General features: G+C 63.5%; 210 protein-coding genes, 4 tRNA genes, 1 pseudogene and 1 riboswitch (2 of these 216 running past the window's edge). Of the genes and pseudogenes, 93 read left to right on the top strand and 122 right to left on the bottom strand.

What is annotated here, in order from left to right:
- Positions 1-659 carry the 5' end (the start) of an MFS transporter gene (locus ACS3WA_RS02200; RefSeq protein WP_438276990.1) on the bottom strand. Its footprint begins 727 nt before the window's first position, so 659 of the gene's 1,386 nt are visible here — the first part of the coding sequence; it begins with the start codon at positions 657-659; its stop codon lies off the left edge, out of view.
- A gap of 115 nt (positions 660-774) precedes the next feature.
- Here ACS3WA_RS02200 and ggt point away from each other — a divergent pair, with 115 nt between their 5' ends.
- The 4 genes from ggt to panE all read left to right on the top strand — a co-directional run bounded on the left by ggt (position 775) and on the right by panE (position 5,660).
- Positions 775-2,529 (top strand): gamma-glutamyltransferase, encoded by a 1,755-nt coding sequence (gene ggt / locus ACS3WA_RS02195; protein WP_438276914.1) that lies wholly within the window; start codon positions 775-777, stop codon positions 2,527-2,529.
- 115 nt (positions 2,530-2,644) lie between these two features.
- Positions 2,645-3,214, top strand: coding sequence for a DUF2239 family protein (locus ACS3WA_RS02190; RefSeq protein ID WP_438276913.1), 570 nt, complete (start codon positions 2,645-2,647; stop codon positions 3,212-3,214).
- Between the two features lie 93 nt (positions 3,215-3,307).
- Positions 3,308-4,657 carry an MATE family efflux transporter gene (locus ACS3WA_RS02185; RefSeq protein ID WP_438276912.1) on the top strand — a complete coding sequence of 450 codons (1,350 nt, stop codon included), beginning with the start codon at positions 3,308-3,310 and terminating at the stop codon, positions 4,655-4,657.
- A gap of 82 nt (positions 4,658-4,739) precedes the next feature.
- Positions 4,740-5,660: a 2-dehydropantoate 2-reductase gene (panE, locus tag ACS3WA_RS02180; protein WP_438276911.1), complete on the top strand. Its 921-nt coding sequence runs from the start codon at positions 4,740-4,742 to the stop codon at positions 5,658-5,660.
- 200 nt (positions 5,661-5,860) lie between these two features.
- On the opposite strand, the gene ACS3WA_RS02175 is transcribed toward panE, so the two are convergent.
- On the bottom strand, positions 5,861-6,553 hold the full coding sequence (locus tag ACS3WA_RS02175) for a glutathione S-transferase family protein (protein WP_438276910.1): 693 nt from the start codon (positions 6,551-6,553) through the stop codon (positions 5,861-5,863).
- Between the two features lie 190 nt (positions 6,554-6,743).
- Between ACS3WA_RS02175 and ACS3WA_RS02170 the strand changes: the two genes are divergently transcribed.
- A complete protein-coding gene (locus ACS3WA_RS02170) occupies positions 6,744-7,550 on the top strand; it encodes an undecaprenyl-diphosphate phosphatase (RefSeq protein ID WP_438276909.1) in 807 nt (268 codons plus the stop codon).
- A 138-nt stretch (positions 7,551-7,688) separates the two neighbouring features.
- Here the strand turns inward: ACS3WA_RS02170 and ACS3WA_RS02165 are convergent, their stop codons facing one another.
- The gene (locus ACS3WA_RS02165; RefSeq protein WP_438276908.1) at positions 7,689-8,654 is read right to left on the bottom strand and encodes a complex I NDUFA9 subunit family protein; all 966 of its coding nucleotides are present in this window, start codon (positions 8,652-8,654) and stop codon (positions 7,689-7,691) included.
- A 151-nt stretch (positions 8,655-8,805) separates the two neighbouring features.
- On the opposite strand from ACS3WA_RS02165, the gene ACS3WA_RS02160 reads away from it, so the two are divergent.
- Positions 8,806-8,892 (top strand) — tRNA-Leu (locus tag ACS3WA_RS02160).
- A gap of 143 nt (positions 8,893-9,035) precedes the next feature.
- Here the strand turns inward: ACS3WA_RS02160 and ACS3WA_RS02155 are convergent.
- From ACS3WA_RS02155 to ACS3WA_RS02140, 4 genes are all read right to left on the bottom strand, one after another.
- On the bottom strand, positions 9,036-10,553 hold the full coding sequence (locus ACS3WA_RS02155; RefSeq protein WP_438276907.1) for a protein adenylyltransferase SelO: 1,518 nt from the start codon (positions 10,551-10,553) through the stop codon (positions 9,036-9,038).
- Positions 10,554-10,766: 213 nt separating this feature from the next.
- A complete protein-coding gene (locus ACS3WA_RS02150) occupies positions 10,767-11,723 on the bottom strand; it encodes an NAD-dependent epimerase/dehydratase family protein (RefSeq protein WP_438276906.1) in 957 nt (318 codons plus the stop codon).
- A 242-nt stretch (positions 11,724-11,965) separates the two neighbouring features.
- Positions 11,966-13,549, bottom strand: coding sequence for a DHA2 family efflux MFS transporter permease subunit (locus ACS3WA_RS02145; RefSeq protein WP_438276905.1), 1,584 nt, complete (start codon positions 13,547-13,549; stop codon positions 11,966-11,968).
- Between the two features lie 14 nt (positions 13,550-13,563).
- Positions 13,564-14,769, bottom strand: a complete 1,206-nt coding sequence (locus tag ACS3WA_RS02140) for an efflux RND transporter periplasmic adaptor subunit (RefSeq protein WP_438276904.1) — start codon at positions 14,767-14,769, stop codon at positions 13,564-13,566.
- 556 nt (positions 14,770-15,325) lie between these two features.
- On the opposite strand from ACS3WA_RS02140, the gene ACS3WA_RS02135 reads away from it, so the two are divergent.
- The 6 genes from ACS3WA_RS02135 (at position 15,326) to lptB (ending at position 20,660) form a co-directional block, all read left to right on the top strand.
- Positions 15,326-15,922, top strand: a complete 597-nt coding sequence (locus tag ACS3WA_RS02135) for a tetratricopeptide repeat protein (protein WP_438276903.1) — start codon at positions 15,326-15,328, stop codon at positions 15,920-15,922.
- A 346-nt stretch (positions 15,923-16,268) separates the two neighbouring features.
- Positions 16,269-16,862 (top strand): hypothetical protein, encoded by a 594-nt coding sequence (locus ACS3WA_RS02130; protein ID WP_438276902.1) that lies wholly within the window; start codon positions 16,269-16,271, stop codon positions 16,860-16,862.
- 161 nt (positions 16,863-17,023) lie between these two features.
- Complete coding sequence (locus ACS3WA_RS02125) at positions 17,024-17,644, top strand: ribonuclease D (protein WP_438276901.1); 621 nt, start codon at positions 17,024-17,026, stop codon at positions 17,642-17,644.
- Positions 17,645-18,003: 359 nt separating this feature from the next.
- Entirely contained in the window at positions 18,004-18,762 is a 759-nt protein-coding gene (gene lptC, locus ACS3WA_RS02120) for an LPS export ABC transporter periplasmic protein LptC (protein ID WP_438276900.1), read from the top strand.
- 8 nt (positions 18,763-18,770) lie between these two features.
- The gene (locus ACS3WA_RS02115; protein ID WP_438276899.1) at positions 18,771-19,451 is read left to right on the top strand and encodes an LptA/OstA family protein; all 681 of its coding nucleotides are present in this window, start codon (positions 18,771-18,773) and stop codon (positions 19,449-19,451) included.
- A 204-nt stretch (positions 19,452-19,655) separates the two neighbouring features.
- Positions 19,656-20,660, top strand: coding sequence for an LPS export ABC transporter ATP-binding protein (gene lptB / locus ACS3WA_RS02110; RefSeq protein WP_438276898.1), 1,005 nt, complete (start codon positions 19,656-19,658; stop codon positions 20,658-20,660).
- A gap of 62 nt (positions 20,661-20,722) precedes the next feature.
- Here the strand turns inward: lptB and ACS3WA_RS02105 are convergent, their stop codons facing one another.
- Positions 20,723-21,001, bottom strand: a complete 279-nt coding sequence (locus ACS3WA_RS02105; protein WP_438276897.1) for a hypothetical protein — start codon at positions 20,999-21,001, stop codon at positions 20,723-20,725.
- Positions 21,002-21,242: 241 nt separating this feature from the next.
- Here ACS3WA_RS02105 and ACS3WA_RS02100 point away from each other — a divergent pair, with 241 nt between their 5' ends.
- The 5 genes from ACS3WA_RS02100 to ACS3WA_RS02080 all read left to right on the top strand — a co-directional run bounded on the left by ACS3WA_RS02100 (position 21,243) and on the right by ACS3WA_RS02080 (position 25,754).
- Complete coding sequence (locus ACS3WA_RS02100; protein ID WP_438276896.1) at positions 21,243-21,629, top strand: DNA-directed RNA polymerase subunit N; 387 nt, start codon at positions 21,243-21,245, stop codon at positions 21,627-21,629.
- Between the two features lie 337 nt (positions 21,630-21,966).
- The gene (gene rpoN / locus ACS3WA_RS02095; protein WP_438276895.1) at positions 21,967-23,607 is read left to right on the top strand and encodes an RNA polymerase factor sigma-54; all 1,641 of its coding nucleotides are present in this window, start codon (positions 21,967-21,969) and stop codon (positions 23,605-23,607) included.
- A 56-nt stretch (positions 23,608-23,663) separates the two neighbouring features.
- Positions 23,664-24,260, top strand: a complete 597-nt coding sequence (gene hpf / locus ACS3WA_RS02090) for a ribosome hibernation-promoting factor, HPF/YfiA family (RefSeq protein WP_438276894.1) — start codon at positions 23,664-23,666, stop codon at positions 24,258-24,260.
- 242 nt (positions 24,261-24,502) lie between these two features.
- Positions 24,503-24,964 carry a PTS IIA-like nitrogen regulatory protein PtsN gene (gene ptsN / locus ACS3WA_RS02085; protein ID WP_438276893.1) on the top strand — a complete coding sequence of 154 codons (462 nt, stop codon included), beginning with the start codon at positions 24,503-24,505 and terminating at the stop codon, positions 24,962-24,964.
- Positions 24,965-25,355: 391 nt separating this feature from the next.
- Positions 25,356-25,754, top strand: a complete 399-nt coding sequence (locus ACS3WA_RS02080; RefSeq protein WP_438276892.1) for a DUF930 domain-containing protein — start codon at positions 25,356-25,358, stop codon at positions 25,752-25,754.
- A 308-nt stretch (positions 25,755-26,062) separates the two neighbouring features.
- Here the strand turns inward: ACS3WA_RS02080 and ilvD are convergent, their stop codons facing one another.
- From ilvD to ACS3WA_RS02035, 9 genes are all read right to left on the bottom strand, one after another.
- Positions 26,063-27,907: a dihydroxy-acid dehydratase gene (gene ilvD / locus ACS3WA_RS02075; protein ID WP_438276891.1), complete on the bottom strand. Its 1,845-nt coding sequence runs from the start codon at positions 27,905-27,907 to the stop codon at positions 26,063-26,065.
- Positions 27,908-28,044: 137 nt separating this feature from the next.
- Positions 28,045-28,311, bottom strand: a complete 267-nt coding sequence (locus ACS3WA_RS02070; RefSeq protein WP_438276890.1) for a DUF1150 family protein — start codon at positions 28,309-28,311, stop codon at positions 28,045-28,047.
- A 96-nt stretch (positions 28,312-28,407) separates the two neighbouring features.
- Positions 28,408-28,833: an Hsp20 family protein gene (locus ACS3WA_RS02065; protein WP_438276989.1), complete on the bottom strand. Its 426-nt coding sequence runs from the start codon at positions 28,831-28,833 to the stop codon at positions 28,408-28,410.
- A gap of 175 nt (positions 28,834-29,008) precedes the next feature.
- Complete coding sequence (locus tag ACS3WA_RS02060; protein ID WP_438276889.1) at positions 29,009-30,100, bottom strand: sn-glycerol-3-phosphate import ATP-binding protein UgpC; 1,092 nt, start codon at positions 30,098-30,100, stop codon at positions 29,009-29,011.
- Positions 30,101-30,106: 6 nt separating this feature from the next.
- Positions 30,107-30,955, bottom strand: a complete 849-nt coding sequence (ugpE, locus tag ACS3WA_RS02055) for a sn-glycerol-3-phosphate ABC transporter permease UgpE (RefSeq protein ID WP_438276888.1) — start codon at positions 30,953-30,955, stop codon at positions 30,107-30,109.
- On the bottom strand, positions 30,955-31,836 hold the full coding sequence (gene ugpA / locus ACS3WA_RS02050; protein WP_438276887.1) for a sn-glycerol-3-phosphate ABC transporter permease UgpA: 882 nt from the start codon (positions 31,834-31,836) through the stop codon (positions 30,955-30,957). Before ugpA ends, ugpE begins: the two co-directional genes overlap by 1 nt.
- A gap of 106 nt (positions 31,837-31,942) precedes the next feature.
- Positions 31,943-33,259, bottom strand: a complete 1,317-nt coding sequence (gene ugpB / locus ACS3WA_RS02045; RefSeq protein WP_438276886.1) for a sn-glycerol-3-phosphate ABC transporter substrate-binding protein UgpB — start codon at positions 33,257-33,259, stop codon at positions 31,943-31,945.
- Positions 33,260-33,583: 324 nt separating this feature from the next.
- Positions 33,584-33,659: transfer RNA gene (locus ACS3WA_RS02040), tRNA-Ala, on the bottom strand.
- A gap of 181 nt (positions 33,660-33,840) precedes the next feature.
- Complete coding sequence (locus ACS3WA_RS02035) at positions 33,841-34,260, bottom strand: TIGR02300 family protein (protein ID WP_438276885.1); 420 nt, start codon at positions 34,258-34,260, stop codon at positions 33,841-33,843.
- A 148-nt stretch (positions 34,261-34,408) separates the two neighbouring features.
- Between ACS3WA_RS02035 and aroA the strand changes: the two genes are divergently transcribed.
- The 3 genes from aroA (at position 34,409) to rpsA (ending at position 38,456) form a co-directional block, all read left to right on the top strand.
- Positions 34,409-35,755: a 3-phosphoshikimate 1-carboxyvinyltransferase gene (gene aroA, locus ACS3WA_RS02030; protein WP_438276988.1), complete on the top strand. Its 1,347-nt coding sequence runs from the start codon at positions 34,409-34,411 to the stop codon at positions 35,753-35,755.
- The gene (cmk, locus tag ACS3WA_RS02025) at positions 35,752-36,381 is read left to right on the top strand and encodes a (d)CMP kinase (RefSeq protein WP_438276884.1); all 630 of its coding nucleotides are present in this window, start codon (positions 35,752-35,754) and stop codon (positions 36,379-36,381) included. Before aroA ends, cmk begins: the two co-directional genes overlap by 4 nt.
- A gap of 374 nt (positions 36,382-36,755) precedes the next feature.
- Complete coding sequence (rpsA, locus tag ACS3WA_RS02020) at positions 36,756-38,456, top strand: 30S ribosomal protein S1 (RefSeq protein WP_438276883.1); 1,701 nt, start codon at positions 36,756-36,758, stop codon at positions 38,454-38,456.
- 303 nt (positions 38,457-38,759) lie between these two features.
- Here the strand turns inward: rpsA and nth are convergent, their stop codons facing one another.
- On the bottom strand, positions 38,760-39,647 hold the full coding sequence (gene nth, locus ACS3WA_RS02015) for an endonuclease III (RefSeq protein WP_438276882.1): 888 nt from the start codon (positions 39,645-39,647) through the stop codon (positions 38,760-38,762).
- 22 nt (positions 39,648-39,669) lie between these two features.
- On the opposite strand from nth, the gene ACS3WA_RS02010 reads away from it, so the two are divergent.
- Together ACS3WA_RS02010 and ACS3WA_RS02005 are read left to right on the top strand one after the other, a co-directional pair.
- Positions 39,670-40,197, top strand: a complete 528-nt coding sequence (locus ACS3WA_RS02010; RefSeq protein ID WP_438276881.1) for a DUF2244 domain-containing protein — start codon at positions 39,670-39,672, stop codon at positions 40,195-40,197.
- A gap of 181 nt (positions 40,198-40,378) precedes the next feature.
- Entirely contained in the window at positions 40,379-41,287 is a 909-nt protein-coding gene (locus ACS3WA_RS02005; protein WP_438276880.1) for a methylated-DNA--[protein]-cysteine S-methyltransferase, read from the top strand.
- A 6-nt stretch (positions 41,288-41,293) separates the two neighbouring features.
- On the opposite strand, the gene ACS3WA_RS02000 is transcribed toward ACS3WA_RS02005, so the two are convergent.
- From ACS3WA_RS02000 to dnaK, 6 genes are all read right to left on the bottom strand, one after another.
- Complete coding sequence (locus ACS3WA_RS02000; RefSeq protein WP_292610712.1) at positions 41,294-41,917, bottom strand: 2,3-bisphosphoglycerate-dependent phosphoglycerate mutase; 624 nt, start codon at positions 41,915-41,917, stop codon at positions 41,294-41,296.
- A 42-nt stretch (positions 41,918-41,959) separates the two neighbouring features.
- Positions 41,960-42,775: a 4-hydroxy-tetrahydrodipicolinate reductase gene (gene dapB / locus ACS3WA_RS01995; protein ID WP_438276879.1), complete on the bottom strand. Its 816-nt coding sequence runs from the start codon at positions 42,773-42,775 to the stop codon at positions 41,960-41,962.
- A gap of 176 nt (positions 42,776-42,951) precedes the next feature.
- Positions 42,952-43,530 carry an NADPH-dependent FMN reductase gene (locus ACS3WA_RS01990; RefSeq protein ID WP_438276878.1) on the bottom strand — a complete coding sequence of 193 codons (579 nt, stop codon included), beginning with the start codon at positions 43,528-43,530 and terminating at the stop codon, positions 42,952-42,954.
- Positions 43,531-43,732: 202 nt separating this feature from the next.
- On the bottom strand, positions 43,733-44,335 hold the full coding sequence (locus ACS3WA_RS01985; RefSeq protein WP_438276877.1) for a class I SAM-dependent methyltransferase: 603 nt from the start codon (positions 44,333-44,335) through the stop codon (positions 43,733-43,735).
- Positions 44,336-44,427: 92 nt separating this feature from the next.
- Positions 44,428-45,567: a molecular chaperone DnaJ gene (gene dnaJ, locus ACS3WA_RS01980; protein WP_438276876.1), complete on the bottom strand. Its 1,140-nt coding sequence runs from the start codon at positions 45,565-45,567 to the stop codon at positions 44,428-44,430.
- A 155-nt stretch (positions 45,568-45,722) separates the two neighbouring features.
- On the bottom strand, positions 45,723-47,633 hold the full coding sequence (gene dnaK / locus ACS3WA_RS01975; protein ID WP_438276875.1) for a molecular chaperone DnaK: 1,911 nt from the start codon (positions 47,631-47,633) through the stop codon (positions 45,723-45,725).
- A 333-nt stretch (positions 47,634-47,966) separates the two neighbouring features.
- Between dnaK and ACS3WA_RS01970 the strand changes: the two genes are divergently transcribed.
- Positions 47,967-48,911: a hypothetical protein gene (locus ACS3WA_RS01970; RefSeq protein WP_438276874.1), complete on the top strand. Its 945-nt coding sequence runs from the start codon at positions 47,967-47,969 to the stop codon at positions 48,909-48,911.
- A gap of 151 nt (positions 48,912-49,062) precedes the next feature.
- On the opposite strand, the gene grpE is transcribed toward ACS3WA_RS01970, so the two are convergent.
- Both grpE and hrcA read right to left on the bottom strand, forming a co-directional pair.
- Complete coding sequence (gene grpE, locus ACS3WA_RS01965) at positions 49,063-49,662, bottom strand: nucleotide exchange factor GrpE (protein WP_438276873.1); 600 nt, start codon at positions 49,660-49,662, stop codon at positions 49,063-49,065.
- Positions 49,663-49,764: 102 nt separating this feature from the next.
- Positions 49,765-50,853, bottom strand: coding sequence for a heat-inducible transcriptional repressor HrcA (gene hrcA, locus ACS3WA_RS01960; RefSeq protein WP_438276872.1), 1,089 nt, complete (start codon positions 50,851-50,853; stop codon positions 49,765-49,767).
- Between the two features lie 220 nt (positions 50,854-51,073).
- Here hrcA and rph point away from each other — a divergent pair, with 220 nt between their 5' ends.
- The 3 genes from rph (at position 51,074) to hemW (ending at position 53,687) form a co-directional block, all read left to right on the top strand.
- Positions 51,074-51,787: a ribonuclease PH gene (gene rph / locus ACS3WA_RS01955; protein WP_438276871.1), complete on the top strand. Its 714-nt coding sequence runs from the start codon at positions 51,074-51,076 to the stop codon at positions 51,785-51,787.
- 117 nt (positions 51,788-51,904) lie between these two features.
- On the top strand, positions 51,905-52,540 hold the full coding sequence (gene rdgB, locus ACS3WA_RS01950; RefSeq protein WP_438276870.1) for an RdgB/HAM1 family non-canonical purine NTP pyrophosphatase: 636 nt from the start codon (positions 51,905-51,907) through the stop codon (positions 52,538-52,540).
- Entirely contained in the window at positions 52,530-53,687 is a 1,158-nt protein-coding gene (gene hemW / locus ACS3WA_RS01945) for a radical SAM family heme chaperone HemW (protein WP_438276869.1), read from the top strand. Before rdgB ends, hemW begins: the two co-directional genes overlap by 11 nt.
- Before the next feature lie 24 nt (positions 53,688-53,711).
- On the opposite strand, the gene ACS3WA_RS01940 is transcribed toward hemW, so the two are convergent.
- Positions 53,712-54,923, bottom strand: coding sequence for a penicillin-binding protein activator (locus ACS3WA_RS01940; RefSeq protein ID WP_438276868.1), 1,212 nt, complete (start codon positions 54,921-54,923; stop codon positions 53,712-53,714).
- 298 nt (positions 54,924-55,221) lie between these two features.
- Here ACS3WA_RS01940 and rsmI point away from each other — a divergent pair, with 298 nt between their 5' ends.
- From rsmI to ACS3WA_RS01915, 5 genes are all read left to right on the top strand, one after another.
- On the top strand, positions 55,222-56,175 hold the full coding sequence (rsmI, locus tag ACS3WA_RS01935; RefSeq protein ID WP_438276867.1) for a 16S rRNA (cytidine(1402)-2'-O)-methyltransferase: 954 nt from the start codon (positions 55,222-55,224) through the stop codon (positions 56,173-56,175).
- Positions 56,162-56,569, top strand: coding sequence for a YraN family protein (locus tag ACS3WA_RS01930; protein WP_438276866.1), 408 nt, complete (start codon positions 56,162-56,164; stop codon positions 56,567-56,569). Before rsmI ends, ACS3WA_RS01930 begins: the two co-directional genes overlap by 14 nt.
- Before the next feature lie 46 nt (positions 56,570-56,615).
- Positions 56,616-57,557: a glutathione synthase gene (gene gshB, locus ACS3WA_RS01925; RefSeq protein ID WP_438276865.1), complete on the top strand. Its 942-nt coding sequence runs from the start codon at positions 56,616-56,618 to the stop codon at positions 57,555-57,557.
- Between the two features lie 260 nt (positions 57,558-57,817).
- Positions 57,818-59,356: a YifB family Mg chelatase-like AAA ATPase gene (locus ACS3WA_RS01920; protein WP_438276864.1), complete on the top strand. Its 1,539-nt coding sequence runs from the start codon at positions 57,818-57,820 to the stop codon at positions 59,354-59,356.
- Positions 59,357-59,557: 201 nt separating this feature from the next.
- A complete protein-coding gene (locus tag ACS3WA_RS01915; protein ID WP_438276863.1) occupies positions 59,558-61,813 on the top strand; it encodes a response regulator in 2,256 nt (751 codons plus the stop codon).
- Positions 61,814-61,907: 94 nt separating this feature from the next.
- Here the strand turns inward: ACS3WA_RS01915 and coaA are convergent, their stop codons facing one another.
- The 7 genes from coaA to hisB all read right to left on the bottom strand — a co-directional run bounded on the left by coaA (position 61,908) and on the right by hisB (position 66,591).
- The gene (gene coaA, locus ACS3WA_RS01910; protein ID WP_438276862.1) at positions 61,908-62,864 is read right to left on the bottom strand and encodes a type I pantothenate kinase; all 957 of its coding nucleotides are present in this window, start codon (positions 62,862-62,864) and stop codon (positions 61,908-61,910) included.
- Between the two features lie 16 nt (positions 62,865-62,880).
- Positions 62,881-63,204, bottom strand: a complete 324-nt coding sequence (locus tag ACS3WA_RS01905; protein ID WP_438276861.1) for a phosphoribosyl-ATP diphosphatase — start codon at positions 63,202-63,204, stop codon at positions 62,881-62,883.
- Between the two features lie 80 nt (positions 63,205-63,284).
- On the bottom strand, positions 63,285-64,061 hold the full coding sequence (hisF, locus tag ACS3WA_RS01900) for an imidazole glycerol phosphate synthase subunit HisF (RefSeq protein WP_438276860.1): 777 nt from the start codon (positions 64,059-64,061) through the stop codon (positions 63,285-63,287).
- Positions 64,062-64,076: 15 nt separating this feature from the next.
- Positions 64,077-64,826 (bottom strand): 1-(5-phosphoribosyl)-5-[(5-phosphoribosylamino)methylideneamino]imidazole-4-carboxamide isomerase, encoded by a 750-nt coding sequence (gene hisA, locus ACS3WA_RS01895; protein WP_438276859.1) that lies wholly within the window; start codon positions 64,824-64,826, stop codon positions 64,077-64,079.
- Positions 64,814-65,464 (bottom strand): imidazole glycerol phosphate synthase subunit HisH, encoded by a 651-nt coding sequence (gene hisH / locus ACS3WA_RS01890; protein ID WP_438276858.1) that lies wholly within the window; start codon positions 65,462-65,464, stop codon positions 64,814-64,816. Before hisH ends, hisA begins: the two co-directional genes overlap by 13 nt.
- The gene (locus tag ACS3WA_RS01885) at positions 65,461-65,970 is read right to left on the bottom strand and encodes a DUF2628 domain-containing protein (protein ID WP_438276857.1); all 510 of its coding nucleotides are present in this window, start codon (positions 65,968-65,970) and stop codon (positions 65,461-65,463) included. The genes hisH and ACS3WA_RS01885 overlap by 4 nt, the downstream gene beginning before the upstream one ends.
- Before the next feature lie 27 nt (positions 65,971-65,997).
- A complete protein-coding gene (gene hisB / locus ACS3WA_RS01880; RefSeq protein WP_438276856.1) occupies positions 65,998-66,591 on the bottom strand; it encodes an imidazoleglycerol-phosphate dehydratase HisB in 594 nt (197 codons plus the stop codon).
- Between the two features lie 386 nt (positions 66,592-66,977).
- Between hisB and hslV the strand changes: the two genes are divergently transcribed.
- Genes hslV through hslU form a run of 3 tightly spaced genes read left to right on the top strand, consistent with a single transcriptional unit; the run spans position 66,978 to position 69,541 of the window.
- Positions 66,978-67,532: an ATP-dependent protease subunit HslV gene (hslV, locus tag ACS3WA_RS01875; RefSeq protein WP_438276855.1), complete on the top strand. Its 555-nt coding sequence runs from the start codon at positions 66,978-66,980 to the stop codon at positions 67,530-67,532.
- 59 nt (positions 67,533-67,591) lie between these two features.
- A complete protein-coding gene (locus ACS3WA_RS01870) occupies positions 67,592-68,200 on the top strand; it encodes a DUF2585 domain-containing protein (protein ID WP_438276854.1) in 609 nt (202 codons plus the stop codon).
- Positions 68,201-68,239: 39 nt separating this feature from the next.
- On the top strand, positions 68,240-69,541 hold the full coding sequence (hslU, locus tag ACS3WA_RS01865; RefSeq protein ID WP_438276853.1) for an ATP-dependent protease ATPase subunit HslU: 1,302 nt from the start codon (positions 68,240-68,242) through the stop codon (positions 69,539-69,541).
- Positions 69,542-69,647: 106 nt separating this feature from the next.
- Here hslU and ACS3WA_RS01860 read toward each other — a convergent pair whose 3' ends face one another.
- From ACS3WA_RS01860 to ACS3WA_RS01850, 3 genes are read right to left on the bottom strand one after another with little or no spacing between them, the layout of a single operon-like run.
- Entirely contained in the window at positions 69,648-70,229 is a 582-nt protein-coding gene (locus ACS3WA_RS01860) for a Smr/MutS family protein (RefSeq protein ID WP_438276852.1), read from the bottom strand.
- The gene (gene mltA, locus ACS3WA_RS01855; RefSeq protein ID WP_438276851.1) at positions 70,226-71,806 is read right to left on the bottom strand and encodes a murein transglycosylase A; all 1,581 of its coding nucleotides are present in this window, start codon (positions 71,804-71,806) and stop codon (positions 70,226-70,228) included. The genes ACS3WA_RS01860 and mltA overlap by 4 nt, the downstream gene beginning before the upstream one ends.
- The gene (locus ACS3WA_RS01850) at positions 71,730-72,434 is read right to left on the bottom strand and encodes a Tim44/TimA family putative adaptor protein (protein WP_438276850.1); all 705 of its coding nucleotides are present in this window, start codon (positions 72,432-72,434) and stop codon (positions 71,730-71,732) included. The genes mltA and ACS3WA_RS01850 overlap by 77 nt, the downstream gene beginning before the upstream one ends.
- A gap of 459 nt (positions 72,435-72,893) precedes the next feature.
- Between ACS3WA_RS01850 and secB the strand changes: the two genes are divergently transcribed.
- Positions 72,894-73,382 (top strand): protein-export chaperone SecB, encoded by a 489-nt coding sequence (gene secB / locus ACS3WA_RS01845; protein WP_438276849.1) that lies wholly within the window; start codon positions 72,894-72,896, stop codon positions 73,380-73,382.
- Between the two features lie 278 nt (positions 73,383-73,660).
- On the opposite strand, the gene dnaQ is transcribed toward secB, so the two are convergent.
- From dnaQ to ACS3WA_RS01825, 4 genes are read right to left on the bottom strand one after another with little or no spacing between them, the layout of a single operon-like run.
- Positions 73,661-74,359, bottom strand: coding sequence for a DNA polymerase III subunit epsilon (gene dnaQ / locus ACS3WA_RS01840; protein ID WP_438276848.1), 699 nt, complete (start codon positions 74,357-74,359; stop codon positions 73,661-73,663).
- Positions 74,360-74,379: 20 nt separating this feature from the next.
- On the bottom strand, positions 74,380-74,979 hold the full coding sequence (gene coaE, locus ACS3WA_RS01835; RefSeq protein ID WP_438276847.1) for a dephospho-CoA kinase: 600 nt from the start codon (positions 74,977-74,979) through the stop codon (positions 74,380-74,382).
- Between the two features lie 16 nt (positions 74,980-74,995).
- A complete protein-coding gene (locus ACS3WA_RS01830) occupies positions 74,996-75,607 on the bottom strand; it encodes a Maf family protein (RefSeq protein ID WP_438276846.1) in 612 nt (203 codons plus the stop codon).
- Positions 75,604-76,455, bottom strand: coding sequence for a pyruvate, water dikinase regulatory protein (locus ACS3WA_RS01825; protein WP_438276845.1), 852 nt, complete (start codon positions 76,453-76,455; stop codon positions 75,604-75,606). The genes ACS3WA_RS01830 and ACS3WA_RS01825 overlap by 4 nt, the downstream gene beginning before the upstream one ends.
- A gap of 464 nt (positions 76,456-76,919) precedes the next feature.
- On the opposite strand from ACS3WA_RS01825, the gene hemJ reads away from it, so the two are divergent.
- Complete coding sequence (gene hemJ, locus ACS3WA_RS01820; RefSeq protein ID WP_438276844.1) at positions 76,920-77,339, top strand: protoporphyrinogen oxidase HemJ; 420 nt, start codon at positions 76,920-76,922, stop codon at positions 77,337-77,339.
- A gap of 131 nt (positions 77,340-77,470) precedes the next feature.
- On the opposite strand, the gene ACS3WA_RS01815 is transcribed toward hemJ, so the two are convergent.
- Entirely contained in the window at positions 77,471-77,668 is a 198-nt protein-coding gene (locus ACS3WA_RS01815; protein WP_438276843.1) for a hypothetical protein, read from the bottom strand.
- A gap of 105 nt (positions 77,669-77,773) precedes the next feature.
- Here ACS3WA_RS01815 and rho point away from each other — a divergent pair, with 105 nt between their 5' ends.
- Complete coding sequence (gene rho, locus ACS3WA_RS01810) at positions 77,774-79,039, top strand: transcription termination factor Rho (protein ID WP_292619400.1); 1,266 nt, start codon at positions 77,774-77,776, stop codon at positions 79,037-79,039.
- 49 nt (positions 79,040-79,088) lie between these two features.
- Here the strand turns inward: rho and ACS3WA_RS01805 are convergent, their stop codons facing one another.
- Positions 79,089-80,072 (bottom strand): phosphatase PAP2 family protein, encoded by a 984-nt coding sequence (locus ACS3WA_RS01805; RefSeq protein ID WP_438276842.1) that lies wholly within the window; start codon positions 80,070-80,072, stop codon positions 79,089-79,091.
- Positions 80,073-80,151: 79 nt separating this feature from the next.
- Positions 80,152-82,197, bottom strand: coding sequence for a thioredoxin domain-containing protein (locus ACS3WA_RS01800; protein WP_438276987.1), 2,046 nt, complete (start codon positions 82,195-82,197; stop codon positions 80,152-80,154).
- 104 nt (positions 82,198-82,301) lie between these two features.
- Between ACS3WA_RS01800 and mnmE the strand changes: the two genes are divergently transcribed.
- The 5 genes from mnmE to ACS3WA_RS01775 all read left to right on the top strand — a co-directional run bounded on the left by mnmE (position 82,302) and on the right by ACS3WA_RS01775 (position 88,624).
- A complete protein-coding gene (gene mnmE / locus ACS3WA_RS01795; RefSeq protein ID WP_438276841.1) occupies positions 82,302-83,672 on the top strand; it encodes a tRNA uridine-5-carboxymethylaminomethyl(34) synthesis GTPase MnmE in 1,371 nt (456 codons plus the stop codon).
- Between the two features lie 164 nt (positions 83,673-83,836).
- On the top strand, positions 83,837-85,708 hold the full coding sequence (gene mnmG / locus ACS3WA_RS01790) for a tRNA uridine-5-carboxymethylaminomethyl(34) synthesis enzyme MnmG (RefSeq protein WP_438276840.1): 1,872 nt from the start codon (positions 83,837-83,839) through the stop codon (positions 85,706-85,708).
- A gap of 290 nt (positions 85,709-85,998) precedes the next feature.
- Positions 85,999-86,682 carry a 16S rRNA (guanine(527)-N(7))-methyltransferase RsmG gene (gene rsmG / locus ACS3WA_RS01785; RefSeq protein WP_438276986.1) on the top strand — a complete coding sequence of 228 codons (684 nt, stop codon included), beginning with the start codon at positions 85,999-86,001 and terminating at the stop codon, positions 86,680-86,682.
- Positions 86,683-86,700: 18 nt separating this feature from the next.
- Positions 86,701-87,558: a ParA family protein gene (locus tag ACS3WA_RS01780; protein ID WP_438276839.1), complete on the top strand. Its 858-nt coding sequence runs from the start codon at positions 86,701-86,703 to the stop codon at positions 87,556-87,558.
- Positions 87,559-87,748: 190 nt separating this feature from the next.
- Complete coding sequence (locus ACS3WA_RS01775; RefSeq protein ID WP_438276838.1) at positions 87,749-88,624, top strand: ParB/RepB/Spo0J family partition protein; 876 nt, start codon at positions 87,749-87,751, stop codon at positions 88,622-88,624.
- Positions 88,625-88,759: 135 nt separating this feature from the next.
- Here ACS3WA_RS01775 and ACS3WA_RS01770 read toward each other — a convergent pair whose 3' ends face one another.
- The 4 genes from ACS3WA_RS01770 to leuS form a co-directional block, all read right to left on the bottom strand.
- The gene (locus ACS3WA_RS01770; RefSeq protein WP_438276837.1) at positions 88,760-89,437 is read right to left on the bottom strand and encodes a methyltransferase; all 678 of its coding nucleotides are present in this window, start codon (positions 89,435-89,437) and stop codon (positions 88,760-88,762) included.
- 48 nt (positions 89,438-89,485) lie between these two features.
- Complete coding sequence (gene holA / locus ACS3WA_RS01765) at positions 89,486-90,514, bottom strand: DNA polymerase III subunit delta (RefSeq protein ID WP_438276836.1); 1,029 nt, start codon at positions 90,512-90,514, stop codon at positions 89,486-89,488.
- Positions 90,515-90,727: 213 nt separating this feature from the next.
- Entirely contained in the window at positions 90,728-91,231 is a 504-nt protein-coding gene (gene lptE / locus ACS3WA_RS01760; RefSeq protein WP_438276835.1) for an LPS assembly lipoprotein LptE, read from the bottom strand.
- 169 nt (positions 91,232-91,400) lie between these two features.
- Positions 91,401-94,037, bottom strand: a complete 2,637-nt coding sequence (gene leuS / locus ACS3WA_RS01755) for a leucine--tRNA ligase (RefSeq protein WP_438276834.1) — start codon at positions 94,035-94,037, stop codon at positions 91,401-91,403.
- A gap of 152 nt (positions 94,038-94,189) precedes the next feature.
- Between leuS and ACS3WA_RS01750 the strand changes: the two genes are divergently transcribed.
- Both ACS3WA_RS01750 and ACS3WA_RS01745 read left to right on the top strand, forming a co-directional pair.
- A complete protein-coding gene (locus ACS3WA_RS01750) occupies positions 94,190-94,894 on the top strand; it encodes a glutathione S-transferase N-terminal domain-containing protein (protein WP_438276833.1) in 705 nt (234 codons plus the stop codon).
- An 11-nt stretch (positions 94,895-94,905) separates the two neighbouring features.
- Entirely contained in the window at positions 94,906-95,592 is a 687-nt protein-coding gene (locus ACS3WA_RS01745) for a YggS family pyridoxal phosphate-dependent enzyme (RefSeq protein ID WP_438276832.1), read from the top strand.
- A gap of 49 nt (positions 95,593-95,641) precedes the next feature.
- On the opposite strand, the gene ACS3WA_RS01740 is transcribed toward ACS3WA_RS01745, so the two are convergent.
- Complete coding sequence (locus ACS3WA_RS01740; protein ID WP_438276831.1) at positions 95,642-96,211, bottom strand: L,D-transpeptidase family protein; 570 nt, start codon at positions 96,209-96,211, stop codon at positions 95,642-95,644.
- Positions 96,212-96,442: 231 nt separating this feature from the next.
- Between ACS3WA_RS01740 and ACS3WA_RS01735 the strand changes: the two genes are divergently transcribed.
- Both ACS3WA_RS01735 and ACS3WA_RS01730 read left to right on the top strand, forming a co-directional pair.
- Positions 96,443-97,129, top strand: a complete 687-nt coding sequence (locus tag ACS3WA_RS01735; protein WP_292619498.1) for a response regulator transcription factor — start codon at positions 96,443-96,445, stop codon at positions 97,127-97,129.
- Positions 97,130-97,407: 278 nt separating this feature from the next.
- Positions 97,408-97,857 carry a cyclic nucleotide-binding domain-containing protein gene (locus ACS3WA_RS01730; RefSeq protein ID WP_438276830.1) on the top strand — a complete coding sequence of 150 codons (450 nt, stop codon included), beginning with the start codon at positions 97,408-97,410 and terminating at the stop codon, positions 97,855-97,857.
- Positions 97,858-97,951: 94 nt separating this feature from the next.
- On the opposite strand, the gene ACS3WA_RS01725 is transcribed toward ACS3WA_RS01730, so the two are convergent.
- The 7 genes from ACS3WA_RS01725 to ACS3WA_RS01695 form a co-directional block, all read right to left on the bottom strand.
- The gene (locus ACS3WA_RS01725) at positions 97,952-98,767 is read right to left on the bottom strand and encodes an exodeoxyribonuclease III (protein WP_438276829.1); all 816 of its coding nucleotides are present in this window, start codon (positions 98,765-98,767) and stop codon (positions 97,952-97,954) included.
- A 247-nt stretch (positions 98,768-99,014) separates the two neighbouring features.
- Positions 99,015-99,716, bottom strand: coding sequence for an outer membrane lipoprotein carrier protein LolA (locus tag ACS3WA_RS01720; protein WP_438276985.1), 702 nt, complete (start codon positions 99,714-99,716; stop codon positions 99,015-99,017).
- Positions 99,717-100,199: 483 nt separating this feature from the next.
- Positions 100,200-102,656 (bottom strand): DNA translocase FtsK, encoded by a 2,457-nt coding sequence (locus ACS3WA_RS01715; RefSeq protein ID WP_438276828.1) that lies wholly within the window; start codon positions 102,654-102,656, stop codon positions 100,200-100,202.
- Between the two features lie 12 nt (positions 102,657-102,668).
- Entirely contained in the window at positions 102,669-103,961 is a 1,293-nt protein-coding gene (locus tag ACS3WA_RS01710; RefSeq protein ID WP_438276827.1) for an aminotransferase class I/II-fold pyridoxal phosphate-dependent enzyme, read from the bottom strand.
- 422 nt (positions 103,962-104,383) lie between these two features.
- Positions 104,384-104,821 carry a type II toxin-antitoxin system PemK/MazF family toxin gene (locus tag ACS3WA_RS01705; RefSeq protein ID WP_412774209.1) on the bottom strand — a complete coding sequence of 146 codons (438 nt, stop codon included), beginning with the start codon at positions 104,819-104,821 and terminating at the stop codon, positions 104,384-104,386.
- On the bottom strand, positions 104,808-105,527 hold the full coding sequence (locus ACS3WA_RS01700) for a hypothetical protein (RefSeq protein WP_412774210.1): 720 nt from the start codon (positions 105,525-105,527) through the stop codon (positions 104,808-104,810). The genes ACS3WA_RS01705 and ACS3WA_RS01700 overlap by 14 nt, the downstream gene beginning before the upstream one ends.
- A gap of 320 nt (positions 105,528-105,847) precedes the next feature.
- Positions 105,848-107,071, bottom strand: coding sequence for a ubiquinone biosynthesis hydroxylase (locus tag ACS3WA_RS01695; protein WP_438276826.1), 1,224 nt, complete (start codon positions 107,069-107,071; stop codon positions 105,848-105,850).
- A gap of 161 nt (positions 107,072-107,232) precedes the next feature.
- Between ACS3WA_RS01695 and tesB the strand changes: the two genes are divergently transcribed.
- The 5 genes from tesB (at position 107,233) to ACS3WA_RS01670 (ending at position 112,462) form a co-directional block, all read left to right on the top strand.
- Positions 107,233-108,093 (top strand): acyl-CoA thioesterase II, encoded by an 861-nt coding sequence (gene tesB / locus ACS3WA_RS01690; RefSeq protein WP_438276825.1) that lies wholly within the window; start codon positions 107,233-107,235, stop codon positions 108,091-108,093.
- A 399-nt stretch (positions 108,094-108,492) separates the two neighbouring features.
- Positions 108,493-108,831 (top strand): P-II family nitrogen regulator, encoded by a 339-nt coding sequence (locus ACS3WA_RS01685; RefSeq protein WP_438276824.1) that lies wholly within the window; start codon positions 108,493-108,495, stop codon positions 108,829-108,831.
- A gap of 255 nt (positions 108,832-109,086) precedes the next feature.
- On the top strand, positions 109,087-110,346 hold the full coding sequence (locus ACS3WA_RS01680; protein ID WP_438276984.1) for an ammonium transporter: 1,260 nt from the start codon (positions 109,087-109,089) through the stop codon (positions 110,344-110,346).
- Between the two features lie 387 nt (positions 110,347-110,733).
- Positions 110,734-111,072, top strand: a complete 339-nt coding sequence (locus ACS3WA_RS01675) for a P-II family nitrogen regulator (RefSeq protein WP_438276823.1) — start codon at positions 110,734-110,736, stop codon at positions 111,070-111,072.
- A gap of 46 nt (positions 111,073-111,118) precedes the next feature.
- Positions 111,119-112,462: an ammonium transporter gene (locus ACS3WA_RS01670; RefSeq protein ID WP_438276822.1), complete on the top strand. Its 1,344-nt coding sequence runs from the start codon at positions 111,119-111,121 to the stop codon at positions 112,460-112,462.
- Between the two features lie 153 nt (positions 112,463-112,615).
- Here ACS3WA_RS01670 and ACS3WA_RS01665 read toward each other — a convergent pair whose 3' ends face one another.
- The 3 genes from ACS3WA_RS01665 to ACS3WA_RS01655 all read right to left on the bottom strand — a co-directional run bounded on the left by ACS3WA_RS01665 (position 112,616) and on the right by ACS3WA_RS01655 (position 114,572).
- The gene (locus ACS3WA_RS01665) at positions 112,616-112,813 is read right to left on the bottom strand and encodes a Trm112 family protein (protein ID WP_292619412.1); all 198 of its coding nucleotides are present in this window, start codon (positions 112,811-112,813) and stop codon (positions 112,616-112,618) included.
- Positions 112,814-112,882: 69 nt separating this feature from the next.
- Positions 112,883-113,557, bottom strand: coding sequence for an LON peptidase substrate-binding domain-containing protein (locus ACS3WA_RS01660; protein WP_438276821.1), 675 nt, complete (start codon positions 113,555-113,557; stop codon positions 112,883-112,885).
- Positions 113,558-113,639: 82 nt separating this feature from the next.
- Positions 113,640-114,572 carry a tetratricopeptide repeat protein gene (locus ACS3WA_RS01655; protein WP_438276820.1) on the bottom strand — a complete coding sequence of 311 codons (933 nt, stop codon included), beginning with the start codon at positions 114,570-114,572 and terminating at the stop codon, positions 113,640-113,642.
- 341 nt (positions 114,573-114,913) lie between these two features.
- Here ACS3WA_RS01655 and ACS3WA_RS01650 point away from each other — a divergent pair.
- The 3 genes from ACS3WA_RS01650 to ACS3WA_RS01640 all read left to right on the top strand — a co-directional run bounded on the left by ACS3WA_RS01650 (position 114,914) and on the right by ACS3WA_RS01640 (position 119,540).
- Positions 114,914-114,988 (top strand) — tRNA-Gly (locus ACS3WA_RS01650).
- Positions 114,989-115,362: 374 nt separating this feature from the next.
- Positions 115,363-117,102 carry a PAS domain-containing protein gene (locus ACS3WA_RS01645; RefSeq protein WP_438276819.1) on the top strand — a complete coding sequence of 580 codons (1,740 nt, stop codon included), beginning with the start codon at positions 115,363-115,365 and terminating at the stop codon, positions 117,100-117,102.
- Positions 117,103-117,296: 194 nt separating this feature from the next.
- Positions 117,297-119,540, top strand: coding sequence for a DUF2235 domain-containing protein (locus tag ACS3WA_RS01640; protein WP_438276818.1), 2,244 nt, complete (start codon positions 117,297-117,299; stop codon positions 119,538-119,540).
- Between the two features lie 55 nt (positions 119,541-119,595).
- Here the strand turns inward: ACS3WA_RS01640 and ACS3WA_RS01635 are convergent, their stop codons facing one another.
- Positions 119,596-120,369, bottom strand: coding sequence for an alpha/beta hydrolase (locus ACS3WA_RS01635; RefSeq protein WP_438276817.1), 774 nt, complete (start codon positions 120,367-120,369; stop codon positions 119,596-119,598).
- Between the two features lie 228 nt (positions 120,370-120,597).
- Between ACS3WA_RS01635 and infC the strand changes: the two genes are divergently transcribed.
- From infC to pheT, 6 genes are all read left to right on the top strand, one after another.
- Positions 120,598-121,137 (top strand): translation initiation factor IF-3, encoded by a 540-nt coding sequence (infC, locus tag ACS3WA_RS01630; protein ID WP_438276983.1) that lies wholly within the window; start codon positions 120,598-120,600, stop codon positions 121,135-121,137.
- 430 nt (positions 121,138-121,567) lie between these two features.
- A complete protein-coding gene (gene rpmI, locus ACS3WA_RS01625; RefSeq protein WP_009796600.1) occupies positions 121,568-121,768 on the top strand; it encodes a 50S ribosomal protein L35 in 201 nt (66 codons plus the stop codon).
- A 64-nt stretch (positions 121,769-121,832) separates the two neighbouring features.
- Positions 121,833-122,192 (top strand): 50S ribosomal protein L20, encoded by a 360-nt coding sequence (gene rplT, locus ACS3WA_RS01620; protein WP_009796601.1) that lies wholly within the window; start codon positions 121,833-121,835, stop codon positions 122,190-122,192.
- Between the two features lie 189 nt (positions 122,193-122,381).
- On the top strand, positions 122,382-123,524 hold the full coding sequence (pheS, locus tag ACS3WA_RS01615; protein WP_438276982.1) for a phenylalanine--tRNA ligase subunit alpha: 1,143 nt from the start codon (positions 122,382-122,384) through the stop codon (positions 123,522-123,524).
- The gene (locus ACS3WA_RS01610; protein WP_438276816.1) at positions 123,521-123,994 is read left to right on the top strand and encodes a hypothetical protein; all 474 of its coding nucleotides are present in this window, start codon (positions 123,521-123,523) and stop codon (positions 123,992-123,994) included. Before pheS ends, ACS3WA_RS01610 begins: the two co-directional genes overlap by 4 nt.
- Positions 123,991-126,429 carry a phenylalanine--tRNA ligase subunit beta gene (gene pheT, locus ACS3WA_RS01605; RefSeq protein WP_438276815.1) on the top strand — a complete coding sequence of 813 codons (2,439 nt, stop codon included), beginning with the start codon at positions 123,991-123,993 and terminating at the stop codon, positions 126,427-126,429. Before ACS3WA_RS01610 ends, pheT begins: the two co-directional genes overlap by 4 nt.
- Before the next feature lie 28 nt (positions 126,430-126,457).
- Here pheT and ACS3WA_RS01600 read toward each other — a convergent pair whose 3' ends face one another.
- Together ACS3WA_RS01600 and ACS3WA_RS01595 are read right to left on the bottom strand one after the other, a co-directional pair.
- A complete protein-coding gene (locus ACS3WA_RS01600; RefSeq protein ID WP_438276814.1) occupies positions 126,458-127,126 on the bottom strand; it encodes an ATP-binding protein in 669 nt (222 codons plus the stop codon).
- Entirely contained in the window at positions 127,123-128,553 is a 1,431-nt protein-coding gene (locus tag ACS3WA_RS01595; RefSeq protein ID WP_438276813.1) for a flavin monoamine oxidase family protein, read from the bottom strand. The genes ACS3WA_RS01600 and ACS3WA_RS01595 overlap by 4 nt, the downstream gene beginning before the upstream one ends.
- A gap of 344 nt (positions 128,554-128,897) precedes the next feature.
- Between ACS3WA_RS01595 and ACS3WA_RS01590 the strand changes: the two genes are divergently transcribed.
- The 11 genes from ACS3WA_RS01590 (at position 128,898) to ACS3WA_RS01540 (ending at position 138,818) form a co-directional block, all read left to right on the top strand.
- Complete coding sequence (locus ACS3WA_RS01590) at positions 128,898-129,779, top strand: lipo-like protein (RefSeq protein ID WP_438276812.1); 882 nt, start codon at positions 128,898-128,900, stop codon at positions 129,777-129,779.
- Positions 129,776-130,264 (top strand): peroxiredoxin family protein, encoded by a 489-nt coding sequence (locus tag ACS3WA_RS01585; RefSeq protein WP_438276811.1) that lies wholly within the window; start codon positions 129,776-129,778, stop codon positions 130,262-130,264. Before ACS3WA_RS01590 ends, ACS3WA_RS01585 begins: the two co-directional genes overlap by 4 nt.
- Before the next feature lie 154 nt (positions 130,265-130,418).
- Positions 130,419-131,171, top strand: coding sequence for a sulfate transporter family protein (locus tag ACS3WA_RS01580; protein WP_438276810.1), 753 nt, complete (start codon positions 130,419-130,421; stop codon positions 131,169-131,171).
- A 231-nt stretch (positions 131,172-131,402) separates the two neighbouring features.
- A complete protein-coding gene (gene sppA / locus ACS3WA_RS01575; RefSeq protein WP_438276809.1) occupies positions 131,403-132,380 on the top strand; it encodes a signal peptide peptidase SppA in 978 nt (325 codons plus the stop codon).
- 169 nt (positions 132,381-132,549) lie between these two features.
- Positions 132,550-132,855, top strand: coding sequence for an integration host factor subunit beta (locus tag ACS3WA_RS01570; protein WP_438273727.1), 306 nt, complete (start codon positions 132,550-132,552; stop codon positions 132,853-132,855).
- Positions 132,856-132,934: 79 nt separating this feature from the next.
- The gene (locus ACS3WA_RS01565) at positions 132,935-133,282 is read left to right on the top strand and encodes a DUF1049 domain-containing protein (RefSeq protein ID WP_438276808.1); all 348 of its coding nucleotides are present in this window, start codon (positions 132,935-132,937) and stop codon (positions 133,280-133,282) included.
- 158 nt (positions 133,283-133,440) lie between these two features.
- Entirely contained in the window at positions 133,441-134,118 is a 678-nt protein-coding gene (locus ACS3WA_RS01560; protein ID WP_438276807.1) for a phosphoribosylanthranilate isomerase, read from the top strand.
- A 147-nt stretch (positions 134,119-134,265) separates the two neighbouring features.
- Entirely contained in the window at positions 134,266-135,510 is a 1,245-nt protein-coding gene (gene trpB, locus ACS3WA_RS01555) for a tryptophan synthase subunit beta (RefSeq protein WP_438276806.1), read from the top strand.
- Positions 135,507-136,337, top strand: a complete 831-nt coding sequence (trpA, locus tag ACS3WA_RS01550; protein ID WP_438276805.1) for a tryptophan synthase subunit alpha — start codon at positions 135,507-135,509, stop codon at positions 136,335-136,337. Before trpB ends, trpA begins: the two co-directional genes overlap by 4 nt.
- 211 nt (positions 136,338-136,548) lie before the next feature.
- Positions 136,549-137,493, top strand: a complete 945-nt coding sequence (gene accD, locus ACS3WA_RS01545) for an acetyl-CoA carboxylase, carboxyltransferase subunit beta (protein ID WP_438276804.1) — start codon at positions 136,549-136,551, stop codon at positions 137,491-137,493.
- Positions 137,490-138,818, top strand: a complete 1,329-nt coding sequence (locus ACS3WA_RS01540; protein WP_438276803.1) for a bifunctional folylpolyglutamate synthase/dihydrofolate synthase — start codon at positions 137,490-137,492, stop codon at positions 138,816-138,818. Before accD ends, ACS3WA_RS01540 begins: the two co-directional genes overlap by 4 nt.
- Positions 138,819-138,963: 145 nt before the next feature.
- Here the strand turns inward: ACS3WA_RS01540 and trxA are convergent, their stop codons facing one another.
- The 11 genes from trxA to ubiE form a co-directional block, all read right to left on the bottom strand.
- Positions 138,964-139,284, bottom strand: a complete 321-nt coding sequence (gene trxA, locus ACS3WA_RS01535) for a thioredoxin (protein ID WP_009796619.1) — start codon at positions 139,282-139,284, stop codon at positions 138,964-138,966.
- A gap of 98 nt (positions 139,285-139,382) precedes the next feature.
- Positions 139,383-142,874 carry a double-strand break repair helicase AddA gene (addA, locus tag ACS3WA_RS01530; protein ID WP_438276802.1) on the bottom strand — a complete coding sequence of 1,164 codons (3,492 nt, stop codon included), beginning with the start codon at positions 142,872-142,874 and terminating at the stop codon, positions 139,383-139,385.
- Positions 142,868-146,020 carry a double-strand break repair protein AddB gene (gene addB, locus ACS3WA_RS01525; RefSeq protein ID WP_438276801.1) on the bottom strand — a complete coding sequence of 1,051 codons (3,153 nt, stop codon included), beginning with the start codon at positions 146,018-146,020 and terminating at the stop codon, positions 142,868-142,870. The genes addA and addB overlap by 7 nt, the downstream gene beginning before the upstream one ends.
- A 64-nt stretch (positions 146,021-146,084) precedes the next feature.
- Positions 146,085-146,807, bottom strand: a complete 723-nt coding sequence (locus ACS3WA_RS01520; RefSeq protein WP_438276981.1) for a nucleotidyltransferase family protein — start codon at positions 146,805-146,807, stop codon at positions 146,085-146,087.
- 372 nt (positions 146,808-147,179) lie between these two features.
- Positions 147,180-147,500 (bottom strand): PilZ domain-containing protein, encoded by a 321-nt coding sequence (locus tag ACS3WA_RS01515; RefSeq protein WP_438276800.1) that lies wholly within the window; start codon positions 147,498-147,500, stop codon positions 147,180-147,182.
- Positions 147,501-147,593: 93 nt separating this feature from the next.
- On the bottom strand, positions 147,594-149,117 hold the full coding sequence (gene tsaE / locus ACS3WA_RS01510; protein WP_438276799.1) for a tRNA (adenosine(37)-N6)-threonylcarbamoyltransferase complex ATPase subunit type 1 TsaE: 1,524 nt from the start codon (positions 149,115-149,117) through the stop codon (positions 147,594-147,596).
- The gene (locus ACS3WA_RS01505; protein ID WP_438276798.1) at positions 149,114-151,630 is read right to left on the bottom strand and encodes a PAS-domain containing protein; all 2,517 of its coding nucleotides are present in this window, start codon (positions 151,628-151,630) and stop codon (positions 149,114-149,116) included. Before ACS3WA_RS01505 ends, tsaE begins: the two co-directional genes overlap by 4 nt.
- Before the next feature lie 265 nt (positions 151,631-151,895).
- Entirely contained in the window at positions 151,896-152,354 is a 459-nt protein-coding gene (dut, locus tag ACS3WA_RS01500; RefSeq protein WP_438276797.1) for a dUTP diphosphatase, read from the bottom strand.
- Entirely contained in the window at positions 152,351-153,790 is a 1,440-nt protein-coding gene (coaBC, locus tag ACS3WA_RS01495) for a bifunctional phosphopantothenoylcysteine decarboxylase/phosphopantothenate--cysteine ligase CoaBC (RefSeq protein ID WP_438276796.1), read from the bottom strand. Before coaBC ends, dut begins: the two co-directional genes overlap by 4 nt.
- A 67-nt stretch (positions 153,791-153,857) precedes the next feature.
- Positions 153,858-155,426: a 2-polyprenylphenol 6-hydroxylase gene (ubiB, locus tag ACS3WA_RS01490; RefSeq protein ID WP_438276795.1), complete on the bottom strand. Its 1,569-nt coding sequence runs from the start codon at positions 155,424-155,426 to the stop codon at positions 153,858-153,860.
- Positions 155,423-156,184, bottom strand: coding sequence for a bifunctional demethylmenaquinone methyltransferase/2-methoxy-6-polyprenyl-1,4-benzoquinol methylase UbiE (ubiE, locus tag ACS3WA_RS01485; RefSeq protein ID WP_438276794.1), 762 nt, complete (start codon positions 156,182-156,184; stop codon positions 155,423-155,425). The genes ubiB and ubiE overlap by 4 nt, the downstream gene beginning before the upstream one ends.
- A 123-nt stretch (positions 156,185-156,307) precedes the next feature.
- Here ubiE and ACS3WA_RS01480 point away from each other — a divergent pair, with 123 nt between their 5' ends.
- Both ACS3WA_RS01480 and mutM read left to right on the top strand, forming a co-directional pair.
- Positions 156,308-156,688, top strand: a complete 381-nt coding sequence (locus tag ACS3WA_RS01480; RefSeq protein WP_438276793.1) for a glyoxalase superfamily protein — start codon at positions 156,308-156,310, stop codon at positions 156,686-156,688.
- Positions 156,689-156,721: 33 nt separating this feature from the next.
- Positions 156,722-157,603 (top strand): bifunctional DNA-formamidopyrimidine glycosylase/DNA-(apurinic or apyrimidinic site) lyase, encoded by an 882-nt coding sequence (mutM, locus tag ACS3WA_RS01475; RefSeq protein WP_438276792.1) that lies wholly within the window; start codon positions 156,722-156,724, stop codon positions 157,601-157,603.
- A gap of 134 nt (positions 157,604-157,737) precedes the next feature.
- Here the strand turns inward: mutM and ACS3WA_RS01470 are convergent, their stop codons facing one another.
- A complete protein-coding gene (locus tag ACS3WA_RS01470; protein ID WP_438276791.1) occupies positions 157,738-159,078 on the bottom strand; it encodes a serine protease in 1,341 nt (446 codons plus the stop codon).
- Between the two features lie 182 nt (positions 159,079-159,260).
- On the opposite strand from ACS3WA_RS01470, the gene ACS3WA_RS01465 reads away from it, so the two are divergent.
- A complete protein-coding gene (locus ACS3WA_RS01465) occupies positions 159,261-160,061 on the top strand; it encodes a HesA/MoeB/ThiF family protein (protein WP_438276790.1) in 801 nt (266 codons plus the stop codon).
- A gap of 221 nt (positions 160,062-160,282) precedes the next feature.
- Here the strand turns inward: ACS3WA_RS01465 and ACS3WA_RS01460 are convergent, their stop codons facing one another.
- Positions 160,283-161,284 carry a 2-hydroxyacid dehydrogenase gene (locus tag ACS3WA_RS01460; protein WP_438276789.1) on the bottom strand — a complete coding sequence of 334 codons (1,002 nt, stop codon included), beginning with the start codon at positions 161,282-161,284 and terminating at the stop codon, positions 160,283-160,285.
- 350 nt (positions 161,285-161,634) lie between these two features.
- Here ACS3WA_RS01460 and ACS3WA_RS01455 point away from each other — a divergent pair, with 350 nt between their 5' ends.
- Positions 161,635-162,138 carry an SH3 domain-containing protein gene (locus ACS3WA_RS01455; protein WP_438276980.1) on the top strand — a complete coding sequence of 168 codons (504 nt, stop codon included), beginning with the start codon at positions 161,635-161,637 and terminating at the stop codon, positions 162,136-162,138.
- 111 nt (positions 162,139-162,249) lie between these two features.
- Here the strand turns inward: ACS3WA_RS01455 and irrA are convergent, their stop codons facing one another.
- On the bottom strand, positions 162,250-162,723 hold the full coding sequence (irrA, locus tag ACS3WA_RS01450; protein ID WP_438276979.1) for an iron response transcriptional regulator IrrA: 474 nt from the start codon (positions 162,721-162,723) through the stop codon (positions 162,250-162,252).
- A gap of 503 nt (positions 162,724-163,226) precedes the next feature.
- On the opposite strand from irrA, the gene fabA reads away from it, so the two are divergent.
- The 3 genes from fabA to fabI all read left to right on the top strand — a co-directional run bounded on the left by fabA (position 163,227) and on the right by fabI (position 166,086).
- Positions 163,227-163,751, top strand: coding sequence for a 3-hydroxyacyl-[acyl-carrier-protein] dehydratase FabA (fabA, locus tag ACS3WA_RS01445; RefSeq protein WP_438276788.1), 525 nt, complete (start codon positions 163,227-163,229; stop codon positions 163,749-163,751).
- A 106-nt stretch (positions 163,752-163,857) separates the two neighbouring features.
- Positions 163,858-165,081 carry a beta-ketoacyl-ACP synthase I gene (fabB, locus tag ACS3WA_RS01440; RefSeq protein ID WP_438276787.1) on the top strand — a complete coding sequence of 408 codons (1,224 nt, stop codon included), beginning with the start codon at positions 163,858-163,860 and terminating at the stop codon, positions 165,079-165,081.
- Between the two features lie 171 nt (positions 165,082-165,252).
- The gene (gene fabI, locus ACS3WA_RS01435; protein ID WP_438276786.1) at positions 165,253-166,086 is read left to right on the top strand and encodes an enoyl-ACP reductase FabI; all 834 of its coding nucleotides are present in this window, start codon (positions 165,253-165,255) and stop codon (positions 166,084-166,086) included.
- A gap of 151 nt (positions 166,087-166,237) precedes the next feature.
- Here the strand turns inward: fabI and ACS3WA_RS01430 are convergent, their stop codons facing one another.
- Complete coding sequence (locus ACS3WA_RS01430) at positions 166,238-166,834, bottom strand: glutathione S-transferase family protein (protein WP_438276785.1); 597 nt, start codon at positions 166,832-166,834, stop codon at positions 166,238-166,240.
- A gap of 271 nt (positions 166,835-167,105) precedes the next feature.
- A complete protein-coding gene (gene katG / locus ACS3WA_RS01425) occupies positions 167,106-169,295 on the bottom strand; it encodes a catalase/peroxidase HPI (protein ID WP_438276784.1) in 2,190 nt (729 codons plus the stop codon).
- Between the two features lie 262 nt (positions 169,296-169,557).
- On the opposite strand from katG, the gene ACS3WA_RS01420 reads away from it, so the two are divergent.
- Positions 169,558-170,472, top strand: coding sequence for a LysR substrate-binding domain-containing protein (locus ACS3WA_RS01420; protein ID WP_438276783.1), 915 nt, complete (start codon positions 169,558-169,560; stop codon positions 170,470-170,472).
- A 132-nt stretch (positions 170,473-170,604) separates the two neighbouring features.
- Here ACS3WA_RS01420 and pnp read toward each other — a convergent pair whose 3' ends face one another.
- The 20 genes from pnp to tsaB all read right to left on the bottom strand — a co-directional run bounded on the left by pnp (position 170,605) and on the right by tsaB (position 190,851).
- Positions 170,605-172,764, bottom strand: coding sequence for a polyribonucleotide nucleotidyltransferase (pnp, locus tag ACS3WA_RS01415; protein WP_438276978.1), 2,160 nt, complete (start codon positions 172,762-172,764; stop codon positions 170,605-170,607).
- An 11-nt stretch (positions 172,765-172,775) separates the two neighbouring features.
- Positions 172,776-173,042: a hypothetical protein gene (locus ACS3WA_RS01410; protein ID WP_438276782.1), complete on the bottom strand. Its 267-nt coding sequence runs from the start codon at positions 173,040-173,042 to the stop codon at positions 172,776-172,778.
- Between the two features lie 40 nt (positions 173,043-173,082).
- Positions 173,083-173,352 (bottom strand): 30S ribosomal protein S15, encoded by a 270-nt coding sequence (gene rpsO / locus ACS3WA_RS01405; RefSeq protein WP_079445085.1) that lies wholly within the window; start codon positions 173,350-173,352, stop codon positions 173,083-173,085.
- Positions 173,353-173,354: 2 nt separating this feature from the next.
- Positions 173,355-174,431, bottom strand: a complete 1,077-nt coding sequence (gene truB, locus ACS3WA_RS01400; protein WP_438276781.1) for a tRNA pseudouridine(55) synthase TruB — start codon at positions 174,429-174,431, stop codon at positions 173,355-173,357.
- A gap of 5 nt (positions 174,432-174,436) precedes the next feature.
- Positions 174,437-174,853 (bottom strand): 30S ribosome-binding factor RbfA, encoded by a 417-nt coding sequence (gene rbfA / locus ACS3WA_RS01395; protein ID WP_438276780.1) that lies wholly within the window; start codon positions 174,851-174,853, stop codon positions 174,437-174,439.
- Entirely contained in the window at positions 174,837-175,304 is a 468-nt protein-coding gene (locus tag ACS3WA_RS01390) for a hypothetical protein (RefSeq protein ID WP_438276779.1), read from the bottom strand. Before ACS3WA_RS01390 ends, rbfA begins: the two co-directional genes overlap by 17 nt.
- A gap of 175 nt (positions 175,305-175,479) precedes the next feature.
- Positions 175,480-178,083, bottom strand: a complete 2,604-nt coding sequence (gene infB, locus ACS3WA_RS01385; RefSeq protein ID WP_438276778.1) for a translation initiation factor IF-2 — start codon at positions 178,081-178,083, stop codon at positions 175,480-175,482.
- Positions 178,084-178,155: 72 nt separating this feature from the next.
- Entirely contained in the window at positions 178,156-178,821 is a 666-nt protein-coding gene (locus ACS3WA_RS01380) for an RNA-binding protein (RefSeq protein ID WP_438276777.1), read from the bottom strand.
- 84 nt (positions 178,822-178,905) lie between these two features.
- A complete protein-coding gene (gene nusA, locus ACS3WA_RS01375) occupies positions 178,906-180,513 on the bottom strand; it encodes a transcription termination factor NusA (protein WP_438276776.1) in 1,608 nt (535 codons plus the stop codon).
- A gap of 3 nt (positions 180,514-180,516) precedes the next feature.
- Positions 180,517-181,296, bottom strand: coding sequence for a ribosome maturation factor RimP (gene rimP, locus ACS3WA_RS01370; RefSeq protein ID WP_438276775.1), 780 nt, complete (start codon positions 181,294-181,296; stop codon positions 180,517-180,519).
- 321 nt (positions 181,297-181,617) lie between these two features.
- Positions 181,618-182,388 carry a tRNA (guanosine(46)-N7)-methyltransferase TrmB gene (gene trmB / locus ACS3WA_RS01365; RefSeq protein ID WP_438276774.1) on the bottom strand — a complete coding sequence of 257 codons (771 nt, stop codon included), beginning with the start codon at positions 182,386-182,388 and terminating at the stop codon, positions 181,618-181,620.
- Between the two features lie 39 nt (positions 182,389-182,427).
- Complete coding sequence (locus tag ACS3WA_RS01360; RefSeq protein WP_438276773.1) at positions 182,428-182,847, bottom strand: helix-turn-helix domain-containing protein; 420 nt, start codon at positions 182,845-182,847, stop codon at positions 182,428-182,430.
- A 203-nt stretch (positions 182,848-183,050) separates the two neighbouring features.
- Positions 183,051-184,649, bottom strand: coding sequence for an apolipoprotein N-acyltransferase (gene lnt, locus ACS3WA_RS01355; protein ID WP_438276772.1), 1,599 nt, complete (start codon positions 184,647-184,649; stop codon positions 183,051-183,053).
- Positions 184,646-185,770, bottom strand: coding sequence for a hemolysin family protein (locus ACS3WA_RS01350; protein WP_438276771.1), 1,125 nt, complete (start codon positions 185,768-185,770; stop codon positions 184,646-184,648). The genes lnt and ACS3WA_RS01350 overlap by 4 nt, the downstream gene beginning before the upstream one ends.
- Positions 185,771-186,280, bottom strand: coding sequence for an rRNA maturation RNase YbeY (ybeY, locus tag ACS3WA_RS01345; protein WP_438276770.1), 510 nt, complete (start codon positions 186,278-186,280; stop codon positions 185,771-185,773).
- Positions 186,281-186,345: 65 nt separating this feature from the next.
- The gene (locus ACS3WA_RS01340) at positions 186,346-187,395 is read right to left on the bottom strand and encodes a PhoH family protein (protein ID WP_438276769.1); all 1,050 of its coding nucleotides are present in this window, start codon (positions 187,393-187,395) and stop codon (positions 186,346-186,348) included.
- A 4-nt stretch (positions 187,396-187,399) separates the two neighbouring features.
- Positions 187,400-188,824, bottom strand: a complete 1,425-nt coding sequence (gene miaB, locus ACS3WA_RS01335) for a tRNA (N6-isopentenyl adenosine(37)-C2)-methylthiotransferase MiaB (RefSeq protein ID WP_438276768.1) — start codon at positions 188,822-188,824, stop codon at positions 187,400-187,402.
- Between the two features lie 237 nt (positions 188,825-189,061).
- Positions 189,062-189,511: a Fur family transcriptional regulator gene (locus ACS3WA_RS01330; protein ID WP_438273769.1), complete on the bottom strand. Its 450-nt coding sequence runs from the start codon at positions 189,509-189,511 to the stop codon at positions 189,062-189,064.
- A gap of 162 nt (positions 189,512-189,673) precedes the next feature.
- Positions 189,674-190,153: a ribosomal protein S18-alanine N-acetyltransferase gene (gene rimI, locus ACS3WA_RS01325; RefSeq protein ID WP_438276767.1), complete on the bottom strand. Its 480-nt coding sequence runs from the start codon at positions 190,151-190,153 to the stop codon at positions 189,674-189,676.
- Entirely contained in the window at positions 190,150-190,851 is a 702-nt protein-coding gene (gene tsaB, locus ACS3WA_RS01320) for a tRNA (adenosine(37)-N6)-threonylcarbamoyltransferase complex dimerization subunit type 1 TsaB (protein WP_438276766.1), read from the bottom strand. The genes rimI and tsaB overlap by 4 nt, the downstream gene beginning before the upstream one ends.
- A gap of 419 nt (positions 190,852-191,270) precedes the next feature.
- Between tsaB and ACS3WA_RS01315 the strand changes: the two genes are divergently transcribed.
- Positions 191,271-192,401: a tlde1 domain-containing protein gene (locus tag ACS3WA_RS01315; protein ID WP_438276765.1), complete on the top strand. Its 1,131-nt coding sequence runs from the start codon at positions 191,271-191,273 to the stop codon at positions 192,399-192,401.
- Between the two features lie 25 nt (positions 192,402-192,426).
- Here ACS3WA_RS01315 and ACS3WA_RS01310 read toward each other — a convergent pair whose 3' ends face one another.
- The 4 genes from ACS3WA_RS01310 to murJ all read right to left on the bottom strand — a co-directional run bounded on the left by ACS3WA_RS01310 (position 192,427) and on the right by murJ (position 196,818).
- Positions 192,427-192,996, bottom strand: a complete 570-nt coding sequence (locus tag ACS3WA_RS01310; RefSeq protein WP_438276764.1) for a NifU family protein — start codon at positions 192,994-192,996, stop codon at positions 192,427-192,429.
- A 220-nt stretch (positions 192,997-193,216) separates the two neighbouring features.
- Positions 193,217-193,711, bottom strand: a complete 495-nt coding sequence (locus ACS3WA_RS01305) for a universal stress protein (protein ID WP_438276763.1) — start codon at positions 193,709-193,711, stop codon at positions 193,217-193,219.
- Between the two features lie 347 nt (positions 193,712-194,058).
- Entirely contained in the window at positions 194,059-195,099 is a 1,041-nt protein-coding gene (gene trpS, locus ACS3WA_RS01300; protein WP_438276762.1) for a tryptophan--tRNA ligase, read from the bottom strand.
- Positions 195,100-195,264: 165 nt separating this feature from the next.
- On the bottom strand, positions 195,265-196,818 hold the full coding sequence (gene murJ, locus ACS3WA_RS01295; protein WP_438276761.1) for a murein biosynthesis integral membrane protein MurJ: 1,554 nt from the start codon (positions 196,816-196,818) through the stop codon (positions 195,265-195,267).
- 288 nt (positions 196,819-197,106) lie between these two features.
- Between murJ and ACS3WA_RS01290 the strand changes: the two genes are divergently transcribed.
- Complete coding sequence (locus ACS3WA_RS01290) at positions 197,107-198,108, top strand: adenosine kinase (RefSeq protein WP_438276760.1); 1,002 nt, start codon at positions 197,107-197,109, stop codon at positions 198,106-198,108.
- A gap of 89 nt (positions 198,109-198,197) precedes the next feature.
- Here ACS3WA_RS01290 and ACS3WA_RS01285 read toward each other — a convergent pair.
- Positions 198,198-199,118 (bottom strand): annotated as a pseudogene (locus ACS3WA_RS01285) (pirin family protein).
- On the opposite strand from ACS3WA_RS01285, the gene ACS3WA_RS01280 reads away from it, so the two are divergent.
- Both ACS3WA_RS01280 and ACS3WA_RS01275 read left to right on the top strand, forming a co-directional pair.
- On the top strand, positions 199,117-199,314 hold the full coding sequence (locus ACS3WA_RS01280; RefSeq protein WP_438276759.1) for a hypothetical protein: 198 nt from the start codon (positions 199,117-199,119) through the stop codon (positions 199,312-199,314). The pseudogene ACS3WA_RS01285 and the gene ACS3WA_RS01280 overlap by 2 nt on opposite strands.
- 42 nt (positions 199,315-199,356) lie before the next feature.
- Positions 199,357-199,641, top strand: coding sequence for a DUF1330 domain-containing protein (locus ACS3WA_RS01275; RefSeq protein WP_438276758.1), 285 nt, complete (start codon positions 199,357-199,359; stop codon positions 199,639-199,641).
- A gap of 85 nt (positions 199,642-199,726) precedes the next feature.
- On the opposite strand, the gene ACS3WA_RS01270 is transcribed toward ACS3WA_RS01275, so the two are convergent.
- Complete coding sequence (locus tag ACS3WA_RS01270; RefSeq protein WP_438276757.1) at positions 199,727-200,326, bottom strand: hypothetical protein; 600 nt, start codon at positions 200,324-200,326, stop codon at positions 199,727-199,729.
- Positions 200,327-200,586: 260 nt separating this feature from the next.
- On the opposite strand from ACS3WA_RS01270, the gene ACS3WA_RS01265 reads away from it, so the two are divergent.
- The gene (locus ACS3WA_RS01265) at positions 200,587-201,720 is read left to right on the top strand and encodes an FUSC family protein (RefSeq protein ID WP_438276756.1); all 1,134 of its coding nucleotides are present in this window, start codon (positions 200,587-200,589) and stop codon (positions 201,718-201,720) included.
- 27 nt (positions 201,721-201,747) lie between these two features.
- Here the strand turns inward: ACS3WA_RS01265 and gyrB are convergent, their stop codons facing one another.
- The gene (gyrB, locus tag ACS3WA_RS01260) at positions 201,748-204,189 is read right to left on the bottom strand and encodes a DNA topoisomerase (ATP-hydrolyzing) subunit B (RefSeq protein WP_438276755.1); all 2,442 of its coding nucleotides are present in this window, start codon (positions 204,187-204,189) and stop codon (positions 201,748-201,750) included.
- 333 nt (positions 204,190-204,522) lie between these two features.
- Between gyrB and ACS3WA_RS01255 the strand changes: the two genes are divergently transcribed.
- Positions 204,523-204,729 carry a hypothetical protein gene (locus ACS3WA_RS01255; protein WP_335579556.1) on the top strand — a complete coding sequence of 69 codons (207 nt, stop codon included), beginning with the start codon at positions 204,523-204,525 and terminating at the stop codon, positions 204,727-204,729.
- 24 nt (positions 204,730-204,753) lie between these two features.
- On the opposite strand, the gene ACS3WA_RS01250 is transcribed toward ACS3WA_RS01255, so the two are convergent.
- From ACS3WA_RS01250 to rpsT, 5 genes are all read right to left on the bottom strand, one after another.
- Positions 204,754-206,904: a hypothetical protein gene (locus tag ACS3WA_RS01250; RefSeq protein ID WP_438276754.1), complete on the bottom strand. Its 2,151-nt coding sequence runs from the start codon at positions 206,902-206,904 to the stop codon at positions 204,754-204,756.
- Between the two features lie 109 nt (positions 206,905-207,013).
- Complete coding sequence (recF, locus tag ACS3WA_RS01245) at positions 207,014-208,156, bottom strand: DNA replication/repair protein RecF (RefSeq protein ID WP_438276977.1); 1,143 nt, start codon at positions 208,154-208,156, stop codon at positions 207,014-207,016.
- Positions 208,157-208,296: 140 nt separating this feature from the next.
- The gene (gene dnaN, locus ACS3WA_RS01240; protein ID WP_438276753.1) at positions 208,297-209,415 is read right to left on the bottom strand and encodes a DNA polymerase III subunit beta; all 1,119 of its coding nucleotides are present in this window, start codon (positions 209,413-209,415) and stop codon (positions 208,297-208,299) included.
- 193 nt (positions 209,416-209,608) lie between these two features.
- The gene (gene dnaA / locus ACS3WA_RS01235; RefSeq protein ID WP_438276752.1) at positions 209,609-211,036 is read right to left on the bottom strand and encodes a chromosomal replication initiator protein DnaA; all 1,428 of its coding nucleotides are present in this window, start codon (positions 211,034-211,036) and stop codon (positions 209,609-209,611) included.
- A gap of 1,406 nt (positions 211,037-212,442) precedes the next feature.
- Positions 212,443-212,709 carry a 30S ribosomal protein S20 gene (rpsT, locus tag ACS3WA_RS01230; protein ID WP_438276751.1) on the bottom strand — a complete coding sequence of 89 codons (267 nt, stop codon included), beginning with the start codon at positions 212,707-212,709 and terminating at the stop codon, positions 212,443-212,445.
- Positions 212,710-213,057: 348 nt separating this feature from the next.
- Here rpsT and ACS3WA_RS01225 point away from each other — a divergent pair, with 348 nt between their 5' ends.
- The 3 genes from ACS3WA_RS01225 (at position 213,058) to ACS3WA_RS01215 (ending at position 215,716) form a co-directional block, all read left to right on the top strand.
- Positions 213,058-213,372: a hypothetical protein gene (locus ACS3WA_RS01225; protein ID WP_438276750.1), complete on the top strand. Its 315-nt coding sequence runs from the start codon at positions 213,058-213,060 to the stop codon at positions 213,370-213,372.
- 431 nt (positions 213,373-213,803) lie between these two features.
- Positions 213,804-213,880: transfer RNA gene (locus ACS3WA_RS01220), tRNA-Arg, on the top strand.
- Positions 213,881-214,366: 486 nt separating this feature from the next.
- Positions 214,367-215,716, top strand: a complete 1,350-nt coding sequence (locus tag ACS3WA_RS01215; RefSeq protein ID WP_438276749.1) for an amidohydrolase family protein — start codon at positions 214,367-214,369, stop codon at positions 215,714-215,716.
- Positions 215,717-215,821: 105 nt separating this feature from the next.
- On the opposite strand, the gene ACS3WA_RS01210 is transcribed toward ACS3WA_RS01215, so the two are convergent.
- The 4 genes from ACS3WA_RS01210 to ACS3WA_RS01195 all read right to left on the bottom strand — a co-directional run bounded on the left by ACS3WA_RS01210 (position 215,822) and on the right by ACS3WA_RS01195 (position 219,283).
- A complete protein-coding gene (locus tag ACS3WA_RS01210; protein ID WP_438276748.1) occupies positions 215,822-216,736 on the bottom strand; it encodes an ABC transporter substrate-binding protein in 915 nt (304 codons plus the stop codon).
- Positions 216,721-217,503, bottom strand: coding sequence for an ABC transporter ATP-binding protein (locus tag ACS3WA_RS01205; protein WP_438276747.1), 783 nt, complete (start codon positions 217,501-217,503; stop codon positions 216,721-216,723). The genes ACS3WA_RS01210 and ACS3WA_RS01205 overlap by 16 nt, the downstream gene beginning before the upstream one ends.
- Positions 217,500-218,525: a FecCD family ABC transporter permease gene (locus ACS3WA_RS01200; RefSeq protein ID WP_438276746.1), complete on the bottom strand. Its 1,026-nt coding sequence runs from the start codon at positions 218,523-218,525 to the stop codon at positions 217,500-217,502. The genes ACS3WA_RS01205 and ACS3WA_RS01200 overlap by 4 nt, the downstream gene beginning before the upstream one ends.
- 209 nt (positions 218,526-218,734) lie before the next feature.
- A riboswitch (cobalamin riboswitch) is annotated at positions 218,735-218,935 on the bottom strand.
- 72 nt (positions 218,936-219,007) lie between these two features.
- Positions 219,008-219,283, bottom strand: a complete 276-nt coding sequence (locus ACS3WA_RS01195; RefSeq protein WP_438276745.1) for a hypothetical protein — start codon at positions 219,281-219,283, stop codon at positions 219,008-219,010.
- 292 nt (positions 219,284-219,575) lie between these two features.
- Here ACS3WA_RS01195 and ACS3WA_RS01190 point away from each other — a divergent pair, with 292 nt between their 5' ends.
- Complete coding sequence (locus ACS3WA_RS01190; protein WP_438276744.1) at positions 219,576-219,941, top strand: hypothetical protein; 366 nt, start codon at positions 219,576-219,578, stop codon at positions 219,939-219,941.
- A 141-nt stretch (positions 219,942-220,082) separates the two neighbouring features.
- On the opposite strand, the gene ACS3WA_RS01185 is transcribed toward ACS3WA_RS01190, so the two are convergent.
- The 4 genes from ACS3WA_RS01185 to ACS3WA_RS01170 form a co-directional block, all read right to left on the bottom strand.
- Positions 220,083-220,223, bottom strand: a complete 141-nt coding sequence (locus tag ACS3WA_RS01185; protein ID WP_438276743.1) for a hypothetical protein — start codon at positions 220,221-220,223, stop codon at positions 220,083-220,085.
- 512 nt (positions 220,224-220,735) lie between these two features.
- Positions 220,736-220,906, bottom strand: coding sequence for a hypothetical protein (locus ACS3WA_RS01180; protein WP_438276742.1), 171 nt, complete (start codon positions 220,904-220,906; stop codon positions 220,736-220,738).
- On the bottom strand, positions 220,903-221,106 hold the full coding sequence (locus ACS3WA_RS01175) for a hypothetical protein (RefSeq protein ID WP_438276741.1): 204 nt from the start codon (positions 221,104-221,106) through the stop codon (positions 220,903-220,905). The genes ACS3WA_RS01180 and ACS3WA_RS01175 overlap by 4 nt, the downstream gene beginning before the upstream one ends.
- 209 nt (positions 221,107-221,315) lie before the next feature.
- Positions 221,316-222,038, bottom strand: a complete 723-nt coding sequence (locus tag ACS3WA_RS01170) for a Crp/Fnr family transcriptional regulator (protein ID WP_438276740.1) — start codon at positions 222,036-222,038, stop codon at positions 221,316-221,318.
- A gap of 180 nt (positions 222,039-222,218) precedes the next feature.
- Between ACS3WA_RS01170 and ACS3WA_RS01165 the strand changes: the two genes are divergently transcribed.
- The 4 genes from ACS3WA_RS01165 (at position 222,219) to ACS3WA_RS01150 (ending at position 224,823) form a co-directional block, all read left to right on the top strand.
- On the top strand, positions 222,219-222,428 hold the full coding sequence (locus ACS3WA_RS01165; RefSeq protein ID WP_438276739.1) for a hypothetical protein: 210 nt from the start codon (positions 222,219-222,221) through the stop codon (positions 222,426-222,428).
- A 28-nt stretch (positions 222,429-222,456) separates the two neighbouring features.
- Complete coding sequence (locus ACS3WA_RS01160) at positions 222,457-222,771, top strand: hypothetical protein (RefSeq protein WP_438276738.1); 315 nt, start codon at positions 222,457-222,459, stop codon at positions 222,769-222,771.
- A complete protein-coding gene (locus ACS3WA_RS01155) occupies positions 222,772-223,722 on the top strand; it encodes an MFS transporter (RefSeq protein WP_438276976.1) in 951 nt (316 codons plus the stop codon). It abuts the gene before it with no gap.
- Between the two features lie 693 nt (positions 223,723-224,415).
- Complete coding sequence (locus tag ACS3WA_RS01150) at positions 224,416-224,823, top strand: hypothetical protein (protein WP_438276737.1); 408 nt, start codon at positions 224,416-224,418, stop codon at positions 224,821-224,823.
- A 242-nt stretch (positions 224,824-225,065) separates the two neighbouring features.
- On the opposite strand, the gene ACS3WA_RS01145 is transcribed toward ACS3WA_RS01150, so the two are convergent.
- The 4 genes from ACS3WA_RS01145 to ACS3WA_RS01130 all read right to left on the bottom strand — a co-directional run.
- Positions 225,066-225,281 carry a hypothetical protein gene (locus tag ACS3WA_RS01145; protein WP_438276736.1) on the bottom strand — a complete coding sequence of 72 codons (216 nt, stop codon included), beginning with the start codon at positions 225,279-225,281 and terminating at the stop codon, positions 225,066-225,068.
- A gap of 275 nt (positions 225,282-225,556) precedes the next feature.
- A complete protein-coding gene (locus tag ACS3WA_RS01140; protein ID WP_438276735.1) occupies positions 225,557-225,913 on the bottom strand; it encodes a hypothetical protein in 357 nt (118 codons plus the stop codon).
- A 380-nt stretch (positions 225,914-226,293) separates the two neighbouring features.
- The gene (locus tag ACS3WA_RS01135) at positions 226,294-226,488 is read right to left on the bottom strand and encodes a hypothetical protein (RefSeq protein ID WP_438276734.1); all 195 of its coding nucleotides are present in this window, start codon (positions 226,486-226,488) and stop codon (positions 226,294-226,296) included.
- Between the two features lie 353 nt (positions 226,489-226,841).
- Positions 226,842-226,942, bottom strand: the 3' portion of a protein-coding gene (locus ACS3WA_RS01130; RefSeq protein WP_438276733.1) for a hypothetical protein. Its footprint extends 76 nt past the window's final position; only the last 101 of its 177 coding nucleotides appear in the window; its start codon lies off the right edge, out of view; it ends in the stop codon at positions 226,842-226,844.

Genomic DNA, 226,942 nt, shown 5'->3' with positions numbered 1-226,942 from the left:
ATGAACCAGATGGCGGTGAGGGGACCGGTGATGCGATCGCCCTGATGGGTCACGGGATCGAGCCCGAACAGCGGCGACAGGCCGAACAGCGTCTTGCCGGTTGTGGGATTGGCGGCGAGGAAGCCGAGCACCAGGATGAGGCTGAGGATGCCGCCGATATAGCCGGTGGCCCATCCTGTTCCCGACAGACGCCCGATCTTGTGGGGCGGCACCAGCGAGGGCATCATCGCATTGTTGAACACGGTGGCGAATTCGACGCCGATGGTGGCGATGCCGTAGGCGATCAGGAGCGGCAGGATCACGCCGGGGTCGCCGGGCTTGCCGATCCACATCAGGCTGGAGCCGATCACCAGCAGCGCGCCGAAGGCCGCGATCCAGGGCTTGCGCCGGCCGCTGGCGTCGGCAATGGCGCCGAGCACCGGCGAAGCCAGCGCAATCACGATGCCGGCCGCGCCCGTCGCAAAGCCCCACAGCGATTGCCCCTCGGCCGGCGTCGCCGCCACGAAGGTCGCGAAATACGGCGCGAATACGAAAGTCGTGATCAGCGTGAAATAGGGCTGCGCCGCCCAGTCGAACATGATCCAGCTTGCCACCGCGGCGCGCGACGCATAACGCGCCTCAAGATCACCGGCGTTGCCTGCGGGCATGGCTGTGGTCATCGTCATGATCGATATGTCCCGTCGAATCACGCGGGGTGTCTGGCCTCACGCGCCGGAATCCCTATAGCATCGATTGGTTGACGGAACGACACCAGCAACACCCGTGGAGCAATGGATGATCCGCCGAAGGCCGCTCCGGCACATGTTTTCCCCGATCGGCTTTTTTCTGATCGCCGCATTGCTGGTTGTCCGGACGCCCGTGTCCGCGCAGGATGCGCGCGGTTCCCCGCCCCCTGCGCCCGTCGCGATCCGTCCCGTGGACGCGAAACATGGCATGGTGGTGGCGCAGGAGACGCGGGCCGCCGCAATCGGTGCGGACATTCTGGCGCGTGGCGGCAATGCGGTCGATGCGGCGGTGGCGACCGGTTTCGCCATGGCGGTCACCTATCCCCGCGCCGGCAATCTCGGCGGCGGCGGTTTCATGGTGATTCACCTTGCAGAGCGGAATCGTGACATCGCCATCGACTATCGCGAGACCGCGCCAGGCGCGACCACGCGCGACATCTTCCTTGGCGCCGACGGCAAGCCGGAGCCTGCGAAGTCGCGCGATTCGGCGCTCGGCATCGGCGTGCCCGGCACTGTCGCCGGTCTGGCGCTGGCGCTTGAGTCATACGGCTCGGGCAAATTCACGCTTGCCGACCTGCTCAAGCCCGCGATCACGCTCGCGCGCGACGGGTTCAAGATCAGCGACGACACCGCCGACACGCTGCCGCAACGGCACCGGCGGCTCGCGCGCTGGCCATCGTCCGTGAAAATATTTTCGCGCCCCGATGGCAGCTCGCCGCGCGAGGGAGACCTGCTGGTTCAGACCGATCTGGCGGCGACGCTGACCGCGATCGCCGAGCGCGGGCCGCATGGCTTTTACCAAGGGCCGGTGGCGGCAAGGCTGGAGGCGGCGATCCGCGCAGCCGGCGGGATCATGACGCTGGACGATCTGAAGTCGTATCGACCTCTCGTCCGCGAGCCGGTGCGCGGCAGCTATCGTGGCTATGACATCGTCTCGATGCCGCTGTCGTCGTCGGGCGGCACCGTTCTGATCGAGTCGCTGAATATCCTCGAGGGATTCCCGATGCGCGATCTGCATCAGGGGTCGGCGGATTCGCTGCACTTTTTGATCGAGGCGATGAAGCGCGCCTACGCCGACCGCGCACGCTATCTCGGCGATCCCGCCTTCGTGCATGCACCGATCGCAACGCTGCTCTCCAAGGACTACGCCGCCAAACAGCGCGCCTCGATCGATATGGCACACGCAACGCCCGCCGCCGCAGTTCCCCTGCCGCCACCGCATGAGGGCGACAACACCACGCATTTTTCCGTGGCCGATGCCTTCGGCAACGCCGTCAGCAATACCTATACGCTGAACTTCAGCTATGGCGTCGGGCTGGTGGCGGAAGGCACCGGCGTTCTGCTCAACAACGAGCTCGACGATTTCACCGCGGCGCCCGGAGCGGCGAACGCATTCGGGCTGGTCGGCTTCGAGGCCAACCTGCCCGGCCCCGGCAAGCGGCCATTGTCCTCGATGACGCCGACCATCGTGCTGAAGGACGGCAGGCCGGTGCTGGTGACGGGATCGCCCGGCGGCAGCCGCATCGTCTCCACAGTATTGCAGGTGATCGTCAACGTGCTCGACTACGGGATGAACATTGCGGAAGCCGTGGCCACACCGCGGCTGCACCATCAATGGCTGCCCGATGAGGCCCGCGCCGAGCACGGATTTCCTGAGAACGTCATCGCGGAATTGCGGGCGCGGGGCCATGCCGTTGTCATGCCGATGGGACAGACCTCCGCCAACTCCATCGCCGTTTCGCCGGACGGCTTCCACGGGGCGGCCGATCCGCGAACGCGCGGGTCGGAGGCGGCGGGTTATTGAGACGAACAGACCGGCCAAGCCAGCCCTAACCCCCATCTCGTAATATTCATCCGGGTAATATTGACGGATTAATTATATCCGGGTAATAATTGCGACCCCACGATGGATGGTACCGATGATCCACGATCAAACACCCTGTTTCACCGCATTCGAGGGCCAGCGCCGCATTGCGTCCGGCCCGCTTGCCGATGTTGCGCTGGCGGTCAAGCACGCGGAGACGCGCACGACCGCTCCCATCGCGATCTACAGCGATGCGACCGGGCGGCCCGTCGACCTCGACCTGCGGGGGTCCGACGACGATGTCACCGCCCGTCTGCAGCGGACCTCGCCGGTCGAAGCGACCGGTCCGCGCGGCCGCGGCCGGCCGAAACTCGGCGTGGTCGCGCGCGAGGTGACGCTGCTGCCGCGGCACTGGGAATGGCTGAGCGCGCAGCCCGGCGGGGCGTCTGTCGCCTTGCGCAGGCTGGTCGATGAGGCCCGCCGCGCCAATGGCGAGCGGGATCGCAACCGCGCGGCCCGCGACGCCGCCTATCACTTCATGTCCGCGATGGCGGGCAATCTTGCGAACTTCGAGGAAGCCGCGCGCGCGCTGTTCGCAGACGACCGGCGGCGGCTGGCTGGCCTGATCGCTACCTGGCCGGACGACATCCGCGATCACGTCATCAAGCTGGTGGAGCGAATTTGACATTGGCGGCGACCTGCGGTCTCGCAATGCGACGTGTCAAATTCAAAGCTAGCTTTTCGGCGGTGCCGTCAGAACTCCTGCAAGGATCCGATCATGACCGCCGTGCGACCGCTGTGGCACGCATATGTCTTCTTCCTGATGCCGATGATGCTGAGCAACGTGCTCCAGTCGTTGTTCGGCACCATCAACGGCATCTATCTCGGCCAGATGATCGGCGTCGACGCCCTCGCCGCCGCCTCGATCTTCTTTCCGGTGATGTTCTTCTTCATCTCCTTCATCATCGGTCTCGGCGCGGGCTCGTCGGTGCTGATCGGCCAGGCGTGGGGCGCGAACGCCAGCGGCAAGGCGAAGGCGATCGCCGCGACCACGCTGGCGCTGACATTGCTCGGCGGCGTTGCGATCGCGATCGGCGGCGGATTGTTCGCGCGACATCTGATGGTGGCGCTGGCGACGCCGCCCAACATTCTCGACGCCGCAACCGACTACGCCCGCATCATGATGATCGCCATGCCGGCGACCTTCACCTTCCTGCTCGCCACCGCGATGATGCGCGGCGTCGGCGATACCGTCACTCCTCTCTGGGCGCTTGCGATCTCCACCGTGATCGGGCTCGTCGTCACGCCGGCGCTGATCCAGGGATGGTTCGGTCTGCCCCGGCTCGGCGTCGCCAGCGCCGCGATCGCCGCCGCGATTTCCTCGGTCGTGACGCTGCTTTGGCTCGGGGTCCACATGCGGCGGATGAATCATCCGCTGGCGCCCGATGCGGTGTTTTTCCGCGCCATGCGGCTGGACAGCGAACTGCTCGGCAAGGTGCTGCGCATCGGCGTGCCCACCGCGATCCAGCTCGTGGTGATGTCGCTCGCGGAAATCGTCCTGCTCGGCATCGTCAACGGATTCGGATCCGACGCCACCGCCGCCTATGGCGCGGTCAATCAGGTGTTAAGCTATGCGCAATTTCCCGCGATCTCGATCGCCATCACCGCGTCGATCTTCGCGGCGCAGGCGATCGGCGCCGGCGACAACCAGCGGATCGGCGCGATCGTCCGCACCGGAATGTGGCTCAATTTGCTTTTGACCGGCGGACTGGTCGCGCTCGGCTACCTGCTGTCGCGGCTCATTATCGGCCTTTTCATCACCGGCCCTGAGGTACTCGATCTGGCGCAAACGCTGTTGTTCATCGTGTTATGGAGCACGGTCCCGTTCGGCATGGCCACCGTGTACTCGGCCACCATGCGCGCGAGCGGCACGGTGCTGGTCCCGACGCTGCTGTCGATTCTCGCCATCGTCGCCGTGGAAGTGCCGGTCGCGGTCGTGCTCAGCCGCCGGATCGGGGTCGAGGGCGTCTGGATCGCCTATCCGGCCGCGTTCTGCACCATGATGGTGCTGCAGATGGGCTTCTACCAGATGGTCTGGCGCAAGCGCGAGATCAAACGGCTGATCTGAGGCGACAGTGTGCGGCGCGCGAGCCGGCGTCGAAGCCAACTCGGCTCAACAAATCGGGGCATGACAAATACGGAGTAAATCGATGCGCATTCTCGTGGTCGGGGCCGGCGCAACCGGCGGCTATTTCGGCGGCAGATTGCTCCAGGCCGATCGGGACGTGACCTTTCTGGTGCGTCCCAAACGCGCCGCCGAGCTGGCAAGCACCGGTCTCGTTATCAAGAGCCCGCACGGCGACGTGACACTGAAAAATCCTCCGACCGTGCAGGCCGACGGCTTGAGCGAGACGTTCGACGCCGTGCTGCTGGCCTGCAAGGCGTTCGACCTCGACGATGCCATCGCCTCTTTCGCGCCCGCCGCAGGCTCTCATACGGCCATCATTCCGCTGCTCAACGGAATGCGGCACCTGGAGAGGCTCGACGCCAAATTCGGCCGCGATCGCGTGCTCGGCGGCCTGTGCTCGCTCGCAGTCACGCTCAACGCCAAGCGCGAGATCGTTCACCTCGCGCCGATGCAGTTGCTTCGTTTCGGCGAGCGCGACGGCGGCATGAGCGACCGGGTCAGGGCCATCGCAAATGTCTTCGCCGGCGCCAATTGCGGATCGCAGGCGTCCGACGACATCATCCAGGACATGTGGGAAAAGTGGGTGTTTCTGGCGACGCTGGCCGGCGCCACCTGCGTGATGCGCGCTTCCATCGGCCAGATCGTCGCCGCACCCGGCGGCCGCGATTTCATCCTCGGCGCACGCGATGAAATCGCAGGGATCGCCAGGGCGGCCGGGAACACACCGCGCGAGGAAGTTCTGATTTCCTCCACCGGAATCCTGACGGCGGAGGGTTCGCCGCTGACCGCCTCGATGTTCCGCGACGTCGAGGCCGGCGCGCGGGTCGAGGCCGATCACATCATCGGCGATCTCATCACCCGCGCAGAGGCGGCGAGGCTACCCGTGCCGAAGCTGCGCACGATCTATACGCATCTGAAAGCCTACGAGAGCCGGCGGGAATGACGCTGCGCTGGAGCGCCGCCGTTCCTGCGCAAGCAGGGATCCATGCGCCATGTCGCAGACGGATCGATGATGGCCTGAGCCGCGGCAGTTCGGACACCCGTTCGAACGCCTCAGTATGTCGGGGATTACGGATCCCTGCGTTCGCAGGGGGCCACGGCGAGAGCGGGATGTCCGGCATTCATGGACAACGGAGGCAATCCTCAGAAATCCAGATCGACATAGGTCCGCGACGCCGGCACGCCAGCCAGCCACTCGCTCAGCAGCGGCCGGAACGAGGGCCGCGACTTGATCCGCGCATACCACGCCTTCGCCGCCTCGTCCTCGGCCCAGGGGACGTCGCCGAGATAGTCGATCGCGGATAAATGCGCCGCGGCGGCCAGATCGGCATAGGTCAGCTTCTCGCCGGCCAGATAATTCCGCGTCCGCGCCAGCCAGCCGATATAGGCCAGATGATGGCGCACATTCGCCTTCGCGGCGCGGATCACGTCTGTCTCGGGCGGGCCGCCGCCGTTCTCCTCGCGCATGAAGCGCTTGTAGATGCGCTCCGTCACCAGCGGGCCGGACGCCTCCTCGAAGAACTTCTCGTTGAACCACGCCATCAGGCGGCGCACCTCGATGCGCTCAGACATCGAGGCCGGCAGCAGCCGCCGCTCGCCGACCCGTTCGCCATAGGTCTCGTCGAGATAGTCCGCAATGATGGCCGCGCCGGGAATCGCCGGGATGCCTTCGGCGATCAGCACCGGCGTGGTGGCGGCCGGATTGAGCGCGAGAAATGCTTCGCGCCGCTCCCATACCCGCTCCTCTACCGGCCGCACATCAAGGCCGTGCTCGCCGAGAGCGAGGCGAATGAAGCGCGATTGCGGACAGAATGGATGATGAAACAGCGTGAACATAACGTCCTTGATAAGTATGCGATTCTTAAAAAAGTATCTCTAATGTGTTAACGCCGCCGGCCCAAAAGCCCGCCTGAAGCTTTGGGAGCGCCGATCGCGGATCAGACGAATTTCGGCATTGCCGCGATGCGGCGAATAAGCGAAAAAAGCCCGCAATGTGCCGTCGAATGCGATTCGGAGCAGATATTTCATGTTTTCCGATGCGATCAGAGCCGTCATTCTCGGGATCGTCGAAGGCGTGACCGAATTCCTGCCGGTGTCCTCGACCGGACATCTGCTGCTGGCGGAACGCTTCTTCGATCTCGGCGCGGGAGATTTCTGGAATACGTTCACGGTGCTGATCCAGCTCGGCGCAATTCTTGCAATTGTCGTCATCTATTTTGGGAAATTGTGGCGGATCGCGCTCGGCATGTTCTCCAATGCCGCGGACCGGCGTTTCGTCATCGGCGTGCTTGCGGCCTTCATGCCGGCCGTGATCGTCGGACTGCTCGCCGGCAGGTACATCAAGGAACTGCTGTTCAATCCTTGGGTGGTGTGTTTCTCGCTGATCGTCGGTGGCGCGGCGCTGATGTGGGTCGATCAACTCGACCACAAGCCGCGCGAGTACGACGCCACCACCTTTCCGCTATCGATGTATATCTGGATCGGCATCGCGCAATGCACTGCGATGATTCCCGGCGTGTCGCGCTCGGGAGCCACCATCGTTTCGGCGATGCTGCTCGGCGCCGACAAGCGCTCGGCGGCGGAATTTTCCTTCTTCCTCGCGATCCCGACCATGATCGGCGCCTTCGCCTATGATTTCTACAAGAGCCGCGCAGACATGACGAGCGACCATCTCGTCATCGTCGCGATCGGCTTCGTGGTGTCGTTCGTCACGGCGATCATCGTGGTGAAGGCATTCCTCAGCTACGTCACGCGCAACGGTTTTACCTTCTTCGCCTGGTGGCGGGTGATCGTCGGCACGCTCGGCCTGATCGCGCTGGCGCTGGGAAGATGATCTTGTCCCGGGCGCGATGCGGCGCATCGCGCTGCTTCGCTGAACCGGGACCACAACAAATGCAGTGATCCGTTACGGCCCCGGATCGGCAGCTCAACACGTCGTGCCGCGCAGTATCCGGAGCACGCGCGGCGAAGATCACGCCCCCTTGGTCGCGAACTGGCCGGCCTTGCGGAAACGCCAGAGATATTGCGGCACCACGGCCTCCATCGAGTCCGGCGAGATCCCGAGTCCCGGGAGCGTCAGGCCCGCAGCGGTCGCCGCCTCGGACACGACGTTGTCGGTCCTGAGCATGGTGACCTGATCCGGCGTCAGTTTCAGCGCGCCCGGCGCGAACTGCAAAAACATCGCCTTGAAGCGGGCGGCGATGAACGGCAGCGGCACCAGTATCCTGTCGCGCTCGATGACGCGCAGGATGATCTGCATGATCTCGCGCATCGTCAGCACCTCGGGACCGCCGAGTTCATAGACCGCGCCCGCCTTGGTCCGGCCGTCGACCGCGTCCGCGACCGCGGCGGCGACGTCATCGACATAGACGGGCTGCAGCTTCGTCGTCCCGCCGATCAGCGGCAGCACCGGCGACATCCGTGCCAGCGCCGCAAACCGGTTGGCGAACTGATCCTCGGAACCGAACATCACCGACGGCCGCAGAATGGTTGCGGACGGCATCGCCGCCAGCACCGCCTTTTCGCCGGCGGCCTTGGCGCGGGCGTAAGCCGAGGCCGACCTGGCGTCCGCGCCGATCGCCGAAACATGCACCATGCGCGCGCCCGCAGCCGCGGCCGCCTTCGCAACCGTCGCGGCGCCCTCGGCCACCACGGCATCGAAGGTCTGTGCGCCGCTCTTGCTCAGGATGCCGACCAGGTTGATCGCCACATGGGAGTCGCGCATCGCCGCGCGCACCGACGCCGGATAACGCAAATTGGCCTGCACGGCATGGATCTGGCCGACCTTGCCGAGCGGCTGCAGGTGTCCCGCCAGTTCGGGGCGCCGGACGCCGACCCGGATACGGTAGTCACGCTTGGCGAGCGCGCGAACCACATGCCGGCCGAGGAAGCCGGAGCCTCCGAAAACCGTGACGAGGGTGTCCATATTCGATGCCATGGTCTGGTCCTCAAGGGCGCTGGTATCAGGTCGAAAACAAGGGATATTCCGCCATTCCGCGGCCCGTCAACCGGCGCGATGCCCCACCCGTATTCGGTCGCCTCTTCAAGGATTTGACAAGCGCGCGGCCGATGCCTACTAACCCGGCCGTGCCCAGGTGGCGGAATTGGTAGACGCGCTGGCTTCAGGTGCCAGTGGCTGCAAGGTCGTGAAGGTTCGAGTCCTTTCCTGGGCACCATGACGCTTTCGAGCGCTGGTTTTGAAATCACATAAGCAAAATCAAGGAATTGACCCTTTCCGCTTCTGATGAATCAGAAGCAGTAGGCTCCAGCCCCGCCCCCTACAACTGAGATTTGGCGTTTATTATCTGCCGACGGGAGATCATGTCCCGCAGAAGGTTTGCCGGACTTCTTCCTCCGGGGCCGGCGGCTTCGCATAGTCCGCAAACTCCGGCTGGTCGTCGTAAGGACGCGCCAGCACTTCGACGAGCTGGTGAAATTTATCGAAGTGTCCCGCTTCGGCGTCTTGAATGGCCGCCTCGATGCGGTGATTGCGCGGGATGAACATCGGATTGGCTGCCAGCATGGCGGTGCGGCGGGACTCGGCGGCTCGCTCTTCAAGCGACAGGCGCTGGCGCCAGCGTGCGGCCCATGCGTCGAACGCGGACGGGTTTGCGAAAAGCGCCCCCACGCCTGCATCGCACTTGGGATCGACTGCCGCATCACACAGGGCACGGAAGGTCAATGTGAAATCCGCCTGATTCTCAGCCATCGATGTCAGAAGATCGGAGGCGAGTTCGAAATCTCCTTCCATTTCAGCCGCTAGACCGAGTTTCTGCCGAAGGCCGGCAAGGTATACCCGGTTGAAATGATCGTTGAAGAGCCTGATCGATGCGTTGGCGGCTTCAATCGCCTTGTCTGCGCCATCCGCCATCAGCGGCAGCAGTGTCTCGGCGAACCGGGTCAGATTCCATTTGATGACGGCAGGCTGATTGGCGAACGCATAGCGTCCAAAGTGGTCGATCGAACTGAAGACCTTGTCCGGATGGTAGGCGTCCATAAAGGCACAGGGGCCGTAGTCGATCGTCTCGCCGGCGATCGCAGTGTTGTCGGTGTTCAGAACACCGTGGATGAAGCCAACGAGCATCCATCGGGCGGCCAGCCGGGCGAGCGCCGCGACCACCGCGTCGTAGAAGGCGCGATACGGGTCTTCAGCCGAGCGCGCTTCCGGATAGTGCCGCTCGATGGCGTAGTCGGCGAGAACACGAAGATTCTCTACGTCGCCCCGTACAGCAAAATACTGAAACGTGCCGACGCGCAGATGGCTCGATGCGACGCGGGTCAGGACACCGCCCGGCAACATCCGCTCACGAATGACGTTTTCGCCGGTCAATACCGCGGCCAGCGAGCGCGTCGTCGGAATGCCGAGCGCGGCCATGGCCTCGCTGACAATGTATTCGCGAATGACAGGCCCTACCGCTGCGCGGCCATCGCCACCTCTAGAGAAGCGGGTCCGCCCCGAACCTTTGAGCTGAACATCATGGCGTTTGCCTGCAACGTCGACCACTTCACCGAGCAGGATGGCGCGCCCGTCTCCGAGCTGGGCGACGAAGTCCCCGAACTGATGCCCGGCGTAGGCTTGCGCGATCGGATCGGAACCGGGTGCGACGACGTTGCCGGAAAGAACGGCGACCCCTTCAGGACTCTTGAGAAACTGAGGATCGATGCGTAGCTGGCGGGCGAGCGCGTCGTTCACGCGCAGCAGTCGGGGCGCTGCCGCCGTCGCCGGTTTCACGCGCTGATAAAATACCTCCGGCAGCCGGGCATAGGTATTGTCGAAGGGGATGAACGCTGCCGCATCTGCGGGCGCGGAACGGGAAGTTTCTGTCAAGGACGTCATGGCCCTAAAGTCGTGACCTGGCCGCGAAAAGCAAGCCGGAGGTTTGCGGTTTGACGGGGCACAACGGAGCTACGCCCCTGCAATTTCGATGTGCGGGTCGGGATTAAAGATGTGCCGCACTTTGCGCAAGCCCGGGCGGTTGCCGTCTTTTCCTGGATTGCCGAAGCAGGCCATTCCCGGCAGTCTTTGGGCGATATGCGGCATCACGCCGTTCTATGCGGCCAGCCGCATGTCCTTTTCGATGATTTCGGAAAAGCCCTGGCGCCAGGACGGATAGCGTGGCGACCACCCGAGGTCCCGCTTGGCCTTGGCGTTCGATCCTGCCCGGGATTCGGTCATCATGACAACGAGATGTTGTCCGGCCACGATGCGGCCCAGCCAGGCGGGGATGCGGAACGGCGGTTTGGCGCCGAGCATCCTGGCGATCTCCGTGAGCCAGTCATGCACCGGCGCCGGGTCATCGTCGACGATATTGTAAACGCCCTCGCCACGCTCGACCGCGACCGCGGCCGCTTCGGCGGCATCGTCGACATGCAGGAATGACCACCACGCCGTGCCGCCGCCGATCAGCGGCATGCGGCGCTTGCGAATCTGCTCGATAATGGATGGATCGCAGAAGCCGGTATCCGGGCCATAGAATCCACCGTAGCGCAGCGCAACGCCGACCAACCCGGGCGTCGTCGTCACGGCGTGCTCGAGATAGCGGATCGCGTCGAGCGTGCCGCGGAGTTCCCGCGGCGGATCCTGATCGAGCGGATCGTCTTCGGTCTTCACGTGACCGCCGGTCCGTGCATAGGGCCAGCCGCAAAAGCTTTGCGCGACCATTCGCTTCGCGCCGCTGGCCTGCGCGGCTGCAAGAAGGTGGTCGGTTCCGACCGTGCGCAGCCGGTTGCTGCTCGCGAAGGTGCGGTCGAATTTGCGCAGGTCCGACGTGCCCTTCAAATCCGTGAGTTGATGCACGATCACATCCGGCCGCGCGGCAACGACCGCGGCATGAATGGCTTTCTCGTCGAGCGCATCAGCGACCACGGGGTCGGCGCCGAGTTTCCGCAAGAGGTCCGTTTTCGCGGGCGTTCGCGTCAATCCGGTCACGCTATGCCCTCTATGGATCAAACGTGGAACCAGGCGGCGTCCGACAGCGCCCGTGGCGCCAGCAACGAAAATACGCATGGAACACCTTACGGGTTGTTGCTGCTGACGGGTTAGGTTGGTGTTGTGTCCGATGAATACAAGCGTTCGCCAGCGCATCGGCAAGCGACCGCGAATCTGGTCGCATGCCGTCTTCTGATCCTGCGACACAGTCCCGCCATGAATTTGACAAGCGGCTTGAGGCTCGCGTCACGGTTCTGTCGCGCCGGTCGAGCCGTCGCTTGCAGACGCGGCAAAACCGTTCTTACAACGTCGGCCCTGCCTCAATGTCCGGCCATCTGTTTTTCGCTGCGCTTCACCGTTCGCAGCGACAGCGCCAGTGGCACGATCAGCGCTGCGATTCCCGCCAGTACGACGAACACGTCGATATAGGCCATGATCGCGACCTGGCCCTGCAGCATCCTGCCGATGTAGGCGGTGCTGGTGCCGGACACATTGCCCGTGGCCGTTTGCCCCCTGAAGTAAGTCTGCAGATGGTTGAGCGTATCGTTGTAGACTGGATTCCATGAGCCGATGTGCTCGACCAGCCGGCTTTGGTGGAACTGTTCGCGCCGCGCCAGCACGGTCTGGCCAATCGCGACACCGACGGAGCCGCCAAAATTGCGGGCGAGATTGATGAGAGCCGACGCCTGATCGGTCTTGTCCGGCGGAATGCCATCGTATGAAGCGGTGGTGATCGGGATGAAGATCAGCGGCAATCCGATGCCGAGATAGATGCGCGACCAGGCGAAATACCAGAAGTCGGCGTCGGGCGACATGCGCCACAGATCGAACATCGCGAGAGTCGCGATCGTCGCGCCTGCGGCAATCAGATAGCGCGGCTGAACAAAACTGATCCGTCCCACCACGACCATCATGAACATGGTGACGAGCCCGCCCGGCGAGATCGAAAGGCCGGCAATGGTGGCGGTGTAGCCATATTGTTCCTGCAGGAGTTGCGGCAGCATCTGCGTGGTGGCGATCAGCAGCGCGCCGGTCGCCAGCATAATGACGAAACACGAACCGAACTGCCGACCGGCGAGCATCCGCAGATCGATCAGGGGTTGCTTGCGGGTCAGCTCCCATGGGATGAACAGCATGGCAGAGATGATTGAGAGGGCTGCGAACGTCACGATGAAGGTCGAACTGAACCAGTCCTCAATCTGGCCGCGATCGAGCACCACCTCAAGCGCGCCCAGACACGTCGCAACAAGCAGGAAACCCGTGAGGTCGAAATTCGGACCCTCGGTCCACATGGCCTTGCGTTCTTTTTCGCGCATGGGCGAGGTCGGGATGATCAGGTAGATCAACACCAGCGACACGGCTCCCACGGGCACGTTGATGAGGAAGCACCAGTGCCACGACCAGTTGTCGCTGAGCCAGCCGCCGAGCGTCGGCCCGACAACCGGCGCGACCACGACAGCGATGCCGTACAGCGCAAAACCCTGTCCGCGCCTGGCCGGCGGAAATGCCGCGGCGAGGATCGATTGCGCCACCGGCGTCATGCCGCCGCCGGCGAGGCCCTGCATCACCCGGAAGATCAGCAGCGACTGCAGATTCCAGGCAAGACCGCAGAGCAGCGAGCTGAGCGTGAACAGCGCGATGCAGACCAGAAAGAAGTTCTTGCGGCCGAACATGGCGGCGATCCAACCGCTCGCCGACAGCACGATTGAATTGGCAACGAGGTAAGTCGTAATTACCCAGGAGGCTTCATCGGCGCTGACCGCGAGCCCGCCGGAGATGTAGCGCAATGCGACATTGGCGATGGTGGTGTCGAGCACTTCCATGAACGTCGCGACCGCGACGAGCGTGGCGATCAGCCACGGATTGACGCCGCCATATTCGCCGGTGTGAGAGTCGGCAGCCATTGCGCGCGACTCGCTCAGCGCACGGTCACGCGCGGCACCACCGACATGCCGGGCCCGAGCTCGACATCCGGCAGCTTGTCAAACAGGATTTTGACGGGCACGCGCTGGACCACCTTGACGTAGTTACCGGTGGCGTTTTCTGCAGGCAGCAGACTGAAGGCGGTGCCGCTGCCGGCCTGTATGCTGTCGATATGTCCGGAGAACGAGCGGCCGAAGGCGTCGATCTCGATCTCGACGGGCTGGCCGACGCGCATGTCGGCGAGCTGCGATTCCTTGAAATTGGCCGTCACCCAAACATCCAGCGGCACCACCACCATGATCGACTGGCCAGGCGAGGCGAGCGCGCCGACGGCGGCCGTGAGTTTCGTCGCCCGTCCATCGACAGTGGCGCGCAATTCGGTGCGGCTGAGGTCGGCGTCAGCACGATCCTTCTGCGCCTTGCTCTGGTCGATCTGGGCGCGAGCCGCCGCCTTCTGCGCAGCGAGGACGTCGATCTGCCGTTGCGCAGCAATTTGCGCGGCATTGGACGCGGCGAACGCTGCCTGCTTGCTATGGAGATCGGACGCCGCCTGCTGCGCGCGCTGGACGGTGCCCGCGCCGGTCCGCACCAGATCCTGATAGCGGCGGTTTTCATCTTCGGAGAATTTCAGCGCGGCTTGGGCTTCCGCCACCTGTTTTTCGGCGCGATCGATCTGGGCCTGCTGGGCCGATATCTGCGCGTCGAGATTTTGCAGGGTCGCATCGGCTTGCCGGATTTGCGCATCAGCCTGATCGACGGCGGCCTGATAGTCGCGGGGATCTATTTTCGCCAGAAGCTCTCCGCGCTTGACGACCTGATTGTCGGTCACGGCGACGTCGACGATGCTGCCCGTCACCTGCGGACTCACCAGCACCGGCCGCGTGTCGATGAAGGCATCGTCGCTGCTCTCGTAGTGCCGGGCGTGAAGATACCAGAGAATCCCGGCGATGATCGCGAGAACCACCAGCCCGAGACAAACGATTGCCAGGATCGGATGATTGCTGACGGTGCTGCGGATGCCCGATTGCCGGGAGGTCTCCTCAGGCGCGTCGTCCGGCGTCTTGGCCGGCTTGTCGCGACCCACAGCGGGCTGTTGTTGCTCTGATCGTACCTTGGCGCTGCCGGTGGGCGAGGAAGCATCCTGTCGAGGCGGTCTCTGATCGGCGCGACCCGAGCCCGCTTCTGCTGTCATGTCAGCCATGTACGGCCTCGCTCGCGCCCCCGTATCGCGATTTGACCAAAAATGTTAAACGGCCTCTGGGAAAACTTGTTCCGGCGCCGAGCGGCAGGGCCTTCCGATGCTATTTGATCCGCGAACGGCGCGGAAAGCGTGAGCGCCGCATGGCGCTCGGCTTCCGGCACGACACCGCAGCATGGCCGAAGGGACCTCGAACGAAATACGCATAGCCCCGGGCCTGGGCGCTGCGCGTTCCAGTTGGCAGACGAGGCCGCAACCCTGTGGTCGGTCGCGCCGGTGAGGTCAGGTCACGATGTCGCTGTACCCGCGTCCGGTGAGGCGCTAATTTCCGGGCTTGCCCCCAGCCGCGTCAAACGCAGGGCTGAGCCTTTAGCTACTGATAAAATCAGAAACGAGCGGCTCCATGATTTTGATTTGACGCATTTTCTTCGCGCGAACCGGTATCCACTTCGCTGGAAAACGCTATAAGTGCCTGGAATCGAAGAATCCGGGGCGAATTAGGGCAGACCGGCGTTCCCTGTTTTGGCTAAATTCGCCCGCGAGTCAGGAGTCCAGTGTTATGGCAGTATCAGAAATCATGCTTGCGGCGAGGCTGAACGATCAGGCCGAGATCTTTAAAGCAGAGGGGCGCTATGCAGAAGCCGAGCCGCTGTACAGACAAGCGTTGGCCATCTGCGCGAAGACGCGCGGGCTCGAGCATCCCTCTGTCGCACTCGGGCTGACCGATCTGGCCGAGCTCTACAGCCTCCAGGGCCGCTATGCCGAGGCCGAGCCACTCTGCAAGCGGGCGCTGGCGACCTGGCGAAAGGCGCTCGGGCCCGATCATCCGGATCTCGTGCAGTCGCTGAACAGCCTGGCCTACGTGTACAAGGCCCAGGGCCGCTACGCCGAGGCCGAGCCGCTCTACAAGCGCGGGGTCGCAATCTTCGAGAAATCGCTCGGAGCGCACCATCCCTCCGTCGCCTCGGCGATGGACAACCTGGCCTCGGTTTACAAGGACGAGGCCCGCTACGCCGAGGCCGAGTCGCTCTACAAGCAGGCACTCGCGATCCGGGAGAAGGCGCTCCCTCCCGATCATCCCGATGTCGCGCAATCGCAAAAAAATCTGGCCGATCTGGATAGCGCCCGGAAGAGCGGCGCGGCTGGAGGCGAATAACACCTATTGCGTTGCGAGAATTCCTGAGGAAATCGATTACGGCTTGTAAAAGACGGCAAGGACGGTTCCGCCACGACCGTCCTTCCCGGTCACGCTCGAAACTGGCAATGACCTCGATCGGGAGGACGTCACGTAACAAGAGCGTCACGTAACAAGAATGACTTTTGGGTAATCGCAAATCATCGTGTCCGTCGCGTTGTCGCCAGGCTGGACAGGAACATTGTCGTCTTAAATCGAGTTCTATCAGTTACCTGAGCGCGTTGCCGAAGCAGCGCCGCTGAGTATGACAAACTGATAGGAGTTTCCCAAAATGTCCGAAAACACTAATGGGACAGTGAATTATAGCGTGCGCGAAGCCGTGGGAGTTTTTTCCGACGGCGAGGCGCTGGAAGCCGCAGTTGATGAACTCGAGGTCTCAGGTTTTGACAGAGCGACGATTTCCGTGCTCGCAAGCGATGAGACGATCAAGGAGCGAATGGGGCCTCTTCATCACACTCTCGTCGAGATCGAGGACGATCGGCAGGCGCCGGGGACTGCCTTTGTCGAAAAGGACTCTCGTGTCGAAGGGGAAGCGGCGGCCGTAGGTATTCCCTTCTATATCGGCTGCGTCGCGGCTGCCGCAGTCGCTGCCGGCTCCGGTGGTCTGGCTGTGCCGACAATCGGCGCGATCATTGCCGGCGGCGCGGCTGGAGGCGGACTGGGCGCTCTTTTGGCCAGAGCGATAGCGAACCACCACAGCGAAAGCGTTTCGCAACAACTTTCGCGAGGCGGAATAGTCCTCTGGGTGAGTGTACGGGACGCCACCGCGGAGAACCTCGCCGTCCAGATATTGACGAAAGCCGGTGCTCGGGACGTCCATGTGCATGAGATACAGCGCGAATGGACATTGAAGGATCGACCTTTATCCGAGGTACAGCCCGATCCCCTGCTCCGCATCTAAACAGGTGTGGATTGACAATAAGCGTTCAATCGAACCTGACACGTTTCAGGCGGTCGCGCGCTTTCGAATACGAAAAAGCTTGATTTGCAGCTCTCGCCTCCTGCTCATTTGAGCGGTAGCTTGGAACAGCGCCGATTCGATGACCCCCGAGGCCGAGACACATGACCATTCGCCTGCACCGTGGCGATCTGCCGGACCAGGAGCTTGCGCGCTACACCCGTTCAGCCGCGATCGACACAGAGACGATGGGCCTCAATCCGCACCGCGACCGCCTGTGCGTGGTGCAGATGTCGCCGGGCGACGGCACCGCCGACGTGATCCAGATCGCGCACGGCCAGCATGACGCGCCGAACCTGAAAAAACTGCTGGGCGACCCGAACATCGTCAAGATCTTCCACTTCGCGCGCTTCGATCTCGCCGCGCTCTACAACGGGCTGAGCGTCATGCCCCAGCCGGTCTATTGCACCAAGATCGCCTCACGGCTGACCCGCACCTATACCGACCGGCATGGCCTGAAGGACCTGGTGCGTGAGTTGCTCAACGTCGATCTGTCGAAGCAGCAGCAATCGAGTGATTGGGGATCACAGACACTGAGCGACGCGCAACTCGCCTATGCAGCCTCCGACGTGTTGCACCTGCATGCCCTGCGCGACAAGCTCGACGCCATGCTGGCGCGCGAGGATCGCACCGACCTGGCGCGCGCCTGTTTCGAATTCCTGCCGACGCGGGCCAGACTCGATCTCTGCGGATGGAGAGACGAGGACATTTTTGCCCACGCGTGAGCAGCACGATCCGGGCTGCCGAGGGCGGTCGGCCGGACAGAACAGGCTGCGACATGAACAAATCCGCCCCGTTTCGGTCACACTCCTCGTTCTCGGTGGCGCCGGTTTTGCGGCGATCGTCACGGCAAATTGAGCACCGCGTTCCGGGTCGCGGGGACGGCGGAATCGTGCGGCCGGCCGCGGCGCTTCGTCTTGCGATGCCGGGCTGCGAAACGCCGCGGTTCGGGGTAGAATGGTCGGAGCGCGATCCAATTGCGTAGATCCGACTCAAACACTGTCTTTTGATTGAGCATGATCCTGTTCGAAAACCGGCTTTCATCTTTCGGGATCATGTTTTGAAACAGACGCCTGGAGCAGCGGTGTATCCGGTTCAGAAACCCACCTATCAAGCCGGACTGCAGACCGGGCTGGAAGCGCGTTTCGCCCGCGCGGCGCGCCACAGCCGCATGGTGCGGGCGTTGCGGATCGCGGTGCCGGCCGTGGTCGGTCTCGTCATGAGCGGACTGATCGCGATCGCGGTCTTCAATCCCTTTCGCGCGCTGGCCAAGCTGCCGCTCGACACGGACAATCTCGTCGTCTCCGGCACCAAGATCACGATGGAGTCGCCGCACTTGTCGGGCTTCACGCCGGACAAGCGGCCCTACGAGATGCGCGCCACGACGGCGACTCAGGACATCACCGATCCCGATCATGTCGAGCTGCATACCTTGCGCGCCAAGGTGCTGATGGAAGACCGCACGACGGTAACGCTGGATTCCCGCACCGGCCTGTTCGATACGAAAACGCAGATACTTGATCTGCACAAGGACATCTTCATGCAGTCGTCGACGGGATACGAGGCGCGGCTGAACCATGCGCTGGTCGATATGGGCCGCGGCACGGTCACCTCGGACCAGCCTGTCGACGTCAAACTGCTGAACGGGACGCTGACCGCCGACACCATGAAGGTCTCGGAAAAAGGCGACGTGGTGCGATTCGAAAACAATGTCGTGATGCATCTGATCCTGGACAATCCCGCCGCGACCGCGGATGCGGCCGCCAAGGAGACGCCGCCGCCGGCGGCATCCGCGGCGGAGCGCATGCACAGCCCCCCGCGCAAAACCGGCAACACGAAGTGATTCTGGCCATGCAAAGCCGTGTCGATCTCCCGCGGGCGACCCGCCTCGTCTGCCTGCTGTGCAGCGGATTGATCGCCTTCGCCGTGACGGCGGCCGGCGAAGCGGCCGGGCAAAGCTCGGTGCAGGGCGTTCCCAATGCGATGCAGGGCTTTTCGCAAAACCGCGATCAGCCGATCCAGATCGAGGCCGCCGCGCTGGAGATGCGCGACAAGAAAAAGGAGGCAACCTTCTCCGGAAACGTCAAGGTGGTGCAGGGCGACACCACGATGACGTCGAAGACCCTCGTGGTCTATTACGAGAGCGGCAATTCGGCCAATGCCAACGCCAAGGGCAACGCACCGGCGAAGACGACGATGGCTGCGGCGACGCCGGGACCGTCGGGGGCGTCCTCGATCAAGCGGCTGGAGGCCAGGGGCGACGTGGTGGTGACCCAGAAAGACCAGGTCGTGACCGGCGAGACCGCAGTGTTCGACACCAGGACCAACCTGATCACGATGCTGGGCAAGGTCGTCTTGACCCAGTGCAAGAACGTGTTGCGCGGCGACAAGCTGCTGGTCGACATGACCACCGGCGTGTCGCGCGTCGAATCCAATAGCGGCAGGGTGCAGGGTCTATTCATTCAGAACAACGAGAGCTGCGCGGGTTCCGGATCTCCCATAGCTCCCCTGGCCCCTAAAAAACCCAAGTAACATCATAGTGTTCGACCGGCGAACGCGACCTCCGAGGTTGCATCCATGCGCGACGCTCTGTATCTGGTGCGCGCGGCCTCACCGAAAGCATGACTAATTTCGGCCGCTCGCTGGGCAAGTGCGATCTGCTCCTTCATGCTTGTGCGACGAATCAGGCACGCTGCGGGTGCGGGCGAACGACCGTGAGAGGCTGAGCAAGCGCCCATGGTGGACATCTTCAACGTGTTCCGCAAACGGCCGCAGAAGCGCGGGCCGCAAGCGTTCGCACGGAACCAGCCCGGGATCACGGCGCTCGGCGACGACACCGTCGGCGACATGCTGACCAATCCGGTGCGCGACGCGCCGCCGGTTTCCCGCGCGGCTCCCCGCGACGTTCCTCCTGCCCCGCCCATCCCCCGATCCCGGCCGCCGGCTCGCCCGGCGCCGGAGGCTCCCCGTCCGCGCGCTGCCCCCAGCGAGAGCCGCACGCCGCGGATGGCCCAGCGTCCCGGCTACCTCGCCGTTCACGGCGTGGAAAAAAGTTTCGGTTCGCGACAGGTGGTGCGCGGCGTCAGCATCTATGTCCGGCGCGGCGAGGCGGTCGGACTGCTGGGTCCGAACGGCGCCGGCAAGACCACCGTGTTCTACATGATCACCGGTCTTATTCCTGCCGATCGCGGCACCATCGAACTGGACGGTCACGATGTGACGAAGCTGCCGATGTATCAGCGGGCGCGGCTCGGCATCGGCTATCTGCCGCAGGAAGCCTCGATCTTCCGCGGCCTCAGCGTCGAACAGAACATCCGCGCGGTGCTCGAGGTCGTCGAACCCAGCAAGAAGAAGCGCGAGGCCGAACTCGACGCGCTGCTCGAGGAATTCAACATCGCGCGCTTGCGCAAGTCGCCGTCGATCGCGCTGTCCGGCGGCGAGCGGCGGCGCGTGGAAATCGCGCGCGCGCTGGCGACGCGCCCGAACTACATGCTGCTGGACGAGCCGTTCGCCGGCATCGACCCGATCGCGGTTGGCGACATTCAGGACCTGGTGCGCCACCTGACCAATCGCGGCATCGGCGTGCTCATCACCGACCACAATGTCCGCGAAACGCTCGGCCTGACCGACCGTGCCTATATCGTCTATGCCGGCGAAATCCTGACCGAGGGCACTCCCGACGCGATCGTCAACGATCCCGACGTGCGGCGTCTCTACCTCGGCGAGGAATTCCGGCTATAACGCGCAGATAGCTGAACGGCTATGCTGGAGTGCGTGTCGCGATTCGCGAAATCCGCCGCGGGCTACTCGTCGTCATCATAGTGGTGATAGAAGCCGGGATCCGGCGCGACATAGCGCGGACGATCGTAGCGGTATTGGCCGCCGTCATCCTCATCGTCGTCATCATGCCAGCGTTCGACATAACGCTGCGCGCGCGTGCGGTAGCAATTCCCGTAATCGTCGCAAACCATACGCATCGGAGCGACTGGCGCGAGCTGCGGGGGCTCGCCGGCATAGGAGAAGTCGGCGGCGGACGCCCGAAACGCGACCAGCAAACTCGCGGCCGCAACAAGAAGGCTCATCCTCAACATGTGAATTTCCTCGTGGTGCGCTAAGAGACCGCGCCAAATCGAATCACCGGGCCGGGCTTCGAATTCCCTCCGCAAGCGCGACGGCTCTGGCGCCGCGGAGCCAGCCAAGTCCGCCGAAGCTGCCGGGCGGCGGTGGCCAAATTTGGAACCTGGTCGGGCTTCTCGGCGGCGCGATGACCGCCGTCTCGCCGCATTCTTCAGTCTTCCTCACGGACAAAATGGGGAGCGTAAAATGAAAATCGTGAAAGTCGTCGCTGCGGCCGCGTTGGCGTTACCGCTGCTGTCCTCGGCGGTGCTGGCGCAGGAGCGCGCCGGCGACGCTGCGCTGGGTGCCCTGTCGGGCGCGGTGGTGCTGGGTCCGGTCGGGGCGCTCGCGGGCGCGGTGGTCGGCTACACCGCCGGGCCGTCGATCGCGCATTCATGGGGAATGCGTCACTCCTCGAGACGACCGCACCAGCGATCAGCCAGACGATCGCAACGGCGGCTGACCACTGTGACCGATACCCGCCGCGCACCGCCCGCGCAGACGGGAAGGCCGCACGCCCCATCGGCAGCAGCGGCCACGCCGCGCGCCGTCGACCTCGAACCGACGATGCCGCCGGTGCAGGCCCTGGATTGACGACGCGTTCTCGATTCCGGTTCTTGATTCTCAAGGCTTGAATTTGAGAGGCTCAAGTTGATCCGGCGCGGGCCATGACGGTCGCGCGGCGCCTTCGCGTTTTGAATAAGCCGTGCCCTCGACTTGATCCGCTATCGGTTCGTTAAGAATTCGCTTCGAATCGGAATCATGCCCGCTTCTGATTTCGTCAGAAGCGGGAAACGCGCCGGCGACGCGAGCGAGCGTATTTTGACGACTCAGGGTCCCGCCAGAGTCGCATTTCGTCGCCGTCAAGGCGTGTACATCTCGCCGCAAAAAAGTTAAGCAAGAATCGGACCAATCTTGGACCGGTCTTGGCATGGCGCTGACTCAGAGACTCGAATTCCGACAGTCCCAGTCGCTGGTGATGACGCCGCAGCTGATGCAGGCGATCAAGCTGCTGCAACTGTCGAATCTCGACCTTGCCGCATTCGTCGAGAGCGAGCTGGAACGCAACCCGCTGCTGGAACGCGCCGGCGACGACGGCTCTGGTTCAGCGGCGGCGGACTCCACGCCTTCCGAAGCGGCTGCCGGCTTTTCAGACAGCGAGGCCGCGGCGTTCGGGGATGACGGCGCGGGCGATCGCACGGGCGGCCGGGATTCCGAATCCGCGTCTGAGGAGTGGATGAACCGCGATCTCGGCAGCCGCACCGAGATCGAGCACACTTTCGACAGCGGTCTGGAGAACGTCTTTCCGGAAGAGCCGTCCGAAGCCGCAGCGCGAACCGCGCAGGATTCCGCGCCGACCACGTTCACCGAATGGGGCGGCGGCGCTTCGAGCGACGACAGCTACAATCTCGAAGCCTTCGTCGCCGCGGAGGTGACGCTCGCCGAGCATCTCGCCGAACAGCTCGCGGTCGCGGTCACAGAGCCGGCGCAACGCATGATCGGACGATATCTGATCGATCTCGTCGACGATGCCGGTTACTTGCCGCCCGACCTCGGCGAGGTCGGCGACAAGCTCGGCGCCGGCGCAGGCGACGTCGCAGCCGTGCTGGCGGTGCTGCAGACCTTCGATCCGCCGGGGATCTGCGCCCGCAACCTGAGCGAATGCCTTGCGATCCAGTTGCGCGAGAAGGACCGCTACGATCCGGCGATGCGGGCGCTGATCGAGCATCTCGACGTGCTGGCGAAACGCGACTTCGCCGCCCTGCGCAGGATCTGCGGGGTCGATGACGAAGACCTCGCCGAGATGATCGGAGAAATTCGCCATCTCGATCCGAAGCCCGGATTGAAGTTCGGCACCACGCGCACGCAGACCGTCGTGCCGGACGTCTACGTGCGGCCGGGCCCGGACGGCGGCTGGCTCGTGGAACTCAACAGCGATACGCTGCCGCGCGTGCTGGTCAACCAGAGCTACTATGCGGAACTGTCGAAGACGATCCGCAAGGACGGCGACAAGACCTATTTCACCGACTGCCTGCAGAACGCCACCTGGCTGGTCCGCGCGCTCGATCAGCGCGCCCGCACCATTCTCAAGGTGGCGACCGAGATCGTGCGCCAGCAGGACGGCTTTTTCACGCACGGCATCGCACGCCTGAGGCCGCTCAATCTCAAGGTCGTGGCAGACGCGATCCAGATGCATGAGTCGACGGTGTCCCGCGTCACCGCCAACAAATACATGGCGACGAATCGCGGCATCTTCGAGCTGAAGTATTTCTTCACCGCATCGATCGCCTCAGCCGACGGCGGCGACGCCCATTCCGCGGAGTCCGTCCGCCATCACATCAGGCGGCTGATCGACGCGGAGGATCCGGCGGCCGTCCTGTCCGACGACACCATTGTGGAACAATTGCGCGCAGCCGGCATCGATATCGCCCGCCGCACCGTCGCGAAATATCGCGAGGCCCTGCGCATTCCCTCCTCGGTGCAGCGCCGCCGCGACAAGCAGAACCTGCCCGGCAAACCGGGAACGGCGTCCCCGCCGACCGACCGCTCCAGCGACGCCACGCCGGCTTGATTGCGCGCCCGCCACGCCCGATAATCCATTCCTACTCATGATGGACGAGGCGTGCCATGACACTTCGAATCTCGGGCAAGAGCATCAATGTCGGCGAGGCGCTGCGCGGGCGCCTCAGCGGTCGCACCGACGAAGTTCTCCGAAAATATTTTGACGGAAAGTATTCGGGTCATATCACGCTAAGCAAGGATGGTTTCGGGTTCCGTACCGACTGCGCGCTGCATCTGGATTCCGGAGTGACGCTCGAAGCCGAATCCAACGCCGCGGACGCCTATCTGAGCGCCGATCAGGCGCTGCTGCAGATCGAGAAGCGGTTGCGCCGCTACAAGAGCCGCCTCAAGGATCGTTCGGCCCGCAAGGCGCATGCCGCGGCAGAAGCGATCGCCGAGCTCGACGCGCCGAGCTACGTCATCGAGGCGCCCGCCGTCGACGGCGAGGAGGAGGTCACCGCCTTCAATCCGGTCATCATCGCGGAAGCCACGACGTCGCTCAGGCGGCTCTCGGTCAGCGAGGCGGTGATGGAGCTCGATTTCACCGGTGTGCCCGTGCTGGTTTTCCAGCATGGCTCCAGCGGCCGCGTCAACGTGATCTATCGCAGGCCTGACGGAAATGTGGGCTGGATCGACCCGCCGGCGGTCAACGGCTCGGCGTGACCAGCCGCAATTGACGCCCGGGCCGCCGATCCCTATGGTCCGCGGCCCTTCGGGATCGGTTTTCCACCGGGCAGGGACAAAAGTTCAGGAATTGGCATCGGGCTCGCGTTAGACTATAAGGCCGGTCACCCGGCCGGAGGGCCGCGAACCATGTGCGTTTGCCCTGATGTGGGCTCACGCAGTTGCTGCTTGTCTGACGTGTCTTTCGCAACCTGACGGCAAAACTCACCTCGGAACGTCATATGATGATTACCGACCTGGTCGCACCCGAGGCGATCATTCCTGCATTGAAAGTCAACAGCAAGAAACAGGCGCTGCAGGAACTGGCCGCGCGCGCTTCTGAATTGACGGGGCAGAACGACCGCGCCGTTTTCGAGGTCCTGTTGCGGCGGGAGAAGCTCGGAACCACGGCGGTCGGCTACGGCGTCGCGATTCCGCACGGCAAGCTGCAGAAACTCGACAAGATATTCGGCCTGTTCGCACGGCTCGACCGCCCGATCGATTTCGAGGCGATGGATGGCCAGCCGGTCGATCTGATTTTCCTGCTGCTGGCGCCCGAGGGCGCCGGCGCGGATCATCTGAAGGCCTTGGCGCGAATCGCAAGGCTGCTGCGCGATCAGGACATCGCCAACAAGCTGCGCGCCTCGCGCGATGCAGAGGCGATCTATTCCGTGCTCGCGCTGCCGCCGGCGACCGTCCCCTGAGCTGCTGCGAATCAACCAATCACACCGGCTGATGGTCCGCTTCCAGCATTCGCAGCCCTTCTCCGCGGGCTCTTGCGGCTGCTGAAATGCGCGAACGCAAATGCACTCCATAAAACGACGATGATTTCGGGGGCGAATCAATCCAAAATCATGGACGGATCGATTCGGGTATTTTTGAAAGGAATGGAGCAAAACCGCCGGCGTTTTTCGGGCCGAGCATGTCTCATCTGGAGCATGCTTCTGATTCAATCAGAAGCGAAAATGTTCTAGAGAGATTCTTAGTTCCGGCGGAACGATCGTCGAAGTCCCCTCCTCCACCGGACGATACGGCGAAGCTGGAGCCCGTTGGCCGCCGCTGACAGAAATCATCGACAATCCATCCGGAGTCATGATGCCTTTTGCGATATCCATCCTGCTGATCTGCGCCTTCGCTCTCGCGGTCACGACGCCGGCCGGCGCGGCGGATCCGAGGCTTCTTGCAAGCCTCGGCAAGCTTGATCCGCAAACACGGCTGGAACAGGTCTGCGACCTCGCGGCAGTCGAACACATCGGCAAGAGCGGAAATCTTCCGAAACCAGATCGCGCCAAATCCAACGTCATTACCCCGCCACGGCATCACGGCGACACGATCGAAGCCAGCGGCGGCGCGTTTCGCAGTGGCGGAAAATGGTACGCATTCTCGTACAGATGCAAAGCATCGCCCGATCATCTCAACGTGCTGTCGTTTACCTATCGCGTCGGCGCGATGATCCCGAAATCGAAGTGGCAGGAATACGGGCTGTGGGACTGAGCGGTTCTCAAGGCCGCACTGTCGTATGAAAATGCTCTCAGTCGATAACTTGCGCGCATTGATCGCAAAACCGGCGTCTGCTTTCGCGGAATAAGCGCCAAAAACTTTTCGTCACTCTTGAAGCCGCGTTAGAGCCATTCCGGCTTTGATGAAATCAAGCCGGGCTCCTTACGCGAACGGGCGGCGGCTACCGCTTGAAAATGCGATAGCGGCTGTCGGGAATCCAGTAACGCGAGGAGAATTTGCGGATGCTGGATTCCGGGTTCGTCGCTTCGCGACGCCCCGGAATGACGAGAACAAGTACTCAGTCAGTCCTTCACCACCCGCACGGCGCCGAGCGCCGCGCTGGTGGCGTGGGCGGCGTAGGCTTTCAGCGCCATCGAGATGTGGCGCTTGCGCGGCACGGCCGGCTTCCACGCCTTGTCGCCCTTCGCCTCCATCGCTACGCGGCGACGCTCGATCTCGGCGTCGTCGACCGCAAGATGCACCTTGCGATTGGGAATGTCGAACTCGATCGTATCGCCTTCCTCGACAAGGCCGATCGCGCCGCCCTCCGCCGCTTCCGGCGACGCGTGGCCGACCGACAGGCCGGCGGTGCCGCCGGAGAAACGGCCATCGGTGATCAGCGCGCACTGCTTGCCGAGACCTTTCGATTTCAGATAGCTGGTCGGATACAGCATCTCCTGCATGCCGGGACCGCCGCGCGGGCCTTCGTAACGGATGACGACGACGTCGCCTGCCTTGATCTTGTTGGTGAGAATGGCGTCCACCGCGGCGTCCTGGCTTTCGAAGATGCGCGCGGGACCTGAGAACTTCAGGATGCTATCGTCGACGCCGGCGGTCTTCACGATGCAGCCGTCGCGCGCGATATTGCCGTAGAGTACGGCAAGACCGCCGTCCTTCGAGAAGGCGTGCTCGGCATCGCGGATGCAGCCCTTGGCGCGGTCGGCGTCGAGTTCCTCGAATCGCCTGTCCTGGCTGAACGCGACCTCGGTGCGCACGCCGCCCGGCGCGGCCAGATAGAAATTGCGAACGCTGTCGCTTTTCGTCCGCTTGATGTCCCAGCGTTCCAGCGCGTCGTTCAGCGAGGCGCTGTGAACCGTCGGAAGGCTGCTATCGATCAGGCCGGCGCGATCGAGTTCGCCGAGGATGCCCATGATGCCGCCGGCGCGATGCACGTCTTCCAGATGCACATCCGCCACCGAAGGCGCGACCTTGCACAGCACCGGCACGCGACGCGACAGCCGATCGATGTCCTTCATGGTGAACGGCACTTCGCCTTCGTAAGCCGCCGCGAGCAGATGCAGCACGGTGTTGGTGGAACCGCCCATCGAGATGTCGAGCGTCATCGCGTTCTCGAACGCCTTGAAGCTCGCGATCGCGCGCGGCAGCGCGCTGCCGTCGTCCTGCTCGTAATAGCGCCGCGCCAGATCCACGATCAGGTGGCCGGCCTCGATGAAAAGGCCCTTGCGGTCGGCGTGGGTGGCGAGCACCGAGCCGTTGCCGGGCAATGCGAGGCCGAGCGCCTCGGTCAGGCAGTTCATCGAATTGGCGGTGAACATGCCCGAACACGAGCCGCAGGTCGGACAGGCGGAGCGCTCGATCACCTCGACCTCGGCGTCGGTGACCTTGTCGTCTGCGGCGGCGATCATGGCGTCGATCAAATCGATCGACTTGACCTTGCCGTTGAGGTTGACCTTGCCGGATTCCATCGGACCGCCGGAGACGAACACCGATGGAATGTTGAGGCGCAGCGATGCCATCAGCATGCCGGGCGTGATCTTGTCGCAATTGGAGATGCAGACCATGGCATCGGCGCAATGCGCGTTGACCATGTATTCGACGCTGTCGGCGATGATCTCTCGCGAAGGCAGGCTGTAGAGCATGCCGTCGTGGCCCATGGCGATGCCGTCATCCACCGCGATGGTGTTGAACTCCTTGGCGACGCCGCCGGCCTTCTCGATCTCGCGCGCCACGAGCTGGCCGAGGTCCTTGAGGTGCACATGGCCGGGCACGAACTGGGTGAAGGAATTCACCACGGCGATGATCGGCTTGCCGAAGTCCTCGTTCTTCATGCCGGTGGCGCGCCACAGTCCGCGGGCACCGGCCATGTTGCGGCCGTGGGTGGAGGTTCGGGAGCGATAGGCGGGCATGGGTTTTTTCCCGGACGTTCAACAGTTTGGCGGGACCATACAGCCCCGCCACCGGAGGCGGCAAACAGAAAAGCGGCTGCGCTGAACGCGCCGCCGCTTTCCGCTAACTCGTTGCTCCGCACCGGCTTGGCGCAGGATCAGTGCACGCTGACAGCCTGCAACTCGTTGCTCCAGGCGCTCGCGACCGCGGCCTCGCGCGAATCGGTGAGCATGATCGGCGTGCCGTCGGCGGCATGCAGCGCGAACAGCATCAGGCCGGGCGCGATTTTCGGGGCCTGCGGAAACAGTTCCGGCACGTCCTCGGAACGAACCTGCTTCACGTAGGCGATATGGCCTTCGCCGAGCTGCGCCAGCGTCTCGATCGAGACGCCTTCGGGTCGGAATGTGGAACTCACTTCACTCATGGTCTCGACTCCTTCTGTAGACTAAGCGGTCGAGTCCGCTACTCGTTGCACTCGGATGCATGATTTTCACCGGTCCTTGCCTGTCCGGGCCATGCATTATTCGTGTTCATTGATCGCGATTGTCTTAACGACCCTTTCAGGTTCCGGCCTGGCCAGATCGACTGACAATAGCCCGTTTTTCAGGTCCGCGCCCAGCACCAACATCCCCTCCGCCAGCACGAAGGTGCGCTGGAAGTGGCGCGCGGCAATGCCGCGATGGATGTATTGCCGGGCCTTCTCCTCCTGTTGGCGCCCCCGGATCACAAGCTGATTTTCCTCAATGGTCACATCGAGTTGGTCTCGGGTGAACCCCGCCACCGCCAGCGTGATCCGCAGGCGCTCCGGCTCGCCGTTGTTACGGTCGCACCGCTCGATGTTGTAGGGAGGATAGCCGTCGGCGCCTTTCACGACGCGGTCGAGCGCACGCTCAATCTCGTCGAATCCCAGGAGAAATGGACTGGACAACGAAGGAACACGAGACATCACAAAGTCCTCTCGAAGCGACTTTGACGTGCACGGTCCTGTCGGATCGTGCGCTGGGGCCCTTGCGGCGCCCCGTTCGGCCGTCCGGGGCTTCCCGGTCGGTCAGAGCGAATATGGCGATGATTTGCACGCTGTTCAAGACGTCCGGCCCACCGGCCAACACTTTGAAATCGGGTCAGGAATCAAGCCGCTTACGGCCGCAGGCGCTGAACAGATGCAGCTTGTCCCGCACTGCAACCGCGCGAACCCGCTCGCCGACCGACGGACCGCCCTGACCCGGGATGCGGACCAGAATCTCGCCGGGAAGCGATTGGTCCGGTCTCGCGCTCGCAGTCCGCGCGCCGGCGGCCGGCCGGTCGCGGACACCATAGACATAGGTTTCGGCTCCCACCTGTTCGATCGTCTCGACGGTCAGTTCCAGCGCGACGCCGCCGGGGGGAACCGGTTCGTCGGTCAGCACCAGATCTTCCGGCCGGACCCCGAGTATGCCTGACTGAGCTCCCGCGCCGGCGAGGCTTATATCGCCGCCCGGCAGGGGGATGAGGTTCATCGGCGGCGCGCCGATGAACGATGCCACGAAGGTGGTGGCGGGCTTCCGGTAGATCTCCAGCGGATTGCCGATCTGCTCGACAAGGCCGCCATTCATCACCACCAGAATGTCGGCGAGCGTCATCGCCTCCAGCTGGTCGTGGGTCACGTAGAGCGAGGTGGTCTTCAGCCGGCGTTGCAGTTTCCGGATCTCGACCCGCATGGCGATCCGGAGCTTCGCATCGAGGTTGGACAGCGGCTCGTCGAACAGAAACAGCTTCGGCTGCCGCACGATCGCGCGTCCCATGGCGACGCGCTGGCGCTGGCCGCCGGAGAGTTGCTTTGGCTTGCGATCGAGCAGCGAGCCGATTTCGAGAACCTGCGCAGCCTCGTGCACACGGCTGTCGATCTCCGGCTTGGCCATGCCGCGGTTGCGCAGGCCGTAGGCCATATTGTTGTAGACGCTCATGTGCGGATAGAGCGCATAGTTCTGGAACACCATCGCGATGTCGCGGTCGGCCGGTCCGATCTCGTTGACGATACTGCCGCCGATCTCGATCTCGCCCGAGGTGACGGTCTCCAGGCCTGCCACCATGCGCAGCAGCGTGGACTTGCCGCAGCCGGAAGGGCCGACCAGCACGCAGAACTGTCCGTCGCCGACTGCGAGGCTGATGCCCTTAATCGCCTCGACATTGCTGGCATAGGTCTTGCGGACGTTGCGGAGCGTGATGTCAGCCATGTGAACTCACTTCTCCGTCTCCACCAGTCCGCGCACGAACAGCTTCTGCATCACCACGACGATGAACACCGGCGGAAGCATCGCGAGCACCGCGGTCGCCATCACCACCGGCCATTCGGTCAGCGCATCGGAGGTGACGATCATCTTGCGGATTCCGATCTGGATGGTCTGCATGTCGTCGCGGGTGGTAATCAGCAGCGGCCACAAATACTGATTCCAGCCGAGGATGAACAGGATCACGAACAGCGCCGCCATGTTGGTGCGCGACAGCGGCAGCAGCGTATCCTTGAAAAAGCGGAACGGACCCGCGCCGTCGATGCGCGAGGCCTCGAGCAGCTCGTCCGGCACGGTCATGAAGAACTGCCGGAACAACAGCGTCGCGGTCGCCGAGGCGATCAGCGGCAGTGTCAGTCCGGCATAACTGTCGAGCAGATGCAGATCCGCTGCGATCTTGTAGGTCGGATAGATCCGGACCTCGACCGGCAGCATCAGCGTGATGAAGATCAGCCAGAAAATCGTCATCCGGAACCGGAAGCGGAAATAAACCACGGCATAGGCGGAGATGATCGAGATCGCGATCTTTCCCACAGCGATCAACATCGCCATCACGAGCGAGTTGAACAGCATCACGAGCACGGGCTCACGCGTGGTGCCGGACGAGCCGACGAACAGCGTCTTGTAAAAGGTTTCGAGGAAGTGATTGCCCGGCAGCAGCGACATCTGGCCGTTGGCGATGGCTGCGGTGTCCTGCGTGGTCGCGACGAAGGCGAGATAGACCGGAAAGGCCACGATCAGCACGCCGATGCAAAGCACGACATGCGGGATCAGGTTGCCGAATTTCCGATGCTCGATCATCAGTAATTCACCCTGCGCTCGACAAAGCGGAACTGGATCGCGGTCAGCACGATCACGATGCCCATCAGGATCACGGACTGCGCCGCCGAGCCGCCGAGATTGCCGCCGAGCAGGCCGTCCTGGTAGACCTTGTAGACAAGCGTCTGGGTGGCGTTCGCCGGTCCGCCCCGCGTGATGGTGTCGATGATGCCGAAAGTATCGAAGAAAGCGTAGACGATGTTGACGACAATGAGGAAGAAGAGCGTCGGCGACAGCAGCGGGAAGATGATGGTCCAGAACCGCCGCGCCGGTCCCGCGCCGTCGATCGCCGCGGCCTCGATCACGCCCGTCGGAATCGCCTGCAGGCCGGCGAGAAAAAACAGGAAGTTATAGGAAATCTGTTTCCATGCCGCGGCGAGGACGATCAGCGCCGCCGCCTGATTGCCGTCGAGCAGCGGATTCCAGTCGAAGCCCATGGCGCGCAGTGCATGCGCGATGATGCCGAGCGATGGGTTGAGCATGAACACCCAGAGCACGCCCACCACGGGCGGCGAGATCGCATAGGGCCAGATCAGCAACGTGCGGTAGACGATGCTGCCGCGCAGCGGCCTGTCGGCCATGACGGCGAGCAGAAGGGCCAGCGAGAGCGACGACAGCGCGATCAGAAAGGAGAACACGAAGGTGCGGACCACGGCGTCGAAATAGTCCGGCTGGCTCAGCACGTCCTTGTAGTTGTCGAACCAGACGAAAGTTGTCGACAGTCCGAAAGCGTCCTGCAACAGGAACGACTGAACGACCGCCTGCACGGCGGGCCAGTAGAAAAAGATCAGCACCACGGCGAGTTGCGGCGCGACCAGAAGATAGGGCAACAGACGCGACTGAAAGACGGTTTGCTTCTGCATGAAGGCCCCGGAGCGTCATGCCCGGGCTTGCCCCGGGCCTCCATCATCTTCGCAGGATTGCCGGATCAAGTCCGGCAATGGCATGCCGTCGGCCTGGTCGACAGCCTCACTTCACCGCCGTCTTCTCGAACTGACGCAGCATGACGTTGCCGCGCTCCACCGCGGCATCGAGCGCCTGCTGCGCGGTCTTCTTGCCCGCCAGCGCCTGCTCGATCTCCTCGGCCCAGACGTCGCGCAGTTGCACCATGTTGCCGAGCCGCAGGCCGCGGGAATTCTCGGTCGGCTCCTTGTTGGTCAATTCCTTCAACGGCGTTTCGAGATAGGGATGGTCCTTGTAGAAGCCCTCCTCTTTGGCCTTGGCATAGGCGGCCTTGGTGATCGGCAGATAGCCGGAGACCTTGTGGATATAGACCTGCCGATCGGTATCGGAGAGGAAGGCGAGGAACTTGGCGACGCCCTTGTAGACCTCGGGCGATTTGCCGCCCATCACCCACAGCGATGCCCCGCCGATGATCGAGTTCTGCGGCGCGTCCTTGACGTCGGGATAGTAGGGCATCGGCGCGTTGGTCCAGTGGAATTTGGCCTGCTTGCTGACATTGCCGAAGAAGCCCGACGAGGTCAGGAAGATCGGACATTCTCCCGACGTGAAACGCCCTTCTCCGGTGTTGGTCCGTCCGGAATAATCGTAGGTCTTGTCCTTCTGCAGGTCGATCAGGTTCTGCAGATGACGCACCTGGAGCGGACCGTTGAACACCAGCCTGGTGTCGAAACCGTCGAGACCGTTGGCCTTGGTCGCGAGCGGCACGTTGTGCCACGCCGAGAGTTGCTCGAGATTGACCCAGGTCACCCAGGCATTGGAGAAGCCGCAGGTGGTATAGCCGGCCGCTTTCAGTTTCCTGGCGTCGTCGAACACTTCCGGCCAGGTCTTGGGAATCTCGGCAATGTTGGCTTTCTTCAGCGCGTCGAGGTTGACCCACATCACGGTGGACGACGAGTTGAACGGAAACGACAGCATCTCGCCCTTGGAGGTCGAGTAGTAGCCGGTGATAGTCGGCAGATAGGCCTTCGGATCGAACTTCTCGCCGGTCTCGGCCATCAGCTTGTAGACCGGCTTCACCGCCCCGGTCGCCGCCATCATGGTGGCGGTGCCGACCTCGAACACCTGCAGAATCGCGGGCGCGGTGCCGGCCCGGAACGCCGCGATGCCGGCGTTCATGGTGTCGGCGTAGCCGCCCTTGTAGGTCGGGACCACCTTGTAGTCGCTCTGCGAGGCATTGAAGTCATTGGCGAGCTTGACGATAACGTCGTTGTTTCCGCCGGTCATGGCGTGCCACCAGTGGATTTCCGTCAGGGCGTGAGCGGGCGTCGCCAGGCCGAGAACGGCGGCAATCGCGACCGCCCCGGCAAATCGTCGAATACCCATCATTTTCCTCAAGGGTTGGCCGTTATCTTCGTTTCGCGCGATACGGCGCTGGATAACCTGCAAACGATCCTGAAAGCGAAAGGAGGATACCGGGCAAACTGCATCCAGGGAAAGGTCAAATCGAGGAACTCAACCACTTGTATGAAACGGAACGTATCGCGGTCGGGTTCCATCTCGTGACGCAGGATCGGACGGAATCAGCAATCCATCGCGCCGGGCACCCGCGTCTGTACCCATGTCTTTGGAATGTCAGTTCTTTGGAATGCCAGCGAAGAAAGCCGGACGCAGGTCTGTTCAAGCGATCCCGGGACATCGGTCGGACGATGGTGGAGCCAGGCGGGATCGAACCGCCGACCTCTTGCATGCCATGCAAGCGCTCTCCCAGCTGAGCTATGGCCCCAAGATCACGATGATTCCGGATCGATTCGATCCGGAATCGTGAACGTGATCATTTCCAATATTCCAGAGCGCGCTGCGGGCGGAAAACCGCACCACACTTTTCCTCATCCCGCTCCAGACCGGTCCGCACCAAATCAGCAGCGCGGCCCTAAAGACCCCTGAACCACAGTTCAGGGTCGATCTCAAGTCTCCTCGTCGTCTCCGACGTCGCCGATGATATCGGTCACGTCCTCGTCGCCCTCTTCCTCGTCGGCGATGAAGGTTGAGTCGTCGTCCTCGTCGTCGTCGAGGGTGTCGTCGATCTCGATATCATCCTCGGATTCCGGGACAACTGCCTTCTTGACCTTGCCGGTGTTTTCCTCGGCGTCGGCCTCCTCCAGCGAAACCATCTCTTCGGCTTCCGCCGGCTCCGGCGTCGCATCGGACGCGGAAGCCGCGGCAGCGGCGGCGCGCGCAGCCTCGCCGCGGGTTCGCATCGGCGCCACGACGATCGGTACGACTTCGCCGGTATAGGGCGAGATCACCGGGTTCTTGTTCAGATCGTAGAACTTCTTGCCGGTGGTCGGGCAGATGCGCTTGGTTCCGAGCTCTGATTTGGCCACGTGGGGAATCCCGGGATATTCTTGAAAAGCGGAGCTTCACTTGGCTAGTTGCGACGGCCCTGTCAATAGCGCTTTGCAGACCCCAGCCGCGGGCGTGACGCGCAGCCGCCCCTGTGATACCAGCCGCCCACAACAGGAACCCGTGATCTTGACTCATTCCGGCCAGCCGATGCCGCTCGAAGCGCGAAAATGCCAGTCCCTGACCGGCCGCGTCCGGGTGCCCGGCGACAAGTCGATCTCCCACCGGTCGCTGATCCTAGGCGCGCTGGCGGTCGGAGAAACCCGGATCTCGGGCCTTCTCGAAGGCGAGGACGTGCTCAACACCGCCAAAGCGATGCGGGCGGTGGGGGCCAGGGTCGAGCGCATGGACGAAAAAGGCGGAATCGTCTGGTCGGTGCGCGGCGCCGGCACCGGCGGATTCGCAACCCCGGCAGCTCCGCTCGATTTCGGCAATTCCGGCACCGGATGCCGTCTCGTGATGGGGGCGGTTGCCGGTTGTCCAATCACTGCGACTTTCGATGGCGACAGTTCGCTGCGCTCGCGGCCGATGCGGCGTATCCTCGATCCGCTGGAATTGATGGGCGCGCGGGTGGTCTCGCAAAGCGACGGCGGCCGCCTGCCGCTGACGCTGAAAGGCGCGCGCGATCCGCTGCCGATCGTGTATCGCACGCCGGTCGCCTCGGCGCAGATCAAGTCGGCGGTGCTGCTGGCGGGATTGTCCGCGCCGGGCGTCACCACCGTCATCGAAAGCGAGGCCAGCCGCGACCACACCGAGCTGATGCTGAAGCATTTTGGCGCGACCATTGTTTCCGTGCCGGATGGCGCGCACGGGCGCAAAATCTCGCTGACCGGACAGCCCGAACTGCACGGCGCCGCGGTCAGGGTGCCGGCCGATCCGTCGTCGGCCGCGTTTCCGGTCGTCGCCGCCCTGATCACCGCAGGCTCTGATGTTGTGTTGACCGACGTGATGACCAACCCGGTGCGAACCGGGCTGTTCGCAACACTGCGCGAGATGGGCGCCTCGATCGAGGAGAGCGAGACGTGCAGCGATGCCGGAGAGCCGATGGCGCAACTGCGGGTGCGCGCCTCGAAACTCCGAGGCGTCGAGGTGCCGGCCGAGCGAGCGCCGTCGATGATCGACGAATATCTCGTGCTCGCGGTCGCGGCCGCCTTTGCCGAGGGCACTACCGTGATGCGCGGCCTGCACGAATTGCGCGTCAAGGAATCCGACCGCCTTCAGGCGACAGCAGCCATGCTGCGCGTCAACGGCGTCGCGGTCGAGATCGCCGGCGACGACCTGATCGTCGAGGGACGCGGCCATGTGCCGGGCGGCGGTCTGGTCACGACCCACATGGATCATCGCATCGCGATGTCGGCGCTGGTGATGGGATGCGCGTCGGACGCGCCGGTCAAGGTCGACGACACTGCCTTCATCGCCACCAGTTTCCCGGATTTCATTCCGACGATGCGGCGGCTGGGAGCGGATTTCGCATGATCATCGCCATCGACGGACCCGCGGCATCGGGAAAAGGCACGCTCGGCAAGCGGCTGGCGGCGCATTACCACTTTCGCCATCTCGACACCGGCGTAATTTATCGTGCCGTCGCGAAAGCCCTGATCGACGCCGGCGCGGACCCGGCTGATGAGGAGCGCGCAGTCGCCGCCGCGCTCGAACTCGACCCGGAAAAATTCGGCCATCCGGCCCTGAAAACCCGGGCCATCGGAGAGGCGGCGTCAGTGGTATCGGTATTCCCAGGGGTGCGCGAGGCGCTTCTGACCTTTCAGCGCCAGTTTGCCACCGAGCCGCCCGGCGCGGTGCTCGACGGACGCGACATCGGAACCGTGATCTGCCCCGACGCCGACGTGAAGATCTTCGTGGTGGCCGATCCGGTCGTACGCGCCCGCCGGCGCACGCTGGAGGCGCGCTCGCGCGGCGAGGATGTCGACGAGGCGGTGGTTCTGGCAGACATCCTCAAACGCGACGACCGGGATCGCAACAGGCCCGTCGCGCCGCTGAAGGCGGCCGCCGACGCCCACGTGCTCGACAATTCCAACCTCGATATCGAGGCCGGCCTGAAGGCCGCCATCGCCATTGTCGAGGCGGTCAGGGCAGGACGCTGAATCTGGCGCAAGCGGGACCGGCGTTTCAGCGCTCCTTCCTGAAACGCAATCCGCGCTTGCCGCAGAATGTCTCAGGCGCTATATCCACGGCGTCCGGGCCGCCACCGATAATGTCGGGGCCGTCCGAGCGGGCCGGCCGGAGTTTCAAGCTCTCGCCGTCATTGGAGGAACGCCCCGCTCAAGGTCTTGACCCTCGATCGTTTTGCGATCGTCGAAGGTCCCGGAGACATTCATCGTTTCGAACGTGAAGGCTGCTGCCGGCTCGTCGTTGCATGTTCCCGCACGACGGTCGTCAGGATTGCGGACCCCTGACCCTTCCCGCGCGAAACGCCCGTCAACCTGAACCGCCGGCAATTATCCCGCTTGGAGAACAAATGGCTTCGACTGATACCTACAACCCGTCCCGTGACGATTTTGCCGCAATGCTCGACGAGTCCTTCGCCGGCGGCAACCTGCAGGAAAGCTCCGTCATCAAGGGCAAGGTGGTCGCGATCGAGAAGGACATGGCCGTCATCGACGTCGGCCTCAAGACCGAAGGCCGCGTGGCGCTGCGCGAATTCTCCGGACCCGGCCGCGAAAGCACGCTGAAGGTCGGCGACGAAGTCGAAGTGTTCCTCGACCGCATCGAGAACGCGCTCGGCGAGGCCGTGCTGTCGCGCGACAAGGCTCGCCGCGAGGAAAGCTGGGGCAAGCTCGAAAAGGCGTTCCAGAACAACGAGAAAGTTCACGGCGTCATCTTCAATCAGGTCAAGGGCGGCTTCACGGTCGATCTCGACGGCGCGGTCGCCTTCCTGCCGCGCTCGCAGGTGGACATCCGTCCCATTCGCGACGTCGGCCCGCTGATGAACAACACGCAGCCGTTCCAGATCCTCAAGATGGATCGCCGCCGCGGCAACATCGTCGTGTCGCGCCGCACCGTGCTCGAGGAAACCCGCGCCGAGCAGCGCCAGGAACTGGTGCAGAACCTCGAAGAGGGCCAGGTGATCGACGGCGTGGTCAAGAACATCACCGACTACGGCGCATTCGTCGATCTCGGCGGCATCGACGGCCTGCTGCACGTCACCGATATCGCGTGGCGCCGCGTCAATCATCCGACCGAGGTGCTGGCCATCGGTCAGACGGTGAAGGTCAAGATCATCAAGATCAACCACGAGACCCACCGCATCTCGCTCGGCATGAAGCAGCTGCTGGACGATCCGTGGCAGGGCATCGAGGCGAAGTATCCGCTCAACGCCCGCTTCACCGGCCGCGTCACCAACATCACCGATTACGGCGCGTTCGTCGAACTCGAGCCGGGCATCGAGGGCCTGATCCACGTTTCCGAGATGTCGTGGACCAAGAAGAACATGCACCCCGGCAAGATCGTCTCGACGTCGCAGGAAGTCGAGGTGCAGGTGCTCGAGGTCGACAGCGTCAAGCGGCGGATTTCGCTCGGTCTCAAGCAGACCATGCGCAATCCGTGGGAGGCGTTCGTCGAAAAGCACCCGGTCGGTTCGACCGTGGAGGGCGAGGTCAAGAACAAGACCGAGTTCGGCCTGTTCCTCGGCCTGGAGGGCGACGTCGACGGCATGGTCCATCTCTCCGATCTCGACTGGAAGGTGCCGGGCGAGCAGGTCATCGACAACTTCAAGCGTGGCGACATGGTCAAGGCCGTCGTGCTCGACGTCGACGTCGAGAAGGAACGTATCTCGCTCGGCGTCAAGCAACTCGAAGGCGACCCGTTCGCCGAGCCGGGGGACGTCAAGAAGGGCGCGGTCGTGACCTGCGAGGTGCTCGAGGTGAAGGACGGCGGCATCGAGGTGCAGATCGTCGGCACCGAGTTCCAGACCTTCATCAAGCGCTCGGAACTGGCGCGCGACCGCAACGACCAGCGCACCGAGCGTTTCGCCGTCGGCGAGAAGGTCGATGCCCGCGTCATCCAGTTCGACAAGAAGGCCCGCAAGGTGCAGGTCTCGATCAAGGCGCTGGAAGTCGCCGAAGAGAAAGAAGCCATTGCGCAATATGGCTCATCCGACTCGGGCGCGACGCTGGGCGACATTCTCGGCACCGCGCTGAAGCAGCGCACGGACAAGTAAGCCTCAGGCTTCCCTGTTGCAGCAACCAAGGCCCCGGTTTCGACCGGGGCCTTTTTATTTTGCAATGACGCTTGGCCGCGGAACCCGAACGCCCGTGTTTGCGTTTTATGGGACACGCAGGTTTTCCGCGAGTCCAGGTGGACGCCGGAGAGCAGGATGAGCAGATGAGGAAAAGTGTGCAGCGGTTTTCCGCCCGCATCCCGCTCTGAAATTATTACGAATCGATCACGATCATGATTTTGGATCGCTTTGATCCACCATCGTGATCCAGGCCCCCGGAGATGATGGATCAGCGAGTGCGCTCTAGATCGTCTTTTCCGGCCAGCGGCACAAGTCGTTAATCAGGCATACCGCACAGCGCGGCGATCGCGCCAGGCAGGTATAGCGTCCGTGCAGGATCAGCCAGTGATGCGCATGCAGCATGAATTCGTCCGGAATCACGCGCTCGAGTTCGAGCTCGACTTCGAGCGGCGTCCTGCCCGGTGCCATGCCGGTGCGGTTGCCGACGCGGAAGACATGGGTGTCAACCGCCATGGTGTGCTCCCCGAAAGCCATGTTGAGCACCACGTTTGCGGTCTTGCGGCCCGCGCCGGGCAGCGATTCGATTCCGGCGCGGCTGCGCGGGACTTCGCCGTTGAAATCCGTGAGCAGTTTTTCCGACAGCGCGATGACATTCCGCGCCTTGTTGCGATAGAGCCCGATGGTCTTGATGTAATCACGAACCTTTTCCTCGCCGAGCGCCAGCATCTTGGCGGGTGTGTCGGCGACAGCGAACAGCGCGCGAGTCGCCTTGTTGACGCCGGCGTCGGTCGCCTGCGCCGACAACACCACCGCGACGAGCAGCGTGTAGGGGTTGAGATGTTCGAGCTCGCCCTTCGGCTCGGGATTGGCCTTGCGGAAACGCACGAAAGCCTCCCGGACTTCGGCACGCGTCCAGGGTCTCAGGGACGGCACGCGCGACGCCGACCTCCGCGCGGCCGGCCCGGCGACGGCCCTGACGGTCTTGGCGACGGTTTTCGCCTCGGCTGTCGGCGCCGGTTTCCGCAGCTTTTTCACCGCCGGAGCCTGCCTCGATTTCGCCGCAACGGATTTTTGCTGCCGAGAATCCGCCACAGGGCCCTTTGCGAGTTTGGTCGCCCGTTCTCGCGCGGGCTTCAGCGTTGCAAAGGTGCGACGGGTGTTTTTTGACATGATCATGGTATAGTGGTTTCCAATGGCATTAGACAGTAACTTGGCTGGTCGTCCGGAGCTCGCCGAGCAGACGCTGTTTTCGGCGCTGCTGACGCCACACCGCTCGTTGAACCGAGCCCGTTTCATGGTGCTGATGGCGGTTCTGACCCTGGGGAGTTTTGTCGCAGGAATGATTTTCCTGATGATGGGCGCTTGGCCGGTGTTCGGCTTTTTCGGTCTGGACGTCCTCGCCATCTACTGGGCATTCCGGGTCAACTTCCAGCGCGCCAAGGCCACCGAGGAAATCTCCATTACTCACCTCGAGTTGCGGGTGCGCCGCACCACCCACCGCGGTCACATCGTCGAATGGGTCTCCAATCCGCTATGGGTGCATCTCGAAAAGATCGTGCACGAGGAATTCGGCATCGAGCGGCTCTATCTGGTTTCGCGCGGCCGCCGGATCTCGATCGCAAATTTTCTTGGCCCGGATGAAAAGTTGAGTTTCGTCAAAGCCTTCTCCAACGCGCTCCAGATCGCGAAGCGCGGTCCGATCTACAATCCGATCACCTAGAGTCTTTCCGCTTGTGATGGAATCAGAAGCGGGCTCCACGATTTTGTTTTGACGCGTTGTCCTCACGCGAACTTATCCCGCCCTCGGGCCAGGCCCGAGGGCATGCCTCGCTCGAAAACGCAATAAAAGCCGTCGCGGGAATCGGGTGGCCGCGACAAGGCGATCGCCCTACATTCCAAGCATGGTGACGCTCGCAAAAGAACTCGCTCCGACCGATCCGCGCCTCGCAAGGCCCGGCTCACAAAACGCTGCATTGCGCGATTACGATTCGGTGCGTCGCGCGATCGCCTTCATCTCAAAATTCTGGCGCACGCAGCCGACGGTCGAAGCGATGGCCGATGCCGCCGGTGTTACTCCGGACGAGTTGCATCACCTCTTTCGCCGCTGGGCGGGGTTGACGCCGAAAGCCTTCATGCAGGCGCTCACGCTCGACCACGCCAGGAGACTGTTGCGAAAATCGGCCAGCGTGCTCGACGCAGCCCTCGACTCCGGCCTGTCCGGTCCGGGACGCCTGCACGACCTGTTCGTCACGCATGAGGCGATGTCGCCCGGCGAATGGAAGAACGGCGGCGCAGGCACGAGGCTCGCCGTCGGCTTTCATCCCTCACCGTTCGGGACAGCGATCGTGATCGCCAGCGACCGCGGCCTTGCCGGATTGGCTTTCGCCGACCCCGGCGATGAGCAGACCGCCCTGACCGATATGAAGCGTCGCTGGCCCAATGCGACCTATGTCGAGGACCACGCCCGAACGGCCGCGCTCGCGCAGCGAGTGTTCGACACGGATCTCTGGCGAGCGGATCAGCCGCTGCGCGTGGTTCTGATCGGCACGGACTTCGAGGTCCGGGTCTGGCAGACCCTGCTCAGGATTCCCATGGGCAATGCCACGACCTATTCAAACATTGCCGCTGATATCGACCGCCCGAAGGCGTCGCGCGCCGTCGGCGCTGCGGTCGGCAAGAACCCGATATCGTTCGTGGTGCCCTGCCATCGCGTGCTCGGCAAGAGCGGCGCGCTGACCGGATATCACTGGGGAATCACCCGCAAGCAGGCGATGCTGGGTTGGGAAGCCGGCCAGACCGGCCTCGAATGAGGCGTTTCAGGCCGCGAGATCGAGCTTCGAGGCCACGGTCGCATCGGCGTTCAGCCGATAGATCACAGGCGCGCCGGTCGCAAGCTCGCGCTTGAGAATCTGCTCCGGCGACAACTTTTCCAGCACCATGACGAGCGCGCGCAGCGAATTGCCGTGCGCTGCGACGAGCGTGCACTCGCCGCGCAGCACGCATGGCAGGATTTCCTGCACGAAGTATGGCAGCGTGCGCGCCAGAGTATCCTTCAAGCTCTCGCCGCCGGGCGGCGGCACGTCATACGACCGGCGCCAGATCAGCACCTGCTCTTCGCCCCATTTCTTTCGAGCCTCATCCTTGTTGAGGCCGGCAAGGTCGCCGTAGTCGCGCTCGTTCAACGCCTGATCTTTCCTGACCGGAATTCCGGTCTGGCCCAATTCCTCCAGCACGAGGTCGAGCGTGTGCTCGGCACGGATCAACAGCGAGGTAAAGGCGATGTCGAACACAAAGCCCTGCGCCTTCAGCTTGCGTCCTGCCTCCCTCGCCTCGGCCACGCCGAGTTCGGTCAGATCAGGATCCTTCCAGCCCGTGAACAGGTTCTTCAAATTCCATTCGCTCTGGCCGTGACGCACGAGCACCAGAAGACGTTCGCTCATTCTGCCTGTTCCCGCTTTCTTCAGTCCTGATAGCGCCAGACGCTAGACGTCGCCAAGCCCGAGCACGTCGGCCATCGAATAAAGGCCGGGTGCCTTGCCCTGCGCCCACTTTGCGGCTTTCAACGCACCATGCGCGAAGATCATCCGGTCTTCGGCGTGATGGGCCAACGTTATACGCTCGTAAGGGCCCGCGAAAATGACGCTATGGTCTCCGGACACGGTGCCGCCGCGGAGCGCGGCAAAACCGATGTCACCCGATTTGCGGGCGCCGGTAATCCCATCACGCCCACGCGCTGCGTGCTGGTCCAGCACGATCTTGCGGCCGTCTGCCGCCGCTTGTCCCAACATCAGCGCGGTGCCGGAGGGCGCGTCGATCTTGGCCCGGTGATGCATTTCAAGAACTTCGATATCGAAACTTTCGTCCAGTGATTGAGCCATCCGCTTCACCAGCGCGGCGAGCAGATTGATGCCCAGGCTCATGTTGCCCGATTGCACGACCACCGTGCGGGAGGTCACGCTCTTGATGACCGCCATATCCGAAGCCGACAGGCCCGTGGTGCCGATGACGTGAACCAGGCGACGCTCGGCGGCGATGGCGACGTTCGCGATGGTTGCCGCTGGAACCGTAAAATCCAGGATACCGTCGGCATTCGCGGCCATCGACCAGAGATCCGCCGAGACTTCGATTCCGTTGGCGGGAAGGCCGGCCAGAACACCGGCGTCCTTTCCAACCAGCTCGGATCCCGGCGACTCCAGCGCGCCCGCCAGCACCGCACCGCTGGTTTCCGTCATCGCGCGCACCAAGGCGCGACCCATCCGGCCGCCTGCTCCCGCAACAATCAAACGCATGTCGGCCACGAACCAAGTCCTTAAAAACGCTCTCCGGGTATAGCGGGGGTCGGGATTTCCGGCAACCGATCAAGCTCCGTATCGGCCCGCCGCGCCGGAAAGAATGTCATGGCGCTCGATGACCGCGTGCGTCTTTCCAACACGGCGGGGTGATGAGCAGGCAATTGCCTCAGGCCGCGCCGGCTTCAGCGTGCGTTTCCGGCGACCTCGATCAATTGGCGCACCATGGCCCTCATCGCATCGGCATCGGCCGGATGCTTCAGGCGTTCCATGTCATCATAGGCATCGGCTGCGAACGACAGCGCGAACTGATTGGGTATCACCATCGCGCGGCACGCGCAAAGTACAAGGCGCAACTGGGCCAGACATCTCGCGCCCCCGAACCGTCCGGCGGAGGCCGACGCGATCGCAAACGTACGGCCATGAAAAACCTGGCCGCGCGCTTCGTGCGGGGCCTGAACGCACGAGACCCAATCGATGGCATTCTTGAGCAATGGCGGCAGCGAGGCATTGTATTCGGGCGTCACGATGAGAATCCCGTCATGCGCCCCAATCATCTGCTTGAGACGCACGGCGCTGGCGGGCACGCCGGATTTTGCCTGCAGATCGGCATCGTAGATCGGCAGCGGAAAGTCGCCGAGCGAAATGCGGTCGACTTCGACGTCGGCCCGAACAAATTCCGCGACTGCAAGAGCGGCGAGCCTCGCATTGTGCGAGCCGGTGCGCAGCGAGCCGGGAATGACGAGGATTTTCGGCGCGGACATCGGTCGCATCGCAGGCCAGCCAGCCAGCCGCGCTAGTGCCCTGAATCTGACGTTTGCGTCATCGTGCGGCGCCTTCCCGAAGCGAACTCAGATTCGAAAGGGTGCTGACGACTTCATAATTCTAGCGTGGTTGAGGTTCGGAACTTCGCTTGAAGCGCTCGCAGAGAAAGGAAGCGAACTTCTGTACCACCGCGCTGCCCTGTCAACGCCTGCGATACACCCAGACGCGCGCAGGAGGAAGATTCATCCAGATCCGTTCGGATGCTTCCGTCGAAATGCCCGGCAGCGATTTGGGGATCGGCGGCACGACCGAATAAGTGAACTGCACGAACGGCGCGCCGGGGGCGAGCGTCGCGAAAGCATCGCGGATCAGCCTGAGCCGCGTCAACATCGGTTTGGTGACGAGCGGCAGGCCGGAGACGATCGCCGAGGCGCGAGCGCCCAGCACGTTCCACAGCGAGTCCCGCAACGTATAGGCATCGCCCTGAACGACCGTCGCGTGAGGGTAACGGTCGCGAAGCAGGGCGCAAAATCCCGGATCGTACTCGACCAGCACCAGACGCTTCTGATCCACGCCGTGCTCGATCAGCGCATTGGTGATGGCGCCGGTGCCAGGCCCAAGTTCGACAACCGGATCGTTCGATCCGACATCGACATATTGCGCCATGGTGCGGGCCAGAAGGCGCCCGGACGGCATCACCGCACCCATATGGAGCGGCTTTTCGATCCACGAGCGGAGAAAGCGAACCTCATCGTCGAGGCGGAGCGGCTTCTTCAACGCACGCGCGGACATTTGCAAAGGCATTTTGCACCCAGGTGGGTCACTACTGGCAGGATGTCAGACTTAAGTTATACACAGGTACAGCCGGCAATCGAAGCGGTCAAGCAAAACGCTCTTCAGGGGCCCGCGCGCGTACCGAAGAAGTCCTTGACCTTAGTGAAGAAACCAGCCGCCTCGGGCTGGGTGGCGCCCGACGATAATTTTTCGAACTCGGCGAGAAGATCCTGCTGCTTCTTGGTCAGATTCTGTGGCGTTTCAACCACCACTTGCACATACATGTCGCCAGTCTGGCGCGAGCGCAGCACCGGCATGCCTTTGGATGCGATTCGGAATCGGCGGCCTGATTGTGTCCCCGACGGCACCTTCACCTTCGTCTTGCTCTTGTCGATGGTCGGCACCTCGAATTCTCCGCCAAGCGCGGCCGTGACCATCGAGATCGGGACGCGGCAATGCAGATCGGCGCCGTCGCGCTGGAAGAACTCATGAGAAGCAAGAGAAAGGAAAATGTAGAGGTCGCCCGGTGGCCCGCCACGAATTCCGGCCTCGCCCTCGCCGGCCAGGCGGATGCGGGTGCCATCCTCGACGCCGGCCGGAATATTGACCGATAGCGAGCGTTCGCGGCTGACGCGACCCGAACCGTTACAGGAGGGACAGGGGTCCTCGATCATCTGGCCGCGTCCCTGGCAGCCGGGACAGGTACGCTCCAGCGTGAAGAAGCCCTGGGCCTGGCGAATTCGGCCCGCTCCGCCGCACATCGCGCAGTTCTTCGGCTTGGTCCCCGCCTTGGCGCCGGTGCCCGAGCAGGACTCGCAGGTGACCGAAACCGGAATTTCGATCTGAGCCGTCCTGCCCTGAAAGGCTTCCTCCAGCGAGATTTCCATATTGTAGCGAAGGTCTGCACCGCGCTCGCGGCCGCCGCCCCGACCGCGCTGCCCGGCCATTCCGAACAAATCTTCGAAAATGTCGGAGAACGACGACGCGAACCCGGCGCCGAATCCCGCGCCTCCGCCGCCACCCATGCCGCCATGCTCGAACGCGGCATGACCGAAACGATCGTAGGCGGCGCGTTTATCGCCGTCCTTCAGGACTTCATAGGCCTCGTTGATTTCCTTGAAGCGTATCTCGCTGGTCGCATCACCCGGATTTCGGTCCGGATGCCATTTCATGGCCAATTTGCGAAAGGCCGCCTTGAGCCTGGATTCGTCCGCGTTCCGATCGACCTCAAGGGTTTCGTAGTAACAGCGCTTGGTCGACATCAGTCCACACCGCCCGAACGTCGCTTCATCCCAAAAGACGCATGAATGATTCGTTGGCCAGAGGATGCAGCGTCCCGCTTAAAGAAACATAACCCCCGCCCTTCGAGACGCTCTGCGTGCTCCGAGGAAACGGGGGTCATGGTCATTCTCGCTGCCTAGGCAGACTTCTTGTTCTTGTCGTCGTCGACCTCGGTAAACTCAGCATCGACGACATCATCCTTCGCGGCGTCCTTGGCTGCATCCTTGGCCGCGTCGGCTTCCGCCTGCTGCTTGTACATGGCTTCGCCGAGCTTCATTGAGACCTGCGCCAAGGTGTTGGCCTTGGTCTTGATCGCCTCGGCGTCGTCGCCCTTCAGCGCTTCTTTCAGGTCGCTGACGGCATCCTCGATGGCGCGGCGGTCGCTTTCCTCGATCTTGGAGCCGTGTTCGCTCAGCGCCTTTTCGGTCGAATGCACCAGGCCATCGGCATGGTTCTTGGCGTCGACAGCCTCGCGGCGCTTCTTGTCCTCGGTTGCGTTGGCTTCCGCATCCTTGACCATCTTCTCGATGTCGGCCTCGGACAGACCGCCGGACGCCTGGATGCGGATCTGCTGCTCCTTGCCGGTCGCCTTGTCCTTCGCGGAGACGTTGACGATGCCGTTGGCGTCGATGTCGAACGTCACCTCGATCTGCGGCATCCCGCGCGGGGCCGGCGGAATGCCCATCAGATCGAACTGACCGAGGATCTTGTTGTCGGCCGCCATTTCGCGCTCACCCTGGAAAACCCGGATGGTGACGGCGTTCTGGTTGTCCTCGGCGGTCGAGAACACCTGGCTCTTCTTGGTCGGGATCGTGGTGTTGCGATCGATGATGCGGGTGAACACGCCGCCCAGCGTCTCGATGCCCAGCGACAGCGGGGTGACATCGAGCAGCAGAACGTCCTTGACGTCGCCCTGCAGCACGCCGGCCTGGATCGCCGCGCCGATCGCGACAACCTCGTCCGGGTTGACGCCCTTGTGCGGCTCCTTGCCGAACAACTGCTTGACCACTTCCTGGACCTTCGGCATGCGCGTCATGCCGCCGACCAGCACCACTTCGCCGACCTCGCCCGCCGTCAGTCCGGCATCCTTCAGCGCCTTGCGGCAAGGCTCGATGGTCTTCTGAACCAGATCGTCGACCAGCGCCTCGAACTTGGCGCGGGTGAGCTTCATGGTCAGATGTTTCGGACCGGACTGGTCGGCCGTGATGAACGGCAGGTTGATTTCGGTCTGCGTGGTCGACGACAGCTCGATCTTGGCCTTCTCGGCGGCTTCCTTCAGCCGCTGCAAGGCGAGCTTGTCGTTGCGCAGGTTGATGCCCTGCTCCTTCTGGAATTCATCGGCGAGATAGTTGACCAGACGCATGTCGAAATCTTCGCCGCCAAGGAACGTATCGCCATTGGTCGACTTCACCTCGAACACGCCGTCGCCGATCTCCAGGATCGACACGTCGAACGTGCCGCCGCCGAGATCGTACACGGCGATGGTGCCGGCCTTCGACTTGTCGAGGCCGTAGGCCAATGCCGCCGCGGTCGGCTCGTTGATGATGCGCAGCACTTCGAGACCGGCGATCTTGCCGGCATCCTTGGTCGCCTGTCGTTGCGCGTCGTTGAAATAGGCGGGAACCGTGATGACGGCCTGATCGACCTTCTGGCCCAGATGGGCTTCGGCGGTCTCCTTCATCTTCTGGAGGATGAAAGCCGAAATCTGCGAAGGGGAATAGGTCTTGCCATCCACCTCGACCCAGGCATCGCCGTTGCCGGCTTTTGCAATCTTGTAAGGGACAAGCTTCTTGTCCTTTTCGACCGTGGGGTCGTCGTAACGGCGGCCGATCAGACGCTTGACGGCGAAAATGGTCCGCTCGGGATTGGTCACGGCCTGGCGCTTGGCCGGCTGCCCGACGAGCCGCTCGCCGTCATCGCTGAAGGCGACAATGGACGGGGTGGTCCGCATCCCTTCCGCGTTTTCGATGACTTTCGGCGTCTTGCCGTCCATTACGGCAACGCACGAATTCGTGGTGCCGAGGTCGATCCCGATGACCTTTCCCATGGTCCTTGTATCCCTTTTGTTGCGGCAGTCCGGCCGGGCCCTGACGGCACCCTTATCCAGACCCCCAGATATCAAATGCGCGCGATATAGCGGCGGTGAGCCTCATATAGGAGGGGGGGTGGTGGCTGCAAGGACTGACGCGATCCTTCGTGGCGGAAAACATCCCTTTTTAAGGAAGCCTGCCTCTTTCGGAGAGCCCGGCAGATCGCGACATTGCGATCCGATCCGTTAACGAAATGCGGAAGTCGCCGCCGAGACCGGTTGGCGAAAGCAGCGTGAGCGTTGTACCGACCGATCATTGAACGGCCTTAATGCAACTTCAAGAGAGCTTCCATGAGATATCTCACGCAAGCGGCAGCCGCTCTGTTTCTGCTGGCCGGCGTCGTCGCCGCTTCCGCCGACGGCCTGATCTATGCGCCCGGCAGCCGGATCGGACTGGTACCGCTGATAGGCCTTTCTCCCTCAAAGACATTTCCCGGCTTCGAGACAGCCGATCATCAGGTCAAGGTCGTCGTCGCAGAACTTCCCCCCGCCGCCTTCCGGGACGTGGAGGCTGTCGCCAGATCAGAGACACCCGCCGCCCAGGGTCCGAAGCCTCAGGGCCTCGAGACCGCAAGCGGACAGGGCTATTTCATCGTCGAGAACGCCAAGAGCGGCAACGACAACGTCCGGCGCTATTCGATGGTGGTGTCGGGCGACACCTTCTCCGGATATGTCGCGGCGCAAGTGCCGGAGAACGTCGAAAAGATCTATTCCGACGAGGCCGTCCAGAAGATGTTCGCAACAGTGGCCCTGCGCAAGGAAGTGCCGATCGAGGAGCAGCTCAGCCTGTTGCCCTTCAAGCTGACCGAATTGAGCTCCTTCAAAACGGTCCGCACGCTGGCGCCGGGAGCCGCCATCCTGCTCGCCGACGCCGCAACGGACACCGACATCGACAGCAAGGCCTTCATGATCATCGCCCCGATCGGATCGGCTCCGGAACGGCCGGACGATCGGGACCGGTTCGCGCGCGACGTCGCCACCACGATCCCGAACCTGCGCGACGCGCGTATCACGATGTCGGAGCCGATGCGGATCAACGGATCGCCCGGCTTTGAAACGCGGATCGACGCCACCAACGCACAGACGAATGCGCCGGTGACCGTCGTCCAATGGCTGGTGTTCGGCAGCGGAAACACGGCAATGCGACTGATCGGCAGCACACCGCGAGACGGATGGTCCGCCGCGTTTCCGCGCTTTCGCGCGGTGCGCGACGGCATCCAGCCAAAATCCCAGTAGACGGACTCTTAGCAAACAGACCGACCTTGCGGCGAAGCCCGCGAACGGGCTTGAGTCCGGTTCAACTGCGTTGAATCAGACTCGTCGTTTATCTTTTTGATTGAGCATGATCTTTTTACGAAAACCGGTTTCCACTTTTCGTGATCATGCTCTAACCCTGTTCGGAAGCGGCAGGCTTGGCGCCGCCCTTCGCAACCCCCACCAGCGCCGGGCGCAACACCCGATCGCCGATCATGTAGCCGGCCTGAATGACCTGCGCGATCATGCCCGCGGGAATCGACGAATCGGGAACTTCGTACATCGCCTGATGAACGTTCGGATCGAACTTTTCACCGGACGGATCGAACTTCCTCACGCCGTGCTTCTCCAGCGCGTTGTGCAGCGAGCGCTCGGTCAGTTCGACGCCCTCGATCAGGGCTTTCAGCCCTGGATCGGCCGCTGCGCGCGCCTCGGCCGGCACCGCATCAAGCGCGCGCTGCATATTATCGGCGATGTCCAGCACGTCGCGGGCGAACCCCGATATGGCATAGGCTCGCGCGTCCGACACCTCCCGCGCGGTGCGCTTGCGCAGATTCTCCATTTCCGCCAGCGTGCGCAGCATCCGGTCCTTCGCTTCCGCGACTTCCCTGGTCAGCGCGTCCAGCGATCCTTCCTCGGGATCGTCGGGCATGATGTACGGCTTGGATACCACCGGCTCGGCCTCCGGAGCAGGATCGCCGGAATTGTCTCTTTTGCCGTCGGAATCGGTCATCATGGAGCCTTTTCGCAATAATCCCGAATTGATAAGGGATGAACCTGCGGGATATCGTGGTTCAGGCACAAAAATCAAGCGCGGTGGGCGGTGGGGACCGGCTCAGCCGCCGAGCATCCGGCTGACGATGCGGGCCGCGTAGTCGACCATCGGGATCACCCGCGCGTAATTCAGCCGCGTCGGTCCTATCACGCCGAGAACGCCGACGATATGGCCGGCGCCGTCGCTGTAGGGCGCGATGATCGTCGAGGACCCCGACAGCGAAAACAGCTTGTTTTCCGAACCAATGAAAATGCGGACGCCCTCGGCGCTTTCGGCGCGGCCGAGCAGATCGACCACGCCGCGTTTGGTTTCGAGGTCGTCGAACAACAGCCGCACCCGCTCAAGGTCTTCCATCGCGTGCAGGTCCTCCAGCAGATTGGCGTGGCCGCGCACGATCAGTTGCCGATCGTCGCTGTCGCCGCCCGACCAGCTCGCGATTCCGGCCGCAATGATCTTCTGGGTGAGCTGATCGAGTTCCGCCTGGCTTTGCGTCAGTGCGGTCTCGAGTTCGAGACGCGCCTCGGCGAGCGTGCGGCCGCGGATTCGCGCATTGAGAAAATTCGACGCTTCGGTCAGCGCGGATGCCGGAACGCCGGACGGCAGCGTCAGCACGCGGTTCTCAACCTGCCCGTCCTCGGCCACGAGCACCACCAGCGCCTTCTCCGGCTCCAGCCTGACAAATTCGATGTGCTTCAGACGCACGTTGGATTTGGCCGTCAGAACCACCGCCGCCGCCCGCGTCAATCCCGACAGCCGCGTCAAGGCTTCGCCGAGCGCGGCCTCGACCGACTGCGCCTTGCCGACCGCGGAGAGCTGGGTCTGGATCGACTGGCGCTCCGCCTCGGTGAGGTCGCCGACCTGCATCAGGGCATCGACAAAGAACCGAAGGCCGAGTTCGGTCGGCAGGCGTCCGGCCGAAGTATGCGGCGCATAGATCAATCCGAGTTGTTCGAGATCCGACATCACGTTGCGAACCGATGCCGGCGACAGCGGCACCGCGATCAGTCGGGAAATGTTGCGCGAGCCTACGGGCTCGCCGGTCGCGAGATAACTCTCGACAATCTGACGAAAAATGTCGCGCGACCGCTCGTTCAACTGGGCAAGCCCGGCATTCGGTGCAATCAGGCCGATCGATTCGTGATGGACCAACGCTATCTCCCGCGCATCATGGCTGCCTCTAATTTGTCCCCCGGAGGCATTGGCTGCAAGCGACCTTTGCAACAATCGGTGCTCCAGCCTTGCCACAGCGGTTTCCCGCCCCTGTGTTTGATCGAGCATGATCTTCTTCGAAAACCGGTTTCCACTTTTCGGGATCATGCTCTAAAAGCACCCCAAGACGATTTTCCATAAGCTAGCTGGAGATGCTCCCATGCGGCCGAGCCGCCGTGCACCCGATGAACTGCGCGCCGTGTCGCTCGAACGAGGCGTCGTCAAATACGCCGAGGGCTCCTGCCTGGTGAAATTCGGCGATACCCATGTGCTGGTGACCGCGACGCTGGAGGAGCGGCTGCCGCCGTGGCTCAAGGGCCAGGGGCGCGGCTGGGTCACGGCCGAATACGGAATGCTGCCGCGTGCCACGCTGGAGCGGACCCGGCGCGAGGCCTCCGCCGGCAAGCAGGGCGGCCGGACCGTCGAAATCCAGCGCCTGATCGGCCGCTCCCTGCGTGCCGCGGTCGACCTCGAGGCGCTCGGCGAACGCCAGATCACGATCGATTGCGATGTCATTCAGGCCGACGGTGGCACGCGCACCGCCTCGATCACCGGCGCTTGGGTTGCGCTGGCCGACTGCGTCGGCTGGATGAAGGCCCGCAACATGCTCAAGACAGGCGTGCTTCGCGACAACGTCGCGGCGGTCTCATGCGGCATCTATAACGGCACGCCCGTCCTCGACCTGGACTATGCGGAGGATTCGGAAGCCGATACCGACGCCAATTTCGTCATGACCGGCGACGGACGAATCATCGAGGTGCAGGGAACCGCCGAGAAGACTCCGTTCTCGGGGGATGAGTTCCTCGCGCTGATGACGCTCGCAAAAAAAGGTGTCGCGCGGCTGGTGGATTTGCAGAAAATGGCGGTGGCGTGATTCGTTCCTCGTGCGTGTCGCCCGCGGGACCCGAGTCCTGTGGCGTGTTCGAGCGAAGCAGGTACCGGTTCGCGTCCAGAAAACGCATCAAAACAAGAAGCTGAAGCCCGATCGGTCATGCATCGTCGAATCGCCGGCAAGCTCGTGATCGCCACCCACAATCCCGGCAAACTCGCCGAGATGCGCGAATTGCTGGCGCCGTACGGCATCGAGGCGGTCTCCGCCGGCGAACTCGGTCTCGGCGAACCCGAGGAAACCGGCGACGACTTCCGCGCCAACGCCCGGATCAAGGCCATCGCTGCGGCGAGACGCGCAAAGATTCCGGCCTTTGCCGACGATTCCGGGCTGGTCGTCGACGCGCTCGATGGCGCGCCCGGCATCCATTCCGCGCGCTGGGCCGGCAAACCTGCGGATTTTTCCGCGGCAATGACCCGGATCGAGCGGCTGTTGCAGGAGCGCGGCGCGACCACGCCGAAGAAGCGCCGGGCTCACTTCGTATCGGCATTGTGCGTCGCATGGCCCGACGACCATCTCGAGGAGGTCGAAGCCCGGGTAGACGGCACGCTGGTCTGGCCCCCGCGCGGCACGGCCGGTTTCGGCTACGATCCGGTGTTCCTGCCGGACGGTCACGCGCGCACCTTCGGCGAGATGACCGGCATCGAGAAGCACGGGCTGCCGCCTCTCGGCCTCGGCCTGTCGCATCGCGCCCGCGCGTTCGTGAAGCTGGCGGAGATTGCCCTCCATGGCCGCTGATACGAAGCCCGCTTTCGGCGTCTACGTGCACTGGCCGTTCTGCCTGTCGAAGTGTCCGTATTGCGACTTCAACAGTCATGTCCGGCACGCGCCGATCGATGAAGAACGCTTCGTGCGGGCATTCGTGCGCGAGATCGAAACCACCGCCGCTCGCGCACCCGGCCGCGACGTGTCCTCGATCTTCCTCGGCGGCGGTACGCCGTCCTTGATGCAGCCGCGAACCGTCGGCGCCGTCCTCGACGCGATCGGAAAGCATTGGAAGGTTGCTGATGACGTCGAGGTCACGCTGGAGGCCAATCCGACCAGCGTCGAAGCCACGCGGTTCCGCGGCTATCGCGGCGCCGGCGTCAATCGCGTGTCGCTCGGCGTGCAGGCGCTCGACGATTCCTCGCTGAAAGCTCTCGGGCGCCTGCACACCGCGCGCGAGGCGCTGGAGGCGGTCGCGATCGCACGTTCCGTGTTCGACCGCTATTCCTTCGATCTGATCTACGCGCGACCCGACCAGACGCCTGACATGTGGGCGGAGGAATTGCAGCGCGCGATCTCGGAAGCCGCCGAGCATCTGTCGCTCTATCAATTGACCATCGAGGAAGGCACGCCGTTTTACGGCCTGCACGCGGCCGGCAAACTCAGGACGCCGGATGAGGCGGTCGCACGCGCCTTGTATGACGTCACGCAGGAGATCTGCGCGCGTCATGGCTTGCCGGCTTACGAGATTTCCAACCACGCGCGGCGCGGCGCGGAATGCCGGCACAACCTGGTCTACTGGCGCGGCCAGGAATATGCGGGCATCGGCCCCGGAGCCCACGGACGTCTCGATATTGATGGCGACAGGCACGCCATCGCCACTGAAAAGCGGCCCGAGGCCTGGCTCATGCGGGTCGAGGCGATCGGCAACGGGATCGTCGTCGACGATCTCCTGAACAGCGAAGAACGCGCCGACGAGTTCCTGCTGATGGGGCTGCGCTTGCGCGAGGGCATCGATCCGCAGCGCTACGCGGCGCTGGCGGGCCGCCCTCTCGATCCGCAACGAATTGCGATTTTGCGCGAGGAAGGCGCGATTGCGATCAGCCCCGACGGCCGTTTGCGGGTCACGCAGGATGGCTTTCCGCTGCTCGATGCCGTGGTGGCAGATCTCGCCGCCTGATTTCGGCAGTCAAGGGCCAAGGGATTAGGCGCCAAAGCTCTTGGGCGATCCGGCAACCGGTTGTCCACCACCGGACGCGACGCGCATGACGGCGAGGCCGCGTTGGTTGGTGCCGTCGGAACGGAATCGAAACAGGCCGTCGATGCCGGCGAAGCCCGACGGGTTTGTCAGCGTCTCCGCCGCGAAGCGCTGCGGCCCCTGAGTGCGGCCGAGAGCCGCTACCAACGCAACGGCGTCATAGGCAAGGGTCGCCGTGCGCACCGGCTCGCCGCCGAACTTGGCGCGGTAGCGGCCGGCGAAACTGCGGAAGCCGGACGGGTCGGGAGCGGCGTAGAGACCGCCTTGCAGCGCCGCGCTGGCGAATACGCGCGGGTTATCCCACAGGCCCGTGCCGAGAAGCTGGACATTGCGCAGGTTGGCACCTGCCGCCGTGAGCGCGTCCGCAACCGAGACCACCGCATCGCCGTCATCGGCGATGAGCAGCGCATCGGCCGAGCGAAGCGACTGCGCCACATTCTTCGCCGCGCCGGCACGATCCGCGCCATATTTCTCGAATGCAACGATCCGCCCGCCATGCCGGCCGACCGTCTGCTTGAAGGCGACCTCAACCACGTTGCCGTAGGCGTTTTCGGGCACCATGGCGGCAAACGAGCGCCTTCCGACGCTTGCGGCATATTCGACGATCCGATTCACATCGGATTCAGGGAGAAAGCTCAGAAGATAGACGCCCCGGCCCGCAACGCTTGAATCGGTCGAGAACGCAATCACCGAAATGCCGCGCGTCCGCGCCGCCTGCGCGGTCGCCGGAACGGACGCTGCAAACAGCGGACCGAGGATGATTTCGGCGCCTTCATCGAGGGCTTGTTGCGCGCCCTGCTGCGCGCCTTGCGCCGAACCGGCGTCGTCCTTGATCAGCAACTGGATATTCGGATTCTGAAACTCCGACAGCGCCATTTCGGCGGCATTCTTCATCGACTGCGCCGCGATGCTGGCATTGCCTGAAGCCGACAACGGGAGAACCAGTGCCACCTTGACCTGGCCCGTTCCGATCGTAACGCCCTGCTGAGGCGGCGCGGCCGGCGTCGGCTGCGTCGACGAACCGATCAGCGATTGCTGGACGCCCGAGCAGGCTCCGAGCAAGGGCGCGCCAATGACAAAACCCAACGCCGCCCGGCGGGTCGTGCCCGGACGTTCAGGTTTCGATTTGAACGAGTCCGCCATTATTATCCTTGCCATGAACCCGTCCGCACAGGTCCCAGCGCAATCTTCCGAGGGAATCAGGCATATTGCTGACGAATAGTTACCCGAACAAAGGGATCGTGTCCCGCCTCGACTTGGCACCGTACCCAACCTTGTGGACGGCGGAACCAGCCGACTTCACCGGAATAAAGGGTAAAACTCCCCTGAGCCGTTGCGGCTTCGATGAAGTCAGGAACGGCCACTGCTTTTCGTCTTGACGGTTTATTCGTCCTGACGGTTTTCTGGCCGCGAACCGGTATCCACTCCGCTCCAAAACGCTATAGAGTGCCGCGCCATGAGCGCAAAATCTGCCTCGCTGAAACCGGACGCCGAAACTCTCGGTATCCGGACCTTTTCGATCGCGGGTCATCAACTGGTTGCACCCAGGGCTGCGCCGGGCCTTCACCTGGTCGCTACACCGATCGGCAACCTCGGCGACATCACCCTGCGGGCACTGGAGACACTCGCCGGCGTCGATGTCATCGCCTGCGAGGATACCCGCATCACGCGCCGTCTCACCGAACGTTTCGCGATCACGGCCGTGCTCAAGCCGTATCACGACCATAACGCTGCGGCCGCCCGTCCGAAAATTCTGGAGCAACTGGCGGCGGGAGCCTCGATCGCGCTGGTCTCCGATGCCGGAACGCCGCTGATTTCCGACCCCGGATTCAAGCTGGTCCGCGAGGTCTCTGCCGCCGGCCATCAGGTGACCGCGCTGCCGGGACCATCGTCCGTGCTGGCCGCGCTCGCGGTCGCCGCGCTGCCGACCGACCGGTTCTACTTCGAAGGATTCCTGCCGGCAAAGGAGGCCGCACGTCGCACGCGCCTTACTGAGCTTGCAAGAATCGATGCGACGCTGGTCATGTTTGAATCCGGCAGCCGCATCCGGGAGTCCTTGCGCGATCTCGCAGCCGTCCTCGGACATCGCGACGCCGCAATCTGTCGCGAACTGACAAAACTGCACGAGGACATCCGCCGCGCCCCTCTGGGAGAACTCGCGGACGCCGCAGACGCGCTGGAAACGCGGGGCGAATTTGTGCTGGTGGTCGGCCCGCCTCCGGCTGACGCGGGCATGATGTCATCCGAAGATCTGGACGAACTGCTGCTGGCTTCGCTGAAGGAAAGCAGCGTCAAGGACAGCGTCGCGCGGGCAGTCGAGATTTCGGGCCGCCCGCGACGTGAAGTCTATGCCCGCGCGCTTGAACTTGCCGGACAAAGCCGGGCCAGGGACGACAATGGCTGCAGGTAAGGACAACTCCCTCGATCACACAAGGACAGCAGCGCCGGAGCGCGTCGCGGCCTTCAACATAGGTCTTTCGGCCGAGAGCCGCGCCGCAGCTTTTCTGATCGCCAAAGGTTACCGGATTCTGGCGCGACGGTTTCGCACGCCGCATGGCGAGATCGACATCGTGGCGCGGCGGCGACAGCTTCTCGCCTTCGTCGAGGTCAAGGCTCGCCGCACCCTCGATGAGGCTGCCTATGCGGTGACGCCGCGGCAACAGCTTCGAATCATCGCCGCCGCGCAAGGCTGGCTGATGGCGCATCCCGAACACTCAGCTTTCGAGCTTCGTTTCGACGCCATGCTGATTGCGCCGCGACGCTTGCCGCGCCATCTGCCAGGCGCATTCGACGCCAGTACATAGCCCGAGGCGCTCGCGTGCCTCCGGCTGAAATCAACGGACAAGCAGGATGACATTGAAAGTCGCCGTTCAGATGGATCCCATCGCGCGCATCAACGTTCGCGGCGATTCGACGTTCGCGCTATTGCTGGAGGCACAGAGACGCGGCCACACGGTCTCATATTACACGCCGGACAAGCTGTCGCTGCGCGGCAAGGACCTGGTTGCGCCGGTCCGGCCGCTGACCGTGCGCGATCAGGACGGCGATCATTTTACGCTTGGCGATGCGAAGCGCACGCATATGGAATCATTCGACGTGGTGTTGCTGCGGCAGGATCCGCCGTTCGATCTCGCCTACATCACGAGCACTCACCTGCTCGAGCGCATCCATCCGAAGACGCTCGTGGTGAACGATCCCGCGAGCGTGCGCGACGCACCGGAAAAGCTGTTCGTGATGGATTTTCCCGAACTGATGCCGCCGACATTGATCTCGCGCGATCTCGACGAGATCAATTCGTTTCGCGCCGAGCACGGGGCGGTGGTGATGAAACCGCTGCATGGTCACGGCGGAGCCGCGGTGTTTCGCGTGATGCCGCAGGACATGAATTTCGGATCGCTGTTCGACATGTTCTCGGTGACGTTCCGCGAACCCTGGGTGATCCAGCGTTTCCTGCCGGAGGTCAAACAGGGCGACAAGCGCATCATCCTCGTGGACGGCAAATTCGCCGGCGCCATCAATCGCGTGCCGGCCGCGGATGATCTGCGCTCCAACATGGTTCGCGGCGGCGCCGCCAGAGCAACCGACCTGACACCCCGCGAGCGTGAGATCTGCGAGCGCATCGGCCCCTCGCTGCGCGAGCGCGGGCTGCTGTTCGTCGGCATCGACGTCATCGACGGCAATCTCACCGAGATCAACGTCACCTCGCCCACCGGCATTCGCGCCATCGCCGCGTTCGGCGGCCCCGACATCGCCGCGAATATCTGGGACCGGATCGAGGCGAAACGTTCCTAGAGCGTTTTCGAGCGAAGTGGATACCGGTTCGCGTCAAGAAAACGCGTCAAATCAAAATCATAGAGCCCCGCTTCTGATTCCATCAGAAGCGGAAAGGCTCTAGCGATGATCCGGATCGGAATGGCGTGCCGGCACACGGCGAAGGCCGGTTTCAGGAGGAGACTATTTAGAGTCTCCCAATAGCCGGAACTTTGTTCTCTCAATGTTCTTGTGCTCGGAAGGGTTGTAAGCTAGTCTCGCAGCGGCAGAGGGGCGCGGCCATGGTTCAGCGGGTATCCACCGTCGCATTTGAGGGCATCGAGGCGCGCGCGGTCGACGTGCAGGTGCAGGTCGCGCCGGGTCTGCCCGCCTTCAACATCGTCGGCCTGCCGGACAAGGCGGTTTCGGAGGCTCGCGAGCGGGTCCGCGCCGCCCTGATCGCCTCGGGTCTGGCGCTGCCGGCCAGGCGAATCACCGTCAACCTCGCCCCCGCCGACCTGCCGAAGGAAGGCAGCCACTACGATCTGCCGATCGCGCTCGGCCTGATGGCGGCGATCGGCGCCATTCCCTCCGACGCGCTGTCTGGATTTTCGGTGCTGGGCGAACTCGGTCTGGACGGTTCGATCGCGGCCGTGGCCGGGGTGCTTCCCGCCGCGATCGGCGCGAACGGCCGCGACGAGGGGCTGATCTGCCCCGCGGCGTGCGGCGCGGAGGCGGCCTGGGCCAGCCCGGATATCCAGATCATTGCCGCAAGCTCGCTGATTCAGATCGCAAATCATTTCAAGGGAACTCAGGTTCTATCCCGGCCGCAGCCCCGGATTCGCGAAACCCGGGGCGTTGCTCTCGACCTTCGCGACATCAAGGGCCAGGAAAGCGCCAAGCGCGCGCTCGAGATCGCAGCCGCCGGCGGACACCATCTCCTGATGGTCGGCTCCCCCGGCAGCGGCAAATCGATGCTCGCGGCGCGCCTGCCCTCGATCCTTCCGCCGCTGTCGCCTGCCGAACTGCTGGAAGTGTCGATGATCGCCTCCGTCGCCGGCGAAATCGACGGCGGGGCGCTGACCGCGCGGCGGCCGTTTCGCGCCCCGCATCACTCCGCGAGCATGGCCGCGCTGACGGGCGGCGGCACCCGCGCCAAGCCCGGCGAGATCTCGCTCGCGCATCATGGCGTGCTGTTTCTCGATGAATTGCCGGAGTTCGATCCGCGCGTGCTGGATTCGCTCCGGCAGCCGCTGGAGAACGGCGAGATCGCGGTCTCCCGCGCCAACCATCGCGTGACCTATCCCGCGCGGTTCATGATGGTGGCGGCGATGAATCCATGCCGCTGCGGCCATGCCTTCGAGCCCGGTTATGCCTGCAAGCGCGGCCGCATCGACCGCTGTACCGCGGACTATCAAATGCGCATTTCCGGTCCCCTGCTGGACCGGATCGATCTGCGGATCGAGGTCCCCGCGGTCACCGCCTCCGACCTCATTCTGCCGCCTGCCTCGGAAGGTTCGGCCGAAGTCGGCGCCCGCGTCGCCGCGGCCCGCGACATTCAGGCGGCGCGCTATGCCGCGCTTGGACTTCCGAACGTCCGCACCAACGCCGAAGCCCCGGCGTCCGCGCTGGAAGACATCGCGCAACCCGATGCACAGGGGCTTAAGCTGCTGCGCGATGCGGCCGAAAGCATGCGTCTGTCGGCGCGCGGCTATCACCGGGTGCTGCGCGTCGCCCGCACGCTCGCCGATCTCGACGGCGCCGACAAGATCGGTCGGCTGCATCTCGCCGAAGCGCTGTCCTATCGCGCGCTTGCGGAGGACATCAGGCGAGCGGCCTGACCGGCACTCGCTTTCAACAGCGAACCGTGAACCGTCAATAAAACATCCTTAACCCTGTTCGCATCGGACAGGAATTTTTGCCCGGTTCCTCAAACACTTCGCAACACCGTTCTCCCATGCTGCGCATCGCGGGCGCTCCTGCGTCGGCATTCCGCCCTCGGACGAAAAATGCCGGACACAGACGAACTCGGGTGAGCGATGATGGCGCGATTGTTGTGGCTCAAGGCACGTCTGCGCCGTCTGGTCCGGCGACATCCCCGCGTGAGCTTTGTCTTTCGGACCTTCACGACCTTCTCGATCGCGTTCGGAGGCGCCTACGGCTTCATAAGCGGCGCCAGAAGCGCAGATTACGACCCGAACACCTTCGCAGTCGGCGTGAGTTTTCTTTTTGCGGTAGCCTGCGTCGCGCTGGCAGTCCTCAGCATGCGCCTGCGCTGGATGCGCAGAAAGCTTCGCAAGGTCGCTCTTCACAACGAGGCACTCGCAGACCGGAACTGGGAGTTGAAGGAAGCGGAGGAACGGGCGCGCAGCCTGTTCGAATCGCAGGGCGACCTGATCGTTCTGCGCGATTCGGACGGCGCCATCACCTCGGTCAACGACGCTTATTGTGTTCTGGCTCAGCGCTCCAGGGCCGAGTTGCTCGGCAGCCGGTTCGCGCTCCCCGTTCTCGAGCAAAGCGAGGGTACGCTTGAAACGAACGGCACGCGCATCCACGATCAGCGTGTCGAAACCGCGCTCGGCCCGCGCTGGATTGCGTGGCGCGAAGGCCTGGTGCGGATCGACGCCAACCATCCGGCGGAACTGCAATGCGTCGGCCGCGATATCACCAGCCGCATGGAGACCGGGCGCGCGCTCGCTGAAGCACGCGATAACGCGGACGCGGCCAACCGGGCCAAATCGCGTTTTCTGGCGATGACCTCGCATGAGTTTCGCACGCCGCTGAACGGCATCATCGGCTTGAGCGGATTGCTGCTCGACACACCTCTCACGCCCGAACAGACGACATATGCCAGGGCGGTCAAGGCGTCCGGCGACGCACTGCTGTCGCTGATCGAGGAATTGCTCGACTATTCCAAGATCGAAGCCGGCAAGATCGAGCTCGAAAGCCGTCCTTTCGTCCTGCCCGACCTGATCGAGGATATCACCGAACTGCTGGCGCCCCGCGCGCAGGCGCGACAGCTCGAAATCGCCGCCTATGTCGACGACAGGCTGCCGATCGAAGTGATCGGAGATGCGGCGCGGTTGCGCCAGGTGCTGCTCAATCTGGCGGGAAACGCCATCAAGTTCACGCCATCCGGCGGCGTCGCGCTGATCGTCGAACCTGGCAAGCGACCGGGAGACATCCGTTTCCTGGTCCAGGATACCGGAATCGGCATAACACCGGATGCCCAAGCGCGGATTTTCCGCGAATTCGAGCAGGCCGACGAACAGATCGCGCGCCACTATGGCGGCACGGGCCTGGGACTGAGTATCAGCGATCGCATCGTCAAGCGGATGGGCGGGCGCATCGCCCTCGAAAGCAGGCCGGGTACGGGCTCGGCATTCGAGGTCTCGATACCCCTCGCCGCTCATGACGGCGCCCCGGAGCGAAAGCCGTTCGCCCCGCCGGATCTCACTGGCCAGCCGATCCTGCTGGTGTCCCCCCAGACGATCGAAGCGTCCCTATTGGCCCGGCGGCTGGAACGGTGGGGGGCCGAGACCTGCACGGCATCGGATATAGCTGCTGCCCACGCGCTGCTTGCCGAGCGGCCGTGGCACACGGTGTTCGTGGATCACGCCATGGGCGCGAAAAATGTCTGGCTGTTCGGTCAGGCCGCATCCCCGCACGCGACGCGACGGATCGTCATGGTCACGCCGTCGACGCGACACGATCTTCAGACCCCCGGCGCGGCTGCGTTCACGGGCTATCTGGTCAAGCCTCTGCGAGCTGCGTCGATCGCAGCGCGGCTGACGGCGCCGCCCGATGGCTCGACCGCACAGCGGACGAGCGACCGCCAGAGCGACTGCGAGACGATCGAGGAGTCCGGCGCGCCAGCGACGGCGCCTGCGCAAAGTCTTTCGATCCTCGTGGCGGAAGACAACGAGATCAACGCGTTGCTGGTCCGCTCGCTCCTTTCCCGGCTCGGGCACGACGTGACCGTCGCCGCAAACGGCGAGGAAGCGCTTGAATCGTGGGTTGCCGCCGAAACGGCCGATGCGCCCTACGACCTCGTGCTGATGGACGTCCAGATGCCGAAGCTCGACGGCATCGAGACCACGCGGAAAATCCGTGAACGGGAAGCCGTTCGTCACGTCCGCCGCACCGCCATTCTGGCGCTCACGGCCAACGCGCTGACTGACGACCGTCATGCCTGCCTGGAGGCCGGCATGGACGGTTTTCTGGTCAAGCCGCTCGATCGGGACAAGCTGGTCGACGCGCTTACAAGGCTGCTGGCGTCGCGCCACATCGCGGCGTGAGGGTTCTGAATCCAACGCCGTTGAACCCGGGCCCTGTTTTCGATTGAGTATGATCTTCGAACCCGGTTCAAATCAGGCTTTTTCGGATCGTGCGCTAAAGCCGCCTCAGCGCGACCTGCTCGACGACGTGATCGGCTCCCTTCTTGAGAATCAAGGTCGCGCGCGGCCGTGTCGGCAGGATGTTGTCCTCGAGGTTCGCGCGATTGGTGCGTTCCCAGATCGCAATGGCGGTTGCGGTCGCCTCATCGTCCGACAGCAGCGCGTAGCGATGAAAATAGGAGCGCGGGTCATGAAAGGCGGTATCCCGCAGCGCCAGGAAACGCTTGACATACCAGTCCCGCAGCACCGGTTCCTCGGCGTCGAGATAGACCGAGAAGTCGAAGAAATCGGAGACAACCGGAACGGCCCTGCCGTCGCGCGGCAGCGGGCCGGTCTGCAGCACGTTGACGCCTTCGACGATCAGAATCTCGGGCTGACTGACCTCGGTCCAGCTATCCGGCACGATGTCATACGTTAGATGCGAGTAAACCGGCGCGCGCACCGGCGTGCGGCCCGCCTTGATGTCGCTGAGAAACCCCAGCAGCATCGGCAGATTGTAACTTTCAGGAAAACCCTTTTTCTGCATCAGGCCGTGTCGCTCGAGCACCGCGTTCGGAAACAGAAATCCATCGGTGGTGACGAGTTCGACCTTGGGACGCGGCGACCATCGCGCGAGCAGCGCCTGCAGCACGCGGGCCGTCGTTGACTTTCCGACCGCGACCGATCCCGCCACGCCGATGATATACGGCACCTTGCGGTCGTGGATGCCAAGAAACTGCCGCTGGGCGACGAAGAGCCGCTGCATCGACGCGACATAGATCGACAACAGCCGTGACAGAGGAAGATAAATTTCCTCGACCTCGACGAGATCGAGGCGGTCATGCATCGACCGCAATGCCGCGATTTCATTCGCGCCCAGCGTCATCGGCATGTCGTGCCGCAGCTTCGCCCACTCGGCGCGGGAGAAAATCCGGTACGGATTATATTGCTGCTGCTCTGGCCGCGAATCCATCAAGCTCGCCCTCCGGCTACTCGCGATTGCGGGCAGCCTTCTCTTCGAGTCCGGACATCGCCGTGCGTTTCGCCAGGGCATCTTCGATGTCCTGGAATTTCACGCCGCGAGCTTTCAACAAAACAAGGAAGTGAAACATCACGTCGGCGCCTTCGGCGATCAGGTGATTCCGGTCGTTTTCAACCGCTGCGATCACCGTCTCGACGGCTTCCTCGCCGAATTTCTTGGCGCAATGCTCGGGGCCCTTGTCGAGCAGCTTTCGCGTGTAGGACGCCTCGCCGCCGGATGCAGCCCGGGCGTCGATGGTGGCGGCAAGATCATGGATCGTGAAACGCGGCATGCTACTCTTCTTGTCCTGCGCGCCGATTATGCCGGACGCGCCAATTTTCGAATGTTTAGCACTTCCGCGTAGCGGAGTCGTCAAGGATCGAGCCGCATCGGCAACCCGGCGCGGGCCATATGATCCTTGGCTTGGCGAATGGTAAATTCCCCGAAGTGAAAGATCGAGGCGGCAAGCACCGCCGTCGCATGGCCTTCGCGAACCCCATCGACCAGATGGTCGAGATGACCCACGCCACCGGACGCGATCACGGGAACGGAAACGCTGTCGGCCACCAGCCGCGTCAGCGGCAGATCGAAGCCCTGACGGGTACCGTCGCGATCCATCGACGTCAGCAGGATCTCGCCGGCGCCGAGCGATACCACCTCCTGGGCATATTCGATCGCATCGATGCCGGTGGATTTGCGGCCGCCATGGGTGAAGATTTCCCAGCGATCCGAGCCACCGGCTTTCGACACCCGCTTGGCGTCGATCGCGACCACGATGCACTGGTCGCCGAACTTTTCCGCGGCTTCCCTGACGAATTCGCGCCGGCTGACTGCCGCGCTGTTGATCGAAACCTTGTCCGCGCCGGAGCGCAGCAACACACGGATGTCATCGATGGTGCGCACCCCCCCGCCGACCGTCACCGGCATGAAGCAGGCCTCCGCCGTGCGCCGGACCACATCCAGCATGATGCCGCGATTTTCGTGCGTCGCGGTGATGTCGAGAAAGGTGAGTTCGTCGGCACCAGCGGCATCGTAGGCGACCGCAGCTTCCACCGGGTCGCCGGCATCGCGCAGGTCCACGAAGTTGACACCTTTGACGACGCGTCCATCTTTCACATCAAGACAGGGTATGACGCGGACCTTGAACATCGCGCGCAAATACTCTCAGGCTGCCGCACGCGCGGCGCGGATCAGCGCCAGCGCCTCAGCGGGATCGAGCCGGCCGTCATAGAGCGCGCGTCCGGCAATCGCGCCCGCGAGCTTCTTCGCGCGCGGCGCGAGCAACGCCTTCACATCCGCGATCGAGGCGAAGCCACCGGACGCAATCACTGGAATTGAAATGCTGTCGGCAAGCGCGATGGTGGCGTCGAGGTTGAGACCCTTCAACAAGCCGTCGCGGGCGATATCGGTAAAGATGATCGCCGCGATGCCCGCGTCCTCGAACCGCCGCGCGATATCGAGCGCGGTCACCTCCGAGGTTTCCGCCCAGCCCTCGACGGCAACCTTGCCGTCGCGCGCATCGAGTCCGACCGCGACGCGCCCCGGAAATGCCTTCGCGGCCTGCTTGACCAGAACCGGATCGCGCACCGCGGCGGTGCCGATGATAACGCGCGCGATGCCCTTGCCGAGCCACGCCTCGATCGTCTTCAGGTCCCGGATGCCGCCGCCGAGTTGCACCGGCATGGTGACGGCCTTCAGCATCCGCTCCACGGCATCGGCATTGACCGGCTTGCCCGCGAATGCGCCGTCAAGATCGACCACGTGCAGGTATTCAAAGCCTTGCGAGGCGAACGCGCGCGCCTGCTCGGCGGGATCGAGATTGAACACGGTGGCCCGCGCCATATCGCCCTGCTCGAGGCGAACGCATTGGCCGTTCTTCAGGTCGATGGCGGGAAAAAGAATCACGGCTTCCACTTCAGAAAGTTCGAAATCAGCGCGAGCCCGAACCGCTGGCTCTTCTCCGGATGAAATTGGGTGCCGATCGCGGTGTCCCTGCCGACGACAGCCGTCACCGGGCCGCCATAGTCGGCACGCGCCAGCACATCGGCCTCATTGACGGCGTTCAGGTGATAGGAGTGTACGAAATAGGCGTGACGGCCTTTCGGTCCCAACGGCAGGCGGTCGAGCACCGGATGCTCACGCACCGGATCGAGCGTATTCCAGCCCATATGCGGAATCTTCAGGCTTTCGTCGCGCGGCGAAATCTTTTCGACGTCACCCGCAATCCAGTTCAGACCATCGGTCGTGACGTGCTCCCTGCCACGCGTCGCCATCAGTTGCATCCCGACGCAAATGCCCAGGAACGGACGCGCCTTGTCGCGCACGACCTCCGTCAGAGCCTGGACCATGCCATCGAGCGCATCGAGTCCCCTGCGGCAATCGGCGAACGCACCGACGCCGGGAAGCACCACGCGATCGGCCCGGAACACCACGTCCGGATCACGCGTCACCACGATCTTTTGCAAACCTTCGATGCCGCGCGCTGCGCATTCGAACGCCTTCGCAGCCGAGTGAAGATTGCCGGAGCCATAATCGATGATCGCTGCGGTCACCGCGGCATCCCGGGTTGCGGAAACAGGCCGACAATGTCGCCACGCGGCAACGGCAGCGGCTGGCCACGGGTCGGCGGCGGCGCTCCGCGATCGACGGCCAACGGATCGAAGTTTACACTCCGCATCGTGGTCCAGCGATCGAAAAACCGCCGCTCGGCGGCCTCACGGTCGTCTGCGACAACGACGCCGAGCTGACGCCACTTACGCCGCGACAGCGTCCAGCGCCGCAAGCTCGCCCCTTCCAGCCCCATCAGAACGGCGATGACCGCCATCACTGCCAGGCGTGTCCCGCCGCCGGCGCGCAGCAGCGTCATCGCGACTTCGAGCACGATCGACAGGACCATATATCCGGCGAACGCCAGCCAGAGCCTTTGATAAAGCAACCACAACGGACCGAACACGAAGGCCCAGAACGAAAAGCCGTCACGAACGAACACGAACTGGTCCGTGGTGCCGCGCACGTCCGTACCCTCGGCAGGCGGCGCATGGACTGTATAGACCGGCATCTGCACTCTCCGTCGACGACAGCGCGATCAGCCGCCGAGCTGACCCTTTGTTGACGGCACTTCGCCCGCGGCGCGCGGATCGATCGCCACCGCCGCGCGAAGCGCCCGCGCCAGACCCTTGAAGCAGGATTCGGCGATATGATGGCTGTTCTCGCCATATAGGGTCTCGACGTGCAAAGTCACGCCCGCATTGACCGCAAAGGCGTTGAACCATTCGCGCACCAGTTCGGTGTCGAACGCGCCGATCTTGTCGCGCGGAAATTCGACCCGGAAGACCAGTATCGGGCGGCCCGAAATGTCGATCACGACACGGGACAGCGTCTCGTCCATGGGCATATGGACGCCGGCGTAGCGGGTGATGCCGGCCATGGTGCCGAGCGCCTGCTTCACCGCCTGGCCCAGCGCGATGCCGACATCTTCCGTGGTGTGGTGATGATCGACATGGAGGTCGCCGTCGGCCTTGACCGTGATGTCGATGCGCGAGTGGCGGGCGAGCAGATCCAGCATATGGTCGAAAAAGCCGATGCCGGTCGCAATGTCGGACACGCCGGAGCCATCGAGGTTCACCGCGACCTCGATGTCGGTTTCCTTGGTTTTGCGCTTGATGGTCGCCGTGCGCATGAAATGAGCTCTCCGCGTCGCGTAGGATCCGCCAAAAGGCGCTCGGATCATACGGGTCCTGAACCGGGCCCTTTTAACAGGCTCATGCTCCCTTCGCTACTGCGAGAGGACGCCTTTTGCGGGGGTTCTTCGCACTATGGTGACTGGTGGAGTGGATTTGACATTCGCCACCCATCTGCCGCGGGTACCGAGATGCGAATGTCAAATCCAAAACTCCACTGGAAACCTATAGTTGGTGGTGGTCCTTGCGATTCTCACATTCGCAAAAATACCTGCTGAAACGGGATGCGAATGTTAGAATCGGACCACTCGAATCCGCGACTTCGAACGCCGATTGAAACGCCGCGCCGCAATGTCTAAGTCTGGCGGATCACGAAGGGGTTCAGATGCAAGCATCACAGCCGGAGACGTGGCACGGCACCACGATTCTGACGGTCCGCAAGGGCGGCAAGGTCGTCATTGGCGGAGACGGTCAGGTCTCGATCGGACAGACCGTCATCAAGTCCAATGCGAAGAAGGTCCGGAAGCTCGGCAAAGGCGACGTGATCGGCGGATTCGCCGGCGCAACCGCCGATGCCTTTACGCTGTTCGAGCGGCTGGAGAGCAAGCTCGAGCAATACCCTGGCCAGCTGACCCGCGCCGCGGTCGAACTCGCCAAGGACTGGCGCACCGACCGCTACCTGCGGCGGCTTGAGGCCATGATGCTCGTCGCGGACAAGGACGTGTCGCTGGTCCTGACCGGCACCGGAGACGTTCTGGAGCCGGAAGCCGGGGTGATGGCTATCGGCTCCGGCGGAAACTATGCACTGTCCGCCGCGCGTGCGTTGATCGATTCCGACAAGGATGCGGAAGCCATCGTCCGCCGCTCTCTCGATATCGCCGCCGACATCTGCGTTTATACCAATCGAAACCTGACCATCGAGACGTTGTCCACGGATTGAGAGATGCCGAACTCTTACATTCCGCCCGCCATCCCTCACCGCTCGATGATGCGCGGCGTATGAGCGCTTTGACCGGAACCGATCCCGCGCCGCCAACAAGCCCTTCCATCGGCAAAGGGATTGCGATCGCGCTCGGTCTGGTCCTGCTGCAAGCCGCTATCCTCCATGCGATGGGCCGGGTCCCGATCTGCACCTGCGGCTACGTCAAGTTCTGGCATGGCGTGGTGCAAAGCTCCGAGAATTCGCAGCATCTCACCGACTGGTACACCTTCTCCCACATCATCCATGGATTTCTGTTTTACGGCGCAACATGGCTGATCCTGCCACGCGCCCCGTGGACCACCCGCCTGATGATCGCGATCACGATCGAAGGCGCATGGGAGATCGTCGAGAATTCGCCCTGGATCATCGATCGCTATCGCGCCGCGACGATTTCACTGGATTACTACGGCGACAGCATCGTCAATTCGCTGTCCGATACGCTCGCCATGATCCTGGGATTTGTGCTTGCGCGCAAACTGCCGATCGTCTTGACGATAGCACTGGCAGTCGGGTTTGAAGTGCTGGTCGGGCTGCATATCCGTGACAACCTGACGCTCAACGTCATCATGCTGATCCACCCGTTCGAAGCCGTCCGGCACTGGCAGGCCGGACCGCCCATCATCTGACCGCTTGTCCCCGCAACGATCCAACCTATCTTCGAGATCATGATGCACTTCTCTCCTCGCGAAATCGTTTCCGAACTCGACCGCTTTATCGTCGGCCAGACCGACGCCAAGCGCGCCGTCTCCATCGCCTTGCGCAATCGCTGGCGGCGCCAGCAGTTGACCGGACCGCTGCGCGAGGAAGTGCTGCCGAAAAATATCCTGATGATCGGTCCGACCGGGGTCGGCAAGACCGAGATCGCGCGGCGGCTGGCAAAGCTTGCCAACGCCCCTTTCCTCAAGGTCGAGGCCACCAAGTTCACCGAAGTCGGATATGTCGGACGCGACGTCGAACAGATCGTTCGCGATCTCGTCGAGGTCGCGATCAACCAGACCCGCGAGCGTAAGCGCAAGGACGTTCAGGCGCGCGCCCAGCTTGCCGCCGAGGAGCGCGTGCTCGATGCGCTCGTCGGCGCCAATGCAAGCGCCGCCACGCGCGATTCGTTTCGCAGGAAATTGCGGGCCGGTGAACTCAACGACAAGGAAATCGAAGTCGAGACGCAATCCTCCGGCGGATCGCCGATGTTCGAGATTCCGGGAATGCCCGGTGCGCAGGTCGGCGCGATCTCGATCGGCGATATTTTCGGCAAGATGGGCGGGCGAACCAAGACTCGCCGGCTGACCGTGGAAGATTCCCACGAAATCCTGGTCAATGAGGAATCCGACAAGCTTCTCGACAGCGATCAGCTCACCCAGGAGGCGGTCGCCGCGGTCGAGAACAACGGCATCGTGTTTCTCGATGAGATCGACAAGATCTGCGTGCGGGACGGCCGCAGCGGCGGCGACGTATCGCGCGAAGGCGTGCAGCGCGACCTGCTGCCGCTGATCGAGGGAACGACGGTCTCCACCAAGCACGGTGCGGTCAAGACCGACCACATCCTGTTCATCGCCTCGGGCGCGTTTCACATCGCCAAGCCGTCGGACCTGCTGCCCGAATTGCAGGGCCGGCTGCCGATCCGCGTCGAACTGGACGCTCTGACCCGCGACGACATGCGACGCATCCTGACCGAACCCGAGGCCTCGCTCATCAAGCAGTATATCGCGTTGATGCAGACCGAAGGCGTCACGCTCGACTTCTCCGACGACGCCATCGATGCGCTTGCGGATATTGCAGTCGCGGTGAATTCCACCGTCGAGAATATCGGCGCGCGTCGGCTGCAGACGGTGATGGAGCGGGTGCTCGACGATATCTCGTTCTCGGCCCCCGATCGCAATGGAGAGACGATCCGCATCGACGCCGCATACGTTCAGAAGCACGTCGGCGATCTGGCGAAGAATGCCGATCTGAGCAGATTCATTCTCTAGGTTAACAGGCTGTTGAAAAAGTGAACGAGGTTCCCGTTCCGATTCGGTTTCGTTCACGTCTGGATTCGGATGCGTTCATGGTCAAACGGACTTTTTCAACAGCCTGCTAACTCCGCGCGCGTCGCAAGCGGACATACAACGCGCCCTCGCCGCCATGGCCGACATGCGCCTCATCGAAGCCGGCGACCAGCGAGCGGAACTCCGGGAGGGCTAACCACTGCGGGACCCTCCGACGAAGCACGCCTGGTTCGGCGATTGTACCCGTCGCGCGGCCCTTGCCGGTAATGACGAGTACAAAAGTGAGGCCATCACCCGAGGCCTTCTGCAAAAAGTGGAGCAGAGCGCGATGCGCGCGCGCCTGGGTCAGGCCATGCAGATCGATCCGTGCATCGATGTCTTTGCGTCCCCGCGACAGTTGCGATCGCTCGCGTCGTGTGAGCGATACGGGCGGCGGAGCTTTGGTCCTTTTGACTTTGGCGACGTCGGGCGAGGTCGGCTTTGGCGCCGAAGCGGACGGCACCGCGATGCCTGCTGCCTCGCGCGATGGCACGGAAACTCCAGTCGACCGAGGGCGTTTGCGTAACGGTTTCGCCTGTGCGGCGACGCTTTCCCACAACTGACGTTCGGCATCGGTAAGAACGCGCTGGCGGCGCGGCCGTGCGAAGGCATCCGACGACGGGCGTTTCATCGGATCGGGCGATGCCAGCGCCGGCGGTGATGACGCGCCCGCTGACGATCGGACCTGACTTCGGACCCGACGCCGGGCCGCACCACCGGAGGCGGAGCGGCTTCCGAGGACTCGGCTTTCGCCGCCGGCACGGCAGCAGGTCCAGCCGGCTTGGCAGCCGGGGCAACGGGTGAGGATACGGACTGTTGCGGGGCGGCCTTGCGGCCGTCCGGCTTCTGATGCTTCGGCGGAAACAGCTTTGCGATCCTTGCCGAGGGCCGCTTTTCCGGAAGCGGCATGGTTCTGCCGCTCACGGCGGGATCGAGGCTGTTCGGTACAAGCATCACGAAATGCATATTGTGGCGCAGACGGCCCGATATGCGGCCTGCTTCCGAACCTGCGCCGAAGTAAAGGTCGGCGCGAGCCGGGCCGACGATCGCCGAGCCGGTATCCTGCGCGATCATCAGTCGATGGAACGGGGTTTTCGCCTGTTCGGATTCGATCGGCAATTCCCCTTCGATGAAGAACGGCGTGCCGTAGACATGTAGCGATTTATCGACCGCGATCGAGCGGCCGGGCGCCAGCGGCACGCCCTGCGCGCCGACCGCCTCGTCATGATCCGAGAGCTTCACCTCGTGGAAGAAGACATATGACCGGTTTTGGCGGCGCAACTCCTTGGCTCCATCCGGGTTCTCATTCATCCACTGCCTGATGCGCTGCATCGACATCTGGTCCTTCGGGATGATGTTGCGCTCGATCAGGATACGGCCGACGGCGGTATAGGGATATCCATTATAGGAATCATAGTTGATGCGCAGCGTCGAGCCGTCCTCGAGACGGACGCGCGCGGAGCCCTGGATTTGCGTGAAGAGCAGATCGGTCTGGCTCTTGAGCCAGCAGATCTCAAGGCCGCGGCCTGCAATCGCGCCATCCTCGATTTCGGCGCGGTCATAGTAGGGGACAAGCTTTCGGCGGCCGATCTTGCGATATACGGGTCCGCTGTTCGGCAGGCTCGGTGAGTTCTGCGTGAAACCCCGGACGAAAAGATTCGAGGGACGCCGGTAAACCGGCACGGTGTAGACGTCCGTTCGGGTGCGCGAGCCGTCGATAACAGGCTCGTAATAGCCCGTGACAAAGCCGTCGGCTTCGCCGAGACGCGAAATCCGCACCGGCCGGAAGCGGCTTTCGAAGAAGGCGCGGGCGCTGGCGTCTTTCGATATATCGGCCATGTTGGCGGCGCGGCACGGCTCCCGCAATGACGCGCCCAGCGCTTTCTGACTGACGGCCGGGGGCTGCCGCGCCGTTACCGCACGGCAGCTTCTGCGAAAGGCCCTGAATGCTTCAAGGTGATCGTCGTCTTTCCAGCCGGCGACATCGGCCCATGCCACCGGCATATATTGACCGCCCGCGATTTCGAACGGCCAGACCGGATGACGCGGGACGTGCCGCGCTTCGACCGCGGCAGGCACAAGCACGGCGGCGACGCAAAATCCGACTGCGCACCATTTTAACCGAGAAAGATCAGCTGGCGCTTCCGGTGCCAACCAGTTTCCAGTTCGGATCGCGCGAAGCGATATCGCGGGCAAACGTCCAAACATCGGTGATATCGGAAATCTTCTCAGGGTTTCCGTCGACAATTGCTCCCGACTTGTCGCGCGTGATCGAAATCATCTGCGAGATGAAGCGAACGGTCAGTTGCTCCGCGCCGTCACGCAATTCCGCGCCGATCAGTTCCACTTTGTCGATCGAGACAAACCGCGTTTCCGTCTGCTGTTCGAGTTTCTCCCGGTCCTTGATGGCGGCGTCGAAGCTGTCATAGACGTCCGTCGACAACAAGTCCTTCAAGGTCCGGCGATCGCCGTTGGCGAACGCCAGCACAATCATTTCGTAGGCGCTGCGCGCGCCACTGAGGAAATGCTTCGGATCGAAAGACGAATCCTGAGCCGCGATGGCATCGAGCCCGAGGGCGAGGGGCGTGCCGGGCTCGGTCAGATTTTTCCATCGCTCGGAGGCCGACGTCACATCGGCCGTGGGCCCCGACGGGGCCTGATCGATCACGGCGCCCGGTACCGGAACAACATTGTTGTCCTTCGCGCCATGCAGAACTTCGCGCGTCGCACGGTCGTAAGGCGGACGCTCACTTCCGGTGCGCTGTCCCAGGACGCTGCGCAGACGCAGGAAGATAAAAACCGCCAGCGCCAGAAAAATGATGGTGTAAATATCCACTTCGTCTTCACTTTCTGATCGGTCTGGTTCTCGTCCGGCGAACGAAGGTCCAGCGGGGGGTCACAGGTTCGCATCAGACGGCGTCGATAATGTAGGTATGATATCCAATCCGGCCAAGGGCGCGTTTTAGCATAACGAACGTGATCGGGGAGTTGTCTCCTGAAATGCCGTCTTGAAAGAACAATAGCGCGTTTCCGATCAAAGGGGAAATCGGATTGCGGCTAGAAAACGCGTTCCTTCAACAGTTTAAGCCGCTCGGTAGTGCAACCTGCGGCATTTTTTCCGAAAGCTCCGAGGCAAAACTGACGAGCAACCTCAGCCAGGGACCCTCCCGAGGGTCCCGCCGTCCTTGTGGACAGCGGCAGGCTTGTGATAGCCACTCGCGGCGGCGCGGCAATTTGCCCCTTCAAGCAAGCCTCATTCCCCGACTTCGCTTGAAACGTTTCAGGAGACATCCAAATGACCAACGGCAACGGCACACCTCCCGAGGCGGGCCCTTCACCCCAGTTGAATGTGCTGGCTCAATACACTAAGGATCTCTCTTTCGAGAATCCCAATGCGCCTGCCTCGCTTGCCCCGCAGCAAGCGCCTCCCTCGATCAGCGTTCAAATCAATGTCGGCGCCACCAATGTCGCGGAGAACGACTACGAGGTGGTGCTCAAGGTCGAGGGCAAGGCCGAACATACCGGCAAGCTGATGTTCAGTTTCGAACTGGCCTATGCGGGCGTGTTCCGGATCGTCAACGTTCCCCAGGAAAACCTGCATCCACTGGTCATGATCGAATGCCCGCGGCTGTTGTTCCCGTTCGCGCGCGAAATTGTTGCGACGGTTGTTCGCGACGGCGGATTCCCACCGCTGATGCTCGATCCCATCGATTTTGTGAGCCTGTACCGGCAAAACATGGAACGTCAGGCGGCGGCCCAACAGCAGCAACAACAGCCAAGCTGACGCTAATCCCGACGCGAAGGGCTCGCGCGTGCGCAAGGTGGACCGGTTTTCGGACGCGTCGCGCTCAATCGTGAAGGAAGGATAAGGGTCTGACTCAACTGCGCTGATTCAGACTCTGGAGCCTTTATCGATAGCCTTTCGAGTCTGATGGATCAGAAACAAGGCTCCGTGATCTGGTTTTGACGCGTTTCTTGACCCGAACTGGTTCCACCCTCGGGCAGGCGGAGGGCGTGTTTCGCTCGAAAACGCCAAGCTCTTTCAGCTTGGTCGGGTCTGCTTCAAGCCTCGTTTCCGGCGAATTCCATCCAGATTGCCTTCTCGCCGAGCGTCGCGATGAAATCGCGATGCGCGATGCGGTCGGCATCGGTCACGCGCGGCGCCAGCGGCGCAGGGCGTTGACGTCTCGGCATATCGAGGGTTCCGCCGCTCTGACGGGACACTGATTCCACCAGGATCAATTGCGACTGCCGGGCGCCGATCAGATCGATATAGACTTCCGCGAGCAGTTCCGCGTCGAGCAACGCCCCGTGTTTGGTCCGGCGACTGTTATCGATGGCGTAACGCGAGCAGAGATCGTCGAGCCGGTTCGACACGCCGGGATGCTTCCGTCGCGCCAGCAGCAGCGTATCCACCAGCCGCTCTCGCTCGATCGCCTGCCGCTTGAGGCGATCGAGTTCCGCATTGATGAAGCCGATATCGAACGAGGCGTTGTGGATGACAAGCGGCGCGTCGCCGACAAATTCCAGAAACTCATCCACGATCTGCGCGAACAGCGGCTTATCGGCAAGAAATTCACTCGACAGGCCATGCACCGCGAACGCTTCCTGCGGCATGTCGCGTTCCGGATTGATGTAGCGGTGAAACGTTTGCCCCGTCGGCATGCGATTGAAGATTTCAACACACCCGATTTCGACCAGACGATCGCCGCGCAGCGGATCAAGGCCGGTTGTTTCCGTATCGAGAACGATTTCGCGCATAATTCCTTCGGACTCGCGAATCAGGGACGCCGTCGCGGCATTTTAGCAGCCTGCGCCAGAATTTCCCGGATGCGCTCGCGCACATGGTCGATACCATGCGAAGTGTCCACTACGAAATCTGCCCGGCTGCGCTTTTCAGCGTCGGGTAATTGCCGGGCCAGGATCGTCGTCAGCTTGTCGCCGGTCATGTTGTCTCGCGCCAGGATGCGCTCGCGTTGAACGTCCGGCGTCGTGGTGACGACGACGACCACGTCGACATTCTTCTCGCCGCCGGTTTCGAACAGCAGCGGCACGTCCACCACCGCCACATCGGCGCCCGATCGCTCGGCCCCGTCAAGAAACGCCTGACGATGCGCGTGCAGCATCGGATGCACGATCTGCTCGAGCCGTGTCATGGCGGCAGCGTCGTGCACGACCCTTGCCGACAGCTTCTCGCGGTCGACCTTGCCATGGACAGTCGTTCCCGGAAACGCCGCCTCGACGGCTGGTGCCGCCTCCCCTTCGTAAATTTTGTGAACGGTCGCGTCGGCATCGTAAACCGGCACCCCGGCTTCCGAAAAAAGCCTGGCGGTGGTCGATTTCCCCATTCCGATCGATCCGGTCAGCCCAAGCACCAGCATGTGCGAACACCCGACGTCACAGCGACAGCAGCCCCTGGCCGCGCAGAAAAGCAAGCAGCGGCAGCAGCGGCAAGCCGAGAATGGTGAAATGGTCGCCCTCGATCCGGCTGAACAGGTGGACGCCCAGCTTCTCGAGCTGATAGGCGCCGACGCTCGCGTTAGCCGCATCGCCAGCCGCATTCAGATAAGTCTCGATCGCTTCCTCGCTCATATCCCGCATCGTCATGTGGGCGGCCGATACATTTTCAAAGAGCGGCCTGCCGTCGCGCACGATCGCGACACCGGCGTGCAAGGTGTGCGTCCGGCCGGACAGCACGCGCAGGTGTTCCGCAGCCCCCACGCGGCCAGCCGGTTTGTTGAACAGATGGCCATCGGATTCAAGCGTTTGATCGGCTCCAATGACGTAGCGGCCGGGCGAGCGCGACGAAACTTCGCGAGCTTTTTCGCGGGCCAGGCAAACGGCGATTTCATCGCCCTTGGTCAGGCCCGAATTCCGCTGAACGGCTCGCTCGTCGATCGCGGCTGGAATAGTCTCGAATGACAGGCCGGCATTTGCAAGCAATGCCTGGCGAACCTGACTTTGCGATGCCAGGATCAAGGGCTTCGGTTCGAGCCAGACCGGCGTCACCGACCCTGCTCCGCCTGCCGCTGCCGTTGCCGATCCGCAAACAGCTTCATGATCGCTGCGGCGGTCTCTTCGATCGACCGGCGCGTGACGTCGAGCTGGACCCAGTCGTGCTTCGCGCTGAGGCGGCGGGCATAGGTCACTTCATCGGTAACCGATTGGCGATCGATATAGGTCTCGTTGCCGGCACCCGAGCCGATGCTCAACAGCCGGTTCTGCCGGACCTGAATGAGACGCTCGGGCGCTGCATGAAGGCTGACGATCAGGGGCTTTTTCAGAGTTTCCAGTTGACGCGGGATGGCGATGCCCGGCACCAGCGGCACGTTCGCAGTGCGGATGCCGCGGTTGGCAAGATAGACCGACGTTGGCGTTTTCGACGTGCGCGACACTCCGACCAGAACGACGTCGGCCTCCTCCAGCCCTTCGACATGCTGTCCGTCGTCATGCATCATGGTGTAGTTCAAGGCGTCGATACGCCTGAAGTAGTCCGCGTTCAGCGTATGCTGCGCGCCGACTCGGCCGATCGTGGAAGCGCCGAGATAGGCCTGAAACAACTGCATCACAGGACCGATAATCGAAAGACTCGGGCTGTTGATTTCCTGGCACTTGGCTTCGAGACGCTCGACCAGATCCTTTTCCAGGAGCGTGAACAAAACGATTCCCGGCGTTTCCTCGATTTCCGCAAGAACGCGGTCGAGCTGCTTCTGGCTGCGCACCAGCGGGTAGACGTGTTCGACCGGCGTGAGGTTGGCATATTGGGCGGCGACCGCACGCGACACCGTGATCAGCGTCTCGCCGGTCGAATCAGACACCAGATGAAGATGAAAATTGCTGCCGGTGATGGGCGCCATGACCCCTGAATACCTGTGCATCGCTGTGGAGTTCGAACCGCGATAGGGCTCATCCGGCAAGGACCGCGGGATAACCGGGGTTTTTGCTCACAGGCCTCACGGCAGTGATAACTCCGTCGATCACCGGCTATGATAATGAGACTGTGTGGAAATGTCTCTGGGTAATTGCAGCCCAACAACGCGTAAGTGTTTGCGCTGCTAACGATCTTTCGGTTTCGCGGCTGAGCAGGTCTTAATTCGGCAGCGTTGTGAAGAAGCTTTTGAAAGAGCCGGGACAGAATTGTGCCCGCCGAATTCACCGCCACTTAGACTCAAACTTTAAGAATCTAAAAAGTAATTTTTAGAAAAGAGTCGCTTGCGGAGATCGTCCCGATCAGGTCTCTATCCGTCGCCGGAATAACCCGGATGCCGGCTGTATGTTCCGACAGATTGACGACCGTCGGGTCATCCGAGCGAGAAGATCGATGTACGAATGGATCAAGGCATTTCATGTGATTGCGGTGATTTCCTGGATGGCCGGGATGCTCTATTTGCCGCGGCTGTTCGTTTATCACTGCGAGGCCGAGATCGGCTCGAAACAATCCGAGACCTTCAAGGTGATGGAGCGGCGGCTCTTCAAGGCGATCATCAATCCGGCGATGATGGTGGCCTGGGGGCTCGGGCTTTATATGATGTGGGTGCATCAATGGTATCTGGCGGGCTGGTTTCAGGGAAAGCTGGCGCTGGTGATCCTGATGTCCGGCATTCATGGCTATTTCGCTCGCCGCGTGCGGGATTTCGCGGCCGATCGGAACGTGATGAGTCAAAAATTCTATCGTATTATCAATGAGGTGGTTACAGCTTTGATGGTCGGCATCGTCATACTTGTTATCGTCAAGCCGTAACGGGACGGAAGCGGGACGTTGCCGGCTGGAAAAAGAATGCCGTCAATCCGTGACTTGATCGCCTTCCGGCGCTAAACCCGCGTTCCCTTTGCGGAATTTCGCGCCAGGGCGGACAGGCAAGACCGGGGACGTCACGCTGGTTCCGGGTCGCCGGGCTGCTTGAGCAGACAGCCTTCGACGGAAGACTGATGCACTCCTCCTTGCACGAAAGCGTTCAATTTTCTATATTGCTGATATCCCACCCCAAGCAGGCGGATGTGGTCACGATCCGGTTTCGTTGTTGAGCCGGCCGCCACGCCAGGAAGCCTTTCGGCATCTTCCTTGCCCAAAGTTTTTTTCCACGGTCAGGATCTGCGGACGTTCTCTCAAGCCGTCCGCATCTTCGTGAACCCGCCTGACGATCCTCCTCGAAGCGTTCCACAGGACCCTCCCAAATGCGGGAAATGAAACTTCAAGACCTCAAGGCCAAGACGCCAGCCGAACTCGTCTCGTTCGCGGAAGAGCTTGGGGTCGAAAATGCCAGCACCATGCGCAAGCAGGAGCTGATGTTCGCCATTCTCAAGCAACTGGCGATTCAGGAAATCGATATCATCGGCGAAGGCGTGGTCGAGGTTCTTTCCGACGGCTTCGGATTTTTACGCTCGCCGGACGCAAACTATCTGCCGGGCCCGGACGATATCTACGTCTCGCCGTCGCAGATCCGCCGCTTCGGCCTGCGAACCGGAGACACCATCGAAGGTCACATCCGCAGCCCGAAGGAAGGCGAGCGTTATTTTGCGCTGTTGAAAGTCAACACGCTCAATTTCGAGGACCCGGAGAAGTCGAAGCACAAGGTCAACTTCGACAACCTGACGCCGCTGTTCCCCGATCAGCGGTTTCGGCTCGAACTGGAGGACTCAACCCGCAAGGACCTGTCGGCGCGGGTCATCGATATCGTCGCGCCGATCGGCAAGGGACAGCGTGCGCTGATCGTGGCGCCGCCGCGCACCGGCAAGACCGTGCTGATGCAGAACATCGCGCACTCCATCACCGCCAACCATCCGGAATGCTATCTGATCGTTCTTCTGATCGATGAGCGCCCGGAGGAAGTCACCGACATGCAGCGCTCGGTGAAGGGCGAAGTCGTATCCTCGACGTTCGACGAGCCGGCCGTGCGTCATGTCCAGGTCGCCGAGATGGTGATCGAAAAGGCCAAGCGTCTGGTCGAACATGGCCGCGACGTCGTGATCCTGCTCGATTCGATCACGCGCCTGGGCCGCGCCTACAACACCGTGGTGCCCTCCTCCGGCAAGGTGCTGACCGGCGGCGTCGACGCCAACGCGTTGCAGCGGCCGAAGCGATTCTTCGGTGCTGCGCGCAATATCGAGGAAGGCGGCTCGCTGACCATCATCGCCACCGCGCTTGTCGACACCGGCAGCCGCATGGACGAGGTGATCTTCGAGGAGTTCAAGGGCACCGGCAACTCCGAACTCATTCTCGACCGCAAGGTCGCCGACAAGCGCACCTTCCCGGCGATCGACATCGCCCGTTCCGGCACCCGCAAGGAAGAATTGATCACCGATCCGCAACTGCTCAAGAAGATGTACGTGTTGCGGCGCATTCTCAATCCGATGGGCACCATGGATGCGATCGAGTTCCTGCTCGACAAGCTGCGCAACACCAAGAACAACTCTGAATTCTTCGAGTCGATGAATACCTAAATATCACCGGCTCTCCAAGCTTGACACTTGGCCTGTATATCGAGCGTTCCTATGCCGGCTTGGATGATGCAATCCCTTTGGGATCGTTCAAGGTGACGTACTGTGCGACCGAGCGGGCGCAGACGACTCCCGTCACGTAGGTTGTCAAGACAATGGCGATGATAGCGACGATGATCCCGCCGATAATGTCGATAGCGTAGTGGGCGCCATCGATCGGTGTGGAAGCGATCATCAGGATGTTGAGGACAACGGCAGGCCAACGCAGTCGCCGAATCGGCCATAGAGCCCAGACATAGAGCAGCGCCGAGACGGTATGAAAGCTTGGAAATGTGATCAGGCCTTCGAGATCGTTAAGGCGAACGATGTGCACGAGGCCGCTGCGGATACCCTCAAGGTGCCGGATGTGAGCATAGGGCGTCGAGGGGGTCAGATTGGAAAAATCTGAGGGATGTATTCCGAGATAGGCGTAATAGGCCACCGCTGGTACGAAGGTGAAGACGGCGAGTGTGATGGTGAGCGACGCCACGGTGGCGACGATGAATTGTTGCAGCCTCGCGATTCTCGACGTCGCTATCAGCGCGATCAGGACAATCGGCATCTGCAGTTTCATGGAAAAATAGGCGAGGTTTCCGAGATAGCCTATAGTCGGATGTGAGTTGAAGAATGCAAGGTAGGATAGCCAGTCAAAACCGAGGGTTTTGTCGGCGGTGTAAAGCATGGCATCGCGATAGGGAAATGCGGGCGCGGCGGCGGCATAGCTCAAAAGAGTCCCAAGCAACAGGATCAGGGTGAGCTGTCCGGCCGCTTCCGTGCCGGCTGATATCCATGGATCGATCCGGCGACAGCGATAGTACCACGCCACCAAAAAGCACAGCGGAAAAACGGTCAGGATCATCCAGCCGCTCCGCAGATCGAGCGACAGGCCGGCAGCCCAATAGCTGACAGCAAGCCCTCCGGTCATGGCAGTGATGAGCAGCCAGATGATCCGGTTGGCTGGTCTAAAAGCCGAAAGGTCCAGGACGCCCGATGACATGGGTGGACGCTAGCCAGATCGTGTTAAAGGCGGCTTACCGTCGTAAATACCTTACAGGCCGGACGGTTGCTTTAAGACTCTATAAACCATTGATTTGTGACCAGACGATCAGATCAACGGGATCAGCCACCGGCAGCGAGCAGCTCTGGTTGCGGCAGACAAAGACTGCGGCGCCCTGCACGGAATTCGCCTTGGCGCGCGCGGGGTGATCGGCCGGCAGCGCATCGGCATGCGGCACGTGCAGCACGATGCTTGTGGCGTGCGGCAGTTTTCGCGCGGTATTGAGCAGCGCGTCGGCTTGCGTGCCCTCGCCGACCACGACGATCTCCGCGCCGGTGAGGCGGAGATCGAGCGCGTTCATCAGCGACAACTGTCCGAAGCCAGTCGCGGTCGCGCTCGGCAGCAACGCGGCGAACAGCGCGTCGATGCGCTCGCGCCACTTTGTATCGCCGGTCAGTGCCGCGAGGCGGACCAGGTTTTGCGCGATCAGTCCGTCATGGTTGGGGATGGCATCGTCGGCCGTCGCGTGCGGCCGCACGATCAACCCTTCGGCATCGTCGGCGGTGAGATAATAGCCGCCGTGTTCGACGTCGGCGTAATGCGTATCCAGCGTCGACTGCCAGCACAGCGCCTGCTCGAGGAACGCGTTGTCGCCGGTCGCCTCATACAGGGCAAGCGCCGCGCGTCCCATCGCGGCATAGTCGGAAGCGAGCCCCGGAATCAGCAGCCTTCCCGCGCGCCACGAATGACCGAGCCGCCCGTCGCGGGTCATCGCGGTCCGAACGAAGTCGTACGCGGTGCGCGCGGTCTGCAGCCAGTCCGCGACGTCGAAGGCGCAGGCTGCGTGAACGAGCGCGGCGATCATCAGGCCATTCCAGTCGGCGAGAACCTTGTCGTCGAGGCCCGGACGAACGCGACTTGCGCGACGCGCCAACAGCTTTTCGCGCAACGCCCGCATGCGTGGATCATCGCCGTCGTCGACGCTGGCACTCTTCAGGCGATTGGGAATGTTATCGCCTTCGAAATTGCCCCTCGCGGTGATGTCGTATCGCGCGGCGAAATCGGCGGCGTCGGCCGCGCCGAGCACCTCTTCGATCTCTTTTAGCGACCAGACGTAGAACTTGCCCTCCTCGCCGTCGGAGTCGGCGTCGAGCGAGGACGCGAAGCCGCCCTCCGCCGTCACCATCTCCCGGCAAAGCCAATCGACGGTCTCGATCGCGTGTTCGCGGTACAGCGGATTGTGGCTGCGTGCGGAGTCGAGCGCGAGCAGGTCGAGGATCTGCGCGTTGTCGTAAAGCATTTTCTCGAAGTGCGGCACCAGCCACTTGTCGTCGACCGAATAGCGGGCATAGCCGCCGCCGAGATGATCGTAGATGCCGCCCTGGCTCATCCGTGTCAGGGTCAGTGCGGTGGCGGCGAAGAAGCGTTCATCGCCGGTGCGCGCGCCGGCGCGCCAGAGAAATTCCAGCACCGAGCATTGCGGAAATTTCGGCGCGCCACGCAGCCCGCCGTGCACGGGATCGATTGCATGCATGATCGAGGCCGCGGCGCTATCGAGTTCGGCGGGGCCGAGATTCGCCGGATTTTCGGACCTGGCGCGTTCGGAAAGCCGGGCGAGCAGCGCATCGCGGTTTTGCGCGATCCGGTCGGGCTTGTCGTGAAAAACCCGCGCCACTGATTGCAGGACGTCGGTAAATGCCGGGCGGCCGTAATCGGGCAGCTTCGGAAAATACGTGCCGCCCCAGAACGGCGATCCGTCTGATGACAGGAACATCGTCAGCGGCCAGCCGCCCTGCTCGCCGAGATGATGCAGCGCGGCCATGTAGATTTGATCGATGTCCGGGCGTTCCTCGCGATCGACCTTGATACAGACGAACAACTCGTTCATCACCGCGGCGACCTCGTCGTCCTCGAAACTTTCGTGCGCCATGACATGGCACCAGTGACAGGCGGCGTAGCCGATCGACAGCAGGATCGGACGGTTGGTCCGCTGCGCCTCGGCGAGCGCCGCGGGTCCCCACGGCCACCAATCGACGGGATTGTACTGGTGTTGCAGCAGGTATGGGCTCGTTTCCGCAGCCAGACGATTCGCGGGACGGCCGGAGCCGGCTGCGGCGTGGTTCATATCGAGGCGCCCTTCTTTCGAATGTGCGATAACGGAAAGCTGCAAGGCTTTGCCGTTGTCGTCTGCATTTGCCTTGTCGTCGAAGCCGATTAAGACAATAGGCAATGCATTCGCGGGAGCAAACGATCTTCGCCCTGTCGTCGGGCCGGCCGCCGTCGGCGATCGCGGTCGTGCGGGTCTCGGGTGCCGAGGCGGGAACGGCGCTTCAAAAGATCGTCGGCGAAATTCCCGCCGCGCGCGTGGTGAAGCGGGTTATGCTGCGCGATTCGCTCGGTGAAGTGATTGATGATGCTGTCGTTTTGTGGTTTGCCGGACCTGCGAGCGCGACCGGCGAAGATGTCGCGGAGTTCCACGTTCACGGCGGTCGCGCGGTATTGAACGCGTTGTTCGCTGCGCTGTCGTCCATTGCCAATGTGAGGGCAGCCGAGCCGGGAGAGTTTACCCGGCGCGCATTTGAGAACGGCAAGATCGATCTCACCGAAGCCGAGGGTCTTGACGATCTCATCCATGCCGACACCGACCGGCAGCGGCGGCAGGCGTTACGGCAGTTGCGGGGACTGCTCGGCGATCGCGCGCGCGAATGGCGCGGGCAACTGATCGAGGCGTCGGCCCTGATCGAGGCCGGAATCGATTTTTCCGACGAGGACGACGTCCCTGATGATCTGTTGAAGCCCGCGATGGAAAAGATCGCGCGGCTTCGACGCGAGATCGAAGAAACCCTTGCGGCATCGGCACAAAGCGAACGCCTGCGCGACGGGTTGACGGTCGCGATCGCGGGCGCGCCGAATGTTGGCAAGTCGACATTGCTCAATCGTCTGGCGCGCCGGGACGCCGCGATCGTCTCGCCGTATGCGGGAACCACGCGCGATGTCATCGAGGTGCATCTCGATCTCGATGGTTACCCCGTGACGCTGATCGATACCGCGGGCATTCGCGAAACCGAGGATCCGGTTGAGCGGGAGGGCGTGCGGCGGGCGCAGGAGCGCGCTGCGGCCGCGGATCTGGTGTTGTGGCTTGCGGACGATGACGGCGCCGGTTCGCTGCAGCCGGTCGGCGAGGGGGGCGTGCCGGTCTGGCGGGTGCGCACCAAGGTCGATCTTTTCGGGTCTGAGACAGATGAGGCGAAGTCGGGGCAACTTGAGGCGAAACCGGGGCGGGGGGCAGCGACGCATTATTTCCGGATTTCTGCGGCGCGAGGCGATGGCGTCGATGAACTGGTGAGGTCTCTGACGTCGTTCGCAGCAGAATGGTTCGGAGGGGACGAAACGGCCCTTATCACGCGTCTGCGGCACCGCAACATATTGCGGGAGGCTGCAGCATCGCTTGCGAAGGCGGAGATTTCAGCCGGACGGGGCGATGAATTTATGGCGGAAGAGCTTCGAATTTCGATTCAGTTGATGGGAAGGCTGCTGGGGCGCGTGGATATTGATGATATTCTGGATTCGCTGTTTAAGGATTTTTGCATCGGTAAGTAGTGTATCTATATTCATTTCTTTGTCGCAAATCGGCGAGGAGATTGCACTCTGCTCTTGTCCCAAATGTTTCACGTGAAACGTCCCGCGTGCGCCGTCGCCGAGTCTGATCTGATCTTTCGCACGGTCGTCGCCTGAGATAAAAGGCACGGCGGAATGAAAAGCCCATGACCCCATCATTCGACATTATCGTGATCGGAGGCGGCCATGCCGGCTGTGAGGCAGCGACCGCGGCCGCGCGGATGGGCGCCCGGACGACGCTCGTGACCCATCGCTTCGACACGGTGGGCGCCATGTCCTGCAATCCGGCGATCGGCGGACTGGGCAAGGGCCATCTGGTCCGCGAGATCGACGCGCTGGACGGGCTGATGGGCCGAGTGGCCGACGCGGCCGGCATTCAGTTCCGGATGCTCAATCGCCGCAAGGGTCCGGCTGTGCGCGGACCGCGCGCACAGGCCGACCGCAAGCTGTATGCCGCCGCGATGCAGGGCGCGATTCGAGAGACCGCAAATCTCCAGGTGATCGAAGGCGAGGCGGACGACCTGCTCGTTGCAAACGGCAGGATCGCCGGCATTCGCCTGAGCGACGGCCGTGAGCTCGGGGCTGGCGCGGTCGTTGTCACCACGGGAACCTTTCTGCGCGGCCTGATCCACCTCGGCGAGACAAGCTGGCCGGCCGGGCGGGTCGGTGAAGCGCCGTCGCTCGGCCTGTCCGCGGCCTTCGAGCGGATCGGCTTTACGCTCGGCCGCCTCAAGACCGGAACGCCGCCGCGGCTCGACGGCGCCACCATCGACTGGGCGGCGGTGGAAATGCAGCCGGGCGACGATCCGCCAGAGCCGTTTTCGGTGATGACCGACCGGATCACGGTGCCGCAGGTCCAGTGCGGCATCACTCGCACCACGCCGGCAACGCACGAGGTGATCCGGGCCAACGTCCACCGTTCGCCGATCTATTCCGGCCAGATCACGAGTTCGGGGCCGCGTTATTGCCCCTCGATTGAGGACAAGGTGGTTCGCTTCGGCGATCGCGACGGCCACCAGATTTTCCTGGAGCCGGAAGGCCTCGACGACCCCACGGTCTATCCCAACGGGATTTCGACCTCGTTACCGGAGGAGGTTCAACGCGCGATCCTCGCGACCATTCCGGGCCTCGAGCGCGTCCGGATGACCCGGCCCGGCTATGCCATCGAATACGATCATGTCGATCCACGCGAACTCGAGCCGACCTTGCAGACCCGCCGCTTGCCCGGGCTTTTCCTGGCCGGGCAGATCAACGGGACCACAGGCTATGAGGAGGCCGCGGCTCAGGGGTTGGTCGCGGGCCTGAATGCGGCCCTGGCGGCGGGCGGCGGCGATCCCGCTATTTTCGACCGCGCCGACGGCTATCTCGGCGTCATGATCGACGATCTCGTGACCCGCGGGATTACCGAGCCCTATCGGATGTTCACCTCGCGCGCCGAGTACCGCCTGACGCTCCGCGCCGACAATGCCGACCAGCGGCTGACGGACAAGGGCATTGCAATGGGATGTGTCGGGGCGGAACGCGCCACGCACCACCGCGCCAAGATGGCGGCGTTGGAGGCAGCGAAGGCGCTGGCGAGATCGCTGTCGGTGACGCCGAATGAGGCGGCCCGGCATGGGCTTTCGCTCAACCGTGACGGCCATCGACGGTCGGCGTTCGAGCTTCTGTCTTATGCGGAGATCGGGTGGGGTGAGGTGACCGCGATCTGGCGGGAGCTGTCGGCCGTCGATCCGAAAATCGCCGTGCATCTGGAGATCGACGCCAAATACGACGTCTACCTGAGGCGCCAGACCGCCGATGTCGAAGCATTCCGGCGGGACGAGGGGCTCATCCTGACCGGGATCGACTATGCGGCGGTACCCGGCCTCTCCAACGAGGCGCGCAACCGGCTGGAAAAAGCCCAGCCGCGCACGGTGGGGCAGGCGGGGCGGCTCGATGGCCTGACGCCAGCCGCGCTCGGCATCCTGGCGGCCTATCTGCGCCGGGAAGCGCGGAAGAAAGCGGCAGCGTCGGCCTGAGCGCGCTCCGGCCGCAATGTTTCACGTGAAACATTCGTCCGCGTCTCCGCGAAAACAGAGATCCTTGGCTGTGAAAGATCGCTTTAAGGAGAAGGTCCGGAGTGTCAGGCGAGTCCGCCGCATAGTATGAGGTTCCTGCGTTTTGCAGGTACTTGACCATGGTGGCTGCGGCATAAGCACGATCCCCACTCACGCGCCTGAATGCGCCATCGGCCAATGGCCGACTAACCAAACCCAGAGCGAAATATCTGGCCGGGAATCACACGGTCCCGTATGCTGCCGGCGTGGCCATGCCAAAACCTTTACAGGCTCAATCTGGTTCGGTTGCCGACAAGGCGGCCGCGCTGGCGCTGACCCCTGTTTCACGTGAAACCGAGGCGCGGTTGGACGCCTACGTCGATCTGCTCGGCCAATGGCAGACCAAAACCAATCTTGTCGCGCCCTCGACGCTGCCGCAGCTCTGGACGCGCCACATCGCCGATTCACTCCAGCTTCTTTCGCTGGCGCCGCAGGCAAAACTCTGGGCTGATCTTGGCAGCGGCGGTGGTTTTCCGGGCATCGTGCTGGCCTGCGTCCTCGCCGGCATCGAAGGCGCTCGGGTCGATCTGGTCGAGCGCAACACCAAAAAGGCCGCGTTCCTGCGTGAGGCTGCCCGGATTACCGGGGCCCCCGCCGTCATTCACAACGCGGATATTGGGGATTATGTGGAAAGGTTGGAGGGCCGGATCGATTGCGTGACCGCGCGGGCGCTGGCGCCTCTACAAATGCTGCTCGGCTTTGCGGAACCGCTGGTCAAACGGGGAGCCAAGGCCTTGTTTCTCAAGGGTCAAGATGTAGAGATAGAATTGACGGAAGCTACTAAATATTGGAATGTTAAGCCTCGCATTCATTCCAGCCGCACCGGCGGAGGGGGCTGGATCGTCGAACTCGATCGCATCGAGCGGCGCGAGTGTCCTCCGACAAAACAGACATGAAACACATATGGCGCCGCCATGACGGTAATTGATGATATTTATCAATATGATAGCGAGAGCGAATCGTCCGCCCGCCATCCCCGGATCATTTCGCTCGCGAATCAGAAGGGCGGTGTCGGCAAGACGACGACCGCGATCAACCTCGGTACCGCGCTGGCAGCGATCGGCGAAAGCGTCCTGATCGTCGATCTCGATCCGCAGGGCAACGCCTCCACCGGCCTCGGCATCGACCGCCGCGACCGCAACGTCTCCACCTACGATGTGCTGATCGGCGAAGCTCCGCTGCGCGACGCCGTGGTGCCGACCGCGGTGCCGCGTCTGCACATTGCGGCCTCGACCATGGACCTTTCCGGTCTCGAACTCGAACTCGGTGCCACGAAGGATCGTGCTTTCCGTCTGCGCGATGCGATCACCGCGCTCAACGGCAACGCGGCCGACAATGCCGATTACACCTACGTGCTGATCGATTGTCCGCCGTCGCTCAACCTTCTCACCGTCAACGCGATGGCGGCATCGGACGCGATCCTGGTGCCACTGCAATGCGAGTTCTTCGCCCTCGAAGGCCTGTCGCAACTGTTGCAGACGGTCGAGCAGGTGCGCACCACGCTCAATCCGAACCTGTCGATCCACGGCATTGTGCTGACCATGTTCGACTCGCGCAACAACCTGTCGAACCAGGTCGTCGCCGACGTGCGACAGTTTATGGGCTCGAAAGTCTACGACACCATGATCCCGCGCAACGTGCGCATTTCGGAAGCGCCGTCCTACGGCAAGCCGGTGCTGGTCTACGATCTCAAATGCAGCGGCAGTGAAGCCTACCTGAAGCTCGCGACCGAGGTGATCAAGCGGGAGCGCGACCTGCGCACGACGCATTAGGGAAGTATCGGCAAGTATTGACCATAACGTCGTCATTGCGAGCGCAGCGAAGCAATCCAGAGAGTCACAAGGCAAGAACTGGACTGCTCCGTCGCTTCACTCCTCGCAATGACGGATTGAAGCGATCCAGGATCGCGGATTTCGATTTATTAATCCCGGAGTATCGAGCGTGAATCCAAGGGAGCTGGCGATGGCCGACGAAGCGCGTTCGCGACTGGGCCGCGGTCTTGCAAGTCTGATCGGCGACGTCGGCGGCGAGGCGGCCCACGCCGAGCGCCCGCGCACGCAGCGCAAGGTGGCGATCGAATTCCTGAAACCCAATCCGCGCAACCCGCGCCGGGCGTTTTCCGATGTCGAGCTCGGCGAGCTTGCCGATTCGATTCGCCAGCACGGCGTGATCCAGCCGATCGTGGTGCGCCCGGTGAAGGGCACTCAGGATCGCTATGAGATCATCGCCGGCGAACGGCGCTGGCGCGCGGCGCAGGCGGCGGGACTGCATGAGGTCCCGATCGTGCCGGTCGACGTCAGCGATCATGTCGCGCTCGAGATAGCGATCATCGAGAACGTGCAGCGCGAAGACCTCAACGCGATGGAAGAGGCGAAGGGCTATCACGCGCTCGCCGACGAATTCAAACGCACCCAGGACGAGATTGCGAAGATTGTCGGCAAGAGCCGCAGCCACGTCGCCAACATGATGCGGCTGACGAAACTGCCCGAGGACGTGCAGGCGCTGATCGCTTCCGGCGAGTTGTCGGCGGGCCATGCGCGCGCGCTGATCGGCTTGCCCGATCCGTCCGCCGCCGCGAAGCGCATCGTCGCGGAAGGGCTCAACGTGCGGCAGACCGAGGCGCTCGCGCATGAGGCAGGCGTGCCGGAGCGCAAGCCGCCGAAGGCGCGCGCGGACAAGGCGCAGAAGGATGCCGATACGCTGGCGCTGGAAAAGCGCGTCAGCGACGCGCTCGGCCTCGCGGTGACGGTGGAGCACAAGAATCCTGGCGGTGTCGTGCAGATCCGTTACCGCGATCTCGACCAGCTCGACGAGATTTTGAAGCGGCTGGACAAGTAAGCGCCTACCCCCAAGCGCGGGGCGAGAGAGAAGACGGCGCTTCGCTAGCAATGACGAAGCTGCCCTCGTCGCGGTATGGGCTGTCTCATCCCCTTCGCCGCGATCGATAGCGCGGGTGAAAGAGAATGAGCGTCCCTACCAAATTCCTGGGATCAGCCGATATCGGGTCGTCTGCTGATATGCGGTATAGCCTGGCAGATCGCGGGCGAGGAAATTCTCCTCATCGAGCAACCGCCATATCAGCAGCGGAAGTACTGTCAGGACGACGAGCAGTCCCCACCACGAGCCCAGCGCGACGGGAATCCCAGCGAACATCACCAACGCGCCCGCGTACATCGGATGCCGCACGCGCGCATAGGGGCCGGTCGTAATGACGGTCTGGTCCTGCGCGACCTCGATGGTCGCCGAGGTAAAACTGTTTTCGCGAAACACCCGATAGATCGCAAACCATCCGAACGCCATCACGGCGTTGCCGAGAAGCGCGACGATGGCCGGCATGTGCGACCAGGCGAAGCGACGATCGAGGGCAGGGACCACCAGCAGCGCGATGAATTCCGCCGACGCGATCAACATGATCAGCTTTTGCGCCGGCTCCTTCTCCGCGAACGGACCGCCCCGCATCCGCCGCCGCAGCAGTGCCGGGTCGTAGCGCAGCATGTATAGCGTCAGCACCAGCGAGGCCATTCCGTAGCACGCCAGAAAGATCCAGGCCTGCCAGTAGTCGAAAGTGCCGGCTGTCCCGAACAGCACGCACGCCATCACCACGATGACGATAACGAGGCTGCCGAACGCCCTTGCGCCGAGATGCTCCATGAATCGAACTCCGTCAGGCGAACATGTGCCGCAGGCGCGCGCGCTGCCTCATCCCCTTCGCCGCGCATTCACCGCGATCGACATCAGCGCGCGCTGTGCGATGACGGCGGCGAGTGACGACTGCCTGCGTATGTCCAGTGCGGCAATGGCGAGTTGATCCATCACCTGGAGCAGCCGCGCGGCGCTGAAATTGCGCAACGCGGTTTCCACTGCCGCTTTGCGCGAAAAATGCAGTCGCGGAAATCCGCCCTCGGCTGCTGACGAGGCCGACGCGCCGCCTTCCATCAGAAGCGCCGCCTTGTGCAAGGCGGCGACCTGGCGCTGCGCGGCGGAAATGGCCAGGCCCGGATAGGTGCCGGCGACCATGGCCTTGGCGAATTCGGTTTCGACGACGGCGGGCTGTCCGGCGAAGGCAGCGTCGACGACGGGATCGAGCTTGAAGTCGGATGCGTCCGACACCACAGCCATCACGTCTTCTAACGTGATCTCGCGCGCGCCGTGGGCATAAAGCACGATCTTGCGCAACTCGTTGCGCGAGGCCTGACGGTCGCCGCCAAGCAGCGACGTCAGCATGGCGCGTGCATCCTGTGCGATCTTCAGGTCGGAGGCACGCAACTCGTCGTCGATCAGGCGCGCGAGATCGCGTTCGGTGTCGGGGTAGCAGGCGATCGCCACCGCGTTCTTCGCGCGCTCGCAGGTTTTGCGCAGCGGCGCTTCGGGTCGCAGTTCACCGGCCTCGATCACGATCCGACAGTCCCGGATATCGGAGTCGGCCAGGGTCTCGACGCCACTGGCGAAACTGCGCGATCCGGCCTTGACGCGGATGGCGCGGCGGCCGCCGAACAGCGGCACCGTCATGGCCTCATCGACAAGACGCGACGGCTCGGCCGCAAGTTCGTCGCCATCGAGCCGCACCAGCGAGAACGGATCGTTGACGTCATCGACAGCCGACGCCGTCAAGGCGTCCGCGCGTTCGCGTACGAGACCGGCGTCGGGGCCGTAGAGCAGGATGATCGGGCGGGCCGGATCGGGCCGGGCGAGAAAGCTGTCAACGTCTTTTCCGCGCAGCGCGACCATGTGCGTTCGACCCAACCCCCGTTTCGGCAAGAACGATGTTTCTTAAACCTCTCCCGTGGAAAAGGTCGGCGCGGCGCGCCGGGCGAGGGTTCGATACCTCGATAGATCGTAACCCGTCACTCCAACCCCCTCCCGACGGGAGAAGGGAACGGGCTTCCCGATGCCGCGATACCGAAACGCCATCGCTTCGCAGAACGAAGGTGAATGGCGTTGTCACGTTCCCGAATAGAAATACGCCGCCAGACGCGTGTTGATGTTGTCGGCGATCTGCTGCGCGGCGCGATCTTCGGCATCGCGATAGGCGCGCGCGCGTGCGAAACGCTGGAGCTGGCCGGGAATGTCGTAGGAGGTGCGGGCGAAGGTGTTCGCATCGAGAACGGTCTTGCCGGTTGCGACCTCGATCAACTGATAGCTGGCGTCGATGCCGTAGCTCTCGTTGGAGGGCAGCGCGGTGTTGGCACCGAGCATCAGCGACGAGCGGGTGGTTGAGAAGCGGATCTTGAGCTGGTGCGTCGGAGGTGCGCCGGTGGCGCCGCCGTAAAGCTTGAACGCGAGTGCGTTTCGTATTTCGATGCCGATCCGGGCATCGGGGGAGGCGTTGGGCTTTTTGATCGGCATCAGCTCCACGCCCATCAGCTTGTCGCGCAGGGCCGGGCTGCCGTCCGTGTGCTCGGCATACATCGGATGAAAGCAGCCGGCCGTCAGAGCCGCCAGCACGGCGACGACGCTCAGCCGGGCCGCGATGCGCGGACCAGAGCCGTTTCCGTTCCGATAGGATCGGAACGGGGCTCTCGATTCTAATGTTGACGCGTTTTCTTGCCGCGAACCGGTATCCACTTCGCTCGAAGACGCTCCAAGCCATGATCGAGCCGGTCGAGCCGACAACCTACCCCACCACATTCACGATCCTCTGCGGGACGATGATGATCTTGCGGGCCGGTTTGCCGCCCAGCGCCTGTCTTACCGCATCGAGCGCCAGAACGGCAGTCTCAATTTCCGGATTTGGCGCGCCGCTCGCCACGGTAACCTCGCCCCGCTTTTTGCCGTTGACCTGCACCGGCAGCGTCACGGTGTCTTCAACCAGCAAATCGCGCTCGATTTGTGGCCAGCGGGCTTGCGAAACCAGACCGGCCTGCCCGAGTGCCCGCCAGCATTCCTCGGCGAGGTGCGGCATCATCGGGCTGAACAACTGGACCAGGATGGTGGCGGCCTCGCGCAGGCTCCAGGCCAGATCCGGCGCGAGGCCGGATGTCCCGGCACGGGAGCGGGCAAGGGCGTCGGTCAGCTCGTTGGCGAACTCGCGGATATTGGCGAGGCAGACATTGAAGTGCAGCCGCTCGATGCCGGTCGACACCTTGTCGAGCGCGCCATGGGTCGCCTTGCGCAGCGCCAGCGCCTCAGTGCCGAAACTTGCCGGCCTGTCCTGCGGCGCGGCCTTGCCGGCCTCAGCCGATTCGTTGACCAGCCGCCATAGCCGCTGCATGAAGCGCGCCGCGCCCTGCACGCCTTCCTCGCTCCAGATCACGTCGCGGTCCGGCGGCGAGTCCGACAGCATGAACCAGCGCGCGGTGTCGGCGCCGTAGCTGCCGATGATGTCGTCGGGGTCGACGGTGTTGCGCTTCGACTTCGACATCTTCTCGACCGCGCCGATCTCGACCGCTTTGCCGGTGGAGATCAGCGTGGCACGACGGGTCTCGCCGCTGGCCTCGATCCGGACCTCGTCGGGCGAGGCCCAGCCGCCGTCGGCCTTGCGGTAGGTCTCGTGCACCACCATGCCTTGCGTGAACATGCCCTTGAACGGCTCGTCCATGTCGACATGGCCGGTGGCCTTCATCGCGCGGGTGAAGAAGCGCGAATAGAGCAGATGCAGGATCGCATGCTCGACGCCGCCGATGTACTGGTCGACCGGCATCATGCGGTTGGCGATCGCGGGCGTGGTCGGCGCCTGCTCGTTCCACGGATCGGTGAAGCGCGCGAAGTACCAGGAGGAATCGACGAAGGTGTCCATGGTGTCGGTTTCGCGCGTGGCCTTGGTCCCGCACTTCGGGCAGACGACATGCTTCCATGTCGGATGATGGTCGAGCGCGTTGCCGGGCCTGTCGAAGGTGACGTCCTCCGGCAGCGTGACCGGCAGGTCTGTCTCCGGCACCGGCACCACGTCGCAGTTGGGGCAATGGATCACCGGGATCGGACAGCCCCAGTAGCGCTGCCGCGAGATGCCCCAGTCGCGCAGGCGGAAGTTCACCTTGCGCTCGGCGACCGGCATGTTGTCGCGCATCTCGCTTTCCAGGCGCTTGGCGACCTCTTCCTTCGCCGCATCAGTGGTCATGCCGTCGAGGAAGCGCGAATTGATCATCCGCCCGTCGCCGTCATAGGCCGTGTCGGTGATGACGAAGCTCGCGGGGTCTTGTCCCTCGGGGCAGACCACCGGCGTGTTGCCGAGGCCGTACTTGTTGACGAAGTCGAGGTCACGCTGGTCGTGCGCCGGACAGCCGAAGATGGCGCCGGTGCCGTATTCCATCAGGATGAAGTTGGCGACATAGACCGGCAGCGCCCACGCCGCGTCGAACGGATGGATCGCGCGGATGCCGGTGTCGAAGCCCATCTTCTCCGCGGTGTCGATCTCGGCCTGCGCGGTGCCGCGCCGCTTGCACTCGGCGATGAAATCGGCGAGCGTGGGATTGTCTTTCGCCGCCGCTTGCGCCAGCGGATGGTCCGGCGCGATCGCCATGAATTTCGCGCCGAACAGGGTGTCGGGGCGCGTGGTGAAAATTTTCAGCTCACTCTCACCGTTTGGCGTGGTCGGGGCGTCGAGCGCGAAGCGCACCAGCAGGCCCTCGGAACGGCCGATCCAGTTGCGCTGCATCAGCCGCACCTTGTCGGGCCAGCGATCGAGCGTGTCGAGCGCGTCGAGCAGGTCCTGCGCGTACTTCGTGATCTTGAAGACCCACTGGTTCATTTCGCGCTGCTCGATCACGGCGCCGGAGCGCCAGCCGCGGCCGTCGATCACCTGCTCGTTGGCGAGCACGGTCATGTCGACCGGGTCCCAGTTGATCTTGCGCTTCTCGCGTTCGGCGAGGCCGGCGCGGAGGAAGTCCAGGAACATCTTCTGCTGGTGCCTGTAATAGGACGGATCGCAGGTCGCGAATTCCCGCGCCCAGTCGAGCGACAGCCCGATCGAGCGGAGCTGCTTCTTCATGGTCCTGATGTTGTCGTAGGTCCACGCCTTCGGCGCGACCTTGCGCTCGATCGCGGCGTTCTCGGCCGGCAGACCGAAGGCGTCCCAGCCCATCGGATGTAGCACGTTGTAGCCCTTGGCGCGCATGTAGCGCGCGATCACATCGCCAAGGGTGTAGTTGCGGACATGGCCGATGTGGATGCGCCCGGACGGATAGGGGAACATCTCCAGCACGTAGTATTTTTCGCGCGGATCGTCGTTTTTGGTGGCGAAGATCGCCTGCCTGTCCCACTCGGCTTGCCAGCGCGGTTCGGCGTCACGGGCGTTGTAACGTTCTGAGGTCATGGAAATGCGGTGTTTTTCGTGATTTGCAGGCCTCGACTAGGCCACGAAAGCGGACCGGGGGTCAACGGGTCGGCAGTCAGGACGTCACGGTTTGCAAGCGGTGTGGTTTTGCGGTGTAAGCGGGACGCCCACCGCGCTTCGGGAGCGATTCAATGGCCAACCTCTCCGTTTATCCCATCACCCGCCGCTGGCCGGCCAGGGATCCCCGCCGGCTGCAGCTCTATTCGGTGCCGACGCCCAACGGCGTGAAGGTCTCGATCATGCTGGAGGAAACCGGCCTGCCCTATGAGCCGCACCTGGTCGATTTCGACAAGGACGAACAGAAGAGCAGCGAGTTCCTGTGGCTCAATCCCAACGGCAAGATTCCAGCGATCCTCGATCCCAATGGTCCCGGCGGCAAGCCGCTCGCTTTGTTCGAGTCGGGCGCGATCCTGCAATACCTCGCCGAGAAGACAGGCCAGTTCCTGACCGCTGACCCGGCATCGCGCTGGCACGCGATTGAGTGGCTGCACTTCCAGATGGGCGGCGTCGGGCCGATGTTCGGGCAGGTCGGGTTTTTCCATAAGTTCGCCGGCAAGGATTTCGAAGACAAGCGGCCGCGCGATCGCTATGTGGCGGAATCGAAGCGGTTGCTCGGGGTGATGGACGCTCATCTTTCGACCCATCGGTGGTTTGCCGGCGACGAGTACACCATCGCTGATATCTCGATGCTTGGCTGGGTGCGCAACCTGATCGGATCCTATGGAGCGCGCGAACTCGTCGAGTTCGATCGCTTCCGCCATGTCGCGGCCTGGCTGGAGCGGGGGCTGGCGCGGCCCGCGGTGCAGCGCGGCCTCGCGATCCCGGCGGGGGGATAGGCGGAGCACCAATGACCACAGACGACGCATCCGCAACCGCTCCGCTGCCAGGCGGCCTTGCTGCCGTGGAAGCCGAGATCGTCCGCGCCTGCCGCGATGCGCGGCGCGAACGGTCCTCGGTGACGCTGGTGGCGGTGTCGAAAACCTTCGATGCGGACGCGATCGCGCCGGTGATCGCCGCCGGTCAGCGGGTTTTCGGGGAGAATCGCGTGCAGGAAGCCCAGCGGAAGTGGCCTGCGTTGATGGCCGCGCATGCCGGCATCGCGCTGCATCTGATCGGCCCGCTGCAGTCCAACAAGGCGAAGGAGGCCGTCGCCCTGTTCGACGCCATCCATTCGGTCGACCGTCCGAGCCTTTGCGAAGCGCTGGCCAAAGAGATCGGGAAGCAGGACCGGCGGCCCGATCTGTTCGTTCAGATCAACACCGGCGAGGAGCCGCAGAAGGCCGGGATCGCGCCGTCGGACGCCGACGCCTTCATCGCGCGATGCCGCGATACCTATGGACTGACGATCGCGGGGTTGATGTGCATTCCGCCGGTGGATGACGCGCCGGCGCCGCATTTCGCGCTCACCGCCAAGATCGCCAGACGCAACGGGCTCACCCGACTGTCGATGGGCATGAGCGCGGACTTCGGCGTCGCGATCGCGCTCGGCGCGACCCATGTGCGGGTCGGCTCGGCGATTTTCGGGGTGCGGTAGTTTCGCTTTTACCTTGTGGAAGAACGAAGATCCTTACTGCTTTTCAACGTCACCCGATCTCGATCCGCGTCTGCGGTCCGATCCGCCGCAACAGCCGCAGCATCGCGGGTTGCGTCATCGCCACACATCCCGCGGTCGGTCCAAAATTGTCGCGGGCCAGATGAAGGAACACGGCGCTGCCACGTCCCGCAATGCGGGGGCGGGTATTGTGATCGATTTCGATGATGAAATCGTAGAGATGGTCATCGCGCGTCAGCCGGTCGCCGCTCGCGCCGGTCGTCAGCCCGATCGGCCGGTTGTAGCGGCGGTCGGCCGGATCTTCGCACCAGGCATCGGTCGGCTTGATCGCGCGAACCGGCAGAAACGTCCGCGGCCGCGGATGCCGGTCGGATCGCCACCACAGCCGGATGGGCCGGAAAATTCCCTTCGGCGTGCCGCCGTCGCCCTCGCGTTTGTCGGCGCGGATGCCGCCACGGCCGATCGCCACAGGTGTGATCTGACCCCCGCCGATCAACCAGCCCCGCTGCGGCCGTCCGGCGGCTGGGCGGACACGAATCGCGGCGAGCGGCCGATCACGGGAATGTGTCGTCCAAGGCGTTGATAATCCAGAATTTTGCATGGAATGAGGAGGTCTCGCCCGCGCTGCGGTCCGGATAGGGACTTTCAGATTTACAGGAACATTCACCCAAATTCCCGCCCGTTCTGGGGTAGACTCCATCGGGACAATGAATCGCTGCAGCTTTCACACATCCGGACGCACGACTTACACGACCCATGAAGGTGGCGCACACCTGTTAAATCAAGGTGGTTCGCTGCTGCCCCTGTTCCCGCCGCCAGGAGGATCGCACCGATGGCCAACGCCCGTAAAATCCTGATCGTGGACGACGACACCGATCTGCGCGACACGCTGGTCGAGCAACTGTCCCTGCATGAGGAATTCGAGGCCTCCGCCGTTGATACGGGCGCCAAGGGCGCGAGCGCCGCCAAGGCCCACTCGCCCGATCTGGTGTTGATGGATGTCGGTCTGCCCGATACCGACGGCCGCGAGGTGGTGCGCAGCCTGCGCAAAGGCGGCTTCAAGGCGCCGATCATCATGCTCACCGGACACGACACCGATTCGGACACGATTCTGGGCCTTGAATCCGGAGCCAACGACTATATCGCCAAACCGTTCCGCTTCGCGGTGTTGCTGGCGCGAATCCGCGCGCAGTTGCGTCAGCATGAGGCCAGCGAGGACGCGGTGTTTTCGGTCGGGCCCTACAGCTTCCGGCCCGGCTCCAAGATGCTCACGACCGCCACCGCCAAGAAGGTGCGGCTGACCGAAAAGGAGACTGCCATCCTGCGTTTCCTGTACCGGGCCGGACAGATGCCGGTGTCGCGCGAGACGCTGCTGCAGGAGGTCTGGGGCTACAATTCCGGCGTCACCACCCACACGCTGGAAACCCATATTTACCGTCTGCGCCAGAAGATCGAGAAGGACGCCGCCAATCCGGAAATTCTGGTCACGGAAGCCGGTGGCTACAAGCTGGTGCCGTGATACGTCCGGCCCGACCGGGCTGAATCAAACTTTGGCCCTATCTTTTTGAAACAGCATGGTCTTATCCGAAATCCGGGTTCCACTGTTCGGGGTCATGCTCTAGGGTCTTTGACGTGTCACGGAAACGGTGAAAGACCCTAGGCTCTTGAACTGGCGCGTTTTCTTCACGCGAACCGGATTCCACTTCGCTCGAAAACGCTATAGGCTGACAATTCGTATCAGCTCTCGTCAAAACAGTTTTTGGGCGATCCCGGTCCTGGATCGCCGACTGGTCCTCCATGTCGATCGACGATGACGTTGTCCTGCTCGAGCGCGTCCCGACCCTGCGCCTGCTGGGAGCCGATGCGCTGCGCGTGCTCGCCATCGGTGCCGAACAGCAGCAGTTCGCGCGCGGCTCGATCCTGTTTCGCGCCGGCGACGATGCGGACGCGGGCTACGTGGTTCAGGAAGGCGGGTTTCGCATCCATGTCGCGGGCGGCGGCGATCATGAAGTCATCGCCGAGCGTGGTGCGCTGATCGGCGAACTGGCCCTGATCGTTCCGATGTCGCGCCCCGCGACGGCGGTCGCGCTGGAATATTCGATGGCGATCCGGATTCCGCGCACTCTGTTTCTGCGCGTGCTCGACAGCGATCCCGCCGCCGCCCGCCGCCTGCGCGACGAACTCGCCAACCGCACGCGGCAGACCACCAGCGACATCCTGATGGCGAGCGCCAAGCTGAACAGCTAGAGCGGGATGAGATCAAGGATGGATGCCCGGATCAGGTCCGGCAGGGCGAACAGGATTCCATCAAAAGAAAGATTCCGTTCCTCTCATTCCGCATTCACACCTCGATCACCGCCGTCACCGGCACATGATCGGACGGTCGCTTCCAGCCGCGGGCATCGCGGGTGATGCGGAAGTCGCGGACGCGATCCCGCAGCGCCTCCGAGACCCAGATGTGGTCGAGCCTGCGGCCGCGGTCTGCGGCAACCCAGTCGGCGGCGCGATAGCTCCACCACGTATAGACCTTCTCCGACATCGGAATCCGCGCGCGCGCGACGTCGACCCAGTTGCCGTGGTTTTGCACGCCGAGTAGCTTCTCGCATTCGACCGGCGTATGCGAAACGATCTTCAGAAGCTGCTTGTGCGACCAGACGTCGTTCTCGTGCGGGGCGACGTTGAGGTCGCCGACCAGGACATGCCGGTCGTTGCCCTGCGGATGCAGCGGCGCGCAGGCCTTCATCTCGTCGAGGAATTGCAGCTTGTGGGCGAACTTCGGATTGAGCGCGGGATCGGGAATGTCGCCGCCCGCCGGCACATAGAAATTGTGCAGCACCAGCGGCGCAGCGAGGCCCGCCTGGCCGCCGAAGGTCACAGTGACGTGGCGTGAGTCGATCTTGTCGCAGAAGGTGCGGATATTACTGGCGTCGAACGGAAGCTTCGAGACCACCGCGACGCCGTGATAGCCCTTCTGCCCGTTGAGCGCGATGTGCTCGTAGCCGAGCCGGCGGAAGCGTTTCAGCGGAAAGGCGTCGTCGGGACACTTGGTTTCCTGCAGGCACAGCACGTCGGGCCGCTGCGCTTTCAGAAACTTCGCAACCAGATCGATGCGCAGCCGGACCGAATTGATATTCCAGGTGGTGAGGGAGAGATGCATAAACGTCCGGCACCGTAGATTTTTACCCTCTCCCCTTGCGGGAGAGGGTGACCGAGCGTTAGCGAGGGCGGGTGAGGGGGAAAGCTTTGCGCGGTTAGGTACCCCTCACCCGGTTTCTCACTTCGTTCGAAACCACCCTCTCCCACAGGGGGAGAGGGAAAGGAAGGGGACTTTATGATTTTAATTTGACGCGTTTTCTTCACGCGAACCGGTAACCCGCCTCGTTCCGTAAACGCTATGACGCGCCCTAATTATTCGACGTCGGATATCGGGTGTAGTCGATCTTGAACAAACCGGGGTCGAGCTTCGCCGTCGAATTCAGGTTGTAGATCGCCACCGTGGTGTCGTAGCCCTGCGGATCGGTCACGGTCCACTGCTTGAGTTTGCCGTCCTTGACGCCGACCATCAGCATCAGGCGGGAGGTGCCGATCAGCGCCTGCTTTTCCTCGATGGTAATGCTGATGTAAAGATCGTCCGAGGTCACGCCGACGACGTTGGTGTCCTTCATCAGGTCGATGCGATCCGACAGCAGATAGCGCAGCGGCGTCTGCGACAGCGGATAGATGTCCTGGGTCGCGAGCTTGGTGTCGCGAACCACAAGCGACGAGCCGTCGGAAATCATCGCGATCGGCGACGGCGGGTCGTATTCGAACCGCACCTTGCCCGGCTTCTGGATATAGAATTCGCCGGTCGAGCGGCTGCCGTCGGGGCCGACCTGCACGAAGTTTCCGGCCAATGTCCGCAGCGACGACAGATAGGCGCTGACCCGCGCCGCCGCGGCCTTCTGGTCCGCGCTGAAGGTTGCGAAAAAGTTTGCCGGCACGTTGCGCCGCCGGTCCGGAATGATCGGCTCTGGCGGTTGCGTGGTCCCGGTGACCTCTGGTTCGACGGTCTCATGAAGTTTCGCCGTGGCCGCGCCGTCGCGGTCCTTCGGCGCCGGTCGCGGCATTGGAACGGCCTGCGCGAAGGCATGCGGAATGAAAAGACCGGCGATCAGCACCGCGGCGAGCCAGACCGCGCCGGCGCATGCGCGACCGCGAATCGGGCGATGGGCCGCGGATGAATGTGTCACGTGTCTGCTCAATGTCTCGTCCTGTCCGCCCGAGGCGTGCTTTCTAGCGCATGATCCGCCGAAGTGTGAGCGGTTTGGCGAAAAGATCATGCGCATTCTCGATATTTTAGAGCGCGACCGGACGCAAAACCGTGATCCACTTTTGCTGATCGCGCTCTAAGCGCTTTGCGCCGCCGCGGGAATTCCTTTTTCGGGGCGAGTTCCGGGCGGATGTTGCCGCCCGGTGCGTTGGTTCAGAAGGTCGTCCATTCGCATCGAAGGTTGCTGCAGGGACAGGCGGGCCACGGAAGCGGCCACTATCGCGGCGCTGTGGCGATTTCGCGACTCCGAGACGGCATCGTCCAACGTTCCGGTCATGCGTCAGAAGTGGCTTTCTTCTTCCTCGATCAGGATTTCACGTTTTCCGGCGTGATTGGCCTGCCCGACGATGCCTTCGAGCTCCATGCGCTCCATCAGCGAGGCGGCTCGGTTGTAGCCGATCTGGAGGCGGCGCTGGATGTAGCTGGTGGAGGCCTTGCGGTCGCGCTTCACGATCGCCACCGCCTGCGAGAACAGATCGCCGCCGCCGTCGCCGCCCATGCCGGTCGAATCGAACACCGCGCCGTCCTCGTCGGTCGGCTCTTCCGCTGTGACCGCCTCGAGATATTCCGGCGCGCCTTGCGTCTTGAGGTGACGAACCACCTTTTCGACTTCCTCGTCCGACACGAACGGCCCATGCACGCGCGAGATGCGGCCGCCACCGGCCATGTAGAGCATGTCGCCCTGGCCGAGCAGTTGCTCCGCGCCCATTTCGCCGAGGATGGTGCGGCTGTCGATTTTTGACGTGACCTGGAAGGAGATGCGGGTCGGGAAGTTGGCCTTGATGGTGCCGGTGATGACGTCGACCGAGGGACGCTGCGTCGCGAGGATGACGTGCAGCCCGGCGGCGCGCGCCATCTGCGCCAGCCGCTGCACCGCGCCTTCGATGTCCTTGCCGGCGACCATCATCAGGTCGGCCATCTCGTCCACGATGATGACGATGAAGGGAAGCGGCTCCAGGTCGAGCTTCTCGTCCTCGTAGATCGCCTTGCCGGTTTCCTTGTCGAAACCGGTGTGCACCGTGCGCGTCAGCTCCTCGCCATTCTTCTTCGCTTCGACGAGCCGCGCATTGTAGCCGTCGATGTTGCGCACGCCGAGCTTGGCCATCTTCTTGTAGCGCTCTTCCATCTCGCGCACCGCCCACTTCAGCGCGACCACCGCCTTCTTCGGATCGGTCACGACCGGCGTCAGCAGGTGCGGGATGCCGTCATAGACGGAGAGTTCGAGCATTTTCGGATCGACCATGATGAGCCGGCACTGGTCGGGCCGCAGCCTGTACAGCAGGCTGAGGATCATGGTGTTGATCGCCACCGATTTGCCCGAGCCGGTGGTGCCGGCGATCAGCATGTGCGGCGTGCGCGCGAGATCGATGATGACGGGATCGCCGCCGATGGTCTTGCCGAGGCAGAGCGGCAGCTTGGCGACGGAGTCGATAGCGTCCCTGGCGGTGAGCAATTCGCGCAAATAAACCTTTTCGCGATGCGCGTTCGGCAGTTCGATGCCGATGGCGTTGCGGCCAGCGACCACCGCGACGCGCGCCGACAGCGCGCTCATGGAGCGCGCGATATCGTCGGCGAGGCCGATGACGCGCGCCGACTTGATGCCGGGCGCGGGCTCCAGTTCGTACAGCGTCACCACCGGTCCGGGATTGGCTTTGACGATTTCGCCGCGCACGCCGAAATCCTGCAGCACGCCTTCCAGCGCCCGCGAATTGGCTTCCAGTTCGGACTTGCTGAGCGGTTGGCGATCGGCGGCGCGCGGCGCGGTCAGGACGTTGACCGACGGCAGGTCGAACTTGATGGATTTTTTGGCGGGCGCGCGAGAAGCGGCTTTCCGTCGTGGCGCGCGGACCGGAGCATCCTCCTCCTCGTCTTCGTCCTCCTCCTCCTCATCATCCTCGTCGTGCGCCGGCACCAGGGACGGGCCGTTGGATCCGCCGAGGGTCGGCTCCTGACGCTCATACGCCAAGGCCGCCGACTTCTGCGGCGCGCTCGACACCAGCGACTTGTAGGCCAGCGCGACAAGCGCTCCGAGCCTGAGGCGTTTCACCCGCGCTTTCGCGCTCATCAGCGCATGCACCAGCCAGCCCAGCGAGACCGAGGCGTGATCGCTGCCGTCGTCGAACGGCGCGTCGTCGTCGATCGCGAGCGTCTCGTCGGCCACCCGCGATTTCAATCCGCCGGCCCACAGAAATGTCGCGACCATGATGCATAAGAAAATCGCGCCGAACACGACGTGCTGCAGCGCGCTCGCCGGGCCGAACAGGATAGCAGGCGCCCGCACCAGCGCATCGCCGACCACGCCGCCGAGTCCGGTCGGCAGCGGCCACGCGCCGTTATGCGGCCAGCAACTGGCGAAACCGGCGGCGGCGGCGGTGCAGAGAAGCCAGCAGGCCAGCCGCGTCGCCGCGCGATCGAACGGGCGATGGGTCAGCATGCGCCAGCCCCAGATCGCCACCGGCAGGATCAGCATGATCGCGCCGAGGCCGAGAATCTGCATCAACAGATCGGCGCCGATCGCGCCGGGATAGCCGAGGACGTTGTGGATCGCGCGCGAAGTGGCGTGGCTGAGGCTCGGATCCTGCACCGACCATGTCATCAGCGCAGCCGCGGCAGCGCCCGACAATCCGATCAGGCCGAGCCCGGTCAGTTCGCGCAGGCGTCGCGCGAGCGCATCGCGGATCGACGGCGGTAGATGATCGACGATGGGAAGGAGGCGTTCGATCGCTGCCATGCTCATGGGCCCCCGCGACTATCCGAGAGTTTTGACCAGCCGATGCAACGCCTCGGCCGTGGTTTCAGTGTCCGCCACCAGTGCCAGGCGGATGTAGCCCGCGCCGGGATTCAAGCCGTCGGCTTGCGGGCGCGACAGATAGCTGCCGGGAATCACGCGCACGCCGGCCTCCCTGTAGAGCTTCACCGTTGCGGCCTCGTCGCCGCCGCAAGCGGAAACATCCAGCCAGATGCAGAAGCCGCCGGCGGGCCTGACGTAGCCGTAGCGACGGCCGAGGATCTCGTCGGCGAGATCGAATTTCGCCCGGTAGAGCCGGCGGTTCTCCTCGACATGCGCCTCGTCGTCATAGGCGGCGGCGCCGACGTGCTGCAGCGGCACCGGCACCTGGGGCGCCGCGACATTGCGCAGTTCGTGAAACGCGGCGAGGAAGTTGCGGTCTCCGGCGACGAAGCCGACGCGCAGGCCCGGCAGGTTCGAACGTTTTGAGAGCGACTGGAACGCGACCACGTTGGCGAAATCATCCCCCGCGCATTCCAGCGCGCTGCCGGGCGCGCTTTGCGTGTAGATTTCCGAGTAGCATTCGTCGGCGAATACGAGGAAGCCGTGACGGCGCGCCAGCGCGATCAGGCGCGAAAAGTAATTGCGCGAGGCCACCGCGCCTTGCGGGTTGGCGGGCGAGGCGAGATAGATCGCGACGGTTCGCGCCAGCGTGGCCTCGTCGAGCGAATCGAGGTCGGGCAAAAATCCGCCTGCGCGCGTCGCCGGCAGCAGGACCGTCTCGCAATTCGCGGCGCGGGCGCCGGCGCCATAGGCGGGATAGAACGGGTTCGGCATCAGGATCGCCGGCGTGCCCTTGCGCGGCGTCACGTAACGGGCGGCGGCGATCGCAGCGTAAAACAGCCCCTCGCGGCTGCCGTTCAGCACCAGAATCTCGGTCTCGGGATCGATCGCGCGAGGCAGGGCGAACCGCCTCGACAGCCAGTTGGCAGCAGCGTGGCGGAAAGGCTCGATCCCCCGCGCCATCGGGTATCGCCTGAACTCGTTGATATGCCGGGACAATATCTCGCCGACGAAAGCGGGCGGCGGGTGCTGCGGCTCGCCCAGCGATAGCGGGATCAGGGGCTGCCCCGGCTGGTAGGGCGCAAGCAACTCCGCCGTCCGCGCGAACGGCGACCGCTCGCCGGGCGCGGTAGCCGCGGCCGGACTCACGGTGGTCCCGGCCGGGCCGGCGTCGAACTCGGTCGGCCTGCCGGCGGAGTCAGCCGGGCTGGCGGCGCCTTGCGCCGCGCGCGATGAAGCGGTGGTTGCCATCGGTTAAGCGTCAACACTTTCAAGACGTTCGGCCACACCTTGGGGCCGGAACGAAAGCCAGTTGAGTACCATAGGTGCGGCGAGGTTAAGACGCGATTAACCATCGGCGGGAGGGCGTGTTTTCTTGTTTTGTTCTTGTGTCGCCGCGGGTATTGGCATGTTTCCGACCACAGTCGCCAGTTTAAAGATGATAGTGGTCGAACCGGTATTTAGGCATGTCCGTGTTTCACACGGCCATGCCTTCCCGGATAACTCTGCAGGCCGCAGATTTTACTGGGTACGATCCGAGGCCCAGACGTACCAAAGGGGCCTCCTTACGGAGACCCCTCGGCATGTAGCTCCCACTAGCGGGAAATGGTCACCCTTTCGGGGCCACGAGTGCAGTATAAATACACTCAGAGCCCGAAAGTTTCAAGAGGATTCTAGTTTGGGTTCCCGGGAGTTAGCCAATTGAGCATCATGGCTAACACCTCCTTATACTCGTCTTCAGTAACTCTAACGATACCATTCTTCCCCGGCGTTAACCTGCTTACGGCTAGGGTCGTGGGCTTGTCGCAGATGGCCCAAGAAGGATTCCCGTCGATCGTTTTTGTCAGTTTGTAAGCCCACTTGTTTCCGGGCTGATCCTGCCCTGAGCATGGGATCACGGTCACCGCCCCACGTAGCGTGTTTCGGAATGACATTATCAGAACCGACCGCGTCTTCCAAAACTCCGGCAACTGGGCATCCTTAGGAAAGTCGCACCAATACAGCTGGCGCAGCTTTGGAGCCGCAGTAACGCGCGGTTTTACCCACGGAGGCCTTTCTTCGCCAACCGCTACAATAGTGGTTTCGGTCCTCTTGATCTCAAGAATTTTCATTGCCCCCACCTTCAGAGGCCACGCGTCGCTTCAGCCGCTTTAGGACCAAGCCAAGCTGGTCCGCGAGATCCTCGTAGCTATCCGCAGAGAGCGCGGCCGGAAATGACAGGGTCACAGGCCCTTCTTTCAGGTTGAAGCTTTCTTGCAGAAGACCTTCGCTCCGGCGAAGCAGCCCGGAGGGCTTGATATCGTGATGTAGGGTGGCTTGCATGAGCGTATCCTCAGCGGGAGGATTGCGATTGTACCCTTCGTCTGATCCGCCAACAAGTCGAAAAGTCGAGAGATAAGTTTCCGCAGCCTTCGCCGCAGCTTCGGCAGTGAAATGGCGTTTTACAAGCCAATATCGCAAGTTATTTTCGCTAGGAAGGCCTTGAAATTCTTGGCTAAGCTCCTGAAAGAGGGAAGGCTTCAAAGCGCTACGTTCAAGAGCTTGCTGACGCTCGTGAGATGTCTCTGGTGCCATTAACGTAGTAATCGCATCATCACTCAGGCGTAAATCGTCACCAGACCCTTCGATCAGTCCGTATGCGCGCACGGCGCCAATTTTTCCCAGGGCGCGGCCGTTCAGGCTGGAGTACCCCAAGTGCTGTGCCAGAACCAACCGCGAAAACTTATTGCGGTTCTCGGCCTTGAAAACCGGCCTAACGGCTTCCAAAGCGGCCTCTAAGTCGAGGGATGGATAGTTCGGGCTTCTGGTTTTCGCCATGGTAAGTATCCTCTCCCACTCGGGATATGAACCTTATCTCATGAACCCATAAAAATATAAAGAGATATAACCTTTCTACTAACTCATAATTTTGGAGGTTACGTTCATATGTTTATCTCATTGCGATCCGAAAGGACCAGAATGCGAAAGGCCACCCCTTCCGATAAAGGAAGGGGTGGCCGAGGAAGTTTCGAATTAGGACGCGAGTGGAAAAGTAAGGCTGCCCATAGGCCTTTTCCGCCGTCATGCTGCTGTTTGGGGAATAGTTCTTCAAGAACGCCAGTGCTAGGTGGTTTGCGGAGGCAACGACCCCCGTTGCCCTACAACGCCTCGCCCTTCAACAGCCGCGGTACCTCGCCGGTTAGTCCGGCCGCCTGGCGGATGAATGCGTTCTTCAAAGGCGGCATGCGGTCGACCAGCCCGAGCCCGAGATCGCGCACGCCGCGCAGAAGCGTCGATTCGTTCGAGAACAGAACATTGAGCGTGTTGGTGGCAATGCCCATCGCCATGGTGTCGAAGCGCCGCCACCGCTGATAGCGCTCGAGCACATCGGCCTGCCCCGGATCGATGCCGAGCCTGACCGCGTCGACCACGCTTTCCGCGAGCGCTGCGACGTCCTTCAGTCCGAGGTTCAGGCCCTGTCCCGCGATCGGATGGATCACATGCGCCGCGTCGCCGACCAGCGCCAGCCGCTCGGCGATGAACGAGCGCGCGACGAAATACTGAAGCGGAAACGCGCGCGGCTTGTCGAGCGCCTTGATCTCGCCGAGCTGCAGGCCGAAGCGCTGCTCCAGCTCGGAATGAAATTCGTCTTCCGCAAGCGCGACGATGCGCGCGGCGTCGGTGCGCTTCTCGGTCCATACCAGCGACGAGCGCCGTCCGGTCAGCGGCAGGATCGCGAATGGTCCCGCGGGAAGAAAATGTTCTTCGGCGCGGCCGTGATGATCGCGCTCATGGCCGACGGTGACGACGATGCCGGATTGATCGTAGTCCCAGCCGTGGGTGGCGATGCCGGCGCGCTCGCGCAGTTTTGAACGCGCGCCGTCTGCCGCCACCAGCAGGCTCGCATCAATCGTCGAGCCGTCCGCCAGCGAGACTGTGACGCCGCCCGGCCGCGTTTCGTTTGCCGTCACCGCCGTGGCGCGCAGGTCGACGCCTTCAGCTTGCGCGCGCGTCGCCAGCGCCTCGATCAGGTAACGGTTCTCGACCATGTGCGCGAACGGCTCGCCGGGTTCGACGTTGCCGGCAAAGGTCAGGAACACCGGACGGGTGGCGTCCTCGAGCTTCGAATCCGTCACCACCATGTCGAGGATCGGCTGCGCAGTGCCCGCGACCTCGTCCCACACCCCGAGCGCCTCGAACAGGCGACGGCAGGCGGCGACGATGGCGGTGGCACGCGGATCGCGGCTCGGCCGGTTCGCCAGCATGGGGTCGGCAACCACGATCGGGACTTCCGCGCCCAGCCCCTGGCGTAGCGCCAGCGCCAACGCCAGCCCCGCGAACGCGCCGCCGCAGATGACAATGCTCTGTTGTTGTGTCGTCATGGTACGCCTGACCTTCTTGCGCCGGCATTATAGCCGGGCGAAACACGTTCACCAAACGCGGAGCGCGAGCGGCCGTTCCGCCCCGACCTGGACGCGGACCCGCAATCCAGGTTCGAGCTTCGCCCCCGTCCGCGATGACGGTCCCAATGGAAGGCATCCCGATGTCCAAAAGCCTGGTCGACCTGATCTCGATCCTCGATCTGGAGCCGATCGAGGAAAACCTGTTCCGCGGCAACAGCCCGAAGACGAGCTGGCAGCGGGTATTCGGCGGGCAGGTGATCGGACAGGCGATGGTCGCGGCCTGCCGCACCGTCGAAGGCCGCCTGCCGCACTCGCTGCATTGCTACTTCATCCTGCCGGGCGATCCGGCGGTGCCGATCATCTACGAGGTGGAGCGGCTGCGCGACGGCAAGAGCTATTCGACGCGGCGCGTCACCGCGATCCAGCACGGCCGCGCCATCTTCTCGATCATGGTGTCGTTCCATGTGGACGAGGAGGGCGCGTTCGACCATCAGGACCCCATGCCCGACGTTCCGCCGCCGGACGACCTCTCGCCGGAGGAGTTCGCCAGGCAGCCGATGTTCAAGGAAATGCCGGAGTTCATCCGCCGCTATTACGAATCCGACCCGCCGATCGAACTGCGCCCGGTCGAACTCAACCGCTATTTCGGCGAGAAGATCGCCGACGGCCGCGTCCATGTCTGGATTCGCGCAGCGGCGAAGCTACCCGACGATCCGGCGCTGCACATGTGCGCGCTCGCCTATGCGTCGGACTTCGCGCTGCTGGATGCGGTGATGGCGCGCTACGGCCGCACCCTGTTCGACAAGCGGATAATGGCGGCCTCGCTCGATCATGCGATGTGGTTTCACCGCCCGTTCCGCGCCGACGAATGGCTGCTCTACGCGCAGGATTCGCCGAGCGCGCAGAGCGGCCGCGGCCTGGCCCGCGGGCTGATCTTCAAGCGCGACGGCACGCTCGTTGCTTCCGTCGCGCAGGAAGGCTCGGTGCGCGAGCGGCGCTAAGTGCCGATCACGGAACAGTCTGGTAGCTTTGATAGGGTCGCCAAGCCCGATAAAAAACGCCCTCGATCAGAACCGCTGGGGCGAGGGAATGGGCTCATAATAACGCAGCAGACCACAGACTATCGACCGTGAGCGTCAAGTATTGTCATGGCCAGGGCAACGCCCACTGCCTGCATACGGCCTTCGCGGCCGGAACGATCATTGGTCGGAAAGTGTTGGAAGGCGGTTCACGTGCGACAACCCGGCCGGCTTGCACGGCGCTCGCCCCATCGGTGGCGACTGGCACGCATGTTTTTTGTCCACTCTGCAAGTTTTTTGTGCGGTTTGCATGGAAAGGTGTCAGACTTGGCCGCGCGAATTCGGTTATCACAGTGTTGTCCATCGAGCGGATGAGCCCTTATGAAACTCGTCATCGCCATCATCAAACCCTTCAAACTTGAGGAGGTCCGTCAGGTGCTGACCGAACTCGGCGTGCATGGCATGACCGTGACCGAGGTCAAGGGCTACGGCCGCCAGAAGGGGCATACCGAAATCTATCGCGGCGCCGAGTATGTCGTGAATTTTCTCCCAAAGCTGCGGATCGAGGTCGCGGTGCCGTCGGACATCGCGGACAAAACCGTGGAGGCCATCACCACGGCCGCGCACACCGGCCAGATCGGCGACGGCAAGATTTTCGTGCTTCCGATCGATCACGCCCTGCGCATCCGCACGGGCGAGACCGACGGCGACGCGCTGTGAGATCGATAACAGAGACAAGCATTGTCGTTGCGAGCCAGCGGGTCGGCGCGAAGCGCCGCCCGATGACAGGCTCGGCGAAGCAATCCGGTCGACGCATCACCGAGGGGACTGGATTGCTTCGGAGCTGTCGGGACGACGCTTACGCGTCGCCCTCGGGCTCCTCGCAACGACGGACATAGCCAAGGCCGGGGATCGACAATGGGGGCAGTTTCACGTTGGCCGGCACGCGCGGCCGCGACGACCTTTGCATTCGCCATGTTCGCAACGTCAGGCGGGCGGGCTTTGGCGGCGAGCGACGCGCCGGCGGTAAGCGCGGCCGATACCACCTGGATGATCGTCGCCACCGCTTTCGTGCTGATGATGACGATCCCGGGGCTCGCGCTGTTCTATTCCGGCATGGTTCGCAAGAAGAACGTGCTGGCGACGATGGCGCAAAGCCTTGCGTCGGTCGCGATGATTTCGATTCTGTGGGTGGCGTTCGGTTACTCGCTGGCATTCACGGGCGAAGGGCTGTGGCTCGGATCGCCCGCTCGCCTGTTCCTCGCGGGCATGAGCATGGACGCCATCAATCCCGCGGCGAAGACCATCCCCGAAGCGCTGTTCATGCTTTACCAGATGACCTTCGCGATCATCACCGTGGCGCTGGTGGCGGGCTCTGTGGCCGACCGGATGCGCTTCTCCGCCTATCTGCTGTTTTCCGTGGGCTGGTTCATCTTTGTCTACGTTCCGCTGGTGCACTGGGTGTGGGGCGGCGGTTTCCTCAATGCGGCCGGCGTGCAGGATTTCGCCGGCGGACTCGTGGTGCACCTCAGCGCCGGCGTCGGCGGGCTGGTCGCGGCAAAAGTCCTTGGCAACCGTCACGGCTATGGTTCGGAGAACCTGTCGCCCTACGATCTGTCGCTGGCGGTCGTCGGCACCGGATTGCTGTGGGTCGGATGGTTCGGATTCAACGGCGGCTCGGCGCTGGCCGCCAATTCCCGCGCGGTGATGGCGATCATCGCCACGCATCTTGCCGCCTGCGCCGGCGCGCTGACATGGGGCGCGGTCGAATGGTCGACGCGGCGCAAGCCCTCCGTGCTTGGCATGATCTCGGGCGCGGTCGCAGGCCTCGGCACGATCACGCCGGCGTCCGGCTTCGTCACGCCGCTGCAGGGTATCGTCATCGGCATCGTCGCCGGACTGGTCTGCTACTGGGCCTGCACCAGCCTCAAGCATCGCTTCCGCTATGACGACGCGCTCGACGTGTTCGGCGTCCACGGCATCGGCGGACTGACCGGGACCCTGCTGCTCGGGGTGTTTGCGACCTCCTCGATCGGCGGCGTGCCCGGCCTGCTCGAAGGCAATCCGCGCCAGTTGCTGCTGCAGCTTTACGGCGTGGGCGTCACCCTGCTGTGGTCGGGCGCGGTGACCTATGGTCTCCTCAAGCTGGTCGGCGTTTTCGTGTCGCTGCGGGTCTCGCGCGAGAACGAGCTGGAAGGCCTCGACATTTCCCAGCACGGCGAGGCGCTGCAGTAATGCAATAATAACGACAGCTTCGAGTCGCTTTTTCCGGCCCGGTTCTGATTTCAGAATCGGGCTTCTTGTTTGCCGGCGGGTTCAAACCTTTCAACCTCTTTTTGCCTGCTCCCTGAGCAAAAATACGCTGAGACCGCGATATTGCCTATCTTCTGAGCAGAGATGGGCAGGCTTTAAGCGGAGCGCACCGCCTCTTGCCGCATCGTTCGGCGGCTTTGCGAAAAATCATAGATATTACAAGTCGCTAGACACCACAGATCGTGTTGGCACGGCATTTGATTCTCTGAATCCCGGCTGAAGCCGCGTCGCGAACCCTTTTCTCCTCCTTGAAGCGCTCAGCCGAGACCGCCCGGCGTTGCAGCCGGGCTGCAGGCGGGAATCGGACACATGAAAATCGTTATGGCGATCATCAAACCCTTCAAGCTCGACGAGGTCCGCGATGCCCTGACCGCGATCGGCGTGCATGGTCTGACGGTCACGGAGGCCAAGGGATACGGCCGCCAGAAAGGCCATACGGAAATCTATCGCGCCGCCGAATATTCGGTGAGCTTCCTGCCGAAGATCAAGATCGAGGTCGCAATCAATTCCGCCCAGGTCGATGCGGTCATCGAAGCCATCGCCTCGGCCGCGCGGACCGGCAGGATCGGCGACGGCAAGATCTTCGTCATCGACCTCGAGCACGCGCTTCGCATCCGCACCGGTGATGTGGATGCCGAAGCGATCTGATCCCGCGCTCACCTTGCTCACCTTTCCTCAATCAGGAGTCATGCACATGAGGTTCGAACGTCCGTCCCGCGCGGGATCGGCCATCGCGGCGATACTGGGCGCGGCCTGTCTTGCCGGATTTGCCGACGCCGCGCTGGCCCAGACCGCCGCTCCGGCTGCTGCAGCGCCTCCGCCCAAAATCGATTCAGGTGACACCGCGTGGATGCTGACCTCCACCGCGCTGGTGCTGATGATGACGATCCCCGGCCTCGCTTTGTTCTATGGCGGCATGGTGCGCAAGAAGAACGTGCTCGCCACGGTGATGCAGAGCTTCGCCATCACCTGTCTCGTCACCGTGCTGTGGATGGTGATCGGCTACAGCTTCGCGTTCACCGAAGGCACGAACTTTCTTGGCGGCTTCTCGCGCATGCTGCTGATCGGCATGGGCACCGACTCCGTCGCGGCTGCCGCGCCGACGATTCCGGAATCGGTGTTCATGTGCTTCCAGATGACGTTTGCGATCATCACGCCGGCGCTGATCTGCGGCGCCATCGCCGATCGCATGAAGTTCTCGGCGATGATGTGGTTCATGGGCCTTTGGTCGCTGCTGGTCTATGCGCCGATCGCGCATTGGGTCTGGGGCGGCGGCTTCCTCGGCGGTCTCGGGGTGCTCGATTTCGCTGGCGGCACGGTGGTTCATATCAACGCCGGCGTCGCCGGCCTCGTCTGCGCGCTGGTGCTCGGCAAGCGCAAGGGTTACGGCAGCGAGAACATGGCGCCGCACAACCTGGTGCTGACCGTGATCGGTGTGTCGCTGCTGTGGGTCGGCTGGTTCGGTTTCAACGCCGGGTCGGCGGTGACCGCGGGCGGGCAGGCCGGCATGGCGATGGCGGCCACCCAGATCGCGACCGCAGCCGCCGCGCTGGCCTGGATGGCCGTGGAGTGGGGCCTGCGCGGCAAGCCGAGCGTGCTCGGCATCTGCTCCGGCGCGGTCGGCGGTCTGGTCGCCATCACCCCGGCCTCGGGTTTCGTCGATCCGAGCGGCGCGCTGGTGATCGGCGCGGTAGCCGGCGTCGGCTGCTACTGGGGTGCGACGGGTCTCAAGCACATGATGGGCTACGACGACAGCCTCGACGCTTTCGGCGTCCACGGCGTCGGCGGCATCATCGGCGCGCTGCTCACCGGCGTGTTCGCCCGCACGGCCATCAACAAGGCCGGCGCGGGGCTGATCGACGGCAACGTTCATCAGGTGGTCATTCAGGTCTATGGCATCCTCGCCACCGTCGCCTACGATGCCGTCGTCACGCTGATCATCCTGCTTGCCGTCAAGGCGGTGATCGGCCTGCGGGTCACTGGCGATAACGAACGCGAAGGCCTCGACATCACCCAGCACGGCGAGGTCGTGCAATGATGCACAAGCCGCCCGCGATGTCGGGCAAATGCCCGACGCCGCCTCATCCCCTGGAAGCGGGGCTCGATGATTTTGGTTTGACGCGTTTTCGTCACGCGAACCGGTTTCCATCCCGGGGTCAAGTCCTAAGAACATGCTTCGCGCGAAAACGCTCTAGCCGATTTTCCTGGCCTCTTCCGGCAGCATGATCGGAATGCCGTCGCGGATCGGGTAGGCGAGCTTGGCCGAGCGCGAAATCAGTTCCTGCCGCGCCCCGTCGAATTCCAGCGGCCCCTTGGTCACCGGGCAGACCAGAACCTCCAGCAGCTTGGGATCGACGGTATCTTCGGAACGGTCGGAGGAGGTCGTCATGCGTGGTCTCTTCGAAAGATGGCCCGCTTAAATCTGTTGCGGCGGCTGATCGGAACGAACGCCCTTCGGCTACTGTAATCCAGGATCGCCGCTGGTGCGCTTCTTTGCGAGGTCCATTTCAGTGACGGCGATCAGGATTTCCGCGCGTGTTTTCAGGTCGGTCGCCTCCAGCATAGCCTGCTTCTCCGGCGGGCCGTAGGGCGACATCATCGCCAGCGCGTTGACCAGCGCCTCGTTCGGGGCGTTCTCGATGCCGCTCCAGTCCACTTTCAGGTCGTTGACCTTGAGAAAATCGTTCAGCACCTCGAGCAGCCGCTTGCGGTCGACCTCGTCCTCGCCCTTGCGCGCGGTCAGATCGTCGGTAAAGGCGAAGAAATCCACCTTGCACTGGCGATAGGGCGTCAGCACCGTCAGCTCTTCCACGATCTTGAACCGCGACACGCCGGTGAGTTCGAGGATGTAACGGCCGTCGCCGGATTCGGCGAACTGGGTGATGCGTCCGGCGCAACCGACCTGGAACAGCTTCGGCTTGTCCTCGCTGGCGGAATGGGCGATGTCGGGCTGGATCATGCCGATCAGGCGATGGCCGTCGCGGAACGCGTCGTCGACCATTGCGAGATAACGCATCTCGAAAATATTGAGCGGCATCTGTCCGCGCGGCAGCAACAGCGCGCCGGGCAGCGGAAACACCGGTATCACTTCGGGAAGGTCACCGGGACCGCGATAGTCGAGATTGATAGGCATGGGCGGCGGGTCCGGATGCTAATTCGAGCGGGGTCTCCAGCTTCAAATCTGCGCGTAGCGCTGCAAAGGAAGCGGACAGGCTCTAGGAAAACAGGATCGTCGACAGACGTTTGCGCCCCTCGACGGTGGCTTCGTCGGCACCGCCCCAGGCCTCGAACAACTGCACGAGCTGCTTGCGCGCGGCGTCATCGTTCCATTTGCGGTCGCGTCTGACGATTTCAAGCAGGTGATCGGTGGCCTCGCTCCGCTTGCCGCTGGCGTTCAGCGCGGTCGCGAGATCGAACCGCGCCTGATGGTCGAGCGGATTGGCCGCCACCTTTCCTTCCAGCTCGGCGACAGGACCTAGCGAATTCGCCTGCTCGGCGAGGTCGATCATGGCCTGCACGGCCTTCACGGCGGCGTCACCGCGCTTGGATTCGGGCACCAGTTCGAGCGTCTGTTTGGCTTTGTCGAGCGCGCCGGTGACCGTGTAGCAGCGCGCCAGCCCCGCGATCGCCGGAAGATTGGCGGCATCGAAACCGAGTACCTCCGCATAGATCGAAGCAGCCGTCGCGGGGTCGTCGGCGGCGAGCGCGGCTTCCGCCTCTTGCAGGACTTCCTCGATATTCGGCGCGCCCGGCGCCGCCACGCCCTGCGTCAGCTTGTCGATGAAGGCGCTGATCTGGCTCTCGGGCGCGGCGCCCATGAAGAAGTCGACCGGCCGCCCGCCGACAAAGGCAAAAACCGCGGGGATCGACTGACTGCCGGTCTGGGCCGCAAGCTGCTGAAAGATGGCCGGATGCTGGTCGATATTCATCTTCACCAGCTTGATCTTGCCGCCGCCCGCAAGGACGGCCTTTTCCAGCGTGGGGGTGAGCTGGCGACACGGTCCGCACCAGGGAGCCCAGAAATCGACCAGCACCGGCTGGCGCATCGATTCCTCGACGACGTCCTTCATGAAGGTCTGGGTCGTCGTCTCCCTGATCAGATCCGACGCCTGCGGTGACGGCGCGCTGCCCTGCTCGACTATGGTCACATGATCCTCGCCTGATCTTCCGGAACGGGCCGATTCGACAACCGCCCAAGCGCTTAATTGGTCCCTGCGTGAAAATTTTGCAATCGGCGGAACGCGGTCCCCGGCGGGCAATCGGCGCCAAGCCCGGACAATATAGCAGGATTTCCGCTTTGGTTCGGATTTCCATCGCGGTAAATGACCTCGAGGTGGGATCGCCCGGCCGGATCCCGACATTGCAGCCGGCGTCCGGCGAGGGCCGGCCGCGCGCAAGGGCCTGCACGATCTGGCTGTTGCATTCACAGGCCGCATTTGGCATAGCTCTGCGCTCTGGCGGCTGGAAAGTCGGCTGCCTGTTATCGGATGCGGGTGTAGCTCAGGGGTAGAGCACGACCTTGCCAAGGTCGGGGTCGAGGGTTCGAATCCCTTCGCCCGCTCCAGTTTTCCAGCGCGCCGATACCGGGTTCGCGATCAGGATATGCGCAAGCTCCTGACCGATATCAAACTTTTTGCGGTCCACGATTTTCCGCTTCGTCTTAAGAAGCCGGGCCACCCTGATTTGATGTGACGAGTTAATGCGACGATTGGCTGTGACGCGCTGTCGCACCGGATTGGCCGCAGGCCGGTTTTATTGGCGAAACTGACGCGATTTCAACCCCGTTTGCGCGGCGGAAGCGGCCCGCCGGGGTCCCGCTTATAGGAAATCTACCAATCCCATTAACCTCGCTTTAACCGACCCCCTTCATGATCGGTAAACCAAGCTTGCGCCCGCGAGTCGCGAGCTGTTCTTGGATCTAACTCCTGGGGAGGATCAATGTTTTTCTTCAAAAAATGGTCAATCGCAAAAGAAAATGCAGCGAAAGCCGCAGCGATCAGCAAGACTCAGGCCGTCACCGAACTCGGTCTCGATGGAACGATCGTTACCGCCAACGAGAACTTTCTCAACATCCTCGGCTACTCGCTCGCCGAGGTTCGAGGCAAGCACCATAGCATGTTCGTGGACGCCGACGAACGGACGGGCGCCGCGTACCGCGAATTCTGGGCCCGCCTGAACCAGGGCGAGTCGCAAACCGCCGACTACAAGCGCATCGACCGCCACGGCGACGAGGTCTGGGTTCGGGCTTCCTATATTCCGGTGCTGGATTCGAGGGGAAAACCGACCAAGGTTATCGAGCTCGCGGCCGATATCACCGCCCAGAAGATCAAGGCCCTGGACCATGCGGGTCAGGTTTCCGCCATCGATCGTTCGCAGGCGGTGGTCGAATTCAACCTCGACGGCACGATCATCACCGCGAACAAGAACTTCCTCAGCGCGATGGGCTATGCGCTCGGCGAAGTGCAGGGCAAGCATGACGGGCTGTTCGTGGAGCCGTTGGAGCGGGCTGGCGCCGCTTATCGCGAATTCTGGGCCAAGCTCAATCGCGGCGAGTCGCAGACGGCCGAATTGAAGCGCATCAGCAAGAGCGGGCAGGAAGTCTGGTTTCAGGCGACCTTCAATCCGATCGCCGACGAGAGCGGCAAGCCCTTCAAGGTCGTGACCTTCGCCAACGACATCACCAAGCAGAAAGTGCGGATGGCCGACCTGGAAGGCCAGATCGCAGCCATCGGAAAAGCGCAGGCGGTTGTCGAATTCGGCATGGACGGAACGGTCATGACCGCCAACGACAATTACCTGAAAACGCTTGGCTATGCATTCGCAAGGGAGGTCCAGGGCAAGCACCACAGCATGTTCGTGGAAGCCGGCGAACGCTCCAGCGCCGCCTATCGCGAATTCTGGGCCAAGCTCAATCGCGGCGAGTCGCAGACGGCCGAATACAAGCGGATCGGCAAGGACGGCAAGGTGGTCTGGGTTCAGGCGTCCTACAACCCGGTGCTGAATTCGAAGGGAAAACCGACCAAGGTCATCGAGCTCGCGACCGATATCACCGCGCAGAAAATCGAGGCGTTGGAAAATGCGGGCCGGATTGCCGCGCTCGACCGTTCGCAGGCCGTGGCCGCCTTCAACCTGGACGGCACGATCATCAGCGCGAACGAAAACTTCCTCAAGACGATGGGCTACGCGCTTGGCGAAGTGAAGGGCAAGCATGACGGCATGTTCGCCGGGCAGTCGGAGCGCGAGAGCGGCACGTATCGCGAATTCTGGGCCAAGCTCAATCGCGGCGAGTCGCAGTCGATCGAATACAAGCGGATCGGCAAGAACGGCAAGGAAGTCTGGATGCAGGCCCTGTACAGTCCGGTCCTCGATCTCGCCGGCAAGCCGTTCAAGGTTGTCACCTATGCGAGAGAGATGAGCGCTGCGATCCGTGAGTTCTACGAAACCATGGTCAAGTCGGGCACAGAAGAAGCCGGACAGGATTTCGCGGTCGTTGCAAGCGAGATCGACAACACCGTCGCTTCGGAAGCTGAGCCGCTGAGCCTGCGGCGGCTGGAAGAGGCACGGCGCAAGACTGCAAACGGCGGTCGCTCGACCTTCGGCCAGTTGCTGGATAACCTTCGGGAAGGGTTTAGCAACGCGGTGATGTCCTCGACGAGAGCTGTCACCAACTTCCTGTGACGGCCTGCCGTTCAGGGCAACGAAAGACAGAACTGGCGACGGTGTCGAGCCGTCGCCAGTTTTTTTCGTTTCAACAGCAAGCCCGAATTTCGCCGCAAATCGGATGCGCTGATCAAAACGACGGCTCTCACCAGCGCCGCACGTTTTGAATAAAAGGCGAATCAACGTCGCGCGACGTTGTCTCCGGGGGTGGCATGGGCCGAAAAATCGTTCTGCTGTCCGACGGCACAGGAAACTCGGCGGCAAAGGTCTGGCGCACCAATGTCTGGCGCACGTTCGAAGCACTCGATCTGTCGGGGTCGGATCAGGTCGCGTTCTACGACGACGGAGTCGGCACATCGTCGTTCAAGCCGCTCGCCATCCTCGGCGGCGCGTTCGGCTTCGGATTGAAGCGCAACGTCATCGACCTGTACAAGTTCGCATGCCGCAACTGGCGCGACGACAGCGACGAACTGTTCGGCTTCGGCTTCAGCCGCGGCGCCTTCACGATCCGCGTGGTGATGGGACTGATCCTCAATCAGGGCCTTGTCGCCGCCGACAGCGAGGCCGAACTGACGCGGAAGGCCAAGGCCGCCTATCGCCAGTACCGGCGCGAGCGTTTCCATACCTTCCTGCGCATCGAGGATGTCTTTCGCAGCGTGCGCGACCTGTTTCTGCCGAAGGGCTATGACAAGCGCAACAATCGCCAGGTGAATCATATCCGTTTCATCGGCGTGTGGGACACTGTCGCTGCCTACGGCCTGCCGCTCGATGAGATGACGCGCGGCGTCAGCAGATGGATCTGGCCGCTGGAATTGCCCAACCACACGCTCGACTGCACGCGCGTCAGGCGCGCCTGCCAGGCACTGTCGCTCGACGAGCCGCGCACCACGTTTCATCCGGAATTATGGGACGAACGCAACGCGACGAGGTTGGCGCCGCGCGACGATGGCAAGCGCTATCTCGCCGACGAGCAGATCAGCCAGGTGTGGTTCGCCGGCGTTCATTCCAATGTCGGCGGCGGTTATCCCGATGATGCGCTGGCCTACATCCCGCTGGTCTGGATGATGACGGAGGCGCAACGCTGCGGCTTGCGGTTCAAGTCCGATCAGAGCCAGCCGGCGGCCGATCCCGACCCGTTCAAGAATGCGATCTCGATGTGCGACAAGGACGGCCGACTCTACGATCCACGCAAGGGACTCGGCAGTTACTATCGCTACGGGCCGCGCAAGCTGGCCGAACTCTGTAACTACCGCTTTTCAAGGAAGGACGAAGTCGTCATCGAGCGGCCGAAGGTGCATGTCAGCGCATTCAAGCGTATCGCCAGCCGTTCGCAAAGCTATGCGCCGGTCGGGCTGCCGAAGACCTATGACGTCGTGACCGAAGACGGGCTCGTGCTGACGCCGGATCAATACGGGTTCGAAAGCAGCGCCGGCGCGTTGGCGCGCAGCGAAACGCAGGAGCATGTCTGGAACGAGGTCTGGAAGCGTCGGCTGGTCTATTTCGCGACCGTCGGCGCCACGGCCTGGCTGTTGCTCTATCCGCTGGCGCGCTCGCTGCCGCCTGCGGACGAATACACCAGCAGGTTTCGCTGGGTGTCGGACATCATCCGCGTCGTCGGCGGATTCCTTCCCGGCTTCGCGCAGACCTGGATCAACGGCTATGCGCGCAGCCCGGTGCAGTTCGCTGTATTGCTTGGGCTCGCTAGTTTGCTGGCGCTGTGGGGCGTCATTCTCTCGACCCGGATCACCGACCGCATGAATGCGATCTGGCAGAAGACGCCGACGGCGCCGACAGGCTTGCCGACCAACTGGATCTATCTCCTGCGTTCTAGCCGGCCCTATATCTGGTTTCACCGGCAGTTGAAGCGCCGCTGGGCGCCCGCGTTCTTCGCCGCATTGTTCGTCTATCTCGGCGTCACCTTCGCCAGCCATCTCGCCTACAATGCGCAAGATATCTATGGTTTGGCCTGCGATGAAAAAAGTCCGACGGCGCAGGGACTCGCGCGCGGCAAGCAGGCGACGTTCAATTTCAGCACGTCGCAGTTCTGCGCCGGCACGGGCATCGCGGTGGACGGTTTCGGCGCGCGCTATCTGGTTCAGGTCGAGACCACGCAGCCTTTCCGTGACGGCGGCATCCCTTCACCGCTCGGCGGATTCTACACGACCGACGCGCCGCACTGGTGGCAACGCGCGCTGCTGATGCTCGGCGTGCCGCTGCGCCGCGAACTGACACGGCCCTGGTTCCGCCTCGTGCTGCGTTACGGTGCGACGGGTGGCGAGGAGGTGTTTCTCGATCCCGATCCGGAAGACGGCACCATCGAAGCGGTGATCCGGCCAACCCGAAGCGGCGAGCTTTTCATCTTCGTCAATGACGCGGTGCTGGGCGTTCCCAAACTGTACGATGTGTTCTACCGCAACAACGAAGGCTCCGCCAAACTCGTCGTGACCCGCAAGTGAACGACCAGCCGGATTTCGGATCGCCGCTGCCGCGGTGTCCAGAGTTAGGACCGCTCTAAAATTCCGCCACCGCCGCCAGAATGCGCGCGATGTCCTGCGGACGCGACAGCCGGTGATCGCCGTCCCGGATCATGGTCAGCACCACGTCGTCGCTTGGCAGCCGTTCGGTCAGCGCGAAGGCATGCCGCCATGGGACGTCGGCGTCCTGCGCGCCTTGCAGGATCCGCACCGGGCAGCCGGTCGAAATGGAGCCGCCGAGCAGCAGGTGATTGCGGCCGTCCTCGATCAGGTTGCGCGTGATCGGGTAGGGATCGCCGTAGTCCGACGGCCGCAGCCACGCGCCCTCGGTTTCGATAGCGTGCCTGACCTCCGGCGGGAAGGCTTTCCACATCAGTTCCTCGGTGAAGTCGGGCGCCGGCGCGATCAGCACCAGCCCGGCCAGCGTGGCGCGGCACGATGCCCGCCGCGCGATCGCACGCGCCAGCAACAGCGCGATCCAGCCGCCCATCGACGAGCCGACCACGATCTGCGGGCCTTCACAGAAGGCGTCGAACACGGCAAGGCTCTCCTCGAGCCAGCGGCTGATGGTGCCGTCGGTGAATTCGCCGCCGCTCTCGCCATGGCCGGAGTAATCGAACCGCACGCAGGCCCGGCCGCGTTCGGTCGCCCACGCATCGAGCGCGAGCGCCTTGGTGCCCGCCATGTCGGACTTGAAGCCCCCGAGCCAGAACAGGCCCGGAGAGCCGCCGCTTCGCGCGCGCACGGCGATGGGGCGCTTTGCCTCACCGCCGCCGACTTCGATGAACTGCGCCGCCGCCCCGCTCGTCATGATGTCCGCCCCGTTTTTCGTTGTATGTCGCGGTCCGCCGCTGTCCGTCAAACGAATGTCGACCGGCGGGAACAAGCGGCGGCTTCGGGGGGTTGACCCGGAAGTTGATCGGCGTGACCAAAATACCGCGCATTTGACCGTTTTGCTGGCGAACTGATCCCGCCGCTTGCCCGCAGGCGGTTATTCCTCCAAAATAGGCGTCTCTTTCACAACATTGGAGAACCACCCATTCGCCGTCCCAGTAGAGCGCCAATGCCCGTCGCCAAAGACGGACCGCGCACCAACGATGAAATCCGCAATGCCCAGGTTCAACTGATCGATCAGGACGGCACCAACCAAGGTACCGTGGAAACGATCGCCGCGATCAAGATGGCCATGGATGCCGGCATGGACCTCGTGGAAATCGCGCCGAACAGCAGCCCTCCCGTCTGCAAGATCATGGACTACGGGAAATACAAGTTTCAGGCCCAGAAGAAAGCCGCCGAAGCCCGCAAACGCCAGAAGATCGTCGAGATCAAGGAGATCAAGCTCCGTCCGATGATCGACGATCACGACTACGGCGTGAAAATGAAGGCGATGCAGCGGTTCTTCGAGGAGGGCGACAAGGTCAAGATCACCCTGCGCTATCGCGGTCGCGAGATGGCTCACCAGGAGATCGGCACCAAGCTGCTCGACAAGGTGAAGGCCGACGTCGCCGCCTACGCCAAGGTCGAGCAGGACGCCAAGTTCGAGGGCCGCCAGGTGGTCATGGTGCTGGCTCCCAGGTAACCCACTGAGGCTGGTTTCCCGGACGCTGCGCGGGACGGAGTCCTGTGCTGCCGATCCGGGATCGTTCCAACGCCAGCATGTCATGTAATGGCGGTCCCGGTTCAGCGAAGCGGCATGAAGAACGCCGCATCGCACCCGGGACACGCTTTCGCAGCACCCCTTCCCCGTTGCCAATCCGGCCGTCCTCTGCCATAAGCCTGTTCTTCGCTGCCCGGCTGATTCAAGGGCTGCCGTGGCGACGACCGTGCCGGGGACTTTCTTTCAGGAATAGCCGAGCACTTTCAGCGCTCTAAAAGCATGATTCCGACCCGAAGGGCCGCGCCCGCGCAAAGCGGAAACCGCTTTTCGGATAGGATCGTGCTCAATAGCGAGCAATTTCAGCCGCAGACCGCCTTTTCGGGCGGTTTTGTCGTGGCGACAGGAGAGCCAAATGCCCAAGCTGAAGACCAAATCGGGCGCGAAAAAGCGCTTCAAGATCACGGCCACCGGGAAGGTCAAGCACGCCCAGCGCGGCAAGCGCCACGGCATGATCAAGCGGACCAAGAAGCAGATTCGTCAGCTTCGCGGCACCCGCGTGCTGTTCAAGACTGACGGCGACAACATCAAGAAATACTTCTTGCCCAACGCCTGACCTCCGCTCGCCGCGACAACGCGGTATCCCGCATTAACCCGTTGATTTTGAGAGGAGTTCAGTCATGGCTCGCGTCAAGCGCGGTGTGACGGCTCATGCCAAGCACAAGAAAGTCTACAAGGTCACCAAGGGCTTTTCCGGCCGCCGGAAGAACACCATTCGTGCCGCCAAGGCGGCCGCCGACAAGGCCGGCCAGTACGCCTTCCGCGACCGCAAGCGCAAGAAGCGCACCTTCCGCGCGCTCTGGATCCAGCGCCTCAACGCCGCCGTGCGGCCGTTCGGCATGACCTACAGCCGCTTCATCGACGGGCTGTCGAAGTCGGGCATCACCGTCGACCGCAAGGTGCTGTCGGACCTTGCTATCAACGAGCCGGCGGCGTTTCAGGCGATCGCCGAGAAAGCCAAGGCCGCTCTCGCGGCCTGATCGTATCTGCCCGGCCGCGATCCCTGACATTTTGATGATGTCGTCATGGCCGGGCATAGCCGGGCGAAGAACGGCGTCGCTTCGCTCGCCTATGGTCCCGGCCATCCACGTCTGTTTGACATCGATCGGCCGCGAGATGTGGATGTCCGGATCAAGTCCGGGCATGACGCTGTGCAGGTGGTGATTGCCATGTCCGATTCCGAAAAGTCCGATCTCGATTCCCTTCAATCCCAGATCCTCAGCCAGATCGCAGCCGCCACCGACGAGGCCGCGCTGGAAGCCGTGCGCATCGCGACGCTCGGCAAAAAGGGCTCGATCTCCGCGCTGCTGTCGACCCTCGGCAAGATGTCGCCAGACGAGCGCAAGACCGAGGGCGCGAAGATCAACCTTGCCAAGGATGCGGTGACCGAGGCGCTGGGGGCGCGCCGCGAGGTACTCAAGGCCGCCGCGCTCGACGCTCGCCTTGCCTCGGAAACCATCGACGTCACGCTTCCCTTGCGCGAGACGCCTGCGGAGGCCGGCCGCATCCATCCGCTGAGCCAGGTGTGGGACGAGGTCACCACCATCTTCGCCGACATGGGCTTTGCGGTCGCCGAAGGGCCCGACATCGAGACCGACGACTACAACTTCACCCGGCTGAATTTTCCCGAAGGCCATCCGGCGCGGGAGATGCATGACACGTTCTATTTCAATCCGAAGAAGGAAACCGGGTCGGAGCCCGGCGCCGACCCGGGATCGTCCGGGGCGGGCGACTCGCGCCTGTTGCTGAGGACTCACACCTCGCCGGTGCAGGTGCGCACCATGCTCAGTCAAAAGCCGCCGATCCGCGTCATCTGTCCCGGCCGCACCTATCGCAGCGACAGTGACCAGACCCATACGCCGATGTTCCACCAGGTCGAGGGGCTGGTGATCGACAAGTCATCGCATCTCGGCCACCTCAAATGGATCCTGCACGAATTCTGCAAGGCGTTCTTCGAGGTCGACAACGTCAACATGCGCTTCCGCCCGTCGTTCTTCCCCTTCACCGAACCGTCGCTGGAAGTCGACATCCAGTGCCGCCGCGACAAGCACGAGATCCGCTTCGGCGAGGGCGATGACTGGCTGGAGATTCTCGGCTGCGGCATGGTGCATCCGAACGTCTTGAGGCTGTGCGGCATCGATCCCGAGGTCTATCAGGGCTTCGCCTGGGGCATGGGGATCGACCGCATCGCCATGCTGAAATACGGCATCGCCGATCTCAGGCAGTTGTTCGAAGGCGATGTGCGCTGGCTCAATCACTACGGCTTCAGGCCGCTCGAGATCCCGACGCTGGCGGGGGGATTGAGTTCGTGACGCTAAAAGCGCGAATATCTGAAAGCCATCAATGGATGATCGCGATGTTTGATCGAGCGATCAGTGCATTGATCGACGAAAAGAAGCTCGCGGGCGCGAGGCGTGACTTTGAAAACGAACCTGAGACGCCACTAAATCGCGCGGTCTATGAGACACTTGCTACCGTTGATACAAAGGCTACGGCGGTATTGACCCACGTATCGGTAATGCTCGCTGCAGCGGGCGTACTTTATTCTCAAACCACAGGTTTTCTTCGCTACATGTTTGGCGCCGAGCTAGTAGCCTATGTCGTGATGACTCTTTGCTGTCTTAGGCTAATTATGATCCCATACCTCGATGAAGAGCCGACTTCGAACGAAGCTGTAAGGCGAGAGGCGATACTCGACGGAACGGCTAGATTCACTTTCTTTATCTCGGTGATTTTTGCCGTAACATTTGTCGCAGAACTTATCTTCGGCCCAAAGCCATGAAATTCACCCTCTCCTGGCTGAAAGAGCATCTCGACACCGACGAGCCGCTGGAAAAACTCGCCGACAAGCTCACCATGATCGGGCTGGAGGTCGAGCACATCGCGGACAAGTCGAAGGCGCTGGCGCCCTACACCGTCGCGCGCGTGGTCTCCGCCGTGCGGCATCCGAATGCCGATCGGCTCAGGGTGTGCATGGTCGATACCGGCGAGACCAATGACAAGGGCGAGTCCGCTTATATCCAGGTGGTGTGCGGCGCGCCGAACGCGCGCGAGGGCCTTGTCAGCGTGTTCGCGCCGCCTGGCACCTACATTCCCGGCAAGGACATCACGCTAGGGGTCGGCACCATTCGCGGCGTCGAGAGCCGCGGCATGCTGTGCTCGGCGGCAGAACTCGAAATCTCCGACGACCACGATGGCATCATCGAACTGCCGGCCGACGCGCCGGTCGGCACTGGCTATGCGGAATGGGCCGGCCTCGGCGATCCCGTCATCGAGATCAACCTGACGCCGAACCGGCAGGACTGTACCGGCGTGCATGGCATCGCGCGCGACCTGTCCGCCGCCGACATGGGCAGCCTCAAAAATCCGACCATCAGGCCGGTCAAGGGCGAATTTTCCTGCCCGGTGAAGGTCACCGTTGAGGACGCCACGCTATGCCCCGGCTTCGCGCTGCGGCTGGTTCGCGGGGTGAGGAACGGCCCTTCGCCGGAATGGTTGCAAAAGCGCCTGACCTCGATCGGCCTGCGTCCGATCAACACGCTGGTCGATATCACGAACTTCATGACCTACGATCGCGGCCGGCCGCTGCATGTGTTCGACGCCAACAAGGTGCACGGCAATCTCACGGTGCGCCGCGCCCGCGCCGGTGAGACGCTGCTGGCGCTCGACGGCCGCACCTACACGCTCGATCCGGGCGTCTGCGTCATCGCCGACGACAGGGGTGTCGAATCGCTCGCCGGCATCATGGGTGGCGAGCAATCCGGCTGCGACGAGAGCACGACGGACGTGCTGATCGAATCGGCGCTGTGGAGCGAGATCAACATCGCCCAGACCGGCCGCAGGCTCGGCATCAATTCCGACGCGCGCTATCGTTTCGAGCGCGGCGTCGATCCCGCCTTCATGGTGCCCGGGCTCGAGATGGCGACGCGGCTGGTGATGGAATTGTGCGGCGGCACGCCGTCGGAGATTATCGTTGCCGGCCAGGCGCTGCCCGACGACCGGGTGATCGATTTTCCGCTGACTGAAACAAAGCGTCTCGCGGCGATTGACGTGCCGCTGCCGGAGACGCGCCGCATTCTCAGCCGTCTCGGCTTCATGGTGGCCGGCAATGGCCCGGTGGTGAAGGTCGCGATTCCCACCTGGCGCACCGACGTTCACGGCAAGGCCGACATCGTCGAGGAGATCGTGCGCATCGTCGGCGTCGACAAGGTGCCGATGACGCCGTTCGATCGGGGCGACGCGGCACGCAAACCGGTGCTGACGCCGATCCAGTCGCGCACGCGAAAGGCGCGGCGTGCGCTGGCGGCGCGCGGCATGGTCGAGGCGGTCAACTGGTCGTTCATCGCGAAATCGCAGGCCGAACTGTTCGGCGGCGGGAATGCGGAACTGGCGCTCGCCAATCCGATCGCGTCGGACCTCTCCGACATGCGGCCGAGCCTGCTGCCGGGCCTTATCGCCATCGCGCAGGCCAACGCCGATCGCGGCTTCCCCGATGTGGCGCTGTTCGAAGTCGGGCAGATCTTCCGCGGCGACCGTCCGCAGGACCAGTTCACCGCAGCCGCCGGCGTTCGCCGCGGCATCGCCTCGTCGGCAGGCATCGGGCGGCACTGGTCGGGCTCGGCCGCGGCGGATGCACTTGACGTCAAGGCCGATGCGTTCGCGGTGCTCGCCGCAGCCGGCGCGCCGGTGCAGGCGATGCAGGTCGCGGCCGGCAGCGAATCGAAAAACTTTCCGGTTTGGCTGCATCCCGGACGTTCGGCCGCGATCCAGATCGGGCCGCAGAACGTGCTCGGCTATTTCGGCGAGTTGCATCCGCGCGTGCTCGAAGCATTGAAGGCCGACGGCCCGGTGATGGCGTTCGAGGTGATCCTCGACCGCATTCCGGAAGCAAAGCAAAAGGCGACGCGCGCCAAAACGGCGCTGGAGCTGCCGGCATTTCAGCCGGTGTCGCGCGACTTCGCCTTCATCGTCGATCGCGGCGTGAAAGCCGCCGACATCGTGCGCGCGGCGCAAGGCGTGGACAAGAAACTGATCGCCGGCGTCACCGTGTTCGACCTCTATGAGGGCAAGGGCATCGAGGCGAACAAGAAATCGGTCGCCATCGCGGTGACGATCCAGCCGCGTGACAAGACCCTGACCGATCAGGAGATCGACGCGGTGGCGGCGAAGATCGTCGCCGAGGTCGCGAAGAAAACCGGCGGGAGCTTGCGCGGATAGCGCGCATGGCGAAAAAAATGTCTCGCGATTACGCCGGCAACAGATCGCAATAGGCGAACCCGTCGCGCTCGACGACCTCGCCGGAGGTGACCTCGATCCGATGTGAAAACATCGGACCAGCGACGACGCAGGTGTGGAACTCGCCGTTTTCGCCGCACGGATCGATCCCGGCTGGAAGGTCCGCCAGCAACGCCTGATCGAAGCTGCGGCCGGCAAACGAGGAGTCGAGTTTCGCCCGGTCGACCGTGACAAGACGCGCCTCTAAGCCGTTTGCGATCATCTCGCGCGCAAGCGCCGCGGTCGGGCGGCCCCACAGCGGAAAAACCGGCGCAATGCCGGTACCGGCGAGCTTCTGCTCGCGATAGGCGCGAATGTCCGCAAGAAACAGATCGCCGAAGATGACATGCGTGATGCCGTTCCGCTTTGCGTCCGCCATCGCCGCCGCCATCCGCTCTTCGTAGACCTCGTTCGGACAGGGATGGGGAATCGGCACCACGTTCGCCGGAAGTCCTGCGGTTGCGAGCTGCGACTTCAAGACCTCCTCGCGCACGCCATGGATCGAGACGCGGCCGAAGGTCTCATTTACGGTGGTCAGCGCGCCGACGACATCGAACGCGCCCGTTTGGCGGACCTCGTGCAGGGCAAAGGCGCTGTCCTTGCCTGACGACCACGAGATCAGCGCTTGCGATCGCGTCATCTGGGTAACGGAAAGCCGAAGGAGTCCTGCGGACGTCGCGACGGTTTCCGTCCGTGATGTCGGGATGGCTTGCGCGGTTGCGTCTCCGGCGTCGCTTCCTTGAGCGCGCCGATCTTGCGGAGCGCGGCATCAGCGGCGCGCTCGCCGCTTTCCCACGCGCCGTCGACCCTGCCCCACAGCGTCTCGTGCGTGGCCTCCCCTGCGAAGAACAGGTTGCCCAGCGGCTCGATCAGGATTTTGCGCGACGGCTGCCCGCCGACCTCCGCCGCCGACATGGCGCCGAGCACATGGGGCGCCGCGTTCCAGCGGGTGGCGGCGGATCTTTGCACCGCGTTCGCCACATCGCTGCCGAACAGTTTCGTCAGCCATTCCTGGCCGAACGCAATCATCGCAGCCTCGCCCTGTGCCGAGAGATCGCGGCCGAAGCTGCCTGCGACATCGATGGTGCACAGCGACGATCCGGTTGTGCCCGCCGTAAGAAGCGCGGTCTTTCCGTCGCTGCTCTGCTCGATCATGGTCTCGCCGGGTCCGAGCCCGAACGGATTATCGGGCAGCCACAGCGCGATGCGGTCGTAGCTGCCGAGCGACAGTCTTGCAGCGGCATCGAGATGACGCTTCGGCAGTTCAGGCGTGAAGCGGATGTCGCCGGAGGTCAGCACATTGGTGGACACGGTGACGATGACAGCGCGCGCGCCGATGCGACCCGCGAGCGTCTCGACTCCGATGTCGCGGCCGGCCCACGTCACGCGGCTTGCCGGCGTCGATAGGCTGATCGGAAGACCTTGACCGAGCGCCGCAAGCAGCGCGCCGAGGCCTCGTTCGCAGCCGATTGCGGCGTGGCGCTGGGGCGCGCGTGCGCGATCCATCGCCGAGAGGTCTTTCAGGTCCTTTCCGGTCGCGCTCGCGCCGAGCACGAAGTCGATCGTCCCGGCCCAGACATCGAGATCGCCGGGCATCGCCGCGGCGCAGGAGAGGTCGGTCCTGCCGCGCGCGGCGTCTGCGATGGCGCGCCTCGCGCGCACCAGCGCTGCAAGGAACTGTTCGGTTTCGCCGGCGCGCGCGTTGCGCCGCCCGATGCGGATTTTCTGGCCGGGCGGAGCAGGAAACACCGCGGTTCCTGTGCCTCGCGCCAGCCTGGCCATCAGGTTGGTGTCGGGGTCAAAGAGCCAGCGCGCGCCGCGATCGAACGGCGTATCGAAGGTCGTCAGATCGGTGTGACAGCGTCCGCCAATCCGGTCAGCCGCTTCGACCACGACCACTTTGCGGTTGGCGTCATGAATCCGCCGCGCTGCCGCAATGCCGGCGGCGCCCGCGCCGATCACCACCACGTCGGCCTCGCGCGGCAGCGATGCGCGCGCCGCGTCGCTCTGCGCTCCTGCGGCGAGCGCGGCGAATGCCAGCAGGACATCGCGGCGCGTGATTGTCATGGCATGGTTTCCGATGTCTTGAAACGCAGGGACCGCTCGTGTGGTGGTTCAGATGTTTTTCTCACCTCTTCTGCACGTCCGATAAGAGAACTTCTGAACCTAAGCCACACGAAAATCGCAGATTTTCAATCCTTTCGAATCCGAAGTTCGCAAAACATCGCCGCAAAGGCCGGAGAACTTCGGATTCGGGATGTAGCGAACTTGCCGCATCAATGCGTCTGCGGCAACCGTCATGGTGAATCAATCGTAATCTGGCGATCGCTGCCATGAACTAAATTGCAATGGCCTTTGACCATGATAAGGAGTGGAAAACCGGTCAGGACGAACGGCGGAGAGAAACTGCCATGGGCCTCGTGCTCGATACGGTCGGGAAATGGATTGCGGCCTATCTCCAGAAGGAGGTGCCGGGCTACGAACCGTTCACGCCGAGCGACCCGGAGCATCTGCGCGATCTCATTCAGGAGGGCGATGTCCTCCTGGTCGAGGGCAACAGCCGCATCTCCGGCATCATCAAGTATCTCACGCAATCGACATGGTCGCACTCCGCGCTTTATGTCGGCCCGATCGACGGCGCCAGAGAACCTGACGGCGAGCCGCACGTCCTGATCGAGGCCGAAATCGGCATGGGCGTCACCTCCGCGCCGCTGTCGAAATATTTTCCGTATCACACCCGGCTGTGCCGCCCGGTCGGTCTGTCCTACGAAGACCGTGTCACGGTATGCCGTTATGCCATCAACCGGATCGGTTTCGGCTACGACACCAAGAATATCGTCGATCTGATGCGATATCTTGTTCCGCTGCCCGTGCCGCAGCGCTGGCGGCGGCGCATGATCGCGTTCGGTTCCGGCGATCCGACCAAGATGATCTGTTCGGCGCTGATCGCGCAAGCGTTCGGCGCGGTGCGCTATCCGATCCTGCCGAAGATCACCCGCGCCGGCAGCCGCAACGCGCGGCGCGAGATTCTGCACATCCGCGATTCCTCGCTCTACATGCCGCGCGATTTCGACATCTCGCCTTATTTCGAGATCGTCAAGCCCACGATCGTGCGGGGGTTCGACTATCTGTCGCTCCATTGGGCCGACAGGCAAAAGCCGCTCGGGGAGGTGGCGGGCGCGATGGATCCGTTTCAAGCCGGGGTCGGGTCGCCGCCGCCTGTTTCCGAACCGGCTGACCAGCATCAGCCGGTTCTTCCTGAAGAAGTGAGTGCAATGCGAGGCCATTCATGACCGAGGCCGACGGCGCCGCTCCGGAACTTGCCGTGTCGCAATGGTTCAACACCGGCGAGCCGCTGACGCTTGCCGCGCTGCGCGGCCGCCCGGTGCTGCTCCATGCCTTCCAGATGCTGTGCCCCGGCTGCGTCGCGCATGGCACGCCGCAGACTCAGCGCGCCTATGAGTTGTTCAAGGCGACCGACCTTCAGGTGATCGGCCTGCATACGGTATTCGAACATCACGCCGCGATGATGCCGGTTTCGCTCGAAGCCTTCATTCACGAATACAGGCTGACATTTCCGATCGGCGTTGACGCAGCCGGCGACGGCACCCCGCTGCCGGTCACCATGAGTCGCTACGCCATGCAGGGGACGCCGACCAGCATTCTGATCGGCCGCAACGGCAGCATCGTTCATCACGGCTTCGGCCAGCAGAGCGACATGGCGCTTGGCGCCATGATCGCGGCCGAACTCGCGGGCGCAAAGACTTACGCCGCCTAGCGCCTTTTTCGCTTCTGAATCGCCGCGCCTCCGCGCATGAACTCGGCACGATCCGCCTCCGCATCTCGGCTGCGGCATCCGCGCTGGTCCGCGCCCTTGCCGGGGCGGGCCACGGCGTTTATCTGAGCCCAGGGTTCACCGGAAACTGACGGTCATGATCGGCGCTGCTGTCAAAGCTCTCATGCAGATACTGTCGCCGCCGATGCGCGCCATCCTGTGGCGCGCCATCGGGCTTGCGCTGGTGCTGATCGTCGTGGTCTCGGTCGGATTGCAGCGGCTCTTGAGCTGGTTCGCCGGTTCCGGCGAGCTCTGGGCCGAGACCGTGCTGGGGCCGACCTTCCACACACCGCTCAACATCCTGGCCTGGATCATTTCGATCGCCGCGGGCTTCGGCATCGTGTTCGGCGCGGTGTTTCTGATGCCCGCGATCACCTCGCTGGTCGCGAGCGTGTTCGTCGACGACGTCGGCGAGATCGTCGAGCGCGAGCATTATCCGGCGGACCATCCGGGCGCGCCGCTGCCGTTCGGCCTCGCGATGTCCGAAGGCATCAAGACCGCGGCTCTGACGCTGCTCGTCTACCTGATCGCGCTGCCTTTCGTGTTCGTGGCCGGCGCGGGCTTCATCGCCTTCTTCATCGCTACCGCATGGCTGCTCGGCCGGGAATATTTCGAACTCGCGGCGATGCGGTTTCGTTCGCCTGCGGAGGCCAAGGCGATGCGCCGCGACCACGCCGCCACGGTGTTCATGGCCGGTCTGATCATCGCAGGCTTCGTGGCGATCCCGATCGTCAATCTGGCGACGCCGCTGTTCGGCATGGCGTTCATGGTCCATATGCACAAGCGGTTGTCGGGGCCGCGGTCCGAGCTGATCGCGCCGGATCGGCGCGGCCGGCAGCCGCTGGCCTAGAGCGGGTTTGCTTCGGACGGAGCCGCCGTGCCCGGCTTATGTCGGGCATCCCACGTCTTTCCGGAAATTTCCGCCGCGAAGACCTGGATGGCCGGGACGGCCCGGCCTTGCTTTCTTCATATTGCGCCGCAATTGGTGTAGTTGTTCGGTCCGGGTTTTGGCTGGCGGAAGCCGGTGCCGTGCGCACACCAGGATACAAGCCCGGAATTGCGGTCCTTGAGGAGAAAGTCGATGTCGATTGAGTCGGATGTGATCGTCGATCGCCGCAGGTTGCGCAGCAAGCTCACTTTCTGGCGAGTCGCATCGGCAGCGATCGCGATTGCCGCGTTTATCGCCGTTGCGGCCTACGCCACGCCGTGGGGCCGCAGGCTGACCGGTGCCACCGCCATCCAGCGCGTCAATATCGAAGGCCTGATCCGCAGCGACCAGAATCGCGTCGAGGCGCTGGAGCGGCTCGGCAAGTCGAACGCGCCCGCGGTCATCGTGCACATCAATTCGCCGGGCGGCACCACGTCCGGATCCGAACAGCTCTACGACGCCCTGATGCGTTTGAAGGCCAGGAAGCCGATGGTGGTGGTGGTCGAAGGGCTCTGCGCGTCGGGCGGATATATCGCCGCGCTCGCCTCCGATCACATTGTCGCGCAGCAGACGGCGCTGGTCGGCTCGATCGGCGTGCTGTTTCAGTATCCGAATTTCACCGATCTTCTGAAAACGGTCGGAATCAAGGTCGAGGAAGTGAAATCGTCGCCGCTGAAGGCGGCCCCGAACGGCTATGAGCCGACCAGCCCGGAGGCGCGGGCCGCAATCGATGCGCTGGTGAAGGATTCCTACGCCTGGTTCCGCGGCCTGGTGCAGAATCGGCGCGGCATGGACGCTGCGCAACTGGAGAAGGTCGCCGACGGCCGCGTCTTCACCGGACGGCAGGCGATCGACCTCAAGCTGATCGATCAGCTTGGCGACGAAAAGACCGCGATCGCATGGCTTGTCGCCGAGAAGAAAGTCGCTCCCGACCTGCCGGTGCGCGATTTCAAGTTGTCGCCGCGCTTCGGAGACCTGACGTTCCTGCGCACCGCCGCCTTCGTGACCTTCGATGCGCTGGGACTGAGCGGCATTGCGCGTCAGGTGGAGCAGGCCGGCGTGGTGCGGGCGGCGGATCGGCTGGGTCTCGACGGAATGCTGGCATTGTGGCAGCCAGCGCCCTCGAATTGAGGCTCGAATCGGACGCGCGCGGGCATTTTTTGCTGGAAGGAGCCCGCAAATGCCGCGGTGCAGAATTTTTGCGGCGGCTTCCCTGAACCGTGCGAATCGCATTTAGCGACTTGACAGTCCTGACCATTTTCACGGAAATGGACCCTCCCATATATGGGTCCCAGTCTCGATGATCAAATCCGAACTCGTTCAACGCATCGCCGAGCACAACCCGCACCTCTATCAGCGGGATGTGGAGAACATCGTGAACGCGATTCTCGACGAGATTGTCGCCGCGCTTGCGCGGGGCGATCGGGTCGAGCTGCGTGGTTTTGGGGCGTTCTCGGTCAAACATCGTCCTGCGCGTGCGGGTCGCAATCCGCGTACGGGAGAACACGTCCCGGTCGATCAGAAGAGCGTGCCGTTTTTCAAGACCGGCAAGGAAATGCGCGAGCGGCTCAATCGCGAGAATGCGGCGAGTGAAGCGAGCGCGTAGGAACATTCAGGGGGACGGCCCCATGAATCTGCCGAACCTGTCAGCATGAGTGCTTGACGCTACCGTCGCGAGAGAGATCATGCGAAAATTCCTGACCGGCCTGATCGTGATTCCGCTTGGTGTGCTTTTCATCGTGTTCGCGTTCGCAAACCGTCATCCGGTGACGGTGACGTTCGATCCCTTCGATGCGAACGACCGGATGGCCACCATCACCCTGCCGCTGTTCATCCTCATCATTGCGGTTGCGATCTTCGGCGTGGTGGCCGGGAGCGTCGCGACCCGGTTCGGGCAGCGCCGCTGGCGTCAAAAGGTGCGCCAGTATGAGGCGGATGCGCGGGAGGCGCGCATGGAACTGGCCGACCTGCGATCGCGCTGGGAGTCCCGCGAGACCGCGCGGCTGCCGGATCTGACGCGCCGGGCCGGATAGCGGCGTCCCCGCTGCCAAGGCAAAGAACTTTCCGACGGCCCCTGCGCGCGGACGAGACAAGGGCCACGCGACGTTGTAGAACCCGCGCGAGCGCGTGTGATGCCCGGAACCGGCCGGGTCGCCGGTTGTCCGTGTGCGCGCCGGATCGTTCGAGACCCATGTCCCTGATCGTCAAGATATGCGGCCTGTCCACCCCTGCGACCCTCGATGCGGCGCTGCAGGCCGGCGCCGATATGGCGGGATTCGTGTTCTTTCCGGCCTCGCCACGGCATCTCGATCTGGCGCGTGCGCACCAACTCGGCGCGCAGGTGCGCGGTCGCGCGGTCAAGGTCGCGCTGACCGTGGATGCCGACGACGCGACGATGGACGGCATCGTCGAGGCCTTGCGGCCCGATCTGCTGCAATTGCACGGCAAGGAAACCGTGGCTCGCATACACGAGATCAGGCAGAGGTTTGGGCTGCCGGTCATGAAGGCGATCGGCGTCGAGACATCAGCCGATCTTGCGGAACTGCCCGGTTACGCCGCTGCGGCCGACCGTGTGCTGTTCGATGCGCGTCCGCCGAAGGACGCCACGCGGCCGGGCGGGCTGGGCGTTCCCTTCGACTGGCGGGTTCTGGAAAACCTGGCTCTTGAGATTCCGTTCATGATCTCCGGCGGCCTCGCCGCAAGCAACGTCCAGGACGCAGTGCGGATCACGCGCGCCGGCGGCGTCGATGTCTCCTCCAGCGTGGAAAGCGCGCCGGGGGTCAAGGATCCGGAAATGATCCGGGATTTCATTCGGGCCGCGCGAGCGGCCGCAACCAGTTTGCGCGAAGCGACCTCCCATGTTGGGTAGTTCCGGAGAACCACGGCAGCCGTCGTGCCTGCGCAGAGTCGCAGACTGCGCAAACCTGTCCGTTTCGCGGGCATTCACCTCTGCCGGAAATCACAGCGAGCAGGACGTGGATGGCCGGAATAAATCCGGCCATGACGAAGGGTGCCAATGAATTCTCTCCCCAATTCCTTCCGATCCGGCCCCGACGAGCGCGGCCACTTCGGCATTTTCGGCGGCCGCTTCGTGGCGGAAACGCTGATGCCGCTGATCCTCGATCTGGAGAAGGCCTATGCCGAAGCCAGGACTGATACGGCGTTCCAGCGCGAGATGGCCGGCTACCGCAAGGACTATATCGGCCGGCCGTCGCCCCTGTATTTCGCCGAGCGCCTGACCGGGCACCTTCGGGACATTGCCGCGGCCTCCGGCCGCGCTGGCGGCGCGAAAATCTATCTGAAGCGCGAGGAGCTCAACCACACCGGCTCCCACAAGGTCAACAACGTGCTCGGCCAGATCCTGGTCGCGCGCCGCATGGGCAAGAAGCGCATTATCGCCGAGACCGGCGCGGGCCAGCACGGCGTCGCCACCGCCACGCTGTGCGCGCGTTTCGGCCTCGACTGCGTGGTCTATATGGGCGCGGTCGACGTGGCGCGGCAGGAGCCCAACGTCATCCGCATGGAAATGCTGGGCGCCAAAGTTGTGCCGGTGCAGTCCGGCACCCGCACGCTGAAGGACGCGATGAACGAGGCGCTGCGCGACTGGGTCACCAACGTGCACAACACCTTCTATTGCATCGGCACGGTGGCGGGGCCGCATCCCTATCCGATGATGGTGCGCGACTTCCAGTCGGTCATCGGCGAGGAGACGCGCGCGCAGATGCAGGAGGCGGAAGGGCGGCTGCCGGATTCGCTGATCGCCTGCATCGGCGGCGGCTCCAACGCGATGGGATTGTTTCATCCGTTCCTTGACGATTCGTCGGTTGAGATTTTCGGCGTGGAGGCGGCGGGACACGGCCTCGACAAGCTGCACGCCGCCTCGCTCACCGGCGGACGGCCCGGCGTGCTGCACGGCAACCGCACCTATCTCCTGATGAACGACGACGGCCAGATCCAGGACGCGCACTCGATTTCCGCGGGCCTCGATTATCCCGGCATCGGTCCGGAGCATTCATGGCTGCATGAGACCGGCCGCGTCACCTATCTGTCCGCGACCGACGAGGAAGCGCTTGACGCGTTTCAACTGCTGTCGCGGCTGGAAGGCATCATCCCGGCGCTGGAATCGGCGCATGCGATCGCACGGGTCATCGACCTCGCACCCGAACGCCCGAAAGATCACCTGATGGTGGTCAATCTTTCGGGCCGCGGCGACAAGGACGTGCCGCAGGTCGGCGAGATCTTGAAGGGCAGGAAGAAGTGACCACCCGTATCGACACGCGTTTTGCCGACTTGCGGAAGCAGGGCCGCGCGGCCTTCGTCACCTTCCTGATGGCCGGCGACCCGGACCCCGCGACCTCGCTCGCGATCATTCAGGCGCTGCCTGAGGCCGGTGCCGACATCATTGAAATCGGAATGCCGTTCACCGATCCAATGGCGGACGGTCCGTCCGTCCAGGCCGCCGGCCGGCGCGCGCTCAATGCGGGCATGACCGTGACCAGGACGCTGCAGATGATCCGCGACTTCCGGAAAGGCGAGGACGCGACGCCGGTCGTGCTGATGGGCTACTACAATCCGATCTACATCTACGGCGTCGAGCGGTTTCTTATCGACGCGAAGGCCGCCGGCGTCGATGGCCTCATCGTCGTCGATCTGCCGCCCGAGGAAGATTCCGAACTGTGCATCCCGGCGATGAAGGCCGGGCTGAATTTCATTCGCCTCGCGACGCCGACCACCGACGACAAGCGGTTACCTGCGGTGCTCGCGAATACCTCCGGTTTCGTCTACTACGTCTCGATCACCGGCATCACCGGCAGTGCGGCGGCGGATTCGGCCGCCGTCGGCGCGGCAGTCGGACGCATCAAGCGCCATACCGATTTGCCGGTCTGCGTCGGCTTCGGTATCCGCACCCCGGAGGCCGCGCGCGGCATCGCCGAGGGCGCCGACGGCGCGGTGGTCGGCTCGGCGCTGGTCGATGCGCTCAGCCGCAGCCTCGACGCCGAGGGCAAGGCGACGGCCGGGACGGTCAACGCGGTCGCCGGTCTCGTGGCGTCGCTGGCCGAGGGTGTGCGGTCGGCCAGAGCGGGATGAGGAATAGTCTTTGCTTTACCTCTCCCCTTGTAGAAGAGGGTCCCGAGCCGCATGTATGCGGTGAGGCGGGTGAGGGATCGTCCCCTCGTCCTGTTTGCGATAGAACCCCTCACCGGGCTCGCACCTTGCTTCGCGCGGTGCTTGCCACCCTATCCCACAAGGGGAAAGGGTTCGGGCCATCGCTGGATGGTGTGGCGTTACGGAGTAAAGCATGAACTGGTTGACGAATGTCGTCCGCCCCAAGATCCGCAATATGCTCAAGCGGGAGACGCCGGAGAATCTCTGGATCAAATGTCCGGACACCGGTCAGCTTGTGTTCTACAAGGACGTCGAGAGCAACCAGTTCGTCATTCCCGGCTCGAACTATCACATGCGCATGAGCGCCGATGCGCGGCTGCGGTCGATCTTCGACAACGAGACCTGGTACGACGTCGCCCTGCCCGAGGTGGCGGCCGATCCGCTGAAGTTCCGCGACGAGCGCAAGTATGTCGACCGCATCAAGGATGCCCGCGCCAAGACCGGACTGAATGATTCCGTGAAGGTGGGATACGGCAAGCTGGAAAACGCCGGCGTCGTCGTCGCGGTGCAGGATTTCGATTTCATGGGCGGCTCGCTCGGCATGGCGGCGGGCGAAGCCATCGTGCGCGGCCTCGAGCTCGCGGTCGAGAAGAAATGTCCGTTCATCGTGTTCGCGGCCTCAGGCGGCGCGCGGATGCAGGAGGGCGTGCTGTCGCTGATGCAATTGCCGCGCACTACGGTCGCGGTGCAGATGCTGCGCGAGGCGGGCCAGCCTTACATCGTGGTGCTGACCAATCCGACCACCGGCGGCGTCACCGCGTCCTATGCGATGCTCGGCGACATCCACATCGCCGAGCCCGGCGCGCTGATCGGCTTTGCGGGCGCGCGCGTCATCGAGCAGACCATCCGCGAGAAGCTGCCGGACGGTTTCCAGCGCGCCGAATATCTGCGCGACCACGGCATGGTCGACATGGTGGTGCATCGCCATGAGTTGCGGCCGACGCTGGCGCGGCTGTGCCGGCTGCTGACCAAGGCGCCTGCGTTCGATGCGACGGCAGAACCGCCGGCCGGTCCGGATGAGCCGGCCGAGCCCGTGCCTGCAACGGACGCGGCGCCGCCGCCTGCGCCTCCCGCGTGAGCGCTGCTCCGTCCCATCAAACGCCGCTCGGCGAGGTCGTCGCGCGAATCTCGAAGCTGCATCCGAAAAAGATCGACCTCACGCTCGACCGGATGTGGCGCATCCTCGAACGGCTCGATCACCCCGAACGCAGGCTGCCGCCTGTCATTCATGTCGCCGGCACCAACGGCAAGGGCTCGACGGTCGCCTATCTCCGCGCGATTCTTGAGGCCGCCGGATTGAGGGTGCACGTCTTTACCTCGCCCTATCTGGTGCGGATCAACGAATGCGTGCGGCTGGCTGGAACGTTGGTCGGCGACGACGACCTGCGCGACGCGCTGCTCGAATGCGAGCGCGCCAACGGTGGCGAGCCTCTCACCCAGTTCGAGATCAAGACCGCGGCCGCGTTCCTGCTGTTCGCGAAAATTCCCGCCGACGTGTTGCTGCTGGAAGTCGGCCTCGGCGGCCGGCTCGACAGCACCAACGTGGTGGAAACGCCGCTTGTCAGCGTCATCACGCCCATCGGGATCGACCACGTCGAATTCCTCGGCGGCACGCTGATGCAGATCGCCGGCGAGAAGGCCGGCATCATCAAGCGCGGCGTGCCCGTGATCGCTGCCGCGCAGTTGCCGGAGGCGCAGGCCGTGATCGAGCATCGGGCGAAGCAGATGCGCAGCCCGCTGCACGCCGATGGCCAGGACTGGCACGTCAGCATGGAGCATGGACGGCTGGTCTATCAGGACGAGCGCGGCCTGCTCGACCTTGCCGCGCCGCGGCTGTTCGGCCGGCATCAGTTCGATAACGCCGGTCTCGCGGTCGCGGCGCTACGGGCGCAGGACCGCTTTAGCATCGACGCCGCGGCGTTCGAGCGCGGCGTCACGAGTGCGGAATGGCCGGCGCGGATGCAGCGGCTGACGTCAGGCAGACTGGTGGATCGAGCGCCGCGCGACGCCGAGCTTTGGCTCGACGGCGGACATAATATCGACGGCGGACGGGTGGCGGCTGCTGCGCTCGGTGATCTCGAGGAGCGGGTGTCGCGGCCGCTGGTGGTGATAACGGGCATGATGGGAAACAAGGATGCGCGAGGTTTCCTTGCCAACTTCGCAGGGCTGACCCGCCATGTCATCGCCGTGCCGATTCCGGATACGGACAATGCGATGCCGCCGGACGTGCTGGCGGATGCGGCGCGCGCGCTCGACATGCGCGCCGAAACCGCGGTGAGCGTCAGCGCGGCGCTGCAGTCGGTGGCGCGGCTCGCCTATGAAATCCCGCCGCGCATCCTGATCGCGGGATCGCTCTATCTCGCCGGTCATGTGCTGGCGGAGAACGGCACGCCGCCGAGCTAAATTATTTATTTTAATGCAAACGTATCGGTGATGCGTTGCGAGCCCCCTCTCCCGCTTGCGGGGGAGGTAAGAGGCACACCCAAACAAAAACGGCCGGTGGTGAACCGGCCGTTCGCAAAATTTCAAAAAATCGGAAGCGGACGAATCAGACCGTGGCGGTGATCCACTGCTCCAGCTTCTGCTTCGGCGCGGCGCCGACCTGACGCGAGGCCAGCTCGCCGCCCTTGAAGATCATCAGCGTCGGAATCGACATCACGCCGTATTTGGAGGCCGTCCGCGGGCTCTCGTCGACGTTGAGCTTGACGATCTTGACCTTGCTGCCCATGGCGCTGGAAATCTCGTCCAGCACCGGACCGATCATGCGGCAGGGGCCGCACCACTCGGCCCAGAAATCGACCACGACCGGGCCAGTCGCCTTGAGCACTTCCGCTTCGAAATTGGCGTCCGAAACCTTGCCAACAGCCATGGAATACCTCGTTGCCTCGATGAGAACGCGCGCCGTGAATGAATGCGCTTGCGCTTATGTGCCAAGTTAAGAAGGCGATCCTGCCGGGTCAAGGTTTCTCACGCCGAGATGAGGGCTTCCAGCTCGGCCTCAAGCATCGCGGCTGAAATCTCCATCAATTCAGGCGTCTCGGTCCAGAGCAGCGCGGCCCTGATGGGCAATTGCGGATACAGCCGGGCCAGCACCGCGCGGTAGAGCGCAAGCTGGCGGACATAGGCCGGGGGCGCTTCGGCCTCGCTTGCAGGCGGCGCGTGGCCGGTCTTGAAGTCGACGATCAGAACCGCCTCCGGCGTGACCACGAGGCGGTCGATCTGGCCGGACACCAGAACGGGATCGCCGCGCCGCGTCGTCAGCCGCCCGGCGATCGCCACTTCCGCCCCGCTACCGTCCGCAAAGACCGGCGCGAACCGGGCATCATCGATCAAGGACAGCACCTGGACGGCCAGCCCGTCGCGCTCGGCCTCGCTCCAGTCGCTTGCATTGCGGGCGAGATGGGCCAGCGCGGTGTCGCGACGGCGATCGGCCGGCATGTCGGGCAGCGATTGCAGCAGACGGTGCACCAGCGTGCCGCGCACCAGCGCGCGGTTGCGCTGGCCGGTGGTTTCGCCGGGCCGGATGCGTCGATGCGCCGTGTCGTCCGCCTCCGAGGGGCGAAGCGACCGGTTCGGGGGCGCTGCCGGCGCAGCCTTCGCATGTAGCCACGGCGGCAGGGCGATTTGCGTGGCGATGGTTTCTGCGGCCGGACCGGTTGCGGCGGATGCGTCCTCCCCCGGCCGGCTGTAACGTTTGACCGTACCGGCGGCCGTCTCGATCTCCTGCCTTGCGAGGCCGGATTTTTCCAGACCCTTGCCGATCAGGTCGTACCAGGAGAACTCGCGCACATTTTTTATATTGCCGGGCTTGCAGCCGCCGACGATCAGGCGGTCGGCCGCGCGCGTCATTGCGACGTAAAGCAGGCGGCGATATTCGTGCTCGGTTTCCGCGATCATGGCGGCGCGGGCCTGCGCCACGCAAGGCGGATCCTCGGCCTTCCGGCCGGCCCAGACCGTGACGCCCGCCGCATCGGCGGGCGCGTTGCCCCGCGCCATGCGGATCAGGCTGAGGCGCTCGGTGTCGGCCGGCGAGGTCACGGTATCGGCGAGGAATACCACCGAAGCTTCCAGTCCCTTGGCGCCGTGCACGGTCATCACCCGCACCTCGTCGCGCGAGATTTCCATGTCGCGCTTCACCTCGGTGTCGGCGGCGCGCAGCCACGCCATGAATCCCTGCAGCGCCGCGGGGGCCTTGCGCTCATAGGTCAGCGCCAGCTCGAGGAATTCGTCCAGTGCGTCATTCGCTTCATGGCCGAGCCGCCGCAGGATTCGCCGTCGCCCGCCGTCTTCGCCAAGCAGCCACGCATAGAACGCGAACGGCGTCTCGCGCGCGGCCCGACCTTCGCACGCCTTCAGGCGATCGAACACGTCGCGGAATTTGTCGCCTGCCGCGGCATGGTCGGCGAGCGCATCGCGCAACGAGCCCTTGCGCTGCCATGCCAGCGTGAACAGGTCGTCGTCGTCGAGACCGAACAGCGGACTCTTCAGCGCCACCGCCAGCGCCAGATCGTCCTGCGGCAGCAGCAGCGCATCCGCAAGGTTCATCAGGTCGATGATCGTGATGTGCTCGGTCAGCTTGAGGCGGTCGGCACCCGCAACTGGAATGCCGGACTGCTTCAACGCCTGAATGATCGCATCAAAAGCGTTGCCGCGCCGCCGCACCAGCACCATCACATCGCCGTATCTGAGCGGACGGCGCGCGCCTTCATGTCCCGTCATGGTACCACGTGCGATCAGAGTCCTGATCTCGCTCTGGATGCGCCGCGCCAGCTTGACTTCCGGGCTGGTCGCCGACACCGTGTCGAACGGCGCACGCCAGCCCTCGATCTCCTCCCGCTTGTCGCGCTCCTCCAGACTCCAGAGGTCGACGATGCCGGGCGCGGCGTCGGCAAGCGATTCATGCACGGGATAAGCGCCGACCGCATGGATGCTGCTGTAGATCGCCTGGTCGCGAAACACGTAGTCCACGGACTCCAGAATCGTTTTGCCGGAGCGGAACGAGTAGATGAAATCCTCCTTGCGAAACGGAAGGTCCGCGTCCCTGAACTTCCGCTCCAGCTTGTTTCGCCGTTCGTCGAATTCGCGGGGCGCCGCGCCCTGGAACGAGAAGATCGACTGCTTCTCGTCGCCGACCGCGAACACGGTCCGGCGCACGCCCTCGCGCGCGCCTTCGCCGGTCGTGAAGTCCGCGATGATGCGCTCGACGATGTCCCATTGCTTCGGGCTCGTGTCCTGCGCCTCGTCGATCAGCACATGATCGACGCCGCGGTCGAGCTTGTAATGCACCCAGCCCGGCGAGGTCTGGTTCAGCATGTCCAGCGTCTTGTCGATCAGGTCGTCGTAATCCAGCAGGCCGCGTTCCTGCTTCTCGCGCCGGTAGTTTGCAGCGATCGCGGTTGCGATGACGAGCAACGATTGCGTGCGGTCGCGAATGATGAGCGCGCGGCGGCGTTCGAGCAGCGCGGCGATGCGCGGCATCTCGCGGTCAAGCATGGCAGCAAGCGCGGGCTGCGCCCGTGCGAGGGGGCCATTGATGAGCTTGCCGCGCAGTTCGTTTTTCGAATCGAGGAACAGCTTCAGGTAGCCGTCTGCTTGCGCGGCGTCGCCCACTCCCGCATGGGCAGCGCGCAACCGCTCGGCCTGCTTGACGTCGTTTGAGCTGCCTGTTGCGATCAGCGCCGCAGTATTCAGCCATATACTTCGCGGCAGGTTCGGCCCATTGATGATCTCGCGTTCGACATCCTCGACCCGCCCGGCGGGATCGACGCCGAGTGCTGCGGCGACATCGCGGATCGCCTGTTCAATGCCGCGATTCTCGGTCCAGTCCATGACGTGGTCGCGGCTGAGGCAGGCCTGATTGAGGACGTCCCGCAGCGTGGTATCGGCCGCCGCGCCCATGGCGTATTGCAGCGCGCGGCCGGCGGCGCTGTCCGGATTCTGCGAGGCGGCGAGCATGACCTTGAGGCTGGCGCGCTCCATCATCTCGGTCTGGTCGCGCTCGTCGAGCACGGTGAAGCGCGCGGGCACCCGCGCCTCGAACGGAAACTGCTGCAACAGCCGCGTGCACAGCGCGTGGATGGTCTGCACCTTCAATCCGCCCGGCGTTTCCAGCGCGGAGGCGAACAGTTTGCGCGCCCGTTCGCGCCATTTCACATCGGGCTGCGCGATGCCGACGTCGCGCAGCGCCGCGTTCAATGCGTCATCGTCGAGCGTGACCCATTGCCCGAGCGTCGAGAATACCCGTTCCGACATGTTGGCGGCGGCGGCCTTGGTGAAGGTGATGCAAAGGATGCGCGCCGGATCGACGCCGTTGAGCAGCAGGCGGATCACGCGCTGCACCAGAACGTGAGTCTTGCCCGATCCGGCATTGGCGGACACGAACACCGAAGTCGCCGGATCGGACGCACGCTGCTGGCGCGCGCTGGCGTCGGGATGAACCGGGCGGGACGCCTTCACCATTCCTCCAGCCCCAGGCCGCCAGCCGCCGACCATTCCTTGATGCGCGCCAGATCGTCGTAAGTGCCGTAGCGCGTCTTCCACATCGGCAGGTCGAGCGAGGTATAGCCCTGCGCCTCATTGTCGAAGGCGAGGATCAGCGCCGTGAGTTTCTCAAGGGCGCGATCGGCGGCCTGATCCGGCGATTGCTTGCTCTTGCCGTTGTCGAGATCGACCGGCCTGGGTTCGCCGGGCGGATTGTTGCCGCTAAGGCGAACATAGACGAGTTCGTTCACGGACGCTTCTGCGGGGATGCCCGCAAAGCCGCCGCCGCGCAGGATCGCGGATTCCAGCGTAAGCTGCGGCGACAGCCCGAGCCGCACCTGCTTGCTGCTCGGCGGGCTGCCGGTCTTGTAGTCGAGGATCGCGAAGCTTCCGTCGCCGAGATGCTCGATGCGGTCGGCGCGTGCCGACAGGATAAAATTGCGATCGCCGTCGATCGGGATTTCGATTGCCCCGCTGACCTCGGCATCGATCGTCACGAGTTGCGCCCGTCGCGATTGCTCCCACTCCGCGAACCATGCCGCGATGCGCTGGAAGCGCGGCCACCACAGCGCGCGCGCCTCGGGCCGTTGCATCAGCGGCGCGAAGCGGGTCTCGCCGATGGCGCGGAGCACCTCCGCGGGATTGTCCGGCAAGGCCGCCGGATAGATTTTGGTGAAATCACCGAGCGCGTCGTGGATCGCAGAGCCGCGGTCGGCCGCCGACAACGGCATGTCGACAGCCTCCAGCGGCAGCAGTTTCAAAATATGTCTGGCATAGATGGTGTAGGGATCGCGCAGCCAGTCCTCAATAGCGGTCACCGAGAGGCGCGTCGGCCGCGCGGCGCGCGTCGGCTTCGGCGCAGGCTGGGCGATGGGCTTGACCTCGTCGGGACGGTCGAGCGCCTCGGCGAATTGAATATAGCTTGCGCCGGCTTGGAGCGCTGCCCGCCACCGCTCCGCGCCTGCGACGGCTTCGAGACGATGCAGGAAGCGCGAAGCCACCGCCGGCGCGCCGCCGGCCTTGGCGGCGTGGCTGAGAACGACCTTTTTCGCGCCGAGCAGTTGCGTGAAATCGTGCGCGGACAGGCCGATGCGCCGCTCCGGAAGGTCGAGCCCGAGATCATGCCGCATCGGGCGGCTGAGCCAGGGATCGCTTGGCGGCGCCGGCGGCCAGACGCCCTCGATGAGACCGCCGAGAATGACGCGGTCGCAGTGGGTAAGACGCGCTTCGAGAGGACCGAAGATCCGCAGGCTCGCCGTCGCAACCTGCGGCCGTCGCACGATGCGGTCGCCGAATGCGGTCTCGAACACCTCGGGATAGTCTGCGATCCTGACCGTCAGGCCGCTACGCTCTCCCGCCCCGCCGAGATCGTCGAAAGCGGCGGCGAGCGCGAGACCATGCTGTCCCTCGAACGCGGTGGCGATGCCTTGCTCGTCGCGCGACAACGCCTCGGTCACGTCGCGATGCTGCGCGGCGAGCACGGTGAAGTCCGCCGACCGCGTTGCGCCATCGCCTTCGAGCGGCGCCAGCGCGGCCTGCAAGGCCGCGATCAACGTTTTGGCTTCGTCAAGCTGATGCGGTTTCAGCGCGGCGCGGGGCTCGCTGCGATGGAGCGACGAACTCTCGCCACGACCGAGCTTGTCCAGTTCGCCGCAGAAGCGCGTGAACTCGTCCGCCAGTCCCTTGCTGCCCGGCGGCGGTCGCGTGCCGCGCAGGATCGCCAGTTCCAATATCGTAATTGCGCGCGTCCATCCGCCGGCCGCGCGCCCGAGTCGGCACAGCGGATGCTTCAGCAACGCCAGCAGTGTCGGCGGCTCCAGAGCGTTGCACGCCACGCCTCCAACCAGTCGCGCGAAAATTCCCGCGGGCGTATCAATCAGCGCGTCGCCGCCGGAATCGTCGAATGCCAGATTCCAGCGGCCGAGTGCGGCCATCACCCGCCGCGCCAGCGCGCGGTCGGGCGTCACCAGCGCCGCCGTCTTGTTCTGGTCGTGTGCCTCGCGCATCGCGACGGCGATGCCGAGCGCCTCCATTTCGGGATTGGCGGCGGCGATCACGGCGAGGCCGGTCATGCCGGCTGCGATCTTCTCCGCGACCCCGGGCTCGGCAAGTCGCGTGTGCCATTTCGCCGTGGCGTCCGAGGGGCGCATCGCCTCCGAGGCCAGCAATTCGCGTCCGTAGGGCGCAGACGCGCCGAGCGTTTCGACCTCGCTACGCGCGATGCCGAACCGCTTGAGCAGGGCATGCAGCGCGAACTGCGGATGACCGGCGGCGGGCGGCGTGATGAAGTCGCCGCTCGTTTTGTCCCTGATGCCGCCGATCAGTTGCCACGCGTCTTCGTCGAGGTTGGTGTCGAGTCCCGGCAGCAACACCGCGCCTTGCGGCAGTCCGGCGATGACGTGCAGCAGCCTCGCGGTCGAAGGCATCGAGCCGGTGGACCCCGCCGCGATCACCGGTCCCGAGCCATGCGCGGCGAGCCGCGCGGCTTCAGCCTCGATCAGGCGGTCGCGCCGCGCCGCCGGTTCGATCCGCCCCGTTTCCTTTAGGTGCGCTGGCCAGAACTCGCGCGCGATCTTCAGGAAATCGAGCGTGAGCTGCCAGTATCTGTCGAGCGCGTCGGGCACCAGCGCGTCGAGCGCGCGCCACGCCACGCCGCGGGTCGCCATGTCATCCATCAGCCGCGCGAGGTCGTCGGCGAGCGCTAGCGTCGAGGCCGGACCGCCGAGAACCAGCGGCGCCTGCGCGGGATCGCCGGGCCTCAGTTGCCGCGCCCATGCGTCGATGAGCTGCGCCAGCGCCAGCCGGCGCGACAGTCCGTCAAGCGCGGGCGGCAGGTCGAGCGTCTCCGCCGAAGAGGAGGCGGCCTGCGCGAAGGCCAGTTCGTCCTCGTCGATGTCGCCGAGCGCGACGATGCGCGGCAGGATCACGGCATCGACATTCAGCACATCGAGAAAGATGTCGTGCGCCATGCGGCCGGCGCGGCGGGTCGGCAGATAGAGCGTGGCCTCGGCAAGCCGTTCGGGCTGCGCGCGTGGACGGAATCCCTCGATCAGCGCGCCATCGACCAGCGCGGTGATGACGGTGCGCAGAAACGGCGCTGACGGGGGGACGTTGCGGACGCGCATGAAGGACCTTGATTCGGGATCAGGCCATCATGGCACGCGCGGGGAGTGACGACGACCCACGACGTCAGGCGGCGCTGACCAGTACCGCTTTCTCGGCCGCCTCAATGGCGTCGGGGGTTCCGACATGCATCCAGACGCCGTCGAGCCGCAGCCCGAACAGGCGTTCGCGCTCGTTGGCGCGATCGAACATGGTCGTCAGCGAGAACTCGCTGACGGGCGCGCCGGCGAACAGCGCGGGCGACATGATGGCGACGCCGGCATAGACGAACGGAACGATCTGGTTTTCCTGGCGCTTGCGCAATGCGCCGTCGGCAAGCATGGCGTAGTCGCCGCTGCCGGCATAGCCGATGCTGCCTGCGGTCGGCGCCATCAGCAGCAGGATGTCCATGCGCGCGGGATCGAAGGTCTCGGCCATCCGCGTCAGGTTGGGACGCGCGCCGTCGATCCACATGGTGTCGGCGTTGAGATGAAAGAACGGCGCGTCGCCAAGCAGCGGCAGGGCTTTGGCCACCGCCCCGCCGGTGCCCAGCACCTCGTCGCGCTCGTCGGAGATAATGATTCGCGGACGGCTGCGATGCGCGACGTGGTCGATGATCTGGTCCGGCAGGTAGCGGACATTGACGACCGCTTCGCTGACGCCGGCATCCGCCAGCTTGTCCAGCACATGATCGAGCAGCGGCTTGCCGGCCACCGGCACCATGGGCTTGGGCATCCGTTCCGTAAGCGGCCGCATGCGCCGGCCGAGGCCTGCGGCGAGCACCATGGCTTTGGTCGGGGTGACGGGCATTTTCGATGAGGTCTCCGGCGCTTCCTGTAGCGTTTTCAAGCGAGGCATGTCCTCGGGCTTGACCCGAGAATGGATACCGGTCCGCGTAGAAAACGCGTCAAACAAAATCCCATAGCGTTTTCAAGCGAAATGGATACCGGTTCGCGTCAAGAAAACGCGTCGAAACAAAAAACTGGAGCCCGGCCCTGATTCCATCGAAGCCGGAATAGCCCTGGTCGATTCACCGAACAATATCATGGCACGGACGAATCGCATCTCAGGCGATAGCTGCCGGGCGTGACGCAAGCGTGACAGGGAAGGTGTGTCCGGATCGGTACGGTTATTTTTTGAAAGCCTGCCTCTGATTCCATCAGAAGCGAACAGGCTCGAGGATCAGGCCTCTGCGGTGGCGCCATTGCGCCGGCCCGCCTTTTTCTTCTTGTCGCTTGGTTTCAGAAAATTGACGCCGATCTGGTCGCCATTGACCCAGGCGAGCTCGCAGCGGCGATAGGCGAGTCCCGTGGACGACAGCAGCAGGAAGAATTCCTTCAGGTGAAGGCCTTCGATGGAACCTTCGATGGTCAGCTTGGCCCCATGTTCGGAAACATCCTCCATGGTGCAGTCGCGCCGCCAGGTACCGTCGATGCCCATCATGTGGGCGCTGTATCCGCGCTCGAAGGTGACGCGTTCGCCCTTGCGCCGTTCCGCACCCATGGCCTGCTCCCGTCGAGAAACCGCAACCCGCAGTGCGGCTTAGAGTCGCAGAGAATAGGGCACGATTTCTAACAAGCCGTAAAGCAAATGTGTTCAAGCCGCCGGAGGCGGAATGTGAGCCTGATACCAGGCCCTGGCCCCCGACAATGACGGGTGAGCCAGTGAACGGTCAAGGTAGGTCCAGATCCGGGGCTGGTGCCGCAGGTAGTGCGGTTTGCCGTCGCGCCGGTTCAGCCGCGCGAAGGTGCCGAGCAGCCGCGTGTTGCGCTGCGCCGACATGATGGCATAGAGCTCGGCGAAGCCGGCGGGATCGAACGGTGCGCCGCTTCCCAGCCGCGCCTTCACGTAACGGGCCAGCAGCGCGAGTTCCAGCGGTTCCGGCACGTCCACCCGCGCATCCTGCAAAAGCGAAACCAGATCGTAGGCGGCGGGACCGAGCACGGTGTCCTGAAAGTCGATCAGGCCGACCTGTTTGATGTCGGGACGCTGTTTCAGCCAGATCAGGTTGGGCGAATGGAAATCTCGCAGCACCCAGGTCCTCGGCGCAGCATTTGCCTTCTCCAGCAATGCGCGCCACATCGCTGTGAATTCGGCGCGCAGATCGCCGCCCGGCTCGATGCCCCGGTCCGGCAGATACCAGTCGAGCATCAGGCCGACCTCGACCAGCATCGCCTCGGTATCGAATATCGGGATGGTGTAGGCGATGTGCGGCGCGACAGAGAGGATCTCGGGCAGCGTCCGGCCGTGCAGCGCCGCCAGCATGTCGGTGGCAGCCTCGTAACGCCTGGCGGTCGGCGCCGGCGGGGTGCCTTCGACGAAACCCGCGCTGCCAAAATCCTCGGTGATGAGGAATCCCGACTCCAGATCGGCATGATGGATCGCTGGCGCGGAAAAGCCCTGCTCGCGCAGGCCACGCGCGATGGCGACGAAGGGTTTGACGTCTTCGGCAAGATGCACGGCCGCGCTGTAGGACTTGCCGTCATGGATCGCGGGCCCGTCCGGCCGCTTCGGCGCGTTCATCAGGATGAAGCTTGTGTCGCCGCGGATCAACCGGGCGTAGGATCGCGTCGAGGCGTCGCCCGCCATGCGCTGCCGTTTCGCATCGCCATATCCGGCGTCATCGAGAAATTGCCGCAGCGCCGCCAGCCGCGCGACCTGGGCCGCGGCCTTGCCGTAACCCGTGATCTCGACGGCGCGTGCGGCCGAGCCGAGCGCCGGGCGATGACTGAAGGCGATGTCGATGCGATCAGCGGGCAGGGCGCCGCCCGCGCGCTCCGGCCATTCGATCAGCACCACCGTCCCTTCGGGCAGTGGTGCGAGGCCGATCTCCTCGAGTTCGCCGGAGCCGCTGATGCGATAGAGGTCGGCATGGAGCAGCGGGTAGGGCGGCAGATCGTAATGCTGCACCAGCGTGAACGTCGGGCTCGGCACCTCCATCGTGTCGTCGCCGGCGAGGTAGCGGATCATGGCGCGAGCGGCGGCGGTCTTGCCCGCGCCGAGATCACCCGACAGCGTGATGACGTCATCGGGGCCGACCAGCAGCGCGAGGTCCGCCATCAGATCGGCGGTCGCGGTCTCGTTGACGAGCGCGGTTGCGAATGTCGAGGGTTCACTCATTCAGCGGCGTTGCGCTGCGCGCTCCGGTCGAGCGGAAAATCGCACACGACCCTGGTGCCACGCTTGACGGTGGAATCGAAATGCACGCGTCCGCCATGGAGTTCCACGAAGGAGCGCACCAGCGACAGGCCGAGGCCCGCGCCGCGATGCCGCGAGCCGTTGGCGTGGCTCTCGAACCAGTCGAACACCTTGTCCTTGACCTCGGGCGGAATGCCGGGACCTTCGTCCATCACGGCAAATCTCACGCTGTGCTCGGTGCGCCGGGCGCTCACCGTGATGACGGCGTCCGGCGGCGAGAAGCCGGCGGCGTTGGCAAGCAGGTTGTAGAGGACCTGAATGATGCGGCGCTCGTCGCCGATGAAGTTGCCGATGTCCGGATCGACGTCGACATTCAGGATGATGTGGTCGCGGGCCAGGCGGTCCTGAATGCCCTCCGCCGCCGCCGCGATGGTCTTGCGCACATCAACCGGCCCGAGTTCGAGCGTCATGGCGCCGGCGTCGATGGTGGCGAGGTCGAGGATGTTGTTGGTCAGCGCGAGCAGCGCATCGGTCGACGAGGTGATGTAGTTGACATACTCGGCCTGCTTCTCGGTGAGCGGGCCGGTACCGGGATCGTTCATCAGGTGCGCGAAGCCGATGATGGTGGTCAGCGGCGAACGCAACTCATACGAGACGTGATGGACGAAATCGACCTTCATCTGGTCGGCGGCCTCGAGCGCATCGTTGCGCTCGCGCAGCGCGCGCTCCACGTTCTCGCTATCGGTGATGTCGTGGAACGTCAGCATGGTGGCGCCATCGGGCAGCGGCATGGTCATGCAGTCCAGCACGCTGCCATCCTTGCGCTCGAGCTTGAGCGGCACCGCGGCGCGATTGTCGATGCCGGTGACGGCGTTGCGGATCGTCTGCCAGGCGGCATCGTCGTCGAACAGCGGCTTGCACCAGGCCTCGACGGTATCGATATGCGGTGACTGCGAGAGCGCCTCGGGCGAGAGCTTCCACATCCGGGCGAAGGCGGGATTGAAAAGCTGCGCGCGGCCGTTGCTGCCGAATACCGCGACCGCTTCAGTGAGGCTGTCCAGGGTCTCTCGCTGCACGGTGATGAGGCGGTCGTAGCGCCGCGCAAGGTCCAGGCTTTCGGTGACATCGTCGAACAGATAGGTGACGCCGCCTTCGGGGTTCGGCGTGGTGACGATGCTGAGCGCGCGTCCATCCGGCAGATACCAGACGTCCTTGGCGGCTTCGTTGGCGCGATAGGCTTCGTGCAGGCGTGCCTTCCAGGCGCGGAAGTCCGGCTGCTCCGGCAGTTTGCGCCCGGCGCGCAGCCGATCGAGTACGCTGGAATCGTCGGGATTGCCGTCCAGAAAAGCGCGGTCGAGGTCCCACAGCCGGCGATAGGAATCGTTGTAGAACGCCAGCCGCCGCCGGCCGTCGAACACCGCAACACCAGACGACAACTGGTCGAGGGTCCGGCGATGCGCGTCCGCCATCCGCTCCATCGTCTGGCGCAGCATGACGGCTTCGCTGGCGTCGAGCGCGATGCCGGCGCTTCCGCCGGCGGCGCGAAGCGCGTGGACATCATATATGCGCCGCTCGCCGCCGATCACGATCGGCAGTCGCGCGGTAAACGTGGCATGCTCGTTCAGCATGCGCGCCATCGCGAGGCGGTCGTTGCTGTCGAGCAGTTCGAGATTGCGCTCGATCGCATCCGTGGCGCTGGCGGCCTCGGTGGCACGCGCATAGGCGGCATTGGCGAAATTGAGCTTGCCATCGCTGCCGCGCGTCCACAGCGGCCACGGCGCCGCGGCTGCGAAGGCCCGCAGCATCTCGGTTTCTTCCCGCAGGCTGTTGTGACGCAGCGTCATCTCGGCGAGATCGCGCCGCAATCCGCCGAGGTCGCGGATCCGCACGATCGCCTGACCGCCGATAGCGCGGCCCATGGCCTCCACCGTCCGTCCTGACGATGTAAGCAGGTTGAGCAGAAAACCTTCGCCGGCGCTGCGCAGCGCGTCGACCGCATGATCCATCTGCAACGCCGGTTCCGGCGGCAGCCAGGTTCCGAACGCCAGAATCCGCAAGGGCTGTTTCGCATCCTGCGGCAACAGCAGCGCGGTGTCGCCACTGATTCGGGGTCGGTCCTCGCCGGCGCTCCAGGAAATCAAAACCTGCGGTTCTGCGAACAGCAGCGCGCGGAAGCGGTCGGCTTCCGATTGCAGCTCGCGGATTTCGGCGCGCAGCCGTTGCTCGTTGGCGTCGGCGCGGACCCGCGTGCGCATCAGCAGGATGGCGCAGACCACCGAGAAACCGAGCACGCCCAGCGCCATCGCCAGCATGGTCAGATCCTGCCGATTGAGATTGGTGAAGGTCTGGATCAGCCGTTCCGGCAAGCCCGGTTCCGTGGCCCATGCGGGCGAGATGTCGACGAGACCGGCCGCGCCAGCGCCCGCGATGCCGCCCTGCACCAGCGAAGTGCATGACAGCAAGGTCCGACGCATCACTGCGATTACGCCCGACATGCCTGCCCCAAAATCGCGCGACGATACGACCGGCAAATTGCTCGCCGTTCGCGAATCGACCAACATTACGCTTAAGCGGACTCGAGGGGTAAGAGTCCAGACCGTGAACGGGAATCCGGCGAGGGAAAAATGCGCGGCCGCGACATTTCCGAAACGATTGTTGCAAAATAGAATCGATTTTTTCCTGCGACGAGGCGTGACCTCGAGAGCGCCACAGCGTTTCGAGCGAAGTGGAATCCGGTTCGCGTGAAGAAAACGCGCCAGATCAAGAACCGGTCGAGCCGAATCCGCCGCTGCCGCGCGCGGTGGCCGAGAGCGAATCGGCGCGCGCGAGTTCCACGCGCGTCACCGGCGCCACGATCATCTGCGCGATGCGCTCGCCGCGCCGAATCGTGAACGCCTCCTGACCGAGATTCACAAGAAGCACATTGATCTCGCCGCGGTAGTCGGCATCCACGGTGCCGGGCGAATTCAGCACGGTGACGCCATGCCTTGCGGCGAGACCGGAGCGCGGCCGCACCTGCGCTTCAAATCCCTCCGGCAATGCGATGACCAGTCCGGTCGGGACCATCGCGTATTGTCCGGCTGCGAGCACCAGCGGCGCCTGCTCCGGAACCGCGGCCAGCAGGTCGAGGCCGGCGGCCTGGCTGCTCTGGTAGGCCGGCAGCGGAAGACCTTCGGCATGAGGCAGTTGCAGGACGTCGACCTTGATCGGTCCGCTCATGCCGGCTGATCCGTCACGGCCGGGACGATGCGTTCGATCAACATCGCGGCCACCTCTTCCTTGGTCATGAGGGGAAAGGACTCGGTCCTGATCTCGCCGCCACCACCATCGCGCGTCAGCAGATGCACCGTGTTGCGGTCGCCGCCCATCACGCCGGTCGCGGGCGAAACATCGTTGGCGACCATCCAGTCGCAGCCCTTGCGCGCGAACTTCGCTGTCGCGTTGTCGATGAGATGTTCGGTCTCGGCGGCGAAGCCGATCACCAGCGCCGGCCGGTTCTCGCGCAGGTTCGAGATGGTTGCCAGGATGTCCGGGTTCTCGACCAGTTGCAGCGGCGGCATTCCGGTCGCGGTCTTCTTCAGTTTCTGCGCGCCTTCGTGCGCGACGCGCCAGTCGGCGACCGCGGCGGTGAAGATCGCGACGTCCGTTGGCAGCGAGGCCTCGACCGCCGCCAGCATCTCGCGCGCTGATTCGACATGCTTGACAGTGACATCAGCGGGATCGTCGAGGCCGACCGGCCCCGCGATCAGCGTCACGTAGGCCCCGGCCGCCTGCGCCGCAGCCGCGATGGCAAAGCCCTGCTTGCCCGAGGAGCGGTTGGCGATATAGCGCACCGGATCGATCGGCTCGAAGGTCGGTCCGGCGGTGACCAGCACGCGGCGGCCCTTGAGGGGCTGCGGGCGCGCGGGCCTGAGAATCCGTTCGGCGGCGGTCGCGATCTCCGTCGGCTCGGCCATGCGGCCGACGCCGGCCTCGCCCGCTTCGGCCATCTCGCCGGCATCGGGGCCGATCATGACGACGCCGTCGCGGGCAAGCTGCGCGGCGTTGCGGCGTGTCGCCGGATTGTTCCACATCAGCGGATTCATTGCCGGCGCCAGCAGGATCGGCCTGTCGGCGGCGAGCAGGATCGCGGTGGCGAGGTCGGAGGCCAGGCCATGCGCCATCTTTGCCATCAGGTCGGCGGTAGCGGGGGCGACGACGATCAGGTCGCAGTCGCGCGCGAGCCGGATATGGCCGGCATCGAATTCGCTGCCGGGGTCGAACAGGTCGGTGTGGACCCGGGTGTGCGACAGGGCGCTGGCGCTCAGCGGGGTGATGAATTGCTGCGCAGCATTTGTCATGACGCAGTGCACAATAAAGCCGCGTTCTTTCAGCCGCCGGATCAGGTCGAGCGATTTGTAGGCCGCGATGCCGCCGCCGATAATCAGCGTGACATGGAGCAAGGCATTGGAATTTCTTGTCTTATTGTTTTTGCGAGATATTATCGCGCTGCGAGATGCCCAATCGTCCGCAACGGCGTCAGAGGATGAAGCGGTCGTCGCCGCCCTCAGGATGACGCGGACCTCGTCCTCGACGGACCGGCCGTTGCGCGCGGCCCGCAAGCGCAGTTCGGCCTTGGTGGCATCGTCGAGTTTGCGGATGGTCAGGCTGGCCATGACGGTCCTGCGGTCAAGCGCGCCATCATTGATAGCAAAAAGATGCCATCACTGCAATCAAATGTCTCTAATGTGCGGCCCAGAGCAGGCCGACCAGCGCGGCCGCGATGACCCAGAGCGCCAGGATGCTCCAGCGGTGGCTGCGCGCTTCGGCCCGCTTGATTTCCGCGATGGTATCGGGCCCCAAAGTCAGCCCTTCGCGGGACATCGTCTCGAATTGCTCGATCAGGGCCACGGTTCGCGAAGCGAGCGCCGGAAGCCCCGAGAGCAGGCGGCCAAGTTCGCCGGCGCCTGCCACCGCGCCCTGCATCCGTCCAAGCGGGCCGAGGTTCTGCGTGATCCATTCGCGCACCACGGGATCGGCCACCGTCCAGATGTCCAGTTTGGGATCGAAGCTGCGCGCCACGCCTTCGACCACCACCATCGTCTTCTGCAGCAGGATCAGTTCGGGGCGCGTCTGCATGTCGAACAGGCCGGTGACCTCGAGCAGCAGCGTCAGCAGCTTGGCCATCGAGATTTCCTCGGCGGTGCGATTGTGGATCGGCTCGCCGATGGCGCGGATGGCTTGCGCGAAATTCTCCACCGAGTGATGGCTCGGCACGTAGCCGGCCTCGAAGTGCACCTCGGCGACGCGGCGATAATCACGCGTGATGAAGCCGAGCAGGATCTCGGCGAGGAAGCGCCGCTCTTTCAGTCCGAGCCGTCCCATGATGCCGAAGTCGACGGCGACCAACCGGCCCGACTTGTCGAGAAACAGATTGCCGGGATGCATGTCGGCGTGGAAGAAGCCATCGCGCAGCGCGTGACGCAGGAAGCTCTGGATCACCTTGCGGCCGAGTTCGGGCAGGTCGACATGCGATTGCGCAAGGCGCGCATGATCGTTCAGCGCTATGCCGTCGATCCACTCCATCGTCAGCACGTTGTGGGTGGTGCGGTCCCAGTCGACCGTGGGGACGCGGAAGTCGGGATCGTCGCGGGTGTTCTCCGCCATCTCCGACAGCGCGGCCGCTTCCAGCCGCAGGTCCATTTCCATCGCCACCGACCGCGACATGGTGTTGATGACTTCGACCAGGCGCAGCCGCCGCGCTTCGGCGGAATGCGCTTCGGCCTTGTTGGCGACGAAAAAGAAATCGGAGAGGTCGCGGCGGAAACGCGCGGCGACGTTGGGCCGCAGCACCTTGATCGCGACCTGCTTGCGGACGCCCTCCTTCTCGATCTCGCCGCGATGAACCTGCGCGATCGAAGCGGCAGCCACCGCCGGTCCGAAACTTGCGAAGGCCTGCGCCACGGGCTTTTCCAGAGCGGCCGCGACCACGGCTTCGGCCTCCGCTTGCGCAAACGGCGGCAGGCGGTCCTGCAGGCTTTCCAGATCGCGCGCCATCACGACGCCGACGACGTCGGGCCGCGTGGCGAGGAATTGTCCGAGCTTGAGATAGGCCGGCCCGAGCCGGGTCAGCGCCCGCGACAGCCGCGGCCCGGATTTCGCGCCCCGGCGCTCGATCAGGCGGGCCATGCGCAGCGCGAGTTGACCGGGCGGCGGCACCAGCGAGGGATCGACCACGCCGAACACGCCCTCGCGCGCGAACACGAACGCGGCGCGCGCCAGCCGCGCGGCATGGGTCAATGCGGATATCACAAACGCCAGCCCGAATGCAGCGCGACGATGCCGCCGGAAAGGATCTGCCAGTTGACCCGCGCGAAGCCGGCGTCGCGGATCATGTCTGCGAAGGCGTTCGGTTTGGGAAACTTGCGAATCGATTCCACGAGGTACTGATAGGAGCCGGCATCGCCGGTGACGGCGCCGCCGAGCGGCGGGATCACCTTGAAGGAAAACAGGTCGTAGACCTTCTCGAGGCCGGGCACATCCACCGTCGAGAATTCGAGGCAGAGAAACCGGCTTCCCGGCTTCAGCACCCGAAACGCCTCGCGCAACGCGGCATCGATGCGCGGCACGTTGCGGATTCCGAACGCGATCGTGTAGCCGTCGAAGCTGCGGTCCGCGAACGCCAATGTCTCGGCGTTGCCTTCGACGAACGATACCCGATCATCGAGATGCGCCTTGACCGCGCGCTCGCGGCCGACCGCGAGCATGTCCGGATTGATGTCGCAGACGGTGGCCCGTAATCCGCGGCCGGCGGCCTTCGCTGCGCGAAAGGCGATATCGCCGGTGCCGCCGGCGACGTCGAGCAGCGCGAACGGTGCATCGCCGCGCGGCGGGTTCAGCGCCGTGATCATCACGTCCTTCCAGACGCGGTGCAGCCCGCCGGACATCAGGTCGTTCATCAGGTCGTAACGCCGCGCCACGCTGTGGAACACCTCGTTCACCAGCGGCTGCTTGTCCTCCACGGCAACGTCCCTGAAGCCGAAATGCGTCGTCTGGTCCTTTCCATCCATGCCCGTGCTCTCCATGGTCCGGACCATAGCCTGCCATGCTGCGCTGCGCTACAAGCGAGGTCCATCTGAAGACGGATCGGCTGTCCACCGTGGTTAACCGGCGACATCGGGAAAGGAGCGTTCATGCCCTCGCAGTTTGCCAGGATAACCCCCACCCTGCGGATGTTCGATGTTCGCAAGGCGCGGGAGTTCTACCTTGATTTCCTCGGCTTCAAGGTTGACTTCGAGCATCGGTTCGAGCCGGACCTGCCGCTCTATATGGGAATATCGCTGGGCTCGGCGGTGCTGCATCTCAGCGAGCACTATGGAGGCTGCTCGCCCGGCGCGCGGATCATCATCGAGACGACGGGGCTCGCGGATTATCAGGCCGGGCTGCTCGCCAAGCGTTACGGCTATGCGCGGCCGGGATTGGAGCGCCAGCCCTGGGGCGCCACCACCATGACGGTGACCGATCCGTTCTTCAACTGGCTGGTCTTCAGCGAAGAAGACGGAAACGCGGTTTAAAACGTCGGACAGTCCCACGAAACGAGCGAAGCGGTGCCAGAACTGCCCGAGGTCGAAACCGTACGCCGCGGCTTGCAGCCCGCGATGGAGGGCGCGACCATCCTGCGCGCCGAAACCCGTCGCAAGGACCTGCGGTTTCCGTTCCAGAAGGATTTCGTCGCCCGCCTGGAAGGGCAGGCCGTGACCGGGCTCGGACGGCGCGCGAAATATCTGCTGGCCGACCTCGCATCCGGCGACGTGCTGCTGATGCATCTGGGCATGTCTGGCTCGTTCCGCGTGATTGATGCGGCAGGCGCCACGGCTCCGGGTGATTTTCATTTTCCCCGCGATGAGAGACGCGCCCACGATCATGTGAGTTTTACGATGTCGTCCGGCGCCGAGATCGTGTTCAACGATCCGCGCCGTTTCGGTTACATGAAGATCGTCGCACGCGAGGCGCTCGACGACGAGCCGCTGCTGAAAGGGCTTGGTCCGGAGCCGCTCGGCAACGCATTCGACGCGGCGATGCTGGCACGTTCGTGCCGCGACAAGAAAACCAGCCTGAAGGCCGCGTTGCTCGACCAGCGCGTGGTCGCGGGGCTCGGCAATATCTATGTCTGCGAGGCGCTGTTTCGCGCGCATCTGTCGCCGCGCCGTCTCGCCGCGACGCTGGCCCTGAAAACGGGCGCGCCGACCGAGCGCGCCGGCCGGCTGGTCGAGGCCATTCACGATGTGCTCAACCAGGCGATCAAGGCCGGCGGCTCCTCCCTGCGCGACCATCGCCAGACCACGGGCGAACTCGGCTATTTCCAGCATTCGTTCCAGGTCTACGATCGCGAGGGCGACACGTGCAGGACCCCCGGCTGCAAGGGCACGGTGAAGCGATTCACCCAGAACGGGCGTTCCACGTTCTGGTGCCCGAGTTGTCAGAAGTAGGAGCAAACCGAGATGAGCTACGGTTGAAAAGCTTCAACGCGTCATTGCGAGCGTAGCGAAGCAATCCAGAGCAAAAGAACGTCTGGATTGTTTCGCTACGCTCGCAATGACGTGACGCTCTTCATTTCAGTCGCCTACTTCCGCACGCAGATCACGCGGACCACCGCGGCTTTCGCATCGGACGATTCGCTTGCGGGCGTCACGGTGCTGGCTTTCAGGAAAGCCCGCACGGTCTCGGCCGGAGCAAGCACGGCCTGCGCGGCGGCCGCCGAAGGCCCTGCAACAGTGCCCGGCTTCAACAGCACGAGGCCCGCGAGCTTTCCGTTTGCATCCAGCGCTGCAGCACCGGAAAAGCCGAGTGCGGGCGCCGGAGACAGCGCCGGTTCGCCGCCGCTGCCGGCTGACGCAACCGACGCCCTGGCGCGGCTCACCGCGGAGCCGCCGCCCTGGTTTTGCGGGTCGGTGATGCCGACAAGTTCGAGGCTGCCCTTGGCCGCGCCGCCATCGAGCGCGATCGGCTTCAATCCATGCGCGCCGTAAATGCGCAGCAGCGCTAGGCCGTGGTCCTTGTCGCTGGCGATTTTGTCGGCGTTGCCGTGGCCCGCGACGACAATCGATTTGCACTCATCGGTGACATCAGTGCCGGTGACGATCGCGCCGTCGCTGCTGACGATCACGCCCGTCCCGTACTCCACGGTTTTGCGCGGCGGCGGACCATCTGCGGGAAACGGATCGAATGCGCTCGACATCGCGATCGCCACGGGCTCCATGATGCCTTCGGTGGCCTGATCGTAGAGGATGGTCAGGATGCGCGCTTCGCCATCCCGAAGCTGGCCCCGCACGTAGAATTTCTTCAGGCCCTGCGTGCCCGAGAGCACGAAGAAATCCGGTTTGACCGTGCTGTAATCGAGCTTGCGCCCGGCCGGCTCTTTTCGCTCGGACTCGGCGAGTTTCGCGGTGGTGAGGCCGGCGTCCTTGCGGCGTGTCAGCCGGACCCGGATCGTGCCGGTCGCCGAACTCCATGTCGTGCCGTCGCCATCGTTCGACTGCTGCGGCACCAGCCGCGCCGGCAGGCCGAGCCGGGCGCCGGTCGCGGAATCGGTAACGGTCTTCCAGCCGGCATTGCTCCGCGTCTTCCGCGCGGCGGCAGTGAGCGCGCTGCGCTCCTGCGGGTTGAGCACGCCGGTCTGCTTGCCGCCCTGATCTCTCTGGAACGTCCTGATCGCAGCGATCAGGCGGTCGCTGACCTCACCATTGATGAGGCCGTTGTAGTGACCGGTCCATGCCAGGTCGGACTGCAGCGCCTGCCGCTCCGTCTGCGCCATCGCGCTCGCGGTGTCGGCCGGAGTCTGCACCGCGGGGCGGGCCGACGGCTGCGGCTTTGTCACGGCGCGTCCATTCGTGGCGGCACGCTGCGCCTCGGCGGAAATCGCGGTGGTCACGATCATCAATGCCGCGGCGATCGTCGCTCGCATGACAGCTTTCGTCTCCGTTGAAACGGCGCTAGAGTCTTGGTCTGACGCGTTTTCTTCACGCGAACCGGATTCCACTTCGCTCGAAAACGCTATATTGAAACACATCTGCGTGGCCGGTAACAGCGGCTATCGGTTCAGGCCTGTGTGCGGCGCTGGATCGAGATACGAGAACGACAGGGACGATGCTGAGCGCCGACGAACTTGAACGCTATGCCCGCCACATCGTGATGCGCGAGGTCGGTGGCCCCGGCCAGAACGCGTTGCGCAACGCGCGCGTGCTGATGATCGGAGCCGGCGGCCTCGGCGCGCCGGCGCTGATGTATCTGGCCGCGGCCGGCGTCGGCACGCTCGGCGTGATCGATGACGACGTGGTGACGCTGTCGAATCTGCAGCGCCAGATCATTCACGCGACGCCCGACATCGGCAGTCCCAAGGTCGCAAGCGCCGCGGACAAGATCCGCGCGCTCAACCCGCACGTCGTATTCCACGCCCATCACATGCGGCTGGATGCGGCGAACGCGCTGCCGCTGCTGGCGGACTATGACCTTGTCGCCGACGGCTCGGACAATTTCGCCACGCGCTATCTGGTGGCGGATGCCTGCTTTCTGGCGAGAAAGCCGCTGGTGACCGCCGCGTTGGGGGTGTTCGACGGCACGCTGACGACGATCCGCGCTCACGAAAAAAATGCCGACGGCGAGTTCAACCCGACCTACCGCTGCCTTTTCCCCGAACCGCCGCCGGAGGGCACGGTGCCGAGCTGCCAGCAGGCCGGAATCATCGGTGCGCTGGCCGGCGTGCTCGGCTCGATGACGGCGCTGGAGGTCATTCGCGAGATCGTCGGATTCGGCGAGGGGCTGGTCGGGCGTTTGCTGATGGTGGACGCGCGCGCGATGCGGTTCGAGACGCTGCACTACCGGCGCGATCCGTCGAACCCGCTCAACGGCGATCACCCGACCATCACCGATTTGAGCGCGTATCGCTGACGCTCCACGAGTGTCGGAGATTCGACTAAGCCGCCCTATCCAATGAAACGTCATGCCCCGCTTTATGCCGGGCATCCATGTCTTTCTGTTCTGTCACTGTTTCAAGCAAGATGCGGATGGCCGGAACATAGGCGAGCGGAAGCGACGCCGTTCTTCGAACGGCTATGCCCGGCCATGACACACACGTTTTTGCGGCGATCTGCTGCGCGCCCTCAATGCCCTCACAACATGCTGGGCAGCACGCGGTCCGGCGGCTTGTGGGCGTCGAGGAAGGTGCGGATGTTGATGATGACCTTCTCGCCCATCTCGACGCGGCCCTCGATGGTGGCCGAGCCCATATGCGGCAGCAGCACCACCTTGCCGGCCTTGGCGAGGCGGACCAGCCGGGGGTTGACGGCGGGTTCGTGCTCGAACACGTCGAGCGCCGCGCCTGCGATCTCGCCGGCCTCGATCAGCCTGGTCAGCGTGTCCTCGTCGATGACGGTGCCGCGCGCGGTGTTGACGATGTAGGCGTCCTTGCGGATCAGCTTGAGGCGGCGCGCCGACAACAGATGGAAGGTGGCCGGGGTATGCGGACAGTTCACCGAGATGATGTCCATCCGCGCCAGCATCTGGTCGAGCGAATCCCAGTAGGTGGCGCCAAGCTCGTCGGCGATCTTCGGAGCGACCGGCTTGCGGTTGTGGTAGTGGATCTGCAGGCCGAAAGCGCGGGCGCGGCGCGCTACCGCCTGGCCGATGCGGCCCATGCCGATGATGCCGAGCCGCTTGCCGCCCAGCCGCCGGCCGAGCATCCAGGTCGGTGACCAGCCGGGCCAGTCGCCGCCGGCGGTCAACAGCGCCGCGCCCTCGATGAAACGGCGCGGCACCGCCAGAATCAGCGCCATGGTCATGTCGGCGGTGTCTTCGGTGAGAACCTTTGGCGTGTTGGTGACGGTGATGCCGCGCTCGTGCGCGGCGACGACATCGATATTGTCGACGCCGTTGCCGAACTGCGCGATCAGCCTCAGCTTGCAGTCCGGTTGATTCAGCACGGTCGCGGTGATGTCGTCGGTCACCGTGGAGACCAGGATATCCGCGGTGCGGACGGCGTCGATGAGCTGTTCCGGTGTCATCGGCTGGTCGTCGAGATTGAGCCGCGCGTCGAACAGTTCGCGCATGCGGGTCTCGATCGAATCCGGCAGTTTGCGCGTGACGACAACCAGAGGCTTCTTCTTCGCCGACATCTCTTGCCCTCTAGTGTTGCGTTTTTGCGGTTTCGAAACGGCTCCGATGCGGCGGCGCAATCCGGCGAATTCAGGTTCGGTCGACGGACCGTTCAGTCCCCGTTAACCCGCTTGTTCGAAACTGCGGCCGCCTGCAGATCTCAGCGTCTGTCACCTCGGTTTCCCCGGGTCGCTTGCATGTTCCGTGCAGTTTCCCGGGCTCCCCGGTCGCCGGGTGCCTGGTCCTCTCTAGCAGAAGGCCGGGCCAAGACAAGAACCCCCGGGCCTGGAATGCGGATCAGTCGGGATCGGGCGGCAACGTGAGTTTCGCGAGGGGGCGGGTGACGATGGTGAGACAGCTTTTCACGTCCATGGCGTGCGCAGCCGCGATGCTCGGTGCGGTCGGCATCGAAGCCGCCGCCAATGCCAAGGACTCCGCGCTGTCCACGAGCGGACTTCCGATTCCGCGTTATGTGAGCCTGAAATCCGATCATGTGAACGTCCGCGCCGGCCCGACCAAGGACAACGATGTCTCCTGGATCTACACCAAGGCCGGACTGCCTGTCGAAATCACGGCCGAATTCGAGAACTGGCGCCGCATCCGCGATTCGGAAGGCGCCGAGGGGTGGGTCTATCACTCGCTGTTGTCCGGCCGCCGCACCGCGGTCGTTACGATGAAGACCAAGGACGATCTCGCGCAACTCTATACCAGCGCCGATATCCAGAGCGCGGTGGCGGCCCGCCTGCAGGCCGGCGTCTTGGCGCAGGTCAAGCATTGCGCGACGGGATGGTGCCATATTGCGGGGGACGGCTTTGACGGCTGGATCCAGCAGCAGCGCCTCTGGGGTGTCTACGCCGACGAGAAGATCAACTAAGTGCAAGGCCCGACCGGCGTCGCCTGGTTGATTGGTCAGCTTCTCCGTCGCAAAAACAATGCCCGGCTCGAGGGCCGGGCACGATGACTATGGTCAAATTGCAAAACGGGGTCAGCGCTTCTTGCGCAGCCGCACCACCATGTCGATACGGCTGATTTCGTAACCCTCCGGCACGTTCGGCATCTTCTGCAATACGAGATGCGGATCCGGGATATCGACCAGTTCGTGATTGTTCTCGAGATAGAAGTGGTGGTGCGAGGTGACGTTGGTATCGAAATAGGTCTTGGTGCCGTCGACGCTGACCTGGCGCAGCAGTCCGGCATCGGTCAACTGGTTGAGCGTGTTGTAGACCGTGGCGAGCGAGACCGGAACCTTGGCGATGGTCGCTTCTTCGTAGAGCATTTCCGCCGTGAGATGACGCGCGCCCTTGCCGAACAGCAGCCAGCCCAGCGCCATGCGCTGCCGGGTCGGCCGGAGGCCAACCGATTGCAGCATTTCGTTGACGTCGTGCCACGGGCAGCCCGTCAGCGTCGGCTGGCGTCCGTGACTGATCGCCGCAACTTCGTGTTCTTCCTCGGCCACCATCACGATATTTTCGTTCGTACTCACGCCATGCACCCGAAAGCTGTTCACGCCGATAGATCCTCAGAAAAACTATAGAAAGAAGGGTGTTTAGATGCAAGTTTTTCGCAACTAGAACGGCTCCAAACTGAAAGCGCGGCAAAAGGCACTGTCGGGTCTGATAATAGAATTACCTTTATACATCAATCAGATGTATTGGGTCACACCCGTTGACCGCGGGCCGGGCTGTGACCGGCGGTCGCAGGGCCTTTTCGGACACTTGCCCCGACAAGCACCGGAAACGAGGTCAAATTCGAATCAGGAGGCTGCCGAAATCTCCTTGATCGATGCCGCATCACAAGACATTGCGTCAATGCAAAGTCGGTCGCCGCCATCGCTTTGCCCCCCTCCGGACCCTGTGATAGAGAGCCCGCGGCGCCGATCCAGGAACCGGCGCACGTCTCAGGCGAAAGCCACGTTTCGCGCCTCGCGAAGCGTCATTCCTCAGGAGAGAAAGGCCAGACAGGATGCAGGATCGGCGCAGCAGCTACGATTATGAGGGTTTGCTGGCCTGCGGCCGGGGCGAACTGTTCGGACCTGGAAATGCCCAGTTGCCGTTGCCGCCGATGCTGATGTTCGATCGGATCACCGACATCAACGACGATGGCGGGGAGTTCGGCAAGGGACTGATCCGCGCCGAACTCGACGTGAAACCCGATCTCTGGTTCTTCGGCTGCCACTTCAAGGGCGATCCGGTGATGCCGGGCTGCCTCGGCCTCGATGCGCTGTGGCAGATGGTCGGATTTTATCTCGGCTGGACCGGCGGCGAGGGTCGTGGCCGCGCACTGGGTCTTGGCGATCTGAAGTTCACCGGCCAGGTGCTGCCGCACATCCGCAAGGTCGTGTACAATGTCGACATCAAGCGCGTGATGCGCTCGAAGCTGGTGCTCGGGATCGCAGACGGGTGGCTTTCCGCCGACGGCGATATTATCTATCGCGCGAACGACTTGAAGGTCGGCCTGTTCAAGCAGGATGCCGCGCCGGGTGCATGAGAGCCCGCGATGATGAATGAGGACGGCTTCGGCCGGTCGACGCGGGTTTCGGGGTTTTTGACGAGGATGCCTTCATGAGACAGCGTAACCAGGGTGCGAGGAGATCATGAGGCGGGTTGTCGTCACGGGGATGGGCATTGTCTCGTCCATCGGAAACAACACTCAGGAAGTGCTGTCGAGTCTGTACGAGGCCAAGTCCGGCATCACGCGCGCGGAGAAGTATGCGGAGCTCGGCTTCCGCTCACAGGTGCAGGGCGCGCCGACGCTCAACCCGGCCGACGTGGTCGATCGCCGCGCGATGCGCTTCCTGGCGGAGGGCGCGGCATGGAATCACGTCGCGATGGAGCAGGCGATCCGCGATTCCGGCCTGGAGCCCGGTGACATCTCCAACGAGCGCACCGGAATCATCATGGGCTCCGGCGGTCCGTCCGCGCGCACGATCGTGGAAGCGGCCGATATCACCCGCAGCAAGGGACCCAAACGCGTCGGTCCGTTCGCGGTGCCGAAAGCAATGTCGTCGACAGCTTCGGCGACGCTCGCCACCTGGTTCAAGATCAAGGGCGTCAACTATTCGATCTCCTCGGCCTGCGCGACCTCCAATCACTGTATCGGCAATGCCTACGAGACCATTCAGATCGGCAAGCAGGACATCGTTTTCGCCGGCGGTTGCGAGGAACTCGACTGGTCGCTGTCGGTTCTGTTCGACGCTATGGGCGCGATGTCCTCGAAATACAACGACACGCCGGCGACGGCGTCGCGGGCCTATGACGTCAGTCGCGACGGCTTCGTGATCGCCGGCGGTGCCGGCGTGGTGGTGCTGGAAGAGCTCGAACACGCCAAGGCCCGCGGCGCGCGCATCTATGGCGAGGTGGTCGGTTACGGCGCCACGTCGGACGGTTACGACATGGTCGCGCCATCGGGCGAGGGCGCCGAGCGCTGCATGAGAATGGCGATGTCGACGGTGAAAACCAAAGTCGACTACATCAACCCGCACGCGACCTCGACGCCGGCCGGCGATCCGCCGGAAATCGAGGCGATCCGCAAGGTGTTCGGCACCGGCGAGACGTGCCCGCCGATTTCCGCCACCAAGTCGCTGACCGGCCACTCGCTCGGCGCGACCGGCGTACAGGAGGCGATCTATTCGCTGCTGATGATGAATAACGGCTTTATCTGCGAAAGCGCCAATATCACCGAACTCGATCCGGTGTTCGCGGACATGCCGATCGTGCGTAAGCGTATCGACAACGCCAGAATTGGCGCGGTGATGTCGAATTCATTCGGCTTCGGCGGCACCAATGCCACGCTGGTATTCAAACGACTGGATGCTTGATCTGTTTGTGCGGCTCCTCGCAAGAGCGGCGGTCGCAGTACCGATTTCGTAAAGACCGGGCTGAAGCGCCAAGCATGCCTTGCGCGGATGGTCGGCCATCCAAATCTTCCAACATATCCGCGTCGCAACGGCGTGGATGCCCGGCTTGGGGCGGGCAGGACGGAGTCTCGCATGACACACCTGATGCAAGGCAAGCGTGGCCTGATCATGGGGGTCGCCAACGACCACTCGATCGCCTGGGGCATCGCCAAGACACTGGCGGCACACGGCGCGGAACTGGCCTTCACCTACCAGGGCGAGGCGCTGGCCAAGCGGGTCAGGCCGCTGGCCGAATCGGTCGGCGCGAGCCTGGTGCTGCCGTGCGATGTCGAGGACATCGCCTCGGTCGACAAGGTGTTCGCCGATATCGGCAAGGCATGGGGCAAGATGGATTTCCTGGTCCACGCCATCGCGTTCTCCGACAAGAGCGAGTTGAACGGCCGCTACGCCGACACCACGCGCGAGAATTTCACGCGAACCATGCTGATCTCCTGTTTCGCCTTCACCGAGGCCGCCAAACGCGCGGCCGCGCTGATGCCGGATGGCGGCAGCATGCTCACGCTGACCTACAACGGCGGCGACCGCGCGATGCCGAACTACAACGTGATGGGCGTCGCCAAGGCGGGGCTCGAAGCATCGGTGCGCTACCTCGCGGTCGATTTCGGCGGGCAGAACGTTCGCGTCAATGCCATTTCGGCCGGTCCGATCCGCACACTGGCCGGCGCCGGCATCGGCGATGCGCGCTTCATGTTCGCGTTTCAGCAGAAGCATTCGCCGCGACGGCGCGGCGTCAGTCTTGAGGAACTCGGCGGCGCCGGACTCTATCTGTTATCGGACCTGTCCGGCGGGGTCACCGGCGAGATTCATTTCGTCGATTCCGGCTACAACATCATTGCGATGCCTCAGCCCGACGCGCTGCGCAGCGAGGGCATCAGCAACGGCAACGCGGGCGATGCGGCGAAGTAGTGCCCAGAGTCTTTCACCGTTTCGTGGAAACGGTGAAAGACTCTATCTTTTTCATTTGACGCGTTTTCTTCACGCGAACCGGATTCCACTTCGCTCGAAAACGCTATAGAAGCGGCGCGCGGCAGTCCTCCTCTTCTGCGGGGAGGCTGAATCATCCCGCCGCGATTTTCTCCGCGCATCGAAACGCCGGACGGGCCACGCAGCGATCGATGTAGCGATCGAATGATGGACGCGACGGCACCATCTTGAACTGGCGGATCGCGAAGTTCAGGCCGGAGCCGATCACGATGTCGGCGGCGGAAAAGTCGTCGCCGAGAATCCACGGGCCTTTTTCCAGCGCCTTGTCGAGCACGTCGAAAACCTGCGTGGCGCTGCCCCAGGCCGCCGTTCTCGACGGCACCTCGATCTTGGTGAAGATCTGGATCAGTGCCGGTTCGATGCAGCTCGGTCCGAAGAAAAGCCATTGCAGATATTTCGCCCGGCGCGCATCGCCGAGCGGAGGAGCCAGCTTCGCATCCGGAAAGCGCTCGGCGACGTAGGCACAGATCGCCGCTGATTCCGCGATTGCAATGTTGCCATCGGTCAGCGCCGGCACCTTGCCCATTGGGTTGATGGCGAGGAACTCCGGCGTCTTCTGTGCGCCGGTGGAGAGGTCGGTCAAGACTCGCTCGTAGGGCTGTCCGACCTCCTCCATCAGCCAGAGCGCGGAGAACGAACGCGTGCGCGGCGACCAGTAGAGTTTCATCATTGCACAGCGGCCCTTTCTTCAGGCGAACATTCGCCGTGTCGCATAACGCGATGGCCATATCGCGACACAAAACAAATAAAAAGGCCCTCGCGACGAAATCGCAGGGCTGTGTTGCCAGCACATGATCCGAAAGCGGAAACCGGTCTTGGATAAGATCATGCTCCGTCAAATAAATAGTTAGAGTCTGATTCAACACCGGTTGAATCAGACTCTAAAGGCGCTTTACGGCGAGAACCGACTACAGCGTCGCTCGGAGACGTGATCGCCGCGATCAGGCCTTGAGATCAAACCGGTCGGCATTCATCACCTTGGTCCATGCGGCGACGAAGTCGCGTGCGAACTTTTCCCTGGCGTCGGCGCAGGCATAGACTTCCGCGAACGCGCGAAGCTGGGAGTGTGAGCCGAAGATCAGGTCGACGCGGGTGGCGGTCCACTTCAACGCGTTGGTCTTGCGGTCACGGCCTTCGTAGATGCCGTCCGAACCCGGCGGCAGCCACTGCGTGCGCATGTCGAGCAGATTGACGAAGAAGTCGTTGGTCAGCGTGCCCGGCTTCTTGGTGAAGACGCCGTGCCTGGAGTCGCCGGCATTGGCGCCGAGCACCCGCAGGCCTCCGACGAGAACCGTCAACTCCGGTCCGGTCAGCTTCAGCAATTGGGCGCGGTCGACCATCGCCTCCTCGGGCGCCATGAACTGCTCTTTGTTTTTGTTGGTGTAGTTGCGGAAGGCGTCGGATCGCGGCTCGAGCGGAGCGAACGACTCGACATCGGTCTGTTCCTGTGAGGCATCCATGCGGCCCGGCATGAAAGGCACCTTGACGTCGAGGCCGGCGCCCCTGGCAGCCTTCTCGACCGCGGCGTTGCCACCAAGTACGATCAGGTCGGCGAGCGATATCTTCTTGCCGCCTCCCGCCGAACCGTTGAACTCCTTCTGGATTGCTTCAAGCCTGGTCAGCACTGTTTGAAGCTGGTCCGGCTGGTTGACCTCCCAGTCCTTTTGCGGCGCGAGGCGGATACGCGCGCCATTGGCGCCGCCGCGTTTGTCGGAGCCGCGGAACGTCGAGGCCGAGGCCCAGGCGGTCGAAACCAGTTGCGGCACGCTCAGGCCGGAGGCGAGGATCTTCGCCTTCAGGTCGTTGACGTCCTTGTCGTTGACCAGTTCATGATTCACATCCGGGATCGGATCCTGCCAGATCAGCACTTCCTTCGGCACCAGGGGGCCGAGGTAACGCTCGCGCGGCCCCATGTCGCGATGGGTGAGCTTGAACCATGCGCGGGCAAAGGCATCCGCGAACCGGTCCGAATTCTCGTGAAAATGCTTTGAGATCTTTCCGTAGGCGGGATCGAAGCGCAGCGACAGGTCGGTCGTCAGCATGGTCGGCACATGCATCTTCGACGGGTCGTGGGCATCGGGCGTGATCGCGGGGGCGTTTTTCGCCTGCCACTGGTGAGCGCCGGCCGGGCTCTTGGTCAGCTCCCATTCAAACTTGAACAGCGTGTCGAAGAAGTTGTTGTCCCATTTGGTCGGCGTCTGCGTCCAGGTGACTTCGAGGCCACTGCCGATCGAATCCGCCCCTTGTCCGGTGCCGAACTTGCTCTTCCAGCCGAGGCCCTGGTCCTCGATCGCGGCCAATTCCGGTGCCGGGCCGACCAGCGATGCATCGCCTGCGCCGTGGGTCTTGCCGAAGGTGTGGCCGCCCGCGATCAACGCGACGGTCTCCTCATCGTTCATCGCCATGCGGAAGAACGTTTCGCGGATGTCCTTGGCCGCCGCGATCGGGTCCGGCTTGCCGTTGGGTCCTTCCGGATTGACGTAGATCAGACCCATCTGCACGGCCGCGAGCGGCTCGGCAAGTTCACGTTCGCCGCTGTAGCGTTCGTCGCCGAGCCAGCTTCCTTCGGGACCCCAGAACAACTCCTGCGGCTCCCATTCGTCGATACGGCCGCCGGCGAAACCGAAGGTCTTGAAGCCCATCGATTCCAGCGCGGCGTTGCCGGCGAGAACGTAGAGATCGGCCCAGGAAATCTTGCGGCCGTATTTCTGCTTGATCGGCCACAACAGGCGGCGCGCCCGGTCGAGCAGCACGTTGTCCGGCCAGGAGTTGAGCGGCGCGAAACGCTGCTGACCGCCGCCGGCGCCGCCGCGGCCATCGGTGATACGGTAGGTACCCGCGCTGTGCCACGCCAGACGGACCATCAGTCCGCCGTAGTGTCCGAAGTCGGCCGGCCACCAGTCCTGCGAGTCCGTCATCAGTGCCTTCAGGTCGTTGATGACGGCGTTCAGGTCGAGACTGGCGAACTCCCTGGCATAGTCGAAATCCTTGCCCATCGGATCGGACAGGTTCGAGTTGTGATGCAGGACCTGAACGTCCAGTTGCTCGGGCCACCAATCGCGGTTGCGGTGGCCACTGGAGCCGGTGAAGGGGCATTTGCCGGCGCCCTTGTCGTTCGTCTTTGCGTCCATGATCAGTCTCCGATGCTGTGCTGTCGCGTCGTTGCCGAATAGCCGCTGCGGCGAAATTTCCAGTGACGGGTCGTCCGAGCCAAAGGTCGAGCCCGGAGCCGCATCTGTCTTCAGACGGGCCGGCCAAACCGGCGGTCTACGGATTTGGACCAGACAGGGCCGCGGTCCTTCTGCAACGCGAGGATGGGCCAAGTCTGGAAGATATCTGCGATCAGGTCCAGTCGAATTGCCTTTGTATCTCGATAAGCCTATCTTATCGACGATGGTCACGCTCAAACAGCTCCGCTACCTCGCTGCGCTTGCGCGCCACGGCCATTTCGGACGCGCCGCGGACGCCTGCGCCGTCACCCAGCCGGCGCTGTCGATGCAGATCCGCGAACTCGAACAATTCCTTGGCGTCACCCTTGTGGAGCGGCGGCCGGGCGACGTGATGCTGACCGAGATCGGCCGGGAAATTTCCCGGCGCGCCGAAGACGTGCTGGCCTCGGCGCGCGATCTGGTCGATTTCGCTCGCCACCGCGCCAAGCCGCTGACGGGACGGCTGACCCTCGGCATCATCCCCTCGCTCGCGCCGTACCTGTTGCCCCGCATGCTGCCGGCGCTGCAATCGCGGTTTCCAGACCTGCAACTTGAATTGCGGGAGACGCAGACCCGCCTGCTGATCGAGGAGATCAAGGGCGGCGCGCTCGACGCCGCGATGCTGGCGCTGCCGCTTGGCGAGCCCGACATCGACACCATGGAGTTGTTCGACGATCTGTTCCTGCTGGCGGTACCGGCGAGCGATCCGCGGTCCGTCAAACGCCGCGTTGCCGCACGCGACATCGATCAATCGCGCCTGATCCTGCTCGAGGATGGTCACTGCCTGCGCGATCAGGCTCTGGCGTTTTGCGCCACGATCCCGCGTGGACCGGCGCCGGGCGCGACCGGCATGACGTTCGGCGCATCCAGCCTCGCCACCGTGATGCAGATGGTCGCCGGCGGTTACGGCGTGACTCTGATTCCGCAGATCGCCGCCGCCGTCGAGGCGCGCGACAGCCGCGTGAAATTTCTGCGGCTGCAAGATCCGCAGCCGGGCCGCAGCATCGGGCTGGCGTTTCGCCGAACCTCGCCGCGCAAGGTTGATTTCGCAGCGCTGGGCGATGTGGTGAAGGGATGCGTTGCAGCGAACGGTTCTTGACCTCTCCCGCTTGCGGGGCAAGGGAGCGCGCCGTGCTTGGATGACGCGCTTTCAAACAACATTTACATGCAAGCAAACAAAAGGGCGGCCTCTCGAGCCGCCCTTTTAATTGATGACCTTGCTCCAGGAGAGCTACTCCACAGCGGCCTCGCGCGGCGCATCGGCCTTTTCAGTCTTTTGCTTGGCCTCCAGGTCCTCGCCGGTCTCCTGATCGACCGCTTTCATCGACAGCCGCGTCTTGCCGCGATCGTCGAAGCCGAGCAACTTGACCTTGACCTTGTCGCCTTCCTTGACGATGTCGGAGGTCTTTTGCACGCGGGCGGAAGCAAGCTGCGAAATATGCACGAGGCCGTCCTTGGCGCCGAAGAAGTTCACGAAGGCGCCGAACTCCATCACCTTGACCACGGTGCCCTCGTAGATCTGGCCGACTTCCGGGTCAGAAGCGATCGACTTGATCCACTTGATCGCGGCCTTCATGGCCTCGCCGTCGTTGGACGCCACCTTCACGGTGCCGTCGTCCTCGATGTTGACCTTGGCGCCGGTCTTCTCGACGATCTCGCGGATCACCTTGCCGCCGGTGCCGATCACTTCGCGGATCTTGTCGGTCGGGATCTTGAAGGTCTCGATGCGCGGCGCGTATTCGCCGAGTTCGGCGCGCGCATTGGTCAGAGCTTTCGCCATTTCGCCGAGGATGTGGATGCGCCCGTCCTTGGCCTGGGCGAGCGCGACCTTCATGATCTCCTCGGTGATGCCGGCGATCTTGATATCCATCTGCAGCGAGGTGATGCCGCTCTCGGTGCCCGCGACCTTGAAGTCCATGTCGCCGAGATGATCCTCGTCGCCGAGAATATCCGACAGCACCGCGTAGCGGCTGCCTTCGAGAATGAGGCCCATGGCGATGCCCGCCGTCGGCCGCTTCAACGGAACGCCGGCGTCCATCAGCGACAGCGAGGCGCCGCACACCGACGCCATCGACGACGAGCCGTTGGACTCGGTGATCTCGGAGACGACGCGGATGGTGTAGGGAAATTCGTGATGCGGCGGCAGCACCGGATGGATCGCGCGCCACGCCAGCTTGCCGTGGCCGATTTCGCGGCGCTTGGTGCTTCCGAGGCGTCCGGTCTCGCCGACCGAATAGGGCGGGAAGTTGTAGTGCAGCAGGAACGTCTCCTTGTACGTTCCCGACAGCGCGTCGATGTACTGCTCGTCCTCGCCGGTGCCGAGCGTGGTCACGACCATCGCCTGGGTCTCGCCGCGGGTGAACAGCGCCGAGCCGTGGGCGCGCGGCAGCACGCCGACTTCAGCGACGATGTTGCGCACGGTCTTGACGTCGCGGCCGTCGATGCGCTTGCCGGTATCGAGAATGTTCCAGCGTACGATCTTGGCCTCGATGTGCTTGAACACGGCGGCGATGCGGAGCTTGTCGTATTTCGGCTCCTTCCCTTCCGGGAAGTAATGCGCGACGACCTTGGCCTTGGCAGCGGCAACGGCGTTCTGACGCTGTTGCTTGTCGGCAATCGCATAGGCCGGACGCAGATCGCCCTCGATCAGCGCGAGCATTTCCTTCTCGATCGCGCTGTCGTCGGCCTGGCTGACCTCACGCGGCTCCTTGGCGGCCTTCTCGGCGAGCTCGATGATGGCATTGATGACCGGCTGAAAGTGACGGTGGCCGAACATCACGGCCCCGAGCATGACCTCTTCCGAAAGCTCCCTGGCCTCCGATTCGACCATCAGCACGGCGTCCGCGGTGCCGGCGACCACCAGCTCCAGCTTGGTCTCGATCATTTCGTCGAGCACCGGATTGAGCACGTATTCATCGTTGATGAAGCCGACGCGGGCCGCGCCGATCGGACCCTTGAACGGTGCGCCGGACAACGTCAGCGCGGCGGAGGCCGCGACCATCGCCAGCACGTCCGGATCGTTCTCCATGTCGTGAGAGAGCACGGTGACGATGACTTGAGTTTCGTTGCGCCAGCCATCGGCGAACAGCGGGCGGATCGGGCGGTCGATCAGGCGGGAAACCAGCGTTTCCTTTTCGCTCGGGCGTCCCTCGCGCTTGAAATAGCCGCCCGGGATGCGGCCCGCGGCATAGGTCTTCTCCTGATAATCGACGGTGAGCGGCAGGAAGTCGACGCCTTCGCGCGGCGCCTTGGCGGCGACGACGGTGGCGAGCACGACGGTCTCGCCGTAGGTGGCCACCACGGCGCCGTCGGCCTGGCGGGCGATCTTGCCGGTTTCGAGTTTGAGCGGACGCCCGCCCCAGTCGATCTCGACTGAATGCTTGTTGAACATTGTTTGGTCTTTCATCGGTTCACGAAAGTGCGGACGCCGGAACGCAAAAACCATGCGCAAGATTGCCGGACGCTGGCCGCAACGATGGTTGCGACGTCGGCATCCGGCGATCCTGCCATGTTTTTCGGGTTTTGAATGGCGTCCATCCTTCCGATGGTACGGGCATTTGACCCGTCATCGCCCAGCCGCCGGATTGCTGCTGGACACGCTCTTCCTTGGGCGCGATCTGTTTTCAAAAACGGCTTTCGTTTGTCGCAGATCACGAATCGCGTGGACATTCACGTCCACGACTGCGCGCAGGGGTGCGCGCGGCGTCGCTCAGCGGCGGATGTTGTGCTTCTCGAGCAACGCCTTGTAACGCGCCTCGTCCTTCTTCTTGATGTAGTCGAGAAGGGAACGACGCGTGGAAACGAGTTTCAGGAGGCCACGGCGGGAGTGATTGTCCTTGGTGTGGCTCTTGAAATGGTTCGTCAGGTTGGAGATGCGTTCCGACAGGATCGCGACCTGAACCTCTGGCGAACCGGTATCGCCCGACTTGCGGGCGCTGGACTTGATGATTTCCGCTTTCCGTTCGGCGGTCACCGACATCGTCAGCCTCTTTCGTTGCGGCCGGAACTGGCTGTCAGCCCGGTCAGGTTAAAGACGCGCTTGGGGATGAGTTCGCCATGTCCCAGTTCGGCAAGGGCCAACAAGCGGCCCGCCACCGTGACATAGACTGTGCCGCTACTCTGGGGCGCATCCCGTCCGCGCAACAAGACGGCCTGGCCCCGATGGAGCCTTGCCGCATCAGCCCGAGTGACGGCCAGTGCCGGGATGTCGTCCAGCGCGGTCTCAACGGGCAATAGCGCATCGGCGAGGTTTCCCTCGCCGGATGCGGCTCTATCGCACAAAGCCTCCAGTTCTTCCAGCGGAATCATGTCGGCCTCGTCGAACGGGCCGACGACCGTGCGCCGCAGCGCGCAGATATGGCCGTAACAGCCGAGAATCCGCCCGATATCGCGGGCCAGCGCCCGCACATAGGTTCCTTTTCCGCATTCCGCCTCGAACACGGAGCGGCCGTCGCCGGTATGTTCCACGAGATCGAACTGGTGGATTTCGACCTGTCGCGGCTGCAGGGCGACGGTCTCGCCGTCGCGGGCGAGGTCGTAGGCCCGTTCGCCCTGGATCTTGATCGCGGAATACTGCGGCGGGATCTGCTCGATCACGCCGGTGAAGCGCGGCAGCAGCGCCCGTACCGCGTCCGCATCGGGACGGCCCTCGCTGGTCTGCGTGACCCGGCCTTCGGTGTCGTCGGTATCGCGCTCCTCGCCCCATTGCACCGTGAAGCGGTAGCGTTTGCGGCCGTCCATGACGAAAGGCACGGTCTTGGTGGCTTCGCCGAGCGCGATCGGCAGGCCGCCCGAGGCCAGCGGGTCCAGCGTGCCGGCATGGCCGGCGCGCTTGGCGTTGAACAGCCGCTTCACGACCGCCACCGCATGGGTCGAGGTCATGCCGACGGGCTTGTCGAGGACGACCCAGCCGTGAACGTCGCGGCGGTCGCGGCGCGGCTGGTTGTTCTGTCTCTTCCGGGGCGCGTCGAGAAAGGCGTTTTCGGCTGCAGATTTATTTTTCTCGGCGCCGTCCGATTCGCTGATTTTCGAATCGAGGGCGGCATCAGGCGTGGTCATGGTCGTCAGCTTTCGTCCGAATCCGGTGCGAGGTCTCTCTGCACCGCAGGTGTTCGCAATAATTTCTCGATACGTTCCGCTTCGTCGAATCGTTCGTCGGCGCGAAAGCGGATGTCAGGTGCGAATTTCAGGTTAACGCGCCGCGCGATTTCGCCGCGCAGGAATTTCCTGTTGCGGTCGAGCGCCTCGATCACGTCAGCCGTGTCGCGCCCGCCGAGCGGCATCACGTAGATCGTCGCGAGCTTGAGGTCGGCGGACATGCGGACCTCGGGCACGGTGACGAGATGCCCTTCGAGCACGGGATCATGAACGAGGCCCTGGGTGAGAATGTCGGCGATCGCGTGGCGCACGGTCTCGGCGACGCGCAGTTGACGTTGCGAGCCGCCGGCGGGCGCCGCTCTGTTATTAGATCGTTTTTGCATTGTGTCTCCGGAACCGAAGCCCCAAGCTCGCGCAGACAATGACGAACGCCGCGAGAATGGCGACATCGGCAAGATCGGTTCTTACTGAACGGCATCCTTCACGAAGCTCTGAGAGATAGAGGTCATGTTGCAGGACCACATCGCTGGCGAGGATGACCGCGCCGTATAGCAGCGCAAGTCCCGACGCAACGTAAGCCAGTATGGGTTTTCTCGTGACGAAGATGACGAGCAACGCGCTGATGAGTATTATGGCGCAAAACGAAAATCCCTGTGGATTGAGAAGCCAAACCGGACCGTTAGCCGCCCTCCAGCTGTCGCCGATAGCCTTGTCGCAAACCTCGGCCGACGCAGGCGACGTTACAGCCAACGCAGACACAAGAGTCGCGAGGCCGACGCGCAGTTGACGTTGCGAGCCGCCGGGATGTTTCGCGGGTTGATGATGGCGGGGCATGGAAGATCTTTCAAACAGTCGTCATGCCCGTACATGTCGCGGGCATCCAAGTCTTTCTCTCAGCATCTGAATTGAGACGTGGACGGCCGGACCTTGATGCGAAGACGCGCTTCGCGCTTTCGTCCGGCCATGACGCCGTATTCCAACTAACGCAGCATTCTCGTGAGATTCGAACTCACAGCGAACGCTGGATCGTTTCCACGCGATAGCACTCGATGACGTCGCCGACGCGCATGTCATGGTAGTTCTCGAACGCCATGCCGCATTCCTGCCCAGACTGGACTTCCTTCACTTCGTCCTTGAATCGCTTCAAGGTCGAGAGCTTGCCTTCGTGCACCACGACATTGTCGCGGATCAGGCGGACATGGGCTCCGCGCTCCACGGTGCCGTCGGTGACCCGGCAGCCCGCCACCTTGCCGACCTTGGAGATGTTGAACACCTCCAGGATCTGCGCATTGCCCAGCATGGTTTCACGCAGCGTCGGCGCGAGCAGGCCGCTCATCGCCTTCTTCACGTCGTCCACCAGGTCGTAGATGATGTTGTAGTAGCGGATCTCGATGCCGTTGCGCTTGGCGGCGGCGGCGGCCTCCTTGTTGGCGCGGACCGAGAAGCCGATGATGGCGGCGTTGAAGCCTTCCGCCAGCGTGACGTCGGATTCGCTGATGCCGCCGACACCCGCATGCAGGATGCGCGCGGCGACTTCCTCGGTGCCGAGCTTTTCCAGCGAGCCGAGGATGGCTTCCAGCGAGCCCTGCACGTCGGCCTTGATGATCAGCGGGAAATCCTTGCGGCCGGCGGTCTTGAGCTGCGACATCATCTGCTCGAGCGAACCGCGCATGCCGGAGGCGCTGGCGGCGGCGTTTTCGCGCTTCTGGTGGGCGCGATAGCTCGTGACCTGACGGGCGCGGGCTTCGTTCTCGACCACGGCCAGTCGGTCGCCGGCTTCCGGCGGACCGTTGAAACCGAGCACCTCGACCGGCACCGACGGGCCGGCCTCGTCGACCGTCTCGCCCTGATCGGAGATCAGCGCGCGGACGCGGCCCATTTCGGCGCCGGCCACGATGATGTCGCCGACCCGCAACGTGCCGCGCTGGACCAGCACGGTGGCCACGGGACCGCGGCCGCGATCGAGCTTGGCTTCGATCACGGTGCCTTCGGCAGGACGCGATGCGTTGGTTTTCAGATCGAGCAGTTCGGCCTGAAGGGCGATCATTTCGAGCAGCTTGTCGAGGTTGGTCTTGTTCTTGGCGGAAACCTCGACGTCGACCACCTGCCCGCCCATCGATTCGACCTGCACCTCGTGCTGCAGCAGTTCGGTGCGCACGCGCTCCGGCCTTGCGTCGGGCTTGTCGATCTTGTTGATCGCGATGATCATCGGGACCTTGGCGGCCTTGGCGTGATTGATCGCCTCGATGGTCTGCGGCATCACGCCATCATCGGCGGCGACCACCAGGATGACGATGTCGGTGACCTTGGCGCCACGCGCGCGCATCGCGGTGAATGCCGCATGGCCCGGGGTGTCGATGAAGGTGATCTTCTTGCCGCTCTCCGGCGAAGTGACCTGATAGGCGCCGATATGCTGGGTGATGCCGCCGGCTTCGCCCGACACGACGTTGGCATGACGTAACGCATCGAGCAGCGAAGTCTTGCCGTGGTCGACGTGACCCATCACGGTGACCACCGGAGAGCGCGGCTCGGTGTCGGTGGAATTGTCCGCCACGTCGAACAGGCCTTCCTCGACGTCGCTCGCGGCGACGCGCTTGACGGTGTGGCCCAGTTCCTCGGCGATCAACTGCGCGGTATCGGCATCGATCACGTCGGTGATCTTGTGCATCGCGCCCTGCTTCATCAGCATCCGGATCACGTCCACCGCGCGCTCGGCCATGCGGTTGGCAAGTTCCTGGATGGTGATCGCTTCCGGCACGATGACCTCGCGAACCAGTTTTTCCTTCGCCTCGTTCGAGGCGTGGCCTTTCAGGCGCTGGGTTCGTCGGCGGAACGAGGCGATCGAGCGCTCGCGCACGTCGTCGGCATTGAGCGCGGTGACCACGGTGAGGCGGCCGCGCTGTTTCTGCGGCCCGAGCTTGGCGGCGGGCTTCGGCGCGACAACGGGACGTGCGGGTCCGCCGCCGGGACGGCGGACCATGCGGGGAGCCTCGTCCTCGTCGCTTCCGTCGGCGGCGACTGCGGCCGGGCGCGCCGGAGGCGCTGCGCGCGTGGTCGTCGTCGCCGGGGCGGCCTTGGTCTCGGTCTCGCCGAACCGGCGCTTGGCCTCAAGCTCGGCCTTGCGTTTGGCTTCCTCTTCCTGGCGGTGACGTTCTTCCTCGGCCTTGCGGCGGGCCTCGGCGGCCTCGCGCTCGGCCTGCTCGATGCCTTCCTTGCTGTTGCGGCGCGCCGCTTCGGCTTCGGCAAGCCGGCGCTCTTCCTCGGCGCGGACCTTGGCCTCGGCCAGCGCGCTGGCGCGCGCGCTGCGCTCGTCCTCGGTCAAGGTCCGTAGCACCACGCCCGAACTCGCACGGGGAGCGGCGGGCGGCGCCGTCCGCGCCGGCGGGGTTTTGGCGACGGGCGCCCTGGCCGGTTCCGCTACACTCGCGGGCTCTCCCGCCGGAGCATCGCCGCCGAGCCGGCGCTTGCCGCGTTTCTCGACCACCACCTGTTTGGTACGGCCGTGGCTGAAGCTCTGGCGCACCGTGCCCTGCTCGACGCGCGGCTTGAGCGTCAAGGTCTTGCTCGGGCTGACGCTCAGAGTCTTGTCGCCAGGATTTTTCGTATCAACCATTCAGCAGTCCCAATCTTGTTGCGCCGTACGCGGTCGTACAGGTTCTCGCTGCGTTAGAAAATTCCAGCCTGTTCAGCTGCCTTGCCGCTGTCCGCCATCCCGGTATCGGACCAGGAGCTGGCTGCGCGACAGGAACGTCCCGCTCGCCGGACCGGCAAGCAGGGCTGCATGTATCACATTTGACCGGCCCAGTGCCAAATCCAATTCTGCCGATGCCAGCGCGGTCATCACCGGGATTTCCCGGGTTTCGCCGGAATCCGCGGCTGTTTTCCTAACCATAGCGTCCAATTTCCGGATTCCGTCGGCGGCGCCGTCGGCGGCGTGGAGCAGGGCTGTCGCCTGATGCCGAAGGAGCGCCTCCTCCACCTTGGCAAATCCGGCGACGACCTGCCCGGCCTTGGCGACCATGGCCAGCGCCTCGATCGCACTGCGGACCAGCGCTTGCCCGGTCTCGTCGGCCAGGGATGCCGAGGCGCGGACCTCCCGTTTGAAGCCCCGGCTAAACTGGTGACGGCGGACCGCTTCCGCAACCGCGGCATGAGACGCCGAAATCCAGAGGCCCCGGCCAGGAAGCTTCCGTTTCAGGTCGGCGACAACCTCGCCCGAGGGCGCCACCACGAACCGGATCAATTCGCCGATCGGGCGCACCTGACGGGTGACCGCGCACATGCGCGTCGTCGCGGACCTGTTGGTCCGCGGTCCGCCGTCGAGATCTGCCGGGTCGGCGATGGCGAGCATGTCCGGAGCATTCTCCCTGTCTTTGACGTTGCTGTCCTTGGCGTTGTCTTGCGCGTTATTCCGGGCGACAAAGCCGAACTCTGTTCAAGCCGGTTGATCTTCGGCGGCTTCGGCCTCCGCCGGTTTCGCAAGGTCTGCTTCGGTGATCCAGCCGGCCATCAGACGCGCCTGCATAATCATGCTCTCGGCGTCCTCGCGCGAAAGCTCGATGCCGTCGAAATAGCCCGCGTGCTTGACCGCCTCGCCGTCCTTGCGCTCGATCCATCCGACCAGATCGTCGGTGGCGCAGCCGGCCAGATCCTCGATGCTCTTCACCTCGTTCTCGCCGAGTTTCACCAGCATCTTCGACGTCACGCCGGGCACTGTCTTCAAGGCATCGTCCACGCCAAGCTCCTTGCGCCTGTTTTCCAGTTCTGCCTCGAGCTGCTCCAGATATTCGCGGGCGCGGCTCTGCAACTCGCTCGCTGTCTCGTCGTCGAATCCCTCGATGACGGCGAGTTCGCGCGGATCAACCAGCGTCAGCTCCTCCACCGAGGTAAATCCTTCCGACGCCAGCAACTGGCCGACGACCTCGTCGACGTTGAGCGCCTCCATGAACATGCGGGTCGCGTTCTCGAAGTCGGCCTGGCGCCGCTCCGATTCCTCCTGCTCGGTCAGGATGTCGATGTCCCAGCCGGTCAGTTGCGATGCGAGGCGCACGTTCTGTCCGCGCCGTCCGATCGCCAGCGACAACTGATTGTTGGTATCGGGGACGACGACCTCGATCCGCTCGCGGTCCTCGTCGATGACGACCTTCGCAACTTCCGCCGGCGCCAGCGCGTTGACGACGAAGGTCGCGATGTCCGGCGACCACGGGATGATGTCGATCTTCTCGCCCTGCAACTCGTTGACGACCGCCTGAACGCGCGAGCCGCGCATGCCGACGCAGGCGCCGACCGGATCCACCGAGGAATCGCGCGACACCACGCCGATCTTGGCGCGAGAACCGGGATCGCGCGCAACCGCCTTGATCTCGACGATGCCGTCGTAGATTTCCGGCACTTCCTGCGCGAACAGCTTTACCATGAACTGCGGATGGGTGCGCGACAGAAAGATCTGCGGACCGCGGGTTTCGCGACGCACGTCGAAGATATAGGCGCGGACGCGGTCGCCGTTGCGGAACACCTCGCGCGGCAGCATCTCGTCGCGTCGCACGACGGCCTCGCCGCGGCCGAGGTCGACGATCACGCTGCCATATTCGACACGCTTGACGATGCCGTTGACGATGTCGCCGATGCGGTCCTTGAACTCCTGATATTGTCGGTCGCGCTCGGCCTCGCGCACCTTCTGCACGATGACCTGTTTGGCGGACTGCGCGGCAATGCGGCCATATTCCAGCGGCGGCAGCGTGTCGGCGATGGTGTCGCCGATCTGTGCGCCGGGGTTGGCTCTCTGGGCGTCCTTCAGCGAGATCTGGTTGGCGGCGTTCTCGACCTGATCGACCACCAGCATGTGGCGGGTGAGCTGGAGCTGACCGGTCTTGGGGTGAATTTCCGCATGAACGTCGGTCTCGCTGCCATAGCGCGCCCGCGCCGCCTTGGCGATGGCGTCCTCCATCGCGGCGATCACGATGCCGCGGTCGATGGTCTTTTCCCGCGCGACCGCGTCCGCGATCTGCAGCAGTTCGAGCTTGTTGGCGCTGACAGCGGCCATGACTTATTCTCCTTCGATGGGATCGATGTCGCCGCGCCGCAGTCTTTCTGCGGCCAGGCGGTGTTGCTTGGTGTTTTTCGGCGGCGTCCTTGCGGGGACCTTCGCCTTGCCCCTGAGTTTCGGTTTCGGCGCCTTGCTTCCGGCCGTATCGTTTTTTGCATGTGACGGAGGCGGAGGCAGGATGCCGAGATTCCGTTTCATCTCGCGTTCCGCGATCTTGCCCCGCCGCATCGATTCGGCAATCAGTTCGTCGGTCAACACCAGGCGGGCGTCGGCGATATCCTCCATGACCAGAAGGACCTCGCTGTCGCCGTCGTTCTGGACATCGTCCCGATGCAGGCGCACCGCGTTGTCCTCGACGCCCCGAAGGGTGCCGCGAAACCGCTTGCGACCCTGATGCGCGACCGCCATCTCAATCTTTGCGAGGTGACCGGCGTAACGTTCGAAGTCGGACCGGCGCACCAGCGGCCGGTCGATGCCGGGCGAAGAGATTTCCAGCCGGTAGGCCTTGTCGATCGGATCGGCGATATCGAGCACCGGCGACAGCGCCTTCGAGATCGCCTCGCAATCCTCGATCTGCATCGATCCGTCCGGTCGCTCGGCCATGATCTGCACGGTGCATCCGGCTTCGCCCGACACCTTGATGCGGACAAGGCGGTATCCCATGCCTTGCAGGACCGGGGCGACCACCGACGAGACCCGTGCAGCGACACCGGGCTCGACCACAAGACGCGGCTCGTCCAGCAGGTCGTGATCCAGAATCCGGGCAACGGGGTCGGTCATATCCAGCGTCAAAGGTTAAGTCCGGCGGTCACGGGCTCTCCCGGACCACGGTCCGGTTCGGCAGTTGCACGCCTGAAAGGAACCTGCCGCGGCGCATCAGGTCCGTTCAGAAATAAAAAAGAGCGGGTCCGGAGGGGCCCACTCTCGATACGCGATCGTATGAGAAAGTTTCGATGAATATAGCCGTTTTCGAACTCCCCGGCAAGGCCCGGGTGAGGCGCGAGGGCCGATTTCATCGCCTCGCCGCAGGGTCCGGCTTTTGACCGGGCAGCGAATGGTGAATTTTCAGCAAAAGGGCTGCCGGCCTGAAAAACAACAAGCCTATGCAGCGTTGCTTTCGCGCCGGAAACGCAGATACGCGGCGCGGCGGCCTTCGCGCGTCGCTTTGCGGCCGTAGCGCGTCATGGTGTAATCAGGCCAGGGGTTGCGCCAGTCGTCGGCGCGTTCGGCGAGCCAGAGGAAATCCGGCGAGCGGGCGAAGTGCGACAGCGTCCATGCGCAGTAGTCGGCGATGTCGCTGACGAAGCGGAATTCACCGCCCGGCCGAAGCACGCGCGCCATCTCCGCGATGGTTGCGTCCTGAACGAAACGGCGTTTCCAGTGCCGCCGCTTCGGCCACGGATCGGGATGGATCAGATCGATCCGCGCCAGCGATGCGCGCGGCAGCCATTCCAGCAATTCCGATGCGTCGCCGGCGAACAGGCGGATGTTGTCGATGTCGTGCGCCTCGATCTGCGTGAGGATCTTGGCCATGCCGTTGACGTAGGGTTCGCAGCCGATGAAGCCGGTGTGCGGAAACGCCAGTGCCTCGGCGACGAGATGCTCGCCGCCGCCGAATCCGATCTCGGCGCGCAATTCCTCCACGGGCATGTCGAACAACGCGACGGGATCGGAGGGGCTGCGCTCCCCGGGAGCGATAGTGAGGCGCGGCAGCAGATGCGCGATCAGATCGCTCTGGTGCGGGCGCAGCCTGTGCCCCTTGCGGCGTCCGAAGAACGAGCCTTGCCCGGAAACGCGGGCCGTTTCGTGCTGGAGCGATGATGCGTCGTCGGCCGACGGATGACGGTCGCGCGGATCGGGAGCGGCCGTCATTTGCGACGTCTGGTGAAGGCGGTGCAATGGCCTGTCCGCCTAGCGACGGTCCGGCATTTCGCGCGCCGCGATCTGTTCGACCATGTCGACAATGCTGCGGCGGAGTTTCGCGTCGGTGATCCGCGTGAATGCGCGGGTCAGCGCGAGACCTTCGGAGGTTGCGAGAAAATCCGAGACATAGGCGGGAGACGGCGCCTCGCTCAGACCCTCGACCCTGGCGACGCCCGTGCCCGGACTGCCTTCGAACAGAAACGAGACAGGGACCTGCAGGATTTCGGAAATCTGCTGGATGCGGCTTGCGCCGACGCGGTTGGTGCCTTTCTCGTACTTCTGAATCTGCTGGAATGTCAGCCCCAAAGCCTCGCCGAGCTTCTCCTGACTCATGCCGAGCATGATACGGCGCATGCGCACACGGCTGCCGACATGCCTGTCAACAGGATTGGGCGCCTTGGTCGACATCTCGTAGATCTCCTCAATGAGGTCGCGATCCCCGGGGATACGCTTCCGATTACTATTATCGTCAAACTTAACTGGATCACGTGATAAAAATCTGCGTTTAATTTAGGACGGTTCCATCCGTCGCATTATACCAGTCGTGCAAATTGTTACACAAATTATGTCGATCGTGCGGATGAACGGCTGCAGGACGCGCGTTGCCGCCGTCAGGGTTTGCGACGCCGTCGAATCGCCAATGCAAGCCCGATAGCCACCATGATTGCGGCCGGAACGTCGCCGGCGCGGGCGTAAGGCGGGGGCGGAATCGCGGCGGGCAGGCGGGAATCCAGCACGCCTTCGACGCCGAGATCGAGCCGTGCGACAATCCGTCCTACCGGGTCCGTCACCACCGAAATACCGGTGTTCGCCGCCCGGACCAGCGGAAGCCCTTCCTCGATCGCCCGCAGCCTCGCTTGCTGAAGGTGCTGATAGGGGCCCGTGCTGATTCCGAACCAGCCGTCATTGGTGAGGTTGACGATCCAGCCGGGCCGGCCGCCGCGGGATTCGATGTCGCCGGGAAAGATCGCCTCATAGCAGATCAGCGGCAGCACGCTCGGCGCGTTCGGAAGTTCGATGGTTCGCCGTGCCGTGCCCGGAATGAAGCCGCCCTGGACCTTAGTGAGTTGGACGAAGCCGAGCTTTTCCATCAGCCCCTGGAACGGCAGGAATTCGCCGAACGGCACCAGGTGGAGCTTGTCGTAAATCGACAGGATGCTGCCGTCGTCGTCGATGACATAGATCGAGTTGTAGGCCCGGGTGATGCGGACCCCCGGCGGCAGGTCGGGCGCGCGCACCGCGCCGGTGATCAGGATCGTGCCCTTCGGCAGGAGATCGGCGATCTGGGCCATGGCGTCGGCTTCGCGGGCGAGAAAGAACGGGAACGCCGATTCCGGCCAGATCAGGATGGAGGCTCCGCTGACGCCGGCCGAGTGCGGCCCGGTGGCGCGGTCGGAGAGCGTCAGATATTTCTGCATCACCGCCGCCTTGGCGGAATAATTGAACCGCGCATCCTGCTCCAGATTGGGCTGCATGATGCGCAGCTTGACGTGGTCGACAAACTCGGTCGGATGGCGCGACAGCCTGATCGCGCCGTAGACGCCCATGGCGAGGAGCAGAACGGCGGCGGTCGCCGGAGCGATCCATGGCCTTCGGCTGCTTCCGTCGATCAGCACGGCGGGGCTCGCAAAGATCGCAACACTCAGGAACGTCAGGCCCCACAATCCGATCAGCGACGCGGTTTGCGCCAGCGCCAAAGGCTCCGTCAGCGCGTAACCGAATGCATTCCACGGAAATCCGGTCAGCGCATGTCCGCGCAGCCATTCGCTGATCGTGAGCGCTGCGGCGAGCGCGAGAATGCGCGAGGCGTCGCGGGTCCAGATCCAGCGCGCCAGCGCGAAGCCGAGCGAGGTGAAGAGCGCGAGATAGGCCGGCAGGCCAAGGACGGCGAACGGCATCAGCCATGCGAAGGTCTTCGCGTCGACCAGAAAGGCGTTGCCGATCCAGTACAGTCCCGGAACGAAATAGCCGAGGCCGAACAGCCATCCCGAGAGCGCCGCGGCCGGCACGCCCTTGAGGCGACCGGCGCCAGCGCCGTCGATCAGCCAGGTCGCTAGCGAAAAGGTGACGAACAACACCGGCCAGGCGTTGAACGGCTCCATCGCAAGCGAGGACGCGGCGCCGGCGAGAAGCGCGATGACGGCGCGTTTCCAGCCCCATGACAGGGTGACGGGAAGCCCGGCGGTGCGGATGCTGGCTGCAATGCTCACGAGGTTTCGCCTCCATCGCCCGGCGGTGAGGGAGAGGCCGGGTCACCTTGCATCTGCGATCCCGCATCCGGCGCAGCCTCGCGCCGCCGCCCGTCGCGCGGGCGGACGGCAGGCCGTTCCTTGCGCAGCCCGATCCGCAGCCGCTTGACGCGGCGCGGATCGGCGTCGAGCACTTCGATCTCGAAGGGACCGGGTCCCGAAATGACCTCGCCCCGCACCGGCAGTCGGCCGACATGGGTGACGAGAAAGCCGCCGAGCGTGTCGACGTCCTCGCCCGCTTCGCCGGTTTCGAAGGCGTTGCCGATCATGGCGCGGACGTCCTCGAGGCTGGCGCGCGCATCGGCGATAAAGGAATTGTCAGCCTGTTGCACGATCGAGGGCGGCTCGTCGCCGTCGTGCTCGTCGTCGATTTCGCCGACGATCTGCTCGACAATGTCCTCGATCGACACCAGGCCGTCGGTTCCGCCATATTCGTCGACCACGAGCGCCAGATGGATGCGCGTCGCCTGCATCTGCGCCAGCAGATCGATCGCGGGCATCGAGGGCGGCACGTAGAGCAGCTTGCGAATGATGTTGGCTTCGTTCAACGGCAGCGCCAGATCGACGGCGCGCAGGTCGAGACCGGCCGGCGGGGTTTTCTTGCGTTTCGCGTTGGACGGCAGTCCGGTGCGTGCCCGAACCGCCATGAACGCGAGCAGGTCGCGGATATGAACGATGCCTTCGGGATCGTCGAGGTTTTCGTCGTAGACGACGAGACGGGAATGCGCCGCGCTTTCGAACACGTTGATCAACTCGCCGAGCGGGATATCGCGCTTGACCGCGACGATATCGGCGCGATGAACCATGACATCGGCGATGCGACGTTCGTGCAGGCCGAGGATATTGCGCAGCATGGTGCGCTCGACGGCGGTGAAGCTGGTCTCGTCGGAGGTCGAGGCGTCGAGCACCACCTGCAGATCGGCGCGGACCGATCCCGCTTTCCATCCGAACAGCGAGCGGATCGCCCGCATCAGCCAGCGTTCGGAGACCGGGCGCAGGATCTCGCCGTTGTGCACCGTCACCGGCAGGTTGCGGTTGTCCTGCGGCGGCCTGCTGTCGCTGGATTCGTCCTCGGAAGGCACTCAGGTCATCCGTTCTTGCGGCGCATAGGGGTCGGGTATGCCGAGCCGCGCCAGAATTTCGCGCTCGAGGCTTTCCATCTCCCCGGCCTCTTCATCGGTTTCGTGGTCGTAACCGATCAGATGCAGAAAGCCATGGATCGCGAGATGGCTCAGGTGGTGATCGAAGGCCTTGCCTTCGTCGTCGGCTTCGCGGCGGGTGGTCTCATAGGCGATCGCGATGTCGCCGAGCATGCGCGGCGGATCGCCGGGTAAAGACGGGCCGGTCGGCTGCAACGCCGGGAACGACAGGACATTGGTCGGCTTGTCGATGCCGCGCCAGTTGGCATTGAGCGTGCGGATGCCGGCGTCGTCGGTCAGCATGATCGCGAGTTCGGCATCGCCGGTCGCAGTATCGGCGATTTCGGCGGCAGCCTCGACGGCGCGCAGAATGATCGCTTCGGCATCCGTCTCGGCGCGCCAGCATTCGGCGACGACCAGAATTTCGGTTGCGGGCGAAGCGGAGAGGGTCATCGTATGTCTTTCGCCGGCGCCGGCCTGTCGCGGAGACCGAGCGCCTTTTCCAGGCGTCTGCGGCGTCATGATTTTTTGGCTGCCGGCCGCTGCGGCAGCCCCTCATAGGCGGCGACGATCCGCGCCACCAGTTCATGACGGATCACGTCGTCGGCGGTGAATTTCACTTGCGCCACGCCCTCGACGCTGTCGAGCAGCCGCGTCGCTTCCGTCAACCCGGACGTCTGGCCGTTCGGCAGGTCGACCTGGGACGGGTCGCCGGTGACGATCATGCGGCTGTTTTCGCCCAGTCGGGTCAGGAACATCTTCATCTGCATCGAGGTGGTGTTCTGCGCCTCGTCAAGGATGATCGCGGCGTTGGTCAGGGTGCGGCCGCGCATGAAGGCGAGCGGCGCGATCTCGATCTCGCCGGATTGCAGCGCGCGCTCGACGATGCGGGAGTCCATCAGGTCATACAGCGCATCGTAGATCGGTCGCAGGTAGGGATCGACTTTTTCGCGCAGGTCCCCGGGCAGGAAGCCGAGCCGTTCGCCGGCCTCGACCGCCGGTCGCGTCAGGATGATGCGATCGACTTCCTTGCGCTCGAACAGTTGCGCCGCCTGCGCCACCGCAAGCCAGGTCTTGCCGGTGCCGGCCGGGCCGATGCCGAACACCAGTTCATGGTGTTTCAGTGCGCGGATATAGGCATCCTGCGCGGCGGTGCGCGCCCGCACCGGCCGCTTGCGCAGGTTGATGGCCTCAAACGTGGAGCGCGGCCCCTTGGGGTCGTATTCGAACAGCGAGCCCTGTGCGATCACGGCGCGGATCGCTCCCTCGACCTCGCCCTGCGTGAGATCATGACCCTGCGCCGCCTGGGTATAGAGCGTTTCCAGCACGCGCCGTCCGGCGTCGCAGCCGTCGCGCGATCCGGTGATGGTGATGTGGTTGCCGCGGGAATCGACGACCACGCCGAGCCGCCGTTCGACCTGCGCCAGGTTCTGTCCGTAGGGTCCGACCATCGCCGACACCGCGCGATTGTCGTCGAAATCGATGACGACTTGCGTTTCGGGCGGGGCTTGCATGTCGATTTTCTGACCGGGGGCGATTGAAGGCGAATCCGATGCGCTCTTGGGCAAGGGTTCAGGCTCCCATGATCGCTTGAGGCGCGGCCATCAGCGAAGATTCTCTCGCGTCGCCGGATGCCGAGGACGAGCGGGGATCGGCAAGCGATCCGAGCAGGCTGTAGCGCTCGAGGCTGTCGATGGCGACGGGCAGCACCTTTCCGATAATGTCCGCGGACGCCATGACATGCGCGGGCTGCAGATAGGCGGTGCGGCCGACGATCTGGCCCGCATTGCGCGCGGCGCGTTCGAACAGCACATCGACCGTCCTGCCGATCGCCGCCCTGTTGAAGGCGGATTGCTGGCTGTCGATCAGGCCCTGAAGCCGCTCCAGTCGTGCGTCCATATCGGCCGTTGACACCGTCTCCTGCATCTCCGCCGCCGGCGTCCCCGGCCGTGGCGAATACTTGAACGAATAGGCGGCAGCGTATCCGATTTGGTCGACGAGCGCGAGGGTCGCGGCGAAATCTTCCTCGGCTTCGCCGGGAAAGCCGACGATGAAGTCCGACGAGAACGCGATGTCCGCCCGGGCATGGCGAAGCCGGTCGATCACGCGGCGGTAATCGGCGGCGGTATGTCTGCGGTTCATGGCCGCGAGGATACGGTCGGAGCCGGACTGCACCGGCAGATGCACGAACGGCATCAGCGCGTCGAGATCGCGGTGCGCCTCGATCAGCGTCTCCTCGACATCGCGCGGATGGCTGGTGGAGTAGCGCAGGCGGACGATGCCCGGAATTGCGGCGAGGCGGTGCAGCAGCTTGCCGAACGGCCAGGGCCGTCCGTTGGGGCCGTCGCCGTGATAGGCGTTGACGTTCTGCCCGATCAGGGTGATTTCGCGCACCCCGTTGTCGGCCAGGCGCTGCACGTCCTCGATGATCTTCGCCACCGGCCGCGATACTTCCGCGCCGCGCGTATAAGGCACGACGCAGAAGGTGCAGAACTTGTCGCAGCCTTCCTGCACCGTCACGAAGGCCGAGATGCCGCGGGCGCGGATCGCCTGCGGCGACGGCTGCGGCAGGAAGCCGAACTTGTCCTCGACCGGAAACTCGGTTTCGAGCGCGCGGCCGTCGGCCTTCGCGCGGGCCAGCAGTTGCGGCAGGTGATGATAGCTCTGCGGTCCCACCACCACATCGACCACGGGCGCGCGGCGGATGATCTCATTGCCTTCGGCCTGCGCGACGCAGCCGGCGACGACGACGCTCATGTCGCGGCCGGCGCTTGCCGCCTGGTCCTTGGCGGCGCGCAAGCGGCCGAGTTCGGAATAGACCTTCTCGGAGGCCTTCTCGCGGATGTGGCAGGTGTTGAGGATGACGAGATCGGCTTCCTCGGCGCTGGCTGTCTCGACAAAGCCTTCGCCCGCCAGCGTGTCCACCATGCGCTGGGCATCGTAGACGTTCATCTGGCAGCCGTAGGACTTGATGTGCAGCTTGCGCGGCGGCGTCATGGAACCCGTTGTCGGTTATATCGCTCAGTTATAGGCTGAGCGGCGGAAAATCCAGTATGTCCATTGTCATTCCCGATGCGCAATCGCGCCGCTGCGAGCGCGAATCCGGTATTCCGGCCGGATCGCATCCGGATTCCAGGCCATGCGAAGCGTGTGTCCCGGAAACGACCTGGCTGTTTTTCCAACTGAACGACGGATCGCGGCACCCTGCCGCATGCGTCGGATGGAGAGTGGCGCTCAGGAATTGTCCTCGTCCATCGGGACGCAATAGAGTTCGAGGCGATGGTCGACCAGCCTGTAGCCGAGCTTGCGGGCGATCTCGGCCTGCAGCTTCTCGATTTCGTCGGAGGTGAATTCGATCACCTTGCCGTCACGCAGGTTGATGAGATGGTCGTGGTGACTGTCGCGCATCGTCTCATAGCGCGCGCGGCCCTCGCGGAAATCGTGCCGCTCGATGATACCGGCGTCCTCGAACAGCTTGACGGTGCGATAGACCGTCGAGATCGAGATCTTGTCGTCCACCGCAACGCAGCGGCGATAGAGCTCCTCGACGTCCGGATGATCGGAGGCTTCCGCCAGCACGCGCGCGATAACCCGGCGCTGTTCGGTCATGCGCATCCCGGTGGCGGCGCAACGCGCTTCAATCTTGGTGGGCTTCTGCGCAGAAGTCGGTTTCAGGGCCGTCATGACGTGTCCGGTTCCGATGGCGCATGTTTCGCCGAGGTGTGGGCCGCATCGCATGAAGATAGCGCGTAAAGATAATGCAAGCGAATGATATTCGGGAGTGCGGTCGGACGCAAAACCGCTTTCACCGCCGCCGATCGTTTTTCTTTTGCCACCGCGCGCAGACTACGACAAGTCGCGGCGCATCACCAATGCGTTCAGTTCCTTGCCGCCGGCCTCCCGATAATAGCGTTCGCGGCGCCCGGTGACGACGAAGCCCGCGCGTTCATAGAGACGCCGCGCCGGCTGATTATTTTCCTCGACTTCGAGAAACACCTTGCGGACGCCGCGGCCGGCGAGATAGCCGAGATGCGTGAACAGCAGGTCGCGCGAGAATCGCTGACCGCGGTGGTCCGCGTCGATCGCGATCGAGAGAATCTCGGCCTCGTCCGCAGCGATGCGCGACACCGCGAAGCCGATCACGCTCGATCTCAGCCGCAAACGCTGAACCAGCGTGTTGCGTTCCGCGATCATGACTTCGAATTCGCCTTCGCCCCATCCGCGGTGAAACGATGCGCCGTGAATAGCCGCAAGGCGCGCGGCGTCGTGAGCGGTCGCGGACTCGACCACGGGCGTCGCGCGTTCCTTGCTTCCGAACCATGTCATGACGATGCAGCCGGCCTGGATGTCTTGTGCAGGAGGTCGCCCGCGGGCTTCGCGTCGGGCGCGCGCAGATAGGTGGGACGCGGCGGCGCAGCATCCGGATCGACCGCTGCGGCGAGCCACGCCACCCAGGCGATGTCGGGCGCCGCCTGCGGATCGACCGCGACCGGCGGCGATGCGTGCGCGGGCCAGCGGTCGGCCAGAAGCCGGGCGGCGTTGCCGACCAGATGCGGCGCACCGAACCGCGAAGCAGCGAGCGCCTCCTCGACCGGCGCGACCTGCGGCAGGACCAGCGGGGAGCCATCGCCGCCGGCGACCTGGAAATAAACGTGGTCGTGGCGGGCATCGATCACCGAGATCACCGGCGACTCGCGGTTCTCGCCGACGACCGGTGCGGCATAGGCCATCAGCGTCGTTACGCCGACGGCGGGCTTGCCGGCGGCAAGCGCGATGCCGCGCGCGGCCGACAGTCCCACGCGAAGGCCGGTGAAACTGCCGGGGCCGGTGGTCGCGGCGATGCGGTCAAGCGAGGAAAAGGCGATACCGGCGGAGTCGATGACGCGCGCAATCAGCGGCATCAGCGCTTCGGCGTGCCCGCGCTTCATCGGCAGCGATTCATGAGCGAGAAGCCGGCCTTCGTCGGTGTCCAGGACGCAGGCGGCGCAGGCATCGAGTGCGGTGTCGATCGCAAGAACAAGCATCGGAAGCCAGACTATCGTTTTCAAGCAAGTCCTCGGCTGATCCGGGGGCTTGTGCCGGTCCGCGTGGAGAACGCGCGTCTTATCAAATCACGGCATAAAGCCGGGCCTCATGGTCTAGCACCGTTCTCGCCGCATGACCTGCGGCCCCGGCGGGCATCGACAGGCGTAGCCATGTTATGGCCACCTGATTGCCATGGTTTTGTCCACTTTTGGGGCCGCATCGTGAATCCAGCCTGCATTTAATCGGCATTTAACTAAAACTCGCCTTAATGACGCTTCGCAAGTCTGCGACAGGTTCTACCGAACTTGGGGTCAGCGATTCGACCATGCGTAGTCTTGTATCCGCACCTTGCGGGCGGCATGCGGACTTTCGTGCGCTCGCATGGATCGGATGCTGAGTGACTCTGGATGTGGGGCGAATGACGTACGTTACGGGCACGCGTTATTACGATGCAGCGGCCTATTCCGCCGCCTTGCCCCGCAAGGCCGTTCCGCAGAATATTGTCGGCGCCGCCGCGCTCGCCTGCATCGCGCTCGCCTGCGCCTGGACCCTCTACGCCAATGTTTCCGGCGGAGACCCGGAACTGGTCACGGCGTCGCTGCCGCCGGCCGCATCCATCCGCGCTGTACCAGCCGATCGCATCGCGGCTGCGTATGAGGCGCTGCACGAGATGCCCCAGCCACGTGCGGCCCAGCCAACTCCCGAAGTCAGTGCCACGGCCCAGGCCCGCGTCGAGGATTCCGCCGCCCCGGCCCGCACGGCCTGGCTCTACGGTCCGCGTTTTCTCGGCGGAGAGCCGGAAAGCTTCCGCCCGCAGGCCGCGCCGGCTCAGCCTGCTCCGGTAGAGGTCGCCTCGCTTCCCGCAGAGGCGATGCCGGAGACGTTGCCGCTTCCGCCGGTGCCGCAAGTCGTCGCGGTGGTGCCGATGCCGGCGCCGCGTCCGGCCGAACTGCGCCAGTTACAGGCTTCCGCTCCGTCCCGCCACGACGTCGCGCAGGCCAATACCGCTGCCGCGCTGGAGCCGGAGCCCGAGCCGAAGAAGCCGTCGATCTTCGAGAAGCTGTTCGGCAAATCCCTCTCCGGCGGTCTGCAGCTCGCTTTCGCGGCGCCCGACGGCGGGGTGACGAGCGACGGCGAGAGCCTGACGCTCGGCCGCATTCCGCAATATGACCAGTACACCGCCGTCTATGATATTTCGGCGCGCACGGTCTACATGCCGAACGGCACCAAGCTGGAGGCGCATTCGGGTCTCGGCAAGATGCTCGACGATCCGCGTTCCGCCGACAGGAAAATGCGCGGCGTGACGCCGCCGCACACCTATGATCTGTCGTTGCGCGAACGTCCGTTCCACGGCGTGGAAGCGATCCGGCTGAAACCGGTGGGCGGCGAGGACAAGATATACGGGCGAAGCGGGCTGCTCGCGCATACCTACATGCTCGGGCCGAATGGCGACTCCAACGGCTGCGTGTCGTTCAGAAACTACAACGCCTTCCTGCGCGCCTATAAGAGCGGCCAGGTCAAGCGGCTGGTCGTCGTCGCCAAACTCTGAAGGTCCTCGGAGGAAGCGGCGCCCGCTATACCGGCCGCACTTCGACCACCTCGGGAATGAAATGCTTCAGCAGGTTCTGGATGCCGTTCCGCAAGGTCACGGTCGATGACGGGCATCCGGAGCACGAGCCCTTCATGTTCACATAGACGATGCCGTCCTTGAAGCCGCGGAAGGTGATGTCACCGCCGTCGTCGGCAACGCCCGGCCGCACCCGCGTCTCGATCAGGTCCTTGATCAAGGTCACGGTCTCGGCGTCTGCGTCGTCGAAGAATTCAACGTCATTGTCGCTCTCGCCATCCCCCGCGGCCTCGCCGTCCGTCAACAGCGCCGCGCCCGACATGTAGTGTTCCATGATCACGCCGAGGATGGCCGGCTTGAGATGCTGCCAGTCGCTGTCGTCCTTCGTCACCGTGATGAAGTCCGAGCCATAGAACACGCCGGTGACGCCGTGGATGGCGAACAGCTTCACGGCGAGCGGCGAGCGGCCGGCCGAGCTGGGGCCAGTGAATTCCATCGTGCCCTTGCCGAGCACGGTGCGGCCCGGAAGGAACTTCAGGGTGGCGGGATTGGGGGTAACTTCGGTCTGAATGAACATGGGTGTCTCCGTCGTCGCCGGTTCAAGGCCGGCGCGTAGGTTCCCTTAGCAGATAGCCATGGCCAAAGCACGATCAAGGGCGCGGGCCGCCGGCTCCCGGGCGCCTGACGCCGATCTGGAGCATTTTCAGCCAGGTGGGTTACCGGTCAGCGCCAGGAAAACGCGTTCAAATCAATAAGCTGGAATCTTTCAGCGGTTCCATGGAAATGGTGAAAGGACTCTAGGACAGCGCATCGATCGCGTCGTCATCCAGGCTCCCCGGCACGATCGTCACCGGAATCGGGAAGTTGCCCGCAGTTTTGGCCAGCGTCGTGATGATCGGACCCGGACCCTCGGGGCCGCCGCTGGCGGCCAGCACCAGCATCGAAATATCGAGGTCCTTGTCGATGACGTCGAGAATCTGTTCGAGCGAGGAACCCTCGCGGATGACGCGTTCCGGCGTGATCGCGGCGATACCGTTGGCCCGGCCGGAGGCGCGGTCGAGCGCCGCGTTCGCGCCTTCATAGGCTTCGGCGCGCATCACCTCCGCGACGCCGAGCCATTCCTGGTTGCGGTCTTCCGGCTCGATCACCCGCAGCATCACGATGCCGCCCCCGACGCGAATGGCGCGCCGACTGGCATAATAAACGGCGCGGTCCCATTCCGCGCTGTCGTCGACGACGACCAGATATTTCGGCTTGTGGCCGCTCTCGTAGCTTCGACGGTGTGCGCTCATGAATGTCCCGGTGCTGAACCAGCCATCGCCATGCTGCCACGGCGCGCCCCGCTCCGACAAGCAGGTTGCGGGATAGCGATCAACAGGAGCCGAAAGCGGTGGAAGGCGATGCAATAGTGAAGCGGGAAAGCTTGCAGCGGTTTTCCGCCCGCATCCCGCTTCCTTGAAATACCGGATTCGATCACGCTCATGATGTCGGATGGATTCGATCCGATCATCTTGATCTACAGCGTTCTCGAGCGAAGCATATCCTCGGGCTTGACCCGGGATGGAAACCGGTTCGCGTGAAGAAAACGCGTCAAAACAAAATCATAGAGCCCCGCTTCTGATTCCGTCAGAAGCGGGCTCTAGCGCTTGCGGATAAACCCGACGATATCCTTCACCGCGTTCATGGTTTCCGAGGCGATGGCGCGGGCGCGGTCGGCGCCCTCGATCAGAATCCGGTCGACATAGGCCGGATCGCCGGTCAGCCGCTTCATCTCGGCGGCGATCGGCGACAGTTTTGCGACCGCCAGATCGACGAGGCTGGATTTGAAGCCGGAGAACTGCGCGCCGCCGAATTGCGCGAGCACCTCGGATTTGGGCGTGCCCGACAAGGCCGCATAGATGCCGACGAGGTTGTCGGCTTCGGGGCGGCTTTCCAGCGCCTTTTCCTCCGACGGAAGCGGCTCCGGGTCGGTCTTGGCCTTGCGGATCTTTTGCGCGATGGTGTCGGCATCGTCGGTGAGGTTGATGCGCGAATAATCCGACGGGTCCGACTTCGACATTTTCTTGGTGCCGTCGCGCAGGCTCATCACGCGCGTCGCGGGCCCCGTGATCACGGGCTCGGGCAGCGGAAAGAATTTTTCCTCCAAGCCGTTGGCGGCGATCGATCCGGCAAAGTCGTTGTTGAATTTCTGGGCGATGTCGCGGCTGAGTTCGAGGTGCTGTTTCTGGTCCTCTCCGACCGGAACGTGGGTGGCGCGATAGACCAGAATGTCCGACGCCATCAGCACCGGATAATCGTAAAGCCCGACCGAGGCGTTCTCGCGGTCCTTGCCGGCCTTTTCCTTGAACTGGGTCATGCGGTTGAGCCAGCCGAGCCGCGCCACGCAGTTGAACACCCAGGTCAGTTCGGCGTGTCCCGCCACCTGACTCTGGTTGAAGATGATATGGCGCTTCGGGTCGATGCCGGCCGCAATGAAGGCGGCGGTGACCTCGCGGGTATTGCGGCGCAATTCCTCCGGCCCGCCCCAGACCGCGACGGGCACGGTGATGGCGTGAAGGTCGACCACGCAATAGAGGCATTCGTGGTCGGCCTGCAATTTCACGAAATTGACGATGGCGCCGAGATAATTGCCCAGATGCAGATTGCCGGTCGGCTGCACGCCCGAAAAAACCCGTGTCATCGCTCTCTTCGCTTTCTTCCTGTTCAACGCGGCCGGCGCCGCATGTCGTCCATTGCCACGCTTTAGAGCATTTTCCGGCCAAGTGGAATCCGGTTGGCGGGAAGAAAACGCGTCAAATCAAAATCATAGAGCCCCGCTTCTGATTCCATCAGAAGCGGAAGGGTTCTAGGGGCGCAAGTCGCCGGATCGCATCAAGGTGGTCCGCATGCTGTGCCAGTCGATCACTCGCAAGACCAGCAGCGCGAGGCCATAGACGGCGATGCCGAAGGCGATCAGGATCGCGAGCAACGCCGCCTGCAAGAGTGTGTGCCCGCCGGCCATGATCGGCAGCAATCGAGCGGCGAGCCATAAAGTCCCGCCCATCAGCAATGCAGCCAATACGATGCGCGGCAGACGCCGGCGCGCTTCGGCGTCGATGGAAAATCCGAACGTCGCGGTGACGCTCCGGGCCAGACTTGCCGCATTGCTCCATGCGCCGAGCGCCATCGCTGCGGCTATTCCGCCAGCTCCGAACATCCATCCCAATGCGACCGCCGATACGATGGCGACCGAGATGCCCTTCAGCGTCGCCAGTAGCGGGGTCATCGTGTCGCCACGCGCGAAGAATGCGGGAGACAGCGCCTTGATCAGGATGTGGGCGGGAAGGCCGAGGGCGAGACAGCCGAGCGCCAGCGCCGTGGCCCGGGTGTCGGCTGCGGTGAACGCGCCGTGCTCGAACAGAACACGCACGATCGGTTCGCTGAGGACGATCAGGCCGAGCGTCGCGGGCAGAGCCAGGCCCGCCGCAAGCTCGAGCCCCCGCGACTCGGCGTCGGCCAGCGCGGCGGTGTCGTTCCTGGTGAAGGCGCGGCTCAATTCCGGCACCAGCACGGTGCCGACGGCAACGCCGACCATCCCCAGCGGCAGTTCGATCAGGCGGTTGGCGAAGTAGAGCCACGCAACCGCCGACGGCGATGCCGACGCCACGATCGCGCCGGCCACGATCAGCAACTGCGGTCCCGAATTCGCGATCATGCCGGGGATGGCCTTGCGGGCGAAATCCCGCATCCCGGCATCGAAAGATATGCGCAAAGGGCTTGCGAGATTGTCGCGGCGGACGGGAGTCGCGAGGGCGGCGAGTTGCAGCAGGCCGGCTGCGCCCACGGTCGTCGCCATCACCAGTGCCGCCAAATGCGAGTCCCGATGCAACAGCAGCAGCACCGCGGCGACCAGGATCAGGGCGATGTTGAATATCAGCGGTGCGAAGGCGGGAATCGCGAAGCGATGCCGGGCGTTCAACAGGCCGATCATGACGGCTGCAGGGCCTGCGAAGGCAAGATAAGGCAGCATCAGCCGCGCGTTCGTCGCCGCAAGCTGCAGGCTTTCGCTTCCGACAAAGCCCGGCGCCAGCACCATCATCAGAAGCGGCATCGCGACGGCTGCGATCACGCTGAGCGCGATCAGGGCCGCGCTCACGGTGCCGAGCACCGCGCCGGCGAAGGCCGCTGCCGCGGCAGGACCGCTGCCATCGCGCAGGCGCATCCAGGCCGGCACCAGCGCCGCATTCAGGGCGCCTTCGCCGAGCATCCGCCGGATCACGTTGATGAGCTGAAACGCCATCAGAAATGCGTCGGCGACCGGTCCGGCGCCGAGCAGCGCCGCGGTCAGCGCGTCGCGCGCGAAGCCGAGCAGACGCGAGGCCAGCGTGCCCGAGGAGACGGTGAGGACGGAGCGGATCATGGCGATGTCGGCCTAGTGGAGTGGATTTGACATTCGCTATCCGGTTGGAGCGACGCAAGAAGCGAATGTCAAATCCAAAGCTCCACTAGAAACTTATATTTGCTAGTGGTCCTTTGATTCTAACATTTGCAAAAACACCTGCTGCAACGGGATACAAATGTTAGAATCGGACCACTAGGCCGTGCTTGATGGCATGGAGACGCCGTGATAGGTCGCGGCAAACCCCATTTCGCGGGAGTCTGACCGGATTCCGCGCTTCCCCGCAATTGCCGCAACGGGATATTCTTAATGACTTCAGCGAAATACGACGTGCTCGGGATCGGCAATGCGATTTTCGACGTTCTGGTGCGGACCGACGAAGGCTTTCTCGCCGCCCATGGCATGGCCAAAGGCGGCATGGCGCTGATCGACGAGGCGCGCGCAGCCTCGATCTATGCCGACATGGGACCCGCCACCGAGATGTCGGGGGGATCGGCCGCCAACACCATCGTTGGTCTCGCCGGGTTCGGCGCGCGCACGGCCTATGTCGGCAAGGTGAAGGACGATCAGATCGGGCGCCTGTATACGCATGACATTCGCGCCGCGCAGGTGGCCTTCGATACGCCGCCCGCCTCCGATGGCCCGGCGACCGGCTGCTCCTACATTCTGGTGACGCCCGACGGCGAGCGCACCATGAACACCTATCTCGGCGCGGCGCAGGATCTGTCGCCTGCGGATATCGATGCCGAGGCCGTCGCCGCGGCGTCGATCCTCTATCTCGAGGGGTATCTGTGGGATCCCAAGGCCGCGAAAGAAGCGTTCCTGAAGGCGTCGCAGATCGCGCACGGGGCGAAGCGACAGGTGGCGCTGACGCTGTCGGATGCGTTCTGCGTCGATCGCTACCGCGACGAGTTCCTGCAACTAATGCGAAGCGGCGCCGTCGATCTGATCTTCGCCAACGAGAGCGAGCTGCATTCGCTCTATCAGACCTCGGACTTCGATGCGGCGCTGGCGCAGTTGCGCAAGGACATTGCGTTCGGCGTCGTCACCCGCAGCGAGAAGGGCTGCGTGGTCGCGACGACGGACGGCGTCGTTGCGGTGCCGGCATGCTCGATCGACGCCCTGGTCGATACGACAGGGGCCGGCGACCTGTTCGCGGCGGGATTCCTGTTTGGACTGGTGAGAGGCGCGAGCCATGAAAACGCCGGCCGGCTCGGCGCGCTGGCAGCGGCCGAGGTGATCCAGCACATCGGCGCGCGGCCGCAGGTGTCGCTGAAGGAGCTTGCGCAGGCAAACGGCCTCCCAGTGTAAGCTATAGCGTTTTCGAGCGAAGCATGTCCTCGGGCTTGACCCGGGGATGGATACCGGTTCGCGTAAAGAAAAACGCGTCAAAACAAGGATCAGTTTTCCGGCAGCGGAATGAACTCGTGCTCGTTCGGGACGGCAGCGAAGCGGCCGGTTTTCCAGTCTTCCTTGGCCTGCTCGATGCGTTCCTTGCTCGAAGAGACGAAATTCTACCAGATGTGACGCGGCCCCTCCAGTGCGTCGCCGCCGAGGAACATCATCCGCGCGGGCCTTGTCGCCCGCACCGTGATGCGGTCGCCGGGGCGGAAAACCAGAAGCTGCGGCGCTTCGTGGCGGTCGCCCGCGATCTCGATCTCGCCGTCGACGATATAGATCGCGCGCTCCTCGTGATCTGCATCCAGCGGCGCGCTCATGCCGGCGTTCAAGCTGACCTCGACGTAGAACCACGGCGACACCATCTCGACCGGCGAAGTTGCGCCGAACGACCGACCGGCGATGACCCGGGCGCGCAATCCCTTGTCCTGGACCGTCGGCAGGCTGCCCGCGTCGTAGTGCTGGAATGAGGGCGCGATTTCCTCCTTGCCCTCCGGCAGCGCGATCCAGCTTTGCAGGCCGAGCATCATCTGCCCGCTGGCGCGCTGCACGTCGGGGGTGCGTTCGGAATGGGCGATGCCGCGCCCCGCCGTCATAAGGTTCATGGCGCCGGGCTGGATTTCCTGGATGTTACCCTCGCTGTCGCGGTGCATGATGCTGCCGTCGAACAGGTAGGTGACGGTGGCGAGACCGATGTGCGGATGCGGCCGCACGTCCATGCCCTTGCCGGAGACGAACTGCACCGGGCCGAAATGATCGAAGAAGATGAAGGGGCCAACCATCTGCCGCCTGCCGTGTGGCAGCGCGCGGCGCACCGCAAATCCATCGCCGAGGTCGCGGATGCGCGGAACGATGACGAGCTCGAGCGCGTCGCATGTCAGGGGGTCGCCGAGTTCGGGATCGTTGGAGGGAAGCCAGCTCATGTTGCCTCCATCGGAATGGGGATCGAGCCTGATTATCGGGCGCGGCCGCGGCGCTGACAACCGCGTTCACCAGACGTCGTCAGGTTCCGGCTTCACGAAGTCGTTGCAGCGCCTGTCGAAAGCCGCGCGGCAGGAGGCTGTCGGCGATCCGCGGTTCGAAGCCGGCGGATCCCATCATAAAGTCGGAGCGCGTTAGGCCGGCGGGTTTGATAAACCTGGGTCAAACGGAGGATCGAGCATGGCAAAAGGCTATTGGATCGTGCGCGTTTCGATCCGCGACCGCGATCGCTATCCCGACTATCTCGCCGCGGCCAGGCCCGCGTTCGACAAGTTCGGCGCCAACTTTCTCGTGCGCGGCGGCCCGTTCGATTCGATGGAAGGCACCTCCCGCGACCGCAACGTGGTGGTCGAGTTCAAGGACTTCGCCACCGCGAAGGCGTGCTATCAAAGTCCCGAATATCAGGCTGCGAAGGCGATCCGCCAGAAATATTCGGAAGCCGATTTCATCATCATCGAAGGCTGATCCCGCGGGCGTTGTGCGCTGACGCGACTCGGCGGCCAGCAAGGATCCGGATGGGTCGATGCCGCGCGAAGGCTCGCGTCCTCGATCAGTCGAAGAAGCCGAATGGGTTCCACGCACTGTTGCGGGCGTAGCGCGGAGGCAATCGCTCCACCTCAGCCGCGACCCTCGCTCTGCTGCGGGCGTGGGCGACGTGCTTGCGCGGCGGTGCCGTCTTCTCCGCCACTTTCGGGGATTCGATGGCCATGCCCTTGGGCATTTCCGCCCGCGCTTCGTAGACATGATCGGCCGGCAGATAGCGAAGTTGGCGTTCCCACTGCAGACGATCGGGAGTGGGCGCAAGCGTAGCGACGTCCGGATAGACGATGGGTTGCGGATTCTGCTTCGATCGCTCGAAGCGTTCCTCGGAGCGGCGCCAGTCGTCGATCGAGCTGAGAACCGCCGACGCCGACCCCGAATCCGTCAAGGCTCCATCTTTAGACGCCAAGTCCTTGGAGGCTGAGCCTTTTGTGTCGGAGGTTACGGACTGCAAGCCAGTCGCCTGCAAGTTTGCGGATGCCGCGCCTGCGGTCGCGACGGTAACCGGATGACCGCCGGAAGCCGCGTCGCCGGGCCAGATCCAGTCGGCGGCAAAAAGCACGCCGAGAAGACAGCAGCCCATGACCAGAAAATAACGGAAAATCGGCATCACAACACCAACGCGTACGCGAACAAATAAAACACGATCTACGGGAGTAAGTTCCCCAAACGGAGTTCAGGTTCAAGGCAATATCAGGAATATGGTTCACACGTCCGGATTTGAAATGCTCCGTCGCGGGTTACCACGAACATGTGACCGCGAGGCCATCGTTTAACGGACGGGTTGCGCCCCTGCAAGCGACCCTGTTGCGGAATGATGCGCGACCGGCTTTAACGTCGGAACGGCTGGCTAACCCAACCCCGCGGTGCATGACCTCATTCCTGAAACGCACGGCAACGCGGCTGTGGTCGCGAAAGGTGGAAATGGGCCTCGGCGTCCGGGTCACGGCCGCCGCCTTCACCGCGCTGGCGCTCGCGATCGCGCTGCACCTGCGGTTGCCGCTGTGGGCCGTGCTGACGGCCATCATCGTGACCCAGATGAGCGTCGGACGCTCACTGAAGGCGACGCGCGACTACCTCATCGGTACCATCGGCGGTGCGTTCTACGGCGGTGCGATCGCGATCCTGATCCCGCATTCCGGCGAAAGCGCCCTGCTGGCGGTGCTGGTACTGGCGGTTGCGCCATTGGCCTTTCTGGCCGCGATCAATCCGAGTCTGAACGTTGCAACCGTGACCGCGATCATCGTGCTGCTGCTGCCCACGATGGGGCAGATGTCCCCGCTCGAATCCGCCATCGACCGCATATTGGAGGTGACCGTCGGGGCTATCACCGGGCTGCTGGTGTCGTTTCTGGTGCTGCCGTCGCGCGCTTACGGCCAGATTCGCGTCAATGCTGCGCGCGTGTTGAACCTCCTTGCCGACGCCCTGCAGGAATTGCTCGCGGGCCTCACGCGCGGGCGCGACAATGACGCGCTTCACGCGCTCCAGGACGGAATAGGGCACGCCATTAGCGATCTGAACGCGATCGGGGCCGAGGCCGAACGCGAGCGTTCGGCCCGGCTGTCCCATGGACCGGACACCGGCCCCCTGCTGCGGACCGTGTTGCGGTTGCGGCACGACGTCGTGATGATCGGGCGCGCCACGGTGACGCCGCTGCCGGCCAATCTCCAGTCGCGGCTCGCGCAGCCACTCGCGAGGCTCAGCGACGCCATGAGTAATTATCTGAAGGCCTCCGCCGAGGCGTTGCGGCTCGACGCCGGAGCGCCAGCGTTTCTGCCGGTGCAGACGGCGCTCGAGGCCTATGCCGCAGAAGTCGCCGCGATGCGCCGCGAGGGGCTGACCCGCGGACTGCCGGGCGACATGACCGAGCGATTTTTCGCGCTCGGCTTTTCGCTGGAGCAGATGCGGCAAAACCTCGGGGATCTCGAACGCCGTGTATCCGAATGGACCGACCGGTCGGCCTCGTCGACCGGAAAGGCGGAGGGCGCTGCAGGGACGGGATAGCGGGACGCGGTTGCGCGGGGTGCCGGTTTACACGTCCACGTTGGCGCTGAGCGAGTTGTCCTGGATGAATTCGCGGCGCGGTTCCACCACGTCGCCCATCAGCTTGGTGAAGATGTCGTCGGCCTCGTCGACTTCCTTGATCTTCACCTGCAGCAGCGACCGCTCGTTGGTGTCGAGCGTGGTCTCCCAGAGCTGGTCGGGGTTCATCTCGCCGAGACCTTTGTAGCGTTGCAGCGCCACGCCCTTGCGCCCCGAGTCGGTGACCGCCTCGAACAGGCCGATCGGACCGTGAATCGCGGTTTCTGTGTCCTTGCGGCGCAGAAGACCGGGCCGCGGATAGGCTTCCTGCAGTTTCGCGGCGTATTCGTCGAGCTTGCGGGCATCGGCCGAGCCGAGCAGCGCGTCGTCGATCATGGCGACGTCCTTGACGCCGCGCACGGTACGCTCGAAAAAGAAGCCTTCGCCCTCGGTGAAACGTCCGCTCCAGCCGCGCTCGACCTCATCGGCCAGCGCATCCAGCCGCCTGGCGATGTAGTCGGCGGCGGCGGTTGCGGTGGCGAGATCGCTGGTCACCTTCGGGTTGAGCACGCCGGCGATCGCGGCTTGCTCGATGACCTTGCGGTTGTAGCGGCTGTGCAGATTGTTCAGCACGTTGCGGATGACGCGCGCATCCTCGACGAGCGCCTGCAGGTCACGGCCGCCGCGATCCTCGCCGCTGGCCAGCTTGAACACGCAGTCGTCGAGCCCGGTTTCGATCAGGTAGTCTTCCAGCGCGCGCTCGTCCTTCAGATACTGCTCGGACTTGCCGCGGGTGACCTTGTAGAGCGGCGGCTGAGCGATGTAGAGGAAGCCGCCGTCGATCAGTGTCGGCATCTGCCGGAAGAAAAAGGTCAATAGCAGCGTGCGGATATGCGCGCCGTCGACGTCGGCGTCGGTCATCAGGATAATCTTGTGATAGCGCAGCTTGCTAAGGTCGAAATCGTCGCGACCGATGCCGGTGCCGAGCGCGGTGATCAGCGTGCCGATCTGTTCCGACGACAGCATCTTGTCGAAGCGCGCGCGCTCGACATTCAGGATCTTGCCACGGAGCGGCAGGACGGCCTGGAATTCCCGGTTGCGGCCCTGCTTGGCGCTGCCGCCGGCGGAATCGCCCTCGACGATGAACAATTCCGACTTGGCCGGATCGCGTTCCTGGCAGTCGGCGAGCTTGCCCGGAAGCGACGCGATGTCGAGCGCGCCCTTGCGCCGCGTCAGTTCGCGCGCTTTTCGCGCGGCTTCGCGGGCGGCTGCGGCTTCCACCACCTTATTGACGATGAGTCTCGCTTCGGTCGGATGTTCCTCGAACCAGGCGGCGAGCGCCTCGTTGATGACGTTTTCGACCACCGGGCGCACTTCCGAGGACACCAGTTTGTCCTTGGTCTGCGATGAAAATTTCGGGTCGGGCACCTTCACGGACAAGACGGCGGTCAGGCCTTCGCGGCAGTCGTCGCCGGTCAGCGCGATCTTTTCCTTGCGGGCGATGGCGTCGGCATAGCCGTTGACCTGCCGCGTCAGCGCGCCGCGGAAACCGGCAAGATGAGTGCCGCCGTCGCGCTGCGGGATGTTGTTGGTGAAGCAGAGCACGTTCTCATGGTAGCTGTCATTCCACCACAGCGCCGCCTCGACATTGATGCCGTTCATGTCGGCGCGGATCATGATCGGGTCCGGCACCATCGCCTTCTTGTTGCGGTCGAGATATTTGACGAACTCGATGACGCCGCCGTCATACATCATCTGCTCGCGCTTCTCGACGGCGTGACGCATGTCCGAGAGCAGGATGTTGACGCCGGAGTTCAGGAACGCGAGTTCGCGCAGGCGATGCTCAAGCGTGGCGAAATCGTATTCGACGTTGGTGAAGGTCTCTGTCGAGGCGAGAAAGGTGACTTCGGTGCCGCGTTTACCGTTGGCGGGGCCGATGACCCTCAACGGCGCCACCGCGTCGCCGTGGGCGAATTCGATGAAGTGTTCCTTGCCGTCGCGCCAGACCCGCAATTGCAGGCTGCTCGACAGCGCGTTCACGACGGAGACGCCGACGCCGTGCAGTCCGCCGGAAACCTTGTAGGAATTCTGGTCGAACTTTCCGCCGGCGTGGAGCTGGGTCATGATGACCTCGGCCGCGGAAATGCCTTCGCCCTTGTGGATGCCGACGGGAATGCCGCGGCCGTCGTCGCGCACCGTCACCGAATTGTCGGCGTTGAGAATCACCTCCACCATGGTGGCGTGTCCGGCCAGTGCCTCGTCGATGGCGTTGTCGACGACTTCGTAGACCATATGGTGCAGGCCGGAGCCGTCGTCGGTGTCGCCGATATACATGCCGGGCCGCTTGCGCACGGCATCAAGGCCCTTGAGAACCCGGATCGATTCCGCGCCGTATTCGACGGGCGCGGCAGGTTCGGTGGCGGCAAGTTGCTGCCGGGCAGGTTCGCTCATGAAAGGCCTTCAGAAGGTGTCCCGAATCAGCGCGAATGATCGCGGCTGAGATGCTCTATTTCTGACATGAAAGCGGCACCGCGCCTAGCGCAAAGTGACCCCTTCCAAGCTATTGAATATGTGTGATTTTTAGATGGTTTTTCAAGGGCGGGAACAGTCGATTTGCGAGCCCTGAAAAAGCATGGTTCGGGTGATCGCGCCGTGGAGTGAAAAACCGCGTTTCGGCCTCGTTTCCGGATGGATGCGCGGCCGGTCGAGGAGGTGCGCCAGCGGCGGTTGTTGCATCCAGGCGCCGCAGCGCTTACAAGCCCGCTTTCAGCGAGATCACAGACAATGGCCCACAACTACGCGATCAACGATGACGTCCACCATCAGCTTCAGGGCCCTCAGGGCCGCGCCGATGTGAAGGAGCGCAGTATCTATACCGTTGTCTCTCGCCTGCCGATCGAAGCCGATGGCCGTCCGCGCTACCGCATCAAGAGCAAGACCGACAATATCGAGCGGGTGGTCACCGAGGAACAGATCAGCCGGCTGGTTTGAACGCTTGCCTATAAGCGCGGCACGTCAGTAAGCCTGCAGCGCCAGCACGTCGCCGTCGGGCCCGAGCATCAAGCCCCAGGCATCGTCGGCGCCAAGGTCGATCTGGCTCGACCTGGCGGGGCGTCCGGCCACTTTCGTTGTGTACTTGTATTTGCCCGGCGGCAGATCGAGCGCGGGATGCTGCGATGATTGCGGGCCGCCTGCGCCTGCCGCCAGCTTGATGGTCTGCTTGTTGATGGTGATGGTGGCGTCTGACTGTCCCATGTTGCCCAGCATCAGTCTCGCCTGACCCGGCTTCGGCAGCACTTCGCCCTTGGCGGCAGCGGCCGGAATCTTCTGGGCGAGGTTGACCGTGGTCTCGGCATTGCGGCGGCCGAGCTTCAGCATGGCCGGGCCGTCGGGAGATGTGAATGCCAGTTGTACGCGATCCGGTCGGGTGATCGCGCGATCCGGCAATTCCTTCCATCCGCGCTTGCCCAGTTCCTCACGATAGAAGGCAAGCACGGAAGCCAGATCGGCCGGAATACTGGCTTCGAGTTCCTGGCGGAACGGAGCATCGCTCCCCGGCAGCTTGCCCGTTGAGAGGGAACTCAAGGTATGTTCTTTTGGGACCGGCAACGCGGAATCCGGCTCCGCTTCGAGCGGCCTTGGAGCCGCGGGCGCAGCCGCAGCCGCCTGATCATCGCTGGTGGCGCCGGCATCCGCCATCTCGAGACCCGAACCGTTGGCGCTGACATTGGTTTTCGTACCCATCTGCATGATGGTGATCGAAATCTCCTTGCCGCCCCTGGAGAACTGCAGCGCAGCCATGTTGGGGTTGTTGATCACCGATGGCTGCGCCTTCCAGCCCTGCGGTTTCAGCGCGCCGCGGTAAAAGCCTGCGAGCGCCTTCACGCTCGACGTCGATTCAAACTCCAGCTTGCCGTCCGAGCCATCGAATTCGACATTCTCCGCGCCCTCCGGCACGGGAATCGGCGTGGTTTTGCCGGCCTGCGCGTGCAAGGGAGCGTCCGACAGCTTCGCGGATTGTTGCGCGCGATGAGCACTGTCGGCCGCGATCATCTCCGTCGCCATCGACATTGCGTCCTTCATGAAATCATCGTCGGACTGCTTCTTCGCGCGCGCGCGGGCCGCCAGCGCGGCCGGGGTCACCTGCACGACGAAGCTGACGAGGGTCAGATCGTATTTGTGGCCGAGCTTGAGCGTGCCGGTCTCCTCAGCAGACGTGAAGTTGAGCGACACCTCGTCCGGTGTAATGGTTGCTCCCTTGCTCTCTTCCTTCCAGTTGCGCGCGGCCAGCTCGCGACGATAGAAGGCGAGCACCGCAGGCATCTCGGCGACCACCGTCGCATGCGCTTCCCGGCGTTCCGAGGTCGCGTTGCCCGTGGTTCCGGCGTTTATGATGCGATCCGGCCGCGGCAGGCCGTCCATGTCGGGACCTGCGCTGAGATCCTGCGGCAGGGCAAATGGCGCGACCCTGATGTCGACGGCGGTTCTGTCGTCACCGAGCCGGCGCAGCGACACCATGATCGGCAATTGCCTGTCGCGATCGTCACGCCTGAAATAGGCGCGCGCGCCGTCATCGACCTTGTCGTCGATCGCGGCCCTGGACCAGCGCGCCTTGGCGTCGTCAGCGGATAACGGCGTCCACCCGACAGCGGCGAATTCGCGTTGAAAGAAATCGAGATTCGCGTCGATACCGCCGGGAGCCGTGCAGCCGAAATAAGGCCTGCGCTCGTCGTAGATGATATCCGTAGCGCCCGGGGGAAACGGAACGTCGGCGTAGATTCGGTTGGCCGTGTAATAGACCGCCGACCGGTCGGGGCGGCCAAGCGCCTGCGTGAAGGACACCGACAGCCCATACTTGCCTTTCTTGAACAGCAGACCGGTCGCCGTCTCCTCGAGCGGTCGCGCATAGTGCATCCAGCCATTTTCCGCCATCAATGCCTTCACCGACGGGGCCGTGGAGGGCACCACACCTTGCACCGTGTAGATCACGCGGTCGGGTTGCGAATCCGTGGTCTCCTGCGCGCCCGGAAGGCGCGGCAGCTGGTTGACCTCAACCATGCCGCTTTCCGCCATTGCAGGAGATGCGCCGGCAATCAGCACCAGTGAAAGCGCGGCCAGAACATATCGGCGTGCTGACGCACGGTATCGGCGTCTCGGTGCGGGCATGGCGATCTCCGGGAAACAAAGACGGGGTGGGCGCGGGCGGGGGTCGGTGACGCAGTACAAAGCCTAGTCGTGCGGAGTGGTGCCCTGGTTCAAGGCTGTCGCTTGACCGTTAAAGCGGCCGGCGTGCGATCTGCCCCGAGTTGACCTCGAAAATCTCGCTTCCCGCGCCGACATTTGCGAATGCGGCCGGGTCGGCTCCGCTCATCCAGACCTGGGCCCCGAGGCTCGCAAGCGCGCCGAACAGCGCGCCGCGGCGGTCGGGATCGAGGTGAGCGACGACCTCGTCGAGCAGCAGCAGCGGTACGATCCCCGTCATCTCGGCCACAAGACCCGCATGGGCCAGCACGAGGCCGATCAAAAGCGCCTTCTGCTCGCCGGTGGAGGCGTCCTTCGCCGGCATGTTCTTGGGCGCGTAGATCACTTCGAGATCGGCGAGGTGCGGGCCATCGAGCGTGCGGCCGGCGGCCGCGTCGCGGGCGCGATTGTCGCGCAGGATCACACGGTAGCGGTCCTCCACCGTCGTTGCAGGCTCGCTGAGCAGGGCGTTTTCCATCCAGCCGTCGAGCCCGATTCCGGCCGAGGGAAATGCGGAATCCGCGCCGCCTGCCTCCAGCGCGGCTGCAAGGCGCGTCACGGTTTGCGCGCGCATCGCCGCGACCGCGACGGCAAGCTCAGCAGTTTCTCGTTCGATAGCGTCGCACCAGTGGGCGTCGTAGTTGCGCGTTTCCAGCAGGCGGTTGCGCGAGCGCAGGCTGCGCTCCAGCGCCGAGACGCGGCCGGAATGATCGCTGTCGATCGCCAGCACCAGGCGGTCGAGGAAGCGCCGCCGTTCCGAGGCCGGCCCGGTGAACAGGCCGTCCATCGAAGGCGTCAGCCATACCATGCGCAGATGGTCGCCGAACGCCGCCGCGGACGCGACGGGCTCGCGATCGATCCGGCAGCGCCGGCCGCCCGATGCCGCATCGGCGTCCGGCGTCTCGACGCCGGTGCCGAGCGTTGCGAGACCGAGCGCGCCTTCCACCTCGGCCGAAACGGCCCAGGAGCCGTCGCCCCGGATGTCGGCGACGTCTTCGCGCGTGGCGCGCCGCAAGCCGCGCCCCGGCGACAGCAGCGATATGGCCTCGAGGCAATTGGTCTTGCCGGCGCCGTTGGGTCCGACCAGCACGATCACGTTGCCCCGCGTCTCAAACGCGGCCGCGCCGTAGTTGCGGAAGCGGGTGAGGCTCAGGCGGCGGATACGGCAGGGGATCATACGCGTGTCATACGCGGGCTTGACCCGCGTATCCATCATCTGCGAAGCGGACACTGCAGATGGCCTGATTTCGGGGCGATGGATTGCCGGTTCAAGCCCGGCCATGACGACTTCTGACGGGTAGGTGGCTGTCCGCGACCCTATACCCGCATCGGCATCAGCACGTAGAGCGCGCCCTTGGAATCCTTGTCCTGCACCAGCGTCGGCGAACCTGGATCGGCGAGCTTCAGCACCGCGGCCTCGCCCTCGATCTGCGCGGCGATGTCCAGCAGGTAGCGCGAATTGAACCCGATATCGAGCGGCTCGGACGCGTATTCGACCTCGAGTTCTTCGGTGGCGCTGCCGGAATCCGGATTGGTCACGGACAGGACGAGTTTGCCCGCCGACAGCGCCAGCTTCACCGCGCGTCCGCGCTCGCTGGAAATCGTCGACACCCGATCGACCGCCGCCTCGAAATCCTTTTTGTCGACGACAAGTTCCTTGTCGTTGTTCTGCGGGATGACGCGGCCGTAATCGGGGAAGGTGCCGTCGATCAGTTTCGACGTCAGCACCACATTGCCGATGGTGAAGCGGATCTTGCCCTGCGACAGCTCGATGCCGACTTCCGCCTCGTTGTCCTCGATCAGCCGCTGCACCTCGCCGACCGTCTTGCGCGGAATGATGACGCCGGGCATTCCCGTGGCGCCCTTCGGCAGCGGAAGGTCGATCTGCGCCAGGCGATGACCGTCGGTCGCAACGCCGCGCAGCGTTGCGCTCTTGGCGCTGCCTGCGCTGTGCAGGTAAATGCCATTAAGATAGTAGCGGGTTTCCTCGGTCGAGATCGCAAACTGGGTGCGGTCGATCAGCCGCTTCACGTCGGCGGCGGCGAGCGTGAAGGAATGCTTCATTTCGCCGGCGGCGAGATCGGGAAAATCGTTTTCCGGCAGGGTCTGCAAGGTGAAGCGCGAACGTCCGGCACGGATGGCCAGCACCGAACGGTCGCCGTCACCTTCCAGCACGATCTGCGCGCCGTCGGGCAGTTTGCGGACGATGTCGTAGAACATATGCGCCGGAACGGTTGTCGAGCCGCCGGTTCCGGTTTCCGCGGCGAGCGTTTCGGTCACTTCGAGATCGAGATCGGTGGCTTTCAGCGACAGCCTGGCGTTTTCGGCGCGGACCAGCACGTTTCCCAGAATCGGGATCGTGTTCCGGCGTTCGACCACCCTATGCACATGGCCCAGCGATTTCAGCAGTTGCGCGCGTTCGACGGTGACCTTCATTGCAAATCCGTCCGATCAGTTCACGTTTTGAAAATGCCGCGGAAAGCCGCAGCACGTAAACCCCGAGTTCAAGGCCGATTTGCTCAAATCTGGCGGGACCGCAAGGTGACGCGGAAGCGCGCCCGGCGCAAGCCTTGGCTTGCCCGGGTTTTAGCTTTTTCCCATATTTTGGCGGAAATTCTCCCGCCGTGCCTTATTCCTGAAGCTGGCGTTTCAGCAGTTCGACCTCGTCGGACAGGGTCGCGTCCTTTGACACCAGCGCCTCGATCTTGCGCACGGCATGCAGCACGGTGGTGTGGTCGCGCCCCCCGAAACGGCGGCCGATCTCTGGCAGCGAACGCAGGGTCAGCGTCTTCGCCAGATACATCGCCACCTGCCGCGGCCGCACCACGTTCGCGGTCCGGCGTGAGGACAGAAGATCGGAACGGCTGACATTGTACTGCCGGGCGACCACGCGCTGGATGTCCTCGATCTTGATCCGCCTCGGCTCCTGCGGGCGGATCAGGTCGCGGACCTCGCGCTCCGCCATCTCCAGCGTCACCGGCTGGGCGTTGAGCTTGCTGTGCGCCAGCAGGCGGTTGATCGCGCCTTCGAGATCGCGGCCATTATGCGTGATCGCCTTGGCGAGATAATCGAGCACCGGCTCCGGCACGTCGAAACTCGCATGATGAACCCGTGCGGCGTCGACGCGCGATCTGAGGATGCCGAGCCGCAGGTCTTCGCCGAGCGAGCCCATTTCGACCACGAGGCCGCCGGCAAGCCGGGAGCGCACGCGATCGTCGAGGCTTTCCAGGTCGGACGGCGGCCGGTCGGCAGCGATCACGACCTGACGGCCGGCGTCGATCAGCGCGTTCAGCGTGTGGCAGAACTCGGCCTGGGTCGATTTGCCTTGCAGGAACTGCAAGTCGTCGATCACCAGAACGTCGATGCCGCGAAGCGCTTCCTTGAAGGCGAGCGCGGTCTGCGTCTTGAGCGCGGCGACGAAGCCGTACATGAACTTCTCGGCGGTCAGATAGAGCACCTTGCGCTCGGTGCCGGCGTTGCCGGCCCAGGTGACGGCTTGCAGCAGATGGGTTTTGCCGAGGCCCACGCCGGCGTGAATGTAGAGCGGATTGAACATGACGCTGTCGCCGCGCCGCCCCTCCGCCACCTGACGCGCCGCGGCGTGGGCGAGCGTGTTCGAGCGGCCGGTGACGAAGCTTGCGAAGGTCAGCCGCGGATCGAGCGGCGAACCGCCGAGGGCGTCGTGATTGGCTGACGCCGGTACGGTCGCAACCGTCTTCAATTCAACGCTGGCGCGACCGTTGCTTTGATCCGCATGGCGCTGATCGGCTATCGGCATCTCTTTGGCGGGCGCGGCGCAGCGCAGGGCCGAGCGCACCATCAGGTCGATCCGGTTAACGTCGGGCAGTTCGGCCCGCCAGCATGCGAGAACCCGCTCGGCATAATGTGCCTGAATCCAGCTCTTCAGGAACCTGGTCGGCACCGACAGACGGACGCTTTCCCCATGTACGCTCTCCAGATCCATCCTCGCGAACCAGCTCGAATAGATGTCCTCTCCGACGGTCGTGCGCAATCGGCCCTTCACCCGCGACCAGCGCTCCTGTTCTATATCTGACATTTTTTATGGTTACTTTTCTGATTGAATAAGATTGCGATGCGACCGCTCTCCTGGGAGGCGTCGCGCGTCTTGTCTTGTTCCTCCGGCGTGTCTCGTTTCAGCCATGGCCGATCGTTCGGCCGAGTACCGCAAGCGGGTTCAGATGGCGGGAAACGAAACGAACGCGAGGTCAGCAGCGACTGGACAGGCTGCCCGGAGGCTGCGTGGGAGAGCGCAGCAAAGCGGTCGCGCTCGTGAGAATATCAGTGAAATAATAGAATGAATGAAAATCGGTGGTGTTGTTTTTGTTTGACATAAAACCCCCTCCTCGCTGCGATGGACCGCGCCGAGATGTCCTCTTACATCTATTTCAAAACTAGTCTGCGACACCCGACGTCAAGGTCGGGACCGCTACGCGTACTCTAACTCACCAGTTCAACCCGTCCGCTTTCTGCGGATATGCGGCTTGGCCTGAGCGTATCTCTCCTGTTTGACAGCGTTGGAAGTAAACGCCGCGATTGAGAAATTTCGACACAGAACATCCGTTCTCATGTTGCTATGAGTTGCCATTCGCCATCACATGGAAAGCTTCGCTAACGTACATATCGCCGCCGATATGCGCGCCCACCCAAGGTTCTCTAATCCGCACTATGTGAAGAGCCGTGAGTGCCGCGAGCCACCAAAGAAATACACGACACCCCAATTCTCGCAACGGCTTTCACGTCGCGGCTGCGTCGCACAAATCGAATGCGTGTCAGCGATGCGGTGCGCGCTCGATAGGTGCGGCAGCAACGTTTTGAATCTTCGCGCGGATTCGATGTCGTTGCCACAGTGTTACAAATTCGCATCGCGGTCCAAAATATTTTAAGAAGCCGTAAACGGGGGGATGCGCCGGCTCGTTTTGGAAGTGCTTCATTACACTATGTGGATAAGTGATTAGCGACGCGCATTTTTTTCTGGCTGTTTTTGCGGGTAACCCGTGCAGGCTGTGTTCCCGCAGCCGCCGCGCTCGCGGTTATATGCGCGCGGCAGCATTGGATATGACAGTGGCGTGTTGGCGCGAAGCTGACATTCGGCCTGACGGACGTGTCGGTCGGCGGAAAGCAAGTCGAATTCAACCGCATGGTTTTGTCTCAGGCGGTATGAGACTCAATCGTCGTTGAATTGGCATGCAGGCTTCATGCCGAATATTCCGCGTCATGGTCCATGACGCCGATCAAAAGTGTGTCATCGCGTGAATGTGCCGTCCTTTGACAGGCGAGGTGGCCGTGACGCATTGCGCGCTCGTCGCATGTTCCGGCTTGATACCTGCGACGAGCGCGCAAAAAACGATGAGCGCACAAAAAAGGCCCGGCAAATCGCCGGGCCTTTTGCTGAAACTCTTTTGACCGGACCGGGGCGTGCTGACGCGCGGCCTCTGGATCAGATTATTTGGCGAGTTTGGCGATTCGATGCGTGAGTCGCGAGACCTTGCGGCTCGCACTGTTCTTGTGAATGATGTTTCGCTGGCCGGCCCGCATCAACTCCGGCTCCGCGCGCTTCATCGCCTGGATCGCGGCGTCACGGTCGCCTTTCGCGATTGCTTCCTCGACGATCCGGATCGAGCCGCGCATCAGGGTCCGTCGCGACTTGTTGACGGCGGTGCGTCGGGTGATCTTGCGCGTCGCTTTCTTGGCGGAGGTCGTATTGGCCATGGTCTCGACGTATCCTTCGGCAGTGTCTCACTGCGAGGACCGGCCTGTGGCGCCGGCCATTCGATTGCACGAGTGAGCCTGAATGTGTTTCCGGTCGTTCCTGAAAATGCCACCCTCGAAGCGAACTGATTCGCGAGGTGCCTTTCTAACGAACAGCGGCGGCGGGATCGTCCCGCCGCCATTGGCGGTCTTATAGAGGCCATGTTTTCGGACGTCAACGCCTACCTCCTGGGGCATGCGCGGCAGGAGGGCTTTTCGAGCCTTTTGACCGCTGCCGAGGTTGAATTTCCCACGTTCGACAGTTAAGGGCCGGCTTCCGATCCGGCAGCTAAAGGAAGAGGTGACGGCATGATCCGCGGGATTTTTCGCCTGATTGGGCTGCTGCTGCTCGCGGGCGGTTTCGTTTTTCTGATCTATGACGGCGCGCGCTCGATCGCCGACCAGACGCTGCGGTTGACCAAGCTCGGAGAATTCTGGAACGACATTCATCAGGCCAGTCAACAGGCGGCCCGCACCCATATCGAGGCATCGGCGCCCTGGCTGTGGGATCTCATCAAGCTGGTTCTGAACCAGCCGGCTTTTGCGGTGCTGGCGATTGCCGGCATCCTGCTGCTGCTGCTGTTCCGGCCGCGGCGACCCCTGATCGGCTATTCCCGGGATTGAATGAGGGTAAACCATCAATATCGTCTGCGCGGCACCCACCGTGCGCGGTGCTTACGTGAGCCCGGTTCTGCCGGAAGGATGCCCCACGGCGAGTTCAGGGGTCCTACCCCTGAGTTGCGAGAAAAGGGGACCGCGGAAAGGATCGCGAGAAGCACTTAATGCCATTTGGGATCAGGAACTGGCGGGTTCCGGTCTGCGCGCCTTGCTGTCGACCTTATGGCGCAACTCCCTTTTCCGGTTATTAGCCCGACAGGACGATCCTGCTCCAGGTGCGGTCCGGCCACCGAGGCAGTCCCGCGCCACTTCCCGTCCCGCCGCTTGCGAAGCAGCCGCTTGCAAACCTCACGGGGAGCCGTTAGCTATGGCCCGCCTTCGAGACGCCTGTCTTCGAACGCAGTCGCTGTTCGCCTACCCGCGATTTCCGCGACAACGCGCCCGTAGCTCAGCTGGATAGAGCACCAGACTACGAATCTGGGGGTCAGGAGTTCGAATCTCTTCGGGCGCGCCAAAGAACACCGATAGCCCTCGTCAGCAGTGCGATATAGCCGCCGATTGCCGCGGAAACCGCGTCCGGGCAAAGAGCGGGGAATAGCCAACGGGCAAAAATGCGTAGAAACGGCGGCGTGAGGCGGTACAAAAGTTCAAATCGCTTCCGGTAGAATGACGGACTTGGTCGTCAGTGGGCAGGCGGATGCTGCAATTCAACATTGCCATGACTACGCTTGGGCAACTGCGACCGCAGACGATTGCCGTATGACTCAAAATCTATCGACTCCGCCGACCAATATATTCCCACTCGTATTCCGTTAAACGCGATTGCGCGCATACAGCGTTGTCTTAAAAAATATCTCGTTGAAATTCGTCTGTTTACAAAACTTGCGATATTTGGATAGCACCGTCCCTTGTTGTCAATAAAACTGAAGGCATCTCGCTTACGCATGCAATGATTGTTTCAGCCCGATTGCTTGCCGCGATTGCCTGAAAGGAGGCCTCTATGTTCATATGCACGCCCGTCGCCGAAATACCGGAATCGGGTTTCGGCTGCATTTGTCATAGTCCGGCTTTCGCCCGGCTGAATGCTTTGGTCGAGCAGAAATTCTCGCGCCGATCATTCCTGTCGTGCGCTGCCGCCGCTGGCGCGACATTGGCGTTCTGGCCGAAGGAAGCGTCTGCCGGCATTCCCGCTGAACCGACCAAGCCAATCGCCTTCACCAATATCAAGTTGTTCGATGGGAAATCGAATAAGCTCATCGAGGGCAAGCGCATCGTCGTCGAGGGCAACAAGATCAAGAGTGTCGAAGCGGTATCGGCTTCGGCACCCGAGGGTGTCAACGTGATCGACGGCGGTGGCCGCACGCTCATGCCCGGTCTGATCGATTGCCATTGGCATACGACCATGGCAGCGATTCCCATGTTGGATCTGCTGACTGCCGATGTCGGCTATATTAATCTGGTCGCGGCCGAAGAGGCAAACAAGACGCTGATGCGAGGCTTCACCAGCGTCCGTGACATGGCCGGACCATCCTTCGGATTGAAACGCGCCATCGACAGCGGCCTCAATCCCGGTCCACGCATCTGGCCGTCGGGTGCGATGATCTCGCAGACCTCGGGTCACGGCGACTTTCGTCTCCCTTATGAAGTCCCTGCACCGATGGATGGGCCGCTCTCGCATGGCGATGCCATCGGAGGCGGATCCATCGCCGATGGTCCCGACCAGGTGATGAAGAGGGTTCGCGAGCAGTTGATGCACGGCGCGAGCCAGATCAAATTGGCGGCGGGTGGCGGTGTCGCCTCCAACTACGATCCGATCGATGTCAGCCAATATACCGAGGCCGAATTCCGCGCTGCCGTCGATTGTGCCGAGAACTGGGGCACCTATGTCGCCGTTCATGCCTATACGCCGCGCGCCATCCAGACGGCGATCCGCGGTGGTGTGCGCTGCATCGACCACGGCCAGTTGATGGATGAGGAGACGGCAAGGATCATGGCCGATAAGGGGATATGGTTATCCTCGCAAGCCTTTATTCAGAACGAGTTCGCCAACCCTTACCCGGAGGGAACAGCAAACCGTGAAAAGCAGAAAATCATGTTCGCCGGCACCGACACCGCCTATGGTCTGGCGAAGAAGTACAAACTCAAGACGGCCTGGGGCACGGACATTCTATCCGACCCGACAATGACCAAACATCAGGGGGCCATCCTCGCCACGATGTCGCGCTGGTACTCGAATGACGAGATCCTCACCATGGCGACCAGTACGAATGCTGCGTTGCTGGCGATGTCCGGCCCGCGCAATCCCTATCCGGGCAAGGTCGGCGTGATTGAAGCGGGCTTCAGGATGTGATCGCGTCGAAAATGACCAAAGAGCACTTCTTCCCGAAATGGCTTAATGACAGTGTATGGCTACCCCGGCCACGACGGATCGGTTTTTCGTTAAACGCAAACCGCTTTAGCCCCCGACACGCTTCAGCTCCGCGACCAGCCGGTCCAGTGCGTCGGACAGCATCGGCCCGCCGCATACCGTGAGATCTTCGGGAATCACGAGGCGCCGCGACGGCGGATAAAGCTTTTCGAGCGCCGGATGCAGCAGCAGCGCGCTGCCCTCGTCCTCGGCGATGTCGCGGCTGTCGGATATCAGGATGAAGTCCGGCTGATCAGCCACGATGGCTTCGAGCGTGGCAAATCCGCTGGAGTGGCTGCTGAGGCCGGACGCGGCATTCGACAGTCCGGTGATCGAGAGCAATGCGCTGGTGATGCTGTCGTCGCCCGAAACCCAGCCGCGTCGCGACAGCGCCAGCACCCGATAGGGCTTGCGTGCCACCGCTTGCCTCGCGCGGGCGATCGCGGCATCGAGACGCGCGACCTGGGCTTCCGCGCGATCCGGATGCCCGACGAGACCGCCCATCCGGCGAATCTGCTCCTTCACGTCGTCGATCGATCTTGCGATATCGAACTCGGTGACCCTCATTCCTTGCCGTTTCAGCAACTCGCGCGTCGCACGCTTCATATAGAGGCCCGCGACGACCACGTCCGGCTTGAGCGTCAGCACGTCTTCCGCCTCGCCGGACAGCCGCCGATATGTCCGCGCCTCGGCTGCCGCCCAGGAGCGCGCGGCATCCTGCGAATAAGGGCTGAGGCCGACGATCTGGGCGGGATCGGCAAGCGTCATCAAAAACTGATCGGTGCAGACGTTGATCGAGGCGACGCGCGGCAGACCGGCGGCCTGCGCCTGCGCTGCAAGGGTCAATGTCAGGACGGCCGCGGCAAGGCCGATGCCTCTTCGTCCGGTGAGGCCGACGCGGTTCGCCTCGCAAAGACGATGCAACCGCGTGACAGGCGGCATCGCGATCACGCTTCCGACCATGGCACGATGACAGTTTCGCATTGATAGTCGGCCCGATAGGTCCTGACGCGAAAAATAGTCTCGATGATTGTCTCCGAAAGCGCGGTCGCGGGCGCCCCCTGCGACACCAGACGCCCGTCGGAGAGCACGAGAGCGATATCCGCAAACCGCGCGGCGAGCCCGAGATCGTGCGTCACCACGATGACGAGCGTTCCGTTATCGGCCGCGGCCCGCAGCCTGGTCATGACCTCGATCTGATAGCGCGGATCGAGCGACGCGGTTGGCTCGTCGGCCAGCAGAATTGGAGCTTCCACGGCCAGCACCCGCGCCAGCGCCACCCGGCTGCGCTCGCCGCCGGACAATTCCGTTACCGGGCGGTCGCTCAAACCGGTCACGTCGGTCGCCTGCATCGCCCGCATCACCGCCGCGGCATCCGTCCCGGTCAACCGCGCCGGATCGACAGCGCCATGCGGGTAGCGCCCGAGCGCCACGATGTCGCGCGCCGGCAGCGGCCAGTGCATCTGGTGGCCCTGCGGCAGGTAGGCGAAACGGCGCGCGCGCGCATTGAGGGCGAGCGAGGACAGCGCATCGCCGCAGACCTCGATCGTTCCGTCCGATGGCAGGAGGCCCGCCAACGCCCGCAGCAACGTGGTCTTGCCGGCGCCGTTCGGCCCGACCAGCGCGGCAAGGCACCCGCGCGGGAGCGCCAGCGAAATGTCGCGCAGGACAACCCGCTTTCCGAGACTCACCGACAGCGACGACGCGACGAGAATGGCGGCTTCGCTCATGCGAGGCCTCCGCCCAGCGCGCGACGCTCGCGCACGATCAGATACAGGAAGAACGGCACGCCGATCAGCGCGGTCAGCACGCCCACCTTGATGTCCGATGTCGATGGAATGAGGCGCACCGCGATATCGGCCGCGAGCAGCAGCGCAGCGCCGGTCAGCGCGCTCGGCACCATCAGCCGCGCCGGGTCGTAACCGATCAGGGGACGCATCAGATGCGGCGCGACCAGGCCGATGAAGCCGATGGCGCCCGCGACAGCCACCGCGCCGCCGACGCCGAGCGCGACGCCGAGGATCGCCCACAGCCGCAACCGGCCGACATCGACGCCGAGGCTTTGCGCGGATTCCTCGCCGAGACTGAGCGCGCGAAACGCATGGCGCTGGCTCATCAGGATCGCGGCTCCCGCGACGATGAACGGCAGTGCCAGCGTTACATGGCGAAAGCTGCGGTCTTCCAGCGAGCCCAGCAGCCAGAACGCGATCTCCAGCGCCGCGAAGGGATTGCGCGACAGGTTCATGGTCAGCGACGTCGCAGCTCCCGCAAGCGAGGAGATCGCAAGCCCCGCAAGGATCAGGATCAGCAGGCTGGCATTGCGTCCCGCGATCGCAAGCAGCACGAACACGGACGCGAATGCGGCGATGATGGCGGCGACCGGGAGCGCGAAGGACCGCACGTCGATCCCTCCAAGGGCGATGACCAGCACCGCGCCGAATGCCGCCGCCTGCGGCGCGCCGAACAGCGAGGGCGATGCCAGGGGATTGCGCAGCAGGCCCTGCAGGGCCGCTCCCGACAAACCGAGAATGGCGCCGATCGCGAGCCCGAGAATCGCGCGCGGCAACCGGATGTCCTGCACGATGATCCGCTGGACCTCGCTGCCGCCGCCGAACAGGGCCTCGAGAACGGCGACCGGCGACAATTTCACGGGACCAACACCCAATGACATCAGCGTCAGCACCGCGACGCCCGCACACAATGCGACCGTCACGACCGCTCGCCGGCGGGCCGCGATATCGTGCGTTACCATGTGGCGTTGGAAACGCGGCAAATCATCGGACCGGGTCCGGTGGCACAGTTCGGGAAACCCAAAATTCGGGAGACCATGACGACCCTTTCCGCCGACCCACCGTCGAACGCGCCAGAGTCTGGTTCAACAGCGTTGAAACAGAATCTCGCCTTTTCCTTTGATCGAGCATGATCTTAGCCGAAAACCGGTTGCCACTTTTCGGGATCATGCTCCGGAAGGCGTTACCGGCCGGTCTCCTGGCTTGCGGCCGTTGTCCGAATCCGCTCCTCACATGCGCGGCATGTTCAGCAGCGGAATGGACGCGGATGGCCGCTTACAGTTGCGGGGGCAGCCGCGGCGTTGGGGCCATATCCCCGCACCGCGTTCCCGTTTCACCTCCCTCGGGAGGCACCGATGACGCCGCAAACAAGCACAGCGGAACCAGCCGTGCAAGCCGCGAACGCATTCCTGCATTGGCGCGAAATCAGCGAGCTGCAATCCCGTCAGAGCCGCGCGAGGTAACGCGGCAGCTCCTGCTCGAATTCAGGGAAGTAGCGTGAAATCACGGAAATATCGAAGCGCGCCAGGATCGACTCCTTGGGCTCCCGGTCGAGCAGGAAGTGGAAAGCGGCCTCGACGCAGCGCTCGGGCGTGTGCTTGCCGGCTGTCAGCTGCTTGGCCTTGGCGTCAGACATCGTGACGCGGTGGCGGCTCTCGCCGTTTCCCTCGCGGATCACGGCCTCGAACTCGCTCTCGCCGACGCGCTGAACCTTGATCATAGGCGCTCCATTCAGCAGCCGGCCGGCATGGCGGTTCGTTATTGCTGCACCATATCCTGCCCCCCGCCGTCCCGGAATCGTTGGCTACGGGCGGGCCCAGGGGACCGGAAAGGATGTTCAAACGCCGGCACCTGGACATATTCCATCCGAACGGCGCGATATTTGAAAGGAATCTTTGAAACAACGGCTATGCAGGACGTTATTGATCGATCCTCGGGATATGTTATCGGAAAGGTGCTCGCCGTGCAGGGCAGCAAACCAAATTTCATTTATCGCGGCTAGAGGAAGATCAATGATCGAAGATGATGAATTCAATGGCTTCGTGATCAGCTCGCTGCGCCGGGCCCTGGAACACGGCGCTGAGGCTTTTAGTCGATTGACGCAAAAAGACGATTCGTTTCTTCGCGAAAGTTTTGCGCGTTGCAGTATCGTGTTTGCCTTGTGGCCCGATGCCCAGGCAAAATGCGGCTTTGCCATGATGCCCATCAAGCGCGAAGCGCCGTCGGATCCGCTCAACGTGAAGGGCGAGGTGATGCCGTGCCCGAGCAGAGAGGCCGCATTTGCATTGCAGGAGCGGTTTGGCGATCCGTCGTTGAAAGACGAATTCCAGCACTTCTCGGTCGACGGCGAGATTCCGTTTCCCAATCGTTTGAACTGAAAACGGCCTAAAAAAACGGTCCCGTCTTGCAAAAGACGGGACCGTCTGGTCGACAATCCTTAAAAGACCGCCCCGCACGAGCGGGGAGCGGATTCTGGAATTGCGAACCCTTCGGGACGCGGAAGCATCAATATAAAAGCATCAGTATAAAAGTCCGAGACCGATTGCCGCCAGAATTCCGAATCCAATGAGAAACGCCAGAAGACCAAAGCTGCCTGCGGCAAGGAATAGATTGTTAGTCGGTCCCTGCGGCATTCGATCCGGTTTGTCCATCTCATCCATATGAAAGTCTCCTCTCATTGAAAAGGCCCGCCGGGCTAAGCCGCGCAGCGGGCTGAGTTGGGTTCGGGGATTGCAGGGAGCAATCCCGTTCCACCCAGATAATGCGCGTGCGAAGAACGGGTTCCATAGGACATTCCCGAGCGGCGGGGTCCTCGAGCCCGCCCCGGAGTCCTTTCCGCTTCTGACGCAATCAGAAGCGGGGCTCTATGATTTTGATTTGACGCGTTTTCTTCACGCGAACCGGAGCCCATCCCCAGGTCAAGGCCTGGGACATGCTCGGCTTGAAAACGCTATAAACTCCGCTGGCGTGGGTCGGGACGTCGCCGACCGTCCCGGGTGAAGGACGCAACCTGCTCGCTGGTCAGGTCCCCTTCTCGACCGCGTGATCAGTCACGAGCGGAGGAATTTTGCGGCTGTCCCCTGCCAGTTCTTCGCGTGTGACGCACATGAATTCGTCCGGTCCGCAGCCCCACCGGTTGGCTGACGCCAGCGCATACGTCCGGCTTCAAGGATCAGGACTGTTCCAACGCGCGCCGTTCGCCGTTGTCTGCAAGTTTCATCCAGTCGCGCGCCATTTCCAACCAGGCCTGCTTATCGGCATCGTCCCGGGCACTCTCTGCCTCTTGGCGGCAGGTTTCGGCTCGCGCGCGATACCTCGCAATATCGTCGGCGGTTATGGTCACTTGGGTTTTCGAAGCTGGGATGAATTGACCCAGTTATCAAACTGGGAGGCCTCCTCGGCCTGCGTGACTTTCTTGAGCAGCGCGTCCTTTTCCGGACCCGGATTGAGTTTGTCCGCCTGCTCGCGGACCTTGCTGGCCCAAAAGGCCAGTCTATCGGGAAGGGTGGTGAGCTGCTTGTATCGGCGGCGCGGCTTGGCCATTTGGGGTTTCCGAGGTTGAGGAGAGCGAAGAGACGCCAGGTAGTGGGGGAAGGCTGCACAGGCCGGTCAGAGCCCCCGTCAACAGGATGAATCCTGTTATCGCGACGATGGTAAAAGCGCGTTCGACCCGGTCCATGGAATCGTGATACTCGCGCGAAAAGCGCGCGTCTGTCTGGTAGTAGACTCTGATGCCGGGACAGACGCCTCGATCAAACCGCCGAAGGTCGCGTCGGTTTTGATTCAAAGATTTCCGCGTAATGCGCATTGATCGCGGCATCACACTCGCAGGCGCGTTGCCGGATTCGGGGAAGGTCCAAGATGTGGATATGACCTCTCGAATACGTGATCATTTCGAGTTTTTGCAGATCCTGGGCGATCGCATTGACGCCGCCGCGCTGCACTCCCATCATCTGGGCGAGGAACTCCTGCGTTAAGTTCAGATCGTCGCCAACGAGACGTTGCATTCGCAGCAGCCATTTGCAGGCGCGATTGCTGACCGAGTGAGCCGCATTACACGCCGCCGTTTGCTGGACCTGCGCTAAAAAGAACTGCTCGTATCGCATCATCATGTCGCGAAGCTTCGGAACTTCCTGTGCCGCATGACGCAGTTTGTCCGAGTCGATGACGGAGGCATGCGCTGCGATTTGCATGATAACGAAATTGAGGGAAACCTTGTGATCGAGCGCGGCTCCGGCGCCGAATTGGCCATCTTTACCGATCATGCCGGACTCAATCGCTCCTCCGCCGATCAGTTCGACAACGCAGGAAATAATCCCGCCATGGGGAAAATAAACGTTTTCAATGTGCGCGGCTGCCTCGGCGAGGACGTGGCCGGTCTCCAACTGCATGATTCGCAGATGGGGTTCGATCGCAGCGAATGTGGGCTCGTCGAGCCTTGCCAATAAATCATTGTTGAAATGACTATTCGCCATAGCGCTTTCCTGAAATGGGCGGGAGCGCAATGGGCGTTCTCGTCACCAATGTTTTGCCTGCGAGGATAGGCCCTTAACGCATGAAGCAGGGATGAGGTTCTGTGCAGTTGTGTACATGACTCTAGTGTGGCGAGAATCATTACATCGCAGGACGCCGCCTCCGAAGAAGTCAGTAGTCCGATGACCCCGCTCGCGGATGATCGTCCCTGGGTCGTTCGCGCCGGTCCATCGTTTGTCGCAAACGGCCGGCGCAGGGCATTTGCGGAAGTCACGGTCATCACCAATATTCTGATGTCGCTCGTCATCAACCGGTCGGGCATGTTAGGCATGCCTGCAGATGAAGTCCTGGCCGCATTGGGCACGACATCGACGGGGCCGACACCACTCTGATCTCCAACTGCCGATGGGGAGAAATCGGATGACTCCCGCCAGATCCGGGCAGACAGCACTCAGGCCGCTTCTGGCGCTGAATTTCTTCATGGCCGACATGCAGGCCGGAATCGGTCCTTTTCTCGGCGTATTCCTGCTCGGTCACGGGTGGCAGAGCGGCTTGATTGGAACGGTCATGACAGCCGGCGGCGTCGCCGGCATGCTCATGACAACGCCGGCGGGCGCCCTGATCGACGCCACACGCAGCAAGAAACTGTTCGTCATCATTCCCGGCATTTGCACGGTTCTCGCGTCAGGCATCGTGCTGCTGTCGCAGGAGTTCTGGCTGGTGGCCGCGTCATAGATTGCGACCGCAATCGCGGGCGCCGCGATCGGACCGGCGGTAGCCGGCATTACGCTTGGCATTGTTCGCCAGGCCGGCTTCAATCGTCAGAACGGCCGCAACCAGGCTTTCAATCATGCCGGCAACATGGTGGGTGCCGGTCTCTCCGGATTGCTCGGCTGGCTTTACGGCTTCACGGCCGTGTTCTGGCTGGCCGCGGCTTTCGGCGTCCTCTCCATCGTTTCTGTGCTCATGATCCCGAGCGACTCCATCGACGATGACGCCGCTCGTGGGCTCGAGCATGAGGGTGGAGATGATGGCCACGCCAGCGGATTTCGGGTGCTGGTCGAGACGAAGCCGCTGCTGATCCTCGCAGCGGCCCTGCTTTTCTTCCATCTCGGGAACGCGGCTATGCTCCCGCTCTATGGGCTGGCCGTGGTCGCCGACAAGCATACCGATCCGGCAAGCTTCGTCGCCATGACGATCGTGATCGCGCAGGGCACGATGATCCTGACCTCGCTGGTCGCAATGCGAATGGCGGAGAAGGAAGGCTACTGGCTGGTCCTGTTGATGTCGTTCATTGCCCTGCCGATAAGAGGCGTCATCGCCGCGTGGTTGCTCAACAAGTGGGGCGTCTATCCGGTCCAGATCCTCGACGGCGTCGGGGCCGGCCTGCAGAGCGTAGCCGTACCTGGTCTCGTCGCGAGGATTCTCGACGGCACCGGACGGGTCAATGCCGGCCAGGGCGCTGTCATGACCGTTCAAGGCGTGGGTGCATCAATCAGCCCCGCGATCGGCGGCTGGATCGCCCAGGAGCTCGGCTATGGACCGATGTTCCTGATTCTTGGCGCCTTCGCCACCGTCTCGGTCGGGCTTTGGGTGATCTTCTCATCGCTGCTCAAGCCCGCCTGCGCCGGCAGGCCGGGACGTGCCACGCCTGCGCTTGCCGCGGCCGGCACGGCAGGGACCTGAGGGGCCATACCCCTGCGACCTTGAGGAATCCCCGAGAGCATCGATGTCTCTTCAAAATCTCCGAATGGACCTCATTGACATACTCTGGCCAGAAAACCGCTCTCGCATGAGGACTATCGATTCGTTATCCGATAACTGACCGAGAGGGAGCCTTGCGATGGAACTTCTCATTCCGCCTCGGCATCGAGAGCAATTTAGGACGCTCAAAGAGCACTACGCGACGGGCCCAACAAAAATTGGTCCCATCACATGGAATGGATACCTCAGGGTCCGCACAGACGATCAACGATTGATCGATGCGCTCAGGCACCAGTTGGACGCCCAGCCGCAGTAGCGCAATCGCAGCAACCTTTCCCGCTCTTTCGCGCAAACACGCTCCATAGCTTGTCGATAAGCGCTGCGACGATGTCGTGTGCTCAAACCGCCTAGCTATCTCTAGCGCTTATCTCGGGCAGCGAGAACGGCCGGTGCCGCGCATGCACAAAGCGCGATGCTGAATCCGAGCGATGTTGTCGAAGCTCAACCCTTTGGCGTTGCGGCGCGGTGCAACGCATTGAGCCAATTCGGCTCCGGTGTTTCTGGTGCCTATGTGACTCACCTCACGGTGCCCGCGAATGGAAGGCGTCATCATGCAGGTCATGGGAGACCAAGAGGTCCCATCCCAATGGAGGAGAAATCACCATGACTTGTGGAATGCGAGAGACGATTACGGTTAGATACTGGGGCGTATGCTGGAAGTGGGGTTTCATCCCCTATCCCTGCAGGAAGACGAAAACGGAGGTCAAATACCGGTACGACTTTCTCCCCTGGCGCACCAGGTTCAGTTGGTCGCCCTTCCGTCGCAGTTATGAGGGATGCTGCAACGGCACGCTCTTCGGATGGTCGTACTGGACCTGGTCGCCATTCGGTACGGGCAATGGTCCATGGATTACCTACCAGACGCTGACGTATTTCTCCGATTCGATGATCGGCTCGATTGGTTCTTGCCCGTTCAACAACGGTACGACCGCCGAGCCTGTATCGAAGGTGGCAGCCGGCTCGATCGCGCCGACTGAAGTTGCCGAGAAGCTCAAAGAGGATCGCGGCTGTTCGTGCGGCTAGGACCTTCCGAGCGCTCCTCACGAGGACGCAAACTCTGCCTGGTAACTCTGATCGACGCGGTCACCCGGAATGTCTCGCGACCCCGGGTGGCCCGTCGCATCAAGAGGGGGTTCGCACGCGCGCTCTTCACCCGGCCACGGCAGGGGCTTTGCGCCATAATATCGATTCTCAGGCGGAAATTCAGATTCCCGTGGTGAAGGACCGGTAAAGACCGGATGCCTCCGCTACCGGAAGCGAAAGAACTATGCCGCGCGGTCTCGTAATGCGACTTCCGCCTCGGCGTCCAGGTCATCGAGAACCGCCTCAAAGGCGACGATTGCGCTTTGGATCGAAGCGATTTCCGCAATCTGTTGCTCCGATATGGGACCGTGCTGTCCCATCAGCGCGATTATTAAGTCGCGACGCCGCTCCTTCAATTGAACAAGGGGTAATCCGTGGTCTTCGAGCACCGCGGGCATTGTAAAACCATCTCCAGCCGACGCCTGACCAATAGCTAAAAAGTGCTGAGACCAATTTTCACAGATGCATAAAATTATTTGGATCCGGCAATGATCGGATGCGCCTGCACGGAAACGTCGGGGGTTGGGTGGCGGAGCAGGGGGCTGGGCAGGCGGGCCCCTTTTGCGATCGAGAGCGAGGCGCCAGAGTTTGAACAGCCCCGGTGGAAGCTCGCTCTTGAGCGCGACTTGGACATAGGGTTCTGTCGCGCTTCGATCGCTGCCTGGATGCCCTTCTAGCTGCCGCCGCTGTACTCTGTGTTTCGTCGATACTGATGATCGTTCGGATCGATCATGTCTTTCCCTGCAGCCTTCCTGATTTCGCCTTCCCTGTCGGCCTGCTGCCCTGACGCCTGGTTCTGCTGATCCGGATTTTTCCGGCTCTGATCGGAGATCATCAAAGTCTTCCTTTGTCGCCCCTGCCAGTCGGTGACCACCGGCGGGCTGCGAAGGCGTTCTGACGAGAATGCCGCTCCACCGACCTCGGAGGCGGATGATCCTAAAAAGCTCAGGAACGCGACCAGCGAGATGGTTCCCATGATCACGATGACCAGGGCCCGTTCACTGTACGCTCGGAGATTATCATCGCTCATCTGCTTCTAACGCGGCCGCTCACAACCGGTTTCCGAATTAAAACCTTCGACGCAACCGGGGTCAACAATATTTCGGGCGGATCGCTCGATCAGGATGCAAAGAAGAAGACCGACAAGACGATGGAAGAGTTGACCAACGAGAAGAGAAAAGAGCTGGACAAAAATAAATAAAGTGGAGAATGGCGGCGACGAGAACATCAAAAGACGAGAACATCAAAATAAGAACCAATCAGATTCTGCCCCAGAACGTACCACGGGTGGTGAGAGCACCGCCAAGCCCCGACCGGCCTGGCGGTGTTTTGTAGGTCCCTTCAGTCATACAGGCCGTTTCCCGCAAAAGCATGCCACGACGCGCATCCGCGGATGATGGCAGGTGGCATCTATCTGGATCTCTGCAAGGTAGAAGATTTAGCCCATGCTTCGATCTCGCTCGCAGCTTCGGCTTTGCGCGCCTTCTCTAATAGCGCCTGACGTTCAGGTCCCGGATCCAACGTTTCAGCTTCATCACGTGCGTTTCGGGCGAACTCGCTCAGCCGGTCAGTTAACGTCGTCTTTCGGAGTTTGTCGAAACTCATGGAGTGCCCTTCACTCTTTCGAGTGCCTTTCTCCCCTTTGATTGAACAGCGGTGGACGTGCTCCGCGAACGCAATCTTTTCGCAGAACGCCGTTGCACAACATCCGTCCTGCGCTTTGGTTCCGTTCCGGCGCGGAACGGAATCTCATCATCCCGCGTTTATATACGGAATTGTTTGAGGCCTATTTGAAAGGAACATCCAATGATGCGCAAAGTTCGCCGACTGCTGGAATCAGCGCTGGGGCTGCTGATTCCCTCGCCGCCTCAGAAGCTCGTTCGGGCAGCTATCCGTCGTTCCCGAAAATAACCGGCATGCGAAATGGTCCCGGTTCTAATGAAGCAGGGACCATTTTGTTACTGCGTGCTCAGCGATACCCCGAGTATATGAGCCTTCGCCGCCGTTGCACCCGGGGTGCGCTTCAGCTTTTTTGCAATCTTCGCAACACCGGCCTTTT

The organism is Nitrobacter sp. (assembly GCF_051535235.1).
Taxonomy (GTDB): Bacteria; Pseudomonadota; Alphaproteobacteria; order Rhizobiales; family Xanthobacteraceae; genus Nitrobacter.
Note: the sequence above shows the minus strand (reverse complement) of the source record. Positions and strands in the feature narration are given on the sequence as shown.

Bases quoted from the DNA above. Each gene is read 5' to 3' on its own strand.
- ACS3WA_RS01270 (WP_438276757.1), bottom strand. From the start codon at position 200,326: ATGCCGATTTTCCGTTATTTTCTGGTCATGGGCTGCTGTCTTCTCGGC.
- ACS3WA_RS01480 (WP_438276793.1), top strand. From the start codon at position 156,308: ATGCCCTCGCAGTTTGCCAGGATAACCCCCACCCTGCGGATGTTCGAT.
- ACS3WA_RS01665 (WP_292619412.1), bottom strand. From the start codon at position 112,813: ATGACGACCTCCTCCGACCGTTCCGAAGATACCGTCGATCCCAAGCTG.
- ACS3WA_RS01250 (WP_438276754.1), bottom strand. From the start codon at position 206,904: ATGCCCGCACCGAGACGCCGATACCGTGCGTCAGCACGCCGATATGTT.
- hemW (WP_438276869.1), top strand. From the start codon at position 52,530: ATGGCCGCTGATACGAAGCCCGCTTTCGGCGTCTACGTGCACTGGCCG.
- ACS3WA_RS01700 (WP_412774210.1), bottom strand. From the start codon at position 105,527: ATGGCGAAAACCAGAAGCCCGAACTATCCATCCCTCGACTTAGAGGCC.
- hemJ (WP_438276844.1), top strand. From the start codon at position 76,920: ATGTACGAATGGATCAAGGCATTTCATGTGATTGCGGTGATTTCCTGG.
- ACS3WA_RS01885 (WP_438276857.1), bottom strand. From the start codon at position 65,970: ATGCCGGTCTATACAGTCCATGCGCCGCCTGCCGAGGGTACGGACGTG.
- ACS3WA_RS01200 (WP_438276746.1), bottom strand. From the start codon at position 218,525: ATGGTAACGCACGATATCGCGGCCCGCCGGCGAGCGGTCGTGACGGTC.
- fabB (WP_438276787.1), top strand. From the start codon at position 163,858: ATGAGGCGGGTTGTCGTCACGGGGATGGGCATTGTCTCGTCCATCGGA.
- ACS3WA_RS01735 (WP_292619498.1), top strand. From the start codon at position 96,443: ATGGCCAACGCCCGTAAAATCCTGATCGTGGACGACGACACCGATCTG.
- ACS3WA_RS02145 (WP_438276905.1), bottom strand. From the start codon at position 13,549: ATGGCTGCCGACTCTCACACCGGCGAATATGGCGGCGTCAATCCGTGG.
- murJ (WP_438276761.1), bottom strand. From the start codon at position 196,818: ATGATCCGCTCCGTCCTCACCGTCTCCTCGGGCACGCTGGCCTCGCGT.
- coaA (WP_438276862.1), bottom strand. From the start codon at position 62,864: ATGGATTCGCGGCCAGAGCAGCAGCAATATAATCCGTACCGGATTTTC.
- ACS3WA_RS01660 (WP_438276821.1), bottom strand. From the start codon at position 113,557: ATGCCTATCAATCTCGACTATCGCGGTCCCGGTGACCTTCCCGAAGTG.
- ACS3WA_RS01430 (WP_438276785.1), bottom strand. From the start codon at position 166,834: ATGATGAAACTCTACTGGTCGCCGCGCACGCGTTCGTTCTCCGCGCTC.
- lptB (WP_438276898.1), top strand. From the start codon at position 19,656: ATGGTGGACATCTTCAACGTGTTCCGCAAACGGCCGCAGAAGCGCGGG.
- rph (WP_438276871.1), top strand. From the start codon at position 51,074: ATGCGGCCGAGCCGCCGTGCACCCGATGAACTGCGCGCCGTGTCGCTC.
- ACS3WA_RS01870 (WP_438276854.1), top strand. From the start codon at position 67,592: ATGAGCGCTTTGACCGGAACCGATCCCGCGCCGCCAACAAGCCCTTCC.
- ACS3WA_RS01380 (WP_438276777.1), bottom strand. From the start codon at position 178,821: ATGCTCGCCATCGCCGACCCGGCAGATCTCGACGGCGGACCGCGGACC.
- ACS3WA_RS01185 (WP_438276743.1), bottom strand. From the start codon at position 220,223: ATGGATGAGATGGACAAACCGGATCGAATGCCGCAGGGACCGACTAAC.
- ACS3WA_RS01420 (WP_438276783.1), top strand. From the start codon at position 169,558: ATGGTCACGCTCAAACAGCTCCGCTACCTCGCTGCGCTTGCGCGCCAC.
- ugpE (WP_438276888.1), bottom strand. From the start codon at position 30,955: ATGATCGAGCATCGGAAATTCGGCAACCTGATCCCGCATGTCGTGCTT.
- rplT (WP_009796601.1), top strand. From the start codon at position 121,833: ATGGCTCGCGTCAAGCGCGGTGTGACGGCTCATGCCAAGCACAAGAAA.
- ACS3WA_RS01140 (WP_438276735.1), bottom strand. From the start codon at position 225,913: ATGAGCGATGATAATCTCCGAGCGTACAGTGAACGGGCCCTGGTCATC.
- ACS3WA_RS01390 (WP_438276779.1), bottom strand. From the start codon at position 175,304: ATGCCCCGCCATCATCAACCCGCGAAACATCCCGGCGGCTCGCAACGT.
- ACS3WA_RS01470 (WP_438276791.1), bottom strand. From the start codon at position 159,078: ATGCGAGCGACGATCGCCGCGGCATTGATGATCGTGACCACCGCGATT.
- ACS3WA_RS01520 (WP_438276981.1), bottom strand. From the start codon at position 146,807: ATGCCCGTCACCCCGACCAAAGCCATGGTGCTCGCCGCAGGCCTCGGC.
- ACS3WA_RS02005 (WP_438276880.1), top strand. From the start codon at position 40,379: ATGGTGACGCTCGCAAAAGAACTCGCTCCGACCGATCCGCGCCTCGCA.
- grpE (WP_438276873.1), bottom strand. From the start codon at position 49,662: ATGACCGATTCCGACGGCAAAAGAGACAATTCCGGCGATCCTGCTCCG.
- ACS3WA_RS01800 (WP_438276987.1), bottom strand. From the start codon at position 82,197: ATGAACCACGCCGCAGCCGGCTCCGGCCGTCCCGCGAATCGTCTGGCT.
- ACS3WA_RS01280 (WP_438276759.1), top strand. From the start codon at position 199,117: ATGTTGCCTCCATCGGAATGGGGATCGAGCCTGATTATCGGGCGCGGC.
- ACS3WA_RS01565 (WP_438276808.1), top strand. From the start codon at position 132,935: ATGCGAAAATTCCTGACCGGCCTGATCGTGATTCCGCTTGGTGTGCTT.
- rpsA (WP_438276883.1), top strand. From the start codon at position 36,756: ATGGCTTCGACTGATACCTACAACCCGTCCCGTGACGATTTTGCCGCA.
- ACS3WA_RS01580 (WP_438276810.1), top strand. From the start codon at position 130,419: ATGATCGGCGCTGCTGTCAAAGCTCTCATGCAGATACTGTCGCCGCCG.
- mnmE (WP_438276841.1), top strand. From the start codon at position 82,302: ATGCATTCGCGGGAGCAAACGATCTTCGCCCTGTCGTCGGGCCGGCCG.
- infB (WP_438276778.1), bottom strand. From the start codon at position 178,083: ATGGTTGATACGAAAAATCCTGGCGACAAGACTCTGAGCGTCAGCCCG.
- ACS3WA_RS01210 (WP_438276748.1), bottom strand. From the start codon at position 216,736: ATGGTCGGAAGCGTGATCGCGATGCCGCCTGTCACGCGGTTGCATCGT.
- ACS3WA_RS02155 (WP_438276907.1), bottom strand. From the start codon at position 10,553: ATGACGTCCTTGACAGAAACTTCCCGTTCCGCGCCCGCAGATGCGGCA.
- ACS3WA_RS01640 (WP_438276818.1), top strand. From the start codon at position 117,297: ATGGGCCGAAAAATCGTTCTGCTGTCCGACGGCACAGGAAACTCGGCG.
- ACS3WA_RS01560 (WP_438276807.1), top strand. From the start codon at position 133,441: ATGTCCCTGATCGTCAAGATATGCGGCCTGTCCACCCCTGCGACCCTC.
- ACS3WA_RS02150 (WP_438276906.1), bottom strand. From the start codon at position 11,723: ATGCGTATTTTCGTTGCTGGCGCCACGGGCGCTGTCGGACGCCGCCTG.
- ACS3WA_RS01825 (WP_438276845.1), bottom strand. From the start codon at position 76,455: ATGGCGCCCATCACCGGCAGCAATTTTCATCTTCATCTGGTGTCTGAT.
- ACS3WA_RS01195 (WP_438276745.1), bottom strand. From the start codon at position 219,283: ATGATCAAGGTTCAGCGCGTCGGCGAGAGCGAGTTCGAGGCCGTGATC.
- hpf (WP_438276894.1), top strand. From the start codon at position 23,664: ATGACACTTCGAATCTCGGGCAAGAGCATCAATGTCGGCGAGGCGCTG.
- ptsN (WP_438276893.1), top strand. From the start codon at position 24,503: ATGATGATTACCGACCTGGTCGCACCCGAGGCGATCATTCCTGCATTG.
- dnaJ (WP_438276876.1), bottom strand. From the start codon at position 45,567: ATGTCGACCAAGCGCTGTTACTACGAAACCCTTGAGGTCGATCGGAAC.
- ACS3WA_RS01150 (WP_438276737.1), top strand. From the start codon at position 224,416: ATGCGAGAGACGATTACGGTTAGATACTGGGGCGTATGCTGGAAGTGG.
- ACS3WA_RS01255 (WP_335579556.1), top strand. From the start codon at position 204,523: ATGGCCCACAACTACGCGATCAACGATGACGTCCACCATCAGCTTCAG.
- nth (WP_438276882.1), bottom strand. From the start codon at position 39,647: ATGTCAAAAAACACCCGTCGCACCTTTGCAACGCTGAAGCCCGCGCGA.
- ugpA (WP_438276887.1), bottom strand. From the start codon at position 31,836: ATGCAGAAGCAAACCGTCTTTCAGTCGCGTCTGTTGCCCTATCTTCTG.
- tsaB (WP_438276766.1), bottom strand. From the start codon at position 190,851: ATGCTTGTTCTTGCGATCGACACCGCACTCGATGCCTGCGCCGCCTGC.
- ACS3WA_RS02190 (WP_438276913.1), top strand. From the start codon at position 2,645: ATGATCCACGATCAAACACCCTGTTTCACCGCATTCGAGGGCCAGCGC.
- ACS3WA_RS01275 (WP_438276758.1), top strand. From the start codon at position 199,357: ATGGCAAAAGGCTATTGGATCGTGCGCGTTTCGATCCGCGACCGCGAT.
- irrA (WP_438276979.1), bottom strand. From the start codon at position 162,723: ATGGTGGCCGAGGAAGAACACGAAGTTGCGGCGATCAGTCACGGACGC.
- ACS3WA_RS01215 (WP_438276749.1), top strand. From the start codon at position 214,367: ATGTTCATATGCACGCCCGTCGCCGAAATACCGGAATCGGGTTTCGGC.
- dnaN (WP_438276753.1), bottom strand. From the start codon at position 209,415: ATGAAGGTCACCGTCGAACGCGCGCAACTGCTGAAATCGCTGGGCCAT.
- ACS3WA_RS01160 (WP_438276738.1), top strand. From the start codon at position 222,457: ATGACTCCCGCCAGATCCGGGCAGACAGCACTCAGGCCGCTTCTGGCG.
- ACS3WA_RS01505 (WP_438276798.1), bottom strand. From the start codon at position 151,630: ATGTCGGGCGTAATCGCAGTGATGCGTCGGACCTTGCTGTCATGCACT.
- hisB (WP_438276856.1), bottom strand. From the start codon at position 66,591: ATGCGCACGGCGACCATCAAGCGCAAAACCAAGGAAACCGACATCGAG.
- ACS3WA_RS01645 (WP_438276819.1), top strand. From the start codon at position 115,363: ATGTTTTTCTTCAAAAAATGGTCAATCGCAAAAGAAAATGCAGCGAAA.
- ACS3WA_RS02000 (WP_292610712.1), bottom strand. From the start codon at position 41,917: ATGAGCGAACGTCTTCTGGTGCTCGTGCGTCACGGCCAGAGCGAATGG.
- trpS (WP_438276762.1), bottom strand. From the start codon at position 195,099: ATGACACGGGTTTTTTCGGGCGTGCAGCCGACCGGCAATCTGCATCTG.
- ACS3WA_RS01685 (WP_438276824.1), top strand. From the start codon at position 108,493: ATGAAACTCGTCATCGCCATCATCAAACCCTTCAAACTTGAGGAGGTC.
- ACS3WA_RS02100 (WP_438276896.1), top strand. From the start codon at position 21,243: ATGAAAATCGTGAAAGTCGTCGCTGCGGCCGCGTTGGCGTTACCGCTG.
- ACS3WA_RS01675 (WP_438276823.1), top strand. From the start codon at position 110,734: ATGAAAATCGTTATGGCGATCATCAAACCCTTCAAGCTCGACGAGGTC.
- ACS3WA_RS01305 (WP_438276763.1), bottom strand. From the start codon at position 193,711: ATGAGCGCACACCGTCGAAGCTACGAGAGCGGCCACAAGCCGAAATAT.
- rbfA (WP_438276780.1), bottom strand. From the start codon at position 174,853: ATGCAAAAACGATCTAATAACAGAGCGGCGCCCGCCGGCGGCTCGCAA.
- trmB (WP_438276774.1), bottom strand. From the start codon at position 182,388: ATGACGGCCGCTCCCGATCCGCGCGACCGTCATCCGTCGGCCGACGAC.
- ACS3WA_RS01860 (WP_438276852.1), bottom strand. From the start codon at position 70,229: ATGAAACGCCCGTCGTCGGATGCCTTCGCACGGCCGCGCCGCCAGCGC.
- ACS3WA_RS01360 (WP_438276773.1), bottom strand. From the start codon at position 182,847: ATGTCGACCAAGGCGCCCAATCCTGTTGACAGGCATGTCGGCAGCCGT.
- ACS3WA_RS02105 (WP_438276897.1), bottom strand. From the start codon at position 21,001: ATGAGCCTTCTTGTTGCGGCCGCGAGTTTGCTGGTCGCGTTTCGGGCG.
- mltA (WP_438276851.1), bottom strand. From the start codon at position 71,806: ATGTTTGGACGTTTGCCCGCGATATCGCTTCGCGCGATCCGAACTGGA.
- ACS3WA_RS01745 (WP_438276832.1), top strand. From the start codon at position 94,906: ATGACCACAGACGACGCATCCGCAACCGCTCCGCTGCCAGGCGGCCTT.
- ubiE (WP_438276794.1), bottom strand. From the start codon at position 156,184: ATGGATGGAAAGGACCAGACGACGCATTTCGGCTTCAGGGACGTTGCC.
- ACS3WA_RS02080 (WP_438276892.1), top strand. From the start codon at position 25,356: ATGCCTTTTGCGATATCCATCCTGCTGATCTGCGCCTTCGCTCTCGCG.
- ACS3WA_RS01590 (WP_438276812.1), top strand. From the start codon at position 128,898: ATGGGCCTCGTGCTCGATACGGTCGGGAAATGGATTGCGGCCTATCTC.
- dnaK (WP_438276875.1), bottom strand. From the start codon at position 47,633: ATGGGAAAGGTCATCGGGATCGACCTCGGCACCACGAATTCGTGCGTT.
- ACS3WA_RS01190 (WP_438276744.1), top strand. From the start codon at position 219,576: ATGATCGAAGATGATGAATTCAATGGCTTCGTGATCAGCTCGCTGCGC.
- ACS3WA_RS02010 (WP_438276881.1), top strand. From the start codon at position 39,670: ATGGCATTAGACAGTAACTTGGCTGGTCGTCCGGAGCTCGCCGAGCAG.
- fabA (WP_438276788.1), top strand. From the start codon at position 163,227: ATGCAGGATCGGCGCAGCAGCTACGATTATGAGGGTTTGCTGGCCTGC.
- fabI (WP_438276786.1), top strand. From the start codon at position 165,253: ATGACACACCTGATGCAAGGCAAGCGTGGCCTGATCATGGGGGTCGCC.
- cmk (WP_438276884.1), top strand. From the start codon at position 35,752: ATGATCATCGCCATCGACGGACCCGCGGCATCGGGAAAAGGCACGCTC.
- panE (WP_438276911.1), top strand. From the start codon at position 4,740: ATGCGCATTCTCGTGGTCGGGGCCGGCGCAACCGGCGGCTATTTCGGC.
- ACS3WA_RS01265 (WP_438276756.1), top strand. From the start codon at position 200,587: ATGACCTCATTCCTGAAACGCACGGCAACGCGGCTGTGGTCGCGAAAG.
- ACS3WA_RS01775 (WP_438276838.1), top strand. From the start codon at position 87,749: ATGGCCGACGAAGCGCGTTCGCGACTGGGCCGCGGTCTTGCAAGTCTG.
- ACS3WA_RS01595 (WP_438276813.1), bottom strand. From the start codon at position 128,553: ATGACAATCACGCGCCGCGATGTCCTGCTGGCATTCGCCGCGCTCGCC.
- rpoN (WP_438276895.1), top strand. From the start codon at position 21,967: ATGGCGCTGACTCAGAGACTCGAATTCCGACAGTCCCAGTCGCTGGTG.
- ACS3WA_RS01905 (WP_438276861.1), bottom strand. From the start codon at position 63,204: ATGCCGCGTTTCACGATCCATGATCTTGCCGCCACCATCGACGCCCGG.
- ACS3WA_RS01740 (WP_438276831.1), bottom strand. From the start codon at position 96,211: ATGCAAAATTCTGGATTATCAACGCCTTGGACGACACATTCCCGTGAT.
- gyrB (WP_438276755.1), bottom strand. From the start codon at position 204,189: ATGAGCGAACCTGCCCGGCAGCAACTTGCCGCCACCGAACCTGCCGCG.
- ugpB (WP_438276886.1), bottom strand. From the start codon at position 33,259: ATGGGTATTCGACGATTTGCCGGGGCGGTCGCGATTGCCGCCGTTCTC.
- ACS3WA_RS01460 (WP_438276789.1), bottom strand. From the start codon at position 161,284: ATGTCGGCGAAGAAGAAGCCTCTGGTTGTCGTCACGCGCAAACTGCCG.
- coaBC (WP_438276796.1), bottom strand. From the start codon at position 153,790: ATGGCCAGCCTGACCATCCGCAAACTCGACGATGCCACCAAGGCCGAA.
- pnp (WP_438276978.1), bottom strand. From the start codon at position 172,764: ATGTTCAACAAGCATTCAGTCGAGATCGACTGGGGCGGGCGTCCGCTC.
- tsaE (WP_438276799.1), bottom strand. From the start codon at position 149,117: ATGAGTGAACCCTCGACATTCGCAACCGCGCTCGTCAACGAGACCGCG.
- ACS3WA_RS01225 (WP_438276750.1), top strand. From the start codon at position 213,058: ATGATCCGCGGGATTTTTCGCCTGATTGGGCTGCTGCTGCTCGCGGGC.
- ACS3WA_RS01570 (WP_438273727.1), top strand. From the start codon at position 132,550: ATGATCAAATCCGAACTCGTTCAACGCATCGCCGAGCACAACCCGCAC.
- ACS3WA_RS02115 (WP_438276899.1), top strand. From the start codon at position 18,771: ATGCAAAGCCGTGTCGATCTCCCGCGGGCGACCCGCCTCGTCTGCCTG.
- trpB (WP_438276806.1), top strand. From the start codon at position 134,266: ATGAATTCTCTCCCCAATTCCTTCCGATCCGGCCCCGACGAGCGCGGC.
- ACS3WA_RS01515 (WP_438276800.1), bottom strand. From the start codon at position 147,500: ATGGGTGCGGAACGGCGCAAGGGCGAACGCGTCACCTTCGAGCGCGGA.
- rimP (WP_438276775.1), bottom strand. From the start codon at position 181,296: ATGACCGACCCCGTTGCCCGGATTCTGGATCACGACCTGCTGGACGAG.
- ACS3WA_RS01770 (WP_438276837.1), bottom strand. From the start codon at position 89,437: ATGGAGCATCTCGGCGCAAGGGCGTTCGGCAGCCTCGTTATCGTCATC.
- dnaA (WP_438276752.1), bottom strand. From the start codon at position 211,036: ATGTCAGATATAGAACAGGAGCGCTGGTCGCGGGTGAAGGGCCGATTG.
- ACS3WA_RS01780 (WP_438276839.1), top strand. From the start codon at position 86,701: ATGACGGTAATTGATGATATTTATCAATATGATAGCGAGAGCGAATCG.
- ggt (WP_438276914.1), top strand. From the start codon at position 775: ATGATCCGCCGAAGGCCGCTCCGGCACATGTTTTCCCCGATCGGCTTT.
- ACS3WA_RS01635 (WP_438276817.1), bottom strand. From the start codon at position 120,369: ATGACGAGCGGGGCGGCGGCGCAGTTCATCGAAGTCGGCGGCGGTGAG.
- truB (WP_438276781.1), bottom strand. From the start codon at position 174,431: ATGACCACGCCTGATGCCGCCCTCGATTCGAAAATCAGCGAATCGGAC.
- ACS3WA_RS01135 (WP_438276734.1), bottom strand. From the start codon at position 226,488: ATGAGTTTCGACAAACTCCGAAAGACGACGTTAACTGACCGGCTGAGC.
- rpsT (WP_438276751.1), bottom strand. From the start codon at position 212,709: ATGGCCAATACGACCTCCGCCAAGAAAGCGACGCGCAAGATCACCCGA.
- ACS3WA_RS01170 (WP_438276740.1), bottom strand. From the start codon at position 222,038: ATGGCGAATAGTCATTTCAACAATGATTTATTGGCAAGGCTCGACGAG.
- ACS3WA_RS01915 (WP_438276863.1), top strand. From the start codon at position 59,558: ATGGCGCGATTGTTGTGGCTCAAGGCACGTCTGCGCCGTCTGGTCCGG.
- ACS3WA_RS01680 (WP_438276984.1), top strand. From the start codon at position 109,087: ATGTTCGCAACGTCAGGCGGGCGGGCTTTGGCGGCGAGCGACGCGCCG.
- ACS3WA_RS02125 (WP_438276901.1), top strand. From the start codon at position 17,024: ATGACCATTCGCCTGCACCGTGGCGATCTGCCGGACCAGGAGCTTGCG.
- rimI (WP_438276767.1), bottom strand. From the start codon at position 190,153: ATGACATGGTTCGGAAGCAAGGAACGCGCGACGCCCGTGGTCGAGTCC.
- ACS3WA_RS02060 (WP_438276889.1), bottom strand. From the start codon at position 30,100: ATGGCTGACATCACGCTCCGCAACGTCCGCAAGACCTATGCCAGCAAT.
- accD (WP_438276804.1), top strand. From the start codon at position 136,549: ATGAACTGGTTGACGAATGTCGTCCGCCCCAAGATCCGCAATATGCTC.
- rsmI (WP_438276867.1), top strand. From the start codon at position 55,222: ATGAGCGCAAAATCTGCCTCGCTGAAACCGGACGCCGAAACTCTCGGT.
- ACS3WA_RS01145 (WP_438276736.1), bottom strand. From the start codon at position 225,281: ATGCCCGCGGTGCTCGAAGACCACGGATTACCCCTTGTTCAATTGAAG.
- ACS3WA_RS01290 (WP_438276760.1), top strand. From the start codon at position 197,107: ATGACTTCAGCGAAATACGACGTGCTCGGGATCGGCAATGCGATTTTC.
- ACS3WA_RS01725 (WP_438276829.1), bottom strand. From the start codon at position 98,767: ATGCATCTCTCCCTCACCACCTGGAATATCAATTCGGTCCGGCTGCGC.
- ACS3WA_RS02185 (WP_438276912.1), top strand. From the start codon at position 3,308: ATGACCGCCGTGCGACCGCTGTGGCACGCATATGTCTTCTTCCTGATG.
- ACS3WA_RS01330 (WP_438273769.1), bottom strand. From the start codon at position 189,511: ATGACGGCCCTGAAACCGACTTCTGCGCAGAAGCCCACCAAGATTGAA.
- ACS3WA_RS01695 (WP_438276826.1), bottom strand. From the start codon at position 107,071: ATGACGACACAACAACAGAGCATTGTCATCTGCGGCGGCGCGTTCGCG.
- ACS3WA_RS01600 (WP_438276814.1), bottom strand. From the start codon at position 127,126: ATGACGCGATCGCAAGCGCTGATCTCGTGGTCGTCAGGCAAGGACAGC.
- ACS3WA_RS01930 (WP_438276866.1), top strand. From the start codon at position 56,162: ATGGCTGCAGGTAAGGACAACTCCCTCGATCACACAAGGACAGCAGCG.
- hslV (WP_438276855.1), top strand. From the start codon at position 66,978: ATGCAAGCATCACAGCCGGAGACGTGGCACGGCACCACGATTCTGACG.
- hslU (WP_438276853.1), top strand. From the start codon at position 68,240: ATGATGCACTTCTCTCCTCGCGAAATCGTTTCCGAACTCGACCGCTTT.
- rho (WP_292619400.1), top strand. From the start codon at position 77,774: ATGCGGGAAATGAAACTTCAAGACCTCAAGGCCAAGACGCCAGCCGAA.
- ACS3WA_RS01750 (WP_438276833.1), top strand. From the start codon at position 94,190: ATGGCCAACCTCTCCGTTTATCCCATCACCCGCCGCTGGCCGGCCAGG.
- katG (WP_438276784.1), bottom strand. From the start codon at position 169,295: ATGGACGCAAAGACGAACGACAAGGGCGCCGGCAAATGCCCCTTCACC.
- ACS3WA_RS01175 (WP_438276741.1), bottom strand. From the start codon at position 221,106: ATGGCCAAGCCGCGCCGCCGATACAAGCAGCTCACCACCCTTCCCGAT.
- mnmG (WP_438276840.1), top strand. From the start codon at position 83,837: ATGACCCCATCATTCGACATTATCGTGATCGGAGGCGGCCATGCCGGC.
- ACS3WA_RS01205 (WP_438276747.1), bottom strand. From the start codon at position 217,503: ATGAGCGAAGCCGCCATTCTCGTCGCGTCGTCGCTGTCGGTGAGTCTC.
- pheT (WP_438276815.1), top strand. From the start codon at position 123,991: ATGAAATTCACCCTCTCCTGGCTGAAAGAGCATCTCGACACCGACGAG.
- ybeY (WP_438276770.1), bottom strand. From the start codon at position 186,280: ATGACCCTCTCCGCTTCGCCCGCAACCGAAATTCTGGTCGTCGCCGAA.
- rpmI (WP_009796600.1), top strand. From the start codon at position 121,568: ATGCCCAAGCTGAAGACCAAATCGGGCGCGAAAAAGCGCTTCAAGATC.
- ACS3WA_RS02140 (WP_438276904.1), bottom strand. From the start codon at position 14,769: ATGGCTGACATGACAGCAGAAGCGGGCTCGGGTCGCGCCGATCAGAGA.
- rdgB (WP_438276870.1), top strand. From the start codon at position 51,905: ATGCATCGTCGAATCGCCGGCAAGCTCGTGATCGCCACCCACAATCCC.
- sppA (WP_438276809.1), top strand. From the start codon at position 131,403: ATGTCGATTGAGTCGGATGTGATCGTCGATCGCCGCAGGTTGCGCAGC.
- gshB (WP_438276865.1), top strand. From the start codon at position 56,616: ATGACATTGAAAGTCGCCGTTCAGATGGATCCCATCGCGCGCATCAAC.
- miaB (WP_438276768.1), bottom strand. From the start codon at position 188,824: ATGACGCCGCCGCGCAAGCTGCACATCAAGTCCTACGGCTGCCAGATG.
- nusA (WP_438276776.1), bottom strand. From the start codon at position 180,513: ATGGCCGCTGTCAGCGCCAACAAGCTCGAACTGCTGCAGATCGCGGAC.
- ACS3WA_RS01715 (WP_438276828.1), bottom strand. From the start codon at position 102,656: ATGAGCATGGCAGCGATCGAACGCCTCCTTCCCATCGTCGATCATCTA.
- tesB (WP_438276825.1), top strand. From the start codon at position 107,233: ATGTCCAAAAGCCTGGTCGACCTGATCTCGATCCTCGATCTGGAGCCG.
- ACS3WA_RS01165 (WP_438276739.1), top strand. From the start codon at position 222,219: ATGACCCCGCTCGCGGATGATCGTCCCTGGGTCGTTCGCGCCGGTCCA.
- ACS3WA_RS02175 (WP_438276910.1), bottom strand. From the start codon at position 6,553: ATGTTCACGCTGTTTCATCATCCATTCTGTCCGCAATCGCGCTTCATT.
- coaE (WP_438276847.1), bottom strand. From the start codon at position 74,979: ATGCTGGTGCTTGGGCTGACCGGATCGATCGGAATGGGGAAATCGACC.
- ACS3WA_RS01410 (WP_438276782.1), bottom strand. From the start codon at position 173,042: ATGTCCACGCGATTCGTGATCTGCGACAAACGAAAGCCGTTTTTGAAA.
- pheS (WP_438276982.1), top strand. From the start codon at position 122,382: ATGTCCGATTCCGAAAAGTCCGATCTCGATTCCCTTCAATCCCAGATC.
- dut (WP_438276797.1), bottom strand. From the start codon at position 152,354: ATGAGCGGACCGATCAAGGTCGACGTCCTGCAACTGCCTCATGCCGAA.
- addA (WP_438276802.1), bottom strand. From the start codon at position 142,874: ATGGTGAAGGCGTCCCGCCCGGTTCATCCCGACGCCAGCGCGCGCCAG.
- leuS (WP_438276834.1), bottom strand. From the start codon at position 94,037: ATGACCTCAGAACGTTACAACGCCCGTGACGCCGAACCGCGCTGGCAA.
- ACS3WA_RS01465 (WP_438276790.1), top strand. From the start codon at position 159,261: ATGCTGAGCGCCGACGAACTTGAACGCTATGCCCGCCACATCGTGATG.
- ACS3WA_RS01990 (WP_438276878.1), bottom strand. From the start codon at position 43,530: ATGTCCGCGCCGAAAATCCTCGTCATTCCCGGCTCGCTGCGCACCGGC.
- secB (WP_438276849.1), top strand. From the start codon at position 72,894: ATGACCAACGGCAACGGCACACCTCCCGAGGCGGGCCCTTCACCCCAG.
- ACS3WA_RS02070 (WP_438276890.1), bottom strand. From the start codon at position 28,311: ATGAGTGAAGTGAGTTCCACATTCCGACCCGAAGGCGTCTCGATCGAG.
- ACS3WA_RS01805 (WP_438276842.1), bottom strand. From the start codon at position 80,072: ATGTCATCGGGCGTCCTGGACCTTTCGGCTTTTAGACCAGCCAACCGG.
- addB (WP_438276801.1), bottom strand. From the start codon at position 146,020: ATGCGCGTCCGCAACGTCCCCCCGTCAGCGCCGTTTCTGCGCACCGTC.
- ACS3WA_RS01940 (WP_438276868.1), bottom strand. From the start codon at position 54,923: ATGGCAAGGATAATAATGGCGGACTCGTTCAAATCGAAACCTGAACGT.
- ACS3WA_RS01310 (WP_438276764.1), bottom strand. From the start codon at position 192,996: ATGTTCATTCAGACCGAAGTTACCCCCAATCCCGCCACCCTGAAGTTC.
- trxA (WP_009796619.1), bottom strand. From the start codon at position 139,284: ATGGCTGTTGGCAAGGTTTCGGACGCCAATTTCGAAGCGGAAGTGCTC.
- ACS3WA_RS01670 (WP_438276822.1), top strand. From the start codon at position 111,119: ATGAGGTTCGAACGTCCGTCCCGCGCGGGATCGGCCATCGCGGCGATA.
- ACS3WA_RS02135 (WP_438276903.1), top strand. From the start codon at position 15,326: ATGGCAGTATCAGAAATCATGCTTGCGGCGAGGCTGAACGATCAGGCC.
- ACS3WA_RS01710 (WP_438276827.1), bottom strand. From the start codon at position 103,961: ATGGCAACCACCGCTTCATCGCGCGCGGCGCAAGGCGCCGCCAGCCCG.
- ACS3WA_RS02065 (WP_438276989.1), bottom strand. From the start codon at position 28,833: ATGTCTCGTGTTCCTTCGTTGTCCAGTCCATTTCTCCTGGGATTCGAC.
- ACS3WA_RS01315 (WP_438276765.1), top strand. From the start codon at position 191,271: ATGACGTACGTTACGGGCACGCGTTATTACGATGCAGCGGCCTATTCC.
- ACS3WA_RS01705 (WP_412774209.1), bottom strand. From the start codon at position 104,821: ATGAAAATTCTTGAGATCAAGAGGACCGAAACCACTATTGTAGCGGTT.
- ACS3WA_RS01970 (WP_438276874.1), top strand. From the start codon at position 47,967: ATGAGATATCTCACGCAAGCGGCAGCCGCTCTGTTTCTGCTGGCCGGC.
- holA (WP_438276836.1), bottom strand. From the start codon at position 90,514: ATGGTCGCGCTGCGCGGAAAAGACGTTGACAGCTTTCTCGCCCGGCCC.
- hisF (WP_438276860.1), bottom strand. From the start codon at position 64,061: ATGTTCAAGGTCCGCGTCATACCCTGTCTTGATGTGAAAGATGGACGC.
- dnaQ (WP_438276848.1), bottom strand. From the start codon at position 74,359: ATGCGCGAAATCGTTCTCGATACGGAAACAACCGGCCTTGATCCGCTG.
- ACS3WA_RS01455 (WP_438276980.1), top strand. From the start codon at position 161,635: ATGGCGTGCGCAGCCGCGATGCTCGGTGCGGTCGGCATCGAAGCCGCC.
- ACS3WA_RS02170 (WP_438276909.1), top strand. From the start codon at position 6,744: ATGTTTTCCGATGCGATCAGAGCCGTCATTCTCGGGATCGTCGAAGGC.
- ACS3WA_RS01720 (WP_438276985.1), bottom strand. From the start codon at position 99,716: ATGCCGCGACCGGCGCCGAAGGACCGCGACGGCGCGGCCACGGCGAAA.
- ACS3WA_RS01920 (WP_438276864.1), top strand. From the start codon at position 57,818: ATGGTTCAGCGGGTATCCACCGTCGCATTTGAGGGCATCGAGGCGCGC.
- recF (WP_438276977.1), bottom strand. From the start codon at position 208,156: ATGATCCCCTGCCGTATCCGCCGCCTGAGCCTCACCCGCTTCCGCAAC.
- ACS3WA_RS01585 (WP_438276811.1), top strand. From the start codon at position 129,776: ATGACCGAGGCCGACGGCGCCGCTCCGGAACTTGCCGTGTCGCAATGG.
- rsmG (WP_438276986.1), top strand. From the start codon at position 85,999: ATGCCAAAACCTTTACAGGCTCAATCTGGTTCGGTTGCCGACAAGGCG.
- ilvD (WP_438276891.1), bottom strand. From the start codon at position 27,907: ATGCCCGCCTATCGCTCCCGAACCTCCACCCACGGCCGCAACATGGCC.
- ACS3WA_RS01985 (WP_438276877.1), bottom strand. From the start codon at position 44,335: ATGCCTTTGCAAATGTCCGCGCGTGCGTTGAAGAAGCCGCTCCGCCTC.
- ACS3WA_RS01730 (WP_438276830.1), top strand. From the start codon at position 97,408: ATGTCGATCGACGATGACGTTGTCCTGCTCGAGCGCGTCCCGACCCTG.
- rpsO (WP_079445085.1), bottom strand. From the start codon at position 173,352: ATGTCGGTGACCGCCGAACGGAAAGCGGAAATCATCAAGTCCAGCGCC.
- ACS3WA_RS02165 (WP_438276908.1), bottom strand. From the start codon at position 8,654: ATGGCATCGAATATGGACACCCTCGTCACGGTTTTCGGAGGCTCCGGC.